This is a genomic window from Rheinheimera sp. D18 (assembly GCF_004345025.1).
Lineage (GTDB): Bacteria > Pseudomonadota > Gammaproteobacteria > Enterobacterales > Alteromonadaceae > Alishewanella > Alishewanella metallidurans.
On the sequence record NZ_CP037745.1, the window covers coordinates 1,439,038 to 1,669,723 of the forward strand.

199 protein-coding genes, 9 tRNA genes, 2 pseudogenes and 1 riboswitch (2 of these 211 running past the window's edge) are annotated in these 230,686 nt (G+C 43.7%); of the genes and pseudogenes, 133 read left to right on the plus strand and 77 right to left on the minus strand.

Annotation, left to right across the window (positions count from 1 at the left end; all coding sequences use genetic code 11):
• The 5 genes in view from thiH to thiC are tightly spaced (at most 2 nt apart) and all read right to left on the minus strand, a layout consistent with a single transcriptional unit that may run on beyond the window.
• Nucleotides 1-218: the 5' portion of a 2-iminoacetate synthase ThiH gene (thiH, locus tag E0Z06_RS06850; RefSeq protein WP_132583132.1), read on the minus strand. 895 nt of this gene lie to the left of the window's left edge; only the first 218 of its 1,113 coding nucleotides appear in the window; it begins with the start codon at nucleotides 216-218; its stop codon lies off the left edge, out of view.
• Nucleotides 215-982 carry a thiazole synthase gene (locus E0Z06_RS06855; RefSeq protein WP_132583134.1) on the minus strand — a complete coding sequence of 256 codons (768 nt, stop codon included), beginning with the start codon at nucleotides 980-982 and terminating at the stop codon, nucleotides 215-217. Before E0Z06_RS06855 ends, thiH begins: the two co-directional genes overlap by 4 nt.
• Before the next feature lie 2 nt (nucleotides 983-984).
• Complete coding sequence (thiS, locus tag E0Z06_RS06860) at nucleotides 985-1,185, minus strand: sulfur carrier protein ThiS (RefSeq protein ID WP_165907379.1); 201 nt, start codon at nucleotides 1,183-1,185, stop codon at nucleotides 985-987.
• Nucleotides 1,169-2,701 (minus strand): thiamine phosphate synthase, encoded by a 1,533-nt coding sequence (thiE, locus tag E0Z06_RS06865; RefSeq protein ID WP_132583138.1) that lies wholly within the window; start codon nucleotides 2,699-2,701, stop codon nucleotides 1,169-1,171. The genes thiS and thiE overlap by 17 nt, the downstream gene beginning before the upstream one ends.
• Nucleotides 2,685-4,469 (minus strand): phosphomethylpyrimidine synthase ThiC, encoded by a 1,785-nt coding sequence (thiC, locus tag E0Z06_RS06870; RefSeq protein ID WP_132583140.1) that lies wholly within the window; start codon nucleotides 4,467-4,469, stop codon nucleotides 2,685-2,687. Before thiC ends, thiE begins: the two co-directional genes overlap by 17 nt.
• 96 nt (nucleotides 4,470-4,565) lie before the next feature.
• A riboswitch (TPP riboswitch) is annotated at nucleotides 4,566-4,676 on the minus strand.
• A 146-nt stretch (nucleotides 4,677-4,822) separates the two neighbouring features.
• Between thiC and E0Z06_RS06875 the strand changes: the two genes are divergently transcribed.
• Nucleotides 4,823-5,065: a DUF4282 domain-containing protein gene (locus E0Z06_RS06875; RefSeq protein ID WP_132583142.1), complete on the plus strand. Its 243-nt coding sequence runs from the start codon at nucleotides 4,823-4,825 to the stop codon at nucleotides 5,063-5,065.
• 34 nt (nucleotides 5,066-5,099) lie between these two features.
• Here E0Z06_RS06875 and sbcB read toward each other — a convergent pair whose 3' ends face one another.
• Complete coding sequence (gene sbcB, locus E0Z06_RS06880) at nucleotides 5,100-6,533, minus strand: exodeoxyribonuclease I (RefSeq protein ID WP_132583144.1); 1,434 nt, start codon at nucleotides 6,531-6,533, stop codon at nucleotides 5,100-5,102.
• Between the two features lie 133 nt (nucleotides 6,534-6,666).
• Complete coding sequence (locus tag E0Z06_RS06885; protein ID WP_132583146.1) at nucleotides 6,667-7,500, minus strand: LysR family transcriptional regulator; 834 nt, start codon at nucleotides 7,498-7,500, stop codon at nucleotides 6,667-6,669.
• 109 nt (nucleotides 7,501-7,609) lie between these two features.
• Here E0Z06_RS06885 and E0Z06_RS06890 point away from each other — a divergent pair, with 109 nt between their 5' ends.
• The 6 genes from E0Z06_RS06890 to E0Z06_RS06915 all read left to right on the plus strand — a co-directional run bounded on the left by E0Z06_RS06890 (nucleotide 7,610) and on the right by E0Z06_RS06915 (nucleotide 17,560).
• Nucleotides 7,610-8,788 (plus strand): acyl-CoA dehydrogenase, encoded by a 1,179-nt coding sequence (locus E0Z06_RS06890; protein ID WP_132583148.1) that lies wholly within the window; start codon nucleotides 7,610-7,612, stop codon nucleotides 8,786-8,788.
• 35 nt (nucleotides 8,789-8,823) lie between these two features.
• Nucleotides 8,824-11,034, plus strand: a complete 2,211-nt coding sequence (locus E0Z06_RS06895) for a thiamine pyrophosphate-dependent enzyme (RefSeq protein WP_132583150.1) — start codon at nucleotides 8,824-8,826, stop codon at nucleotides 11,032-11,034.
• On the plus strand, nucleotides 11,031-12,050 hold the full coding sequence (locus tag E0Z06_RS06900; RefSeq protein ID WP_132583152.1) for a malonyl CoA-ACP transacylase: 1,020 nt from the start codon (nucleotides 11,031-11,033) through the stop codon (nucleotides 12,048-12,050). Before E0Z06_RS06895 ends, E0Z06_RS06900 begins: the two co-directional genes overlap by 4 nt.
• 130 nt (nucleotides 12,051-12,180) lie before the next feature.
• Nucleotides 12,181-13,182, plus strand: coding sequence for an isoaspartyl peptidase/L-asparaginase (locus E0Z06_RS06905; protein ID WP_132583154.1), 1,002 nt, complete (start codon nucleotides 12,181-12,183; stop codon nucleotides 13,180-13,182).
• A 104-nt stretch (nucleotides 13,183-13,286) separates the two neighbouring features.
• On the plus strand, nucleotides 13,287-17,174 hold the full coding sequence (hrpA, locus tag E0Z06_RS06910; RefSeq protein WP_243695577.1) for an ATP-dependent RNA helicase HrpA: 3,888 nt from the start codon (nucleotides 13,287-13,289) through the stop codon (nucleotides 17,172-17,174).
• An 86-nt stretch (nucleotides 17,175-17,260) separates the two neighbouring features.
• Nucleotides 17,261-17,560 carry a PilZ domain-containing protein gene (locus E0Z06_RS06915; protein WP_132583158.1) on the plus strand — a complete coding sequence of 100 codons (300 nt, stop codon included), beginning with the start codon at nucleotides 17,261-17,263 and terminating at the stop codon, nucleotides 17,558-17,560.
• Nucleotides 17,561-17,610: 50 nt separating this feature from the next.
• Here E0Z06_RS06915 and E0Z06_RS06920 read toward each other — a convergent pair whose 3' ends face one another.
• Entirely contained in the window at nucleotides 17,611-18,180 is a 570-nt protein-coding gene (locus tag E0Z06_RS06920; RefSeq protein WP_132583160.1) for a YceI family protein, read from the minus strand.
• Nucleotides 18,181-18,221: 41 nt separating this feature from the next.
• Nucleotides 18,222-19,430, minus strand: coding sequence for a class I SAM-dependent methyltransferase (locus E0Z06_RS06925; RefSeq protein WP_132583162.1), 1,209 nt, complete (start codon nucleotides 19,428-19,430; stop codon nucleotides 18,222-18,224).
• Between the two features lie 127 nt (nucleotides 19,431-19,557).
• Between E0Z06_RS06925 and E0Z06_RS06930 the strand changes: the two genes are divergently transcribed.
• Together E0Z06_RS06930 and E0Z06_RS06935 are read left to right on the plus strand one after the other, a co-directional pair.
• Nucleotides 19,558-20,553: an NAD(P)H-quinone oxidoreductase gene (locus E0Z06_RS06930; protein WP_132583164.1), complete on the plus strand. Its 996-nt coding sequence runs from the start codon at nucleotides 19,558-19,560 to the stop codon at nucleotides 20,551-20,553.
• An 83-nt stretch (nucleotides 20,554-20,636) separates the two neighbouring features.
• Nucleotides 20,637-22,106 carry a hypothetical protein gene (locus E0Z06_RS06935; RefSeq protein ID WP_132583166.1) on the plus strand — a complete coding sequence of 490 codons (1,470 nt, stop codon included), beginning with the start codon at nucleotides 20,637-20,639 and terminating at the stop codon, nucleotides 22,104-22,106.
• 15 nt (nucleotides 22,107-22,121) lie between these two features.
• Here E0Z06_RS06935 and E0Z06_RS06940 read toward each other — a convergent pair whose 3' ends face one another.
• Together E0Z06_RS06940 and metG are read right to left on the minus strand one after the other, a co-directional pair.
• Nucleotides 22,122-23,528, minus strand: a complete 1,407-nt coding sequence (locus E0Z06_RS06940; RefSeq protein ID WP_132583168.1) for an MFS transporter — start codon at nucleotides 23,526-23,528, stop codon at nucleotides 22,122-22,124.
• Between the two features lie 41 nt (nucleotides 23,529-23,569).
• Nucleotides 23,570-25,633: a methionine--tRNA ligase gene (gene metG / locus E0Z06_RS06945; RefSeq protein ID WP_132583170.1), complete on the minus strand. Its 2,064-nt coding sequence runs from the start codon at nucleotides 25,631-25,633 to the stop codon at nucleotides 23,570-23,572.
• A gap of 131 nt (nucleotides 25,634-25,764) precedes the next feature.
• Here metG and apbC point away from each other — a divergent pair, with 131 nt between their 5' ends.
• From apbC to E0Z06_RS06960, 3 genes are all read left to right on the plus strand, one after another.
• Nucleotides 25,765-26,829, plus strand: a complete 1,065-nt coding sequence (gene apbC / locus E0Z06_RS06950; protein ID WP_132583172.1) for an iron-sulfur cluster carrier protein ApbC — start codon at nucleotides 25,765-25,767, stop codon at nucleotides 26,827-26,829.
• 1 nt (nucleotide 26,830) lies between these two features.
• Complete coding sequence (gene dcd / locus E0Z06_RS06955) at nucleotides 26,831-27,421, plus strand: dCTP deaminase (protein ID WP_132583174.1); 591 nt, start codon at nucleotides 26,831-26,833, stop codon at nucleotides 27,419-27,421.
• Nucleotides 27,422-27,586: 165 nt separating this feature from the next.
• Nucleotides 27,587-28,162: a glutathione S-transferase family protein gene (locus E0Z06_RS06960; protein ID WP_132583176.1), complete on the plus strand. Its 576-nt coding sequence runs from the start codon at nucleotides 27,587-27,589 to the stop codon at nucleotides 28,160-28,162.
• 3 nt (nucleotides 28,163-28,165) lie between these two features.
• On the opposite strand, the gene E0Z06_RS06965 is transcribed toward E0Z06_RS06960, so the two are convergent.
• Complete coding sequence (locus E0Z06_RS06965) at nucleotides 28,166-28,717, minus strand: YaeQ family protein (protein WP_132583178.1); 552 nt, start codon at nucleotides 28,715-28,717, stop codon at nucleotides 28,166-28,168.
• 189 nt (nucleotides 28,718-28,906) lie between these two features.
• On the opposite strand from E0Z06_RS06965, the gene E0Z06_RS06970 reads away from it, so the two are divergent.
• Nucleotides 28,907-29,464, plus strand: a complete 558-nt coding sequence (locus E0Z06_RS06970; protein WP_132583180.1) for a hypothetical protein — start codon at nucleotides 28,907-28,909, stop codon at nucleotides 29,462-29,464.
• Between the two features lie 55 nt (nucleotides 29,465-29,519).
• Here the strand turns inward: E0Z06_RS06970 and E0Z06_RS06975 are convergent, their stop codons facing one another.
• On the minus strand, nucleotides 29,520-30,515 hold the full coding sequence (locus E0Z06_RS06975; RefSeq protein ID WP_132583182.1) for a PHB depolymerase family esterase: 996 nt from the start codon (nucleotides 30,513-30,515) through the stop codon (nucleotides 29,520-29,522).
• A 149-nt stretch (nucleotides 30,516-30,664) separates the two neighbouring features.
• Here E0Z06_RS06975 and E0Z06_RS06980 point away from each other — a divergent pair, with 149 nt between their 5' ends.
• The 5 genes from E0Z06_RS06980 to E0Z06_RS07000 all read left to right on the plus strand — a co-directional run bounded on the left by E0Z06_RS06980 (nucleotide 30,665) and on the right by E0Z06_RS07000 (nucleotide 34,892).
• Nucleotides 30,665-31,558, plus strand: a complete 894-nt coding sequence (locus E0Z06_RS06980; RefSeq protein WP_132583184.1) for a peptidylprolyl isomerase — start codon at nucleotides 30,665-30,667, stop codon at nucleotides 31,556-31,558.
• A 126-nt stretch (nucleotides 31,559-31,684) separates the two neighbouring features.
• Nucleotides 31,685-32,464: an ABC transporter ATP-binding protein gene (locus tag E0Z06_RS06985; RefSeq protein ID WP_132583186.1), complete on the plus strand. Its 780-nt coding sequence runs from the start codon at nucleotides 31,685-31,687 to the stop codon at nucleotides 32,462-32,464.
• Entirely contained in the window at nucleotides 32,458-33,450 is a 993-nt protein-coding gene (locus tag E0Z06_RS06990; protein WP_132583188.1) for an iron ABC transporter permease, read from the plus strand. The genes E0Z06_RS06985 and E0Z06_RS06990 overlap by 7 nt, the downstream gene beginning before the upstream one ends.
• A gap of 9 nt (nucleotides 33,451-33,459) precedes the next feature.
• Nucleotides 33,460-34,065: a cob(I)yrinic acid a,c-diamide adenosyltransferase gene (cobO, locus tag E0Z06_RS06995; RefSeq protein WP_132583190.1), complete on the plus strand. Its 606-nt coding sequence runs from the start codon at nucleotides 33,460-33,462 to the stop codon at nucleotides 34,063-34,065.
• Nucleotides 34,062-34,892, plus strand: a complete 831-nt coding sequence (locus E0Z06_RS07000; RefSeq protein WP_243695578.1) for a cobalamin-binding protein — start codon at nucleotides 34,062-34,064, stop codon at nucleotides 34,890-34,892. Before cobO ends, E0Z06_RS07000 begins: the two co-directional genes overlap by 4 nt.
• 34 nt (nucleotides 34,893-34,926) lie before the next feature.
• Here the strand turns inward: E0Z06_RS07000 and E0Z06_RS07005 are convergent, their stop codons facing one another.
• The 3 genes from E0Z06_RS07005 to E0Z06_RS07015 form a co-directional block, all read right to left on the minus strand.
• Entirely contained in the window at nucleotides 34,927-35,868 is a 942-nt protein-coding gene (locus tag E0Z06_RS07005) for a putative sulfate exporter family transporter (protein WP_132583192.1), read from the minus strand.
• A 184-nt stretch (nucleotides 35,869-36,052) separates the two neighbouring features.
• Nucleotides 36,053-37,198, minus strand: a complete 1,146-nt coding sequence (gene traF / locus E0Z06_RS07010) for a conjugal transfer protein TraF (protein WP_132583194.1) — start codon at nucleotides 37,196-37,198, stop codon at nucleotides 36,053-36,055.
• Nucleotides 37,199-37,476: 278 nt separating this feature from the next.
• Nucleotides 37,477-37,553 (minus strand) — tRNA-Pro (locus E0Z06_RS07015).
• A 276-nt stretch (nucleotides 37,554-37,829) separates the two neighbouring features.
• Here E0Z06_RS07015 and E0Z06_RS07020 point away from each other — a divergent pair.
• The 3 genes from E0Z06_RS07020 to E0Z06_RS07030 are packed head-to-tail and all read left to right on the plus strand — an operon-like array spanning nucleotide 37,830 to nucleotide 40,055.
• Complete coding sequence (locus tag E0Z06_RS07020) at nucleotides 37,830-38,954, plus strand: 1-acyl-sn-glycerol-3-phosphate acyltransferase (protein WP_243695579.1); 1,125 nt, start codon at nucleotides 37,830-37,832, stop codon at nucleotides 38,952-38,954.
• Entirely contained in the window at nucleotides 38,951-39,826 is an 876-nt protein-coding gene (locus E0Z06_RS07025) for an EamA family transporter (RefSeq protein WP_132583196.1), read from the plus strand. Before E0Z06_RS07020 ends, E0Z06_RS07025 begins: the two co-directional genes overlap by 4 nt.
• Nucleotides 39,810-40,055, plus strand: a complete 246-nt coding sequence (locus E0Z06_RS07030; protein WP_132583198.1) for a DUF2960 domain-containing protein — start codon at nucleotides 39,810-39,812, stop codon at nucleotides 40,053-40,055. The genes E0Z06_RS07025 and E0Z06_RS07030 overlap by 17 nt, the downstream gene beginning before the upstream one ends.
• A 79-nt stretch (nucleotides 40,056-40,134) precedes the next feature.
• Here the strand turns inward: E0Z06_RS07030 and E0Z06_RS07035 are convergent, their stop codons facing one another.
• Both E0Z06_RS07035 and ald read right to left on the minus strand, forming a co-directional pair.
• Complete coding sequence (locus tag E0Z06_RS07035; protein ID WP_027670166.1) at nucleotides 40,135-40,344, minus strand: cold-shock protein; 210 nt, start codon at nucleotides 40,342-40,344, stop codon at nucleotides 40,135-40,137.
• Nucleotides 40,345-40,654: 310 nt separating this feature from the next.
• Nucleotides 40,655-41,773: an alanine dehydrogenase gene (gene ald, locus E0Z06_RS07040; RefSeq protein WP_132583200.1), complete on the minus strand. Its 1,119-nt coding sequence runs from the start codon at nucleotides 41,771-41,773 to the stop codon at nucleotides 40,655-40,657.
• Between the two features lie 148 nt (nucleotides 41,774-41,921).
• On the opposite strand from ald, the gene lrp reads away from it, so the two are divergent.
• The 7 genes from lrp (at nucleotide 41,922) to E0Z06_RS15575 (ending at nucleotide 48,845) form a co-directional block, all read left to right on the plus strand.
• Nucleotides 41,922-42,410: a leucine-responsive transcriptional regulator Lrp gene (gene lrp / locus E0Z06_RS07045; RefSeq protein WP_132583202.1), complete on the plus strand. Its 489-nt coding sequence runs from the start codon at nucleotides 41,922-41,924 to the stop codon at nucleotides 42,408-42,410.
• Between the two features lie 120 nt (nucleotides 42,411-42,530).
• The gene (locus tag E0Z06_RS07050; protein ID WP_132583204.1) at nucleotides 42,531-44,987 is read left to right on the plus strand and encodes a DNA translocase FtsK 4TM domain-containing protein; all 2,457 of its coding nucleotides are present in this window, start codon (nucleotides 42,531-42,533) and stop codon (nucleotides 44,985-44,987) included.
• Nucleotides 44,988-45,611: an outer membrane lipoprotein chaperone LolA gene (gene lolA, locus E0Z06_RS07055; protein WP_243695580.1), complete on the plus strand. Its 624-nt coding sequence runs from the start codon at nucleotides 44,988-44,990 to the stop codon at nucleotides 45,609-45,611.
• A 2-nt stretch (nucleotides 45,612-45,613) separates the two neighbouring features.
• Nucleotides 45,614-46,957, plus strand: coding sequence for a replication-associated recombination protein A (locus tag E0Z06_RS07060; protein WP_132583206.1), 1,344 nt, complete (start codon nucleotides 45,614-45,616; stop codon nucleotides 46,955-46,957).
• On the plus strand, nucleotides 46,957-47,331 hold the full coding sequence (crcB, locus tag E0Z06_RS07065; protein ID WP_132583208.1) for a fluoride efflux transporter CrcB: 375 nt from the start codon (nucleotides 46,957-46,959) through the stop codon (nucleotides 47,329-47,331). Before E0Z06_RS07060 ends, crcB begins: the two co-directional genes overlap by 1 nt.
• Before the next feature lie 5 nt (nucleotides 47,332-47,336).
• Complete coding sequence (serS, locus tag E0Z06_RS07070) at nucleotides 47,337-48,626, plus strand: serine--tRNA ligase (protein ID WP_132583210.1); 1,290 nt, start codon at nucleotides 47,337-47,339, stop codon at nucleotides 48,624-48,626.
• A gap of 66 nt (nucleotides 48,627-48,692) precedes the next feature.
• Complete coding sequence (locus tag E0Z06_RS15575; RefSeq protein WP_165907380.1) at nucleotides 48,693-48,845, plus strand: hypothetical protein; 153 nt, start codon at nucleotides 48,693-48,695, stop codon at nucleotides 48,843-48,845.
• Here the strand turns inward: E0Z06_RS15575 and E0Z06_RS07075 are convergent.
• The 5 genes from E0Z06_RS07075 to E0Z06_RS07095 all read right to left on the minus strand — a co-directional run bounded on the left by E0Z06_RS07075 (nucleotide 48,840) and on the right by E0Z06_RS07095 (nucleotide 50,904).
• Nucleotides 48,840-49,175 carry a TusE/DsrC/DsvC family sulfur relay protein gene (locus E0Z06_RS07075; protein WP_132583212.1) on the minus strand — a complete coding sequence of 112 codons (336 nt, stop codon included), beginning with the start codon at nucleotides 49,173-49,175 and terminating at the stop codon, nucleotides 48,840-48,842. The two genes, E0Z06_RS15575 and E0Z06_RS07075, sit on opposite strands and share 6 nt — an antisense overlap.
• On the minus strand, nucleotides 49,163-49,429 hold the full coding sequence (locus E0Z06_RS07080; RefSeq protein ID WP_132583214.1) for a DsrH/TusB family sulfur metabolism protein: 267 nt from the start codon (nucleotides 49,427-49,429) through the stop codon (nucleotides 49,163-49,165). The genes E0Z06_RS07075 and E0Z06_RS07080 overlap by 13 nt, the downstream gene beginning before the upstream one ends.
• The gene (gene tusC, locus E0Z06_RS07085) at nucleotides 49,430-49,786 is read right to left on the minus strand and encodes a sulfurtransferase complex subunit TusC (protein WP_132583216.1); all 357 of its coding nucleotides are present in this window, start codon (nucleotides 49,784-49,786) and stop codon (nucleotides 49,430-49,432) included.
• Nucleotides 49,786-50,148 carry a DsrE family protein gene (locus E0Z06_RS07090; protein ID WP_132583218.1) on the minus strand — a complete coding sequence of 121 codons (363 nt, stop codon included), beginning with the start codon at nucleotides 50,146-50,148 and terminating at the stop codon, nucleotides 49,786-49,788. The genes tusC and E0Z06_RS07090 overlap by 1 nt, the downstream gene beginning before the upstream one ends.
• 87 nt (nucleotides 50,149-50,235) lie before the next feature.
• Nucleotides 50,236-50,904 (minus strand): Bax inhibitor-1/YccA family protein, encoded by a 669-nt coding sequence (locus tag E0Z06_RS07095; protein ID WP_132583220.1) that lies wholly within the window; start codon nucleotides 50,902-50,904, stop codon nucleotides 50,236-50,238.
• A gap of 163 nt (nucleotides 50,905-51,067) precedes the next feature.
• On the opposite strand from E0Z06_RS07095, the gene E0Z06_RS07100 reads away from it, so the two are divergent.
• From E0Z06_RS07100 to E0Z06_RS07140, 9 genes are all read left to right on the plus strand, one after another.
• Nucleotides 51,068-51,158: transfer RNA gene (locus E0Z06_RS07100), tRNA-Ser, on the plus strand.
• Nucleotides 51,159-51,346: 188 nt separating this feature from the next.
• A tRNA-Ser gene (locus tag E0Z06_RS07105) sits at nucleotides 51,347-51,437 on the plus strand.
• Between the two features lie 200 nt (nucleotides 51,438-51,637).
• Nucleotides 51,638-52,282 (plus strand): UvrY/SirA/GacA family response regulator transcription factor, encoded by a 645-nt coding sequence (gene uvrY / locus E0Z06_RS07110; RefSeq protein ID WP_132583222.1) that lies wholly within the window; start codon nucleotides 51,638-51,640, stop codon nucleotides 52,280-52,282.
• Nucleotides 52,282-54,099 (plus strand): excinuclease ABC subunit UvrC, encoded by a 1,818-nt coding sequence (gene uvrC, locus E0Z06_RS07115; protein ID WP_132583224.1) that lies wholly within the window; start codon nucleotides 52,282-52,284, stop codon nucleotides 54,097-54,099. The genes uvrY and uvrC overlap by 1 nt, the downstream gene beginning before the upstream one ends.
• 33 nt (nucleotides 54,100-54,132) lie before the next feature.
• On the plus strand, nucleotides 54,133-54,687 hold the full coding sequence (pgsA, locus tag E0Z06_RS07120; protein WP_132583226.1) for a CDP-diacylglycerol--glycerol-3-phosphate 3-phosphatidyltransferase: 555 nt from the start codon (nucleotides 54,133-54,135) through the stop codon (nucleotides 54,685-54,687).
• 134 nt (nucleotides 54,688-54,821) lie between these two features.
• A tRNA-Gly gene (locus tag E0Z06_RS07125) sits at nucleotides 54,822-54,897 on the plus strand.
• A 30-nt stretch (nucleotides 54,898-54,927) separates the two neighbouring features.
• Nucleotides 54,928-55,001: transfer RNA gene (locus E0Z06_RS07130), tRNA-Cys, on the plus strand.
• A 40-nt stretch (nucleotides 55,002-55,041) separates the two neighbouring features.
• Nucleotides 55,042-55,128, plus strand: a tRNA-Leu gene (locus E0Z06_RS07135).
• 17 nt (nucleotides 55,129-55,145) lie between these two features.
• A tRNA-Gly gene (locus tag E0Z06_RS07140) sits at nucleotides 55,146-55,221 on the plus strand.
• 49 nt (nucleotides 55,222-55,270) lie between these two features.
• Here E0Z06_RS07140 and E0Z06_RS07145 read toward each other — a convergent pair.
• The 4 genes from E0Z06_RS07145 to E0Z06_RS07160 form a co-directional block, all read right to left on the minus strand.
• On the minus strand, nucleotides 55,271-56,713 hold the full coding sequence (locus E0Z06_RS07145; RefSeq protein WP_132583228.1) for a DASS family sodium-coupled anion symporter: 1,443 nt from the start codon (nucleotides 56,711-56,713) through the stop codon (nucleotides 55,271-55,273).
• Nucleotides 56,714-56,730: 17 nt separating this feature from the next.
• On the minus strand, nucleotides 56,731-57,492 hold the full coding sequence (locus tag E0Z06_RS07150) for a pseudouridine synthase (RefSeq protein ID WP_132583230.1): 762 nt from the start codon (nucleotides 57,490-57,492) through the stop codon (nucleotides 56,731-56,733).
• A 122-nt stretch (nucleotides 57,493-57,614) separates the two neighbouring features.
• A complete protein-coding gene (locus tag E0Z06_RS07155) occupies nucleotides 57,615-59,666 on the minus strand; it encodes a hypothetical protein (protein ID WP_243695598.1) in 2,052 nt (683 codons plus the stop codon).
• Between the two features lie 290 nt (nucleotides 59,667-59,956).
• The gene (locus E0Z06_RS07160; RefSeq protein WP_347812440.1) at nucleotides 59,957-61,591 is read right to left on the minus strand and encodes an electron transfer flavoprotein-ubiquinone oxidoreductase; all 1,635 of its coding nucleotides are present in this window, start codon (nucleotides 61,589-61,591) and stop codon (nucleotides 59,957-59,959) included.
• Nucleotides 61,592-61,792: 201 nt separating this feature from the next.
• Between E0Z06_RS07160 and E0Z06_RS07165 the strand changes: the two genes are divergently transcribed.
• Both E0Z06_RS07165 and E0Z06_RS07170 read left to right on the plus strand, forming a co-directional pair.
• Entirely contained in the window at nucleotides 61,793-62,542 is a 750-nt protein-coding gene (locus E0Z06_RS07165) for an electron transfer flavoprotein subunit beta/FixA family protein (RefSeq protein ID WP_132583236.1), read from the plus strand.
• Complete coding sequence (locus E0Z06_RS07170) at nucleotides 62,542-63,468, plus strand: FAD-binding protein (RefSeq protein WP_132583238.1); 927 nt, start codon at nucleotides 62,542-62,544, stop codon at nucleotides 63,466-63,468. Before E0Z06_RS07165 ends, E0Z06_RS07170 begins: the two co-directional genes overlap by 1 nt.
• 98 nt (nucleotides 63,469-63,566) lie before the next feature.
• On the opposite strand, the gene fur is transcribed toward E0Z06_RS07170, so the two are convergent.
• Complete coding sequence (gene fur / locus E0Z06_RS07175; RefSeq protein ID WP_132583240.1) at nucleotides 63,567-64,007, minus strand: ferric iron uptake transcriptional regulator; 441 nt, start codon at nucleotides 64,005-64,007, stop codon at nucleotides 63,567-63,569.
• A gap of 154 nt (nucleotides 64,008-64,161) precedes the next feature.
• On the opposite strand from fur, the gene E0Z06_RS07180 reads away from it, so the two are divergent.
• Nucleotides 64,162-64,629: a DUF4442 domain-containing protein gene (locus E0Z06_RS07180; protein ID WP_132583242.1), complete on the plus strand. Its 468-nt coding sequence runs from the start codon at nucleotides 64,162-64,164 to the stop codon at nucleotides 64,627-64,629.
• 38 nt (nucleotides 64,630-64,667) lie between these two features.
• Here the strand turns inward: E0Z06_RS07180 and fldA are convergent, their stop codons facing one another.
• The 4 genes from fldA to E0Z06_RS07200 all read right to left on the minus strand — a co-directional run bounded on the left by fldA (nucleotide 64,668) and on the right by E0Z06_RS07200 (nucleotide 66,532).
• Complete coding sequence (fldA, locus tag E0Z06_RS07185; protein ID WP_132583244.1) at nucleotides 64,668-65,198, minus strand: flavodoxin FldA; 531 nt, start codon at nucleotides 65,196-65,198, stop codon at nucleotides 64,668-64,670.
• A gap of 13 nt (nucleotides 65,199-65,211) precedes the next feature.
• Nucleotides 65,212-65,484, minus strand: a complete 273-nt coding sequence (ybfE, locus tag E0Z06_RS07190; protein WP_132583246.1) for a LexA regulated protein — start codon at nucleotides 65,482-65,484, stop codon at nucleotides 65,212-65,214.
• 11 nt (nucleotides 65,485-65,495) lie between these two features.
• Nucleotides 65,496-65,696, minus strand: a complete 201-nt coding sequence (locus E0Z06_RS07195; RefSeq protein WP_132583248.1) for a DUF2788 domain-containing protein — start codon at nucleotides 65,694-65,696, stop codon at nucleotides 65,496-65,498.
• Between the two features lie 65 nt (nucleotides 65,697-65,761).
• Nucleotides 65,762-66,532 (minus strand): alpha/beta fold hydrolase, encoded by a 771-nt coding sequence (locus tag E0Z06_RS07200; RefSeq protein WP_132583250.1) that lies wholly within the window; start codon nucleotides 66,530-66,532, stop codon nucleotides 65,762-65,764.
• 109 nt (nucleotides 66,533-66,641) lie between these two features.
• Between E0Z06_RS07200 and seqA the strand changes: the two genes are divergently transcribed.
• The 26 genes from seqA to E0Z06_RS07330 all read left to right on the plus strand — a co-directional run bounded on the left by seqA (nucleotide 66,642) and on the right by E0Z06_RS07330 (nucleotide 104,261).
• On the plus strand, nucleotides 66,642-67,148 hold the full coding sequence (gene seqA, locus E0Z06_RS07205; protein ID WP_132583252.1) for a replication initiation negative regulator SeqA: 507 nt from the start codon (nucleotides 66,642-66,644) through the stop codon (nucleotides 67,146-67,148).
• Between the two features lie 12 nt (nucleotides 67,149-67,160).
• Nucleotides 67,161-68,810: a phosphoglucomutase (alpha-D-glucose-1,6-bisphosphate-dependent) gene (gene pgm / locus E0Z06_RS07210; protein WP_132583254.1), complete on the plus strand. Its 1,650-nt coding sequence runs from the start codon at nucleotides 67,161-67,163 to the stop codon at nucleotides 68,808-68,810.
• A gap of 174 nt (nucleotides 68,811-68,984) precedes the next feature.
• The gene (locus tag E0Z06_RS07215) at nucleotides 68,985-70,634 is read left to right on the plus strand and encodes a GGDEF domain-containing protein (protein ID WP_207903156.1); all 1,650 of its coding nucleotides are present in this window, start codon (nucleotides 68,985-68,987) and stop codon (nucleotides 70,632-70,634) included.
• A 73-nt stretch (nucleotides 70,635-70,707) separates the two neighbouring features.
• Nucleotides 70,708-71,787 (plus strand): succinylglutamate desuccinylase, encoded by a 1,080-nt coding sequence (gene astE, locus E0Z06_RS07220; RefSeq protein ID WP_132583258.1) that lies wholly within the window; start codon nucleotides 70,708-70,710, stop codon nucleotides 71,785-71,787.
• 173 nt (nucleotides 71,788-71,960) lie between these two features.
• Entirely contained in the window at nucleotides 71,961-73,145 is a 1,185-nt protein-coding gene (locus E0Z06_RS07225; RefSeq protein ID WP_132583260.1) for a thiamine pyrophosphate-dependent dehydrogenase E1 component subunit alpha, read from the plus strand.
• On the plus strand, nucleotides 73,145-74,122 hold the full coding sequence (locus tag E0Z06_RS07230) for a transketolase C-terminal domain-containing protein (protein ID WP_132583262.1): 978 nt from the start codon (nucleotides 73,145-73,147) through the stop codon (nucleotides 74,120-74,122). Before E0Z06_RS07225 ends, E0Z06_RS07230 begins: the two co-directional genes overlap by 1 nt.
• 11 nt (nucleotides 74,123-74,133) lie before the next feature.
• Complete coding sequence (locus E0Z06_RS07235) at nucleotides 74,134-75,714, plus strand: dihydrolipoyllysine-residue acetyltransferase (protein ID WP_132583264.1); 1,581 nt, start codon at nucleotides 74,134-74,136, stop codon at nucleotides 75,712-75,714.
• Nucleotides 75,715-75,799: 85 nt separating this feature from the next.
• On the plus strand, nucleotides 75,800-76,057 hold the full coding sequence (locus E0Z06_RS07240; protein ID WP_207903157.1) for a hypothetical protein: 258 nt from the start codon (nucleotides 75,800-75,802) through the stop codon (nucleotides 76,055-76,057).
• Between the two features lie 4 nt (nucleotides 76,058-76,061).
• Nucleotides 76,062-77,891 (plus strand): phosphotransferase, encoded by a 1,830-nt coding sequence (locus E0Z06_RS07245; RefSeq protein WP_132583266.1) that lies wholly within the window; start codon nucleotides 76,062-76,064, stop codon nucleotides 77,889-77,891.
• A gap of 140 nt (nucleotides 77,892-78,031) precedes the next feature.
• A complete protein-coding gene (locus E0Z06_RS07250) occupies nucleotides 78,032-78,505 on the plus strand; it encodes a GAF domain-containing protein (RefSeq protein ID WP_132583268.1) in 474 nt (157 codons plus the stop codon).
• Nucleotides 78,502-78,810, plus strand: coding sequence for a hypothetical protein (locus E0Z06_RS07255; RefSeq protein ID WP_132583270.1), 309 nt, complete (start codon nucleotides 78,502-78,504; stop codon nucleotides 78,808-78,810). Before E0Z06_RS07250 ends, E0Z06_RS07255 begins: the two co-directional genes overlap by 4 nt.
• Nucleotides 78,797-79,513, plus strand: a complete 717-nt coding sequence (proQ, locus tag E0Z06_RS07260) for an RNA chaperone ProQ (protein ID WP_243695581.1) — start codon at nucleotides 78,797-78,799, stop codon at nucleotides 79,511-79,513. The genes E0Z06_RS07255 and proQ overlap by 14 nt, the downstream gene beginning before the upstream one ends.
• A 17-nt stretch (nucleotides 79,514-79,530) precedes the next feature.
• Nucleotides 79,531-81,555 (plus strand): carboxy terminal-processing peptidase, encoded by a 2,025-nt coding sequence (prc, locus tag E0Z06_RS07265; protein ID WP_132583272.1) that lies wholly within the window; start codon nucleotides 79,531-79,533, stop codon nucleotides 81,553-81,555.
• Nucleotides 81,556-81,637: 82 nt separating this feature from the next.
• The gene (locus E0Z06_RS07270; RefSeq protein WP_132583274.1) at nucleotides 81,638-82,969 is read left to right on the plus strand and encodes a sodium-dependent transporter; all 1,332 of its coding nucleotides are present in this window, start codon (nucleotides 81,638-81,640) and stop codon (nucleotides 82,967-82,969) included.
• Between the two features lie 75 nt (nucleotides 82,970-83,044).
• A complete protein-coding gene (gene nhaC / locus E0Z06_RS07275) occupies nucleotides 83,045-84,514 on the plus strand; it encodes a Na+/H+ antiporter NhaC (RefSeq protein ID WP_132583276.1) in 1,470 nt (489 codons plus the stop codon).
• A gap of 69 nt (nucleotides 84,515-84,583) precedes the next feature.
• A complete protein-coding gene (pepN, locus tag E0Z06_RS07280) occupies nucleotides 84,584-87,172 on the plus strand; it encodes an aminopeptidase N (protein WP_132583278.1) in 2,589 nt (862 codons plus the stop codon).
• The gene (locus E0Z06_RS07285; protein ID WP_132583280.1) at nucleotides 87,172-87,393 is read left to right on the plus strand and encodes a DUF2835 family protein; all 222 of its coding nucleotides are present in this window, start codon (nucleotides 87,172-87,174) and stop codon (nucleotides 87,391-87,393) included. Before pepN ends, E0Z06_RS07285 begins: the two co-directional genes overlap by 1 nt.
• Nucleotides 87,394-87,711: 318 nt before the next feature.
• Entirely contained in the window at nucleotides 87,712-89,805 is a 2,094-nt protein-coding gene (locus tag E0Z06_RS07290) for a DUF1302 domain-containing protein (protein WP_132583282.1), read from the plus strand.
• 16 nt (nucleotides 89,806-89,821) lie between these two features.
• Nucleotides 89,822-91,183, plus strand: coding sequence for a DUF1329 domain-containing protein (locus tag E0Z06_RS07295; RefSeq protein ID WP_132583284.1), 1,362 nt, complete (start codon nucleotides 89,822-89,824; stop codon nucleotides 91,181-91,183).
• 136 nt (nucleotides 91,184-91,319) lie between these two features.
• On the plus strand, nucleotides 91,320-92,297 hold the full coding sequence (locus E0Z06_RS07300; RefSeq protein WP_243695582.1) for a hypothetical protein: 978 nt from the start codon (nucleotides 91,320-91,322) through the stop codon (nucleotides 92,295-92,297).
• Between the two features lies 1 nt (nucleotide 92,298).
• Nucleotides 92,299-94,614 carry an MMPL family transporter gene (locus tag E0Z06_RS07305; protein WP_132583288.1) on the plus strand — a complete coding sequence of 772 codons (2,316 nt, stop codon included), beginning with the start codon at nucleotides 92,299-92,301 and terminating at the stop codon, nucleotides 94,612-94,614.
• Between the two features lie 228 nt (nucleotides 94,615-94,842).
• On the plus strand, nucleotides 94,843-99,681 hold the full coding sequence (locus E0Z06_RS07310; RefSeq protein WP_132583290.1) for an NAD-glutamate dehydrogenase: 4,839 nt from the start codon (nucleotides 94,843-94,845) through the stop codon (nucleotides 99,679-99,681).
• A gap of 64 nt (nucleotides 99,682-99,745) precedes the next feature.
• The gene (pyrD, locus tag E0Z06_RS07315; protein ID WP_132583292.1) at nucleotides 99,746-100,756 is read left to right on the plus strand and encodes a quinone-dependent dihydroorotate dehydrogenase; all 1,011 of its coding nucleotides are present in this window, start codon (nucleotides 99,746-99,748) and stop codon (nucleotides 100,754-100,756) included.
• A 99-nt stretch (nucleotides 100,757-100,855) separates the two neighbouring features.
• A complete protein-coding gene (locus E0Z06_RS07320) occupies nucleotides 100,856-101,389 on the plus strand; it encodes a cell division protein ZapC domain-containing protein (protein ID WP_207903158.1) in 534 nt (177 codons plus the stop codon).
• Between the two features lie 76 nt (nucleotides 101,390-101,465).
• Nucleotides 101,466-102,668 carry an SAM-dependent methyltransferase gene (locus tag E0Z06_RS07325; RefSeq protein ID WP_132583294.1) on the plus strand — a complete coding sequence of 401 codons (1,203 nt, stop codon included), beginning with the start codon at nucleotides 101,466-101,468 and terminating at the stop codon, nucleotides 102,666-102,668.
• Nucleotides 102,669-102,758: 90 nt separating this feature from the next.
• On the plus strand, nucleotides 102,759-104,261 hold the full coding sequence (locus tag E0Z06_RS07330; RefSeq protein WP_132583296.1) for an alanine/glycine:cation symporter family protein: 1,503 nt from the start codon (nucleotides 102,759-102,761) through the stop codon (nucleotides 104,259-104,261).
• Nucleotides 104,262-104,331: 70 nt separating this feature from the next.
• Here the strand turns inward: E0Z06_RS07330 and pyk are convergent, their stop codons facing one another.
• Together pyk and E0Z06_RS07340 are read right to left on the minus strand one after the other, a co-directional pair.
• Entirely contained in the window at nucleotides 104,332-105,768 is a 1,437-nt protein-coding gene (gene pyk, locus E0Z06_RS07335) for a pyruvate kinase (RefSeq protein WP_132583298.1), read from the minus strand.
• A gap of 130 nt (nucleotides 105,769-105,898) precedes the next feature.
• On the minus strand, nucleotides 105,899-106,756 hold the full coding sequence (locus E0Z06_RS07340; RefSeq protein WP_132583300.1) for a MurR/RpiR family transcriptional regulator: 858 nt from the start codon (nucleotides 106,754-106,756) through the stop codon (nucleotides 105,899-105,901).
• Between the two features lie 253 nt (nucleotides 106,757-107,009).
• Between E0Z06_RS07340 and zwf the strand changes: the two genes are divergently transcribed.
• The 10 genes from zwf (at nucleotide 107,010) to E0Z06_RS07390 (ending at nucleotide 119,784) form a co-directional block, all read left to right on the plus strand.
• Nucleotides 107,010-108,479 carry a glucose-6-phosphate dehydrogenase gene (gene zwf / locus E0Z06_RS07345; RefSeq protein WP_132583302.1) on the plus strand — a complete coding sequence of 490 codons (1,470 nt, stop codon included), beginning with the start codon at nucleotides 107,010-107,012 and terminating at the stop codon, nucleotides 108,477-108,479.
• A 3-nt stretch (nucleotides 108,480-108,482) separates the two neighbouring features.
• A complete protein-coding gene (pgl, locus tag E0Z06_RS07350; RefSeq protein WP_207903159.1) occupies nucleotides 108,483-109,175 on the plus strand; it encodes a 6-phosphogluconolactonase in 693 nt (230 codons plus the stop codon).
• A gap of 21 nt (nucleotides 109,176-109,196) precedes the next feature.
• Nucleotides 109,197-111,029 (plus strand): phosphogluconate dehydratase, encoded by a 1,833-nt coding sequence (edd, locus tag E0Z06_RS07355; protein ID WP_132583304.1) that lies wholly within the window; start codon nucleotides 109,197-109,199, stop codon nucleotides 111,027-111,029.
• The gene (gene glk, locus E0Z06_RS07360; protein WP_132583306.1) at nucleotides 111,022-111,996 is read left to right on the plus strand and encodes a glucokinase; all 975 of its coding nucleotides are present in this window, start codon (nucleotides 111,022-111,024) and stop codon (nucleotides 111,994-111,996) included. Before edd ends, glk begins: the two co-directional genes overlap by 8 nt.
• Before the next feature lies 1 nt (nucleotide 111,997).
• Nucleotides 111,998-112,645 carry a bifunctional 4-hydroxy-2-oxoglutarate aldolase/2-dehydro-3-deoxy-phosphogluconate aldolase gene (locus E0Z06_RS07365; protein ID WP_132583308.1) on the plus strand — a complete coding sequence of 216 codons (648 nt, stop codon included), beginning with the start codon at nucleotides 111,998-112,000 and terminating at the stop codon, nucleotides 112,643-112,645.
• A gap of 148 nt (nucleotides 112,646-112,793) precedes the next feature.
• On the plus strand, nucleotides 112,794-114,383 hold the full coding sequence (locus E0Z06_RS07370) for an ABC-F family ATPase (RefSeq protein WP_132583310.1): 1,590 nt from the start codon (nucleotides 112,794-112,796) through the stop codon (nucleotides 114,381-114,383).
• Nucleotides 114,384-114,578: 195 nt separating this feature from the next.
• Nucleotides 114,579-115,046, plus strand: coding sequence for a Dps family protein (locus E0Z06_RS07375; RefSeq protein ID WP_132583312.1), 468 nt, complete (start codon nucleotides 114,579-114,581; stop codon nucleotides 115,044-115,046).
• A gap of 184 nt (nucleotides 115,047-115,230) precedes the next feature.
• Nucleotides 115,231-116,076: an HDOD domain-containing protein gene (locus E0Z06_RS07380; protein WP_132583314.1), complete on the plus strand. Its 846-nt coding sequence runs from the start codon at nucleotides 115,231-115,233 to the stop codon at nucleotides 116,074-116,076.
• 56 nt (nucleotides 116,077-116,132) lie between these two features.
• Nucleotides 116,133-117,815: an NAD-dependent malic enzyme gene (locus E0Z06_RS07385; RefSeq protein ID WP_132583316.1), complete on the plus strand. Its 1,683-nt coding sequence runs from the start codon at nucleotides 116,133-116,135 to the stop codon at nucleotides 117,813-117,815.
• A gap of 112 nt (nucleotides 117,816-117,927) precedes the next feature.
• The gene (locus E0Z06_RS07390) at nucleotides 117,928-119,784 is read left to right on the plus strand and encodes a DUF885 domain-containing protein (protein ID WP_132583318.1); all 1,857 of its coding nucleotides are present in this window, start codon (nucleotides 117,928-117,930) and stop codon (nucleotides 119,782-119,784) included.
• Nucleotides 119,785-119,854: 70 nt separating this feature from the next.
• Here E0Z06_RS07390 and yghU read toward each other — a convergent pair whose 3' ends face one another.
• On the minus strand, nucleotides 119,855-120,694 hold the full coding sequence (gene yghU, locus E0Z06_RS07395; RefSeq protein WP_132583320.1) for a glutathione-dependent disulfide-bond oxidoreductase: 840 nt from the start codon (nucleotides 120,692-120,694) through the stop codon (nucleotides 119,855-119,857).
• 208 nt (nucleotides 120,695-120,902) lie between these two features.
• On the opposite strand from yghU, the gene E0Z06_RS07400 reads away from it, so the two are divergent.
• Nucleotides 120,903-121,889 (plus strand): diaminopimelate dehydrogenase, encoded by a 987-nt coding sequence (locus E0Z06_RS07400; protein ID WP_132583322.1) that lies wholly within the window; start codon nucleotides 120,903-120,905, stop codon nucleotides 121,887-121,889.
• Nucleotides 121,890-121,973: 84 nt separating this feature from the next.
• On the opposite strand, the gene asnS is transcribed toward E0Z06_RS07400, so the two are convergent.
• Nucleotides 121,974-123,374, minus strand: coding sequence for an asparagine--tRNA ligase (gene asnS, locus E0Z06_RS07405; protein WP_132583324.1), 1,401 nt, complete (start codon nucleotides 123,372-123,374; stop codon nucleotides 121,974-121,976).
• A 176-nt stretch (nucleotides 123,375-123,550) separates the two neighbouring features.
• Here asnS and E0Z06_RS07410 point away from each other — a divergent pair, with 176 nt between their 5' ends.
• Nucleotides 123,551-123,925, plus strand: a complete 375-nt coding sequence (locus E0Z06_RS07410; RefSeq protein WP_132583326.1) for a hypothetical protein — start codon at nucleotides 123,551-123,553, stop codon at nucleotides 123,923-123,925.
• A gap of 12 nt (nucleotides 123,926-123,937) precedes the next feature.
• Here the strand turns inward: E0Z06_RS07410 and bioA are convergent, their stop codons facing one another.
• Nucleotides 123,938-125,209: an adenosylmethionine--8-amino-7-oxononanoate transaminase gene (gene bioA / locus E0Z06_RS07415; protein WP_132583328.1), complete on the minus strand. Its 1,272-nt coding sequence runs from the start codon at nucleotides 125,207-125,209 to the stop codon at nucleotides 123,938-123,940.
• Between the two features lie 106 nt (nucleotides 125,210-125,315).
• Between bioA and bioB the strand changes: the two genes are divergently transcribed.
• From bioB to bioD, 4 genes are read left to right on the plus strand one after another with little or no spacing between them, the layout of a single operon-like run.
• Entirely contained in the window at nucleotides 125,316-126,356 is a 1,041-nt protein-coding gene (gene bioB / locus E0Z06_RS07420) for a biotin synthase BioB (protein WP_132583330.1), read from the plus strand.
• Nucleotides 126,357-127,508, plus strand: coding sequence for an 8-amino-7-oxononanoate synthase (gene bioF / locus E0Z06_RS07425; RefSeq protein WP_132583332.1), 1,152 nt, complete (start codon nucleotides 126,357-126,359; stop codon nucleotides 127,506-127,508). It begins immediately after the preceding gene.
• Complete coding sequence (locus E0Z06_RS07430) at nucleotides 127,505-128,305, plus strand: methyltransferase domain-containing protein (RefSeq protein ID WP_207903160.1); 801 nt, start codon at nucleotides 127,505-127,507, stop codon at nucleotides 128,303-128,305. Before bioF ends, E0Z06_RS07430 begins: the two co-directional genes overlap by 4 nt.
• Nucleotides 128,292-129,011 carry a dethiobiotin synthase gene (gene bioD / locus E0Z06_RS07435; protein ID WP_243695583.1) on the plus strand — a complete coding sequence of 240 codons (720 nt, stop codon included), beginning with the start codon at nucleotides 128,292-128,294 and terminating at the stop codon, nucleotides 129,009-129,011. The genes E0Z06_RS07430 and bioD overlap by 14 nt, the downstream gene beginning before the upstream one ends.
• Here the strand turns inward: bioD and pepE are convergent.
• Nucleotides 128,994-129,695 carry a dipeptidase PepE gene (gene pepE / locus E0Z06_RS07440; protein WP_132583334.1) on the minus strand — a complete coding sequence of 234 codons (702 nt, stop codon included), beginning with the start codon at nucleotides 129,693-129,695 and terminating at the stop codon, nucleotides 128,994-128,996. The two genes, bioD and pepE, sit on opposite strands and share 18 nt — an antisense overlap.
• 167 nt (nucleotides 129,696-129,862) lie before the next feature.
• Here pepE and htpX point away from each other — a divergent pair, with 167 nt between their 5' ends.
• Nucleotides 129,863-130,729, plus strand: a complete 867-nt coding sequence (gene htpX, locus E0Z06_RS07445) for a protease HtpX (protein WP_132583336.1) — start codon at nucleotides 129,863-129,865, stop codon at nucleotides 130,727-130,729.
• Between the two features lie 66 nt (nucleotides 130,730-130,795).
• Here the strand turns inward: htpX and E0Z06_RS07450 are convergent, their stop codons facing one another.
• Nucleotides 130,796-131,137, minus strand: coding sequence for a zinc ribbon domain-containing protein YjdM (locus tag E0Z06_RS07450; RefSeq protein WP_132583338.1), 342 nt, complete (start codon nucleotides 131,135-131,137; stop codon nucleotides 130,796-130,798).
• Nucleotides 131,138-131,289: 152 nt separating this feature from the next.
• Here E0Z06_RS07450 and E0Z06_RS07455 point away from each other — a divergent pair, with 152 nt between their 5' ends.
• The 3 genes from E0Z06_RS07455 to E0Z06_RS07465 all read left to right on the plus strand — a co-directional run bounded on the left by E0Z06_RS07455 (nucleotide 131,290) and on the right by E0Z06_RS07465 (nucleotide 136,184).
• Nucleotides 131,290-132,420, plus strand: coding sequence for an alanine--glyoxylate aminotransferase family protein (locus E0Z06_RS07455; RefSeq protein ID WP_132583340.1), 1,131 nt, complete (start codon nucleotides 131,290-131,292; stop codon nucleotides 132,418-132,420).
• A 120-nt stretch (nucleotides 132,421-132,540) separates the two neighbouring features.
• Nucleotides 132,541-135,810 carry a S41 family peptidase gene (locus E0Z06_RS07460; protein ID WP_132583342.1) on the plus strand — a complete coding sequence of 1,090 codons (3,270 nt, stop codon included), beginning with the start codon at nucleotides 132,541-132,543 and terminating at the stop codon, nucleotides 135,808-135,810.
• A 122-nt stretch (nucleotides 135,811-135,932) separates the two neighbouring features.
• Nucleotides 135,933-136,184 carry a TIGR02647 family protein gene (locus E0Z06_RS07465; RefSeq protein ID WP_132583344.1) on the plus strand — a complete coding sequence of 84 codons (252 nt, stop codon included), beginning with the start codon at nucleotides 135,933-135,935 and terminating at the stop codon, nucleotides 136,182-136,184.
• Here the strand turns inward: E0Z06_RS07465 and E0Z06_RS07470 are convergent.
• Genes E0Z06_RS07470 through E0Z06_RS07485 form a run of 4 tightly spaced genes read right to left on the minus strand, consistent with a single transcriptional unit; the run spans nucleotide 136,146 to nucleotide 140,593 of the window.
• On the minus strand, nucleotides 136,146-138,095 hold the full coding sequence (locus E0Z06_RS07470) for a transglutaminaseTgpA domain-containing protein (RefSeq protein WP_132583346.1): 1,950 nt from the start codon (nucleotides 138,093-138,095) through the stop codon (nucleotides 136,146-136,148). The two genes, E0Z06_RS07465 and E0Z06_RS07470, sit on opposite strands and share 39 nt — an antisense overlap.
• Nucleotides 138,089-139,033, minus strand: a complete 945-nt coding sequence (locus E0Z06_RS07475; RefSeq protein WP_132583348.1) for a DUF58 domain-containing protein — start codon at nucleotides 139,031-139,033, stop codon at nucleotides 138,089-138,091. The genes E0Z06_RS07470 and E0Z06_RS07475 overlap by 7 nt, the downstream gene beginning before the upstream one ends.
• On the minus strand, nucleotides 139,021-139,929 hold the full coding sequence (locus E0Z06_RS07480) for a MoxR family ATPase (protein ID WP_132583350.1): 909 nt from the start codon (nucleotides 139,927-139,929) through the stop codon (nucleotides 139,021-139,023). The genes E0Z06_RS07475 and E0Z06_RS07480 overlap by 13 nt, the downstream gene beginning before the upstream one ends.
• Nucleotides 139,930-139,960: 31 nt before the next feature.
• Nucleotides 139,961-140,593 carry a response regulator transcription factor gene (locus E0Z06_RS07485; protein ID WP_243695584.1) on the minus strand — a complete coding sequence of 211 codons (633 nt, stop codon included), beginning with the start codon at nucleotides 140,591-140,593 and terminating at the stop codon, nucleotides 139,961-139,963.
• A 166-nt stretch (nucleotides 140,594-140,759) separates the two neighbouring features.
• Here E0Z06_RS07485 and E0Z06_RS07490 point away from each other — a divergent pair.
• The 4 genes and pseudogenes from E0Z06_RS07490 to E0Z06_RS07505 all read left to right on the plus strand — a co-directional run.
• Nucleotides 140,760-141,197, plus strand: a pseudogene (locus tag E0Z06_RS07490) (low molecular weight protein-tyrosine-phosphatase); the annotation flags it as partial.
• Nucleotides 141,198-141,343: 146 nt separating this feature from the next.
• Entirely contained in the window at nucleotides 141,344-142,696 is a 1,353-nt protein-coding gene (locus E0Z06_RS07495) for a 3-deoxy-7-phosphoheptulonate synthase class II (protein ID WP_207903187.1), read from the plus strand.
• Nucleotides 142,697-142,718: 22 nt separating this feature from the next.
• Nucleotides 142,719-143,786, plus strand: a complete 1,068-nt coding sequence (locus tag E0Z06_RS07500; protein ID WP_132583358.1) for a 2-dehydropantoate 2-reductase — start codon at nucleotides 142,719-142,721, stop codon at nucleotides 143,784-143,786.
• A gap of 106 nt (nucleotides 143,787-143,892) precedes the next feature.
• Nucleotides 143,893-144,654: an IS5-like element ISSpu10 family transposase gene (locus tag E0Z06_RS07505; RefSeq protein WP_011789342.1), complete on the plus strand. Its 762-nt coding sequence runs from the start codon at nucleotides 143,893-143,895 to the stop codon at nucleotides 144,652-144,654.
• 27 nt (nucleotides 144,655-144,681) lie between these two features.
• Here E0Z06_RS07505 and E0Z06_RS07510 read toward each other — a convergent pair whose 3' ends face one another.
• Nucleotides 144,682-145,491, minus strand: a complete 810-nt coding sequence (locus tag E0Z06_RS07510) for a pyruvate, water dikinase regulatory protein (RefSeq protein WP_132583360.1) — start codon at nucleotides 145,489-145,491, stop codon at nucleotides 144,682-144,684.
• 136 nt (nucleotides 145,492-145,627) lie between these two features.
• Between E0Z06_RS07510 and ppsA the strand changes: the two genes are divergently transcribed.
• Entirely contained in the window at nucleotides 145,628-148,003 is a 2,376-nt protein-coding gene (ppsA, locus tag E0Z06_RS07515) for a phosphoenolpyruvate synthase (RefSeq protein WP_132583362.1), read from the plus strand.
• A 78-nt stretch (nucleotides 148,004-148,081) separates the two neighbouring features.
• On the opposite strand, the gene E0Z06_RS07520 is transcribed toward ppsA, so the two are convergent.
• Nucleotides 148,082-149,551: a protein adenylyltransferase SelO gene (locus E0Z06_RS07520; protein WP_132583364.1), complete on the minus strand. Its 1,470-nt coding sequence runs from the start codon at nucleotides 149,549-149,551 to the stop codon at nucleotides 148,082-148,084.
• 90 nt (nucleotides 149,552-149,641) lie between these two features.
• On the opposite strand from E0Z06_RS07520, the gene E0Z06_RS07525 reads away from it, so the two are divergent.
• Nucleotides 149,642-150,325, plus strand: a complete 684-nt coding sequence (locus tag E0Z06_RS07525) for an MOSC domain-containing protein (RefSeq protein ID WP_132583366.1) — start codon at nucleotides 149,642-149,644, stop codon at nucleotides 150,323-150,325.
• Between the two features lie 24 nt (nucleotides 150,326-150,349).
• On the opposite strand, the gene E0Z06_RS07530 is transcribed toward E0Z06_RS07525, so the two are convergent.
• Nucleotides 150,350-151,240, minus strand: a complete 891-nt coding sequence (locus E0Z06_RS07530) for a WYL domain-containing protein (RefSeq protein ID WP_132583368.1) — start codon at nucleotides 151,238-151,240, stop codon at nucleotides 150,350-150,352.
• 341 nt (nucleotides 151,241-151,581) lie between these two features.
• Here E0Z06_RS07530 and E0Z06_RS07535 point away from each other — a divergent pair, with 341 nt between their 5' ends.
• A complete protein-coding gene (locus E0Z06_RS07535) occupies nucleotides 151,582-151,893 on the plus strand; it encodes a hypothetical protein (protein ID WP_132583370.1) in 312 nt (103 codons plus the stop codon).
• An 81-nt stretch (nucleotides 151,894-151,974) separates the two neighbouring features.
• Nucleotides 151,975-152,718 (plus strand): NYN domain-containing protein, encoded by a 744-nt coding sequence (locus E0Z06_RS07540; RefSeq protein ID WP_132583372.1) that lies wholly within the window; start codon nucleotides 151,975-151,977, stop codon nucleotides 152,716-152,718.
• Between the two features lie 161 nt (nucleotides 152,719-152,879).
• Here the strand turns inward: E0Z06_RS07540 and E0Z06_RS07545 are convergent.
• A protein-coding gene (locus tag E0Z06_RS07545) for an IS3 family transposase (RefSeq protein ID WP_165907381.1) occupies nucleotides 152,880-154,036 on the minus strand; the annotation gives its coding sequence in 2 pieces (ribosomal slippage) (nucleotides 152,880-153,766 and nucleotides 153,766-154,036; 1,158 coding nt in all).
• Between the two features lie 85 nt (nucleotides 154,037-154,121).
• Here E0Z06_RS07545 and E0Z06_RS07550 point away from each other — a divergent pair.
• Complete coding sequence (locus E0Z06_RS07550) at nucleotides 154,122-154,784, plus strand: SprT family zinc-dependent metalloprotease (protein ID WP_243695586.1); 663 nt, start codon at nucleotides 154,122-154,124, stop codon at nucleotides 154,782-154,784.
• 427 nt (nucleotides 154,785-155,211) lie between these two features.
• Here the strand turns inward: E0Z06_RS07550 and E0Z06_RS07555 are convergent.
• Nucleotides 155,212-155,288 (minus strand) — tRNA-Met (locus E0Z06_RS07555).
• Nucleotides 155,289-155,461: 173 nt separating this feature from the next.
• Nucleotides 155,462-155,538: transfer RNA gene (locus E0Z06_RS07560), tRNA-Met, on the minus strand.
• 204 nt (nucleotides 155,539-155,742) lie between these two features.
• Here E0Z06_RS07560 and rlmKL point away from each other — a divergent pair.
• From rlmKL to rmf, 5 genes are all read left to right on the plus strand, one after another.
• Complete coding sequence (gene rlmKL, locus E0Z06_RS07565; RefSeq protein ID WP_132583376.1) at nucleotides 155,743-157,857, plus strand: bifunctional 23S rRNA (guanine(2069)-N(7))-methyltransferase RlmK/23S rRNA (guanine(2445)-N(2))-methyltransferase RlmL; 2,115 nt, start codon at nucleotides 155,743-155,745, stop codon at nucleotides 157,855-157,857.
• Between the two features lie 2 nt (nucleotides 157,858-157,859).
• Nucleotides 157,860-158,099, plus strand: coding sequence for a glutaredoxin family protein (locus E0Z06_RS07570; protein ID WP_132583378.1), 240 nt, complete (start codon nucleotides 157,860-157,862; stop codon nucleotides 158,097-158,099).
• Nucleotides 158,099-160,000, plus strand: a complete 1,902-nt coding sequence (locus tag E0Z06_RS07575; protein ID WP_132583380.1) for an ATP-binding cassette domain-containing protein — start codon at nucleotides 158,099-158,101, stop codon at nucleotides 159,998-160,000. Before E0Z06_RS07570 ends, E0Z06_RS07575 begins: the two co-directional genes overlap by 1 nt.
• Nucleotides 160,001-160,026: 26 nt before the next feature.
• Entirely contained in the window at nucleotides 160,027-161,796 is a 1,770-nt protein-coding gene (locus E0Z06_RS07580; RefSeq protein ID WP_132583382.1) for a DUF3466 family protein, read from the plus strand.
• A gap of 264 nt (nucleotides 161,797-162,060) precedes the next feature.
• Nucleotides 162,061-162,243 carry a ribosome modulation factor gene (gene rmf / locus E0Z06_RS07585; protein ID WP_132583384.1) on the plus strand — a complete coding sequence of 61 codons (183 nt, stop codon included), beginning with the start codon at nucleotides 162,061-162,063 and terminating at the stop codon, nucleotides 162,241-162,243.
• A 101-nt stretch (nucleotides 162,244-162,344) separates the two neighbouring features.
• Here the strand turns inward: rmf and fabA are convergent, their stop codons facing one another.
• Complete coding sequence (gene fabA / locus E0Z06_RS07590) at nucleotides 162,345-162,857, minus strand: bifunctional 3-hydroxydecanoyl-ACP dehydratase/trans-2-decenoyl-ACP isomerase (RefSeq protein ID WP_132583386.1); 513 nt, start codon at nucleotides 162,855-162,857, stop codon at nucleotides 162,345-162,347.
• Between the two features lie 142 nt (nucleotides 162,858-162,999).
• On the opposite strand from fabA, the gene E0Z06_RS07595 reads away from it, so the two are divergent.
• The 3 genes from E0Z06_RS07595 (at nucleotide 163,000) to E0Z06_RS07605 (ending at nucleotide 164,997) form a co-directional block, all read left to right on the plus strand.
• Nucleotides 163,000-163,257, plus strand: a complete 258-nt coding sequence (locus E0Z06_RS07595; RefSeq protein ID WP_132583388.1) for a hypothetical protein — start codon at nucleotides 163,000-163,002, stop codon at nucleotides 163,255-163,257.
• Nucleotides 163,258-163,334: 77 nt separating this feature from the next.
• On the plus strand, nucleotides 163,335-164,192 hold the full coding sequence (locus E0Z06_RS07600) for a 6-carboxytetrahydropterin synthase (protein WP_132583390.1): 858 nt from the start codon (nucleotides 163,335-163,337) through the stop codon (nucleotides 164,190-164,192).
• Nucleotides 164,155-164,997, plus strand: a complete 843-nt coding sequence (locus E0Z06_RS07605) for a M23 family metallopeptidase (RefSeq protein ID WP_132583392.1) — start codon at nucleotides 164,155-164,157, stop codon at nucleotides 164,995-164,997. The genes E0Z06_RS07600 and E0Z06_RS07605 overlap by 38 nt, the downstream gene beginning before the upstream one ends.
• Before the next feature lie 6 nt (nucleotides 164,998-165,003).
• Here the strand turns inward: E0Z06_RS07605 and E0Z06_RS07610 are convergent, their stop codons facing one another.
• Nucleotides 165,004-166,773 (minus strand): PDZ domain-containing protein, encoded by a 1,770-nt coding sequence (locus E0Z06_RS07610; protein WP_132583394.1) that lies wholly within the window; start codon nucleotides 166,771-166,773, stop codon nucleotides 165,004-165,006.
• Between the two features lie 177 nt (nucleotides 166,774-166,950).
• Between E0Z06_RS07610 and E0Z06_RS07615 the strand changes: the two genes are divergently transcribed.
• The 3 genes from E0Z06_RS07615 (at nucleotide 166,951) to E0Z06_RS07625 (ending at nucleotide 169,367) form a co-directional block, all read left to right on the plus strand.
• A complete protein-coding gene (locus E0Z06_RS07615) occupies nucleotides 166,951-167,349 on the plus strand; it encodes an acyl-CoA thioesterase (protein WP_132583396.1) in 399 nt (132 codons plus the stop codon).
• Nucleotides 167,350-167,473: 124 nt separating this feature from the next.
• Nucleotides 167,474-168,556, plus strand: coding sequence for a histidine kinase (locus E0Z06_RS07620; RefSeq protein WP_132583398.1), 1,083 nt, complete (start codon nucleotides 167,474-167,476; stop codon nucleotides 168,554-168,556).
• On the plus strand, nucleotides 168,549-169,367 hold the full coding sequence (locus E0Z06_RS07625; protein WP_132583399.1) for a LytTR family DNA-binding domain-containing protein: 819 nt from the start codon (nucleotides 168,549-168,551) through the stop codon (nucleotides 169,365-169,367). Before E0Z06_RS07620 ends, E0Z06_RS07625 begins: the two co-directional genes overlap by 8 nt.
• A 7-nt stretch (nucleotides 169,368-169,374) precedes the next feature.
• On the opposite strand, the gene E0Z06_RS07630 is transcribed toward E0Z06_RS07625, so the two are convergent.
• Nucleotides 169,375-170,364, minus strand: a complete 990-nt coding sequence (locus E0Z06_RS07630) for an ATP-dependent 6-phosphofructokinase (protein ID WP_132583401.1) — start codon at nucleotides 170,362-170,364, stop codon at nucleotides 169,375-169,377.
• 174 nt (nucleotides 170,365-170,538) lie between these two features.
• Here E0Z06_RS07630 and E0Z06_RS07635 point away from each other — a divergent pair, with 174 nt between their 5' ends.
• Entirely contained in the window at nucleotides 170,539-171,510 is a 972-nt protein-coding gene (locus tag E0Z06_RS07635; protein ID WP_132583403.1) for a DMT family transporter, read from the plus strand.
• A gap of 21 nt (nucleotides 171,511-171,531) precedes the next feature.
• Here E0Z06_RS07635 and E0Z06_RS07640 read toward each other — a convergent pair whose 3' ends face one another.
• Nucleotides 171,532-173,379: an ABC transporter ATP-binding protein gene (locus E0Z06_RS07640; RefSeq protein ID WP_132583405.1), complete on the minus strand. Its 1,848-nt coding sequence runs from the start codon at nucleotides 173,377-173,379 to the stop codon at nucleotides 171,532-171,534.
• A 197-nt stretch (nucleotides 173,380-173,576) separates the two neighbouring features.
• On the opposite strand from E0Z06_RS07640, the gene E0Z06_RS07645 reads away from it, so the two are divergent.
• The 4 genes from E0Z06_RS07645 (at nucleotide 173,577) to E0Z06_RS07660 (ending at nucleotide 179,843) form a co-directional block, all read left to right on the plus strand.
• Nucleotides 173,577-175,415, plus strand: a complete 1,839-nt coding sequence (locus tag E0Z06_RS07645; protein ID WP_132583407.1) for a sodium:proton antiporter — start codon at nucleotides 173,577-173,579, stop codon at nucleotides 175,413-175,415.
• A 174-nt stretch (nucleotides 175,416-175,589) separates the two neighbouring features.
• The gene (gene ribA / locus E0Z06_RS07650; protein WP_132583409.1) at nucleotides 175,590-176,171 is read left to right on the plus strand and encodes a GTP cyclohydrolase II; all 582 of its coding nucleotides are present in this window, start codon (nucleotides 175,590-175,592) and stop codon (nucleotides 176,169-176,171) included.
• 72 nt (nucleotides 176,172-176,243) lie between these two features.
• The gene (locus E0Z06_RS07655) at nucleotides 176,244-176,717 is read left to right on the plus strand and encodes a DUF1456 family protein (protein ID WP_132583411.1); all 474 of its coding nucleotides are present in this window, start codon (nucleotides 176,244-176,246) and stop codon (nucleotides 176,715-176,717) included.
• 87 nt (nucleotides 176,718-176,804) lie between these two features.
• Nucleotides 176,805-179,843 carry an FAD-binding and (Fe-S)-binding domain-containing protein gene (locus E0Z06_RS07660; RefSeq protein WP_132583413.1) on the plus strand — a complete coding sequence of 1,013 codons (3,039 nt, stop codon included), beginning with the start codon at nucleotides 176,805-176,807 and terminating at the stop codon, nucleotides 179,841-179,843.
• 92 nt (nucleotides 179,844-179,935) lie between these two features.
• Here the strand turns inward: E0Z06_RS07660 and E0Z06_RS07665 are convergent, their stop codons facing one another.
• Nucleotides 179,936-182,494: a TonB-dependent receptor gene (locus E0Z06_RS07665; RefSeq protein ID WP_132583415.1), complete on the minus strand. Its 2,559-nt coding sequence runs from the start codon at nucleotides 182,492-182,494 to the stop codon at nucleotides 179,936-179,938.
• Between the two features lie 217 nt (nucleotides 182,495-182,711).
• On the opposite strand from E0Z06_RS07665, the gene E0Z06_RS07670 reads away from it, so the two are divergent.
• The gene (locus E0Z06_RS07670; RefSeq protein ID WP_132583417.1) at nucleotides 182,712-183,275 is read left to right on the plus strand and encodes a GNAT family N-acetyltransferase; all 564 of its coding nucleotides are present in this window, start codon (nucleotides 182,712-182,714) and stop codon (nucleotides 183,273-183,275) included.
• A gap of 14 nt (nucleotides 183,276-183,289) precedes the next feature.
• Nucleotides 183,290-184,627: an FAD-dependent oxidoreductase gene (locus E0Z06_RS07675; RefSeq protein WP_132583419.1), complete on the plus strand. Its 1,338-nt coding sequence runs from the start codon at nucleotides 183,290-183,292 to the stop codon at nucleotides 184,625-184,627.
• A gap of 35 nt (nucleotides 184,628-184,662) precedes the next feature.
• On the opposite strand, the gene E0Z06_RS07680 is transcribed toward E0Z06_RS07675, so the two are convergent.
• Nucleotides 184,663-186,993, minus strand: a complete 2,331-nt coding sequence (locus E0Z06_RS07680; protein WP_132583421.1) for a TonB-dependent receptor — start codon at nucleotides 186,991-186,993, stop codon at nucleotides 184,663-184,665.
• A 177-nt stretch (nucleotides 186,994-187,170) separates the two neighbouring features.
• Here E0Z06_RS07680 and E0Z06_RS07685 point away from each other — a divergent pair, with 177 nt between their 5' ends.
• From E0Z06_RS07685 to E0Z06_RS07700, 4 genes are all read left to right on the plus strand, one after another.
• On the plus strand, nucleotides 187,171-187,809 hold the full coding sequence (locus tag E0Z06_RS07685) for a LysE family translocator (RefSeq protein ID WP_165907382.1): 639 nt from the start codon (nucleotides 187,171-187,173) through the stop codon (nucleotides 187,807-187,809).
• Nucleotides 187,810-187,912: 103 nt separating this feature from the next.
• Entirely contained in the window at nucleotides 187,913-188,827 is a 915-nt protein-coding gene (locus E0Z06_RS07690; RefSeq protein WP_132583425.1) for a rhodanese-related sulfurtransferase, read from the plus strand.
• A 160-nt stretch (nucleotides 188,828-188,987) separates the two neighbouring features.
• Nucleotides 188,988-189,539, plus strand: a complete 552-nt coding sequence (locus tag E0Z06_RS07695; protein WP_207903189.1) for a cytochrome b — start codon at nucleotides 188,988-188,990, stop codon at nucleotides 189,537-189,539.
• A gap of 15 nt (nucleotides 189,540-189,554) precedes the next feature.
• Nucleotides 189,555-190,124, plus strand: a complete 570-nt coding sequence (locus tag E0Z06_RS07700; protein WP_132583429.1) for a YceI family protein — start codon at nucleotides 189,555-189,557, stop codon at nucleotides 190,122-190,124.
• Nucleotides 190,125-190,184: 60 nt separating this feature from the next.
• Here the strand turns inward: E0Z06_RS07700 and E0Z06_RS07705 are convergent, their stop codons facing one another.
• The 5 genes from E0Z06_RS07705 to ubiG form a co-directional block, all read right to left on the minus strand.
• Nucleotides 190,185-191,240, minus strand: a complete 1,056-nt coding sequence (locus tag E0Z06_RS07705; RefSeq protein WP_132583431.1) for a hypothetical protein — start codon at nucleotides 191,238-191,240, stop codon at nucleotides 190,185-190,187.
• A 69-nt stretch (nucleotides 191,241-191,309) separates the two neighbouring features.
• Nucleotides 191,310-191,567, minus strand: a complete 258-nt coding sequence (gene yfaE / locus E0Z06_RS07710; RefSeq protein ID WP_132583433.1) for a class I ribonucleotide reductase maintenance protein YfaE — start codon at nucleotides 191,565-191,567, stop codon at nucleotides 191,310-191,312.
• A gap of 5 nt (nucleotides 191,568-191,572) precedes the next feature.
• On the minus strand, nucleotides 191,573-192,703 hold the full coding sequence (gene nrdB / locus E0Z06_RS07715) for a class Ia ribonucleoside-diphosphate reductase subunit beta (protein ID WP_132583435.1): 1,131 nt from the start codon (nucleotides 192,701-192,703) through the stop codon (nucleotides 191,573-191,575).
• 68 nt (nucleotides 192,704-192,771) lie between these two features.
• Nucleotides 192,772-195,057 carry a class 1a ribonucleoside-diphosphate reductase subunit alpha gene (gene nrdA / locus E0Z06_RS07720; RefSeq protein ID WP_132583437.1) on the minus strand — a complete coding sequence of 762 codons (2,286 nt, stop codon included), beginning with the start codon at nucleotides 195,055-195,057 and terminating at the stop codon, nucleotides 192,772-192,774.
• Between the two features lie 357 nt (nucleotides 195,058-195,414).
• Nucleotides 195,415-196,134, minus strand: a complete 720-nt coding sequence (ubiG, locus tag E0Z06_RS07725) for a bifunctional 2-polyprenyl-6-hydroxyphenol methylase/3-demethylubiquinol 3-O-methyltransferase UbiG (protein WP_132583439.1) — start codon at nucleotides 196,132-196,134, stop codon at nucleotides 195,415-195,417.
• Nucleotides 196,135-196,322: 188 nt separating this feature from the next.
• On the opposite strand from ubiG, the gene gyrA reads away from it, so the two are divergent.
• The 9 genes and pseudogenes from gyrA (at nucleotide 196,323) to E0Z06_RS07775 (ending at nucleotide 208,328) form a co-directional block, all read left to right on the plus strand.
• Nucleotides 196,323-198,941 (plus strand): DNA gyrase subunit A, encoded by a 2,619-nt coding sequence (gene gyrA, locus E0Z06_RS07730; protein ID WP_132583441.1) that lies wholly within the window; start codon nucleotides 196,323-196,325, stop codon nucleotides 198,939-198,941.
• A gap of 151 nt (nucleotides 198,942-199,092) precedes the next feature.
• Nucleotides 199,093-200,175: a 3-phosphoserine/phosphohydroxythreonine transaminase gene (serC, locus tag E0Z06_RS07735; RefSeq protein WP_132583443.1), complete on the plus strand. Its 1,083-nt coding sequence runs from the start codon at nucleotides 199,093-199,095 to the stop codon at nucleotides 200,173-200,175.
• Complete coding sequence (aroA, locus tag E0Z06_RS07740; RefSeq protein WP_132583445.1) at nucleotides 200,172-201,452, plus strand: 3-phosphoshikimate 1-carboxyvinyltransferase; 1,281 nt, start codon at nucleotides 200,172-200,174, stop codon at nucleotides 201,450-201,452. Before serC ends, aroA begins: the two co-directional genes overlap by 4 nt.
• Before the next feature lie 145 nt (nucleotides 201,453-201,597).
• Nucleotides 201,598-202,287, plus strand: a complete 690-nt coding sequence (gene cmk / locus E0Z06_RS07745; protein WP_132583448.1) for a (d)CMP kinase — start codon at nucleotides 201,598-201,600, stop codon at nucleotides 202,285-202,287.
• A gap of 111 nt (nucleotides 202,288-202,398) precedes the next feature.
• A complete protein-coding gene (gene rpsA / locus E0Z06_RS07750) occupies nucleotides 202,399-204,078 on the plus strand; it encodes a 30S ribosomal protein S1 (protein WP_132586737.1) in 1,680 nt (559 codons plus the stop codon).
• 37 nt (nucleotides 204,079-204,115) lie between these two features.
• Nucleotides 204,116-204,427, plus strand: a pseudogene (gene ihfB / locus E0Z06_RS07755) (integration host factor subunit beta); the annotation flags it as partial.
• A 286-nt stretch (nucleotides 204,428-204,713) separates the two neighbouring features.
• Entirely contained in the window at nucleotides 204,714-205,850 is a 1,137-nt protein-coding gene (locus tag E0Z06_RS07765) for a tetratricopeptide repeat protein (protein ID WP_132583454.1), read from the plus strand.
• A gap of 16 nt (nucleotides 205,851-205,866) precedes the next feature.
• Nucleotides 205,867-206,571: an orotidine-5'-phosphate decarboxylase gene (gene pyrF, locus E0Z06_RS07770; protein ID WP_132583456.1), complete on the plus strand. Its 705-nt coding sequence runs from the start codon at nucleotides 205,867-205,869 to the stop codon at nucleotides 206,569-206,571.
• Nucleotides 206,572-206,588: 17 nt separating this feature from the next.
• On the plus strand, nucleotides 206,589-208,328 hold the full coding sequence (locus E0Z06_RS07775; protein ID WP_132583458.1) for a potassium/proton antiporter: 1,740 nt from the start codon (nucleotides 206,589-206,591) through the stop codon (nucleotides 208,326-208,328).
• 350 nt (nucleotides 208,329-208,678) lie between these two features.
• Here E0Z06_RS07775 and E0Z06_RS07780 read toward each other — a convergent pair whose 3' ends face one another.
• From E0Z06_RS07780 to E0Z06_RS07795, 4 genes are read right to left on the minus strand one after another with little or no spacing between them, the layout of a single operon-like run.
• A complete protein-coding gene (locus E0Z06_RS07780; protein WP_132583460.1) occupies nucleotides 208,679-208,981 on the minus strand; it encodes a hypothetical protein in 303 nt (100 codons plus the stop codon).
• A 56-nt stretch (nucleotides 208,982-209,037) separates the two neighbouring features.
• Nucleotides 209,038-209,994 carry a site-specific integrase gene (locus E0Z06_RS07785; RefSeq protein ID WP_243695587.1) on the minus strand — a complete coding sequence of 319 codons (957 nt, stop codon included), beginning with the start codon at nucleotides 209,992-209,994 and terminating at the stop codon, nucleotides 209,038-209,040.
• Between the two features lie 49 nt (nucleotides 209,995-210,043).
• The gene (locus E0Z06_RS07790; RefSeq protein WP_132583462.1) at nucleotides 210,044-210,559 is read right to left on the minus strand and encodes a GNAT family N-acetyltransferase; all 516 of its coding nucleotides are present in this window, start codon (nucleotides 210,557-210,559) and stop codon (nucleotides 210,044-210,046) included.
• Nucleotides 210,560-210,835 carry a DUF1778 domain-containing protein gene (locus E0Z06_RS07795; protein WP_014611701.1) on the minus strand — a complete coding sequence of 92 codons (276 nt, stop codon included), beginning with the start codon at nucleotides 210,833-210,835 and terminating at the stop codon, nucleotides 210,560-210,562.
• A gap of 269 nt (nucleotides 210,836-211,104) precedes the next feature.
• Here E0Z06_RS07795 and E0Z06_RS07800 point away from each other — a divergent pair, with 269 nt between their 5' ends.
• Together E0Z06_RS07800 and E0Z06_RS07805 are read left to right on the plus strand one after the other, a co-directional pair.
• Complete coding sequence (locus tag E0Z06_RS07800) at nucleotides 211,105-212,280, plus strand: DNA-binding protein (RefSeq protein WP_132586739.1); 1,176 nt, start codon at nucleotides 211,105-211,107, stop codon at nucleotides 212,278-212,280.
• Nucleotides 212,281-212,426: 146 nt separating this feature from the next.
• Nucleotides 212,427-212,963, plus strand: coding sequence for a hypothetical protein (locus E0Z06_RS07805; protein WP_132583464.1), 537 nt, complete (start codon nucleotides 212,427-212,429; stop codon nucleotides 212,961-212,963).
• Between the two features lie 594 nt (nucleotides 212,964-213,557).
• On the opposite strand, the gene E0Z06_RS07810 is transcribed toward E0Z06_RS07805, so the two are convergent.
• From E0Z06_RS07810 to E0Z06_RS07855, 10 genes are all read right to left on the minus strand, one after another.
• Entirely contained in the window at nucleotides 213,558-214,082 is a 525-nt protein-coding gene (locus tag E0Z06_RS07810; RefSeq protein WP_132583466.1) for an NUDIX domain-containing protein, read from the minus strand.
• Nucleotides 214,083-214,158: 76 nt separating this feature from the next.
• Nucleotides 214,159-215,013 carry a universal stress protein gene (locus tag E0Z06_RS07815; RefSeq protein WP_132583468.1) on the minus strand — a complete coding sequence of 285 codons (855 nt, stop codon included), beginning with the start codon at nucleotides 215,011-215,013 and terminating at the stop codon, nucleotides 214,159-214,161.
• A gap of 15 nt (nucleotides 215,014-215,028) precedes the next feature.
• Nucleotides 215,029-216,513 (minus strand): SulP family inorganic anion transporter, encoded by a 1,485-nt coding sequence (locus E0Z06_RS07820; protein WP_132583470.1) that lies wholly within the window; start codon nucleotides 216,511-216,513, stop codon nucleotides 215,029-215,031.
• Between the two features lie 314 nt (nucleotides 216,514-216,827).
• Complete coding sequence (gene arsJ, locus E0Z06_RS07825) at nucleotides 216,828-218,063, minus strand: organoarsenical effux MFS transporter ArsJ (protein WP_347812426.1); 1,236 nt, start codon at nucleotides 218,061-218,063, stop codon at nucleotides 216,828-216,830.
• A 10-nt stretch (nucleotides 218,064-218,073) separates the two neighbouring features.
• Entirely contained in the window at nucleotides 218,074-219,075 is a 1,002-nt protein-coding gene (locus E0Z06_RS07830) for an ArsJ-associated glyceraldehyde-3-phosphate dehydrogenase (protein ID WP_132583472.1), read from the minus strand.
• A 91-nt stretch (nucleotides 219,076-219,166) separates the two neighbouring features.
• Entirely contained in the window at nucleotides 219,167-219,652 is a 486-nt protein-coding gene (locus E0Z06_RS07835) for a tyrosine-protein phosphatase (RefSeq protein WP_132583474.1), read from the minus strand.
• A gap of 34 nt (nucleotides 219,653-219,686) precedes the next feature.
• Nucleotides 219,687-220,706 carry an ACR3 family arsenite efflux transporter gene (gene arsB / locus E0Z06_RS07840; protein ID WP_132583476.1) on the minus strand — a complete coding sequence of 340 codons (1,020 nt, stop codon included), beginning with the start codon at nucleotides 220,704-220,706 and terminating at the stop codon, nucleotides 219,687-219,689.
• A 29-nt stretch (nucleotides 220,707-220,735) separates the two neighbouring features.
• The gene (locus E0Z06_RS07845; protein ID WP_132583478.1) at nucleotides 220,736-221,212 is read right to left on the minus strand and encodes an arsenate reductase ArsC; all 477 of its coding nucleotides are present in this window, start codon (nucleotides 221,210-221,212) and stop codon (nucleotides 220,736-220,738) included.
• A gap of 60 nt (nucleotides 221,213-221,272) precedes the next feature.
• Complete coding sequence (locus E0Z06_RS07850) at nucleotides 221,273-221,620, minus strand: metalloregulator ArsR/SmtB family transcription factor (protein ID WP_132583480.1); 348 nt, start codon at nucleotides 221,618-221,620, stop codon at nucleotides 221,273-221,275.
• Between the two features lie 17 nt (nucleotides 221,621-221,637).
• Nucleotides 221,638-222,009, minus strand: a complete 372-nt coding sequence (locus E0Z06_RS07855) for an arsenate reductase ArsC (protein WP_165907383.1) — start codon at nucleotides 222,007-222,009, stop codon at nucleotides 221,638-221,640.
• Between the two features lie 208 nt (nucleotides 222,010-222,217).
• Here E0Z06_RS07855 and E0Z06_RS07860 point away from each other — a divergent pair, with 208 nt between their 5' ends.
• From E0Z06_RS07860 to E0Z06_RS07870, 3 genes are read left to right on the plus strand one after another with little or no spacing between them, the layout of a single operon-like run.
• Nucleotides 222,218-222,604 carry a metalloregulator ArsR/SmtB family transcription factor gene (locus E0Z06_RS07860; protein WP_207903041.1) on the plus strand — a complete coding sequence of 129 codons (387 nt, stop codon included), beginning with the start codon at nucleotides 222,218-222,220 and terminating at the stop codon, nucleotides 222,602-222,604.
• A 23-nt stretch (nucleotides 222,605-222,627) separates the two neighbouring features.
• Entirely contained in the window at nucleotides 222,628-223,338 is a 711-nt protein-coding gene (arsH, locus tag E0Z06_RS07865) for an arsenical resistance protein ArsH (RefSeq protein WP_132583486.1), read from the plus strand.
• 59 nt (nucleotides 223,339-223,397) lie between these two features.
• Nucleotides 223,398-224,474 (plus strand): ArsO family NAD(P)H-dependent flavin-containing monooxygenase, encoded by a 1,077-nt coding sequence (locus E0Z06_RS07870; RefSeq protein ID WP_132583488.1) that lies wholly within the window; start codon nucleotides 223,398-223,400, stop codon nucleotides 224,472-224,474.
• Nucleotides 224,475-224,552: 78 nt separating this feature from the next.
• On the opposite strand, the gene E0Z06_RS07875 is transcribed toward E0Z06_RS07870, so the two are convergent.
• The 3 genes from E0Z06_RS07875 to E0Z06_RS07885 form a co-directional block, all read right to left on the minus strand.
• Complete coding sequence (locus E0Z06_RS07875; RefSeq protein ID WP_132583490.1) at nucleotides 224,553-224,891, minus strand: hypothetical protein; 339 nt, start codon at nucleotides 224,889-224,891, stop codon at nucleotides 224,553-224,555.
• A gap of 102 nt (nucleotides 224,892-224,993) precedes the next feature.
• Entirely contained in the window at nucleotides 224,994-225,551 is a 558-nt protein-coding gene (locus E0Z06_RS07880) for an NAD(P)H nitroreductase (protein ID WP_132583492.1), read from the minus strand.
• A 117-nt stretch (nucleotides 225,552-225,668) separates the two neighbouring features.
• Nucleotides 225,669-227,687: an NADPH-dependent 2,4-dienoyl-CoA reductase gene (locus E0Z06_RS07885; RefSeq protein WP_132586743.1), complete on the minus strand. Its 2,019-nt coding sequence runs from the start codon at nucleotides 227,685-227,687 to the stop codon at nucleotides 225,669-225,671.
• Nucleotides 227,688-227,871: 184 nt separating this feature from the next.
• Here E0Z06_RS07885 and sppA point away from each other — a divergent pair, with 184 nt between their 5' ends.
• Nucleotides 227,872-229,752: a signal peptide peptidase SppA gene (gene sppA / locus E0Z06_RS07890; protein ID WP_132583494.1), complete on the plus strand. Its 1,881-nt coding sequence runs from the start codon at nucleotides 227,872-227,874 to the stop codon at nucleotides 229,750-229,752.
• Nucleotides 229,753-229,815: 63 nt separating this feature from the next.
• Nucleotides 229,816-230,686, plus strand: the 5' portion of a protein-coding gene (ansA, locus tag E0Z06_RS07895) for an asparaginase (protein WP_132583496.1). Its footprint extends 146 nt past the window's final position; 871 of the gene's 1,017 nt are visible here — the first part of the coding sequence; its start codon is at nucleotides 229,816-229,818; its stop codon lies off the right edge, out of view.

Below are 230,686 nucleotides of genomic sequence, written 5' to 3' on the forward strand. Positions count from 1 at the left end.
TGCACTGTTGCGCCAAAGCGCTGACGAGTAACTTGTTGCGCTTTGCTTGCCAGTTGCGGTAAAAACGCGGCGGCTGCGGGCGATAGCAGCGCTTGTAAATCAACAAGAGTTAAACGTTGTTTGCTTATAACCGCTTGTATATCTGCGGCACTAAATGCTCGGCTTTGCAGTTGTAAACTTTGCCAGTCTATTGTTTGCCATTTATGGTAAAAGCTCATAGTTGATCCAAAAAGGCAGTTAATGGGCTCGTTGCCATTGCATGTTGATATGGGGTGGCGATGCCCGCTTGGTAGGCGGCAGAACCAGCCATGCAGGCCAGTCGAAACGCGTTGGCCATAGTAACAGGGTCATTACTGCAAGCTATAGCTGTATTCACCAGAACGGCTGACGCGCCAAGTTCCAATGCATTTGCGGCATGAGATGGTGCGCCAATGCCGGCATCAATGATGACCGGTATAGCGGCTTGCTGAATAATAATTTCTAGCATGGCACGAGTTTGTAAACCTTGGTTTGAGCCAATAGCGGCACCTAGTGGCATAACTGCGGCGCAGCCCGCGTCTTCCAGATGTTTACATAACACAGGATCAGCACTGCAGTAGGGTAGAACAATAAAACCTTGTTTCACTAATTCTTTAGCGGCAATTAGGGTTTCAATCGGGTCTGGCATCAAATAGCGTGGATCTGGGTGTATTTCTAGTTTTAACCAGTTAGTGTCTAAGGCATCGCGAGCCAGCTGGGCGGCCAATATGGCTTCTTTTGCATTTTTTGCACCAGAGGTATTAGGTAATAGCTGTACCCCTAACTCGCGTAGTGGCGTGAGTAAATCATCGTGTTTAAGCGCGAGGTTAAGTCGTTTCATTGCTAAGGTAACGAGTTGGCAACCACTTGCTGCAACGGCTTGTTGCATTAATTGGCTACTAGAAAACTTACCGCTACCAAGTAACAAGCGGCTGTCGAAAGTTTTATCGGCAATACATAACATGGTTAACCTCCGGTAACTAGTTGAAATAGCTGTAGCGCATCATTTTGCTGCAGCTGGTGCGCTGGCCATAAGCGTTTAGCTAATACTGTATTATTAATCGCTATGGCTAAGCCTACTTCAGAGATATCTTGTGCATTGAGTAGCTGCTGTACTGTTATACTTTCAGCTACCGTTAGTTCGGTCGTGTTAAGCGTAATTTGCATTGTAATTCTCGCTAGCATGCTGTTCGATAAGGCGTTTTAGCTGAATAAAGGCTTGTGCTGGCTGTGGTTGAGTGGTAATTGCTGACACAACAGCGACTCCATCAACACCGGTACTTAACACCGCCAACAACCTTCCCTCGTTAATGCCACCTATTGCTACTGTTGGTATGTGCTGACACAAACTGGCATAGCGCGCCAACTTCACTAACCCTTGGGGCTTAGACGGCATTTTTTTTGTGTCGGTAGCGAAAATATGGCCAAGTGCAATGTACGAGGGCTGCAGTTCAATCGCCGTTAGCAGTTCTAAGTAACTGTGTGTCGATACGCCTAAGCGTAAACCTGCAGTTCTTATTGCCTCAAGATCTGCAGTTTGCAAATCCTCTTGGCCAAGGTGCACACCATAAGCGTTATGCTTGATTGCAAGTTGCCAGTAATCGTTAATAAATAGCCGCAAGTTATGTTTTCGGCTTAGTGCAACCGCCGTTGTTATTTGCTGTTCTATTTCCATGTTACTGCCAGCTTTAATGCGTAACTGTAGGGTATCGGCGCCATAAGGTGCTAAATCTTGTAGCCAATCACTATTATCAACCACTGGATAAAGACCGATAGGGCGCAGCATTGCGGCAAAAGGTGCAGTTGAGGTTAAATTATCTCGTACATTTAAACGGGGAAAGCTCTCTACCTTAACTGGCCAAGAGTTAAGTTGTACGCAACCCGCACCTTTTCCCGTTGCATAAGCCGCGCTTAATGCATGTTGCACACTAGCATTACCTAGGATAACTGCATCTGTTAATGGATAGCCTTGCGCTAATGCTGCTGCAATACTACTGGCTAATACACAACCTGTACCATGAGTGTGAACCGTATTTAAGCGTGAATTATATAGACTGAGTATTGGTTGCGTGGTTAATTCTGACTTGTTGACATACAGCCTATCAATCACATCAACGGTACTAGTATCATGACCACCTGTCACTAGCACTGCTGTGGTGCCCCAAGTAAACAGCTGGGTAACTTGCTGGGCTATACTTTGTTTGGGTAAATCGCTAAGCAATGCTAATTCGGGTAAATTAGGCGTAATTAAGTCAATTAGTGGTAATAGCTGTTGCCGCCAAATAGTTAACAAACCTTGTTCGACAAAGTTACTACCGGTGCTACTGCTAAATACCGGATCGGCTACCACTTTAAAGCGGTATGCCGATTTATGTTGGCTTAACCAGAGTGATAACTGCTCTAATAAATCACTATTGGGGATTAAACCAATTTTAATTACCTGCGGTGGCATATCTTCTAGCAGGCAGTTTAACTGCGCCAAAAATAGCGCAGGGCTGACACATTCATAAGCCGTAATGCCTACGCTATTTTGCGCCGTAATAGCCGCAATAACGCTACAGCCATGGCACTCTAATGCTTTAAAACTATGTAAATCGGCCTGAATGCCGGCGCCACCGCCGCTATCTGAGCTAGCGACAGTCCAGACTATCGGTTTAGTTAAAGGGTTAGTTTGCTGTGGCATCAGTTTGTGCCTCTTGCTGTTGAATTTGCTGGTTTAAGCGCATAGAGCAGAACTTTGGCCCACACATTGAACAAAATTGCTCATCGTCAGCGCCTTCATGGCCTAGCGTTTCATCGTGGTAGGCTTTAGCTGTGAACGGATCTAAAGATAAATTGTATTGATCTTTCCAGCGAAACTCGTAACGGGCTTTAGACAATGCGTTGTCACGTAGTTGTGCACCCGGATGCCCTTTGGCTAAGTCTGCGGCATGGGCCGCAATTTTATAAGCGATAAGGCCTTGTTTGACATCTTCTTTGTTCGGCAGTCCTAAATGCTCTTTCGGCGTGACGTAACATAACATGGCACAACCAAACCAGCCGATCATCGCCGCACCAATGCCTGAGGTAATATGATCATAACCCGGAGCAATATCGGTGGTTAATGGCCCAAGCGTATAAAACGGTGCTTCATCGCAATGTTTTAGCTGCTCGGTCATATTCTCTTGAATTAGCTGCATAGGTACATGGCCAGGGCCTTCTATCATCACTTGCACATCATAGCGCCATGCAATTTTTGTTAGCTCGCCTAAAGTACGCAGTTCAGCAAACTGTGCCGCATCGTTGGCATCGGCAATACTGCCGGGGCGTAAACCGTCGCCTAATGAAAGTGAAATATCGTAGCGAGCACACAGCTGACAAATTTCTTCAAAGTGTTGATATAAAAAACTTTCTTGATTAAATAGTCGGCACCACTGCGCCATAATAGCGCCACCACGCGACACTATTCCGGTTACGCGTTTTGCTGCTAAGGGCACATGATCTTTTAACACGCCAGCATGAATAGTAAAGTAATCAACACCTTGCTCCGCTTGCTCAACCAGAGTGTCATAAAATACCTGCCAGCTTAATTTGCTAACATCACCCTTAACTTTTTCTAGGGCTTGATAAATAGGTACGGTGCCAATAGGTACTGGGCTGTTGCGTAGTATCCAATCACGAGTTTGATGAATGCGCCTACCGGTAGATAAGTCCATTACGGTGTCTGCACCCCAACGTGTTGCCCAAATAAGCTTTTCTACTTCTTCTTCAATACTTGAGCTAACCGACGAATTACCAATATTAGCGTTTACTTTTACTTTAAAGTTACGGCCAATAATCATCGGCTCTGCCTCAGGATGATTAATGTTTAGTGGAATAATAGCGCGACCAGCGGCAACCTCTTTGCGGACAAACTCGGCAGTAATTTGCTTTGGCGTACTGGCGCCAAAGTTTTCACCTTGGTGGGTACGCACGTTATCGCTTTGTGTGCCCATGTTTTCACGCAACGCAATGTAGTGCATTTCAGGAGTGATAATACCGGCGCGTGCGTAATGCAGTTGGGTTACGGTACTGCCGGCTTTGGCTTGTAAAGGTTGGTGTTCAAACTCGGTTATTTGCTCGTTTAGGGCAATATCAACAAAGCTGGGTACAGTTGAAATGGCTACGTCTTGCCGTGCTTTAATCCATGGTAAACGTAGTTTAGGTAAGCCCTTTAGTACGTCCAGCTGTTTTGCCGGGTCGCCATAAGGCCCTGACGTGTCGTAAACCGAAAGTGCAGGGTTAATTAATTCGCTGCCGTCGGCTTGTTTGGTAGGGCTAAGGTGAATATCACGTACAGGTACTTGTACGTTACTAATAGAACAATGCAAATACCTTCGGCTAGAACCGGGAAAGGTTTCACCTTGTAACGCATTAATATAAGCCCGAGCGTGGGCGCGTAAATCACGACTATTGGTTGGTACAGTAGACATAGCAAGCTCCGGTTAGCAAATTGAGGTTGCTTGTCCGGAGTGGGCGGCGCAATAGAATAAACATAACTTATCAATACAGATAGATGTTACGTAATATAATGCGTTTCCCTTGTTTCCCTTCGCAGGTATTAGCCTGATCAGGTTCAACGGATCCCGTTTTCACGGTCTCAGCCTGCTATAAATAGCTAGGCACTCCGACAAGTAGTGCTGGATTATAGTGATAAGTAATGAAAAAGCAAAGATTGTGAAATAATTAAGAATACTAGACTCATCGGAGTTGCTGAAAATTTGCTAGTGCCATATCGTGCTATAGACAGGTTAACCTGTGGAATAATAACAATAAGGGAAAACTCATGAGAGATGTATTATTTTTCGATTCAATGTTAACACCAAAAATTATTACTTTTGTTTATTGGCTGATGCTAATTGGTGTTGTAATTAGTGGATTAGGGGCCATGTTTACCGCATATGGTAGTTTTTGGTCTGGTTTAGGTATTTTAGTGTTTGGTAGTATTGGTGTCAGAATTTGGTGTGAGTTACTTATCGTGTTATTTAAAATTCACGATAATTTAAGAAAATTAGCCGACAAAGAGTAAAAACAGACACCGGTGTAAGCCGGTGTTTTTTTAGTTATAAATTCTCAGCATATAAATATAATGCTTTTAATATTGCTGTTTTTTTCTCATCACTGGCATGTTCATGCGCGAGGTTCTCTAACAATAAACCGAATTCTTCAAAGGTTAAGTTAGGCTTATCTAAGCCGTGCATTAGCTTATCGGTACGATAGCGCTGCCACTTTTGTTGCTCGCTGTCGGTTAAGCTGGCCGGGTAGTTGCGAGCACGATACAAAAACAGTAGGTTATTTAAGCGATCATCAGCGAAAGTGGGTGCAGAGCTACCTAGGTGCTCTGGTGGCAACTCATGTAATTGCTGCATTTTTTGCTTATCGGCGTTGCTAATAAAGCCGCTGTACAGCTGATAATCTGGGTTAGACTCGGCAGGGTATTCGTCTAACTGCTGATACAGCTCTATCACTTTGTTTTGAATAATAGGGTGCTGACGCAGCCAGTCTAAATGGTCTAAACACTGCGCGCGATTAATACCTAATTCTGTTGCGCGTTGCTCGCTTAATGTTTTTGCGGGTGCCAGCACGGGGCATTTATTTAAATGAATAAGCTTTAGGCCTAAACGCTGTTCGCCTTGGGCTAAGTCAGCAGTTTTGGTATAAAGTTTTTGTTGCAAGGTGGCAACATCATCATTAAGTAACGGTGTTGGATCGGCCTGCAAATTATAACAAATTATGGCGTTTTTATTAGTTGGATGAAACGCTAACGGTGCTATCCAGCTAACACAACCAGAACTGGCCGGAAACTTAGACGAAACATGCACCAGTGGCACCATGCTAGCAACATCAATTAACTCAGCTGCGTTTTGCTTTTTACGTAAGTTAAATAGGTAGTGAAATAGCTTGGGTTGTTTATCTTTAATCAGTTTTGCTATGGCGATAGTAGCGTAAACGTCGGATAGCGCATCGTGCGCTTTTTCGTGCGCTAAGCCATTGGCGCGAGTGAGCTCTTCCAGTTTAAAACTAGGGCTGCCATCTTCACGCTGCGGCCACACAATACCCTCTGGCCGCAATGCATAACAGGCGCGAACCGTATCGATAAGATCCCAGCGGCTGTTACCTTGCTGCCATTCTCGGCCATAAGGCTCATAAAAGTTGCGAAATAAGCTGTGGCGCGTTACTTCATCATCAAAACGTAAATTGTTATAACCCACCACGCAGGTATTAGGTGTGCTAAAGCGGCTTAAAATACGTTGCATAAACTCGGTTTCAATTAAACCTTTTTTATTGCAAAGTTGCGGTGTTAGGCCGGTAATTAATGCCGCTTGTGGGTGAGGTAAATAGTCATTCGCTAATTGGCAGTACCATACGTCAGGCTCACTAATAATATTTAAATCTAAATCGGTACGGATACCTGCGAACTGTGCGGGGCGGTCGCGTTTAGGATCAGCACCCCAAGTTTCGTAATCATGAAAATAAAAGCTGGCAAGTTCGGTCATAGTATTTTGATCATCGTCTAAAAATGTCAGAGATATAATATTAATAACAGTGTTGTAGCCAGTGTAGCAGCAACTGATTGTACTCTCACGGTTTTTGCCATAAGCCAGCAGTAAAATGTAAATTATTATATAGCTATGCCGTGGCCTGACACAGTTGCAGCAATACACTAAGTGGTGCTGACGTATGATTTTTATTATAGGCAAGGCCAAGTTCACGTTTTAACTTCTGCAAGTTTACGGGTCTTAATATAAGGTCTTGTCGTTGCAATAAAGAATCAAGGTTAGGCACTAAAGCGCAACCTACACCGGCTGAAACCAAGCCAAGTGCATACTCAATAGTTTGAATATCGGCGCGTAAATCGGGCTTTATACCGCGGCGAATTAGCTCAGGGTATAAGGTGTTCCATGCATCACAAGGTGTGCGCTTAATTAGTGGTAGTTGCTCAAAGTCGTCGAGTTGTATTTCTTGCTGTAAGCTTAGCGCCGAGCCTAAAGGAATGGCTAATAAATAGCTGTCGTGCCAAATCGGTTGAAATGCTTCACCGGCTTTTAATAACTGCGGCGTAATAATGCGCGCATCACAGCTATCTGTAGGTTCAACCAAATGTAGCTCCAATCCAGGTACCGCGTTACTGAATTCACGCAGTAGCTGGCTCATTCGCTCGACACCTAAAGCTCGTATTAACCCCAAACGAAACTTTACGCGTGCAACCGGTTGCACAAAAGACGCTTTTAACGATTGCAGTTGGCTGAGTAAGCGCCCGGCATGGCCGTACAGCTTTTCGCCATCCTCCGTTGGAGTTACCCCTTTTGATAGGCGAATAAATAGCGTAACACCCAGTTCTTGTTCTAAGTGACGCAGTGCCGCAGACAAAGAGGGTTGCGCGACACAGCAATGCCGCGCTGCTGCGCTGATGCTGCCTTGCTCATACACTGCAACAAAGTAACCGAGTTGGCGTATGTCCATAGTTAAAAACTATACCTGATACAGGATTATTATATTTTAACTGTACATTAAAGCAGGCTAATGTGGTAATAATAAAAATTACTTTACTGGTTTTATTAAGGAATTTGCTATGACACGTGCACATTTTGATTGGCAGGACCCATTTGCGTTTTCGAGCATGCTTACTGAAGAAGAACGAATGATCCGCGATAGCGCGCATCAATATTGTCAGGATAAACTGATGCCGCGCGTGTTGATGGCTAACCGTGAAGAGCATTTTCACCGTGAAATTATGAGTGAACTGGGTGAACTTGGCTTACTCGGTGCCACCTTGCCAGAAAAATATGGCTGCTCAAACGTAAACTACGTTTGTTATGGCTTAGTGGCGCGTGAAGTAGAGCGCGTTGACAGCGGTTATCGCAGCGCGATGAGCGTGCAATCATCACTGGTTATGCATCCAATTTATGAATACGGTAGTGAAGCACAGCGGATGAAATATTTGCCTAAGTTAGCTACCGGAGAGTGGGTAGGTTGTTTTGGCTTAACTGAACCTGATGCGGGTTCAGATCCTGCCGGTATGCGCACTACGGCAAAGAAAGTTGCCGGTGGTTATATATTAAATGGCAGCAAAATGTGGATCACAAATTCACCGATTGCTGACGTATTTGTGGTTTGGGCCAAGCTAGATGGCGATATTCGTGGTTTTATACTTGATAAGGGTATGAAAGGGCTGTCGGCACCAAAAATTGAAGGTAAGTTTTCACTACGTGCATCTATTACCGGTGAAATTGTGATGGATAACGTTGAAGTAACTGAAGAGGCGTTATTGCCAAATGTCAGCGGTTTAAAAGGCCCATTTGGTTGCTTAAACAAGGCTCGTTATGGCATTGCTTGGGGCGCACTGGGTGCTGCGGAGTTTTGCTGGCACGCTGCGCGTCAGTATACGTTAGACCGTCATCAGTTTGGTAAACCGCTTGCAGCTACGCAATTAGTACAGAAAAAACTGGCTGATATGCAAACCGATATTAGCATTGGTTTATTGGCCTGTTTGCAGGCTGGGCGTTTGATGGACCAAAATATGCTACCACCAGAAACAATATCGCTAATAAAACGTAATTCTTGCGGCAAAGCTTTAGATATTGCGCGCATTGCCCGTGATATGCATGGTGGTAATGGTATTGCTGATGAATTTCATGTGATTCGCCACGTGATGAATTTAGAAGCGGTTAATACCTATGAAGGCACGCATGATATTCACGCGCTAATTTTAGGCCGTGCACAAACCGGTTTACAGGCATTTGGCGGTTAATAGCTTAGTCTAATACGTATAGTGGAGTTCGCGTTATGTCAGAGGCAGTGCATCCCTGGGTTAATGAGTTTCGGCAACGTTTAAGCGACGGTAAGTTTCCGCAATATAGCTCAAGTTACGAGATTGAATACAGTACCTTGTATCAGTTATGGCATAGCCAGCTGTGTAGCCGGTTACTGGATTTACAGTCTCGTTTACTACAAGCCAAAGGTCAGAGTTTTTATACCATTGGTAGTGCCGGACATGAAAGTAACGCCGCTATTGCCGCGGCGCTAAGAGTGACTGATCCGGCGTTTTTACACTATCGCAGTGGCGCGTTTTTTATTGAACGCAGTAAACAACACCCCGGTAGCACACCGCTGTATGACATGATGTTATCGTTTTGCGCCAGCAGTGATGACCCCATATCAGGCGGGCGACATAAAGTATTAGGCAGCTTAGCGTTAAATATTCCACCACAAACCAGTACCATTGCCTCACAGTTACCTAAAGCTGTAGGCACTGCCTTTGCTATCGATCTAAGCAAGCGTTTAGCTCTTAAAGGCCAATGGCCGCATGATGCCATCGCCGTGTGTAGCTTTGGTGATGCATCGGCCAACCACTCCACAGCGCAGGGTGCAATTAACTCAACCAGTTGGGTCGCGTATCAGCAAGTACCTATGCCAATACTCTTTGTTTGTGAAGATAACGGCCTGGGTATCTCAACCCCAACCCCCAACGGCTGGATAGAACAAAATTTGGCGGATAGACCGGCAATAAAGTATTTTGCTGCCGACAGTCGTGATAGTGCCCAAACTTACGCTATTGCTAAGCGCGCAGCAGATTACGTGCGCACGAAACGTAAGCCAGCAATATTGCATTTATCTACGGTACGCTTATTTGGTCATGCCGGTGCTGATACTGAAGTAGCGTATCGCACTAAAGCACAAATAGAAGCCGAATTAGCGCAAGACCCTTTACTTACTTGCACTGCAGCTTTACTTGCAACGGGTGAAGTAAATGCAGAGCAATTACTACAGCAACTTAACGCACTACAACAACAAATTGCACGAGTAGCCGCCACGGCAAGTGCTAAGCCTAAGCTGGTTACTGCAGAGCAGGTGATGGCGTCTATTGCACCAGAGCGGCCATATTTAGCCCAACCAGCATTGCTAACCACTGACGCAAGGCAGAAGTTGTTTGCTTTTGATCAGCACAACATGGGTAAAAAACAGCATCTGGCTAAACTGTTAAACTGGGCATTACATGATGTGTTAGCGCAGTATAATAATACCGTAGTGTTTGGTGAAGACGTAGCGAAAAAGGGCGGCGTTTACGGCGTAACCCAGCATTTAGTCCACGAGTTTGGCAGTAACCGCGTTATAAATACCTTGCTAGATGAGCAAAGTATTTTGGGAATGGCCATTGGCCTAGCCCAACAAGGTTTTATTGCCATACCGGAAATTCAGTTTTTAGCTTATGTGCATAATGCGGAAGACCAAATACGGGGTGAGGCGGCAACTTTGCCGTTTTTCTCTAATGGCAAATATCATAATGCCATGGTCATTCGTATTGCTGGCTTAGCCTATCAGCGGGGCTTTGGTGGGCACTTTCATAATGATAACTCCTTTGCCGTGTTTCGTGATATTCCAGGTGTCATCCTGTTTTGTCCGTCTAATGGCGCCGATGCTGCTTTGCTCATGCGCCAAGCCGTGCAGTTAGCCCATGAGCAAAAACGCTTGGTTATTTTTCTTGAGCCAATAGCGCTTTATATGACCCGTGATTTACACAGTGCTGGTGATGGCCTGTGGTTGTCCGATTACCCAACACCCGATACGCCGTTGCCACAACTGGGTGAACCAGCCTGCTTTGGCGATGGTGAAGAGTTAGCCATTATTAGCTACGGCAATGGATATTTTCTTAGCCGACAGGCGGAAAAAGAGTTAACAGAGCAAGGTTATAAGTTACGCGTACTTGATTTGCGCACCTTGGTACCATTACATACTGACTTGATAATTAAAGCATTAGGTAATTGTCGTAAGGTATTAATTGTTGATGAGTGTCGCCGCCGTGGGTCGTTAAGTGAAGAGCTATTTACCGCACTACATGAAGCTAAACCTACGTGTTTTCATATAAGCCGCTTGTGCGCCCAAGACAGTTTTATTCCTTTAGGTAGCGCAGCCTACGCAGTGTTGCCATCTAAGCAACAAATTATTGAACAGGCGCTACAGTTATTAACCGCTGGCAAGCAGGAGGCAAAACCATGAAAAAAACCGCACTAGTGGTTTGCCCCGGGCGTGGCACTTATAACAAACCTGAGCTGGGTTATATTACGCAGCATCTAACCGATAATGCTCTGTTACAGCAGTTTGACAGCGTTAGACAGGAACGAAATTTAACAACCATTTCTGAGCTGGATCAACTGCCAGTATTTAACCGTAGTCAGCATTTAAAAGCCGATAACGCCGCCGGCTTAATTTTTGCGGCTGGCGTTAGTGATTACCAAAGTATTAATAGCGAACAATTTGATGTTGTGGCCGTTACCGGTAACTCTATGGGGTGGTACACCGCACTGGGCTGTGCTGGCGTGCTGGCGCCCGATACCGGCATGCAATTAGTTATTGATATGGCACAGCTAACAGCAGGTGGTGCCGGTGCCCAGTTTATTTATCCGGTAATTGATGAGAACTGGCAGCCCGACCCGCAACGAATTGCCTTGGTGCAGCAGCAATTAGCTTTGCATCGAGACGAGCTGTATATGTCGATTGTTTACGGCGGCTATGCCGTGTTAGCTGGCACTGAAACAGCAGTTAAATCAGCAATCGCGGCATTACCACCTTGTGATGATCGTTTCCCGCTATTATTGCCAGGGCATGCTGGTTTTCATACCCGTTTAATGCAAAGTGCGTCAGATAAGGCATTAAACTTATGGCCAGCGCAGCAATTTAGCCAGCCAAAGTTACCGTTAATTGATGGTAAAGGCCACATTTGGCCTGCGCTGGGCTCTAGCTTAAGCGCACTGCAGCACTACACCTTGCAGCATCAAGTCTGTCAGACGTATGATTTTTCATTAGCGTTACAAACCGCCGTAAAAGAGTTTGCGCCAGAGCATATTATTTTACTGGGCCCAGGTGGTGCATTAGGTGGTGCGGTAGCGCAAAGCCTAATTCAAATTAACTGGCAGGGTATAGGCTCAAAGCAAGACTTTGTTGCAGCGCAGCAAGCTGGGCTACCTTATATTCTTAGTATGGGGCTGCCAGAGCAACGTGTGCATTGTGTCTAACTAATGCATAGCTCGTTGTCGAAAAACGCCACGTATATCACGTGGCGTTTCACTTTTTCGAACAGTCGATTGTTGTGATTTATTCTGAAATAACGTACAACTAGGTAAGATAACGACAAGGAATAAAACAATGAAAGCTTTACTTACCGCAGGGTTACTGAGCCTGTCAACTGTCGCTGTAGCATCAACTACGCCTATTGGTATAGTGATCCATGGGGGTGCAGGAACCATTAACCGCGCCAATATGACCGAGCAGCAAGAGCAGGCGTATCACGCCATGTTAAGCCATGCGATTAACCAAGGTTATGAGGTGCTGGCAAAAGGCGGTTCTAGCGTTGACGCGGTAACCGCGGCTGTATTAGTACTAGAAGACTCGCCGTTGTTTAACGCTGGCAAGGGTGCCGTATATACTTTTGATGAAACTCACGAACTGGACGCCTCTATTATGGATGGCCGAGATCGCAACGCAGGTGCTGTGGCCGGTGTTACCAATGTGAAAAACCCGATATTGCTAGCGAAAGCGGTAATGCAGCATTCAGAGCATGTGATGTTAGCAGGCAAGGGCGCTGAGCAGTTTGCGCAAGAGCAAAAACTTGAGTTGGTAGAAAATAGTTATTTTGATACTGATTTTCGTTATGAGTCATTAAAGCGCGCCAAACAGGCCATGACGCCACAACCGCATCAAGCCTCTATACCGTTTGACCCAGCTTGGAAAATGGGCACAGTAGGCGCGGTAGCTATCGACCGGCAAGGTAACTTAGCAGCGGCTACCTCTACTGGTGGTATGACAGCAAAACGCTATGGCAGAATTGGTGATGCACCGGTAATAGGTGCAGGTAACTTTGCCGATAATAGCAGTTGTGCGGTTTCAGCTACTGGCCATGGTGAGTATTTTATTCGTTACCAAGTGGCCTATGAAATATGCGCCAGAGCCAAGTATCAGCAAAAAACAGCAGCCGTAGCGGCACAGGAAGTCATTGCTGAATTAAAACAGATTGGTGGCGATGGTGGCGTTATTGTGGTTGATAACAAAGGTAAATTAAGCTGGGCTTTTAATAGCGAAGGTATGTACCGCGCAATGAAAACCGAAGGCGGAAAGGTTATTACTGAAATTTTTGGCACTAAAAATTAATTTTACCCAAACTAGCTTAGTTAGGTGGTTAGCCATGCGTTAACGCTGGATTTTTACCTACCGCTCTTGGTAGCATGACGCCCTCTATTAACGAGGGCGTTGTTTTGTCTGAACCTGTTATCACTATTCCTGAATTACTATCTCGTGTTACTGGCTGCTTATTAAAAGATCAGTTTCGTTTGCGTCGTCGTTTACATAATTGCAAAAGCTTAGAGGATGCAGTAAAAATTCAACAGCTGGCGCGTATTGCCAAGGATATAGGGCGCTCAGAAGCCTTGGTTGTCGCTAGGCGCCAAGCCTTGCCAAAGATCACCTATGCGCTGCAGTTACCGGTTTCAGAAAAGAAAGACGATATTAAAGCTGCTATTGCCGCAAATCAGGTAGTGATTATTGCTGGTGAAACCGGCTCAGGTAAAACCACGCAAATACCCAAAATTTGCCTTGAGCTAGGCCGAGGTATAAGCGGTATGATTGGCCATACCCAACCACGTCGTTTAGCTGCGCGCACGGTGTGCGATCGTATTGCCCAAGAGCTAGAATGTCAGGTGGGTGATAAGGTTGGTTATAAAATACGCTTTGGCGATCATACCAGTGATAACACTTATATTAAGCTAATGACCGACGGTATTTTACTGGCTGAAATTCAGCAAGACCGTTTTTTAAACCAATACGACACCATTATTATTGACGAAGCGCACGAACGTAGTCTTAATATCGATTTTTTACTTGGTTATTTCAAACAACTGTTACCCAAGCGCCGTGATCTAAAGCTGATTATTACCTCAGCCACTATTGACCCTCAGCGCTTTTCTAAGCATTTTTTTGATGCGCCTATTATTGAAGTATCTGGACGTACTTATCCGGTTGATACCCGTTATCGGCCAATATCAGAGCAAGAGGAGAAAGACGCCGATCAGTTGCAAGGCATCTTTGATGCCGTAGACGAGCTTTACCGTGAGCCGCCAGGCGATATTTTAATTTTTCTTAATGGTGAGCGGGAGATACGCGATACCGCTGACGCGCTAGAAAAACTTAAACTGCCGCATACCGAAGTATTACCGCTATATGCCCGATTAAGTGCCGCTGAGCAAAACCGAATATTTCAAAGCCACAGTGGGCGGCGAATTGTATTAGCAACTAACGTGGCGGAAACCTCGTTAACCGTGCCAGGTATTCGTTATGTCATTGATCCCGGTACCGCACGTTTATCACGCTACAGCTATCGCTCTAAGGTGCAACAGCTGCCCATAGAAGCTATTAGCCAGGCCAGTGCTAATCAGCGCAAAGGGCGTTGTGGCCGTGTTGCTGCGGGTATTTGTATTCGCCTATACAGTGAAGACGATTTTAATGGCCGGCCTGAGTTTACCGATCCGGAAATTCTGCGCACCAATTTAGCCTCAGTTATTATGCAAATGCTGGCGTTAGGGCTGGGCGATATTGCCGCATTTCCGTTTTTACAACGACCCGATAGCCGCTTTATTAACGACGGTATTAAATTACTTGAGGAGCTTGGTGCAATTGGACTGCAGCGCACCAAGCAAGGGCTACAACTTACCGAGTTAGGTAAAAAACTAGCGCGATTACCCATAGATCCGCGTTTAGCGCGTATGGTGCTCGCGGGAGCGGATAACGGTGCGTTACAAGAGCTATTAGTGCTGGCGGCGGCGTTATCAATTCAAGATCCTCGCGAGCGCCCGTTAGATAAGCAACAAAAAGCCGATCAATGTCATCAACGGTTTGCTGATCCGGATTCTGACTTTGCTAGCTGGTTAAAACTATGGCAATACCTACAACAGCAACAAGAAGAACTAAGTAATAACCAGTTTCGTCGTTTGTGTCGTCAAGAGTTTTTAAATTATTTGCGGGTACGCGAATGGCAAGATTTAACCGCACAACTTACGCAGCTAATGCAAGAGCAAGGCTACACGCTTAATAGCCAAGCGGCCAGTTATATACCCATTCATCAAGCGGTACTTAGCGGTTTGCTGGGACAGGTTGGTTTTAAAGACAGTGAAGCTGATTATTTAGGCCCACGGCAAACCCGCTTTTTTGTCTTTCCGGGTAGCCATTTATTTAAGCGTAAGCCCAAATGGGTTGCGGCGGCCGAATGGGTAGAAACCAGTAAACTCTATGCCCGAACCCTTGCCAAAATTGAACCTGAGTGGATAGAGCCGCTGGCGCAACATTTGGTTAATCGTAACTATAGCGAACCGCACTGGGAGAAAAAACGTGGCGCCGTTATCGCCTATGAACAAGTTAGCTTGTATGGCTTAGTTATTGTTGCTAAACGCGCCGTGTTATATAGCAAAATAGATGCCGCAGTGTGCCATGGTATTTTTGTTCGTGAAGCCTTAGTTAACCAAGAATTGGCTAGCAACGATGCCTTTTTACAGCACAACCAGCGCTTAATTGATGATGTAACCGCGCTAGAAGAGAAATCACGACGTCGCGATATTCTGGTAGACGAAGGTACGCTAGCGGCCTTTTACGCTGAGCGGGTGCCAGAGTGGGCCAACAATCGCATTGATTTTGCCAAGTGGTGGAAGAAAAAGCGCGCTGAAGATGCCAACTATCTAAACTTTGATCCGAACAGCTTATTAAATCGTGATGCGAGCGATATTACTGCGGATAAGTTTCCTGAAATGTGGCGCCAAGGTAATTTAACGTTACCACTAGAATATCATTTTGCCCCAGGCGAAATAGATGACGGTGTTAGCCTTATTATTCCTCTGGCATTATTAAACCAAGTTGAAGAAACCGGGTTTGACTGGTTAATACCCGCGTTACGGCACGATTTATTAGTCGCGCTAATTAAATCGTTACCAAAACACTACCGGCGCAACTTTGTGCCCGCACCCAACTATGCTGATGCTTTAATGCAAAGTATTCAGCCAGCTGATGGCAAATTACTTGAAAGCATCAGCTATCGCTTAAAACGCATGTCGGGCATAGATATACCGCACGAAGCGTGGGATTTACAAAGTGTGCCACTGCATTTAAAAATGAATTTTAAAGTAGTCGATGAAAAAGGTACGACAGTGCAGCAAGGTCGCTCGCTGGGTTTATTAAAGCAAGGCTTGCAAGGCGAGGTGCAACAAAGTTTAAGTCAGGTCGCTGAGCAAGGTATTGAACAAAATAAACTGACACAGTGGAGCTTTGGTCAGTTACCCAAAGAATATATAAAACTGCAGGCCGGCTATGAAATTAAAGCCTTTCCGGCGCTAGTAGATGAGCGTGACTCGGTAGCCATAAAGTTATTAGACAACCCGCAACAAGCACTACAAACCACCAAGCAGGGGCTTAGGCGTTTATTGCTGCTAAATATTCCATCGCCAGTAAAATACCTACAAGAGTCGTTACCCAACAAAGCTAAACTTGGTTTGTATTTTAATCCGTTTGGTCGGGTATTAGAGCTTATTGATGACTGCATTGCCGCTGGTGTTGATGCACTAATAGCTAAAACAGCGATACCGCAAAATAGTGATGAATTCACGTTGTTACGCGAACGGGTGCGTGCTGAACTTGGTGATACCGTATTAACTATTGCGCTTAAAGTAGAGCAAATTTTAACGCTATGCCACGACATACAAAAACGCTTAAAAGGCAAAGTAGATTTAGCCCATGTGCAATCACAAGGTGATACTAAACAACAGTTAAATGAGCTTATTTTTAAAGGCTTTGTTAGTCGCCATGGCGCAACACGGTTAGATGATTTACTGCGTTATTTGCAAGCGATGCAAAAACGACTAGAGAAATTACCAACTGACCCACAACGTGATCGGTTATTAATGCACGAATATCAAAAAGCCGCCGATGCCTATCAAAACTTACTCGGCAAGTTTGCGGGTAGCTCGTTATTACCAGAGCCTGTACAAGATATTTATTGGATGCTGCAAGAGTTAAAGGTATCGCTGCACGCACAGCAGCTAGGTACGCCGTATCCTATTTCGGTTAAACGTATATTACATGCCGTTAACGAAGTGAAAACTTAACAAAAGCAATGCATGTTGCTAACACCTCTTTACAGCACCTGCAGAAAGTTCTATAACTTAGAGCTGTTCTAGCTAGGGGAGGTATTATGCTGACAAGAGGAGACAACCGGCATTATTTTCGCATGATGGTGAATGCCGATGTAAAACTGATGATTAATGATCCAGAAACAGGCCGTGTCGTTGACGGGATCTGCCGTGATTTAAGTGCGTCAGGTATGTCAGTTGAAGTTGATGAACCGCTAGAAATGGGCACATTAATTAGATTACGGCTAGATTCTGCTAATGCCAGTGTTCCACCTCTGGATGCCAGCGCTAAGGTAATGCGGTGCAGTCAAGAGAGTGAGGATATTTATCAGCTGGGTTTAGCTTTTATGGAATTGAGTTAACAGTCGGTTATAGTAAAAAAAGCAGCCTAGGCTGCTTTTTTATTGGTTGTTTATTGTGGTGAAAACCGCACATTAAAGCTCACCGGTACCAGAGGATCAATGCGTTTTAACCCCGCCAGCTCTTGTAGTTTTGCTACACCTGCTGTTAAGTTAAAACTGTTGGTATTTAGCATCAATGGGCTTTCAGAGCTTGCTTGTAATGTATTATCGCTTAACTTGGTAATGCGTACTTTGCTATTAATCATAGCTTGCTCTTTTGCAATGGTAATGGTTAGCGGCAAATCTAAGACTGTTGAGTTATTTACGCTTAGCGCCGCAACACTGTCGTCACTTAACGGCACACTTACCTTAATATTGGCATATTGCTCAGCTTGTAGCACATACTGCCATATCCGCTCATTACGAATAGGAATATTGGTTTGCATACTCATTACCGGTACGGTAATAGACACGGTTTTACCGTCCCAACTACCGCTTAACTGATTAAATTGATGAGTTTCGGCAACAACTTCATTTTTTACTGAAACAAAATACAGACTGGATTTTTCGTTATCCAGTTGCCAGTTTGCTGCAACGGCAACCTGAGAGCTTAACAATAAGCTAAGTGCGATTAATTTCATTTGTGTCTCCTGTTATGCCAATGTACTACAGTGCATGGCGCCTAGTATATTTTGCAGACCAAACCTTTTAGATAACTGCCTTCTGGATAAAAGCTGGCAATAGGGTGATCACTGTCTTGGCTAAGTTTTTCGATAAATAAACAATCTCTTTTGGCATCAATGGCTGCGTCGGCAACTATTTTTTGAAATAAGCCGTCTTCCATCAAACCTGAGCATGAAAACGTTAACAATAAGCCGCCGGGTTTCACAATTTGCATTGCTACCATATTAATGTCTTTATAACCGCGACAGGCTGACATTAGCTGAGCCTTACTGTCGACAAACTTTGGCGGATCAAGAATAACCATATCAAACTGTTTACCTTGCTCTCGGTATTGGCGCAGTAGTTTAAACACATCAAATTTAACGTTATCTATCTTAGAGAGATCTAACTGATTAAGTTCCGCATTTTTTAGCGCGGTATTCAATGCCAGCTCTGATAAGTCAACGTTAGTAACTGATGAGGCACCACCTTGCAGTGCAGCAACGCCAAAGGTACCAGTATAGCTAAAACAGTTTAGCACCGTTTTATTTTTTGCGTAGCGTTTTGCGGCCGCTCGGCTGGCGCGTTGGTCAAGATAAAATCCGGTTTTATGGCCTTGCATTACATCAACTAATAACGACATGCCATGTTCTTTAATAACCACTTCGCCCGATGTTCTAGGCAAGTGCAGCCAGCCTGTAACTGGCTTTAAGCCTTCTTTTTTACGCACATCAACATCTGAGCGTTCATAAATACTATGCTCAGGAAATAATGCGATTAAAGCGGCGACAATAGCGTCACGCCACGCATCGGCACCGGCAGACAACAGCTGACAAACTAATATGTTGTCATATTTATCAATGGTAACACCAGGTAAACCATCAGACTCTGCTGCAACAACTCTTAAACCTGTAGTGTCATTTAAATTAAATACTTCAGTCCGTAACTGCCATGCGCGAGCAATTCGGCGTTGAAAAAAACTGGCGTCAATGATGTCGTTTTGGTTAAAGCTCCAAACACGAGCACGTATTTGCGAATGTGCAGAATAAGCTGCATAACCTAACCATTCGCCTTTACTACTAAACACCTCAACAGTTTGGCCGCTAGACAGGTTATCACTAACTGTTTTTATGGCTTTAGAAAAAATCCACGGGTGTAAACGTTTTAATGATTTCTCTCGGGTTTCTAGTAAGGTTAATCGTGCTAATGTGGCTGAAGGCTTATTCATCGGTATTTATACACTGTGCTAAACTAAAGGCCGCATTGTAGTTAAAGTGAAGCGCTGAGCAAAGCTAAAGTAGAATTTTTATTCAACAAGTCATTGTGTCATGTTAGTTAAATATAAGGAGTATCCCTTGGCATCTATTCCCGCAACGATGCAAGCCGTGCTGGTTACTAATACGGGTAAAGATAGCACTTTAGTTATAAAGCCTATACCCGTACCAGTACCTTCGGCCGAGCAGCTATTAATAAAAGTAGCTGCTGCTGGTGTTAATCGAGCCGACTTAATGCAGCGCCGTGGGTTTTATCCGCCACCAGAGGGTGAGAGCGATGTCTTGGGCCTTGAAGTAGCCGGTGTGGTAGTTGCTGCTGGCGCACAGCATAAAAGCTGGCTTGGTAAAGCGGTATTTGGTTTAGTACCGGGTGGCGGTTATGCCGAGTATGCATTGTTACACGCCGGCCATGCTATGCCTGTACCTGCTGGTTACACTATGGCCGAAGCTGCAGCAACTGCAGAAGTATTTTTAACCGCTTATCAACTGATGTGTAAGATTGGTAACTTGCAAGCAGGGCAGCGGGTGCTTATTCATGCCGGTGCCAGTGGCGTAGGTACTGCAGCTATTCAATTAGCGAAAACTATTGGTGCTAAGGTTGCGGTCACTGCCAGTAGCGATGCCAAGCTTGCATTGTGTAAAACCTTAGGTGCAGATGTATTATTAAATTATAATAGTGTTGCCTTTGAACAAGCACTATCGGCAATCTGGCCAGACGGTGTTAATCTAATACTCGATTCAGTAGCTGGCGCTTATGTTAGCCGTGAAATACCGCTGCTGGCGATGGATGGTAAAATTGTGTTGTATGCCATGATGGGTGGCAAAGACGTGCCGCAGCTTGATTTATCCGCGCTATTTAAGCGGCGCGGTCAGATAATATGCTCTACTTTACGCAATCGTAGTAACCAATATAAAACACAATTAACTCAAGCCTTTTATCAAAGCTATGGCCAGGCCTTAGCTCAACGACAGCTGAAGCCGGTGTTACAGCAGCAGTTTAATTGGCAACAAGCAGAGCAAGCGCATCAATTAATGGCCAGTAATGGCACCCTAGGTAAGCTTGTTTTAACGCTATGATTTAAAATAAAAAATAACTGCGCGGATTCACTAATAGTAGTAGGCTAACACAAGCTAGTTAATCATTAGGATATTTTGTAAGAATGACACTCGGTACCATTGGTAAGTCTAATTACAGCAAGTCTGTATCGGTATTAATAAGTCGTATTTATGACACTAACCCTGTGGCAAATTCTTTATACCAGCAGGCTCAACAGTATTTTCAGCAGAGCGAAGAGCAAAAAGCGGAAAAAATAGAACTAGAGCAACAGGTTTATTTATTTGAAAACCGCCAGCAGCAAGTAAGTAAGCGTGATGCCGCATTGGTTGAGCGTAATTTGCAACAAGCACAAACTGAAAAAAATACGTTCCAGCAAGCACGTGATGAAGAAGCCAGTCAACGTTATTCTGCATTAAAACTGGTTTGCGATGATATTTTAGCGCTAAGCCAAGGCGAAAGTGAAGAAGATACCAAGGTGCTTAGTGCAAAGTTATTGGGCACTATTCAGTTACTATCGCCAGCCGAAGGCAAACAGGTTGCAATAAGTAATCAGAAAAGTAAGCATCTATATAAAGCCATTCTATCTTTACGCTTACTTGATAAGCTGCTCGCAGATGGCGATCTAAAAAATGCCTATGTGCAACAGCGTTACTTAGCGAGTAAAGGTAAGCAATTTGCTAAAGACGAGTATCACCCGTTTCGTGATGATGTACAAATACCCTTGTTAATGGCAGCAGTGCTGCAAGATATTGGTAGTCGTCACCCCGACGCCTTGCTTATTTTGACCGGTAGCGATGGCAACGCAGATGAGTTTCGCGTGCTGGAAAATGACGAGCGATTAGCATTACTGCAAATTAGTTATCGCGAAAGTGTTAATTATGTTTCTTATGGCATTGGCCTAGGTAAATACTGCGGAAACTCAAGAAGCGAGCGCGATACCTTTATTAAATTAGAGGCTGAGCGCCAGAGCTTTGTACTGTCGTTGTTAAAAAGTGCCATTAAGCCAGAGCATGGTATTGGCAACGTGCTTAAAATTCCGCAAATTTATACCTCAGTCGTGCTATCAACAAAAAGTAGCTTTTCATACGAAACCTTGCCCAAGGTAACGCTGGTGCTAGAAATGGGCGTAGAAAAGGGTGTGTATAGTAAAGTCGCGGTTGATGCGTTAATTAGTATTACTGGTGTGTTTCCACAAGGATTTGGTATTACCTATATTCCTAAAGATTCAGATCGCCAAGATTTAGACCGTTATGAATATGCCATAGTTACTGGTTTATACCCTGCAGATCCGCGTAAACCAATCTGCAGAATGGTTACCCGTAATTTAACTTACAACGTATCAGCCCAAGGCTGTACGGTTAGTGTGGAAAATAACCTTTATTACCCGCAAGCACGTAAAAAATTAGAGCGGATCAGTGAAGAGCGCTTGTTAGAAATTTTAAGTAAGTTGGTATCTAACTTCGAAGAGCGGAAAAATATGGCATTATTACCCAAATGCTGGCATCCCGAAGAATATTTTTCTTATATGAAAAACCAAAATTTATGGAATAAAGTGGTGATGCACCCTAATTAATAGGGTGCTGCTGCATTAACTGTCCGCTGGAGTTTTTGCCGTGCGGTAAGTATTCGTTAGCGAGTCATAATCATCTTCAATCGCTTGAAAATCGATATCTTCATCATATCCTGCAGGTACTTGTTGCCGTGTAGCTATAAAGTCATCGTCACGCATCTGCGCTGTTACTACATCTTGGTCAACACGGGGATCTAATGCGGCTGCCAGTGGCGATGAAACTAAGTCACCCGAGCCCATTTTAAACTGGGCATTTTGCTGTTCTTCCATCATGCGTTTTGCTTGTTTTTGCGTATAGTTAACGCGTAATAAACGTAAAAACAATGAAAATGCGCAGCAGCTAATAAAGGCATATAGCATGGCTGGGCCAATTAGCTGCATTAATGTGGAGGCTAATAGCGGGCCCAAGCTAGCACCTAAACCAAAGGTTAATAAAATGGTGGCCGATAGTGCGACACGATCATTTTGCTCGACATTTTGATTAGCGAACGCCGAAGCAATGGGATATAGCGTAAAGGCGAGTATGCCATAGAAAAAGGTCGCAACTAATAGCCCAATACCGGATAACGGTAGCAGCGCAATAAACAGAGTTAGAATAGTAAGCGCCGCGGCGTTAAAACGTAAAATACGCCCACGTGGAATGCGATCCGAGATTTTCCCCATAGGCCACTGAGCTAACAGACCGGCTAAAATAGTCATCGACATAAATAGGGTTACTTGCTCTGTTGTCATGCCCTTACTTGCCGCATAAGCCGGTGCTAAACCATAAAATGAACCGGCCATCATGCCGGCTACAGTAACCGCTGTAAGTGACTGCGGTACCAATTTCCAAAAGGCTAAAATTTTCAGTGGCGCCGGTTGTAATGGTGCAGGATGAATGCGCGTTGTTAGTGCGATAGGCACAATACAAAGCGAGTAACACATACTGATAATTAATAATGGCGCAATGCCCAGAGCCGGGAATTGACTTAACATGATTTGCCCGCCAATCATGCCAAGATAAGAGGTGATCATATAAGCTGCAAACACCGTACCGCGCTGCGAGCTTTCGGCTTGCTCGTTTAACCAGCTTTCTAATACCATGTACTGGCACATCATGCCCATGCCAACAATCACGCGCATTACCAGCCATATTTCTAATTGCTGTGTTAGCACATGGCTCATGGCGCAAGCACTGACAATGGCGGCACTGGCAACAAACGCACGAATATGGCCAACGCGCGCGATCACTTTATGGCCGAGTTTAGAGCCTAGTACTAGCCCAAAGTAGTAGCAGGACATCATGGCGCCGATCCAAACTGAATCGACGTTTTGTTGAGCTAACGACAAACCTAAGTAAGTAGATAATGACCCTTGGGCCACCAGCATTAATAGGGTAGTCAGAAATAAAGCACTAAAACTACGATAAGGGCTTTTACTGGTCATCCTTAAACCTTAATAAGCAGGCAGCTGGGCTGTCTGAAAGTTTATTTTACACGCATACCTGGGGTTGCGCCGTCATCAGGTGATAGAATAAACAAGTCGCTACCGCCTGGGCCTGCGGCTAATACCATGCCTTCAGATAAACCAAAGCGCATTTTGCGTGGCGCTAAATTCGCTACCATTACGGTTAAGCGGCCTTCCAGCTGTTCAGGGCTATAAGCTGATTTAATACCGGCAAATACTTGGCGTATTTCGCCATTACCAATATCAAGTTGCAGCTGTACTAGCTTATCTGCACCTTCAACCGCACTGGCTTTAACAATTTTTGCTACGCGTAAATCAATTTTAGCAAAATCGTCTATGTTAATTTTTTCAGCGATAGGTTCACGTTCGGTGCTGGCATTCAGGCTTTGTTGCTCGACTTTAACCGTTTTGCTTGCCTCTGCTTTAGCGGCCACTTGCGGCTGCAAATTATCTTTTGATGCTTCGACCATGGCGGCTACTTTAACAGGATCTACCCGCTGCATTAATGCTTTAAATGGGCTAATGGCATGGTTAGTTAATGCTTGCTGATAGTTATTCCAGTTTAGCTCAGTATTTAAAAACGCTTCAGTTTCGGCCGCCATTAATGGCAACACCGGTTTTAAATAGTGCATTAGTACACGAAACAGGTTAATGCCCATTGAGCATACGTCGTGAGCTTCTTGTTGCTTACTGTCATCTTTAACCAACACCCAAGGTGCCTTGGCATCAATATATTGGTTAGCTTTATCGGCTAGCGTCATAATGTCACGAATAGCGCGCGCAAACTCACGGTGTTCAAAGCTGTCGGCAATACTGTCGCCGGCAGCAACAAATTCAGCTAATAACTGAGGCTCTGCTACGGTAGCAGATAACTTACCGTCGTAACGCTTGCTAATAAAGCTAGCGCAGCGGCTAGCAATATTAACCACTTTACCGACTAAATCAGCATTCACTTTTTGGCTAAAGTCATCCAAATTTAAATCGAGATCAGTAATGCTGCTGCTTAATTTTGACGCAAAATAGTAGCGTAAATATTCTGGGTTTAAATAATCTAAATAGGTCCGCGCTTTAATAAAGGTACCGCGCGATTTTGACATTTTAGCGCCATTAACCGTAACGAAACCGTGAGCAAAAATGGCATTAGGTTTACGCATACCGGCGCCATGCAACATGGCTGGCCAAAACAGGCTATGAAAATAAATAATGTCTTTACCGATAAAATGGTAAATTTCAGCGGTTGAATCTAAATGCCAGAAGCTATCAAAATCGATACCGGTTTTATCGCATAGGTTTTTAAAGCTAGCCAAATAGCCAATAGGCGCATCTAACCATACATAGAAAAATTTACCTGGTGCATTAGGTATTTCAAAGCCGAAGTAGGGTGCGTCTCGGCTGATATCCCACATTTGTAAGCCATCTTTAAACCATTCTTGCAGCTTATTAGCCATTTCTTCTTGTAAGCTACCGCTGCGAGTCCAATCTTGTAACATCTGGCTAAACGCGGGTAAGTCAAAGAAGTAGTGTTCTGAGTCTTTTAATATTGGTGTTGCGCCTGATACCACAGAGCGAGCATTTTTCACTTCCGTTGGGCTGTAAGTCGCACCGCACACATCGCAGCTATCGCCGTTTTGATCTAGCGCACCACATTTAGGGCAGTCACCTTTAACAAAGCGATCCGGTAAAAACATCTGTTTTTCTGGATCAAATAACTGGCTAATGGTTTTGCGTTTAATGTAGCCGTTTTCGTTTAGCTTATTATAAATTTGGTTAGCAAAAGCACGGTTTTCGTCGCTATGCGTAGAGTGATAATTGTCAAAGTGAATAGCAAAACCGGCAAAATCGGCTTGATGCTCAATATTGGTTTGCGCAATCATTTGTTCTGGCGTAATACCCAACTCTTGTGCCTTTAGCATAATTGGGGTGCCATGAGCATCGTCAGCGCAAACATAATAACATTCATGGCCGCGGGCCTTTTGAAACCGCGCCCAAATATCCGTTTGAATGTATTCCAGTAAATGACCTAAATGAATCGGGCCATTGGCATAGGGTAAAGCGCTAGTAACAAGAATTTTGCGTGTTGACATTAAGCTGTGCTCTTTTGCATAAATAACTGAAAAAATATAGTTAAATGATACACTAGCTGGCATCGATCCGCACCCGCCATCAGGCGGTTGTGGTAAAAAAACGTGTTAATGCCTGAAATTGGAACTTACCGATGTTTAACTGGTTTAAATCTACTAAAACCGATGTTGTGCCCGATGCCGTGCAGCAGTTTTTGCAGCATTGGCAATTGCCTGACAGCGGCGCTCCGTTATCGTTGTTGCTCGATGCGGTGAACTTAAACAAAAACAACCTGCAAATTACGCTTAAATTGCCGTTGTTATCACTTGCTCAGCCCTTGCAACAAGCCTTGCACAGTGCCGGTTTTAATTATGAATTGGCACTAGACTACCGCAATGCAACTACCGCTATTTTTAAGCAAATTAAACAAATTATTTTGGTGGCATCTGGTAAGGGCGGCGTAGGCAAGTCGACTACTGCGGTAAATTTGGCCGTTGCGCTTAGCCTAGAAGGCGCAAAAGTGGGGCTGTTAGATGCGGATATCTACGGCCCATCTATTCCGACAATGCTAGGGTTAAGCGGCGAAAAAATTAGCTCAGCTGATAACAAGCTAATGCAGCCTAAATTTGCCCATGGCGTATATCTGCAATCAATTGGCTTTTTGGTTGACCCACAGCAGGCCTCAGTTTGGCGTGGACCAATGGCTAGCCAAGCCTTAATGCAACTCCTTAATGAAACAGTATGGCCTGAGCTTGATTATCTTGTTGTTGATATGCCACCCGGTACTGGTGATATTCAGCTAACTATGGCGCAAAAGCTACCCGTAAGTGGCGCGCTGGTTGTTACCACGCCGCAAGATATTGCGTTGTCCGATGCAGAAAAAGCGATCAGTATGTTTCGTCAGGTCAATATCCCTATTTTGGGCCTTGTGGAAAACATGAGTTTTTATCTATGTCAGCAATGTGGCAGTAAAGATGATATTTTTGGTACCGATGGCGGTTTATTACTAGCCGAGCGTTACCATGTGCCAGTGCTTGGGCAATTACCTCTAGAAAAACATATTCGTGAACAAGCCGACGTCGGCGTGCCTGCGGTATTAAAACAGCAGCCAGTAGCTGATATTTACCGTACAATCGGTAGACAATTAATGTTGGCGCTGCATTGGCATAGCGCCAAACAGGCCGCTAGCCAACCAGAAATTATAATAACGGACGATTAAAATGAGATTGTGTGATCGCGATATAGAACGCTATTTAGCCGAAGGTAAAATTAAAATTGAGCCATTACCTGATGCCGACATGATTAGTGGCGTTAGCGTAGATATTCGCTTAGGTAATAAATTTCGTGTATTTCAAGCTCATGCCGCACCTTATATCGACTTAAGTGGGCCAAGAGCCGAAGTAGATAAAGCGTTAAACAGTGTAATGAGTGATGAAATTTATATTGTCGATGGTGAAAAGTTTATTTTGCATCCGGGCGAACTAGCATTAGCCATGACGCAGGAGTCGATAACCTTACCTGCTGATATTGTTGGCTGGTTAGATGGCCGCTCATCGTTAGCACGTTTAGGTTTAATGGTACACGTAACAGCACATCGCATTGATCCGGGTTGGTCGGGTAATATTGTGCTGGAATTTTACAACAGCGGTAAATTGCCGTTAGCGCTACAGCCAAAAATGAAAATTGGTGCACTTAACTTTGAATTAATGACCGGCCCTGCAGATCGGCCGTATAACAAACGCTTAGATGCTAAATATCAGCAACAAACTGGCGCCGTAGCTAGCCGCATTGGCCATGACGACAAAGGTTAAACGTATTAGCCCTTGGCCAAATAAAAAACCCACGTAAAAACGTGGGCCAAAGCTATAAAGCAAAAATGAAGCGTAATTATTATGCAATAAAACTGCATAGCTTGGCAATGTTGCTTTGTGTTTTACGCTGATAAAAAATAGATTAACGATTAACAAGGTGTCGCTATGAAACTCTATGGTTCACAAACATCACCCTATGCGCGACGTATTAGGTTATTGCTGGCCACTACCGCACATGAATTTATTAATTTGAATATATTTTCGCCTGATGATCGTGAAACCTTGGCGGCAATTAATCCAACTTTACGCATACCTATGCTAGTAGATGACAACCAGACAATATTTGACTCGGCGGTTATACAACGGTATATAGCGGGTAAATTGGCACTGTCGACGCTAAGTTGGTATCAAGAAAACCAACTCACGGTAATTAATGCGGTAAATGACTCCTTAGTTATGCTGTTGCAATGCAGCCGCAGCGGCTTTGATACCAGTGACGATATATTGTTTTTTAATTTACAAAAAGAGCGAGTGGCTACCTCGCTATATGTGCTAGAGCAGCAGGCGGCTAATGGTGAGTTTGCTAACTGGAACTATGTCACTATGGCGCTTTATAGCCTAGTTGATTGGGTGTTATTTCGTGAGTTAGTAGAGCTGGACGATTATCCGGCGTTGCTACAATGTGTTGTTAACAATGCGCAGCAAGCCGGTGTAAAACAGAGTGATCCGCGTTTAGGTTAGCCGCTAAACCTGTGCTGCTTTTAGTAGCACAGGTTCAATCATTACACTTTGCTCAGCATCAGATAACCATATTTGACCTTCGCTAATGTTGTATTGCAGATCCATATTGCGATTAACTAATTTTGCCATCGCTTTAACGGCATCTTCAGGTATTTCAATAATTTGTAAGTTACTGTAGCGTTCAAGTGCTTGCTGGCTGTTTTTCCACCACACAGGCACACTGCGTCCACCATAACAATATAAGGTTACTAGTTTGGCGCGACCGGCTGCTTTACGTAGCCATTTTTCATCACTTTGACCAAATTCGACCCATAAGTTAATTTCACCACTCAGGCTTTTATCCCATAACTCAGGCTCGTTATCCTCAGTGCTTAAACCTTTAGTGAAGGCGAGGGTGTCACTGGCATTTAGTACAAAGGCTAACAAGCGGACCATCATGCGTTCATCATTCTCTGATGGGTGCTGCGCCAGCATTAGGCTATGGTTGTGATAATAATGGCGATCCATATCAGCAATCTGCAGTTGTACTTTAAATACGGTGGCTTTTAATGCCATAACTCTCTCACTACTAAGACAAAGGCGCTGAGTGTAACGCGAAGCTGCGCTGGGCTCAATTTAACCGTATGGATGCTTACTATTTTAGTATTGAAGTTAGTAATATGATTTACGGATTAAATAGCTTCAGGCGCGATTAAGCTGCAGCCTGTTTACATAGTTAAAACCTAACCTGGAAATAGTATAAATATGCGTAATTTACTAGCGGTATCAGTATTTATGGCGTTTGCTCTATCAGCACAAGCCAACACACTATTAACAGATGAAAATCTTAACCAATTAGAAGCCATGTTACCTAAATTACAGCAATTAGAGCAGCGGCCACAAAATAAGCAGTTTCAATTAAAGCAACATTGCAACTGGTCGCAGCATTATGCTGAACTAAGTTCTCAGGAAAAAGACAGCAAATATCAAGCACAAATTGAACAACTAGCTAAACAGCATGGCTTTACCCCCGTGCAATTTGTTGAGTTAAGCGCAAAAGTGACTTGGCCTATTTTAGATAGTGTGCAGCCGATGCTGGAGATATCGCGTCAAGCGATGGTGTTTTTGCCGGAAGCACAACGAAAAAACACAGAAAAAACCGTAACTCAAGGTCAGCAGTATTACAAAACATTAAGTAGCTGTTTAACCAATGATGATAAAACGGCGCTAGATAAACATCATGATCGCATTATGCAAATGGCACAGCGTCTTGGTGGCGTGGGGCAAATGTTACCCAAGGGTATGGTAATGCCAGCTAACTAGTTTACATATTGAAGCGTAGCTAGGCCGAGCGACTTAGCTACGTTAGGATTAAAGTTTAAGGTAGTAATGCTTGTACTAATTGATGCACAGCTTGCAGCTGCGGTCCGGTTTTTGTTGCATAATCGGCACCGGTATAGCCCCACCAATCCCAACAGGCATTAGGGTTAAACGGATTAATGCTACTGGCAACAGTCTGCGGGTAAAATATCACTAAATTATTAGTATCAGCATAGTTATTCAAGTCGGTACCAGTAACAAAAGCATCGCCTACGCTATTAGCATTCTGCTTACAGCCATGAAAACTAACATGCAGCTTACAAGGCTCCCCAGCGGCACAGCTTACTGGTACATATAAATAACCTATTTCGGCCAGCGTATCTTTAGCAGCAGCGGCTAATTGGTGCTGATTAATCTCTAGTAACGTTCCAGTTGTGCTTGTTGTTTTGGCTTTTACCTTGCCAAGTAAATGTTGTAGTAGTGAGCCTGAAGCATCATAGCCGCAACTGGCTAGATAAGGAGCTTCTGAACGCTCGCAGCTACCTAAGTTAGGGCGGTCGGTAGGAAACGTATGAGCAAATGGCTTGTCATTAATTAGTACAATGTTTTCGGGAGTAACCCACTGTTTATACTGTTCATACAATATGGTTGCTAGCTTGGGTTGTACCGTAGCATCTTTAGCACCATGAAATATCCATATTTTGTCATCTTTGAGCGTAATTAATGGTGCCAATTTTCCGGCTGAGCGCTGCGCGGCGATATATTGCTTTATTGCCAGTATATCTGGCGCGCTGGTGTCTTTGTTAAAGCAGTGCTCTAAAGCTAAACCTAAACTGTTTTGTGCGCAGTATACTGGGCCGCTAGCTAACATTGCGACACCATCTACCTGCTCGGCAAAGGCGACATGGTATTGTCCGGCCATGTAGGCACCGCTAGATAAACCCGATAAGGTAATGCTTTGCTCAAGCTTTAAATCGCTAAGGGCGGGTGTTGCATTTAGCGTTGTAGCAAAAAGAGATAGCAACGTAAGGGCAGATAATTTAATAACGCGCATAAAAACTCCCAAATTCATTGTAGTACTGACTAATGTGGCACACCAGTAAACATGCTGCAATAGGGCTTTAGTACAGTGCAGTCAGCGTGTACTTATTAATGCTACAGCTTATGATAAAGTAAATAATATTACTAATTCCGGAGTTAACTATGCGTACAGCTCGTCGTTTTACTTTTCCCTTGTTACTGCTGATAGCCAACAGCCCCATGCTAGTGGCTAAAACTATGACAGAGATACTCGCAGCATCACCTGCTAATGACTGGCGCGTAGTTGATAACACTAATGTGCTTTACTTAAACCTAGCCGCTGGCACGGTCGTTATTGAGCTGGCACCCCAGTTTGCGCCTAATCATGTGGCTAATATTAAAGCCTTAGCCAGTGAAGGTTATTATGATGGCTTAGCCATAGTGCGCTCGCAAGATAACTACGTTGTGCAGTGGGCCGATCCCAACGCTGATAGCGCAAATGCGAAAACTGTGATTAAAGCTAAACGTAATTTATCTGCTGAATATACCATTAGTTACAGCGATACATTTGCCTTTACCGCACTACCAGATGTTGATGGCTATGCGCCACTCGTTGGCCATAGTTATGGTTTTGCGGCAGCACGTAACCCAGAAACTAAAACCACCTGGCTAGCGCACTGCTATGGTGCTGTTGGTGTGTCACGAGGCAATGAGGACAATAGTGGCGACGGTACATCGTTATATGTGGTTACTGGTCATGCGCCAAGGCATTTAGATCAAAATATTACTCTGGTAGGTAGAGTGCTTCAGGGCATGGAGTTACTCAGTAGTTTACCCCGTGGCACAGGCCCGCTTGGGTTTTATCAACAGCCTAGTGAGTATACGCTTATCGATAGCGTTAAATTAGCGGCACAGTTGCCGACCACGCAGCAGCGTAAATTGGAAGTGCTGCGCACAGATAGCAAAACCTTTGCTAAGACCAGCGAAAGCCAGCGTAATCGGGGCGGTGATTGGTATAAAAAGCCAGCTGGCTATATTGAACTGTGTAATGTTGCGTTACCGGTTCGGGCCAATTAATCTGGCTGCGTGGTAGTATCAGCTAAGCGGTTTTCTGTTACACTAAGCGTTGCTTTGGTGTGGCAGAAGCCCACGTAAAAGGGGAGTAGGTGCAAGCCTGCATTGTACCCATGTTAGGAGTGGGTTTTGCTAAAATTGTCTGCCGTTTGTCTAAAGCTTGGCGAAAAAACCGTATTAAACGATATTAGCTTTGCATTACATAATAACGAGTTTATTGGTGTTATTGGCCCTAATGGCGCCGGTAAAAGTAGTTTGTTACGAGTGGTGCAGCGCTCATTAACGGCAAATAGTGGCCAAATAATGTTAAAGCAGCGTGCGTTAGCGCAGTATAAAACGGCCGAGCTGGCGCGTACATTAGCCGTAGTTAGCCAAAACCCAATACCTTTGTTTGCCCTTACCGTAGAGCAAGTGGCGACTATGGGGTTGTTACCGCACAAAAGCTGGTTTGAAGTAAATCATAGTCAAGACCAACATCAAGTTAGCCAGGCTCTGAATAGAGTTGGTCTAGCCGACAAAGCGTCACAACTTATCGATACCCTATCTGGCGGCGAATTGCAGCGATTATATATCGCTCGAGCCCTGGTACAGCGCCCTGCATTACTACTGCTTGATGAACCGACTAACCATTTAGACGTACAATATCAGCATCAAGTATTAGAATTGGTTCGTGCACTAGGTATCCCCGCATTAGCCTGTCTACACGATTTAAACCTTGCCGCCATGTATTGCGATAAAATTTTATTACTGCATCAGGGGCAGCAATATGCGTTTGGTACGCCAGAGCAGGTATTAACTACTGAACTGTTGCAACCGGTATTTGGCTTAGCCTGTGAGGTAACAACTCATGTTTTGTTACGCAAGCAGCAAGTTACCTTTTTACCAAGCCAAACTGGAGCTTTATGTTAAAGCGACATTATAAACTCGCCATGTGGTTGTCGACGGCGCTACTGGTATTGAGCATGCTTATCAGCTTAAGCATAGGTAGCGTTAGTATTACCTTGCTTGATACGTTGACTGTGTTAGCGGGCCAAGCTGGACCTTCGTCACTGGCGCAGACCATTATTTTACAAATACGCTTACCACGTTTGCTCTGCGCGGTGTTGGTTGGGGCGGGGCTGGCTATATCAGGCGCTATTTTACAAAACGCTACACGCAACCCGCTCGCCGATCCTTATCTATTTGGTTTAATGGCGGGCGCCGGTTTGGGTGCTACATTAGTTAGTGTCGTATTACCCGCTCATATAATTAGTATGGCGCTAGGTGCATTTGTTGGCGCATTGTTTGCAGTTGTCTTGGTATTTGCGGTCTGTGCAGGGCAACACTGGCGCAAGGTAGAGTACACTTTACTGGCCGGTGTGGCGGTTTCTTTTATGCTAAGCGCTGTCAGTAGCTTTGTACTGTATTTTGCCGAACCATTTGCTGCTAACCGTATTATGTTTTGGTTAATGGGCAGTTTAAGCCGAACTGACTGGTTTAGTGTGCTGTTACTAAGTCCGGTCGTATTGCTAGTGCTAGTATTAGCGCTGGCGCTACGGCGTCAACTAGATGCACTACTGCTTAGTGATGAAAGCGCACGCACGCTTGGGGTAAATACCCAAACTTTACGTTTAGTACTGTTATTAGCAACGGCGCTATTAACAGCGTGCATTGTGTCGCAGTGTGGCGGTATTGCCTTTGTTGGTTTAATGGTGCCGCACATTGTACGACATTATTTTGGTGTAACCTCGGTGCGCTTATTATTGGGTTCGGTGTTAGTGGGTGCACTATTTATGGTTTGGGTAGACAATTTAGCGCGTACTGTACTACCGCAACAAGAGATCCCGCTGGGCGTTATTACATCGCTTGCGGGAAGTGTTTTTTTTCTTCTGATCATGCGCCGGCAACGGCTATAGCGAAAGGTTATGACCACAGATAATGTCAAACAGCAACGCCATCAAGAACGGCAACAACGCTTAAAAGCGCAAGTAGATAGCGCTATTGCTGCCGCAAGTGACGACAAAGGTTTGTTGTTGGTAATAACCGGAAACGGTAAGGGTAAATCAACCTCGGGATTTGGTACTGTAGCTCGTGCTGTAGGTCATGGTTTGTCTGCCGCAGTAGTGCAATTTATTAAAGGAAATTGGGACTGTGGCGAGCGCAACTTGCTGGCGCAACATGGCGTACAATTTGCGGTAATGGCCACCGGTTTTACTTGGGATACCCAAGATAAAGCGGCCGATATTGCCGCAGCAGAACAAACTTGGCTGCAAGCCGAGCAGTTTTTGGTCGATCCAAACATTGATATGGTGCTGCTAGACGAGCTAACCTACATGCTCAGTTACCACTACTTACCACTAGAACGTATAGAGCAAGCTCTGCTTAATCGCCCAGCGACACAGCATGTGGTTATTACTGGCCGCGCCTGCCATCGACGTATTATTGAATTAGCTGATACCGTAAGTGAAGTGCAAAATGTTAAGCACGCTTTCGATCATGGCATTAAAGCCCAACGCGGAGTCGATTGGTGAGTAATCGTTTAGTGTTTTCAAGCATAGTGGTGCTATTCCTTGCACTGCATAGCATAGCAGCACAGGCTAAACCGCAACGTATTATTGCTTTAGCGCCACACATTACCGAGATGTTATACGCCATAGGAGCGGGTGAGCAACTTGTTGGCGTAAGCGACTACAGTGATTACCCTATAGCGGCCAGCACCTTACCTAGCGTGGCTAATTATGCCAGCATCAATTTAGAAGCCGTATTAGCCCTACGACCAGATTTAGTGATTGCTTGGAAAACCGGTAACCCGCAAGCAGATATAGCAAGATTGCAGCAGTTTGGTATTAAAGTAGTATTTTCTGATCCGTTAACGCTAGATGATATTGCAACCGAGTTGCGGTTTTTAGGTGAGGTAACCGACAATACGCAGCAAGCAAACGCTGTTGCTAGTCAGTTTAGCCAGCAATTAGCTGAGCTTCGCGCTAAGTTTCAGCATAAAAAGCCAGTAACGGTATTTTTTGCCATGAGTACGGCACCACTAAGCACTGTTGCTAATAACGCTTGGCCACAGCAAATGCTGCATATCTGTGCTGCGCAAAATAGCTTTGCTTCGGCCAAAGGTGATTATCCACAGGTAGGCATCGAACAGATTATTGCCGCTCAGCCACAGGTCATTATTCAAGCACAACGCGATAATGTGGTGGCTGATTTTAGCTACTGGCAGCGTTTTAACACGCTACCCGCGGTTAAAAAATCGCAATATTTAACGGTTAATGCCGATTACTTATATCGCACCACGCCACGCACCTTGCTAGGAATTAAGCAGTTATGCGAGGGCGTGGACAGTTATCGCTAAGCTAAAGGTTAATAACGTATCGTTATTGTGCTAATTACACCACAAACCTAATATAAGCTAATGAACACACGGCAATAGCAATCCACAAGAGTAGAGCTAATATCATGGGTTTAGCTCCGGCGGCGCGCATTTTTTGAAAGGTAATGCCAGCACCGATAAAGAATAAGCACAGCACTAATGTGCGCTTAGATAGTGCAAATACGACATCATAGAATTCACTAAACTGCGGTAAAAAATAACTGATTAATATTGCAGCAATGTAAGCCAAAATAAAACCGGGAATGCGAATAGATTTACTATTGCCACCAAACGCGATGGATGACACTAACGCAACAGGCACTATCCATAATGCACGTGCCAGCTTAGTGGTCGTTGCTACTTCTAGCGCTTCATCACCGTAAGTTGACGCAGCACCAACTACTGACGATGTATCGTGAATCGCAATTGCGCTCCACAAACCAAAATCATATTGCGACAACTCTAAAAAGTGGCCTATAACTGGAAACACAAATAACGCGATAGAGTTAAGGGTAAATACACAAGCTAAAGCTATTGCCATTTGCTCTGCATTAGCTTTAATTGCCGGTGATACTGCGGCAATAGCGCTACCGCCACATATCGCTGTACCTGCACCAATTAAATAACCCGTTTTTTGATCTAGCTTTAGGAATTTAGTCAGTATTACGCCTAGCACTAGGGTAAATACTATTGAACCTACTATTAACGGTAAGCTTTGCTTGCTAATTTCAATAGCTTGTTGTAAATGAATACCAAAGCCTAAACCAACAATAGAAATAGATAATAACATGCGGGGCATTGCTGCTAAATCTATCGATTTGGGCAACAAACTAAATGCAGCTAATAAAAAGCCTAAAATTAATGCGATAGGGGAACTAACAATAGGGAATAAGCACAGTATGGCTAAAGTACAGAACAGCCAGAAGCGACCATCTTTAATTGCAGGGTGAGTAAGCATGGTAAGTTGTCGGCGTTATAATTAAACGGTATATATTATAACTTATATCATGGTGAAACCCATTGCTATCTAACAGCAACGAATTGACGTTGAATGCAAACAAAATAGTTGTGAATAAGCAAATGCTGTTTAGCGTAAAAGGGTAGGAAATGCCCCAAGCTTAGCAGCTTGGGGCAAGTGTAGTTTAAAACGTAAAAGCTAAACTAAGTGCAGCACCAGCATCATTTTTATCAGCGTACACTGCCGCTAAGTCAATATGTAGCGTATCAAACGGAGACAAACCTAAACCTGCCGTCAGCTGGTTTTGCTGATTATTTTTTAGATCATTGCGATAACCTAAACGCAGTTGTGCCCAGTTTAACGCATTAAATTCTACGCCCGCGGCTAACCACTGCACTTCATCTTGTAAACCAAAACCAGTGTGGCTATTTAACTCAGCGTCAATGTTGGCGCTAAACCAGCTGTTATGGTAATTAGCTGCAACAGTATATTGTGGTTTCATATCGTAAGTATATTCGATACCATTAACCTGAATGGTTGGTACTTTTTTGCTTAACAGGTTTTTGGCGCTAACACCTAATACCACGCCATTTTCCCAAGCAGCGGTAACACCAAGATCAATGTTCGTTTGGGTTTTCTTGTTGCGATATTGGTCGGCATCAAAATCGTCTTCGTCAAAATCAGCCACACTACTATTATAAAAAAAGGTTTCGATTTGCTGAAACTTAGGGCTAGCACCCACACTTAACTTAACACTATCAAGTGTAAAGGCATGCGCTATAGTAATACCTGCTTCTACTACACCAACAGCAATAACACTGCCTGATGAGAGTAAATCAGTATTGTTATTATTTAATCGGTCAATATCGCTGGCATCTATAGTAGTAAGCACGTTGGCATCAAGGTAGCCACGAGCAAATATCGCCACAGGTAAGGTGTTATTAGGCATAGCTGCTGCCATAGCAAGGGTAACTTTCATGTTAGCGCTATTGTTATCTAGTGCCGTTAACGCCTGTTTGGCTAATGCTGAATTAGCTGCAGTAGGGTTAATGTCTAATCTATCAAGTGCATCTTGTAAGTTATCAATACCATCAATTAACTCATCATTATCAGCAACGCTCGCACTTATGGCCGGTAGCACTAAGGCAAAATCATCACTGTCGTTAAAGTGAGTAAGTAGGGCTGGGTTATAAAAGCTAGCCTGATGGTAACTCGCACCTGCAACGCCAGTGCCGCCCATAGCGATAGCACGGGCATCGGTTTGCTGGGCCAGAGCGCTGCCTGACGCACATAATAATGCAATACTTAAATAAGAAAGACGATATGACATATAAACTCCTACTACTTAAAGAAGCTGTAACTTGATGTGTTAGTGATTAAAAAATTGCTGCGAAGTGGAAAACTGAATGACAAGACAATACAGAAATGGGCGTAGACATAATAAAACCCAGTGCTACTGGCTCATTGCATGCTGGTATTATGAACGCTGACTTAACATTTAACAATTGTAATTGTAGCTACTCTTGCGATTGCGCAATTTTTCACGAATTACGGGTACAAAAAAGCCGCTTTACACTAAGTATAAAACGGCTTTCTTCTTAAATTTAATGGTCGGTACGAGAGGATTCGAACCTCCGACCCCTTCACCCCCAGCGAAGTGCGCTACCAAGCTGCGCTACGCACCGACGTAGGGCGTATAATAAAGATTCCCAGCTAGAAAGCAATGCTGGATTAACTGACTGCGTTAATTTTCAGCAGTTATAAATACTAATAGTTATAACCATCTAGAATGTGGCTCGAGTAATATTGCGGTGGTTTATTTGTGCAGCACCTCTAGCACACTAGATTTATTGTCTTGGCGGCTATAGCGGCAATGTGCGCTTAAATGCGTCTGACACTGGTGAATTTTCATTAACTCAGTAAAATAGGCAACCTGTATTTTTACTAATGTAGTGATATTAGTGTCAGAACAAGATATTTATGCCGATATACGGCCATATAACGATGATGAAGTTGCGCCGGCAATAGCACGGCTTATTGCCGATGATGAGTTTATTCAGGCTATTTTACATTACCGTTTTCCCCATATGTCTGGACCTTTTGGCTGGTTGTTGTCGCCATTAATTAAATTTCGTTTAAAGCGGCGCTTAGCTAAGTTAAATACGGTATTAGCTGTGCAGCAGCAGGTTGCTGGCTTTATGGATCAAATGATTGCTAGCACCACTAATAACGTTACAGTATCGGGTATTGAGTATTTAACGCCGGGTAAAGCGTATCTTTTTATATCAAACCATCGTGATATTGCGATGGACCCTGCTTTAGTTAACTGGTGTTTGCACCAGCATGGCTTCGACACCGTGCGTATTGCTATTGGTGATAACTTATTGCGCAAAGCGTGTTCTTCAGAGTTAATGAAACTGAATAAGAGTTTTATTGTAAAACGTGGTGCCAAAGGCCCGCGCGAAATGTTAAAAAACTTTACGCAGTTATCTGGCTACATTAAACATTCATTAGAGCAGCAGCAGTCTATTTGGATTGCGCAAAAAGAAGGGCGTGCCAAAGACGGTAATGATGTAACGGATCCGGCTATTTTGAAAATGTTTTATATGGAAGGCAAAAAGCGCGGTGAAGATTTTTCTAGTTATATGCAAAGCTTAAATATTGTGCCGGTGTGTTTGTCTTACGAGTACGATCCTTGCGATGTGAGTAAAATAAATGAGTTGTGGCAAAAACAAACTCAAGGTAGCTATCAAAAGGGCGAGTTTGAGGATATCGATAGCATAATTAAAGGTATAGTTGGCTATAAAGGCCGAGTAAATGTTGCCTTTACCAAACCATTACAGCATATACCGGCAGAGCCTGATCTGCTCGCGCAGTTAATTGATCAGCAAATTTGGCAGCAATACCGTTTGTTTCCAATTAATTATTTAGCTGCAGGTCAGCAGCACAACAGCATAGATGAAAAAGTGATAGAGCAGTGGCAACAACGTATGCAAAGTGTGCCTAAAGACGCAATTGCCTTGCTTAGTAAGCTGTATGCTGCGCCGCTGGTTAAGCAGCAACAGCTTAAGCAAAATAAGCCGTGAGCTATTTAATAGCGGTAACGCTATTGTGGGCGTTTTCTTTTAGCTTAATTGGTGTGTATTTAGCTGGGCAAGTAGATGCATATTTTGCCGTGTTGCTGCGGGTGTTATTAGCCTTTCTCGTGCTTTTACCCTTTATTAGACCGCAGCCAATGGCTTTGGTATTAAAATTAATGGCGTTGGGTGCGGTACAGTTAGGCTTAATGTACTTGTTTTATTATCAGTCATTTTTATTATTAACTGTCCCCGAAGTATTAATTTTCACTATTTTTACCCCGGTTTATATCACGCTACTGTACGACATCGCGCAGCGTCGGTTTCAATATCGTTTTTTACTGGCGGCGGGTTTAGCCGTTGTTGCTGCAGCAATAATGAGATACCAACACTTAAGCCAAGATTATTGGTTAGGTTTTGCTGTGGTGCAGGGCGCAAACCTGTGTTTTGCGATAGGCCAAGTTGGCTATAAGTTATTGTTAGCCAAATACCCGCCGCAACTAGCGCAGCATAACGTATTTGCTTGGTTTTACCTTGGCGCTTTAGTGGTAGCGTTACCGGTATGGTATCTGTTGGGTAGCGCGCAGTATCCGCAAACAAACGTACAATGGCTGGTGTTGTTTTGGTTAGGTTTAGTTGCGTCAGGCGGTGGTTATTTTTGGTGGAATAAAGGTACGACGCAAGTAAGTAGCGGCGTGCTAGCTGTGATGAATAATATGCTGATACCGGCAGGCTTACTGGTAAATATTCTGATTTGGAATCGAAGTGAAAACATCCTAGCCTTAGCGATAGGCTCGGTGTTGTTAGTGTTATCTTGCAAGCTGTGTCAGTTAGAACGCAGCACAATTATATCTGGAGATGCTGGTGGCAAGACAAGTTAGTTATACCTATAAGAAGCAACGTAAGGTTATTAATTTTAGCTATGACAAACATCGTGATCTATACGAAGCGGTCGCAGCTGCAGAAGGAATAGACTTAACGAGTTTTTTAGCAATGGAACAACAAGTTACCATGACAGCTAAGCGGGGCGCGGCGGTGAAAAACTATCGTCAACAAGAGTTTGCGCGAATGGGCTTTGCTGATATCGTCTTTGTACGGGAAGAGAAATAATACCTTATTAAACATTGTCAGCAAACAGCAGGCAATAAAAAAGGACACCTAGGTGTCCTTTTTTTAGCAAGTGCTTAAATTACAGAACTGTAACGTTAGCAGCTTGTGGGCCTTTTTGGCCTTGTTCAATTTCGAAAGCTACGCGTTGGCCTTCGTTTAAGGTTTTATAACCTTCAGTTTGGATTGCACGGAAGTGAACGAATGCGTCAGCGCCGCCGTTATCTTGAGTAATGAATCCGAAACCTTTATCAGCGTTAAACCACTTAACTACACCAGTTACTTTAGCCATGTTTGACTCCTAAAAATTTTTAATAAAACTAATTGACGCTTAATTGCGCTTTTAGCCTGACTGTTACCTTACTTATGCGGCCAAACGTGCGTGAATCTTCAGGACATGACTTACAATGAAGCTGTGTAGCGAAGTTTTCATAAACATTTTGTTACATAGGTCTGCTTTACAGGCCGGTGAGTACTATAACAGGTCTAAACGGAATGTATATAGCAAAATGCAAATAAACCTTTGTCAGGCAATAAAAAATTAAAATAATAAAAAAGGCCGGTATACCGGCCTTAATTTTAAATCGTTTAATTATTGAGCACTAAGCATTTAATGCTGTTTTTGGCTCAACGAAAGCAAAACCTAACGCATCAGCCACACTTTGATTTGTTACCTTGCCGTGTATTACGTTTAAGCCGTTCATTAAGTGGCTGTCTTCTAATAATGCCTGCTTGTAACCTTTATTCGCTATACGCACGATAAACGGTAAGGTGGCGTTGTTCAAAGCAAAGGTAGAGGTGCGAGGCACTGCGCCTGGCATGTTAGCAACACAGTAGTGCACTACGCCATCGACAATATATGTTGGGTCAGCGTGGGTAGTGGCTTTTGACGTGGCAATACAGCCACCTTGGTCAATAGCTACGTCAACAACGGCTGAACCTGGCTTCATACGCTTAATATGATCAGCGGTAACTAATTTAGGTGCTGCTGCACCTGGCACTAACACGCCGCCAATAACTAAGTCTGCTGCCAGTACTTCTTGCTCAAGCGCATCAACGGTTGAGTAAATGGCTTTAACTGCGCCGTTAAACTGCGCATTAATACGGCGCAGTACGTCAACGCTACGGTCAATAACGGTAACATCGGCACCTAAACCCAACGCCATTTGTGCTGCGTTAGTACCCACCATGCCGCCGCCAATAACGACAACTTTGGCAGGTTTAACACCAGGCACGCCGCCTAACAACATGCCGCAACCACCAGATGATTTTTCTAAAGCACGAGCACCGGCTTGAATTGACATACGGCCAGCAACTTCAGACATCGGTGCTAATAATGGTAAGCCACCTTTATTATCGGTTACGGTTTCATAAGCAATACAAATTGCTTTAGACTTAATTAAATCTTCTGTTTGCGCTAAATCGGGTGCTAGGTGTAAATAGGTAAATAAAATTTGGCCTTCGCGGATCATCGCGCGCTCGTTGGCTAAAGGCTCTTTTACTTTTACAATCATCTCAGCTTTAGCAAATACTTCTGCCGCTGTAGCTAATACAGTTGCACCAGCAGCGGAGTAATCTTCGTCAGTAAAACCAATACCCATACCGGCGTTAGTTTCTACTAGTACGCTGTGTTTATGGTTTACTAGTTCACGTACGCTTGCTGGTGTCATACCAACGCGGTACTCGTGATTTTTAATTTCTTTTGGTACGCCAATGATCATAGTTTTATGCCCTTATTTGCGGTAAAAGTTGGCTGATGTAAAATATGTGCGCAGTATACTGATAATTTTATAGAATTAATGCTTGTTTTACTACTCTGAGCCAGTGCAAAATTCTGTTTTAATTTGAAATGCAATTTTTTTGGCTGATATGTACTCTTTAAATAAAAGTATCAAGAAGTTAGATAGAATAGATAGAAAAATTCTTGCGGAATTACAGCGTGATGGCCGCTTAGCCAACGTAGAATTAGCAAGAAGGGTAGGGCTTAGCCCTACACCGTGTCTTGAACGGGTGCGCAAACTTGAAGCCGAAGGTGTTATTTTAGGCTACACCGCTCAGGTTGACCCACATAAAGTGGGGGCAGCGTTGCTGGTGTTTGTCGAAATAACGCTAAGTAAAACCTCGCCTGAAGATTTTGATGAGTTTAGTAAAGCCGTACAAAAGCTTGAAGAAATTCAAGAATGCCACTTGGTATCGGGTAGTTTTGATTTTTTATTAAAAACTCGAGTGGCTAATATGGCTGCTTATCGCGAATTATTAGGCGAAACCTTGCTTAGATTACCCAGTGTGCGCGAAAGCAGAACTTACGTGGTAATGGAAGAAGTTAAGCAGAGCACTTTTATCGCAGTTAGCAGCTAATAACTGGTTCAGGTCTGCTTCACTGATGCACTTTTATAGTGTCTCTGTTATCTTAGCGGGCAGTACTAAACCCTGGTGCGCGTAATTATAAAACGATGATAAATAGGTAGGGGCATTCATTTGCAAAACAGAGTTTATTTTCCATTAAATGGTGTGCAGCGATTGCTGGAAGTCGGATTAATTGTATTTACTGGCTTAGCGCTCTTTATGTTGCTGGCACTATTATCTTTTGACCCTGCAGATCCGAGTTGGTCACAAACAGGTTATCAAACCAGTGTGCATAATTATGCCGGGCCAATAGGGGCTTGGTTAGCCGATTTATTGTTATTTAGTTTTGGCTGGATAGCTTACTTGATTCCATTTTTAGTGGCGTTCAATGGCTATTTGTTATTTAAACGCTTTCATCATTTAATGAGTTTAGACTACTTAATTTTAGGCTTACGCGTTATAGGCTTAGTGTTAACGTTGTTAACAGCAACAGCAATTAGCAGTATGAATTTCAACGATGTTTTTTACTTTTCTTCAGGTGGTGTTATCGGTGATGTGGTCAGTAATAACTTACTGCCCTATTTTAATTTTATTGGTACTAGTTTATTACTACTTTGCGGTTTTACCACAGGGTTAACCTTAATGACTGGCATATCTTGGTTAACGGTGGCTGATGCACTAGGAGCTATGTGTTTTAACGGTATACAGTTTTTACGATCAGTACCTCAGCGGTTTCGTGATAACAGCAAAGACGACTACGATCCGTTTTCAGCAGAAATTGACGATATCGAATTTGAAGAACCGGTAGTTGCTGTGCCGAAAAAGCCGATTAAAACACCGCAATTGGCAAAACCCGCTGTTGAGCCATTACCAATTAGACCGCTGAACGAAAAAACAGAAGCTAAAGCATTTTATAGTGTCGATACCTTAGCAGATGAGCACTTATCGTTTAGTGCTATCGACGAGCCCGAGTCGATGGGTTGGGCTGATACGTTACAACAAATAGATTTACCGCAAGAAACCCAGTTTGATTCCGTTTCTATCGCTTCAATTGAAGACGAAGATGATGTGGAAGAAGTACAACATCAGCTAGAAGAGTTACCTTCGCTGGCATTGTTAGATCGGCCAGATAAAGCCATAAACCCAATAGACCCCGCCGACTTAGAGCGTGTATCACGACTGGTTGAAGCCAAGCTGCTTGATTTTAACGTAGAAGCTAAGGTAGTTGGCGTGCATCCAGGCCCAGTGGTAACTCGGTTTGAAATTGATTTGGCACCTGGTGTTAAAGTCAGCAAAATTACTGGCTTGTCGAAAGATTTGGCCCGTTCGTTGTCGGCAATTAGTGTGCGGGTGGTTGAAGTTATTCCGGGTAAATCCTTTATTGGCATTGAGCTACCAAACCAGCATCGTGAAATTGTCCGCTTATCTGAAGTGATTGGCGATGAAGTTTTTGAAAACTCTAAATCATCGTTAACTATGGTACTAGGTAAAGATATTGCCGGTATTTCAGTGGTTGCTGACTTAGCCAAAATGCCACATTTATTGGTAGCAGGCACCACCGGTTCGGGTAAATCGGTGGGGGTTAACGTAATGATTTGTAGCTTGTTATATAAATCTACTCCCGATGATGTACGGTTTTTAATGATTGACCCCAAAATGCTTGAGCTCTCTATCTATGAAGGTATACCGCACTTACTTACGGAAGTGGTTACCGATATGAAAGATGCAGCAAACGGCTTGCGTTGGTGTGTTGGCGAAATGGAACGGCGCTATAAGTTGATGTCAGCTTTAGGTGTGCGTAACTTAAAAGGCTATAACGCTAAAGTTAAAGACGCGATAGCAGATGGTACGCCGTTAAAAGATCCATTGTGGCGTGCATCAGACGATATGCGTAGCGAAGCCCCGTTGTTAGAAAAACTGCCGTCTATCGTTGTGGTTATCGACGAATTTGCTGACATGATGATGATTGTTGGTAAAAAAGTTGAAGAGCTGATTGCCCGCATTGCGCAAAAAGCCCGTGCTGCTGGTATTCACCTTATTTTAGCCACCCAGCGGCCATCGGTTGATGTTATTACCGGTTTAATTAAAGCCAATATTCCAACGCGAATTGCGTTTCAAGTGTCATCAAAAATTGACTCACGCACTATTCTTGATCAGCAAGGTGCAGAAAGCTTGCTAGGTATGGGCGACATGTTGTACTTGCCGCCGGGTTCTGGTGTGCCTACGCGTGTGCATGGTGCCTTTGTTGATGACCATGAAGTACACGCAGTGGTAGCTGACTGGAAAAAACGTGGCCGACCAAATTATATTCCCGAAATTTTAAGTGGCGAAACCACAGAAGAGAACTTACTACCTGGCGAAACACTCGAAGGTGACGATGCAGAAGCTGATCCGCTGTATGATCAAGCGGTCGCTTTCGTCATAGAAACACGCCGTGCGTCGGTATCAGGTGTGCAGCGTAAGTTCCGTATTGGCTATAACCGTGCCGCGCGTTTAGTCGAACAAATGGAATTCAGTGGCATTGTTACCGGCCCTGGCCACAATGGTAACCGTGAAGTTATGGCGCCGTCGCCATCAAAAGGATATTAAATGCTACGTAGTATATTTGCTGTTGTGTTGTTATCAGGTTCAATCATGACGTCGGTTTCTGTTATTGCACAAACCACCGAACAGGTATTGCAGCGCAAACTAGCAACCATTAAAACCTTCTCGGCTAGCTTTGAACAGCAGGTGTTTGATGCGCAAAAGCAGCTGTTGCAGCAAGGTAAGGGTCAGTTGATGATTAAGCAGCCGGCCATGTTTCGCTTTGAAACTACCGAACCAGAGCCAAATTTATTTATTGGTGATGGTACAACGCTGTGGTTTTATAACGAGCCGCTAGAACAACTGACTATTTTTGATGCCGAGAATGAAGTAAATCGTACACCTTTTGTCTTGTTAACATCAACTAAACCCGAGTTATGGCAACAGTATGAGGTAACTCAGCAAGGTGAGTTATTTATTATCCGCTCTAAAGATGTGGATAGTGCAGTAAAACAGCTAACCTTAAGTTTTTCCGGCAACGCCTTATCGAAGATGCAAGTATTGGATATGAACCAACAGCTTAGCGAATTTAACTTTACCTTAGTGCAGCTTAACGTTGCGCTAGATGCCAGTATGTTTAACTTTACTCCACCAGAGCATACTGATATTGATGATCAGCGCCAACGCTAACTATGGTTAATTCGTTATCGCTCAATTTTGCCGACGATTTTCGGCCCTTAGCCGCAAGAATGCGGCCGCGTACCTTAGACGAATACGCTGGTCAGCAACATTTAATCGGCGAGGGGACAGCACTTAGAAAAGCTATTGCCGCAGGGCGGGTATTTTCGCTTATTTTGTGGGGGCCGCCAGGTACTGGCAAAACCACACTTGCTGAGCTGATTGCTAAACAGGCTGATGCTGCATTAACAAATATGTCAGCGGTAACCTCGGGTATTAAAGAAATACGCGAGGCTATTACTCAGGCAAAACAGCGCCAGCAACAATATCAGCAGCGCACACTACTATTTGTTGATGAAGTGCATCGTTTTAATAAAAGCCAACAAGACGCCTTTTTACCCTTTATTGAAGATGGCACCATTATTTTTATTGGTGCGACGACAGAGAATCCGTCTTTTGCCCTTAATAATGCCATTTTGTCGCGCGCCCGAGTTTGCGTACTTAAAGCGTTAACTGACGCTGATCTACAACAGGTATTACAGCAAGCACTTACTGATACAGAGCGAGGTTTAGGTAATGAGACTATTCACGTTACTGCCGACGCGCAGCATTTGTTATTTCAGCTAGCTGATGGTGATGCCCGAAAAATGCTTAATTTACTTGAGCAAGCCTCTGAAATGACTGAGCTAGAGGGCACGAGTAAAACCATTAGTTATGCAACGCTAAAACATCTGGTGCCCAAGCAACTACCGGGGTTTGATAATCAGGGCGATATGTTTTACGACTTGATTTCAGCGTTTCATAAATCGGTGCGCGGCTCTGATCCCGATGCGGCTTTGTATTGGTATTGTCGAATTTTAGCCGGTGGTGGTGATCCGTTATATGTCGCCCGACGCTTATTAGCCATTGCTAGCGAAGATATTGGCAACGCCGACCCAAGAGCCTTAACCTTGGCGCTAAATGCGTGGGATACCTTTGAGCGAGTAGGGCCAGCTGAAGGTGAGCGTGCTATAGCGCAAGCGGCAGTTTATCTTGCACTAGCGCCCAAAAGTAACGCTGTGTATATGGCGTTTAACCAGATGAAACAGCTGGTTGCTGAACAACCCGCATTTGAGGTACCTTTGCATTTACGCAATGCCCCCACGCAATTAATGAAACAATTAGGTATGGGTGAAGGGTACCGTTACGCGCATAATGAACCCGGAGGCTATGCTGCTGGAGAGTGTTACCTTCCGCCAGAAATAGCCGGGCAGCAGTTTTATCAGCCGGTAGAGCGTGGCATGGAAAAACAACTGGCCGAAAAGTTACGCTATTTAAAACAGTTAGATCAAGACAGCACCACTAATAGGAAGAAATAATGCCAACCTATTTTGCTATCGCAATGGGCGGTGCGCTAGGCGCCTGTTTACGACACTTTTGTAACGAATTAACGCTGAATATTCTAGGTAGAGCATTCCCTTTTGGCACATTGCTGGTTAATATTCTGGGCTCTTTTACGTTAGGGCTGTTGTATGCACTCATCCTTAGTGAAACACTGTCAGCATCGCCATGGCGTGCCTTGCTGACGATAGGTTTTATTGGTGCATTTACTACTTTTTCAACTTTTTCGCTGGATACTGTTTTGCTGTTACAGCAAGGCGACTGGCTAAAAGCAATCGCCAACGTATTGTTAAATGTGTTGTTATGTATAACGCTTGCCTGGTTCGGGCTTAAACTTGGTTCAATGAAATAAATACTATGTTAGATCCTAAATTTTTACGTAATGAATTACCAGAAACTGCAGCCCGTTTAGCACAGCGCGGCTTTGTATTAGATGTTGCGCGCTTAACTGAATTAGAAGAGCAGCGTCGCCAGCTACAGGTAGAAACCCAAGAGCTGCAAAATTTACGCAATACTAAATCAAAAGTGATTGGCCAGGCAAAAGGGCGCGGCGAAGATATTACGCCGCTATTAGCTGAAGTTGATGGCTTAGGCGCACAACTTGATGCAGCCAAGCTAAAGTTAGATGCAGTATTAGCCGATGTAGAGCACATTGCGCTGTCAGTACCTAATTTACCGGATGCGGCTGTTCCTGTAGGCAAAGATGAAACTGAAAACCTAGAAGTACGTCGTTTTGGTACTGCGCGTCAGTTTGATTTTGACATTAAAGACCACGTTGCATTAGGTGAAGCGTTAGATAACGGTATCGACTTTGAAAGTGCGGTTAAAATTGCCGGTTCACGTTTTGTGGTAATGCGTGGCCAAATAGCCAAGCTACACCGCGCATTAACTCAGTTTATGCTCGATTTACACACCAATGAACATGGTTACACCGAGCTGTATGTGCCTTATTTAGTTAACCATGCCAGCCTATATGGCACCGGCCAGCTACCTAAGTTTGGCGCCGATTTATTTCATACCAAACCTGCGACAGAAGAAGGTCAGGGTATGGCGCTTATTCCTACCGCTGAAGTGCCAGTAACAAACTTAGCGCGAGACACTATTTTTGACGCTAGCCAGTTGCCGGTAAAATATACTGCCCACACACCGTGTTTTAGAAGTGAAGCGGGCTCTTACGGTCGCGATACTCGTGGTTTAATTCGTCAGCATCAGTTTGATAAAGTAGAGCTAGTGCAGATGGTGCATCCAGAGCAGTCAATGCAAGCGCTTGAAGAGCTAACTGGCCACGCAGAGAAAGTATTACAACTCTTAGGCTTACCGTATCGCGTAATGTTGCTGTGTACTGGCGATATGGGCTTTGGCTCAAGCAAAACCTATGATTTAGAAGTATGGCTACCGGCACAAAACACCTATCGTGAAATTTCGTCTTGCAGCAATATGGGTGATTTTCAGGCGCGTCGGATGCAAGCACGTTATAAAAGTAATGATATGAAAAAGCCCGAGCTTATTCATACACTAAATGGTTCTGCGTTGGCTGTTGGCCGTACGTTAGTGGCGGTTTTAGAAAATTATCAGCAAGCAGATGGCAGCATAGAAGTACCACAAGTATTACGTAGTTATATGGGTGGCGTAGAAAAAATAGGATAAGCCCAATTACAGGCAGGCCTTGGTGTTTAATGGGCACCAAGCTATGCCTAGCAAGGACAAGCACAGATGGCAAAACGTGGTAAAACAGCTAAACAAAAAAACAAAGCGTTAATGCGGGGGATCTACTTAGCAGTAATTATTGGCATTGTTGCCGTGTTTGCTATTGTTACGCTTGAATCAATAATCAGTATTCTTAAAGACGCCTTTGCTGGCTCATAAGCATTTAGCCGGTTTAGGCAAGCCGGCAATACGTGTCGCTTGTTTAGCCGGCCCCTGTGGAAACAGCATAAACAAATACTTACTATTACCTTTATCTGCGCCTAATTGCTGCGCCATCGCTTTCACTAAAATGCGCATTGCCGGCGAGGTATTAAACTCTAAATAAAACGCGCGGACAAAATGTACCACTTCCCAATGTGCCGGCGTTAACTGAATATTTTCCTGCTCCGCAAAAGCCAGTGCCACAGGTTCACTCCATACCGATAGATCGGCCAGATAACCATGCTTATCAAGCGCGAATAGGCTACCGTTAACTTTTAATTCTGCCATAGCAAATTTTGCTCTGCGCTGGCACATAAATCGACCCAGCGTTCATTATCTATTATTGTAAAAATAGTTGTGGGCGTGAGTTGCCGTACGCTTATATCTTGCTCGAGGACAAATAGTTGGTTGGTTGGCCAAGTTATATCGTTACGTAAGCATAAATATACCGCATCTTGTCGTAGTAAAATGGCATCGGTGGGCCGACAAACGAGATTAAGTTCAGGCGTTAGCGTGGTGGAAATTAAACTGATCAGTTTCATTTAACTACTTATAATTTGATGCTGTGAACTAAGCACGTGTTGTATTTCATCTTTATTTAGCGCAGTTACCGAAATACTAAGCTGGCTTAGGCTAATACCGCGTTCGCTTAATGATTGCTGACACACATACACCTGCTCAATGTCATATAAATTAAATAACTTAAAACTACGTGGGTATATTTTTAGCTTAAAGTCGGCGTGCTCTACTATGGGTAATAGTTGAAATACCGCATCGGCACAAAACAATATGCTAACACTGTACTCAACTGCCGCCAGTGCTAGAGCCATGTCTAGCGCCTCACGCCCGTTGCTAGAGCTAAAAGGGCTATGGCGCTGAAGTACTAAAATATTACGCATTAGAACTGTACCAACTTATCAATATTGGCTTGGCGCATAGCAAACTCGGCTAAACCCGCTGCAATATAACCGTTGCGGGCTGGCAGCGACGGGCCAACTACGCCGCGTTTTTCAGCTGCGGTAATACAAAATAATAACGGGATACTGTGTCTCTGGCAAAATAGCGCTAATTCGCTACTTAAGTCGGGTTCGTCAGTGGGTAAATCAATATGGCTGGCAGCGCAACATACCGCATCCTGATACAGAAAAATATGTTCGATACTATGTTGGTTAGCTATAGCCGTTTGCGCAAATAGCAGCGCACTGGCTAAGCTCTGGTTGGCAAAACCATTGGACGTAAGTAATAAACCAAAGCGAGTCATAGTAGCCCTTAAATAAAAATGCCCCGACAGGCGGGGCATTTTAACTAATTAGTTTAAACAGGCATAGTGTTGCGGCGCAGCTTTAGTTTAATCATCACCACCAAATACGCCTAATAAACGCAGTAAGCTGACAAAAATGTTGAACACATTTAAGTATAAGCTTACCGTAGCGCGAATATAGTTGGTTTCGCCGCCAGAGATAATGCGGCTAGTGTCGAATAAAATAAAGCCTGACATTAGTAAGATAATGCCAGCACTAATGGCTAAGCTTAACGCTGGAATTGCAAAGAAAATATTCGCTATGGCGGCAACTAACATCACAATTAAGCCAACCATTAAAAAACCACCCATAAAAGAGAAGTCTTTGCGTGTAGTTAGCGCATAAGCTGACAGGCTAAAGAAGATTAACGCAGTACCACCTAGCGCTTGCATAATTAATGTTGGACCGTTCGCCATACCTGCATAATAGTTAAGCATTGGGCCAATTGACGCACCCATTGCACCGGTAAAGGCAAATACCCAAAAAATCCCACTGGCTGAATCGGCTTTTTTATTAACAACAAATAGCATAATAAAAGCAGCAACAAAAAAAACTAGCGACATCGTTTGTGACATATTCATCGCCATTGCGATGCCTGCGGTAACTGTGCTTAGTACCAAAGTGATAGCCAGTAAAAAGTAGGTGTTACGCAGTACTTTATTAATTTCAATACTGCGTCCGGCAGTACCTAACGTAGAGGTTTCTCTGTATGACATAAAATTTTCTCCTAATACAAAGTTTTAGTGACGCATTTGACCGATATTATACGCAGTTAGTTTCATCCAGACCAGCTCTTAACAGTACAATTTAAGATTAAGCATATTTATTTTTACTTAGTACTTTCTTTTAATTGATGAACTGACTATTATACGCGGCGTCGGAGGGGTGGCAGAGTGGTTGAATGCACCGGTCTTGAAAACCGGCGTGGGTTAGTAGCCCATCGAGAGTTCGAATCTCTCCTCCTCCGCCATTAAAGCCACTTTTTTAAGTGGTTTTTTTGTATCCAAAATAAAGCCTATTATTTAGTTAACAGACACATCTGTTAGTTTCATTGTCTAAATAATGGCTTAGTTGTTGATTAACTAAGCAAACAGGCAAAAAACATAAAAAAGCACTTTACAAAGTTGCAGACAGTTTTTAATATGCGCCCTGTAACGCGGAGGGGTGGCAGAGTGGTTGAATGCACCGGTCTTGAAAACCGGCGTGGGTTAGTAGCCCATCGAGAGTTCGAATCTCTCCTCCTCCGCCACTTACACTCTCATTTCATCTGCTTAAATCTACAAAATATTAACCTCATAATAAAATTCAGTTGTTTAATAATATTTGTCTTTCTGGCACACTAAGCTCTAATCGGTAATAAAAATAGCGTATCGGCGTATTAGCTGCGGGTTTTATGCTCAGTGATGCTAAATAAATAATTATAATATCCAGTGAAGCGGAGAGACGAAATTGATTAACATTTTGTTAGTTGATGATCACGAGCTTGTACGTACTGGGATCAGTCGCATACTAATGGATGAGCGCGGTATCAAGGTGATAGGCGAAGCTGGCTCTGGTGAAGAAGCTTTACAATTTTGTCGTCAACACGAACCCGATGTCGTGTTGATGGATATGAATATGCCCGGTATGGGCGGTATGACAGCAACAAAACGTATTTTACAGTATTGTCCAGATATAAAAATATTGGCCTTGTCAGTGTCTTGCGAAGAACCTGTACCAACAAAGGTAATGCAGCTCGGTGCGGCCGGCTTTATTTCTAAAAACTCACCACCGCGTGAAATGGTGTCTGCGATCCGTAAAGTATATAGCGGTGTGCGGCATATATCGGATGAAGTTGCGCAAAAAATGGCCTTGAGTAAGGTTAATAATCAAAGTCAAAATCCATTTGATGATTTATCTGATCGTGAATTGCAAATTATGATGATGATTACGCAAGGACAAAAAGTCACTGATATTGCTGAACAGCTCAGCGTTAGTGCCAAAACTGTTAACTCGTATCGTTATCGTATGTTTGAGAAGCTGGCTATTAGTGGTGATGTGGAACTAACCCACTTGGCGCTGCGCCACGGTATGATAGATATCGCTAAAGCCTAATGTTTGATGCAAAAAGTTTTTTAAAATCGGTACCACGTCAGCCAGGTGTTTATCGCATGATAAACACCGCCGATCAGGTTATTTATGTCGGTAAAGCTAAAGATCTTCGTGCTAGGTTAAGCAGTTACTTTCGCGCTAATGTCGACAGCATAAAAACCCGCTCGTTAGTAAACCAGATAGCTCAGGTAGAATACACATTAACCAATAGTGAAACTGAAGCGTTAATTCTAGAAAATAACCTGATTAAGCAGTTCTTACCACGCTATAACGTATTATTGCGTGATGATAAGTCGTACCCGTATATTTTAATTAGTGCGCATAAACATCCAAGAATTAGCTCACATCGCGGGCCGCGTAAAATAGACGGTCAGTATTTTGGCCCTTATCCTAATGCGGGTGCGGTGTGGCAAAGTTTAAAAACCCTACAAAAAATATTTCCTATTCGCCAATGCGAAGACGGTTTTTATCGTGCGAGAACTCGGCCCTGTTTGCAGTATCAATTAAAGTTATGCTCGGCGCCTTGCGTTGGTAAAATTTCCGATGAGGAATATCAGCAGCAAGTTAAACTAGCCAGTTTGTTTTTGCAGGGTAAGGATCAACAAGTACTTGATGATCTTGTGCAACAGATGACAAAAGCGAGTGAGCAATTGGCGTTTGAGCAGGCGGGGCAATTGCGCGATAAAATTATCGCCTTACGGAAAATTCAAGAACAGCAAAGCGTTAGTGGTAAACACGATGAAATGGACATTATCGGCTTTGCATACTCGCACGGCGTGGCGGCTGTACATGTATTATTTGTCCGTGAGCAAAAAGTGCTAGGCAGTAAGGCCTATTTTCCTAAGGTACCGGCTGATACCGAAGAAACCGAAATTTTAAGCGCATTTTTATTGCAGTTTTATCTGGATGGCTACGGCGCGCAGCAAATGCCGCGTGAAATAGTTCTAGCCCAAGCGTTACCTGAGTTGGATGCGGTTGCCTTAGCTATTAGCGAGGTTGCTGGGCGAAAAGTGAAAATTACTTATGCCCAACGTGGTGAAAAAGCGCAATATTTGAATTTGGCGCAAAAAAATGCACAGTTATCATGCGAGAATAAAAAGTCACTGGCGCAAAAAATGGTATTAAGGTACCAGCAATTGCAACAATTATTGCAGTTAACAGAACCAATAAATCGTATGGAATGCTTTGATATTAGCCATACTATGGGCCAGGCTACAATTGCATCTTGTGTGGTGTTTGACGGGCAGGGACCATACAAAGCCGAGTATCGCCGCTACAACGTTACCGGCATTACAGGTGGAGATGATTACGCTGCGATGCAGTTTGCGCTAGATAAGCGTTACAGTAAGTTGCAAGACACGGATAAAATACCTGATATTATTTTAATTGATGGTGGCCAAGGTCAGCTTAATATTGCGATAGAACAATTTAGCCAGTGGCCGCACAGTAAAATGCCATTACTAATAGGTGTGGCTAAAGGCACAAGTAGAAAGCCTGGTCTTGAAACGTTAATTCTGGCGCAAACTGGCCGTAGTATTAACTTGCCAGAAGATGCACCAGCCTTACATCTTATTCAACAAATTCGTGATGAAGCCCATCGTTTTGCTATTACCGGACATCGCAATAAACGAGGTAAAGCGTTAATTAAAAGTCCACTAGAGTCAGTTAAAGGTATTGGCGAAAAACGCCGTCAAGCGCTATTACAGTATCTTGGCGGTTTACAGGGCGTAATGCGTGCCTCTATTACTGAGCTGAGTTCAGTACCGGGTATATCAAAAGGGCAGGCGGAAAAGATTTACCAAGCCTGTCATAACAAGTAGCATAGCGCTATAGAAGCTGTAGAGAATAAAAAGATGTGGAATATTCCCAATCTGTTAACCCTGTTTCGATTATTTCTGATCCCTGTTTTTATCCTGTGTTTTTATTCTGGGCACGAGAACGCGCGGTTCTGGGCAGCGTTTGCTTTTTGGTTAGCAGCCATTACCGATGCCTTAGATGGTTATTTGGCACGTAAACTTCAACAGTCAACTCCGTTTGGTGCGTTTCTCGACCCAGTAGCGGATAAAGTAATGGTATCGGTAGCCTTGGTTATTATTGCTGTAGATAGTAAATCACTGTGGGTAACGGTACCGGCTATTATTATGATTAGCCGTGAAATTGTGATATCAGCGTTACGTGAATGGATGGCCGAAATTGGCAAGCGCGCTAATGTAGCGGTATCAAATTTAGGTAAATATAAAACCATTGCGCAAATGTTGGCGTTAATTGGCCTTATTTGGCGCCCAGAGCATTGGTTAGTAAGTTGGTTTACACCGGCTGGGATGCTATTGCTTTATATTGCGACAGTATTAACTGTGTGGTCGATGTTGAGTTATTTAAAAGCAGCATGGCGCGATTTGGTGCATTAAGCCTTATTTTTGCTGCTTATTAACACAACTCAGTCAAATTTTAATCAGTCAGACGCAAAACAAGAATTTATTATTGACTGGCTGAATTAAAACAGTAGAATGCGATTCGTGTTAGGGCACATGGTCATAACAACGCGAGTATAGCTCAGCTGGTAGAGCGCGACCTTGCCAAGGTCGAGGTCACGAGTTCGAACCTCGTTACTCGCTCCAACTCTTTAAAAGAGTTAAAATTGTTTGATTGGCGGGTTGGCAGAATGGCCATGCAGCGGATTGCAAATCCGTCCATCTCGGTTCGACTCCGGGACCCGCCTCCATATCACAGTTTATAGTTGTATAGTAAAACTAAAGTTGTCTGCCCGGGTGGTGAAATCGGTAGACACAAGGGATTTAAAATCCCTCGCTCGAAAGGGCATGCCGGTTCAAGTCCGGCCCCGGGCACCATTTAGTACCAGATTTATGCGAGTATAGCTCAGCTGGTAGAGCGCGACCTTGCCAAGGTCGAGGTCACGAGTTCGAACCTCGTTACTCGCTCCAAATTAAAAAACGCAGCCTAGAGCTGCGTTTTTTATTGCTTGTGATATCACTAAAAATGAAAGATATGGCGCGCTATAAACAGTACAAACACGGTAATCAAGCCAATAGCGATGATATTAAGTACTAAGCCCGCCTTCACCATATCAATTATCTTCAACTTACCTGAAGCAAACACTATAGCGTTTGGAGGTGTGGCCACCGGCATCATAAAGGCGCAGCTAGCAGCTACCGCAGCCGGTATTACTAGCATGGCAGCTGATGTATTTAGCGATACAGCAATTGGGCCAAGCAAAGGTAAAAATGCCGCCGCCGTCGCAGTATTACTGGTGATTTCTGTTAAAAATATAATGACGGTTGTTACTAACAAAATAAGTAATACCAGATTGATATTACCTAGCTGGCTAATTTGCAATGCGATATAAGATGATAAGCCAGAGTTATCTATCTGTGCCGCTAAGGTTAAGCCTCCGCCAAATAGCAATAAAATACCCCACGGTAGTTTTTGGCAATCTTCCCACTGCAAAATACGCTGTCCAGTTTTTAGTGAGATTGGCAAGATAAATAGTAAGCAGGCCGCCGCAATAGCAATTAAGGCATCATCCAGTTTTATACCTATTATTGAACTGATAGGGCGATTAAATACCCAAAAAAAAGCCGCTAATACAAAAACAACTAAGACTAGTTTTTCCGCGATATGCATTTTACCTAGCTGTTGTAACCGAGTAGCATAAAGCGCGCGGCTATTTAGTTTGGGCAAAGCATCTAGTTTAAAGTGGATTTGAGTTAGCCAAAACCAACAAAAACAGAGTAAACAAATGGCTAATGGCACGCCAAATAGCATCCAATCGCTAAAGCTAAGCTGTAACTGGTAACTGCGTTCAAGATACGCCGCCAGTAACGCATTAGGCGGTGTGCCAATAAGGGTAGCAATGCCGCCGATGCTGGCAGAATAAGCAATGGCCAATAATACCGCTTTGGCAAAGTTCTCGTCTTTACAGCCGTGATCTTGTTGCATGGCGATAATAGATAAACCAATAGGTAACATCATTACTGCCGTAGCGGTATTGGACATCCACATGGATAAAAACGCGGTGACTATCATAATGCCGGCTATTTGCTGGCTAGGCTTGCTACCAACCAATAACATGGTTAATAGCGCAATTCGCTTGTGTAAATTCCAACGCTCCATCGCTATGGATAATATAAAACCGCCAAGAAATAAAAATATTAACGGGTGAGCGTAGGGTGCAGTAACGTTGCTAATAGAATCGAGCCCAAGCAGCGGCACCAGCACGATAGGTAAAAGTGCAGTAACGGGAATAGGCACTGGCTCTGTAACCCACCATAGCGCCATCCAAGCGGTAACGCCGCTAATTAGCCATGCACTGTGCGACATGCCCGCAAAAGCGGGCTCAGATAGTAGCGTAAGCAAAAAAAGCGAAGGGCCAACGAGTAATGAAAGATAATAAGGCCAAGTAAAATTAAAGCGCATCACAACCTCAAATTACGTTAATCGTCAAAGCTATTAGTTAACGCGGTATTGTCTTGGTTAATATTATCCGAGGTAACAAGTTGTTGTTCTAACATACGAATTTCAATAGGCTCTAATAAACGCCATTGACCAGGTTTTAAACCCGCTACACGAATATGCATAATGCGAGTGCGTTTTAAACTTTGTACTTCATAGCCCAGATATTCACACATACGCCGAATTTGTCGGTTTAAACCTTGAGTTAAAATAATAGTAAAGCTTTGCTTTGAGCGCTGTTGAACGGTGCAAGGTAGGGTGATGGTATCTAAAATTGGCACGCCACGGCTCATTTGTTGAATAAAACGCTCCGTAATCGGCCGATTTACCGTAACGACGTATTCTTTTTCGTGAGCATTACCGGCGCGGAGAATTTTATTAACGATATCACCATCATTGGTAAGAAAAATAAGTCCATCAGAGGGTTTATCTAAACGGCCAATAGGGAAGATACGTTCGGGGTAGCGCACTGCGTCAATAATATTTCCCTGTATATGACGTTCAGTAGTGCAGGTAATACCCACGGGTTTATTGTAAGCAAGATACACTCGTTTTGGTTTGGCTTTTAATGGTTTACCATCAATCAGTACCTGATCTTGTTCCGATACTTTTAAACCAACTGGCGCAACTGCACCGTTTACCGTTACTTGGCCATTTTCAATAAATTTATCGGCCTCGCGCCGAGAACAAAAACCGGTGTCACTAATAAATTTGTTTAAGCGAAACAAGGTGGCGTCAGACATAAATACACTAAATTCCAATAGGGTCAACGTGTGCCGATAGTTTAGGGGGTAAGACTGCTTTTCGCTACAACATATAAAAAAAAGGCTTAACATTGTTAAGCCTTTTTCTCGGTTATCTCAATTTACTTAGCTGCGTCTGACTGCGAGCTAGGCTGTGCATTAAGTGAAATAACTTTTGTCTTACTAATTTTATGGCGATAAATTTCACGCAGGTATTTAATGGCCTTTTTAACGCTGTCGCGACTTAAGCGTATATCGTTAATTGATACAAACTTATCTTTATTATGAATAAGTTCACGATACTTTTTCTCGTACATTGGTTTGATAGCGTACCAGTTGGTATCAAGAATTTTTGCTGGGTTTTCAAATTCATTTAGCATGGTGTCAAGCTGTGCTTCGTCAAATTTGTCTGAACGAATAAAATTAAGCATTGCTTGGTCTAATTGCTCGTCAAAGCGGTAATTATCTTTGGCAAAACAGCGCTTAATAAAAGCAACGATTAAAGTTAAAAAATCATCGCTTAAACATGGGCTTTTTACAATTAGTGTTGTGAGCGAAATATTGGCAGACGCGCCTATTACCAACGCATAACGTTTTAATGTGGTGTTAGGAAATAACGAGTTTAGGTGCGACTTTAACCGGTTAAGATCCATGTAAGATAACTTGTAGTCTTTGGGTAATGACACAATAGACACTACAGAGGAGCAGTTTTTAAAGAAGTGAAGATCGTTCAATTCTGCAGCGTTGTAGCCGTTTTTTACATAGTTAGCCAAGGTTTCGCGATAACTGCTCGACTCTATAGGCAACAAACTTATGCCTTCTATGGCTTGTGTCACTTTGTTAAAGTGCGGTAAATCAATAGAGCGGAAAAACAAATCATCAATATTCAAGCTGGTGCCAGTTTTTTTATCGGTCGCGTTAGCGTCAGGCGGAATAACTGACTCAGCATAAGCTATGGCAACCGGGCCAGCTAAACTCATAAACAGGTCGTTGGCGTCTAGCCGAATAGTTTCGCCGATGTCGATGCCGGCACGACGGAAATAGTTCTCGTCGTAATCTGTGGTTACTGCTTGCGCTGTTAAAATATTAAAAATTTGCTGAGAAATATATTGGTTAGCATATTTTTCCATGGCGTTAACATCGATATGTTGGATACCACCATCATCAGTTTCTTCGGCATAGCGCATAATGTCGTTTGAAATCAGCATCATCGCGTTCCAAGGGCGAATGCGATGCATAACACTAGATTCGCTGGTTTCTTCGTTATCAAAGTTATACGAAAAATCCCATTCTTCAGCTAAGTACTTACATAATAAGCGGCCAGCATTAATATGCAGCGCTTCTGACATTTCGACACCGTGATCCGAAATGTTCGGTAAAATACAAATACCGCTGGTAAATATAGGTTCAAAGACAAAAGAGTGGCCGCGATTTTCTTCATCTTCGACTAAGGTGCGGGTATCAAAGGTTTTGCTCATATAGGCATATTGCTGAGCTAAACCAAATTCAGAAGCCATGCCGGAACCTGTACCACCGCCAGCGCTGAAAATATAGAAATACAAACGCGATTGGTTGGCTTTTATGCCACAGGAGTCGATAAGGTAAGAGTGAATATTCTTCCAATCGGTGTTGGCAAAACGCTGCGTATCTTTATTAAGAATAATTTTAGCTAAATATTGTCCCAAAATAGGGGCGTTACCGGCGCCACCGGCATGAACTTCAGATAAGTCCATAATTTTCATTTTGGTGTAATCATGCAAAAAGCCGCTGCTTTCACCTTTATGTGAAAAGCGAATACGGCCTTCGATATCTTTATCTAAGTCGCCAAGCATGACTAAAGGCTCAATTAAGAATACCGGCTTTAACGCTTGAGAATTAGATAAATGCAGGCTGCGCTTAATCCAGCGCATGGGTTGGTATTCTTGCTCGCGAGATTGCTTTTCTTCGTTATTAAATTCGTTCAGGTAAAAGTTGCGCGCGTTATACACTAAAGAGGCGACATCCAGTGCGATATTAGAACCACAGCGGCCTAAGCCAATAAGGCAGACTGATGGAAAATTCTGCTGCTTACGGCTTTCAATTTCATTATCTGGATTTTGAACCGGAAATACACTAGTACGTAAGGCGTCTAGGTTGGTTAATATTTTGTTGAGATCACGCTCGGTAAAATACATATAACGATCACTAGCAAAAGAAGGCGCAGCCACTGTTGTAGTGACTTTCTTCACCGCTGTTTTTACGGCAAGCACATCCTCTTGGGAATTAAATTCGCTTTTTATTTTGTTGTTCATCAATCTACTTCCTGTCTCTGTCGAGGCGATACTGCTAGTAATATATGTTACGTTCAGTATTAAAGGTAGTAGTAGTTTGAAATTAAGCTAGCGTTAAGAAAGTTAAAACAAAATTGCAGCAACTGAGCATACTATATAGAACTTGAATTTTACATAGTATGCTCGATAGCCCCTCACATATTCGGGTAGTTAGGCCCACCCGCGCCTTCCGGTGTCACCCATGTAATGTTCTGCGACGGATCTTTAATGTCGCAGGTTTTACAATGAATACAGTTTTGCGCGTTTATTTGAAGTTTAGGCTCGTTTTGCTCATCTTGCACAATTTCATACACCCCGGCAGGGCAGTAACGTTGTGCGGGCTCGTTATATTTAGGCAAATTAACACTAATTGGAATACGCGGATCTTTTAACTTTAAATGACAAGGTTGTTCTTCTTCGTGGTTGGTATTGGATAAATACACTGAGGTTAAGCGGTCAAAACTTAAAATATTATCAGGTTTAGCGTAATGAATAACCGGTGCCTCACTGGCTAATTTCATTTGCGCATAATCGTAACTATTGTCTTTTAGTGTAAACGGTAGTTTACCGGCAAAGATGTTTTGATCCAGCGTGTTGAATGCACCGCCCCAGAAGGTACCAAATTTATGCATTGCCGGGCCAAAGTTACGTGAGCGATATAATTCGTCATATAACCAGCTGTTTTTAATCGCATCAGCAAATTCGACTAAATCTTTACCTGAGCTATCGTCTGCTTGCAGTGCGCTAAACAGCGTTTCTGCTGCCAAGATGCCAGACTTCATGGCGGTGTGGTTGCCTTTAATCTTGGCAAAGTTTAGTGTTCCGGCATCACAACCGACTAATAAACCGCCGTTGAAGCTCATTTTAGGTAGGCTGTTTAATCCGCCCTTAGTTATAGCCCGAGCGCCGTAGCTAACACGCTTACCATTTTTCAAATACTGGCTAATAACCGGGTGCTGTTTATAACGTTGAAACTCTTCAAATGGGCTTAAATGCGGGTTGCTATAATTAAGATCGACAATTAAACCCACCATCACTTGCTGGTCTTCACCATGATATAAATAACCACCACCAGAGGTGTCACCAGTTAAAGGCCAACCGGCTGAGTGCACGACTAAGCCTTCATGATAATTTTCGGCGGGCACATCCCAAATTTCTTTAAAACCCAATGCATAATGCTGCGGTGACTGGCCTTGGTCTAATTTAAAATGGCTGATTAATTGTTTACCCAAATGCCCGCGGCAACCTTCGGCAAACACCGTGTACTTAGCGCGCAGCTCCATGCCCGGTGTAAAGCTATCTTTAGGTTGGCCATGTTTATCTAAGCCCATATCACCAATAAGAATACCTTTGACCACGTCGTCTTCAATTAATACTTCACTGGCAGCAAAGCCGGGAAATATTTCTACGCCTAATTGCTCGGCTTGTTGTGCCAACCAGCGACACAAGTTAGCAATTGAGACAATATAGTTACCGCTGTTGTGCATCGTTTTAGGTACGGCTATGCTGGGCAACTTGGTTGCGTGCTCGGCATTTTTAAACAGATAAATATCATCATGTTTAACCGTGGTTTTTACGGGGGCATCAAGCTGCTGCCAATCAGGGAAAAGTTCTGCTAGCGCGCGGGTTTCAAATACTGCGCCCGATAAGATGTGAGCTCCAACTTCAGAGCCTTTTTCTACCACACAGACTGAAAGCTCTTTTGCTGCGGCTTTGGCTTGTTGCATCAATTTGATCGCAGTAGACAAGCCCGCTGGGCCGGCACCTACTATTACTACATCAAATTCCATTGATTCTCTTTCCACTGCACGCACCTCTTGGAGTTTATTATTTACAGCTTACGCCGCTTTTATCATGGTGTTTAGGGTATTGCAGGTTGACGTTAACGTCAACAGTAAGTAAATTGTGACAAACATAACTATTATAGCTTTACCTTAACGTAACCCTGTAGTGAATCGCGTAATTTCTTGCGGGAAAAGAATGAGGAACATATGAAAATATTAGTGCCGGTAAAACGGGTAATAGATTACAACGTAAAAGTACGTGTAAAAGCCGATCAGACAGGTGTTGACTTAGCAAACGTCAAAATGGCGCTTAACCCATTTTGTGAGATTGCTATAGAAGAAGCTGTGCGTTTAAAAGAGGCGGGTAAGGCATCTGAAGTCGTGGTGATATCTATAGGTACTACGGCTGTGCAAGAACAGCTAAGAACGGCATTGGCGCTGGGTGCTGATCGCGCAATACATATAGAAACTGAACTGAGCTTAGACTCACTGCAGGTTGCTAAGCTATTAGCTAAGTTAGTTGGCGAAGAACAGCCAGATCTGGTTATTCTGGGCAAGCAGGCAATTGATTCAGATAATAACCAAACCGGTCAGATGTTAGCTGCGCTTACCGGTATGGGGCAGGGAACCTTTGCCTCTAAAGTGCAAATAAACGATGGCAAGGTACAGGTTACCCGCGAGATAGATGGTGGTTTGCAAACAGTTGAACTAACGCTACCGGCTGTGGTGTCGACCGACCTACGTTTAAACGAGCCGCGTTACGCGTCGTTGCCGAATATTATGAAAGCTAAGAAGAAGCCACTTGAAGTAAAAGCGGCTGACAGTTTTGGTGTTAATTTGCAGTCGAATGTTACCGTAGTAAAAGTTGCTGCACCTGCTGTGCGTCAAGGCGGTATTAAAGTGGAATCAGTCGCTGAACTGGTTGACAAATTAAAGCATGAAGCGAAGGTGATCTAATGGCTATTTTACTTATTGCAGAACATAACAATCAAAGCTTGAAAAGCGAAACGCATAAGGTCGTGCAAGCGGCGAGTGCAATTGGTGGTGATATTACGGTGCTGGTTGCCGGTTTAAATTGTGCTGCGGCAGCAAACGAAGCAGCAACGATTATAGGTGTTAGTAAAGTATTACTGGCTGATAATGCGGCCTATGAGCATCAATTAGCGGAAAATATTGCCGGTTTAGTTGCCGAATTAGGCGCTAATTTCAGCCATATTTTGGCGCCAGCAACGACTACAGGTAAAAACTTTTTACCTCGCGTGGCAGCAATGCTAGACGTAGCTCAAATTTCTGATGTTATCGCTATTGAAAGCAGCGATACGTTTGTCCGGCCTATATACGCCGGTAATGCTATTGCAACGGTTAAATCTACTGATGCAATTAAAGTATTAACGGTGCGCCCAGCCGCGTTCCGTGCTGCACAAACGGGTAACAGTGCAACGGTTGAAACTGTTGCGGCAGTGCATGATGCCGGCGTATCGAAATATATTAGTGCTGAATTGACTAAGTCTGAACGTCCCGAGCTGACAGCGGCTCGCGTGGTTATTTCTGGTGGTAGAGGCATGCAAAATGGCGAAAACTTTGCGCTATTAAACGGCATTGCGGATAAGCTAGGTGCGGCAATAGGCGCATCGCGCGCTGCGGTAGACGCGGGTTTTGTGCCGAATGATATGCAGGTAGGTCAAACCGGTAAAATTGTTGCACCTGATCTGTATATTGCCGTAGGGATCTCTGGTGCAATTCAGCATTTAGCTGGTATGAAAGACTCAAAAGTTATAGTAGCAATTAATAAAGATGCAGAAGCGCCGATATTCCAAATTGCGGATTATGGTTTAGTTGCTGATTTATTTACGGTATTACCGGAATTAGAACAGTTGCTGTAACGAGAATTACTAATAAAAAAGCCAGCTAAATGCTGGCTTTTTTGTTGCTACCGTTTAATAAGCAACAAATTTACGCGCTTTAACTTTAGTATAAGTTATTAATTAGCTGCGCTATTTTTTTTACACTGCACAGTGTCTTTACACTCGCCGTATAAATATAAACTATGATGGCTAAGTTTAATGCCATTTTTTTCGGCAATCTCTAGCTGCTTAGCTTCAATAACATCATCTTCAAACTCAACCACTCTGCCACATTTTAAACACACAAGATGATCGTGGTGCTCGCCGTCTGACAATTCAAATACTGACTTACCGCCTTCAAAATGATGACGGGTGATAATACCTGCGTCGTCAAATTGATTTAGTACGCGATAAACTGTTGCTAGGCCAATATCTTCGCCGATATCGAGTAATATTTTATAAACATCTTCGGCACTAATATGCTGATGTTTTGGATCTTGTAAGATCTCTAAAATTTTTACCCGTGGCAAGGTCACTTTCAGGCCGGCTTTGCGTAACTCACTGTTGTGATCTGACATAAAAACTCTAACTCTGGCTTATACATGCCAAAGATTATAGAGGCATTGGCAGGAGAATGATACGGCAAAATGCCTAACAGATTTTAAAGCAAAGCTTGTTCTGTACAATTTGCAAAGTACAATAGCGTTTATCAGGTCGTACCAGAGTGTGTTTATGAAATGGATGTTTAATCCAGCAGTTATGCGGTATTTATTAAATTTTTGGCCGCCGTTTTTATTTCCTGGAATAAAAGTTGAAGAGTTACGCGACGATTATCGTTACTGCAAAGTGATATTAAAAGGGCGGCCTTGGACACGTAATATTAATAATAGCCAATTTGGTGGCTCAATGTTTTCGATGACCGATCCTATCTATCCGTTAATGCTGATGGGGGCGCTGGGTAAAGAGTATATTGTTTGGGACAAACAAGCAGACATTAATTTTATTATCCCAGGTAAAGGTAAGCTAGTGGCGGAGTTTTGGTTAGCTGATCATGAAATTGATGCAATTAAACGGGCGACAGAAAGTGGTGAAAAACATTTTCCGCAGTTTGTAGTAAATATTAAGGATAGTAATAACCAGATTGTGGCAGAGGTAAACCGCACGGTGTACATTCGCAAAAAGGCGCAGTATCGACCTTAAGTCGCAGCTAAAAAAGCCGGCACTAACGCCGGCTTTTTCTAGATACCTTCAAATTCTTTTAGGCTCATTTCTTCGTATATTTGTTTACACCATTGCTTAACGCGCTGTTCGGTTAGCTCTGGTTGGCGATCTTCATCAATACCTAAACCTACAAAGTGCTTGTCGTCCGTTAAGGCTTTAGATGCAACAAAGTTGTAACTCGCTGTTGGCCAGTGGCCAACGATAATGGCGCCTTTAGGTTCAATAATGTCGCGCAGTGTACCCATAGCATCTAGGAAGTACTCAGCATAATCTTCTTGATCACCGCAGCCAAAAATTGCGACCAACTTGTTATTAAAGTCAATATTCTCTAACTCAGGGAAAAAATCATCCCAATCACACTGCGCTTCGCCATAATACCAAGTAGGGATACCGAGTAGCAGTAAGTCAAAGGCCGCAATATCTTCTTTACTACTTTTAGCAATATCGCGAATATCAAACAAATGTTTACCCAGTTCTTTCTGGATCATTTTGGCGATATGCTCAGTGTTGCCGGTATCACTACCAAAAAAAATGCCTACAGTTGCCATTAATCTAACCTTCTTACCTAGATAAAACTTGAGCCAAAATATGTTCTAAATACGCACTGCGTGTCATTTTGGCTTGTTCAGCTTGTTCACTCAGTGCAGTATACAATTGTTCAGACACTTTAAACTCAATGCGCTTTAAACCTTTATTACGATCACGTTTAACTTGATTACGCTTGTTCAGTTTAAGCTGTTCGTCGCGAGGCAACACGTTAGTTTTTGGCCGCCCGGGACGCTTATCCTGCGCAAATAAATCAATTGTGGTGCGATCAGTGGCAATTTTCGCCATTAATCTTAACCTTATTGCTCAAAAAAATACGGTACTATGTTTTTGATAATAAACACTGCAGGCGAAAGAAATAGCACCAGCCAGACAAAAAACTGGCCGAATTTAGGTGCATTACTTTTCTTTAGCACATCGCGTATTGCCATAATGATAAACAAATACAATATGCCAAGCCCAAACCACAAACCCAAAGACTCAAACTGCTCAATAGACATGGTATTAAACCTGAGCTATAAAAAAGTGCGCGCATTGTAGCATAACTTGGCAGAAATTTAGTGTGTTAACGTAATAAAAAGTCGATGACTAATCGGCTAAACATGGCTGGTTTTTCCGCATGCAACCAATGGCCGGTGTCTTGAATAACTTTCACTTCGGCTTTGGGGAATAGCTGCGTAATGCGTTGTTTATATTCAGGTAAAATATAATCTGAATTACCGCCTTTAATAAACAACGTCGGTCCAAGGTATTGCCCTTGTTCTGCCCCGGCTGAAATTAGCTCGTTATAATTATCGTGTAACGCGGCTAAATTAAAGCGCCAAGCAAAGCTGTCGTTTTCTTTAATTAAACTTTTTAGTAAAAATTGTCGTACGCCAGGCTCAGTAATAAATTCCGCCAACTGTTTATCGGCATCAGTTCGGCTGGTTATACTTGCTAAATCAACGGCTATTAAACCAGCAAACACATTACTATGCCGAGGTGGGTAGTGTATTGGTGCTATGTCTGCCAAAATAAGTTTGGTTACGCGCTCGGGATAAGCTAGCGCAAATGCCATAGCAAGTTTACCGCCCATAGAATGGCCTAGCAGTGCAACCTGGTTAATGCCTAAAGCATCAAGTGTTTGCGCCAGATCTTCTGTCATTAGTGCATAATTCATCTGTTCACTATGCTCAGATCTGCCGTGATTACGCACATCAATATTAATTATGTGAAACTGTTCACTTAAACTGCGTGCTATTACGCCTAAGTTCTCATAACTACCAAACAGACCATGTATTAGAACTACAGGTGTTGAACTGTTGTGCTGGCCACTGCTATGGGTATATAAAAGCATAGAAAACTCGCTTATTTAGTTAAGGATGTTAGTTTATCAAATCATGTTGCTGGCGTCAGTCGATAAGGCTTTATATAATGGCTTCACCTTTAGCGCGCGGAATAAATATATGAAAACCATCGAAATAGATGACGAGCTGTATCAGTACATTGCTGGTCAGACTAAAAAAATAGGCGAAAGTGCATCAGAAATCCTACGGCGTTTGCTGCTAGGTGATGCTGCAGCTTCAGTGCCTGAAACGGTGGAAATCATAACCCCTGAATCGGTATCAGTAGTTAATAACAATATTTTTGATCTTGTGCATAAGCAAGACTTGCAAGCAGAGTCGAGTGTGGTGGGGCGGTTTTTGTTTATTTTATCGGCCTTAGCCCGCGCGCATAAAAAGCAATTTACTAAAGTATTGGAGATTAAAGGCCGTAATCGACTGTACTTTGGCCGCAGTGCCGAAGAGCTGTCAGAAGCGGGTAGTAGCACTAACCCTAAGCAGATCCCCAATACTGATTTTTGGGTTATTACTAACTCAAATACAACGCGTAAAAAAATGATGTTAACCGAAACCGCCGCTAAGCTTGGTTACACTGAGCAGGACGCCGAACGCATTCGTGATTTGTTATAACAAGGAATTTTTATGTCTTTACACCCACTTGCTGGGCAACCGGTGCCAAGCGCATTAGTGCCTAATATAAGCCGACTTATGACGGCGTATTATGTACTTGAGCCCGATGTACAAATGCACCCAGAGCATAAAGTGAGTTTTGGTACTTCAGGCCACCGTGGCAGCGCATTAAGCTGCTCATTTAACGAACCACACGTGTTGGCAATTTGTCAGGCAATAGCAGATTACCGGAAAAAGCACGCGATTACTGGGCCATTATTTTTAGGTAAAGACACCCATGCCTTATCAGAAGCGGCCTTTGCTACTGCGCTTGAAGTACTAATAGCGAACAAGATCCAGGTGTGTATTCAAAAAGACTTCGGCTATACGCCAACACCGGTTATTTCGCATGCCATTTTAACGCAGAACGCTGGTGCAACGTCGCAACTCGCCGATGGCATTGTGATCACACCATCGCATAATCCGCCGCAAGACGGTGGTATAAAATATAATCCGCCGCATGGTGGCCCAGCCGACACTGATGTAACTAATTGGATAGAAGCACGCGCTAATGAGTTGCTAAGCAAGGAGTTAGACGGTGTAAAAATGATGCCTTACGCCTTGGCGCTGCAATCCGGTTATTGCCAGCATATTGATTATATTGAGCATTATGTTGAAGATTTAAAGAATGTTATAGATATGGATGCCATTGCTAAAGCCGGTATTCGTATTGGGGTTGACCCGCTTGGTGGCTCAGGGCTGGCTTACTGGCCACGCATTGCTAAACGTTATGGTTTAAACATTACCGTGGTTAACGACAAGATTGATCCAGCGTTTGCATTTATGCCGTTAGATAAAGATGGGCAAATTCGCATGGACTGTTCATCTGAATATTCGATGGCGAATTTAATAAAGTTAAAAGACCAGTTTGATATCGCTATTGGTAATGATCCCGATTTTGACCGCCACGGCATTGTCACCAAAAGCGGTGGTTTAATGAACCCAAATCATTACCTAGCGGTTGCCATTAACTACTTATTGGCTAATCGATCACAGTGGCATAACGAGTTAGCTATTGGTAAAACGTTGGTATCCAGTGCCTTAATTGATCGCGTGGTTGCCGCTCGTGGTCGCACTTTGTTTGAGGTGTCGGTAGGTTTTAAGTGGTTTGTTGAAGGTTTACACAATGGTAAGGTTGCTTTTGGCGGTGAAGAAAGCGCTGGCGCCAGCTTTTTACGCTTTGACGGAACCGCTTGGTCTACCGATAAAGATGGTTTTATTTTGGGCCTATTGGCCGCCGAAATGTTAGCTAAAACCGGCATTGATCCGTATTTGCAATATCAGGCGTTAACGCAAGAGCTAGGTTCACCATTGTATAAGCGGTTTGACGCGCCCGCCACAGCAGGACAAAAAGCGGCCCTGAAACAACTGGATGCCAGTAGTGTTTCGCAAACCCAGTTAGCCGGTGATGCCATTCTAGCAGTGTTAACCAAGGCACCAGGCAATAATGCAGATATTGGCGGCGTTAAAGTGGTAACCAGTAATGGCTGGTTTGCCGCACGGCCGTCAGGCACTGAAAACTCATATAAAATTTACATGGAAAGCTTTGTTGATGACGCCCATTTACAACAGTTAGAGCTGGATGCTAAGGCATTTGTTGAATCTGTATTCAGTAAAATATAAGCTGTGGTAATATTTCGACATCTTGATAAGAATGCAGCGCTGATGATGGCCAATAATATAATACGGTGTTACTAGTTGCTAATGGCTAACATGTTCAGTGCGTACATAAAGCGAGCGAGGGCGATATTTATTATCGCCCTTCTGTTTTGCAGTTGTTTAGTTAAAGCCTCGGCATTGTCAGAGTTAGAATTAATTGATGATACTAAAGCCATCGATATTAGCGCGTTTCGAGAAAAACTTGCCGATTTCTCGCGGCAACATAAAGTTTTATCGGCCGATGAGTTGAGCTATTTTCAATTGTTGCAAGGGTATAGCTATATTCTCGTAAACGATTACAAAGCCGCCACCCGTCAGTTAGAAGATATGCTGATGACCGCGCAAAATAACGACCTACGATTTCGCGCAAAAGCATGGTTAATTAATGCTTATATTTTGCAGTATAATTATCAAAGCGCGTTTTCTTTTTTAGAGCAAATTAACCGCCAAGTTGAAGATATTAGCAATATCCGCGCCCGCGACCACGGCATGAGTATATTAGCCTATACCTACAACCAGCTTGAGCAATTTGATACGGCAAAATATTATGCCGAGCAATTAGTTAGCGACACCTTATCGGGAAAAACACGTTGCCATGCTAACCATCATGTGCTTGCCGCCTTAGTGGGGTTGGCACAATGGCGTGAGTTTGACCAACGTTATAACGCCGCCGAAGCGCAGTGCTTAGCTGTTGATGAACGCTTGGTAGTAAGTTTAATGCGGTTAAAGTATTTAGACTATTTACTGCACGACAACCGCGCTATTGAAGCTATCAGCTTTTTTAAAACGATAGCCGCTGAAATTAATGCTACGGCGCACAAACAGATTATTGCCAATGCCCAGCTGTTATATGCCAAAGCGTTATTTCAGCAAAAAAACTATCCAGAAGCCTTAACTGAAGCTAATAAAGCGCTAACGTTATTCGAAGGCAGTGATGACAATAAAGTTTCTGTTGCAACCTACGCGTTATTGCAACAGCTTCACACGATAAATAAAGATTATAAACAGGCATTGGCATACCAGCTAAAATTTAGTGATGCTGAAAAGACACTCAGTGACGCACGCTATAAGCGAATGCAGGCCTATTACATGGCGCGTACTGACGTTGATACTAACAATCGACAAATGGCGATGTTGCAAAAAGATAATGAACTTACTTTATTACAAAAAAATGCCTATCAACAACATATTCAACAACAACGCCTATTAGCTTTAGCGCTAATTAGCGTGTTAATTCTGATCAGTGTTTTACTCTATTTAGCGGTTACTGGGCGTCGCCGGTTTAAAAGGATGGCCGAGTTTGACCAACTTACCGGGATTAGTAATAGATATCACTTTAATAACCAAGCCAAGGTAGCGTTAGATTATTGCGAAAGTAACGCTAAGCCCGTTGCGCTTATGCTGTTTGAATTGGATAACTTTGCCCGCATTAATCAAGAGTACGGCCAAACAACAGGAGATTGGCTGTTACAGCGCGTGGTGCTTACCTGCCGTAATTTTATGCGTAATAATGATGTGTTTGGTCGAATTGGTGATGAAGAGTTTGTACTTGTGTTGCCCGGTTGCCTTACTGATAAAGCCGTATTACTAGCTGAAATATGCCGTGACGCCATTAGTAATATTACTAAAGTCGATAGTATTCCGCCGTTATCGATTACGGCAAGTTTTGGTGTAACAGGTTCTGATAATTCAGGTTATCAATTGAAACAATTACTGGCTGATGCCGACGTTGCTATGTATCAAGCAAAAGCGGCTGGGCGCAATAGAGTTGTGGTTTTTTCCAGCTAAGCAGTCAGCAATGTGTTGTCTAATGCACTAATACTGTAGAATTAACGCCAGTCTTATTTTATGGAGCTGGCGCATGTCTGAATTTACTGATTTAAAATCGTTGTCTAGCGCAGAATATTTACAACAAGCTGGCGACTTCCTCAAGCTTACCCTAGCGCAACCGGATACGCTTGAACCCTTTAGTTTTAACCTAACCGACGGCACCAAGGTTCAGGTTTGGGATACCGGCGTTATTTGTTTTGAACCTACAGTGTTAACCCCTAATGATATTGTGTTGTCTTGTGGTGTGCATGGTAATGAAACTGCGCCAATTGAAATTTGTGCTGCGCTGGTGCAAGACTTGTTACTCGGCCGTTTAACGTTAAAACATCGCCTATTAGTGCTGTTTGCTAACCCGCCAGCCATTAATGCGTCAACGCGTGAAATTAGTGAAAATTTAAATCGTTTATTCTCTGGCACGCATAGCAAAATAGACGGTGCACATAACGCAGAACGTACGCGGGCTAAGGCTTTGGAACAGTATGTAAATCAATTTTATAATGCGGCACGCGTAACTGAAACGGTTTCGCGTAACCGCTGTTTGTATGATCTGCATACCGCTATTCGCGGTTCTCGTTTTGAAAAGTTCGCGGTATACCCATTTTTGCATAACAAGCCGTGGCAAAAGGCTCAGTTTGAGTTTCTGCACGCCTGTGATGTAACAACGGTGCTATTAATGCAAACCCCTGCAACTACCTTTAGTTATTACGCCTCTAACACGCATGGCGCCGACTCTTTCACTATAGAGCTAGGCAAAGTGCAACCTTTTGGCCAAAACGATATGCGGCGCTTTGCCAAAGTGAACCACGCACTGCGCCAATTAATTAGCGAGGATGCGGTAACAACCAAAAGTTTTGACGAGTCACAATTTCAGTTGTATCAGGTGTATCGCGCAATTAATAAACAGACGGAAGCGTTTGAACTACATTTTGCCGATGATGTCGAAAATTTCACTTGCTATCCTGTAGGCACATTGCTAGCAAGCGATGGCGAGATTGAATATCGTGTCGAGCAAGAAGGCGAAGCGTTGATTTTCCCCAACGCTAAGGTCGCAAAAGGCCAGCGTGCCATGCTGATGGTGGTGCCAACCAGCGTAGTGCATAACTTAGCTTAACGCAGAGTTTGGCTAAACGTGGCGGCGTAAAAGAGTAAATTTTTGCTGACACTCCTTGGCCTAAATTGGTTGTGCAAACCTAGCCTGCAGTTGCAATGCAGTTTACGTAAAGGTAAAGTTGCCGCCGACAAGAAGCTGAATGCTTAATATGTTTAACAAATAAGAGACACCCTATGACGAACCCAAATAACGCCACCATCACGACGGTGCACACTGCAGAGTTTACTGCCGGTGATGCGTTAAAAATTCCTACGTTACGCATTTTGCGAGACGATGGCAGCCTTTACGAAGGTGCCGTTGCGCCAGAGCTAGATAAGGCTACTGCGCTTAAAATGTACGATACTATGGTGTTTATTCGTGTGCTTGATGAGCGCATGCTAGCAGCTCAGCGCCAAGGTCGTATTAGCTTTTATATGCAGTGCTTAGGCGAAGAGGCCACTACCGTGGGTAGTGCGGCTGCATTAGATGACAAAGACATGATTATGGCGCAGTACCGTGAACAAGGTGCGTTGCGTTATCGCGGTTTCACGTTAGAGCAGTTTATGAATCAATTGTTTTCTAACGAAAAAGATTTAGGCAAGGGCCGTCAAATGCCAGTGCATTACGGTAGTAAAGATATTTACTACATGACTATTTCATCTCCTCTGGGTACGCAAATTCCACAAGCCAGTGGTTATGCTTATGCACAAAAACTGCGCGGCCTTAAAAACGGCACTATTTGCTACTTTGGTGAAGGCGCTGCATCTGAAGGCGATTTTCATGCCGGTTTAAATATGGCAGCGGTACATAAAGCGCCAGTAATTTTCTTCTGTCGTAATAACGGCTATGCCATTTCAACACCAGCTAGTGAGCAGTTCGTTGGTGACGGTATTGCTTGTCGTGCCGTAGGTTATGGCATGAAAGCGTTGCGTGTTGACGGTGCTGATATTTTAGCGGTGTTTAAAGCAACACAAATGGCGCGTGAACACACGATGAAACACAATGAGCCGGTGTTAATTGAGTCTATTGCTTATCGCTTAGGCGCGCACTCTTCATCTGACGATCCTAGTGGTTATCGCTCTAAAGAAGAAGAAGAAAAATGGCGGCAAAATGATCCTATTTCACGGTTTCGTTTATGGTTGCTGGAAAAAGGTTGGTTAAACGAAGCCGATGACAAAAATACCATTGATGCATTACGTACAGAAATTTTAGATGCATTAAAAGTAGCAGAAAAAGTGGCTAAGCCTGGTATTGAACACCTTATATCTGATGTGTATGCAGAACCTATTCCTGCGTTACAACAACAATTAGACGAACTAAAAGCGCATATCCGTAAGTATCCAGATGCTTATCCGGTAACAGCGGGGAGACTAGACTAATGGCAAAAATGAACATGCTTCAAGCCATTAATAATGCGCTTGATTTAGCGATGGCCAAAGACGATAGCGTAGTATGCTTTGGCGAAGACGTAGGCCACTTTGGTGGTGTATTTCGTGCTACCAGCAAGTTACAAGAAAAGTATGGTAAGGCACGCTGCTTTAATACTCCGTTAACCGAACAAGGTATCGCTGGCTTTGCCAACGGTATGGCGGCACAAGGTATGAAACCGGTCGCTGAAATTCAGTTTGCCGATTACATTTTTCCGGCGTTTGATCAAATTGTTAATGAAACCGCTAAGTTCCGCTATCGTTCAGGTAATGAGTTTGATGTTGGCGGCTTAGTGTTTCGTAGCCCTTACGGCGGCGGTATCGCTGGTGGACATTATCATAGCCAATCACCAGAAGCTTACTTTGCTCATACTCCGGGTTTAAAAGTGGTGATCCCGCGTGATCCCTACCAAGCTAAAGGCTTGCTATTAGCGTCTATTGCGTCACCAGATCCAGTTATTTTCTTTGAACCAAAGAAATTGTACCGTGCGTCAGTGGGCGAAGTGCCAGAAGAGTATTACGAAATAGAACTGGGTAAAGCCGAAATAACGCAACAAGGTAAAGATATTACCGTGCTAGCGTGGGGCGCCCAAATGGAAACGGTACAAAAAGCGGTAGAAATGGCAGAGAAAGAGGGCATCTCGTGTGAAGTAATTGACCTGCGCAGCATTTTACCGTGGGATGCTGATACCGTTGCTAATTCAGTGAAGAAAACTGGCCGTTTAGTTATTAACCATGAAGCGCCCTTAACCGGTGGCTTTGCTGGTGAAATTGCTGCAACTATTCAAAAAATGTGTTTCTTGCATTTAGAAAGCCCAATTGAGCGGGTGTGTGGTTTAGATACTCCTTATCCATTGGCGCTAGAAAAAGAGTATGTGGCCGATCATTTAAAAACCTATGAAGCCATTAAACGCGCGATAAATTTCTAACGGAGGCAGCGATGAAAAAAGATTTTATTCTGCCTGATATCGGTGAAGGCATTGTTGAGTGTGAACTGGTTGAATGGCTAGTTGCTGAAGGCGACACTATTAAAGAAGATCAACCTGTTTGTGATGTTATGACAGACAAAGCCTTGGTACAAATACCGGCAGTGCACGATGGTATAGTATCAAAGTTGTACTATGCCAAAGGCGATATTGCCAAGGTACACGCGCCCTTATTTGAAATGCAAATTGCCGCTGATGGCCAAGCGGTATCCGCCCCGGCGGCCGTTATACCACCTGCTGCCACGGCAACGCATAGTGCTGCGCCAGCGGCAACAGTAATGGCTAGCGAAGACTTTATTTTGCCCGATATTGGCGAAGGTATTGTTGAGTGCGAATTGGTTGAATGGTTAGTTGCTGAAGGTGATGACATTGTCGAAGACCAACCGGTCTGTGATGTGATGACGGACAAAGCATTGGTACAAATTCCGGCTAAGTATTCAGGCAAGGTAACACGCTTGTATTATGCCAAGGGTGAAATAGCCAAAGTACATGCGCCTTTATTTGCTATGCAGCATGCCGGTACTGCCGCAGCTGCCCCTGCTGTGGTTGCAACAACTACTGCGGTTCAGCAAGCGAATGTTCCGTTGCAAGCAAAAGCTACTGCTCAAGCGGCCAACGTACAAGCTAAAGTAATCAATACTAAAGCGCTGGCCAGCCCAGCGGTACGTCGTTTAGCACGCGAGCTTAATATTGATTTAAACACGGTACCAGGTAGCGGCGAAAAAGGTCGAGTATACAAAGAAGATGTACACGCCTTTGTTAGCGGCAATAGCAAAGCTGTTGCGGTTTCTGCAGTAGCATCAGCACCTAGCGCTACAGTAGCGCCAGCAGCTAATCGCGTTGAGCCAATTAAGGGTATTAAAGCGATAATGGCGCGGCAAATGACCGAGTCAGTATCAACTATTCCGCATTTTACCTATTGCGAAGAAATTGATTTAACCGAGCTCATCGCGCTGCGTAGTAGCTTAAAAGATGGCTATGCCAAACAGGGAATAAAATTAACCATGATGCCGTTTTTTATTAAAACGCTGTCATTGGCTATTAAGCAATTCCCGATTATGAACTCTCAGGTTAGCGCTGATTGTACTGAACTTACTTATATGACTGACCATAACGTAGGTATTGCGGTTGACTCTAAAGTCGGCTTATTAGTACCGAACATTAAAGGTTGTCAGCATAAGTCGGTTATTCAAATTGCCGAAGAATTAGGTCAGCTTACTGACAAGGCCCGTGAAGGCCGCGTAAGCCCTGCTGATTTAAAAGGTGGTACTATTAGTATCTCTAATATTGGTGCGCTTGGCGGTACGGTGGCAACACCCATTATCAATAAACCTGAAGTAGCCATAGTCGCCCTAGGTAAGGTACAAACCTTACCGCGCTTTAATAGCAGGGGTGAAGTAGAGGCTCGGCAAATTATGATGATTAGCTGGTCTGGTGATCATCGGGTTATTGATGGTGGCACCATTGCGCGCTTTACCAACCTATGGAAGCAATACCTAGAGCAACCAGCTAGTATGTTAGTTGAAATGGCATAACCAAGGTCTTTAGCCCTTGGCAGCGTAGTTGCTTTCTGATAAAACCCACTGATGCTAGTGGGTTTTTTGTATTTAAGGGATGCTAATGAACGAGTTTGAAGATTTAAAGGTATTATTTCAGGCCAGCAGCCCACTAATTATTATTGAAAGTTACGAAGAGCCACGGGCGTTGCTACCAATAAAACGCCTTGCCGCTAACTTAATGCGGCCAGTATTTAAGTGGACCATTACCGAAGGCTTGTTGCGCTTAGATAGTGAACACGCCGCCCAAGTATTTAATGCCGATCCTACCAATGTGTTAGCGCAAATAAAAGCCACGCGGCAGCGCTGTGTAAAGGCTTAAATAGATGCAATATAAAAGTCAGTTACGTAATTTTTATATACCCGAAGAGCAATCTATTTATTTGCTTAATGCCAACGATGCGAAAAAACTAAAAGATTGGGTAGCCTTGTGTATCTCTGAGCTACAAAAACTAGGTTATAAAAACATTTCTTTGTTAGGTAAGGGCGCTTATGGCTTCGCCTTTTGTGGTTTAGATACTACTGGTGAAGAGTGCGTATTTAAATTCTCACGTATTAACTTACCGCAACATATTCAAGAACGTTTGGCCGATGAAGCCTACATGCTGTCACAGGTTAAGCACGTTAATGTGCCAAGCTATATCACTTATCAGGTAGTAAAAAAACAAGGCATCTTGATGATGCAACGCGGTAAGGGTATCGACTTAGAGCAATTTAGTTTAAAGCATGGGCGTATTAGCGCACGTTTGCTTATTGATATTGCTTGTCAGCTAGCCGATGTACTACTTGCACTACGTAACTATCGTAAAGATGGAGAGCCACAACCGATAGTACATGGCGATATAAAGCCTTCTAATTTAGTGTTTGATCAACCAAGTGGTTTACTTAGCGTTATTGATTGGGGCTCATCAGTTTTTGCCCAGTTAGACCAGCATGGCCAGTATTTGTCTAATAATGTAATGCAACTAATGTCTGCCGATTTACAAATATCGAATGCGCGTATGGGCGATGTGTATTTTATTGGCCGTGAACAACGCCTAGGTGCGTTGTCTAGCCCACGCTTCGACGAGCAAGGCGTAGCTGGCACCTTATACGCGCTAGCATCCGGCCAGTCGTGTCGCTTTGGCCATAATGCGATACCTGCACGCAGCTTAGGCTTACCGGTAGAATTTGCGACCTTATTAGACAGTATGCTGTCTGACGATGTGCAATTACGTAACCAGGCCGGCGATTATTTTTTACAGCAGATGCCAAGATTAAAACGTTTGGTTTTGCCCGAGGTAAGCTTATTTGACGATACGCCACTGCTGCCGGTTTGGGTTAGTCCGCAGGTTCGTGAACTGGATACGGTGGTATACTCGTCACGTAAATCCTTTTTACGCGAGCATAGTGAACAAGATGGTATTGCCTATATCGATGATGCGCAGCTTGAACGTTATTATAAAAATTATTTAGAAGGTATGGGCGAAACTGAAAAAGCCTTTGTTGCTGCAGTAAGCCGATTAGCTAAATATCCGGTAGTGGGGGGCTTAGTTATAAACTGGCAGGTTGATGGGATTTATATCGATTCGAGTTTAAATTTATATAATGAAAGTTTAACCGAGTCGTTTGCGCTATCCGTTAATAATGTAATAACGTTAGCTCGCGCTATTGCTAAAATCGGTATCTTTAAGGCATGCTTATTTAACGCCCGTAATACCATACATATTAGTCGTGACAGCCGTGACGTCGCTTTTATTCCTGCAGCTGATGCCGTAATACCTTATCAAATCTCACCAATACTCAGTACGGACGATGCCAGTCGGCAGCATTCTTATTTTGAAGACGGTAAAGATCCTGATGAGCAGCTAACATTGCCGGTCTCAATTATGGATGATATTGCTCGGCTTAACCTAATTCGACACACCGGTTGCATTATTTTTGAAGTTAGTAGTTTGTATATGAAGGTACATAGTTATTTTCGTTTGCTCGATCCTGAAGCTGAACCAGAGTTTGCCCAGTTGCTAAAAAGCATAGTCACCAAAATTGCTTTAATAAACGATGTAGGCGTTGGCGGCTATATGAAACTACCGTACAAAGATACCCGATTTTTTAGCCATCAAGCGCAACAGCCCGTATGTTACTTTCCGGCTAATCCGCATAAAAGTAACGAATGATTGTACAAATCTCGAGCGAATAAACGCAGTCACCGATTAAAAGTGACACTGAGTCGAAATCTTTGCTGAGAAGAGGTTTAATTTCTTAGGTAAACCGAGTAATGTACGGGTTTTGAGTTTTAAACAGAATACTGCATTTCATGTCTAACGATAAAACAGCGTCATACAAACTGCTAAATCAGCAAGCTCAAGCCATTATAGAGCAGGAACCTGATCTTATTGCCAATATGGCAAACCTCAGTGCTTTATTGTTTAACCAGCTACCAGACTTAAATTGGGCCGGATTCTATATCCTACGCGGTGATGAGTTGGTGCTTGGACCATTTCAGGGCCAAGTAGCTTGTGTGCGTATACCTGTAGGTAAAGGTGTCTGCGGTACGGCAGTGGCTACAGGTCAGGTGCAACTGGTTAAAGATGTACACGAGTTCGAAGGCCACATAGCCTGCGACAGTGCCAGCAACTCTGAAATTGTGCTACCACTTCGACATAACGGTAACATTATTGGCGTATTAGATATTGATAGTCCTTATATTGCTCGTTTTGACTTAGATGATCAGCATGGACTTGAGCAATTTGTTTCTGTGTTTGAACAGCATCTGGCGAAAACGCTATGAAAGATGCTATTTCTTTGCATGACTATTTGTTTGATGTTGCTGACATTGGCGATTGGGAAGGCGAAGAAGAACTAGTAACAGATAAGATTAACGAGGTGTATCACGCTGTTTGGCGAGCATTGCCCGACGATATTAGCGTGGCGCAGGTTGATTTTTTACTACCAGGGATCTGGGATCAGCTGCGCGGTGGTACCATACTGCTAGAAACCGATGAGTACGAACTAATTGATTGGGCGTTGGCATATGTTCGCCAACAGCTGGAAGAAGGTATACCTGAAATGGATACCGCAGATGATGAAGAGTGAAGCGTTAATGACCACCCCAACCGAACAAAATGTAAAAATTAGCAATGTTAAAGAAGTACTAGCGTATCTTGCGCAGCAATTTCCAGCATGCTTTAGTTTAACTGGCGAAGCTAAACCATTGAAAATTGGTATTTTTCAAGACTTAGCACAAAAGTTACAAGATGATGCAACCGTTAGTAAAACGCAACTACGCCAAGCTTTGCGAGTGTATACCTCAAGCTGGCGTTATCTTGAATCAACTAAAGAAGGCGTAGCCCGAGTTGATTTAGACGGTGCAACTGGTGAGCTAATTGATGCCTCTCAGGCTGAACACGCTAATAAAGTGTTAGATGAAAGCAAAGCGCGCGCAGCAGAAAAACGTAAGGCCAAAATAGCAGAAGCTAAGGCTAAACAAGCTACGGTGGCAGCGCCAGAAAAACCTGCTTACAAAAAAACTGCGAACAAAAAGCCCGCTACAGCCTCTAACCAAACCAAGGTTAGCCCTACATCAGTGAAACCTGTAGTAGATGTACCGGCTAAACCAGCGGTAACGTTAGAGCGTATAACAGCAGAGCACGTTGTTGTTGGTGGTAAAGTATTACTTAAGCTAGGGCAAAACCCAATGCTTGCAACCGTACTTGAAGTTAACAAAGACGATGTGACTGTGCAGCTAGGCTCTGGTATGGTGATCAAAACCCGTCAGGATAGCTTGTATTTAGCCTGACCAACTCTGAGACGCTTATGAAAAAATTATCAGTACTTGCAACCGCGATTCTTGTCGCTTTTAGTATCAATGCCTCTCCCGAATCGAAAACTGAGCCGCTTGTACTGCCTTCAATTACTCAAGATGCACAGCATGCTACTGCGAGTAAAAGGATCACTGCATTATTTACCCGCGGGCATTATATCGACGTGCAACTTAATGATAAGTTGTCGTCTAAGATGTTTGATACTTATTTGAAAAATCTTGATTACTACCGCAATGTACTGACTAAAGCTGATGTTGATGCCTTCGAGCAATACCGCGATAAATTTGATGATGCAATTAATAAAGGCAATCTTAATTTTGCTTTTGATATGTTTAATTTAGCGCTAAAGCGACGCTTTGAACATTTTGATTATGCTTTGCAATTATTAAATAAAGGCTTCGATTTTACTACTGATGATCAGTACGTGTATGACCGTGAAAAAGCCAGTTGGCCAATCAACGAAACTGAACTTAACGAAATATGGCGTCAGCGTGTTAAATTTGATGCCTTAAATTTAAAGTTAGCCGGCAAGAGTGCCGAAGACATTCAGCAAATTTTGGTTAAACGTTACCGTAATAGCCAAAAACGTTTAACGCAAAGTGAAAGCGAAGATGTCTTTCAACAAATAATGAATTCGTTTGCTCGAAGCATTGAAGCCCATACCTCGTATTTGTCACCAAGAAATGCTGACCGTTTTCAACAAGAAATGAACTTGTCGCTTGAGGGTATTGGCGCCGTGTTACGTGCTGATGAAGACTACACTGTTATTCAGAGTTTGGTGCCAGGTGGCCCTGCCGATTTAACTCAGAAGCTCAAACCTAAAGATAAGATTATTGGTGTTGCCCAAGATAAAACCGAGTTTGTTGATGTTATTGGTTGGCGCTTAGACGATGTTGTTGATCTGATTAAAGGTCCTAAGGGTAGTACGGTAAGGTTGCAGGTAGTTAGTGCTAACGAAATTGGTACTAGCCACGCGCAAGTCATCAGTATTGTCCGCGATAAAATTCGTTTAGAAGACCGAGCGGCAAAAGCAGAAGTGTTTAAGCCTCAGCTATCAGAATTACAGCAAAAAATTGGTGTTATTAGCATTCCTGGTTTTTACAATAACTTGTCTGAAGATGTAAAAAAACTACTGGTAGAGCTTAAAGAAAGCGCGGTGGAAGGCATTATTATTGATCTGCGTGGTAACGGTGGTGGTTCATTACAAGAGGCGACCTTGCTTACCGGATTATTTATTGATCGCGGGCCTGTAGTACAAATTCGTGAAGGTGATGGCAAAGTATCGGTATCGCAAGATAACGATGGTGTTAGCTATTACGACGGTACTCTTACCGTAATGGTTGACCGTTATAGTGCATCTGCCTCAGAAATTTTTGCTGCAGCAATGCAAGATTATGGCCGCGCACTAATCGTTGGCGAGCAAACCTTTGGTAAGGGTACGGTGCAACAACATCGTGGTTTAGGTCGAATTTATGACATGTTCGATCATCCGTTAGGTAGTGTGCAATATACCATTGCTAAGTTTTACCGTATTAATGGTGGCAGTACTCAACATAAAGGCGTGATCCCTGATATTCAATTTCCTACCGCAATTGACCCAGCTGAATGGGGAGAAAGCAAAGAGGAATATGCATTGCCTTGGGATTCAATAAACGCAGCACGATACGAAAGCTTGTCTGATCTTAGCGCCATCATTCCTGCCCTAAGAGAAAAGCATCAAGCGCGTATTAATGCCGAAGCTGAATTTCAGTATCTGCTAGAAGATATTGCTGAGTACAAACAGCAAGCGGATGATAAAACCCTTTCGTTAAAAGAAGCAGAACGCGTTGCCGAGCGTGATAAAACGAAAGCTAAGCAATTGGCACGAGTCAATATTCGCTTAAAACGTTTTGGCTTGCCTGAGGTGGCGTCGTTAGACGATGTACCAGAGAAACTAGAGAAAATTGATCCGTTTTTAGAAGAAGCGGCAAATATCACCGCTGATTTTAAACAGATTAATCGTTTGGCAAAAAAATAGTACATAGCATTTAAAGTTCGAAGCAGGGCGGTATTATTACCGCCTTTGTTAATATAAATTATAATAATTATAAAGGTTTAGTATGAGCGCACGTGGTGAATTCTCTTCGAGAATTGGCTTTGTCCTTGCTGCATCAGGGTCAGCAGTAGGGCTTGGAAATATTTGGGGATTTCCAGCGCAGGTTGCCAGCAATGGTGGTGCTGCTTTTGTTTTAATGTATTTAATTTTAGCATTTTTGCTGGCTTATCCCGTATTAATGGCTGAGTTCCTTATAGGTAGAGCAACCAAGTCAAACGTGGTAGATGCACTAGGGCAGGTTACTAAAAGTAATTTAGGCCGGGCAGTAGGCATGTGGGGTATTGCCACTGTATCTCTTATTTTGGCATTTTACGGTATTGTTGGCGGTTGGATGCTTGCCTATGCACTGCAAGCGTTAGCCAATTTACTTGGTCTAGAGCAGCTAGCGCAGTGGTTAGTTGCCTCTTCATTAGCTCGTGATATCATTTTTTGTGCACTATTTATGTTACTAACGGTGGGAATAGTTAGTGGTGGTGTCGTTAAAGGTATCGAACGTTGGTCAGTACGCTTAATGCCTGCGTTGTTTATTATTATGTTGCTGTTGTTTGGTTATGTAATGACCCAAGCCGGTGCAATGGACGGTTTGAAAGTTTACTTACTGCCTAATTTTTCCGATATCCTTAATCCTAATTTACTTATCAGTGCCATGGGCCAAGCGTTTTTCTCAATGTCTTTAGGCGTGGGTACTATGCTGATTTACGGCTCTTATGTTAGCCATAAAGAAAACTTACCTAAACTTGGTGCCGCGGTATCACTTATTGATATAGGTGTCGCCGTGCTTGCAGGGTTACTAATTATTCCTGCAATGTACGTAGCGCTTCATAATGGCGTACAAATTTTTGGTGAAGACGGCAAGTTATTGGCCGAAGACACGCTGATTTTTGCGGTATTACCCTCATTATTTAATACTATGGGCTTGGCCGGAATATTTGTTGCGCTGGCATTTTTTCTTTTAATGTCAATTGCTTCGCTAACATCGTCTATTTCAATGTTAGAAGTTCCGGTATCTTATGTCGTTGAAAAACAAAAAGTAACTCGGCATAAAGCGGTTTGGTTAATTGCGGCGATTATCTTTGCTATTAGCGTGGTGATCATTTTCAATTTTGCTAGCTTGTTTGGTTTTGTTATCGCGTTAACTACGCGTTATAGCCAACCTTTGCTCGGTTTAATGTTATGCATTTTTGCTGGCTGGATCTGGCATCGCAACGAAATTTTACGTGAACTGCAAAAAAATTACGCGAAAGCTGAGTATTCGATGTTCTGGCGAATTTGGCCGTGGTATGTCAAGTTTGTCTGCCCAGTAGTAATACTCGTGATGTTTTATCGTTCACTGTGATCGTGAATTTATTTTCCTATAACAAGAAAAAATTGAAAGGCGCTATTAGTGCCTTTTCTAAATCGGAGTAACACAATGTCTGACAAACAGCCCAGTTTTCTGGATGCTTCTATTCCACTTATCACACTGATCGTTTTATTGTCGGCGTCTGTGTATCTATTTGGTGATAACTCTTCTTACGGTCCGAACCAAGTTGCTTTATTTATGGCCACAGCCGTTGCTGTCGTCATTGGTTTAAAAAATGGCTACCGTTGGTCGATTATTGAAAAAGCCATGGTAAAGGGTGTTTCTATATCACTAGGCGCGGTACTTATTTTGTTATCGGTTGGCGCATTAATAGGTACTTGGATGTTATCTGGTACTGTACCAACATTAATTTACTACGGCTTGCAGCTTATTAGCCCTAGTTGGTTTTATGCAGCTAGCTGTTTGTTATGTGGCATTGTGGCTATGAGCATTGGTAGTTCTTGGACTACCGCAGCAACCATTGGTGTTGCTTTAATTGGTGTGGCTCAAGGCCTAGGTTTGTCACCGGCAATTACGGCCGGTGCTATTGTATCGGGCGCTTATTTTGGCGATAAAATTTCACCACTAAGTGAAACCACGAACTTAGCACCAGCAGTGGCCGGTGCTGATTTGTTTGATCATATTCGACATATGCTGTGGACGACCATACCAAGCTATGCTCTTGCTTTAGTTCTATTTACTATTATTGGCTTTAATGCTGATATTACTTCAGATTTTGCGCGAATTAATGAAATTAGTAACGTGTTACAAGAAAACTTTTCGATTAGCTTTGTCGCTTTAATTCCGCTATTTGTTTTGCTTATAATGGCTGTGAAAAAGGTCCCTGCTTTTCCGACAGTTTTTATTGGCGCCATGTTAGGTGCGGTATGGGCCGTATTTTTTCAGCAAGATTTAATGGCGCGTCTGGTAGAAAAAGATCTGGCCTATGCGCTGGGCTCACTTAAGTTAATATGGCACATATTACACGCAGGGTTTGCTATAGAAACGGGCAACGCTAGCTTAAATTCATTGCTTAGCGGTGGTGGCATGTCCAGTATGCTTAATACTATTTGGTTAGTGTTTTGCGCTATGATGTTTGGTGCAACCATTGAAAAAATTGGTTTACTACGTAAGTTTGTATCGTCAATTTTGTATTTTGCCAAAAGCACGGGGTCGTTAATTACCAGCACTATCGTTACCTGTTTTATTACTAACGTACTAAGCGCTGATCAGTATATGTCAATTGTAATGCCGGGAAGAATGTTTAAAGAAGAGTACGAGCGTCGTAACTTGGCACCAGTTAATCTGTCTCGTACCTTAGAAGATGGCGGCACTATTACTAGCCCGCTAATACCATGGAATACTTGTGGTGCTTATATGCACAGTGTATTGCAAGTAAGCCCGCTAGATTACGCAATGTACGCCTTCTTTAACTTAATAAACCCTGTGTTAGCGATAATTTATGCTTACTGTGGTATTAAAATTCTTAAACTTAGCCCGCCTGATTCCGTGATCAGTGAAGTGGCAGCAAAAGCCTAAAAAGAAGCCTGACTTGTTCAGGCTTTTTTATCAGTATATTTGTAGTAGTTAAACTATTAGGACCGCATTATGGCGCAAAACAGCAGTAGCAGAGTGGCAAAACATCGGCTTGATTATCAACCGCCAAGCTTTTTAATTTCAAAGGTAGCCTTGCGTTTTGAGCTAGATAAAACAGCTACTAAAGTAACATCTGTTATGCAGTTAGAGCGTCAAATTAGCGGCATTGCATTAAAACTAGATGGTCAAGATTTAACACTATTAAGTGTCGCGATAAACGGTGTTGAATTAACCACTAGCCAGTACCAGCAGGATGAAGCTAGCCTTACTTTAGTAAGTGTGCCTGATCGCTTTGAGTTGACGGTAGTTACCCAGATAGCGCCAGTGGACAATACGGCGCTGGAAGGCCTATACATGGCTGGCGATACCTATAGTACGCAATGCGAAGCCGAAGGCTTTCGTCGGATCAGTTATTTTTTAGACCGTCCTGATGTTTTGGCTGAGTATGAAGTAACCATTCAAGCGGATGCTAAACAATACCCCTATTTATTATCTAATGGCAATAAGGTAAGTGAGCACATTGATGCTAAGGGCATGCGCATTAGCAAATGGCATGATCCATACCCTAAACCCAGTTATTTATTTGCCGTAGTCGCCGGTGATTTTGACGTATTAACCGATACCTTTACTACACGTTCAGGTCGTGAAGTAAGCTTGCAACTCTTTGTTGATAAAGGCTATACCAGTAAAGGCGAGTTTGCCGTAGCCTCATTAAAACGAGCAATGCTATGGGATGAACAGCGTTTTAATCTTGAGTATGATTTAGATATTTATATGGTGGTCGCGGTCGACTTTTTTAATATGGGCGCAATGGAAAACAAAGGCCTGAACATTTTCAATAGTAAGTATGTATTAGCGGATGCTAGCACCGCAACTGATCGTGATTATTTTAATATTGAATCAATTATAGGCCATGAATATTTTCATAACTGGACGGGTAATCGCGTAACGTGCAGAGATTGGTTTCAGCTGAGCTTAAAAGAAGGCTTAACGGTATTTCGCGATCAAGAATTTAGCGCTGATATGGCATCGGCTACGCTATGTCGAATTGATGCGGTAAAAATGATCCGTACTGCACAATTTGCCGAAGACGCTAGCCCAATGGCACACCCTATTCGGCCTGATTCCGTAATAGAGATGAATAACTTTTATACCGTCACTGTTTATGACAAAGGCGCCGAAGTTATTCGTATGTTACAAACATTGTTAGGCAAAGAGCGGTTTAATGCGGGTTTAGCGCTGTACTTAAAACGTTTTGATGGGCAAGCAGCAACTTGTGATGATTTTTTAAGTGCGATGCAACAGGCCAGTGGCCGCGATTTAACGCAGTTTTCGCTATGGTATAGCCAGTCTGGTACACCAGAGTTAACGGTTAGCGAATCTTATAACGCGCAATCTGGACAACTAAGTTTGACGGTGCAGCAACATACGCCAAGCACGGCCGATCAATCGGAAAAACAGCCCTTACTTATACCGATAAACATTGAGTTGCTATTAGCTAACGGTGTTAAACAAACGCATTTGTTGCAGTTAACTGAAGCAACACAACAGTTTGTATTTGATGGTATAACTAGCCAGCCCGTTGTAGTTTGGTTGGCACACTTTTCTGCGCCAGTGAAGTTGATTCAACAAGCTGAAGATACAACGTTATTACACATTGCCGCACAGGCTTCAGATGGCGTGGCGCGCTGGGATGCCATGCAGCAATTTTGGAGTAGAAAAGTACAGCAAGTTATTAACGGTGCCGATGCGGTTTTAGTTCTGCCTGAATTGCTATTTACTACTATGCAGCAGTGGCTAAGCCAATCAGGGCCTGATTTGGCCTTAACTGCTGAGCTTTTAACCTTACCTGATTTTGATACCTTAGCTGAGCAATACAGTGTAATTCCAGTTGACGCCATTTTAACGGCGTTACAACAGTTTAAACAACATCTTGCGACTAGGCTACAGGCAGACTTTAACGCCTGTTATCAAAGCATTACCCAAACAAGGTACCAGTATAACGAAGCGTCAGTTGGTCAACGTAGCCTAAAGGCGATATGCTTAAGTTATCTTGCGGTAAATACCGCTGCCCACGCTGAGCTACTTAAAACCCATTATCACCAAGCTGATAATATGACCGATAAAATGTCTGCGCTAGTTGCCAGCCAGCAACACTGTCCTGAGTTGTTCAATGCGCTTGTTAGTGATTTTGCTAATAGCTGGCAGCATGATGCGTTGGTTATGGATAAGGTATTTTCACTTGTCGGCTCTGAACCATCAGAGCCGGTATTTACTGGTATAGAAAAAATGCTAACGCACCCTGTATTTAGCTGGAAAAACCCGAATCGGGTTAGGGCGCTATTTTCGGCATTTTGTTTACGTAACCCACAACAGTTTCATCGAATAGATGGCAAAGGTTATCAATTAATTAAGCAAACCGTGGCAAAGCTAGATCTAATAAACCCACAGATAGCAGCGCGGTTAATAACCCCCTTACTAAGTTGGCGGCGATTCGATAATGAACGTCAACAATTGATGCGCAGTGCTCTGCAATCGCTGGCATCTGAGCAAACATTAAGTAATGATGTATTTGAAAAGGTTAACCGAAGCTTGAACTAATGCACCGTTATTTTTTTAATGCCATGCTTAGCGCAGAACAATGCTATGGTTATTATCGTGGTGACATACGCAACATTATTGTTACTGCTGATGATGGCATGCGCATTCAGCTAAATTTTCGCCATTTTCAGCGTTTTATCGAGTCAAACGGCATCAAAGGCCGGTTTCGTCTAACGCTAGATCAGCAGGGTGGTTTTATTAGCTTAGAGAAAATTAGTTAGAGCTTATACTTTAAACGCATGGTTAAAATAATTACTTGCTTAAAGTACTGGTTTGACCTTTAATTTCATAGGCTTATATAAAAACGTATTGGCTCGTAAATAGCCGATTAAACCACAACAGCTAATATTAGTGTGAAAGATAAACAGAAATATCAAAAACTGAATACAAATCAACAGATTTACGCTCGAGCAGGCCTTGCTTGCTGCTTGAAATGATGTAATTATTTTGACTAAGTGAGCTGAGCTCCGATCAGTGGGCTTAATATTATAATTAAAAAAACATTTATAAATCCTGCAGGGACAGGGGGGAGAAACAAGATGAATAAAAGGTCAATAACCTTTGCTAAGAAACCCTTAGCTGTGGGTGTTGCTTCTGCGCTGTTTGCCTTGTCATTGGCACCGGTACAAGCTGCATCCTGGAGTTTAGGTGATGTTAACATCACTTTTGACTCTACATTTTCTTACGGTGGTAGCTGGCGTGCAGAAGAGCGTAATTTTGATACGATCAGTAAAGTAAATCATCCACGCTTCGATTGGGATGGTTACAACGCCGCAACCAACAATATTTATTTACCATCACAAATTTGGCAACAACCCGGTGCGTACTCAAGTAATGGCGATGCCGGAAATTTGAATTACGATCGCGGCGATATGTTCAGCAGCCTTGCTAAAGGTTTACACGAGCTGTCTATTTCAAAAGACAATATCGGCCTCTTTACCCGCTTTATGTATTTTTACGATTTCGCCTTAATGGACAACGACGTTGCTTATACCAATCCGGTGTCTGGCCAGCGCGTCGATCCTTGTGCTGACAGCGATGCTCGGGCACTAACCTGTCGTGATATACGCCTGCTTGATGCTTATGTATATGGTAATTTTAGTTTTAACGATGGTATGAACCCAGTTACGGTTAAAGTAGGCCAGCAAGTACTAAGCTGGGGTGAAAGTACTTTAATTCAGCATGGTATTAATATTACTCCTATCGACGTAGGCGTAGCCCGTGCGCCAGGTGCTGAGTTAAAAGAAGCCTATATTCCTGTAGGTATGGCAACGTTAAATATTGGTTTAACTGAAAATTTATCTACCGAAATATTTTATCAGTACGAGTGGGTAAATAGCTATCTACCTGTACCTGGTACTTATTTTTCTACTAATGACTTCGCCGGTGAGGGCGGTTACTTACAAAACGTACAGCTTGGTTTTGCCGGTAACCCAGATATTGATCTCGCCCACGTACTACAAAGTTTAAACCAGCTTGGTGCAGGTGTCGCCGGTGGCGTATTAGACCCAAGCGTAGCAGCGCAAGCCTATTTAGCTTATCCAACTAAGGTAACATTGCGGCCGTATGGTAGTGCGGGTGAAATAAAACCGAAAAATGGTGGCCAATACGGTATTAAATTTGACTATTTTGCTACTGATTTAAATGACACAGAGTTTTCAGTGTATTACATGAATTACCATAGCCGAGTGCCGGTAATATCGGGTATTGCGTCAGACTTCTCTCAAATTGGTGCTGATATCGGTCGTTTAGCTGCATTGCAGGCTAGCGGTGGCGTTACTAAAGACAACATTACGCAACTGGCTGCGTTTTCTAAAGCGTTAGTTGAATATCCAGAAGATATTAAATTATATGGTTTTAGTTTTAATACCACCGTCGGCGAAACCTCTGTTGCTGCTGAAATCGCTTATCGTCAAGATGAACCATTACAAATCGATGACGTTGAAATTTTGTATGCAGGTATGCCAGAGCAATTAGCTAATGCGGGGTTACGCCCTGATTTAGCCGGTATTTCACAAATAGGCCGCGATCCAAAATATGGCGCAAAGGTAGCTCCTGGACAAAAGGCGAGTGGTTTTATTCTTAGTGATACCTTGCAAGCACAGATGACATTTACCCATTTATTTGGCCCTACACTGGGCTCGGATAACTTAACCATGCTAGCTGAGGTTGGTGGTATTCGTATTCAAGATATGCCTGATCAAAGTGTCTTGCGTTTAAATGGTCCGAACACCGACCGCAGTGGCGCACCTTTATTAGGGCTAACTAACGGAGAGCTGGTAAATAAAGATGGTTTGCTAACCGGTTTATCTAATGGTGGCGAAACTAATCCATTTCCAACTGCATCAGCTTGGGGCTATCGTTTACTGGCTAAAGCCGATTACAACAACGTATTTGCTGGTGTTAACTTATCGCAGCGCGTTGTGTTTTCGCATGATGTTAATGGTATAACACCAGATCCACTGTTTATGTTTGTTGAAGACCGTAAGTCATTAGCTTATGCGGTAAGCTTCGATTATTTAAGTAAGTGGTCAGGTGAGGTGTCATACAACGTTTTCTGGGGCGGTCAGGGTACAACGAATAACGTTGCAGACCGTGACTTTATCTCTTTCAATATTAAATACTCTATTTAAGGGACGAGCACTAACTATGAATAAACTCACCCTAATTTCGTCAGCAATAGCACTAGTATTAAGCTGTTCAGTATCGGCTAAAATTACATCAGAGCAGGCAGCACGACTAGGTAACGATTTAACACCGCTTGGCGCTGAAAAGGCGGCTAGCGCAGATGGTTCTATTCCTGCTTGGAATGGTGGCATTACTGCAGCACCCGCTGGATACACAGTTGGCATGCATCATCCTGATCCATTTTCAGATGATAAGGTGTTGATAACCATAGATAAATCAAACTTAGACCAGTATAAAAACTTACTAAGTCCAGGTCAGATTAAACTATTTGAAATTTACCCTGATAGTTACAAAATGAATATCTACCAATCGCGTCGTACGGCGTCATTTCCCCAATACGTATACGATGCTACTAAAGACATTGCGACTAAAGCAGAGTTAATAGAAGGCGGTAACGGTATTATAAATGCTGCGATTGGCATTCCGTTTCCAATGCCTGCAACCGGTTTAGAAGCCGTATGGAACCATTTATTGCGCTATCGCGGTGTTGCTGCAAGTCGCAATGGTGGCCAAGCCGCACCAACAGCTACGGGTTCGTACACTATTATTGGTTTTGATGAACAAATTATATTTAAGTACTCAGATCCTAAAGCGACACCTGAAGCGTTAACTCAAGAAAATATATTATTCCGCTTTAAGCAAAGTGTTACTTCACCAGCGCGTTTGGCAGGTACGGCGTTATTGGTACATGAAACCATGGACCAAGTAAAAACACCGCGTCAAGCATGGACTTATAATACGGGGCAACGTCGTGTGCGCCGCGCACCTAACGTAGCTTATGATGCACCAGGTACCGCATCGGATGGCCTGCGTACTACTGATGACTTTGATATGTTTAACGGTTCACCAGATCGTTATAACTGGACATTAGTTGGTAAGCAGGAGCTGTATATTCCGTATAACAGCTATAAGTTACATAGTGATAAAGTAAAATATGCGGATTTATTGCTACCAGGTCATATTAATCCTGAATATGTGCGCTGGGAAAAACATCGCGTTTGGGTTGTTGAAGCTAAACTGAAAGATAATACTCGTCATGTCTACGGTAAGCGGGTGTTTTATATCGATGAAGATAGCTGGCAGATCCATGTTGCCGACCTATACGACAACCGTGATGAATTATACCGTGTTGCGGTAGCGCATGGTCTTAACTACTACGAAGTGCCAACGCATTGGAGTACGTTAGAGGTTTATCATGATCTTAACTCGCGTCGCTATATCGCCATTGGTTTAGATAACGAAGATAAAATGTACGATTTCTCTGTTAAATTAACTGATGCTGATTTCACTCCTGCGGCGCTGCGTCGTGAAGGTACAAGATAAGCAGTTAGTGTTATAACCACGGTTGGCCAAGTGCCAACCGTTTTTATTTTTAATCTTTTATAGAGTAAAAAACTTTAGTATGCGTAAAAAAAATATCTGTCTAACAGCCTTGTTTGCTGTGTTTTGTGCAGCTGCAATGGCGGCTGAGCCGGCTGATAATCAACCGCAGCAAGCTGACATAGCAAGGCTTGCTGAAAAAGTATTGCTTACCGATATTATTGATGTTAATCAGCAAAGTTTGGTTGCAGTGGGTGAGCGTGGGCATATATTAATCAGTAATGATGGCCAAAACTGGTTACAAGCCGTTGTTCCGGTGCAGGCTAATTTGAATAGCGTGTTCTTTGTCAACAAACTGCAAGGCTGGGCGGTAGGGCATGATGCCAGTATTTTAGTGACCACTGACGGCGGCGCAAACTGGCAATTACAACATTATGCACCAAGTACAGATAAACCTTTGTTTGATGTGTATTTTGCTGATAAAGACCGAGGCATAGCAGTGGGTGCCTATGGTTTATTTTACCGTACTGAAGATGGTGGTAATACGTGGCAAACCGAGTTTCATCCGGAGCTACTTGCCGAAGAAGAGCAAGAATACTTAGAAGAGTTAGCAGAGACTGATCCTGATATGTATGAAGTAGAACGGGGCGCTATTTTACCGCATTTTAATCGGTTATATGCTGACGGCAATGTGCTTTATATGGTTGGTGAGGCAGGTTTTGTTGCAAAAAGTATTGACAATGGCCTTAATTGGAACCGGCTTGAAGCATTTTATAATGGTTCGTTATTCGATATTACTCGCACTGCACAAATGACTTTAATTACCGTCGGTTTACGTGGTAATGCCTTTATTAGCAATGATCAAGGACAAAGCTGGGCAGCGCTTATCTTAAACAAGCAGGCGACGTTAAACAGTGCGTTTTCTGATGATAAAGGCCGCTTATATTTAGTAGGTAATGCCGGTACATTATTAATGAGTACCGATAATGGCGTATCGTTTAAAGACTTTTCGCTAGCAGATGGCAAAGCTATCGTTAATGGTTTGCTCTGGCGCGATCAGCTGTTATTAACAACAGAAGTAGGCATTAAGACGATTAATTTGAGTGAATTAAAATAAAATGAGTTTAAATCGATTAGTTAATAAATTTGAATATGCGCTATTTCGTCATCGCGCGGTCGTTATCTTTGCTTTTGTATTGGCAACGTTATTTTTATTATTTAAAGCCACGACGATCAAGCTTGATGCCGCATTTACAAAAAATATACCGTTAAAACATGAATATATGCAAACCTATCTGCGCCATGCGCAAGACTTTGGTGGTGCTAATAATATTCTTATCTCGTTGTGTGACAATAGCGGCGATATTTTTAATGCCAACTTTTTTGATACCTTACGTAAAGCCCATGATGAATTATTATATACGCCGGGTGTTGACCGCGTTTTAGTTAAATCGCTATTTAGCCCCAGCACACGCTTTGTCGAAGTAGTTGAAGATGGCTTTGCCGGTGGCCCGGTTATTCCTGCTGATTTCGTCGCTAACAAAGCAGGGCTAGCCAAAGTAAAAGAGAATACCGAAAAAGCCGGTATCGTCGGTCGGATGGTGGCCGATGATTACAGTTGCGCCATGATTTCTGCCCAATTATTTGAAGTGGACCCTGACACTGGAAAGCAATTAGATACCATAGGTTTTGCCAATACGTTAGAACATAACATTCGTAATAAGTATCAATCAGATAGCATTAGTGTACATATCATCGGTTTTGCCAAAATGGTTGGCGACGTTGCGAATGGTGCTAAAGGTGTGTTGCTGTTTTTCGCCATTGCGATTGCTGTTACCTCTATTATGGTGTTTTTCTTCTGCCGTTCGATAATGCTAACGGTGTTACCTATTGCTTGTTCGTTAATTGCCGTGATTTGGCAGATGGGATTATTGTCTGTAATGGGCTTTGGTATCGACCCCATGTCTATTTTAGTGCCGTTTCTGGTATTTGCTATTGGTGTAAGCCATGGTGTGCAAATGATTAATTCTACCGGCAAGCGTGTTGCAGCGGGTATGAATGCAAAAACTGCAGCGCAAGCCAGTTTTAGAAAGCTACTGGTGCCAGGTGGTGTTGCGCTGTTATCAGACACCGTCGGATTTTTAACGTTGCTAATTATTGAAATTGGCGTGATCCGTGAACTGGCTATTACCGCTAGCTTAGGTGTGGCAGTAATTATTCTGACTAACTTAGTTTTACTTCCGGTATTAATGTCGTTTGTGAAATTTAGCCAACGTTATAAAGAGCATGCGGCAGCGCCAACGCCCAAGACCGATAAAATTTGGTTTGCCTTGTCAGCGTTAGCCACGCGTAAATACGCTGCGGTTATTTTAATTATTACTGCTGCATTATTTGCCTTTGGTTATATGCAAAGCCAACAATTAAAAATTGGTGATTTACATAAAGGTGCTCCAGCGCTACATGAAGACTCGCGTTATAACCAAGATACCGATCTTATTACTAAACGTTATGCTATTTCAGTAGACTATTTAAATGTGATGGTAGAAACCATCCCTAGTGCCTGTACCGAACATAGTATTATGGCGAAAATTGACCGCTTTCAATGGTTAATGGAAAACATTGAAGGTGTGCAATCTACGGTATCACTGGCGTCGGTTTCCAAATCGATTAACGCCGCCTTTAACGAAGGTAACGTAAAGTGGCGGGTGCTACCGCGTAATACGCAAAGTTTAGTACAGGCATCGTCACGCGTTGAAACCAGCACCGGTTTGTTAAATGCGGACTGCTCGGTAATGCCGGTTATTCTGTTTTTGCACGATCACAAAGCTGAAACTATGGAGCGAGTGGTATTTGCTGCCAAAAAATATGCGCAAGAGCTTAACGATGAACAAACGCATTTTATGCTAGCTTCAGGCCCCGCCGGCGTTATGGCGGCAACCAATGAAGCGGTAGCGGAAGCGCAACAACCCATGATGTGGTATGTGTATGGCGCGGTTATTTTGCTTTGCCTACTTAGCTTTCGCTCACTGCGGGCAACAATATCGGTGATAGTGCCATTATATGTGGTGTCGGTATTGGCAACGGCATTAATGACTTGGCTACAAATTGGCCTTACGGTATCAACCTTGCCGGTTATTGCGCTAGGGGTGGGGATCGGCGTCGATTATGGTATTTATATTTTATCAAATATGACGCCGATGCTGCGCGATGGTGTGCCACTGCGCCAAGCCTATTATGAAGCGTTAAAAGAGCGCGGTAGTGCGGTATTGTTTACGGGTATCACCTTAGCAATAGGCGTAAGTACTTGGGTGTTTTCAGCATTAAAATTCCAAGTTGATATGGGTATTTTATTAACCTTTATGTTTGTGGTTAATATGCTCGGTGCTATTGTCGTATTACCTGCTCTAGCCGCTTTTTTATGGCGCAAAAAATAATTAATTTTATTGCATGAATAAACACGAAAATGGCCGAAAGGCCATTTTCTATTTACTTGTACTGAATAACTTCGCAATAACCCTAAATATCACTGGTTTAACCAGAACAAAACCACCAAATAGTACTCGAAAAGCGCTACAATAGTGACTACACTGCGCACCGGACACGCTCTGGTTTGTTCGGTAGCGCCTGCTGTTAAATGCAGTGACTGCAAAAAGGATACAAAAATGGCATTGAAAGACGGTCAACCCTCTGTATTACTACAAAATGTTAATAAATTAATCAAACAAAAAGTAAAAGATCAGGTTGGCCTGGTCGAGAAATTTGCTTATACGCTGTACGGTAATATGTCTGATGAAGACTTAGATGGCCGTAATGACAGTGACCTATATGGTGCAGCGCTTAGCTTGTGGCAAACATTTAATGGCCATGCTGAAGCTACAGTAAAAATTCGGGTATTCAATCCGGAATTAGCAAAATTTGGCTGGGAATCTAAACATACTATCGTTGAGATGGTGGTGCCTGATATGCCATTTTTGGTTGATTCTGTGCGGATGGCACTAAGTCGTCACAGTATTACGGCGCATTTGCTATTGCATTATCCATTGCAAACCGAACGCGACAACCAGCAACAAATTACTGATTTCTTTAAGCTTGGCAGCAAAGCGAAAGCGAGCACGGAACAAACCGTATTTCATATTGAAATTGACCGCATGACTGATACTGCGGCAATACAGCAGTTAACCGATGAACTGCACTCAGTAATGAAAGACGTGTCACTTGCCGTGCAAGATTGGCAGCCTGTGAGTGATAAACTGCAGCAAGTCATTAGCAACTTGCCTAAGCAAGCGAATAAATGCTCTGCAGAAGATATTACCCAAACCACTGAATTTTTAAACTGGTTAGCTAAAGATAACTTCACCTTGTTAGGCTATCGCGAATATTCAATTACACCGGTAGAAGGTGATTACAAAATTAGCGGTATTGACGCTAGCTCATTGGGTTTAATGCGCCGCTCTGCGTCACGTGATCTGATGTTGTCTGAGCTACCAGAGATTGGCCGTAAGCAGGCATTAAGTAATGCGTTATTAGTATTAACTAAGACCAATAACAAATCACGGGTGCACCGTCCGGCTTATATAGATTACATCGGCGTGAAGAAGTTTGATAAAGACGGTAAAGTTGTTGGTGAAGACCGCTTTATTGGTTTGTTCTCATCATCGTTTTATAACAACAGTGCTGCCGATATTCCGTTACTGAAAAACAAACTTGGCACTGTAATGCAGATGTCAGAGTTTTCAGCCGGTACTCACGCTTATAAAGCGTTATTAAATATTTTAGAAACTTATCCACGTGATGAGTTAATCCAAGCTACAGCCGATGAGTTATTGCATGTCGCGATGGGCGTGCTGCAAATGCAGGAGCGTGATATGACGCGCCTGTTTATGCGTAAAGATAGTTTTGGTCGTTTTGTTTCGGCCATGGTGTATGTGCCGCGCGAGCGTTACAACACGCAATTGCGTAAACAAACTCAGGCGGTACTACAACGCGCTCTGGGTAGCGATGAGTCGGTAGAGTTTACTACTTATTTTTCTGAATCTGTGTTGGCACGTACGCACTACTTAGTACGGATCAACGATAGCCATGTAGAGTATAAAGTGAAAGATATTGAACGTAATCTAATTGAAGCAGCCCGCACTTGGGAAGACAAATTTGAAACCGCATTAATTGGTGCATACGGCGAAGCGCGTGGTCGCGAGCTGATTGCTAAGTATGTTAATGCCTTCCCGCGCAGCTATAAAGAAGAAATGTTACCGAGTGATGCATTAGTTGATATCGGTAAACTTGAAGCGTTAAACGACGATCGCAAGTTAGAAATGTTATTCTACCGTCCGCAAGAAGAAAAAGCCGACAGTAAAGCGGTACGTTTAAACTTATTCCACAAAGATCACCCAATTCATTTATCAGACGTACTGCCAATGTTAGAAAATTTTGGCCTGCGCGTTATTGGTGAAACACCTTATGCAGTGAAATGTGCTGACGGTTCTGTAAGCTGGATCCTAAATTTCACTATGGAATTAAATTGCGCAGTGCCGGCTAACTTTGAAGCGGCCCAGCAATCATTCCAAGAGTCGTTCGCAAAAGTGTGGGGCGGCGATTTAGAAGATGACGGCTTTAACCGTTTAATCCTAAGCGCAGGTTTAAGTGGTCGTGAAGCATCATTACTGCGTGCTTTGGCAAAATATAAGCGCCAAATTGGCGGTACATTTAGCCAATCTTATGTTGAAAGCACTTTCACTCGTTATGCCGAACTGGCTAACTTATTGGTACAACTGTTTAATAGCAAGTTTGACCCAAGCGCTAAAGACGGTGCAGCGGTGTCAGCTAAGTTAGAAGACAAAATAGCGGCGGCACTAGAAAACGTAGCCAACCTTGATGATGACCGTATTATCCGTCGTTATGTCGACATGATTAACGCCATTGTCCGCACTAACTACTTCCAAAAGAGTGCACAGGGTACAGAGAAATCGTATATCTCGTTTAAGATTAAAGCTGATTTAATCCCAGATATGCCAATGCCAGTGCCAATGTTTGAAATTTTTGTTTACTCACCAAGAATTGAAGGTTCGCATTTACGTTTTGGTAAGGTTGCGCGTGGTGGTTTACGTTGGTCAGACCGTCGTGAAGATTTCCGTACCGAAGTTCTGGGCCTAGTTAAAGCGCAAACGGTAAAAAATACCGTTATTGTACCTAGCGGCTCAAAAGGTGGTTTTGTTTGTAAAAAGTTACCAGAAACCGGTGGTCGTGAAGCCTTTATCAACGAAGGTAAAGAATGTTACCGCACCTTTATTCGTGGTTTGTTAGATGTTACCGACAACATTATTCAAGGTGAAATCGTGCCACCAAAAGACGTAGTGCGTCTTGACGTTGACGATCCGTACCTAGTAGTCGCAGCTGACAAAGGTACTGCAACCTTCTCGGATATTTCTAACGGCATTTCTGCAGAATACAATTTCTGGATGGGCGATGCTTTTGCATCAGGTGGCTCAAACGGTTACGACCATAAGAAAATGGGTATTACTGCCCGCGGTGGTTGGGAATCGGTTAAACGCCATTTCCGTGAAGTTGGCATTGACTGCCAAACTACCGACTTTACCTGTGTGGGTATAGGTGACATGGCGGGTGACGTTTTCGGTAACGGTATGTTGTTGTCTAAGCACCTATGTTTGCAGGTTGCCTTTAACCATATGCACATCTTTGTTGACCCAAAACCAAACTCAGCCAAAGGCTGGGAAGAGCGTAATCGTCTGTTTAGATTACCAACTTCTACTTGGGATGATTACGATAAGTCATTGATTTCAGAAGGTGGTGGTGTTTTCTCTCGTAGCGCGAAGGCAATTAAGTTGTCGCCGCAAATGCAAGAAATGTTGGCCACGACTAAAACCAGCATGACACCAACCGAACTGATCCGCGAAGCCTTGATGATGAAGGTCGATCTGATTTGGAACGGTGGTATTGGTACCTACTTAAAAGCTAGCACTGAAACACACGCTGAAGTGGGCGACCGTGGTTCAGAAGCTATGCGCGTTAATGGTAAAGATTTAAAAGCGACTATCGTTGGTGAAGGCGGTAACTTAGGCGCAACCCAACGCGGCCGTATTGAATACGCGCTAAACGGTGGTCGTATTAATACCGACTTCGTTGATAACGTAGGTGGCGTAACCTGTTCAGATAACGAAGTAAATATTAAAATTTTACTTAACACTCTAGTTGCATCTGGCGATTTAACATTAAAGCAGCGTAACCAATTGTTATTGGATATGACGCCAGATATAACCGCGATTGTGCTTAGAGACTGTTACAGCCAAACGCAGAGTATCAGTATTTCGTCATTACTGGGTGCTGAGCAGTTAAAAGAATATACCCGCTTTATTCATGAGCTAGAAAAAGACGGTAAGTTAAACCGTGAACTAGAGTTTTTACCATCTGATGATGAATTAGCTGAGCGCGCAGCGAAAGGCCAAGGTTTAACACGCCCTGAGCTAGCGATACTTACTGCTTACGGCAAAATGGTACTTAAAGAACGCTTAGTACTGCCAGAAATTTACGAAAATGCTTACTTTAAACGTCAGCTATTCAGTAATTTTCCGCAATTATTGCAAGATAAGTACGCTGCAGAAATGGAAAATCATCCGTTAAAAGCCGAAATTATTGCTACTAAACTAGCTAATATGATGGTTAACGAAATGGGCCCTAACTTCGCTCAGCGTATGCAAGAAGAAGCTGGTGCGAGCTTAGGTGAAGTAACGTTATGTTATGCTATTGCACGTGATCTGTTTGACTTGCCAACAATGTGGCATAAGTTAGAACAGCTGGATAACGTTATTTCAGCCACGTTACAAACTAAGTTTTTACACCAGTTACGCCGCACTATGCGCCGTGTAACACGCTGGTTCTTGCGTCATCGCAATAAGGCATTAGATATTCAACAAACGGTTGATTTCTTTAAGCCAGCGTATCAGCAGTTAAGTAAAGATTTATCTAACTACTTAGCACCAGCCGAAGCAGAGCAACTGCTGCAGAAACAAGCTGCGTTAGTAGAGCAGGGTGTACCAGAAGATATTGCGAAATACTTAGCGCAGTTAAGTACCGTATTCTCGGTAATGGATATTGCCCAAGTAGTTGATGCTGAAAAAATGGCATTACCACTGGTTGCGGAAATTTACTTTAAACTAGGTGATAAGCTGGACTTACACTGGTTCTTAGAGCAAATTACTAATCAACCAGTAGCGAATCATTGGCAGGCGTTAGCACGTGCGTCTTATCGTGAAGAGCTAGACTGGCAGCAACGTTCATTATCGGCGGTTGTTGCGCGTAGCTGTGGTAAAACCTGTTCTGCAGATGAAGTTATTTCTACTTGGATCACCGAACATAATGCACTACTTGAACGCTGGCGTTTAATGCTGGCTGAGTTTAAAACTACTAAGAACCATGAATTTGCTAAATTCTCAGTAGCACTGCGTGAATTAATGTTATTAAGTCACCACTGCGACACTGTAAAATAGTAAGTTAACTGGCTACAATACCCCGGCAAGTCCGGGGTATTTTTTTGTTTAAAAAAGGCAGTGTATGTTTTATCCAATAGCACAAAAAGTCATGTTCGCTTGTGACGCAGAGTGGTCACATAACTTTGCTCTAGGTAGTTTAAAACGCTTGGCTCATACGCCTATCGCTGGTTTATGGCGACAAAATTTACCTGTTAAACCGGTTACGGTTGCAGGCATTCGCTTTGATAACCCATTGGGCTTAGCTGCTGGTTTAGATAAAAACGCGGAATGTATTGATGCCTTTGGTCAAATGGGCTTTGGCTTTCTTGAAGTAGGCACGGTGACACCTAAACCGCAGCTGGGTAATGATAAACCTCGGATCTTCCGTTTACCGCAGTCAGAGGCCATTATTAACCGTATGGGGTTTAATAATAAAGGCGTAGATTACTTGGTGCAAAATGTTAAAAACGCCCGCTATAAAGGTGTTTTAGGCATTAATATTGGTAAAAATAAAGACACACCAAACGAGCAGGGCAAAGACGATTATATTCACTGCATGCGCAAGGTTTATATTCATGCTAGTTATATTACTGTCAATATTTCGTCGCCAAATACACCTGGTCTACGCGATTTACAGTTCGGGAATGCGTTACTGGATTTGTTATTAAGCGTAAAAAACGAGCAACTAGATTTACAAGCAAAGTACGATAAATACGTGCCCGTGTTTGTAAAAATAGCGCCGGATATGGATCTCATCGCGGTAAATCAGATTGCTGAAACCCTGCTAAAAAGCAAAATGGATGGTGTTATTGCTACCAATACCACGTTAGAACGCAGCTTTGTGCAAGGGCAGCGTTACGCCAATGAAGCGGGTGGTTTAAGCGGTTTACCTGTACAAGCAAAAAGCACGGAGGTGTTGCGTCAGTTGCGTGCTGCAGTAGGTACTGATATGCCAATTATAGGCGTTGGTGGCATTAATGATGCCGCGTCAGCACAAGATAAACTTGCCGCAGGAGCAAATTTGTTGCAGGTGTATACGGGTTTTATTTATCGTGGCCCAGAGCTAATAAAACAGATCGTAACGAGCTTATAAGGATCCGTAGCTGATCTTGGCACGTTAGAACAAAAAAGTCTTTAACGTGCTGAACAACTTAGTGTACTTATATAAGAGATAGAATTAACAGTTTAATAAATGCAGACAGGGAATACCATGCTTAGGCCATCAGAACACTGGTTCTGGACATACTGTGCACAAAAAGACCGCTTATTGCTAGATATTAGTAATGAGGCACAGTATTGCTCGCCATATAGCGCAGCGCAACTAGCATATAAACCACAGCAGCAACCGTTATCGATAGCTGAAGCGCAAGCATTTTGGCACATGGATGATAGCCTGCAGCAGCTAGATATTGCGCCAGCAGTACGCTTAGAGCTTTGTCTTAGCGGCCTGTCAGCGTTTTTTATGCAACAACAGGCGCATAAAAGCTGGTATTTTCAGCAAGGCACAGGCTGCGATGCCAAGCAATTCGATTTAGTCATACTGCGCGGTTTAAGCAACCAATATGCGTTAGTGTTAAATGCTGAAACTGATTGTGTTACCTGTTTATTATTAGGTGATATTAGTACGCTAGCAGGTAAACACTTAGTAAGACTAAATGTAGTTCGGGTGCTGCGTAACCGTATTAGTCGCTTTAAGGTCGATGCCGCTTATCGTTATACCGCGTAAATTTAACTAGGTTTTATTTCTCTTCGCTAAAGATCCGACTAAACTAGCGGCTATTTTATTGTAGTGGAGCAGCGTTATGTCTGCCGTACCCCCATCATCATCTGAGCTTGCAGCTTTTCTGCAATTGTTAAAGACAGCATTATCAACGCAGCAGCTGATAAAGTTAGTACTTAGTAAGTATCAAGGTGACGAGCCAATTAAACAGCTGCAGATTAGGCCAGTAGAACTAAAGCAGCTATGGCAGCTTAGCTTTACCTATAAATACCAAACTAACGATATAACCCGTAATTTTAGCCCTGAAGAGGCGCTGACAGAAATTACCCAGCTCCTTGGCAAGCAATATGCTGCAGCAAACCTATTTACTACGGAGGTTGAGGCGCAAGTCTCTATCAGTAAAAAAGGTAAAATATTGTTACAACAAAAAGCCTTGCCGCAGCCTATCAACCAAGTGGTCGCTAGCCATAATCGCGAGAAGCAACGTTACCTCAGTTTAGAGCGGCCGTTTTTAACTGAATTAGGCGTAACGGACGCAGAGCACCAACTCATTCCGGCAATGGCACGCAAGTGGAAGCAAATAAATAAATTTCTTGAGGTTTTTTCTGGCGCATTAAAAGACTCTGGCCTAAACCAGCACCAACAATTACATGTGGCCGATTTTGGCTCTGGTAAAGCTTACCTTACCTTCGCTATGCATGATTATTTAACTAATACATTAGCGCTTGAAGCTAAGGTTACTGGTGTAGAGTTAAGACAAAACTTAGTTGAGCTGTGTAATAACACTGCGCTTAAGTTAGGCCTTAACGGCATAGATTTTGAACAGGGTGACGTAAAGCATTTTAAAGCGCGCGGCATTAACGTAATGATTGCGCTACATGCCTGCGATATTGCCACCGATTATGCGATTCATATGGGTATAGCTACCGGCGCCGAAATTATTATGTGCTCACCGTGTTGTCACAAACAAATACGGCCGCAAATGAGAATGCCTAGTGTATTGGCACCTATGTTAGCGCATGGTATTCATTTGGGCCAAGAGGCTGAAATGGTAACTGATAGCCTAAGGGCATTATTACTTGAAGCCTTTGGTTATAGCACTAAGGTATTTGAATTCGTTTCGCTGGAGCACACCAGTAAAAACAAGATGATTTTAGCCATTAAAAATAAACAGAAATACAGCAAAACCGCGATTTTAAAGCAGGTTAATGCGATTAAGAACTTCTATGGTATTAAACAGCATTATTTAGAAAAGCTGCTAAATATTGAAAATGAGTCGGATTAACCGCTGCTGTTGCGTAGATATTCTCGGGTTGATGTGGCAAATTAACACCGCATTAGATAATTAAAATTACAATAATTATAAGGAAGGGAAATGGAAGGCTTTATTAGTGCGCTAAACAGCATTATCTGGAGCCAAGCGCTTATTTACTTGTGTCTTGGTGCTGGCTTGTTTTATTCAATACTCACACGTTTTGCGCAAGTGCGTCACTTCAAAGAAATGTGCAAACTCCTACTTAACAACACCGAATCTGATAAGGGCATTTCGTCGTTTCAGGCATTAGCCGTATCGTTATCGGGTCGAGTGGGTGTCGGTAATATTGCCGGTGTAGCTGCTGCCATTGGTTTTGGTGGGCCAGGTGCTATCTTTTGGATGTGGGTTGTAGCCTTTTTAGGTGCTAGTACAGCTTATGCAGAATCGACTTTAGGTCAAATTTATAAAGTAGAAGAAAACGGCCAATATCGCGGTGGCCCAGCATATTATTTTGAACGCTGTTTAGGCTGGCGTTGGCTAGGTATTGTTTTTGCTATTTCAGCCATTATTGGCTGTGGTATTTTCTTGCCTGGCGTTCAAGCTAATGCTGTAGGTAATGCGGTAACGCAAATTTTTGGTGAAGGCGATATGGTAGTAACCAGCTTCGGCGTGGTCGGCACCCATAAGTTGATAGCCCTAGCTGTTATTTTAATTGTGTTAGCTTTTATTATATTTGGCGGAATTAAACGCATTGCTCATTTCACGCAAATAATTGTGCCGTTTATGGCGCTTGGCTATATCGTGATGGCCTTAATTGTCGTATTTCTTAACATTGAAAAAATACCAGAAGTGTTTTCGCTTATTTTTAGTGATGCCTTTACGGCGCAAGCCGGTTTTGGTGCAGCCATTGGTTGGGGGGTAAAACGTGGTATTTACTCTAATGAAGCAGGTCAGGGTACTGGCCCACATGCGGCAGCTGCTGCTGAAGTAGATCATCCGGCGCAGCAAGGTTTAGTGCAAGCGTTCTCGGTATACGTAGACACCTTGTTTGTATGCACGGCAACGGCGTTAATGATCCTTATTACACAACAATATAACGTGGTAGGTGAATTACCTGCTGGCCAATTTATTGTACAAAACGTGGATGCGGCAACAGAAATTGGTTCTGCCGCCTTTACGCAAATGGCGCTATTAAGTGTGTTTGGTAATTTTGGTCAAATATTTGCTGGTTTGGCGTTATTCTTTTTCGCCTTTACGACTATCTTGGCTTATTACTATATAACTGAAACCAACGTAGCGTATTTAAATCGGGTATTTAATAACAAACTATCGTCTTTGGTATTTAAGTTGCTGTTAATGTTTATGGTTGCTTATGGCACGGTAAATAACGCAGGTTATATTTGGAACATCGGTGATATCGGCGTTGGTATGATGGCTTGGGTAAACGTGATCGGTATTCTGGCAATCTTCTTTATGTATCGGCCAACTATGCGTTGCCTGCGTGATTATGAGCGGCAGAAAAAAGCCGGTGGACCAATTACTTTTGACCCTGTAAGTTTGGGCATTAAAAATGCTACTTTCTGGGAGAAGAAACTAGTAAAGCAACAGACAGAGAAACAGTAATAGTAAGTTGATAGAGCTTAAAACGAAAAACCCGGTGTAAGACCGGGTTTTCTATTTTACGCGAATGAGGTTATTTAACTTGTACTATTTTACAGGTGTTTGATGCACCTATAGTTTCCATTATGTCACCGTAGGTGATAACCACTAAATCACCAGTCTTTAATTCTGCTTGATGTTTTATGGCGTCAATTGCTGCATCAGCTAGTGACTTACCCGTTATTACCGTGCTGTCAAAAAATACCGGATATACACCGCGGTATAGCGCCATTTTATTTAACGTTTTGGTATGCCGAGATAGCGCATAAATAGGCTGTGGTGACGTAATACGCGACATCAGCTTGCCGGTATAACCTGACTCAGTGAGCGTAATAATGGCTTTAATACCGTCTAAGTGGTTAGCCGCGTACATCGCAGATAACGCAATAGTTTCACTAATTTCGGTGAAAGCGACGTCCATACGATGTTTAGATATTTGCACGCTTGGGTGTTTTTCCGCACCGTCACATACTCGCGCCATAGCTTTAACCGTTTCAGTTGGGTATTTACCTGCTGCGGTTTCTGCCGATAGCATTACCGCATCTGTGCCATCTAATACTGCGTTGGCGACGTCCATCACTTCAGCCCGTGTCGGCATAGGGCTTTCAATCATACTTTCCATCATTTGCGTAGCCGTAATTACCACGCGGTTTAATTGGCGAGAACGGGCAATAATCCGCTTTTGTTGGCCAACTAGCTCCGCATCGCCAATTTCTACGCCCAAATCACCACGTGCCACCATTACGGCATCTGATGTACGAATAATGTCATCTAAGGTTTCATCGTCAGCTACTGCTTCTGCGCGTTCAATTTTCGCCATAATACGTGCTTCTGAACCTGCGGCCTTCGCTAGTTCACGAGCTAAACGAATGTCATCACCGCTACGTGGGAAAGATACCGCTAAATAGTCGACATCAATTTCTGCTGCAGTAAGAATATCACGTTTGTCTTTATCGGTTAGGGCAGGGGCAGTTAAACCACCACCTTGACGGTTAATACCTTTATTATTACTTAGCTTACCGCCAACAGTAACTGTGGTATAAACACGCGAACCTTCAACCTTATCTACCGCAAGCTGAATGCGACCATCATCTAACAGCAGTAAATCGCCAGCTTTCACATCTTGTGGCAATTCTTTATAGTCGATACCTACTTGCTGCTCGTCACCTTCACCTTTGGCAAGCTCAGCATCTAGTACGTAAGCATTACCTTCTTCAAGTATTACCGAACCATTTTTAAAGGTTGAAACCCGAATTTTGGGCCCCTGTAAATCACCTAATATAGCGACGTGGGCACCAAGCTTTGTCGCCGCAGCTCGAACCATCTGTGCCCGTTCGCGGTGATCATCAGAGCTACCATGCGAGAAGTTTAAACGGAAAACAGATGCACCGGCTTGGATCAGTTTTTCAATAGATATTTGCGTATTGGTTGCTGGGCCAAGGGTGGCGACAATTTTAGTTCTTCTATGCATGATTACTTCCTGCTAGTTACAAAGAGGGCGGTGTTGAATGACGTTAGTGTAATGTAATTTAATTACAGAATATAGCTTAAGACTGAAGAAAACGACCAACGCCGCAGTTGCTATGACCACTGTCCTTGGTTTAGTTGTTAAAATCTTTTCTATCAAAACGCGACCCACGAAGGCTGTCTTTTACCTTTTTCAAATTTTCTCTAAATTTGCTGCCGCGCCGCAGTGTGAAACCGGTAGCTAAGATATCTATTAACACTAACTGAGCAACGCGTGACGCCATAGGCATATACATATCAGTGTCTTCAGGTACATCTAACGATAATACCAAGGTACACTCTTTTGCTAGCGGGCTATCGTATGACGTAATGCCAATGACGGTAGCATCATTTTCACGAGCTATAGTTGCGATATCACATAGGTTTTTGGTTCTGCCGGTATGGCTAATGCACACGACTACATCACCCTCTGTACTATTAATGGCGCTCATGCGTTGCATCACAATGTCGTCGAAACAAACAACAGGCACATTAAAGCGAAAAAACTTGTTTTGCGCGTCGTGCGCTACCGAAGCAGAAGCACCTAAACCAAAAAATGAAATCTTTTTGGCTTGGGTAAGTACGTCTACCGCACGATTAATAGTGTTAATATCTACCCGTTGTCTAGCGGTGTCTAACGCTGCCATTGTCGATTCAAATATTTTAGCCGTATAGGCTTCAGGACCGTCGTCTTCTTCAACATGACGGTTAACATAGGGCGTGCCGTTGGCTAAGCTTTGCGCTAGATGTAGTTTAAAATCAGGAAAGCCTTTAGTATCAAGCCTGCGGCAAAACCGGTTAACGGTAGGCTCACTTACGTTAGCCATTTTTGCTAATGTGGCTATGCTAGAGTGTATGCTAACTTGCGGGTTAGCCAGAATAACGTCAGCAACTTTGCGTTCTGATTTACTAAAGTTAGTTACATTATTGACGATTTTTTCTAGCACATTCATCCGGTGATCCCTAGCTTATAATTAGGCTGATACAATTTGTTCTGTAGTATGTTGTCTTTCTTCACGTCAACAGAAAAGTATTAAAGTTACTACAAAATAACAGATCCGTTGCTAAGGCTGCCTTATTATATAAGAATAGTCAAAACATTACGCAATTCGTAATTTAATTACGTTATATTTGGTTTACAAGCTTAATCCGCTGCGTTAGCATCGGTTAAGTGTTGTAAAATTACATATATTTTAAGGGTTAGATATGGCAGCAACTGCGCAAAACTCTGCATGCGATTTAATTTTATTTGGTACCAAAGGTGATTTAGCGCGGCGGAAGCTATTACCCGCTATGTACCAATTAGAAAAAGCCAATTTGTTTTGTGTCGACTCTCGCATTATTGGTGTGGCGCGAGATGAGCTATCGACCGAAGAGTATACTGAGCTGGTATTAACCAATCTAAATAAGTTTCTTAAAGAACCTCTAGATAACGAGGTATGGCAGCGGTTACAGAAAAAACTCACTTACGTGCAGTTAGATCTCACTAACGAGCAAGATTACCAAAAGCTTGCCGATGTTACTAACTGCAATAAGCGCGTACCTGTAAGCTATTTTGCTACGCCACCGTCATTATTTGGCGCTATATGTAAAGGGCTTGCGTCTGCTGGTTTAGCTACAGGATCGGCGCGGGTGGTATTAGAAAAACCAATTGGTCATGACTTGGCTTCATCAAAGATAATTAACGATCAGGTTGCTGAGTTTTATGATGAGAGCCAGATCTACCGTATTGACCACTATCTAGGTAAAGAAACCGTACTCAACTTGTTGGCGCTGCGTTTTGCTAACGCTATTTTTGCTAGTAATTGGGATCATAACTCTATTGATCACGTGCAAATTACCGTTGCCGAAGAAGTTGGCGTAGAAGGCCGCTGGAGCTATTACGACGATGCCGGTCAAATGCGCGACATGGTACAAAATCATCTATTACAAGTGCTTACCCTAATTGCCATGGAGCCTCCTGCACGGTTAGATGCAGATAGTATTCGTGATGAAAAGCTTAAAGTGCTCAAAGCACTACGTAAAATAGATCTCAGCAACATTCAAGAAAAAACCGTGCGAGGCCAATATGCCAGCGGTTTTGTTGCTGGTAAAGCTGCACCGGGTTATTTAGAAGAGGACGGCGCAAGACTAAATAGTAGAACTGAAACTTTTGTCGCCATAAAAGTAGATATTGATAACTGGCGTTGGGCTGGTGTGCCATTTTACTTGCGCACGGGTAAGCGAATGGCATCTAAGTTAAGCGAAGTTGTTATTAGTTTTAAGCCGCAACCACATAATATTTTCCACGCTACCTACAGCCATTTACCTGCTAATAAGCTCATTATTCGTTTACAACCGGATGAAGGCGTTGAAATCCAAGTATTAAACAAGATACCAGGCTTAGGTGAAACCATGCGCCTGCAGGAAAGCAAACTGGATTTAAGCTTTGACGAAACCTTTAAATCACAGCGTATTGCTGATGCTTACGAGCGTTTATTACTGGAGGCTATGTTAGGTAATCAATATTTGTTTGTGCGACGCGATGAAGTAGAACATGCCTGGCGCTGGATTGACGGTATTTTAGATGCGTGGAAGATAAATAATGAACCACCAAAGTCATATCAAGCAGGAAGCTGGGGTCCGGTTGCGGCTATATCGTTACTAGCTCGTGATGATCGTAATTGGGAGGAATAAATTATGATGCAGTTACACAAATTTAATGACACTACAGCACTGAATGCCGATTTTTCCGATAGGTTGGTAACTATTTTACAGCAGGCCATTACGCAACGCGGCGCGGCGTATTTAGTAGTTTCCGGTGGTAAAACACCACAAGCCTTATTTACTGCACTCAGTCAGGTTAATTTAGCCTGGGATAAAGTTACGGTATTGTTGGCAGATGACCGTTGGTTAGATGATAGCCAAACTGACTCAAACGAGCGGTTAGTTAAAGCTACTTTATTACAAAACAAAGCCAGCGCGGCCCGTTTTATTAGCCTATATGCCAATACGCCATCAGCCTTTACGGGGGCTGCAGAAGTACTGCCGCGCATTAGCGCTTTACCCACTTTTGATGCAGTCATTCTGGGTATGGGCGAAGATGGCCATACTGCCTCTTTATTCCCATGTAGTGCACAAATAACGGCAGGTTTAGCTGAGGGGGCACCTGCTGTATTAGCAGTAGAACCGACTACCGCACCTTACCAACGTATGTCGCTTAGCCTGCCACGATTATTAGATAGTCGGCATCTATTTTTGCATTTAGTTGGCAGTAATAAATTGGCGGTACTTAATAAAGCGATGGCAGAGCAAGACGTATTAGCTATGCCAATACGAGCATTCTTACAACATCCGCTAGCGCAAGTTACGGTAATGTATAGCGACACCTAGGGAGTAAATGGAAAAATGGTTATGTTACCTGAGATCCAGCAAGTGACCGACAGTATTATTGCCCGTAGCCAAAAAAGCCGCGAAATTTATCTGCAACGTATACAGGCGGCTAGGTTAAAAGGACCGCATCGAGGCGTATTAAGTTGCGGTAATTTAGCCCACGGTTTTGCCGCGTGTAATTCGCAAGATAAAGGCGATTTACGCAGTTTAACCAAAGCAAATATTGGCATTATTTCGTCGTACAACGACATGCTGTCGGCACATCAACCTTATGAGCACTATCCTGCATTATTAAAGCAAGCGGTATCTGAGGTGGGAAGTGTCGCGCAGTTTGCCGGTGGTGTGCCAGCAATGTGTGATGGAATTACTCAGGGCCAGCCCGGTATGGAATTAAGCCTGCTTAGCCGTGACATCATTGCTATGTCAGCAGCGATTGGCTTGTCGCACAATATGTTTGATGGCGGTTTAATGCTGGGTATTTGTGACAAAATCGTGCCAGGCTTGTTTATGGCAGCAATGAGTTTTGGTCACTTACCCTTTGTGTTTGTGCCTGCGGGGCCAATGCCGTCCGGTATTCCTAATAAAGAAAAGGCTCGCGTACGGCAGTTATTTGCAGAAGGAAAAGTAGGCAAAGAGCAGTTACTTGAAGCTGAATCGGCATCTTATCATGCTGCAGGCACCTGCACCTTCTATGGCACAGCCAATTCGAATCAGTTGGTTATTGAAATTATGGGGCTGCATTTACCCGGTTCGTCCTTTGTTAATCCCAGCACTTTGCTTCGTGATGAGCTAACTAAAGCTGCGGCCCGCCAAGTAACACGTTTAACAGATTTAGGCCCAGATTATCTGCCAATCGGCCAGATGATTGACGCTAAATCTATTGTTAATGGCATTGTTGGCTTATTGGCTACCGGTGGTTCAACTAACCATACTATGCATTTAATTGCGATGGCGCGCTCTGCCGGTTTTATCGTTAATTGGGACGATTTCGCCAAACTGTCTGCGGCTACGCCGTTATTAACGCGTATTTACCCGAACGGACAGGCCGATATTAACCACTTTCAACATGCCGGTGGTATGGCACTGCTTATTCGTGAGCTACTTGATGCCGGTTTATTACACGAAGACGTACAAACTATTGCCGGTAAGGGCTTGCGCCGCTATACCCAGCAACCGGTTATACAAGACGGTAAATTACAATGGATAGAGGCACCGGCCCAGTCGTTAGACTTTGATGTACTGACCTGCGTAAGTAAACCGTTTAAAAGCCATGGTGGCCTTGAAGTGTTATCGGGTAATGTCGGGCGCGGTGTTATTAAAACTTCAGCGCTACGCGAAGGTACCGAAGTGGTAACGGCGCCAGCAGTAGTATTTTCTAGCCAGCATGAGCTCGACGCCGCGTTTCAGGCCGGTGATTTAAATAAAGACTGTATTGTTGTAGTGCGCTTTCAAGGGCCTAAAGCCTGTGGTATGCCAGAGCTGCACAAACTTACGCCGCCACTTGGCGTGTTACAAGACCGTGGTTTTAAAGTTGCTTTAGTCACTGACGGTCGTATGTCTGGAGCATCAGGTAAGGTACCAGCCGCTATTCACGTAACGCCAGAAGCACTGGATGGTGGCAATATTGCACGCATTCAAACCGGCGATATGATGACGGTAGATGGTTTAACCGGCCGCTTAGAGCTACTCATTTCGGACGCAGATCTCGCTGCGCGCGAAGCGGTAACGCTTAGCATGCAAGATAATCTTCATGGTATGGGCCGAGAAATGTTTGGCGCATTGCGTAGCCAACTTACCGGCGCGGAGCAAGGCGCATGCAGTTTATTCGGCACCGAGGAGCACCTGCATGGCTAACTTGCCAACTTATGCCATTGTGGCTGATATTGGTGGTACCAATGCCCGTTTTAGCCGGGTTGATCTGACAACCTTAGCGCTAGATAAGGTGGCGGTGTATGCCTGTGCCGATTTTGCCAGCCTAGCCGCTGCACTTATACATTATCAAACAGAACAACAGTTGATGCTAATGAAGCATGTCGCTATTGCCATTGCTTGTCCGGTTAACGGCGACCAAATTAGCATGACTAATTTTCATTGGCAGTTTTCAGTAAATGCTATGCAGCGGCAGCTAGGCTTAGAAGCACTACTGGTTATTAACGATTTTACTGCCGTCGCCATGTGTCTGCCCGCATTAAATGCCGAACAGAAGGTGCAAGTGGGTGCGGGAGAAATACAACAGGGTAAACCTATGCTAGTGCTGGGTGCCGGTACCGGGCTTGGTGTTGCCTATCTATTAAAGATTGACGACACCTTTATTCCATTACCAAGCGAAGGTGGGCATACCGAATTTGCGGTGCAAACTGAGCAAGAATGGTTTATTAAGCAACAATTAGCCAAAGAATACGGCCACGTATCAGCCGAACGAATATTATCTGGCCCTGGGCTGGAAGCAATATTTAACGCCTTGGCACGCTATCGAGGGCAAGACGTAGCACCGACAAGTGCCGCACAAATTGCCGCACAGGCACTGACGGGGAAGTCTGAATTGGCCAAAGACAGTGTTAACCAATTTTTTGCCAGTTTAGGCAGCGTGGCTGGCGATCTGGCATTAACTTTAAGTACCTTTGGCGGCGTTTATATCGCCGGTGGTATTACGCCCAAACTGTTACCACTGATGGCTGATAGTGAATTTAGATCTCGTTTTGAAACAAAAGGTCGATTAAGTGCATTTAATCGCCAGATCGCAACCTATGTTGTTACTGCTGCTCAGCCCGGTTTAGTAGGCGCGGCAGTGTATTTAAAACAATTTTTGGCGAGTAATTAATATGGCATTTAAAAATTGGCAGTTACAACCCCAAACCTTATTTAACCAAGGGCCTGTAGTGCCAGTTATTGTGGTTAAAGATCTCGCCGATGCTGTACCTATGGCCAAAGCGCTAGTGGCCGGTGGTATAAAAGTATTAGAAGTAACACTGCGTACACCTATTGCGCTGGACGCGATCCGTTTACTCGCAAAAGAAGTACCTGACGCCATTGTTGGTGCCGGTACTATAACTACGCCAGAACAGTTACAACAATGCATTGCCGCTGGAGCTAAGTTTGCAATAAGCCCCGGCCTTACACGTGAATTACTGCAAGCGGGGAAAGACGCCAGTATTCCGCTTATTCCAGGCATTGCCAGTATTTCTGAGTTAATGGAAGGGGTGAGCTTGGGTTATAGCCACTTTAAATTTTTTCCGGCTGAAGCCGCTGGTGGCGTAAAAACACTAAAATCGATTTATGGTCCATTTGCTGACGTATGCTTTTGCCCAACGGGTGGCATTAACGACAGTAATTTTATGGATTACTTAGCGTTACCCAACGTGAAATGTGTTGGTGGCTCTTGGATCGTACCTGACGACGCCATAATACAAAAAGATTGGCAACGCATTACCGAGCTTTGCCAAGCCGCAGTAATTAAAAGCCGCGCCTAACCTGTTGCAGCCTAATAACCATTAACGCCTAGTTTTAACTAGGCGTTTGTTTTGAGTTTACGTTCAAATAAGCGTATAGTAGCGCACTTTTTGCCCTTGGTAGTTTTGTCTACCTAGGTATCAGTCCTAACCTGTTCTGGAACACACTGTGATATCAACTGCTAACATTACAATGCAATTTGGCGCCAAGCCGTTGTTTGAAAATATTTCAATTAAATTCGGCGATGGTAATCGCTACGGTTTAATTGGTGCGAACGGCTGTGGTAAATCCACTTTTATGAAAATTTTAAGTCGTGAACTTGAGCCAAGTGCGGGAAATGTGTTTGTTGAACCTAATCACCGTGTAGCTAAGCTGCACCAAGATCAGTTCGCATTTGAACAATATTCGGTAATAGATACCGTTATTATGGGGCACGGCGAACTTTGGGCAGTAAAAGAAGAACGTGATCGTATTTACTCTAGTGCCGAGATGAGTGAAGAAGATGGTATGAAAGTAGCTGACTTAGAAGTTGCTTTTGGTGAAATGGACGGTTACACGGCAGAATCGCGCGCTGGCGAATTGTTAATTGGCGTCGGTATTCCGGTCGAGCAGCATTTTGGTTTAATGTCAGCCATTGCGCCCGGCTTTAAATTGCGGGTATTACTGGCACAAGTACTGTTTGCTGATCCAGAAATAATGCTGTTAGACGAACCTACCAACAACTTGGATATTAATACTATTCGTTGGTTGGAAAACGTACTAGCTGAGCGCAATAGTACTATGGTTATCATTTCGCATGACCGTCACTTTTTAAATAGCGTTTGTACGCATATGGCTGATTTAGATTACGGCGAGTTACGTTTGTATCCGGGTAATTACGACGAATATATGTTTGCTGCAACCCAAGCACGCGAGCGTTTATTGTCAGATAATGCGAAGAAAAAAGCCCAAATTGCTGAGCTACAAACCTTCGTTAGCCGCTTCTCTGCTAACGCCTCAAAAGCTAAGCAGGCTACATCGCGTGCCAAACAAATAGATAAAATTCAGTTAGACGAAGTCAAAGCTTCTAGCCGCGTTAACCCATTTATTCGTTTTGAACAGCAAAAGCAGCTATATCGCTTAGCGCTAGAAGTAGAGGGTTTAAACAAGAGTTTTGGTGAGCTTAGCTTACTTAAAGATTTAGGTTTAACTATTGAAGTTGGCGAGAAAGTAGCCATTTTAGGTGCGAATGGTATTGGTAAAACTACGCTACTTAAATGTTTAGTAGGTGATTTAAAACCCGATTCAGGCATGGTGAAATGGTCAGAAAACCATAAGATTGGTTACTACGCTCAAGATCATGCGCATGAGTTTAGCGAAGACATCAGTTTGTTTGACTGGATGAGCCAGTGGAAGCAGCCGTCTGATGATGAACAAGCGATCCGAGGTATTCTTGGCCGGTTATTATTTTCACAAGATGAGATTAAAAAGTCGGTTAAAGTACTATCAGGTGGTGAAAAAGGCCGGATGTTATTTGGTAAATTAATGTTACAACGGCCAAATATTTTAGTTATGGATGAACCGACCAACCACTTGGATATGGAATCGATAGAATCATTAAACTTGGCATTAGAGCATTATAAAGGCACGTTAATATTTGTTAGCCATGACCGTGAGTTTGTATCTAGTTTAGCCAGTAGAATCATTGAAATAACCGATAAAGATATTCGTAATTTCGTGGGTACGTACGAAGAGTATCTCGCGGCACAAACCGTGTAATAACAAGCATAAAGCCGGGCATTCACGACCGGCTTTATTGTTTTTCTACTTGAATTTTCTACACAACATCCCCATGTCTAGTTAGTCCATATTTATTTACGCGCGGTAACACACTGTTTTACCTAGAAAGGTAAAACGATATTTCTATTTTATGCTATGTTAAAACGGTGTCCGTGCTCATTAAGAGGAAGCGCTATGAAAATTAATATTGGTATTAACGACGTGCAACGTAAAGCCATTGTCGAAGGTTTATCTGTACTGCTTGCCGACACCTATACATTATATTTAAAAACGCATAATTATCATTGGAACGTAACTGGGCCAATGTTTCAAACACTACACACCTTATTTGAAACTCAGTATATGGAATTATCAACTGCGGTTGACGATATCGCTGAGCGTATTCGTGCGTTAGGTGAGTTTGCGCCGGGCTCTTACAAGGCTTATGCCAAATTAACATCAATTAAAGAAGCCGATGGTATTCCAAGTGCTGAAGAGATGATTAGAGATTTAGTTAATGGCCAAGAAGCTATTGCTAAAACGGCACGTTCATTGGTTAAAACCGCTGAAGATGCTGAAGACGAAGTAACCTTAGATATTTTAACGCAACGCATGACAGTACATGAAAAAACGGCCTGGATGTTACGTAGTTTAGTCGCCTAAATTTAACCTATTACAGGTCAGTCTGGTCTGGCCTGTAATAGCTTGTGGCACGCTAAGCGCATATAAACGACGTTCTAACAAAAAACACTAAGTTTTTCCCAGCAAACCTTGTAAAATCGTATCAAGCAGTAACACTTATAGTTAACGCACCATAGTGTGTGTTCGCTACGGGAGATAATATCCAATGAAAGCTTTGCAATATGCTCAGAATGTTGCAGATCTGTTTGCCTTGCCGGAAGGATATTTACATGCAAAGCAGCTGATGGACTCTGACACCGCAAGTTTGGATGAAGTCGCCGACGTGATCATGTTAGATCCGGTGTTAACCTCTAAGCTTCTAAAGTTGGCCAACAGCGCCATATACAATTTACCTTACCAAGTAGAAAGCGTCAGCAAGGCCCTTTTAATTTTAGGTAAAACTCAAGTTTATAACTTGATCCTGAGTATTGGCATTTCATCGGCATGTAGCAAAATTGACACCTCAGCCATTGATCTTGAACGGTTTTGGGAGCAAAGCATTAATGCGGCGCTAATCGCTCGCTTTCTTGCGCAGTGCTGCCTGCTAAAACCTACCGATCGGTATTATGTTGCAGGTTTACTGCACAATATTGGCGAGTTAGTGGTTTTACAAAATAACCCAGTACAAGCACAAAACTGTCAAAATTACACGGCAAGTGAACGGCCATGGCAAGTGCAACAGCGTGAACTCGGTTTTACCTATGCCGATTGCGGTGCCGAGTTACTGCATTTATGGCAATTACCCGACAGTATTGTCGAACCTATTGCCTTACAGCATAGCCATAATTTTGTGCAGAAAAATAAAGCGCAGCTCGTAACATATTTGGCCACACGTTTGGCATTAGCTAACCAGCATCCAGAAATTTATTCGATAAAAGAATTGGTCGATCCTTTTGTGCTCGAATTATTACAACTAAGCCAACAAGATGTGCTTCGCGCCATTGATTTTTGTAATACGGAAGGCTTATTTATCCTATCGGTACTAAATCCTAGAATTAGCACCATTTATTAATTTTAAGCTAGGCAAGGTGCCATAGTGTTACCTTGTCTACTTTCGGATGTCTATTAATGAAAAAACTCCCGCTGTATACCGCATATTCAGGCTCTGCATTATTAGAAACGCCATTGTTAAATAAAGGCAGTGCTTTTACGCAAGAAGAACGTTTAGCCTTTAATTTGGCAGGGTTATTACCGCCCCGTTATGAAACGATTGAAGAGCAAGTTAGCCGTGCTTATATGCAATATAAAAGCTTTGACACCGCGATTAACAAGCATATTTACTTGCGGGCCATTCAAGACAATAACGAAACTTTATTCCATCGCCTGCTGCAGCAGCATTTAGAGGAAATGATCCCGATTATTTACACGCCAACGGTGGGTGATGCGTGTGAGCAGTTTTCTGATATTTACCGCAGCGCACGTGGCTTATTTATTAGTTATAACGATCGGCATCAGTTAGATGAAGTACTAAGAAACGCCACTAAACGTAAGGTAAAAGTGATTGTCGTCACCGATGGTGAACGTGTGCTTGGTCTAGGTGATCAGGGCATTGGCGGCATGGGCATTTCTATTGGTAAATTGTCGTTATATACCGCATGTGGTGGTATTAGCCCTGCTTATACCTTACCGGTAATGCTGGATGTGGGTACCAACAACGAAAAACTGCTGAACGACCCAATGTATATGGGCCTTAGACAAAAGCGGGTAGCACAACAAGAATATGATGAATTTGTTGAGTTGTTTATTCAAGCGGTAAAACGTCGTTGGCCCGAAGCGATTATTCAGTTTGAAGATTTTGCCCAGCCTAATGCTATGCCAATATTACAGCGTTATCGCGATAAAATTTGCTGTTTTAATGATGATATTCAGGGCACTGCAGCAGTGACAGTAGGTACCTTGCTTGCTGCTTGTCGCAGTAAAAATGCTAAGTTATCTGAACAAAAAGTGGTATTTGTTGGTGCCGGTTCGGCCGGCTGTGGCATAGCAGAGCAGGTTATTAGCCAAATGGTGGTTGAGGGAATTAGTGAAACTCAAGCGCGTAGCCAAGTGTATATGATTGACCGTTTTGGTTTGCTTACCTGCAGCACCCCCGATTTACGTGATTTTCAACAAGCCTTAGCACAACCACAAAGTGCCATAGATAGCTGGAGCTATAGCGGTGCGTTTCCAACGCTACTTGATGTAATGAACTGCGCCGCACCGGGTATTCTAATAGGTGTGTCCGGACAGCCCGGTTTATTTACCGAAGCGGTAATTCGCGCTATGAAAGCGGGCACCACAACGCCTATTATATTTCCATTAAGTAACCCGTCGCGTCAGGTTGAAGCCACACCTGAGCAAGTTATAAATTGGACTGATGGCGATGTCATTATTGCTACCGGTAGCCCCTTTGCGCCGGTAACCTATAACGGCAAGCAATATGCTATTGCCCAGTGTAACAATAGTTATATTTTTCCCGGTATTGGCCTTGGCGTAATAGCGAGCAAGGCACGGCTTATTAGCGATGAGATGTTACGCGAAGCCAGTAAAACCTTAGCTGCGGCGTCACCAAGAGCGAATACAGGTAGTGGTGGTTTATTACCCGCATTTACAGAATTAGCGGCACTAAGTAAGCAGATCGCCTTTAACGTGGCTAAGGTTGCGATACAGCAAGGTTTAGCCTTAGAACTTGACGATGCGCAATTACAGCAGAAAATTGATGATAATTTTTGGTTGCCGCAATATCGGCAGTACAAACGGGTTAGTGCTTAAACCAGTATAAGTTCAAGCCAGACAAAGCTGGTTACAATTAAGGCTTATATTAAAAACCGATTACAGGGTAGGCTGTGTTTAATAACTACTAAAGTAATAAGGACGCGTTTTTATGTATAAGTCTTTGCTTACGCTGGCAATTGCCAGCGTTATCACAGGTTGCAGCCCTGCAACTGAAACCCCAACCAACAGTGCGGCCAATGTTGTTGCAGAGCAAAAGCAGCAATCAGAGACCGAACGCTTAAATCAATGGTTTGACATAAAATATAATGAACAACTGCAGCAAAGCCCATTACAAATGACGTTTTTGGGCCGCAAAGATAAGTATGACCAAATTGATGATGTCTCTATTGCTGCAGAAGATAAACAGCTAGCTTGGTTAGCCGCTACCGTGGCGGAGTTAAAAAGCCAATTTGATTACAGTAAGTTAGAGCCTGAAGCGCAAACCTCTTATGACATCTGGGTTTATCAATATGAGCAAGCTAAAGAGGGCGTAGCCTTTCGCCACAATGCTTATGTATTTACTCAAATGCAGGGCATACAGAGCATGTTGCCGCAAATTCTTATTACCTTTCACAAGGTAGATAATATCGATGATATGCAAGCCTATGTTAAACGTATCGATGGCATTAGCCACGCACTTAACCAGTTGCTAGAGCGTGCTAAAGACAATGCAAAGCTAAATATACGTGCGCCGCGTTTTGCTTATGAGGGCGTAGTAGCACAAATTAATAATTTGATTACTGGTGCGCCTTTTATTGATGCCGAGCAAGATGTTCCGCTATGGGCCGATGCCAAAGATAAAATTGATACTCTGGTTAAAGCTGATAAGTTAACGGATAGCCAAGCTAAACAGCTAGCTGATGATGCAAAGACAGCGTTAGAAACCCAATTTTTACCTGCCTATACCGCACTTAAGCAATGGTTAGAGCAAGACATTCAGTTTACTGATGATATAGCGACAGGCGTAGGCAAGCAGCCTAATGGTGTCGACTATTACAATTATCAATTAAAAGTATCAACCACTACCGATTTAACCGCCGAGCAAATTCACCAAATTGGCTTGAACGAGGTAGAGCGCTTAACTAATGAAATGATCGCAATAAAAAACAAAGTAGGTTTTACCGGCGATTTAAAAGCCTTCTTTAAATTTATTAAAGACGATGATCAATTTTACTATCCTGAGACAGATGCTGGGCGTGAAGCATATTTAGAGGATTCACGTCAGTACCTTGCGTTTATTAATCAGCGATTACCCGAGTTCTTCGGAATTTTACCCAAAGCTGATCTGACAGTGAAAAGAGTAGAAGCGTTTAGAGAAGAGCCAGGTGCAGCACAGCATTATTTCCCTGGTACCCCAGATGGTGCAAGGCCAGGTATTTACTATGCGCATTTGTCTGATATGCGCTCTATGCCAAAAAATGAAATGGAGGCCATTGCTTATCACGAAGGTAACCCAGGCCATCATATGCAAATATCTATTGCGCAAGAGTTAACTTCGGTACCCACATTTCGCACTCAAGCTGGCTTTACCGCATATTCCGAAGGTTGGGGGTTATATGCCGAGTTATTAGCCAAAGAAATGGGTGCTTATCAAAACCCGTATTCCGATTTTGGCCGTTTGATCACTGAAATGTGGCGTGCGGTGCGTTTAGTGGTCGATACAGGGCTGCATGCTAAAGGCTGGAATGAGCAACAAGCGATAGATTACTTTTTAGAGAAAACGCCCATCGCTCAAGGTGCGGTTATTTCAGAGGTACGTCGTTATATTGTTTGGCCTGGCCAAGCAACCGCATATAAAATTGGCATGTTAAAAATAGTAGAGCTACGCAGTAAAGCGCAAACTGAGCTAGGTGATAAGTTTGATATTCGCGCCTTTCATGACACAGTATTAGGTGGCGGTGCATTGCCACTTAATGTGTTAGAAAAACGGGTTAATAACTGGATTGCTAGCGTAAAAGCCGCTTAAGTATTAATTTGTTTTAGGTTAAATAAGGCTGTTGTTATAACAGCCTTTTTATTTATACCAAGACAAACAGCTATAAATTGAATGGAATAAAATCAGAGCTATTATGGCGCTCTGGTAGCTGCGCGCCGTCACCAAACGAGCGATTAACTAAGTGACCACGTTTTACCGCTGGGCGCTGTGCCAGCTGCTTAGCCCAGCGTAAAACATGGCTATAACTTTGCACATCTAAAAATTCTGCCGCGTTATATAGTTGGCCCAACACTAAGCCGCCGTACCACGGCCAAATGGCCATATCAGCAATACTATATTCATCACCAGCTATATATTCGTGCAGCGCAAGTTGCTTATCTAATACATCTAGCTGGCGTTTTACTTCCATGGCATAGCGATTTATTGGGTATTCGTATTTTTCTGGTGCATAGGCATAAAAATGACCGAAGCCGCCACCTAAAAAGGGGGCACTGCCCATTTGCCAAAATAACCAGCTCATTACTTCGGTGCGTTTTGCTAAGTCTTTGCTTAAAAATGCATTAAATTTATCGGCCAGATAAACTAAAATCGAACCTGACTCGAATATGCGCATGCCATTAGTGGTGTCCAATAAAGCCGGAATTTTTGAATTTGGGTTAATCTCAACAAAGCCACTGGCAAATTGATCGCCTTTACTAATATCAATTAGCCACGCATCGTATTCAGCTGCGCTATGGCCAGCAAGTAGCAGCTCTTCTAACATTATGGTTACTTTCACGCCGTTGGGAGTAGCCAATGAATACAACTGCAATGGATGTTTACCAACCTGCATTGCTTTGTTATGAGTAGCACCTGAAACAGGGCGATTAATATGGGCAAATTTACCCCCGTTTTCGCTATCCCAGGTCCACACTTTGGGCGGGGTATAATTGTTAGTCATAAAAAGCTCCTGATTTGGTTTAATTAAAATTAAAGAGATAATTAATTTATCCGGTATTTTGCTTAGTGTTCCGGCAAGATTGCGTTATTATTTTGCTGCTAAGCCAATCTCTCAATTAACACTGCGCATTTAAAACGTTTTGTTTTTTTAATGCTGTGCAGTGGTATTGGCCTGTTTCGTTATTTTTAATGCTATAAGGTAAATTATTATGACGCATCCCATCAGAGTGGCCATTGCCGGTTATGGCAATTTAGGCCGTGGTGTTGAAGCTGCACTAAAACAAAACCCCGATATGCGCTTAGTTGGCGTATTTAGTCGTCGCGCGCCAACGAGTGTTACCTTACTTGATACTGATGTACCAGTATACGCTATGGCCGATATTGAGCAGTATCAAGACGAAGTTGATGTGATGATACTGTGCGGTGGCTCTAAAACCGACTTACCCGAGCAGGGGCCGTATTTAGCACAGTTTTTTAATACGGTTGATAGTTTTGATACTCACGCCAAAGTGAATGATCACTACGCAGCTTTAAATCTATCGGCAGAAAAAACTGGCCATGTTGCCATGTTGTCTGGTGGTTGGGACCCCGGTTTGTTTTCAATTAACCGTTTATATGGTGAGGCTATTTTACCTGAAGGTAAAACTTACACCTTTTGGGGTAAAGGCTTAAGCCAAGGCCATTCTGATGCCATACGCCGCATTGCTGGCGTGCAAAGTGCTGCGCAGTATACCTTACCGATTGAAGCGGCGATTACACGCGTACGCAGTGGTGAGCAACCAGAGCTTACCACTCGAGAAAAACACACCCGCGAATGCTATGTGGTATTAAAAGCCGGTGTTGACGAGGAAACAGTGCGACATACGATTGTAACTATGCCTGACTACTTTGCCGACTATGACACCAAAGTACATTTTATTGATCAAGCTAGCTTTGATAAAGATCATAGTACAATGCCTCACGGTGGTTTTGTTATTCGTAGTGGAGTAACCGGCGATAATAATAAACAGACCATAGAGTATGGTTTAACCTTGGACAGTAACCCCGAGTTTACCTCAAGCGTGTTAGTGGCTTATGCTCGTGCGGTACATCGTTTAGCCTTGTCTGGTGAAGTAGGGGCAAAAACAGTATTTGATATTGCACCTAGTTTGTTATCGGCAAAAAGCCCAGCGCAGCTACGTGAAGAATTACTATAACAACGCTAATGGCAAATTGTGGTTGCTAAGAAATAGAAAAGGGGCTTTGCCCCTTTTCTTGTTAGTGCATAGGCTTAAGCTGTATTAGAAATCAGCATTACCTGGTGTACGTGGGAACGCGATAACATCGCGAATATTATTAACACAAGTAACGTACGACACTAAACGTTCAAAGCCTAAACCAAAACCGGCGTGTGGTACGGTGCCATAACGACGTAAATCACGGTACCAACCGTAGTCTTCTTTATTTAAGCCCATTTCTTCTAAGCGCTTATCAAATTCTTCTAAACGCTCTTCACGCTGGCTACCACCGATAATTTCACCAATACCTGGTGCTAATACGTCCATTGCTGCAACCGTTTTACCATCGTCATTTAAGCGCATATAAAAGGCTTTAATGTCTTTGGGGTAATTTTGCATAATAATTGGCGCGCCAATATGTTCTTCAGCAAGGTAACGTTCGTGCTCTGATTGCAAGTCAACACCCCATTCCACAGGGTATTCGAACTTTTTGCCACAGCTTTTTAAAATGTCAATCGCGTCGGTATAATCCATACGGACAAAGCTAGAATTAACCAGTTTTTCTAAACGAGTTATCGCAGTTGGGTCAATGCGCTCGGCGAAGAACGCCATGTCGTCAGCACGTTCAGTTAGTACGGCTTTGCATACGTATTTCAGCATATCTTCGGCTAATTGCGCGATGTCTTTCAATTCAGCAAAGGCGACTTCTGGTTCAATCATCCAGAACTCGGCTAAGTGACGGCTGGTATTTGAATTTTCGGCACGGAAAGTTGGGCCAAAAGTATAAATTTTTGACATAGCACAAGCGTAGGTTTCGCCGTTTAACTGGCCAGAAACTGTTAAGAAGGTTTCTTTACCGAAAAAATCTTGGCTGTAATCTACGGCGCCTTTATCGTTACGCGGTAAGTTTTCAAGATCTAAAGTGCTAACACGGAACATTTCACCGGCACCTTCAGCGTCTGAACCGGTAATAATTGGTGTACTGATCCAGTAATAACCTTGTTCATGGAAGAACCGATGTACCGCTTGAGCTAAACAATGGCGCACCCGAGTAACAGCACCCATAATGTTAGTGCGCGGGCGTAAATGCGCGTGTTCACGCAGATATTCCATGCTATGACGTTTTGGTGCCATCGGGTAGGTATCTGGGTTTTCTACCCAACCTAGTACTTTAATATCGCTAGCTTGCAGTTCAAATGCTTGGCCTTGGCCTTCAGATTGCGCAATAGTGCCGGTAACGCTTACTGAACAAGAACTGGTTAGGCGTTTTACTTCTGATTCATAATTAGGTAATTCAGCAGGTATAACCGCCTGCACAGCATCAAAGCAGCTGCCATCATGAATAGCTAAAAAGGAAATGCCGGCTTTAGAATCGCGGCGGGTGCGGATCCAGCCTTTAACAGTGACAGTATCACCTATGGCATAGCGACCAGCTAAAACATCTTTAATAACGGCGTGCGTCATGCAACAAACTCCAGAGGGTGTAAACTTAGCAAAGTATGTTCACTAATATGTTCACGAACTATGTTTAATAATGGGTTTAAGACTATGTTTAGTACTGCGCATAGTAAACGATATAAGGCATATAATGATACTGAGCCAAGCGCACAACACAAGTAAAAGTTACTAGGACAATTAAATTGATTTCAGACCAAGATAAACCAGAGAAATTTGAACGCCGCCAAGGTCCAGATCTACTGTGTAGAGGTTTTAGTTGGCTCGCAATATTGGGCTGGTTATTGTTTATTGCCGGCCTTGTGCTGGCGCACTATGCCAGTCCAGATCTCGAAACGGGTTTAGTACGTTATTGGGATATCAATATTCGCGCCGATTGGCAGCCGCAGCTTACGCAATATTTACGCTACCTATTATGGGCAGCGATATTGAGTAGTAGCTTAAGTTTATTATTAAACAAAATGCGCTTACGCCGCCGTGGTGATCATTTACACTTTAACATTATTATATTATTGCTCAGCAGTATTGGCTTATTGCTGTACTTATATTGGCAGGTGTAAGCATTAGCAAGTTTAAACACCAGTAATAACACGCATGGCGTGGGTTAGCTTGCTTAGCTCTGCTTCAGTAATAATAAACGGCGGCATGACATAAATAAGGTGATTAAACGGCCGGATCCACACACCTAGCTCGACAAACTGTTGCTGCAATACGGCTACGTCCACTTTATCGTGCATTTCAAGTACGCCAATAGCGCCTAGCACCCGCACATCTTTTACCTTTGGCGAATTACGACAAGCGGCTAGCTCACGTTTTAACTGAGCTTCAATGGCTGGCACCTGCCATTGCCAATCGCCATACTCAATAAGTTGTAAACTGGCATTTGCTACTGCGCAGGCGAGCGGGTTTGCCATAAAAGTTGGGCCATGCATTAAACCGCCGGCGGCGCTTTGGCTAATACCGCGTGCCACTTCATTGGTACACAAGGTGGCGGCCAACGAAATGTAACCGCCACTAAGGGCTTTACCAACACACATAATATCGGGCTGAATACCTGCATGCTCACAAGCAAATAGTTTACCGCTACGGCCAAAGCCGGTAGCAATTTCATCGGCAATTAATAGTATATGATAACGGTCACAGAGTTTACGCGCTTGGCGTAAATATTCAGGGTGGTAAAAACGCATACCACCATAACCTTGTACTATAGGTTCAACAATAAGCGCGGCTATATTGGTGTGACATTCAGCTAATAGTTGCTCTAAAGCGCTAATGTCATTAGCAATAAAATCGCCGTCAAAACGGCTTTCCGGTGCGGGTAAAAAATAGTGCTGCGCTAATAAGCCGGCAAACATATCGTGCATACCATCAACCGGATCGCATACTGCCATCGCGGCAAACGTATCGCCATGATAGCCCTTTCTTAGGCTTATCAGTTTGGTTTTGCTTGGTTGCTCACTGGCTAACCAATATTGCAAAGCCATTTTTATCGCAACTTCTACCGCAATAGAGCCACTATCGGCTAAAAAAACTTTGGTTAAATTGCCGGGCATCATCTTTAGTAAACGCTGGCATAGCTCAACCGCCGGCGGGTGGGTTATGCCGCCGAACATTACATGTGCCATTTTGCTAAGTTGTGTCGTTATGGCGTCATTTAATGTCGGATGGTTATAGCCATGCACAGCAGACCACCAAGACGCCGTGCCATCGATAAGCCTCTGGCCGTTTTCTAATATCAACTCACAGCCTTGTGCTGCAACTACTGGATATACCGGTAACGGCTTGAGCATAGAGGTATAAGGATGCCAAATATGCTCGCGATCAAACGCTATATTTATGCTCATTTAATAACCTGTAGTAAAGTTTGGCCTTTTGCTGGCATTGACAAGGCTGAGGTGGCGGTTAGACTAGCCGAAAATGTTTATAACCTCAATCTGAACAAGGATTATTATGCAGGCAGCAGTGCGCCACGATTGGACCTTGGCCCAAGTTAATGCATTATATGCGTTACCATTTAATGATTTATTATTTCAAGCGCAAACCATACATCGTCAGCATTTTACACCGAATGAAGTGCAAGTAAGCACCTTGTTATCCATTAAAACTGGCGCTTGTGCTGAAGACTGTAAATATTGTCCGCAAAGTGGTCATTATAATACCGGTTTAGAGCGTGAGCGTTTATTAGAAGTTGAAAAGGTGCTGACACAAGCAAAAGCGGCGAAAGATCAGGGTGCTACTCGTTTTTGTATGGGCGCCGCGTGGAGTAACCCAAAACAACGCGATATGCCCTACATTATTGAAATGGTGCAAGGCGTGAAAAATATGGACCTAGAAACCTGTATGACACTTGGCATGCTTGATAATGAACAAGCGAAAACGCTAGCGCAAGCGGGCTTAGACTATTACAACCATAACCTAGATACCTCACCTGAGTTTTACGGTGAAATTATTACTACTCGTACTTATCAAGACCGTTTAGATACACTAAGCCACGTGCGTGATGCCGGCATGAAAGTGTGTTGTGGTGGTATTTTAGGTATGGGTGAAACGGCCAATGATCGTTCCGCATTATTAATGCAATTAGCCAATTTGCCTGAACATCCAGAAAGTGTACCAATTAACATGCTGGTAAAGGTCGCGGGAACGCCATTAGAAAATGTTGAAGATTTAGACGCGTTTGAGTTTATTCGTAGCATTGCGGTGGCGCGTATTATGTTGCCGCAAAGCCATGTGCGTTTATCGGCTGGTCGCTCGCGGATGAATGAACAAATGCAAGCGCTGTGTTTTTTCGCTGGCGCTAATTCAATATTTTATGGCGACAAATTACTTACTACCGATAACCCTGAAGCTGACGCCGATATGTTGTTGTTTGCCAAGCTAGGTATTAAGCCAGAACAGCGCCATGATGTATCAGATGAAGCGCATACTTTGGCGTTAACCGAAGCGATAAAAGAGCAAGCTAACCCGCCATTGTTTCACGCAGCGGGCTAAATGCAACCAACGAAAATTGCCCAGCTGCAACAGGCGTTAACCGAACGTGCGCAGCAACATTTGCTACGCACGCCACAAACGCTACAGCAATATAGTGGCCGTTTGGTGCAAATAGCTGAGCGCAATTATTTAAATTTTTGTGGTAACGACTACTTAGGTTTAGCTAGCGCACCGCAGGTATTGCAAGCTTATGCGGACGGTGCATTAAAATACGGCGCGGGTAGCTCGGGCTCCCCTTTGGTTACCGGCCAGCATCAGATACATCAGCAACTCACTGAACAATTGTCTGATTGGCTAGGCGTAGAGCGCGCCTTGTTATTTTCCTCCGGCTTTGCTGCTAACCATGCCATGCTTACGACGTTAGCAGATAAACAAGACACGCTGCTGTTAGACAAGCTTAGCCATGCCTCGTTAATTGATGGTGCGCTGCACAGCAATGCTAGCTTTAAACGTTTTTCCCACAATGACACTGCCGCATTGGCGCAGCTATTGGCAAAGCATAATGCAGCAATGGTGGTGACCGAAGGTGTGTTTAGCATGGACGGCGACAGCCCTGATTTAACAAGCATGCTGGCGCTGTGCAATAAGCATAGCGCTATGTTGTTGTTAGACGATGCGCACGGTATTGGTGTGCTTGGACCACAAGGCGAGGGTTCGGCGGCGGCGCAGGGCGTTAGTAATAATCAGCTACTTTGCACTATGGCCAACTTTGGTAAAGCTCTTGGCGTAGCGGGGGCCTTTGTTGCTGGTAGTAAAACGGTAATTGATTACCTAGAACAGTTTGCTCGGCACTATGTTTACAGCACCGCGTTATCGCCAGCCTTATGTGCGGCAGTACTTAAAAGTATCGGTTTGTGCCGTGTTGAGCATTGGCGCCGCGACAAACTGCAAAGCAATATTGCGCTATTTCGCCAGTTAGCTGACGATTTACCTTTGCTGCCATCACAAACTGCAATTCAAGTTGTGGTGCTTGGCAGTAGCGAGCGCGCTTTGGCCGTTAGCCAACAGTTAAAAACGGCTGGCATTTGGCTTAGTGCTATTCGCCCACCTACAGTAGCTAAAGGCAGTGCTCGTTTACGCATTACGCTTAGTACACAACATACTGAGCAAGATATACAGCTGTTAGTGCAGCAATTAAGGCAATGGTTATGACAGTGGCTATGCAGCCAATATCCGAGCGTTTTATATCACAGGTTGCTAATAGTTTTAGCAAAGCCAGTGAGCAGTATATTACGGCAGCACGTTTACAGCAGCAGGTTGCACTTGATGCTTTAACGTTGCTACCAGCCGATCGACGCGGGCAGTTACTTGATATTGGCTGCGGCCCAGGCTGGATCCATCCCCGTTTTAGTGCCTATAGCACCGGCTTCTCTGCGGTCGATTTAAGCCAAGGTATGTTACAAAAGGCAGCGCAGCAGCAATTAGCCACACGTTATATTCAGGCTAATGCAGCATCACTGCCGTTACAAAACCAAAGTATTGATAAAGTGTTCTCCAGTTTAATGCTGCAGTGGTGCCCAGATCCCTCGGCAGTCCTGGCTGAGATTAGCCGAGTGCTAGTACCAGGTGGGCGTGCCGTTATTACCACGTTGATTGATGGCACATTAACCGAGCTAAAGCAGGCTTTTGCTAGCATTGACAACCAGCAACATGTTAACTCGTTTTTAGTACAACAGCAGCTTTGTGCTGCGGCCGCACAGGTGCCTAATGTGAGCTGGCAATTTACACAGCATAGCTATCAGTTGTATTACCCTGATGTAATAAGTTTAGCTAAAGAGCTAAAAACCTTAGGTGCGAACCAGGTAGCTAAACGTCATGCTGGCGGCCTTACTGGGAAAAATTACTGGCAACGGTTAGCGACAGCCTATAACCAAAACTGCACTGCATTAGGTTTACCTGCAACCTACCAAGTGTTGATTATTAGCGGGGTTAAACATGGCTATGAGTAGGCGCCTAAATACGTCTATTTGCATGGCTAGCAGTTTTATTACTGCTACCGACACTGATGCTGGCAAAACGTATATCAGCACTATGTTACTGCACGGTTTTAAGCTGCTTAAACTAACTGCTGTAGGCGTAAAACCAATAGCGGCGGGTGTTGACGCCGATGGATACAATAGTGACGCGTTACTGATGCAACAGCATTCCGGTATCGCGTTACCCTATTCGCAGGTTAACCCTATTTGTTATGCACCTCCAGTAGCACCACATTTAGCGGCTATTAATACCCTGCAGCCGATAGACGAAGCGGTGCTAAATAGCGCGTTACACCGCTGGCAACAGCTACCAATACAACAGTTAATTATTGAAGGTGCGGGTGGTTGGTTATTACCTATAAGCGAGCAACGCTATTTAGCGGACTGGGTCGTTGAGCAGCAATTGTCGGTAATATTAGTGGTTGGAGTAAAGCTCGGCTGTTTAAACCACGCCATGCTAACGGTGCGTGAAATTGAACGCAGCGGCGCAAAGCTAATAGGTTGGATCGCAAACTGTATTGATACAGAAATGGCACTGCTTGAGCAAAATATTGCTGATTTACGCCAACGTATTACCGCACCCTGTTTTGCGGTAATACCCTATGCTGCTAATACCGCAGCATATCAGCAGCTAGCGTTACAACTCGCTAGCCAATTACAGCTAGCGCAACAGCGCTGATAAATCAGCTTGTGCTATTAACGGCGTTTTCTTACCACCTTGAAATAAAAAACCACCGGCGTCGCCCAATAAAGTTAAATTATCCGCAGTGCACTTAAGTGCGCTACCTTCAGGCAGTGCAATAATAGGCGTGGTTGGCTGCAACTGCATAAACTCAGCTAAGCGCATATCTCGGGTTTCACCGTGAAAATCAGCTAGCGTTACATTGCTATAATGCGGGTTTAATTGCAGCGGTAATAAACCTAACGCATTAAATGAGGCAGGTTGCACAATCGGCATATCATTGGTGGTTTGAATGGTTGCACCGACAATGTTACTGCCAGCACTCCAGCCAATATAAGGGATGCTTTCGGTTACGCGTTGCTTGATGCTATCTAAGATATCTAATTGATATAACTTATAAAGTAGGTGAAATGTATTGCCGCCGCCGACACAAATAGCTTGGGCATTTTGCAGCGCTAATTTGGGCTTGGTAGACTGGTGTAAACTACTAACCTTTATCGCTAGCGGCTGTAACGCTTGCTGTACCTTGGCTAAATAAGCATCGTAACTAATGCTCACACCAGCATAAGGAATAAATAGTAGTTCGGTAATACCCTTTAATGTTTGCTCAATTAATGGCATATAGGGTACAAGATAGTCGCTACCATTGGCGCGCGAGCTACTTAACAACAGTAATTGCATGATAACATCCTTTTAAACTACACAACCTTATCCTTTTAGTTTGTCCGATTGTAGCGAATTATCCTACGCCAGACACCTTTTCTTACAAATTATCGTGTTGCTTGCAATTGAATTAGCAAGATATGCCCATATAGTTCGAAGCAGTATGCCATTTGAGGTAAAGCAGTATGAAAAGAGTTTTTTTATTTTTACTTACCAACTTAGCGGTAATTTTAGTGCTAAGCATTGTGCTAAATGTTGTATTTAGCTTTTTAGGCATCGATCGCAGCGGCATTGGTGGTTTGTTAGTGTTTGCCGCCATCTTTGGTTTTGGTGGTTCGTTTATTTCGTTGGCTATTTCAAAATGGATGGCCAAGCGCTCTACCGGCGCTGTAGTTATTCAGCAACCACGAAATGCTACCGAGCAATGGTTAATGAATACGGTGGCACGCCAAGCTAAAGCAGCCGGTATTGGTATGCCAGAAGTAGCCGTTTACGACTCGCCAGAGATGAACGCCTTTGCCACAGGTATGAACCGTAACGACGCCTTAGTGGCCGTAAGTACGGGCTTATTGCGCAATATGCGTGAAGATGAAGTAGAGGCCGTGTTGGCGCATGAGGTATCGCATATCGCTAATGGTGATATGGTTACGCTAACCTTGATCCAAGGTGTGGTAAATACCTTTGTTATTTTTCTGGCCCGTTTAATTGCCGGTATGTTGAACAATAGTGGTAATGATAATAATCGTGGCGGTGGCATGGCATATTTTATTACCGTAATGGTACTGGAAATGGCCTTTGGTGTGCTGGCTAGCATTATTGTGATGTGGTTCTCTCGCCAACGCGAATACCGTGCTGATGCCGGTGCGGCCAAACTAGAAGGTAACCCAAATAAAATGATTGCGGCATTAGAGCGGTTGAAAAACAACCATGAAAGCCGTTTAGAAGGCAGTATGATGGCATTTGGTATTGCTAGCGGCGCGGCGAAGTCTGAATTGTTTTTAAGCCATCCACCACTGGAAAAGCGTATTGCTGCGCTACGTAATCAAAGATAAAAAGCAAGCTTATAACGCCACTAACTCAAAGGTTAGCGGCGTTATATCAACACATTATTCTGGAACTTATTCTTGAACTTTGCGGACAAATTCTGATTTTAAGCTCATCTGACCAAAACCATCAATTTTACAGTCAATATCGTGATCGCCGTCAACTAGGCGAATATTCTTCACTTTAGTGCCAATTTTTACTACTGACGATGAACCCTTAACTTTTAAGTCTTTAATTACGGTTACCGTATCGCCATCTTGTAGCACATTGCCAGCAGAGTCACGTATTTGTGTGGCATCATCACTAGTATCCGCGTTAGCAGACCATTCGTTGCCGCATTCCGGACACATTAGTAACGCGCCATCCTCATAGGTATAGCTCGACTGACATTTAGGACAGGCAGGTAATGTACTCATTATAAGGCTCCTTACAAAAGGCGGGAGTATAGCTTAAACGCGTGCCACTTTGGTGACTATTAATCTGGCGAATAGTCGTAATAGCCGCACAACACTGGCATCGATAGTGGTTTTTGATATTGTAAACCGCAAACGCTAGCTATGGAGTCACTATGATTACGCCGCCAACTATTCACGCATTTTTACCACCTAAACGCATTCTTATGGGGCCGGGGCCATCTGATGTGCACCCGCAAGTATTAGCAGCACAAGCTCGGCCAACAGTGGGGCATTTAGATCCGCTGTTTATTGGCATGATGGATGAGTTAAAACAGCTACTGCAATACGCGTTTCAAACTAAAAATGAAATGACGCTTGCGGTATCAGCACCAGGCAGCGCGGGTATGGAAACCTGTTTTGTTAACTTGCTGCAACCGGGCGATACGGTAATTGTGTGTCGTAACGGGGTATTTGGCGAGCGCATGCGACAAAACGTAGAGCGCTGTGGCGCGATAGCCATTACGGTTGATAATGCTTGGGGTGAGCCAGTAAACCCACAAGCCGTTGAAGCCGCACTAAAAGCGCATCCTGAAGCTAACTTTGTGGCCTTTGTGCATGCTGAAACCTCAACCGGTGCGTTATCTGATGCGAAAACACTGTGCGCGCTGGCACGGCAATACCAGTGTTTATCTATTGTTGATGCCGTTACGTCATTAGGCGGTGTTGAGCTTAGGGTGGATGAGTGGGGTATTGATGCAATTTATTCTGGTAGCCAAAAATGCTTGTCTTGTGTTCCGGGTTTATCACCCGTGTCGTTTTCGCCAGCAGCAGTAGCGCGAATTCAAGCGCGAACCCTGCCAGTACAAAGTTGGTTTTTAGATCAAACCTTGGTAATGAGCTATTGGAGCGGTGGCGCTAAGCGTAGTTATCATCATACCGCGCCGGTAAATGCGCTGTACGCACTGCATGAGTCATTACGTTTATTAGCAGCAGAAGGCTTAGAGCAAGCTTGGCAGCGCCATAACGACATGCATCAGTTGTTAAAACTCGGCTTAGAAAGCTTAGGTTTAAAGTTTGTCGTAGCCGAGCACTGCCGATTACCGCAATTAAACGCGGTATATATTCCTGCTGGCGTTGATGATGCAGCAGTACGTAAACAGTTATTAGAGCAATACAATTTAGAAATCGGTGCCGGTTTAGGTGATTTAGCCGGTAAAGCGTGGCGTATTGGCTTAATGGGTTATGCCGCAAGACGAGAAAACGTGGCGCTGTGCCTAAAAGCACTAGAAAACGTATTAGCTTAATCAGACCTCTTAATCAGGCATCTACGACACACAATATTGTTAATTGGCCGTTTTTGTTTGGCTGTGTTTGTTGCTTCTGGTAAGTTGAAAGCGAAAACAATAAACAATAATGAGGCCAAAATGAAATTGCGTTATTCAATGCTAAGCACAGCCTTGCTTAGCATTCTTGCGTTACCATTGCATGCTGTTCAGGGATACTACCGCTCACCAACTTTACAACAAGACAACGTGGTTTTTACTGCCGAAGGCGATCTCTGGCTTGCTAATGCGCAAGGCGAGCCGGCGCGCCGCCTTACCTCGCATTTAGCTGAAGAAACCCAGCCACTGTTATCCGCCGATGGTAAAACCCTTGCCTTTGTTGCTAACTACGACGGTAGTAGTGAAATTTATACCATGCCGATAAGTGGCGGCGTGGCCAAGCGTATTACCTTTGAAAATAGCCGAGTTAATATTCAGCAGTGGCTAGCAGATGGCCGTATTTTATATGCTACTGACAGCGCTGCCGGCCCTGCTAATTATTGGTTATTAAAGCTGGTTAACCCCAATAATATGCAAACCGAAACGATACCGCTGGCAGATGTGTCGGGTGGCAGCATTGATGAAAAAAATGGTGTGCTTTATTTTAGCCGTTTTGGCTTACAGCTTACCGGAGATAATGCCAAGGTTTACCGTGGCGGTGCTATGGGCGAGTTGTGGCGCTGGACATTAGGCAGTAAAAACGAAGCCACGCGGCTAAGCAAAGATCATCAAGGTAGCATTAGCCAGCCGGTGTATCAACAAGGTCGGGTGTATTTTGTTAGTGATGCTAACGGCAATAGCAATATCTGGTCGGCGGCTACTGATGGCTCAGATGTCAAAGTACATAGTGCACATACCGATTGGCGTGTTGGTCGTTTAAGCGTATCTAATGGTAAAGCGCTGTATCAGTTAGGTGCCGATTTACGCCTACTTGATTTATCAAGCGGTAATGGCCAAACACTAGCACCAAACTTGTCGTCTGATTTAGTGCAGCAGCGCGAACGTGTAATAGAAAACCCGTTACAGTTTTTTAACTCGGCGTATTTTCAAGCTCAGCAAGCCGATAGTGACAAAGCGGTAATTACCGCACGTGGTCAAATTGCGGTTAGTAGCATTGGCCAGCAGCGTTTAGTGCATATTAGTACCCCAGAAAATAGTCGTTCTCGCGAAGCTGTGTTATCAAAAGATGGTAAATGGGTCTATGCCATTAATGATCAAAGCGGTGAGCAAGAAATTTGGCAATTTGCCGCGGATGGTTCAAGCGAGGCAAAGCAGTTAACGAAAGACGGTAAAACCTATCGCTGGCAACTGAATTTATCACCTGATGGTGAGTATTTAGCACATGATGATAAAAACGGTGACTTATGGTTGCTTGAATTAAAAACTGGCCGGAATAGTAAAATTTATACGGGGGCTACCGGCTTATCTGAATACGAAGATATTACCTGGTCAGCCGATAGTAATTTGCTCGCTTTCACCTTCAATGGTGCCTACAGCGAACGGCCACAAGTTGTGGTTTATAACCGTATTGATCAACAAAGCGCGCTAGTGACGTCTGAAAAATACCCATCTTACTCACCCGCATTCAGCCCTGATGGGCTTTGGCTATATTTTGCCTCTGATCGACATTACAACGCAACACCTGGTCATCCGTGGGGCGATCGCAATATGGGGGCACTATTTAACCAACGGACACAAATTTTTGCGGTGAGTTTAAAGCAGCAGGCCTGTTTTGCTTTTCGTCCACAGCAAGAGCTGGATAACTGTGACAATGACGCAGCCACCGCCAGCCGTAGTGCTAAAAAAGCCAGTTTAGTTGATTGGGATAGTTTATCTACCCGTTTATGGCAAGTTCCGGTTAATCCGGGTAACTACGGTAAATTAGCTGTAAATGATAAACGGCTGTATTTGTTAGAACGAAATAGTGGCAAGCCGGCGTTAAAACACATTGAGCTAACGCGCAGCGACGCTAAGGTAGAAACTGTTGCCAGCGATATTGCCGATTATCAATTGTCTGCTGATGGTAAAAAGCTATTTTTGCGCAAAACGGGCAATAATGCCGCCGGTGCAATGTTTATCATTGATGCCGCCGCGAAGACGCCAACAGAAATGGCTAAGTTCAAGCTTAATATCGACAGCTGGAAACTCAGTATTAACCCAAGTGCTGAATGGCAGCAAATGTTTACTGATGCTTGGCGAATGCACCGCGACTTTTTGTTTGATAAAGGTATGCGCGGTTTAGATTGGGCGGCAACGAAACAAAAATACCAACCGTTATTAGCACGAGTAACCGATCGCTTTGAGCTAGATGATATTTTAGCGCAAATGATGGGTGAACTTAACGCGCTGCACTCTCAAGTGCGCGGCGGTGAATACCGTAATGACGCCCTAGCCAGCAATGGTAGTAGTTTAGGTGCCGAGTTTGATGTAACAAAAGCCGGTATTGTTATTCGGCATATTTATCGCACCGACGCTGAATTACCAGAGCAGGCCGCTCCACTGGCCAAGCCGGGGGTAAATGTTAAAGCGGGTGACACGCTAACGGCGGTAAATGGTCAGGCGGTAACTAACCTTGCTGAGTTAACTCAGGCATTAAATAACCAAGCTGGTAAGCAAGTGTTGCTAACCTTACAGCGCGCTAAGCAGCAAATTAAAACCGTAGTTACGCCGGTTAGTAATGGCAGAGATAGCACCTTACGTTACCAAGATTGGGTTACTGCCAATCAGCAAACGGTAGCTAAAGCCAGTGCGAACCAATTTGGTTATTTACATTTGTACGCTATGGGCGCTAATGATGTGGCCAGCTTTGCCCGTGAGTTTTACGCTCAGTATAACAAGCAAGGGCTGATTATTGACGTGCGCCGAAACCGTGGCGGTAACATTGATAGCTTGATTATTGAAAAACTGCTGCGTAGAACTTGGGCGTTTTGGCAACCAACCCAAGGTAATGCCTACGCTAATATGCAACAAACGTTTCGTGGTCAGTTAGTGGTACTGGCCGATCAGCTAACGTATTCTGATGGTGAAACCTTTTCTGCTGGTGTAAAAGCTTTAGGTTTAGGACCATTAATTGGTAAGCGCACAGCGGGCGCTGGCGTGTGGTTATCGGGCCGTAACCGTTTGGCTGATAATGGTATGGCTCGGGTTGCCGAAACAGCACAGTTTGCTATGGATGGTCGTTGGATCATTGAAGGCTACGGTGTGGCGCCAGATCAAGAGGTAGATAACTTACCTTATGCCCAGTTTAACGGTCACGATGCGCAGCTAGAACAAGCGATAGCGTATTTACAAACAACGCTGCAGCAGCAACCCGTTGCACCGTTAAAAGCACAGCCATTAACTGCGCCAATAGCGGAGGATGTTAAGCCGTAATAATTTCCAAGCTAGTAATAAAAATAAAGCCCAGTTAAATGCTGGGCTTTTGTTATTTGCTTGTTGGCTTTTACGCTAATGCCAGTTATGTTGAGTAAAACAACCAGAGTAGGAAGTGATATATGCCAATACCTGAAATAATTAATGCAGAAATTCGCGTGCTAACCTTATTTAATCTTGATAGTGCAATGGAAGGAATTAAAGTTCACCAATCCGCAGATGCAGACACACTCGCTGCTATAAAGCGGTTATATGATAAAGGGTTAGTTACTCAGGCTGATGGTGGTTACCTAACTGATTTAGGTATTCATTGTGCTGAACATTTACATACTGCGTTACGCATTCTTAATACAACCACGCCGCAAAGCGCGTAATTCTTTACTGTGGCGTTTAAGAAGTTGCTGCAACCGTTTAAGCGCCTCAGCCTCATTTTTAAATACGGCTTGCTCGTAAGTTTTAGCTAATAACAACAGCCAATGTTGATGCACTGGCTGTTGTAAGGCGAGTTGTTGTATAAATGCTGATAGCGTTTGCTCTGGTGCTTTCGCCTGCAGCAATTTGCCAAGTTTATGCTGTACTAACACTGCAGCCTCTGGCGCTAGGTTAGTAGGCCGGCGTTGCCAGAAAAATAAACCGAAAAGCAGCAGTGTTATGCCAACTAATATCGCAAGCACGCTTAAAATAGTCGTAAAATATTGGCGCAAATTACGCCATAATGTTTGCTGACTGTTATCGTTAAACCCTAGCACCCACACCGACCAGTAATAATCTAGATGCATCAGCTGCAGGCGTATGCTTTGCAGTAGCTCAAACTGCGCCCAACCAGAGAACAGTAATTGACGCTGCTCAGCGGTTAATGCCGACTCCAAGCTATTAAGAATGCGCTCTGGGGCAACGGCTGCGGTAGGGTCAAATAGCTGCCATTGTTCATTATCTAAGTACTCAACCCAAGCGTGAGCTTCGCGCTGACGTACGGCTAAATAACCTTGTTGAGGATGCCAGTCACCGCCTTGATACCCACCAACTACACGCGCTGGTATACCTGCAGCGCGCAATATTAATGCGGCGGCTGAGGCGTAGTGACTACAAAACCCAGTGCGACTATCAAACATAAAGCTGTCAACGCTGTTATTGCCAAGTGGCGGTGGTGTTAAACTATAAAAATAGTGTTGCTGATTAAAGTGTGTGGCAATAGCTTGTACCAATTGTGGTGGCGAAGGGTATTGCTCAGCTAATTGTTTAGCAAATACCTGCGTTTTTGCATTGCCAACGCCTAGCTGTAAGTTAATGTCGGTTTCAGTATTACCCGACCACGTTACTGGAGCATTAATGCTAGTTACTTGGTAACTGGTACGCTGACTTACCGGTTTGTTACTTTTAATTAAGCCGGCAGAGGCGATATAAACTTCATTGCTAACTGTTGTAGGTAGCATTAGCGCAAATAAGTTGTGCTGCTGGCTGGCTTCAGCAATAACGCGATATTGTAAGCCTATGCCGCTGGCGTTTTGTGGCAACGCTTTATTAAGCTGGCTGCGATGTTGCCGTAGCGGGTTTACTTGCCAGCTACGGCCATTAAAGTCTTCATATAAATAAGCGCGCCAGTATAGCTGCGTTCTTGTGGGTAATTCGCCGTTAAACTCAACCCGAAAGGCTAAACTGTCGTCTTTTACTAACTGCTCGATACTGCCAGGATCTAAGGTATCGCTTAACCCTGTGCTGGCCACTTTGGCATTAGGTATTTGCCAAAATGGCGGTAAGCGCGGAAACAAGGTAAACATTGCTAGCCAAAGCGGTAACACAATTAATATGCTGCGGCTGGTTTGCCGCCAAGAAATATGTAAGCGCGGCGGCGCAAATAGGCGAAAGTGACTATAAAGATTTAGCGTAAATACCGTAAAGATCAGTAACGCAGTAAACATATCTTGATGAATAACAAAGCAGCTGGCAATCAGAAAATAATGTACCCAAACCAGCTGACGCGCATCTGCACTGTGTTTAAGCGCAAGTAGCCGACAAGAGGCTGCTAATAGCAAGATTTGCAGCATAAAATGCAGTACGCCGGCTTGGCGTATATTTACAATTAAAGCCAGTGCGATAGCCGCTGCTAATAGGTTAACTAGCTTAAGGCTAAGTGTCGCTTTGCCTTGCCACGTCGCGGTTATTTTGTACAGCATTAATAGGATAAACAGCGCAGTGATCCATAGCGCAAACGCCTGTTGTAATAGCAAGACAATACTTAGCTGTATGCCAGCCCAGAGCATTAATAACCTTGGTGCGACTAACATAGTGCTAATGCCTGCAAACAACGTTGTAAATGCAGCGGGCCAACGGCTTGCGCCAAGGTTAAATTAGGCAACTTTAAACCGTAACGCGTACCGCTTTTCTCTAAAGCTAATAATTGCTGGCAGGCTTGACGCAACGCACGTTCTAACGCATCGCCAGTCAATTTTGGCACCACAACCCAGCTCGGTTCGGCTTTAGGCGCTATTAATTGCTGACGCACTACTGGGTTTGCCGGATCGCGCGCCAGGCGCTTCCACACAATATGACGAATGCTATCGCCAGCCTGATAAGCCGCTAAGCTATCTCCGCTGGGTTGTATACATTGCGTGGCATCATTATCTGCAGCTGATGAGTTTGCCGCAACGTGATCTGCAGGTGCAGGGTATACCCAGTAAATTTGCTCAATAGCAATATAGCTCCACACACGCCATAAACCAAACGGATATTGACTGCTTATTTTTACTCGAGGTAGCTGATATTTTCCGCGTTGAGTTACGGCTAAATTAAAACTGACATTATGCTTAAGCTCGGGTTGTTCAATTAATTCGTTATGTTGCACCAAATTAAACTGCAACATTTTATGTTGTTTTTGTGACGATAAACTTAGCTGGGTTTTAACGTATTCACCGGCAAAGCTTTCAGCTGGCTTCTGTGCTTGTATGGTGAGGCCACTTATATTTTGATAGCTCAGTGCAATGCTGAATAAAAACAGGCTAAGCAGCAAATAACTTAATAACAAGATAAGGTTATTTTGATAGTTGGTGCCAAGTAAATACAACAACACAATTAATAGCAAAAACCACCAACCATAGCGGGTGGGTAAAATAAATATTAACTTTTGCGTTAAGCTAACTTGGCTGGCAGCAGGTTGACGTTTATTTAAATACCGCGTCAGTAATCGCCAATACAGCGGATATAGCCGCTGTTTCAGATTAAACATGGCGTAGTGTGCAATAACATTTGGCTTAACTGGCTGTTTTGCGCTGATGAGGCCGGATCAAGCCTATGTTCCGCGACAAAAGGAAACACCTGTTTCACATCATCCGCGCTGACATAGTCTCGGTTATCTATTAGTGCAAAAGCCTTGGCTGCACGCAGTAGCGCTTTTGATGCCCGCGGTGAAAGTGGCAACATATCATTGCGCTGGCGGCTAGCATCTACTAGCGATAATAAATAATCGAGCAGGGCATCTGAAGCATGCACTTTGGGCACCTGTTGTTGAATAAGCTGTAGTTGGTCGAAACTAAGCTGCTCTGTTAATAGCTCTAAACGCGAATTACTGGTGTCACGCTGCAGCAGCTGACGCTCTGCTTGGCGATCAGGAAAACCTAAAGATAAACGAAACATAAAGCGATCAAGCTGTGATTCAGGTAACGCTGAAGTGCCAGCATGAAAAATGGGGTTTTGCGTTGCTATCACAAAAAAGGGTTTGGGCAGGGCGCGGGTTTCTCCGTCAATAGACACCTGTTTTTCTTCCATCGCTTCAAGTAAGGCACTTTGTGTTTTTGGGCTGGCACGGTTTATTTCATCGGCTAACAGTACTTGGCTAAATACCGGGCCGGCTTGAAAACGAAATTGCTGTGAACGGCTATCATATATATTCATACCAACCAGATCGCCGGGCAATAAATCGTTGGTAAACTGCACCCGACGATAACTTAAACCTAAACTGTTAGCCAGAGCATGCGCCAACGTGGTTTTACCCATGCCGGGTAAGTCCTCAAGCAACAAATGGCCTTCTGCTAATAGGCAGCATAAGGCTAAGCGTATTTGGCTGGCTTTACCCAAAATAACATTATTCAGGCTGCGTTCTACATTTACTAACTGCGTTAACATCCTAACTCCTTACAGCAGACGAGCAACAGCGCTATTTAATTACATTACACCAACGTAATAGCTCTACTCGGTTTCGGGCCTGCGTTTTGCGAAATACCGAGGCTAGATGCGCTTTAACCGTGTGAGCGCTAATAGCCAAATTTTCAGCAATTTCTTTATTGCGCGCACCTTCTGCAACGAGTTGAATAATACGTTTTTCTTGCTTGGTTAGTAAGTTGTTATCTGGTAGGCAAAGCGGCGCCTTTTTTTCTAGCCGTTTTTGCTGCAGCAATTCATCTAATAGCTCAGACATTACGGTACGAGCATAATAGAGTTCACCCTGCATCATGGTTTTTAATGCCGTTAATATTCGGTTCGGTTGCTCGTCGCGGTATATAATACCCCTAAGGCCGGCAAAAACGGCTTGTTGTGCGTTAACTAACAGCCGTTCAGTTTGAAATAAGCATACCGATGTTTTTTGCAATAAATACTCAAGCTCGGGCGACAAACCATGTTTATTCCAATCAATTGTAGAATACGGATAAGCCACTAAGGTGCGAGCTTTTATAGTGCCAGAATACAAGATATCTAGTTTGGTTTTTTGCTCTACATCAATGCCTGCCGACCTTGCTAATAACGTAAGACTATGCTGCGCATCTTGCTCTGTAAGTACGATAAGTTTCATGAACTTATCCATCCATAATACTCCTGCCGACTAGCTATATCTTTGCTGCTTATACTGTACTGTGCTTTGTTTTAATGCAACCGTTTAACCTCTGCTTTAAAGCGTGCTAGCATTGTCAACTGTGTATAGTTGGGGGGTTTATGATTAACAAGGTGTTGTTTGTTTAGGTAATATTTGTCGCTCGCCGACAGCACATGCTGTTATGCGACAAAAAGCGGCAATGCGTGCCAAGTATCTTGAAATTGAATCTGCAGGTACTAGTGCATCACATCGTGGCGCTAAGCCCGATCCGCGCAGTATTCGCGAAGCGGAGCAGGCTGGCTATCAGTTTGATGGTATTAGTTCAAGGCCAGTTAAAGACACCGATTTTGCTTACTACGATTTAATTTTAGCCATGGACAATAGCAATCTGCGTGATTTAAAAGCACGTTGTCCTGCACAGCATCAGCATAAATTGCAATTATTTTTGCACTATCATCCGCAATTTCAAGACATTCAAGAAGTTCCCGATCCGTATTATGGCGGTAGTCGAGGCTTTGCCTTGGTACTCGAATTAATAGAGCAAGGCTGTGACGGTTTGTTAGAACATCTAAAACGGCCATAACCGCACCCTAAGCAAAGCTGATTGAGTGAAAAACAAACAGTTAACAAGGTGCCGCTAAAAATCTGCTTAGTTATACTAAATTCGTCATTGAATTCACGTCCAGAAGTCTATAACTTGCTGGGGAGTTAATTAACTATAGGACAACCATTGTGACCACCTGGACGCCTCAAAGCTGGCGCAGCTTTCCTATCCAGCAGCAACCAAGCTATCAGGATAAGGAATTGCTTCAACGTATTGAACAGCAACTGCATAAATACCCACCACTGGTTTTTGCGCAAGAAACACGAGCGCTGTTTAGCCAGCTCGGTCAGGTTGCTGAAGGTCAGGGCTTTTTACTGCAAGGTGGTGACTGTGCTGAAAGTTTTAATGACTTTAATGCACCAAAAATTCGCGATACCTTTAAAGTTCTACTGCAAATGGCAGTGGTGCTCACCTTTGCTGGCGGTTTGCCCGTGGTTAAACTGGCGCGTATGGCTGGGCAATACGCCAAGCCACGCTCAAGTGATCTTGAAGTCATTGATGGTGTGTCACTACCAAGTTATCGTGGTGACATAGTTAATAGTTTTGAATTTACTGACAGTGCACGTCAGCCTGATCCAAACCGTTTAACTACTGCTTATCATCACTCTGCGGCCACGCTTAACCTGTTAAGAGCCTTTGCTCAGGGTGGTTTAGCCGACTTACATCAGGTCAGTAAGTGGAATATGGGCTTTGTTGAGTCCAACCCATTAAAAGAACGTTATCAAGACGTTGCTCAGCGCATACAAGATGCACTACGTTTTATGGAAATTTGCGGTATTACTGGACAAAACTCGCCGTCTATTCGTGAAACGCAACTATTTACCTCGCACGAAGCCTTGTTACTTAATTACGAAGAAGCGCTAACACGCTGTGATTCATTAACCGGCGATTGGTATGACTGTTCTGCACATATGGTGTGGATTGGTGAGCGTACTCGCCAGCTTGATCATGCGCATATTGAATTTTTCCGGGGTATTCATAACCCAGTCGGCGTGAAAATTGGCCCAAGCATGCAGCCAGACGAGCTAATTCGTTTAATTGATGCCTTAAACCCGAACAACATCGCAGGGCGTTTAACCTTAATTACCCGTATGGGTGCAGACAAGCTAGCGGAAAAACTACCTGCGTTAGTACGAAAAGTACAACAAGAGGGCCGCAAAGTAGTTTGGAGCTCAGACCCTATGCATGGCAATACGGTTAAAGCCAGTAACGATTATAAAACCCGTGATTTTGAAGCCATATTGCGTGAAATTCGTAACTTTTTTGCTGTGCATAAAGCGGAAGGTAGCCATGCAGGTGGAATTCACTTAGAAATGACGGGTGAAAATGTGACGGAGTGTACTGGCGGCGCCTATGGTTTAAGTGAACATGATTTAGGCCAACGCTACTTTACGCAATGCGATCCGCGATTAAATGCTGATCAGGTACTGGAATTAGCCTTCTTAATTGCCGATACTTTACGCACAGCGCGCAAATAACCCTGCGCTCAAAGGAGCGTAAGTGCAAGTACAGCAACTAAACAAAGATAACGCAGGTCAACTCGGTATGGCTGGCCAGCGTTACTGCGTAGGTATTATTGGTGCCGGCAGTGTTGGTTGTTATTTAGGCGCATATCTTTGCCAAGACGTTGCACTTGATGTTAAGTTTTTTGGCCGAGAGACCACCGCGCTAGAGTTAGCGGCGTATGGATTAACGGCCAGTTCGTATAACGCACCCAGCCAATTTGCGCAGCCGGTAGCGTTTTATAGCTTACTTAATAGCTTAATTGAATGTGATGTTGTGCTATTAACCGTAAAAACCACGGCATTAATTCCGATGCTAGCAGAGCTAAAACGCTTTTTACGCCCAGAAGTACCTATTGTTGCACTGCAAAATGGCATAGGTATTGGTGAAATGCTCAATCAAGACTTAGCCAACCCAATACTAAGAGCCATCGTATCTTTTAATGTAGTGAAAAATGGACGAGGTCAGTTTCATCGTGCTACATCAGGTAGTATCGTCTGGCAAAGTAATACGCATAACGTCGTTAATTACCTTATTAACGTATTTAATCGCTTAAATTTACCCGTAGAATCTTGTACTGATATTACAGCAGCTGAATACGGAAAATTATTACTTAATTTAAATAATGCCCTTAACGCTATTAGTGGTTTACCCCTAAAGCAGCAATTGCTTGATAAAAACTATCGCTTATTACTGTCGCGCGCCATGCAGGAATGGTTAGCAATCTGTGATAAAGCCCAAATTACGCCAATACCTTATACACGTTTAGCGAATAACTTGATACCTTGGTTATTACGCTTGCCAACGCCGCTGTTTCGTATTCTTGCGAAAAGTATGTTAACGCTAGATCCGCAAGCGCGCTCATCAATGTGGGATGATTTACAGGCAAAAAAACGTACTGAAATTATGTTTTTAAACGGCTCGGTAGTTAGATTGGGCATTGACCATAAGCAAGCAACGCCAGTAAATTCACTACTGGTCGACTATATAAAACGCTTGGAAAGTGGCGAGCCACTGCAGCTGAACGCAATTGAGATATTACGCCAGCTACAGCAAAGTGAGTAACCTCTGTTAAATACCTAGGGCTTGTTGATCTTTCGTGATGGATTATTAGACAGCATGATGGGCTGGTATAATTACTTTCGCCAAAAACTAACCATGACAACCCATCATGCCAAGAACAATGTTAACAGACGAGTACTGGTCAAAGCTAATCAGATTGATGCTTAAAACGGGCCGCGTATATGACAAGCCGGAACACAGAAATACTTTCGAAGGCATTTTGTATCGGATGCGGGTCGGTTGCCCTTGGCGCGATGTGCCAGAAGCTTTTGGAGATTGGAGCGCCATCTACCGGCGTTTTAACCTGTGGTCTAAGAAAGGCATTCTAATGCAGCTATTCGCAGAGTTAAGGCAATTGGCTGATTTAGAGTGGGAATTTATAGACGGCAGCATCGTCAAAGCGCATCAGCATGCGACAGGTGCTCGCTCAGAAGATAAAGAAGCGATTGGGAAAAGTCGTGGTGGTAACACGACGAAAATCCATATGGCAGTGGATAGTTGCGGCTTGCCAATAGATTTTATTGTGACAGGCGGTGAGGTTCATGACAGTAAAGCAGCCATAGAATTACTAAAACAACTGCCTGATGCCGAACACGTTATCGCTGACCGGGGCTATGATAGCGAGAAGATACGAGAGCAGATCCGAGAAAAAAAGGGCGTCCCTAACATACCGCGCAAGCGTAATTCGAAGATTGGTAATGGCGATATTGACTGGTGTCTGTACAAATATCGCCATCTGGTTGAGAACGTGTTTGCCAGGCTAAAACATTACCGCTCAGTAGCAACAAGGTATGATAAATTAGCCCGGAATTATGCAAGTACACTGGCCTTGGCTTGCTGCCTTATATGGCTGCCAATGTGGGTTGGCTAAATTATAAACAGCAAAGATCAACAGGCCCTAGTATTTACGCCGTTTTAAGCCGGTTTTCGCAATAATTTTTGCTGAAATTTCTTCAATAGATAAATGGGTTGAATTTAAAAATGGAATGTGTTCCTGCTGATATAAGCGCTCTACTTCGTTAAGTTCAAGTTGGCATTGTCGCAACGATGCGTAACGGCTATTTGCTCGGCGTTGTTCTCGAATATGGTGTAGTCGTTCTGGGGTAATGGTTAAACCAAATAACTTGTTTTTGTTACGTTTTAAAACCTCAGGCAGACGCAGTTGCTCCATATCTTCTTCAACAAAGGGGTAATTCGCAGCTTTAATACCATATTGCAGTGCTAAATATAAACTGGTTGGTGTTTTACCAGAGCGACTTACGCCAATAAGAATAATATCAGCTTGATCATAGTTTTTAAGGTTTGAACCATCATCATTTGCTAGCGCATAGTTTACTGCGTCAATACGAAAGTCATAGGTTTGTTCATGAATACTATGTGTACGGTGAGTTTTGGGTACAGGGTCAACGCCTAATTCACGCTGTACGGGTTCAATAAAACTATGCAGAAAATCGTAACAGACACCATTACTATGGTTAATTATTTGCCGTAAATTGTCGTCAACAAAGGTTTGAAAAATAAGCGGGCGCTCTCCTGTAGTTTTATAACGATCGTTAATGCGTTGCTTTACTTGTTCTGCCATCTCTGCTGTTTCGACAAAAGGAATGGTTACATGCTCAAATTTAGTAGGAAAAAGAGTAAGTAAGGCTTGGCCAAATACTTCTGCGGTAATAGCCGTGCCATCTGAAATATAAAAGGCTGTGCGCACGAGTGCTCCGTTTTGTTGTTATTAAATTACATTGAAAATTAAGGTTTTAATTCTCATGAGTGCCAGTGTAAAATCGGTATTACTGTAGTGCTAACTGTAAGCTTACACGCCACACGACAAAAAATGGAGATTAACTGTGCAAGAATTTGTGATTTGGTATGAAAATCTTGGAATGCATGATGTAAACCGCGTGGGCGGAAAAAACGCATCTTTAGGCGAAATGATCAGTAATTTGGCCAATGCAGGAGTACAAGTACCGGGCGGCTTTGCTACTAGCGCTTATGCTTTCAACCAATTTCTTGAGCAAAGCGGCGTTAACGAGCGTATTTACCAGCTGCTAGATGGCTTAGATGTTGACGATATTCCAGCACTAAGCAAAGCGGGCGCACAAATTCGGCAATGGGTTATTGATACTCCATTTCAGCCGGAATTAGAGCACGCTATTCGCGAAGCCTATCAGAAATTACACCCTGATGCGGCGCACGATGTGTCGTTTGCGGTGCGTTCATCAGCAACTGCCGAAGACATGCCAGATGCCTCTTTTGCTGGTCAGCAAGAAACGTTCTTAAACGTACGTGGTTATGATGCGGTTATTATCGCGATTAAACACGTATTTGCCTCATTGTTTAACGACCGTGCTATTTCTTATCGTGTGCATCAAGGTTACGACCACCGTGGCGTTGCGCTGTCTGCTGGCGTACAAAAAATGGTGCGTTCAGATTTATCCTCATCTGGCGTAATGTTTAGTATTGATACCGAATCAGGTTTTGAAGATGTGGTGTTTATTACCTCATCTTATGGTTTAGGTGAAATGGTGGTGCAGGGCGCAGTTAACCCTGACGAATTTTATGTACATAAGCCAACCTTAGCGGCCGGTCGCCCAGCTATTGTAAAACGTAATTTAGGCAGCAAAAAAATAGAAATGATTTACTCTGGCGAGCAAGGCCATGGTAAACAAGTAAAAATTGTTGATATTGAAGACACGCGTAGCCGTCAGTTTTCATTAACTGACGCCGAAGTTGAAGAGCTAGCTAAACAAGCGGTAACTATTGCCAAGCACTATGGCCGTGCCATGGACATTGAATGGGCAAAAGATGGTAACGACGGCAAGCTTTATATTGTACAAGCGCGGCCAGAAACAGTACGCAGCCGTGAAGACAGCAACACCATGGAGCGTTTTCAGCTAGAAGGCACAGCAGCAATTTTAGTTGAAGGCCGTGCTATTGGTCAGCGTATTGGTAGTGGTACCGCTAAAGTGCTTAAAGGCATTGAGCAAATGGACCAAATTCAACCGGGCGATGTGTTAGTTACCGATATGACTGATCCTGACTGGGAACCGATAATGAAGCGCGCGTCGGCCATTGTTACTAATCGTGGCGGCCGTACTTGTCATGCGGCAATTATTGCCCGTGAATTAGGTATTCCGGCGATTGTTGGTTGTGGTGATGCGACCAGTAAAATTAAAACTGGCCAGCAAATTACGGTGTCTTGTGCGGAAGGTGATACCGGTTTTGTTTACGATGCCAAACTAGATTATAAAATTGTTAGCAGCCGCATTGATCAAATGCCTAAGCTAGATTTAAAAATAATGATGAACGTGGGTAACCCAGAGCGGGCATTCTCGTTTGCTAAGTTGCCACATGCCGGTATAGGTTTAGCGCGTTTAGAATTTATTATTAACCGCATGATTGGCGTGCACCCTAAAGCGCTTTTAAACTTCGACGCGCAAACACCTGAGCTTAAGGCCACTATTAACGAGATGATAGCCGGCTACGCCAGCCCAGTAGAATTTTACATTGCTAAGCTAACGGAAGGCATTGCCACGCTGGCCTGTGCCTTTGCGCCAGAAAAAGTTATTGTGCGGATGTCAGATTTTAAATCGAACGAATACGCTAACTTAGTGGGCGGCCGTCAGTATGAGCCGCATGAAGAAAACCCAATGATTGGCTTTCGTGGTGCTGCACGGTATATTTCACAAGATTTCCGTGATTGTTTTGCACTTGAAGTTGAAGCGTTAAAACGGGTACGTAACGTTATGGGCTTTACCAACATTGAGGTGATGATCCCATTCGTGCGTACCTTAGAAGAGGCCAGCGCAGTAATTGATCTATTAGCTGAACATGGTTTAAAACGCGGCGATAACGGCCTGCGTGTGATTATGATGTGTGAATTACCGTCAAACGCGTTATTAGCCGAAGAGTTTTTAGAGTATTTCGATGGTTTCTCTATCGGCTCTAACGACTTAACTCAGCTAACACTGGGTTTAGACCGTGACAGCGGCCTAATTGCGCACTTGTTTGATGAACGTAATCCAGCCATTTATAAATTATTAGAAATGGCCATTAAAACCTGTAAAGCCAAAGGTAAATATATCGGTATTTGTGGCCAAGGCCCTTCAGATCACGAAGACTTTGCCGCCTGGTTAATGCAACAGGGCATAGATAGCGTATCGTTAAACCCCGATACCGTATTAGAAACTTGGCTGTATTTGGCTGAAAAATACGGTAAGTAATGAATATTACTCAGCGTTAAAAGAAAGCCAGAGCCTATGCTCTGGCTTTTTTGTTTTTACCAATCTACCTTTTGCAGCTTACGTACCACAAAAAGTATTAGCAATGCATTGCTCGGCGTTGGGTGCTAAGCCTAAATCCGCATTGGCTTTAGCTAAAGTAAAAGGGGTAGCCAACGCCTTATGTAAGCGATTAAACAGCGTTAAATCGCCTTGTGCTGTTGCCTGCTCAATGGCGTTCGCAATTTGATGGTTACGGGCAATAACCGCTGGATTAGTGCTATCCATCTGCTGTTGCACCTCGGTAGCGTTTATTGCTTGTTCCGCCAGCCGCAGTTGCCAGCGCTCAGCCCAGCTTTGCCAAGCTTGTTTATCGCCAAATAGCTGCGCAGCGCCGACATTTATGTCGCTAACCGATTGGCTTAATAACCGAAATGCTAGCGTAAAATCGGCTTTGTCTTCACTCATTAAATGTAAATAATCGCGTATTAACACCTCATCCGCTGCAGTGGCCTGCTGTAACCCTATTTTAGCTGCCATTAACTGCAAAAATGCGGTTTCATTAAGCGTGCTAAATTTCTGTAATACCGCGGTTGCTTCGGCCACCGCCAGCTCTTGCTGTGGGTTTATCAGCGGCAATAAACACTCTGTCAAGCGCGCTAAATTCCAGCTGCCTATGCGCGGTTGGTTACCCCAAGCGTAACGGCCTTGTTTATCGATAAAACTAAACACTTGTGCTGGGTTAAAGCTATCCATAAAGGCACAGGGGCCATAATCAATGGTTTCGCCGGCAATGCTCATATTGTCGGTATTCATTACGCCGTGAATAAACCCCAAACTCATCCATTTGGCAATTAGGTTGGCTTGTGCCTCTACCACGCTTTCTAATAATGCTAAGTAGGGCGTATTACTTGCCGCACAGTGTGGATAATGCCGGTTAATAACATAGTCGGCAAAGGTTTTTAACTGCTCAATATCGCCATGTTCAGCAATATATTGAAAACTACCAATACGAATATGGCTTTTAGCAACACGAGTAATAATAGCACCGGGCTCTGCCGTGTCACGTTGCAGCCAGTCACCGGTTAATACCGCAGCCAGCGCTCGGGTAGTGGGTACGCCTAACGCGTGCATCGCTTCGCTAACCAAATATTCGCGCAGCACTGGGCCTAATGGCGCTCGGCCATCGCCACGGCGCGAAAACGGTGTGCGGCCAGCGCCTTTTAGCTGGATATCAAAGCGCTGGCCGGTTTCATCTAATACTTCAGCCAATAGCAAGGCTCGGCCATCGCCTAATTGCGGTACAAAATGGCCAAATTGGTGGCCAGCATACGCATGCGCTGCCGACTGCACCCAATCAGGTAAGTTATTACCACTAAATAAAGCTAAGCCGGTATCGGTTTGCCAATAGTGTTTAGGTAAGGCTAATTGCGCAGCAAGTTCAGTATTAAAGGCAATCCACTGTGGTGCAGGCACACTAGTAGGTAAACAGGCTTGGCTATAAGGCGCGCCTAAACGTACCAAGCTATTATCAACCGTAAATTCACTCATCAAAAAAGCCTAGTTATAATGCAATGACCTACAGTGTACTGTGTGGGTATACTAGACACCAAATACTGCGTTAGTTTATTAGGTTATTTAATGACAACACATTACCTTAACGGCGTTTATTGCGGCAAAATCGCCACACGCTATGGCATTCAAACTGCGATAGATAAACACGGCGTTGAGCAAAGCTTATATTTATCTTTACACGGCTTAGCAGAGGATGAGTCGGCAGATCCTAAGCATCATGGTGGGCCAGAGCGTGCTCTGCATCAGTATCCGTTAGAGCATTATGCCTACTGGCAACAACAATACCCGAGCATTAATTGGCAAATACCGGGCATGGGAGAAAACATTAGCTCTATTGGTATGACCGAGCATAACGTTTACTTAGGCGACCGTTACCAATGGGGCGATGCCATTATAGAGGTAAGCCAGCCGCGCTCACCATGTTATAAGCTGAATAAACGCTGGGGTAACGCGAATATTTCCCTAGATATGCAGCAAAGTGGCCACTGTGGTTGGTTATATCGGGTTATTCAGCCAGGTACGGTAAGCGTTTCACAACCGTTGATTTTGCAGCAACGTTTAGCAAATGCCCTGAGTGTGGCAAAAACCAGTCAGCTATTTTTTACTGATCCGCTAAACCCAGAGCATTTAGCCTTATTAAAACAGCAAACCACTTTGTCAGTAAGTTGGATGAGTAAAATAATGCTACGCATAGAAACGCAGCAAGTAGAAAATTGGCATTTTCGTTTGCATGGCCCTGACGCTATTTAGGCGTATTTAAGCTGGGCTTACCGGCTAAAACGCATGCTTGCGCACCTCATCTAAATTTGCCACCACTATTTGTTGTGCTTCGGGGCGGGCTTCTATTTTGGTTAAATCTAAATTTAATGCCTGCACCGCATAGGGGATCAAGGCCGAGCGCACTGGGATCACGCGTTTACCCTGTGTCATATTGTAATCATCGGCAATAATGGTTTGCTGGTAAGCAGATAAACGCGAGTCGGGCACCAGTATAATATCAACCAAGGTATTCCAGCGTGTATCCTCTGCTTTAGTCATCTGTGCGCTACCTTCAATGTGGTTAATGCTGCGAAAACGGCTGAGCACAAAATCACGATAATCGCGGTTTTTCTCACAATATGCACGTACATGCCAACGCAGTGGTGTGCATACCAGTGTGTGCGGCGCAATAATTCGACTTTCTTCATCAGGCGAAGTAAGTGACACATAACCCATATCAATTTTGTTGCCATCTCTGGCAGCTTGCACAAGTGCGCGTAAAATATCGGGGTTTACCTGCCGCACTGGCGTATTCAGCATTTCAGTATGGGCAAAGCCTAAATCAAGTTGGCTAAAGGTATGAGCGAAGTCTTTAGTGCTTGCCAACGCATGCAAATATTCATCGGCTAAGCCACTGGTTACCTTGGGCGAAAAATGGCTTGCAGGTTTGTAACCCCGTAACTTGCTGTCATACACCAGATTGTCTGGCGCAACATCACGCAAATAGGCATTAATATCTTTAGAGGCCTGCTGGCGGGCAATGCCAAAGCTGTTACATAAATGCTTAGTGGTTAAGCGGCCTTCCCACAGTGCAACAATTTCAATTAGCCGATAGCGCATCAGTAGCTCCCAGCGCAGCGGCCAACCTTGCTCCTCGTTTTCGCTAACATCATGTGTATTATTCATCGTTACCTTTGCGCTTATCTGTAGCCAAAGCGTACGCATGTTACGCTTGGTGTAGTCGTTTATTAGGTTACCAGTAGGTTTAAAGTTAAAGCAAAGCCAACCATAACAAAACAACAATTTTCATCCAGCCCTTTGATGTGAATGAAAAGCGTACACTGAATACTTGCACAGTATGGCGTGAATTTAGAAACAACCTAAGATGTATAGCAACGGATGACCTGTCGCCGATAGTTACAGTAAATAGATGACAATAAATAGGTGACAGTAAATGGACAACGCTACCGGACGTAGCGAACAGGGAAATGGACAAACAGGCACGGATGCCAACTTAGGAGACCAAGATGAACTACTTACAGCGCGAGTTATTTTTAATTACCCTACACCAGCAATTTACTGACATGTTTCTGGCTAGTAAAGCCGGTAAAGATAACGCTGAACAAAAGCTACGCAGCCAAGGCTTTATTCATGCCGGCGAATTGCTAGAGCTATGCAGCCGCCAGGAAGTGCAGCAACTTATGGAACAAGTGCACCACGAAGTATTCGGCGTCAGCATTGCCGAGCGTAAGCCAAAAGAGCAAACCCGTCGCCAACAGGCGTTAAAGCTGGGTGATTATGATTACTTTGACGAACCAGCCTTTAACCGGCTTCGCTAATGCTTGTTATTAGAAGTTGCAAAGAAAATCTTGCTGCTCTAAAGTCGGAACAAATGCCGTGTGCAGTTAAGGATAACGAAATTGAAAGATAAGGAAAAAATCGCCGTTTTTATTGATGCTGACAACGCGCCTGCGAATAAAATGGACAAGGTATTATCTGAGTTAGCCCGTTATGGCGTGGTCAATATCCGCAAGGCGTACGGCAACTGGAAAAGTGCCAAGCTAAAACCTTGGGAAGATATACTGCACGACTTTGCAATACAGCCAATTCAGCAATTTGATTTAACCAAAGGTAAAAACGCCACTGACATGGCATTGGTTATCGATGTGATGGATGTGCTTTATACCAAAAACGTTGATGTTATCTGCCTGGTATCGTCTGATTGTGATTTCACCCCTTTAGTTACCCGTGCCTTAGCTGATGGCAAATTTGTTATCGGCTTTGGCGAGCGTAAAGCCCCGTTGGCCTTTGTAAACAGTTGTTCGCGTTTTCTCTATCTGGATGAGCCTGAAGCCTTGTCAGTGCCGGTGCAAAAAGCCACCAGCAATATCAAGAGTGATACCAAGCTTATTAATCTTCTACGCCAGGCTATAGAGGCGGTGGAGGAGGAGGAAGGCTGGGCAATGCTTGGTCCTATCGGCTCGCATATTTCCAATCATGCTTCTTTTGATCAGCGTAATTACGGCTTTAAAAAACTTAGTGACTTGTTTATGGCAATCGATCTTTTTGAAATGCGTAAAACCAATGGATCAGTGCTTTGGGTCAGGGATAAAAAACGTTCAAAAAACTTCGTTAGGCCAAGTATTTCGAATAATGAAAATTAGCCAGGCTCCTATATATGAAATTTGCAAAATTTTGGGTAGATCAAAAAGTGATCCGTACCAACACTTTTGGACACTTTGCTAAGCGAGTACAATCGCTTAACGAGGTGAATAATGTCAACAAAGAAAATCCGCAAAACACATACCGCTGAATTTTGTTCTGGTCAAGTCCAACCGGACACTTTCCTAAAGGAGTTTTCATACTCAATGGGTGATTGGTCGCCATTCGACGAATGTAATCGCTCCAGATTGTAATATTTCACATATGCCGAAACATCTTGCTTCATATGCTCTCTTGTTGGTTGTGCTACCTTGAACAACCAATCATGTTTTAAACTGCCGAAGAACCTTTCAACCACGGCATTATCCCAACACGCACCGACGTCACCCTTGCTAGAGCGGCAATCAAGCCGTTTTAATAGGCTTCTAAAGCGTTTACTCGTGTATTGCGAGCCTCTATCGCTATGAAATACTAAGCCCCTTGGCGGCTGTCGTAAGCGATGTGCTTTTAAAAATGCCTGCTCAATTAAGTCTGTCGTCATACGTTTTGATGTGTGCCAACCCACTATGCGACGACCAAATAAATCCATTACAATAGCAAGGTATAGCCAGCCTTCGCCTGTTTTTAAATATGACACATCCCCAGCCCACACCTGATTTGGGCCTAACGGGTTAAAATTCATGTTCAATAAATTATCCGCTACAGCATCACTGTATTTGCGCTTTGTTGTGACTTTGTAAGCGATACGCTGCTTAACGACTAAACCCAATCGTTTCATCAAGCCAATGACACGATGCCGGCTAACATCAAAGCCTTCTTTACGAAGCTTTTTCCCAAGCTCACGGCTACCCAGACTGTCTCGACTATCTTCAAAAAGCGCCTTCGCCCTACGATGTAAATTCAGTGTTTGTGCACTGATAATTATCGCGGGACGTTTTCGCCAAGCATAGTATGCAGATTTGCTAACGCGCATCACTTTACACGATATGGCAACTGGGTACTGCTTACCTAAACTTTTGAGAAATGAATATTTTATTTCATTTCTTTTGCGAAAAACGCTGAAGCCTTTTTTAATATTTCGCGCTCCATTAGCAAGCGTTTATTGTCTTTTCTGAGCTGAACGAGTTCAGCCCGCTCATCCTTCGACAACTCTGAATCTTCATCTTGTTGTTTAAACTTCGCTACCCAGTTATAAAGTAGCTTATCAGTGATATTCAGTGAGGCGGCAGCCTCAACAACTGAGTAACCTTGCTCAATCACCAGCGCCACCGCTTCTTGCTTAAAATCGTTTGGATATTGTTTGTTAGTACGTTTAGTCATTTTATACCTCAATAATTGGATATTATCCTTTATTGAAGTGTCCGGCTAATTCAACCACAACAAAACTCAAAAGGTGTTGATTAAGGTGCATCCTGATCAACGTGTGGTTGCAACCGCCCCCAAAGAAGCCAGCGAGCAAGCAATCCATGAAGCCATGCTAAAACGCGCAAGGTGGATTTGGCAAAATCTACAATCGTTCGCTGAACAAAAAAATCACGTGCTACCTAAGCGTTATATCAGTGGCGAAAGCCAATTTTACTTAGGCAGACGCTATGTGCTTAAAGTGATATCAGATCCTGAGCAAGTTATGTCGGTTAAGCTAAGCCGAGGCAAGTTAAACGTGGTACTGCGACAAGACAGTAGCGGCATGACAGAGCAACAGCGAGCCAGCAAAGTTAAACCCTTAATTGATAATTGGTATCAACAAAAAGCCAAAGCGATATTCCACGAGCGATTAAATGAACTACTGCCCAAAGCAACATGGGTAACCGGCATTCCCTCATTTCGTATAATGGCAATGAAAAAACAATGGGGCAGCTGCTCAGCGAAAGGCAACTTAATACTAAACCCGCATTTAGTAAAAGCCCCCAAAGAATGCATAGACTACGTAATACTGCACGAGCTTTGCCATATTGCCGAACACAACCACAGCGAACGCTTTTGGCGCTTACTCACCCAAGTAATGCCTAACTGGAAAGCCGTTAAAGATAAGCTTGATGGCATGGCAGAGCAGTATTTGAATGAGTGAACATAAGCAAAGTTTTTCTACGGTCATCACTGGCAGGATAGGTTGAGTAGGGGATTTACTTGTAAAGCTTGTTTTAGTTCAACTTTGTCACAAAACCGCACCCGTTAAAATCACCGCCTTAAAAGCCCCTCAATAGCATAAGTTATTAATTACTATGCGTATTTAGTGAGAATTAGCTATTGTATTTAATGTCTATTAAGGGCAATTAAAGTATTATTTTGTCACAGAATTCTGTGACAATGCTTTATGGTTGGGGCTTTTAAGGTAAAGGTCAAAAAACAGCTTTTATGGGGAAAAATAAAAATTAGAATTTTGAAACACTGGAAAATTTTGTCACAGATTTGTCACAGAATGACGAATTTCAGGCATAAAAAATTCCCATTAAAGGGAATGCTTTATTTTTCAATGATTTATGAATCTTGAAAGTTGGTTGCGGGAGCCGGATTTGAACCGACGACCTTCGGGTTATGAGCCCGACGAGCTACCAGGCTGCTCCATCCCGCGTCCGTATATTACCCTTGAGCAGTGAAGGTAATAGTTTGATTTGCAAGACGTTAATTGATGACCTTTTGAATAAACAAGTCACAATTGGTTGCGTAAGCTTGGGGTTAGACCTTCGCCTCGTGGTTATAAAGAGGAGCCCGAGGGCTTGCTAAATAATCACTACACACTCAATTTGGTTGCGGGAGCCGGATTTGAACCGACGACCTTCGGGTTATGAGCCCGACGAGCTACCAGGCTGCTCCATCCCGCGTCCGTCACTGCGGGGCGCATATTAGGGCTTTTGCTTTAAACACGCAAGCACTTAAAGTGGTTTATTTCACATTAGCCGTTCAACCGCTGCTTTATTAAACAAAGCGCGATTTAATACAACAATTTGGCCGGTGTGTAAAAACTCAAACGTATAAATACTACATTCTGCTATACTAAGCGCCATTTTTGATAAGGGTTGGGTAGCATGCTGGAATTCTGGGCGTTAACGTCTAAAGGGGTAGAAGAACTGTTGGCTGATGAGATCCGTCAACACGGTGGCGAAGTTATAAAAGTAACCATGGGAGTAGTGCGTTTTAGTGCTGAACTGCGCACGGCGTATCAGTTGTGCTTGTGGTCTCGTTTGGCTACCCGAATTTTGCGTCTTATTCAGTCTGAGCCGATAACGGCAGACAGTGATATCTACCAAGTAGCCAGTAAAATTGACTGGCCGCAGCATATGTCGCTACGTAATAGTTTAGCGGTAGAGTGCGTTGGTAAACACCCGAAAATAGATAATACCCAGTTTGGCGCTATTCGTCTAAAAGATGCGATTGTTGATCAGTTTCGTGAAGAAACCGGCAACCGTCCAGATGTCGACCGTATGGACCCTGATGTACGTTTCCAAGTGCGCTTAGATAAACAGCATTTTCACTTTTTACAAGACTTTTCTGGCCCATCGCTACATCAGCGCGGTTATCGCAGCGGGCAAGGTGAAGCACCATTAAAAGAACACTTAGCCGCAGCGTTATTGAAACGCTCAGGTTGGCAGGTTGAGCAACCGTTATTTGACCCGTTTTGTGGTAGCGGCACTATTGTTATTGAAGCGGCGTTAATCGCGCAAAATAAAGCACCGGGTTTAACCCGTGAAAAATTTGCATTTATTGGTTGGCCTGGCCATCGCGATGCCACGTGGCAACAGTTAAAACAAGAAGCAGTGGTTGCAGAACGTAGTTTGCCGGAAAAGGTACAATTTTGGGGCTCTGATTTTGATGAACGTAGCTTAGCCAAAGCCAAACAAAATGCGGCACGGGCCGGTGTTAGTGCTTTAGTGCAGTTTGACTATGCCGATGCCACCGCCTTAAAGGCTGCGGTTAGTAGTGTTGCCGGTGTTATTGTAACTAACCCGCCGTACGGCGAGCGTTTAGGTGATTTACCATCACTTATACCGCTATATAGTAAGTTTTCGTTAGCGTTAAAACAGCATTATCAAGGTTGGCGCTTAGCTATTATCACCTCAAATGCTGATTTACTGCGTGCGCTTCGTTTATCAAAAAGTAAAACCTATAAATTTACTAACGGTCCGTTAGATTGTGAATTTACGCTGTTTGATTTAACCGAAAAGCAAGTCGCGGTGAGCTCTGATGCACCAGCACTGTTTTATAGCGAAAGTAGCTCTTTTGGTAATAGGTTAGCGAAAAACCTTAAACAATTACAAAAATGGGCCAATAAAGAAGGCCTGAACTGCTATCGCTTATACGACGCTGATATTCCTGAATATAACGTGGCGGTAGATTGGTACGACGGCGAAGTAGTGGTGCACGAATATGCGGCTCCGGCTACGGTAGATGAGCAGGTATCACAAAAGCGTTTATTTGACGTGGTAAACCAAGTACCACAAGTGCTGGGTATTAACTCAGATAAAATGATTTTAAAGGTTCGAGAAAAACAAAAGGGTACTTCACAGTATCAGGCCAATGATAAAGTGGGCCGTTATAAAGAAGTTAGCGAATATGGCGCTAAGTTTTTAGTAAACTTACGCGATTATCTTGATACCGGCTTATTTTTAGATCACCGTATTACTCGGCGGATGATCCAGCAGCAGGCAAAAGGCAAAACGGTATTAAACTTATTTGCTTACACCGGCACGGCATCGGTACATGCGGCTATTGGCGGCGCAGCAAGTGTCACTACAGTAGACATGTCAAATACTTACCTTGATTGGGCTAAGCGCAACTTTACACTTAATGGTTTAGCCGGCAAGCAATACCAGTTTGAACAAGCCGATTGTTTGCAATGGTTAAGCCGTTGCCGTAATCAGTTTGAATTGATTTTTGTTGACCCACCAACCTTTTCAAATTCAAAACGGATGCAAGATAACTGGGATGTGCAGCGTGATCACGTGATGCTAATTAATATGCTAACGCCGCGCTTAGCGCCTGGCGGCAAGGTTATATTTTCTAACAACAAACGCCGCTTTAAAATTGATACTCAGGCATTAAACGATGCGGGTTGGCAAGTTAAAGATATTTCTGCAGCAACCTTACCTGAAGATTATAAACGTAACCCCAATATTCACGTTTGTTTTGAGTTAACCCGTTAACAATGACAAGCCATAGCTTAGTTTTATACAGCACCTGGGGCTGCCATCTTTGCGAGCAAGCAGAACAGCTGCTCGTGGCGGCGGGGTTGGCACAGCAGTTTAGCGTGGTAGATATTGTTGATGATGAACAGGCGTTTGCACGTTACCGCGTAATGATACCGGTGCTGCGTAACGGCGATAATGAATTGTGCTGGCCGTTTGATGCGGCGCAGCTTGCAACATGGCTTAAGGATGTAAGATAGTGGAATTATTACGGTTTCAGCAGGCATGTTTAGCCTTTGGTACACACCCCATTTTAGATCACGTTGATTTTAGCTTATTTAGTGGCGAGCGAGTGTGTTTGGTTGGCCGAAATGGTGCCGGCAAGTCATCATTTTTAAAATTGTTGACCGGTCAGCAAAATTTAGATGACGGGCAAATAGTGGTTAATACCGGTGTGGTATTAAGCCGCCTTGAGCAAGACCCGCCAGCGAAAATGGAGGTGAAAATTGCCGACTTTATTCGTGAAGGCGCCGGCGATTTAGCGCAAATAGCCCAACAGTTTTACACCTTATCAGAAAACTTAGACGGCGCCTCAGATGCTGATTACCGTTTATTTGAACAGCTACAAAGCGAAATGGATACGCGCGATGGCTGGGGTTTAGAAAGCCGCGTGGCCGATTTATGCCAGCAGTTTGAAATGGACCCGAATGCCAGTTTAACTACGTTATCGGGTGGCTGGTTACGTAAAGCGGCATTAGCCCGCGCACTGATTGCTAAACCCGACATTTTGCTACTTGATGAGCCAACTAACCACTTAGACGTAGCGGCCATTCAATGGCTGGAACAGTTTTTACTTAATTTCTCTGGCGCTATTATTTTTATCTCGCACGATAGAGCGTTTATTCGTGCTTTAGCCAGTCGTATTATTGATCTTGACCGTGGGCAGCTAACGTCACACCCGGGTAACTATCAAGAGTACCTTGATCGTAAACAAAAGATGCTAGAAGACGAACAGCAGCACAATGCGCTGTTTGATAAAAAGCTAGCGGAAGAAGAAGTGTGGATCCGCCAAGGTATAAAAGCTCGCCGTACGCGTAATGAAGGCCGGGTGCGTGCCTTAAAAGCGTTACGCCAAGAGCGTGCGCAGCGAGTAGAAACCCTGGGTAAAGTTGACTTTAATATTGAGCAATCTGACCGCTCTGGCAAATTAGTATTTGAAACCAAAGCCATAAGTGTGGGTTTTGACGGTAAAACCGTTATTAACGGCCTTGATTTATTGGTTATGCGTGGCGACCGAATTGCTTTAGTTGGCCCTAATGGTGTGGGTAAATCAACGTTAATAAAATTATTGCTTGGTGATTATAAGCACACTAGCGGTGAAATAAAGCGCGGTACCAATATTGAAGTAGCGTATTTTGACCAACACCGCATGGCGCTTGATTTAGAAGCCACGGTGCAAGATAACGTCGCCGAAGGTAAGCAAGAAATCATGCAAAACGGCAGAAGTCGACACGTATTAAGTTACTTGCAAGACTTCCTATTTCCGCCGGCACGCGCGCGTACACCGGTTAAAGCCTTATCCGGCGGTGAGAAAAACCGCTTGTTGCTGGCTAAACTCTTTGCGCGGCCAAGCAACCTGCTGATCCTCGATGAGCCGACCAATGATCTCGACGTAGAAACACTCGAATTACTAGAAGATATTTTACAGCAGTATCAGGGTACGGTATTACTGGTAAGCCACGACCGAGAATTTGTTAATAATACCGTGACGAGCTCGCTATTATTTGCCGGAGCAGGCCGTATAGTAGAAATTGCCGGTGGTTATGATGATGTGATCGCTTATCAGCAACGTCATGCAACGCCAGTGTTAACGCCACAAAAAGTGACAAAGCAAACACAAAGTATTACAGAAGAAACGCCAGTTCAGGCTTCTGCTGTAAGTACTAAGAAGTTATCATACAAAGAAAAGCGTGAGTTGGAACAATTGCCGGCAATGATTGAGCAGTTAGAAACCGAGCTTAAAGCCTTACAGCTGGTGGTAAATGACGGTGAGTTCTTCAAAAAAAGCGCAGAGCAAACCCAGAGCACGTTGAACCAATTACAACAGACCGAGTCGAAGCTGGCGCAAACCTACGCGCGCTGGGAAGAATTAGACGCTTAAAAGAAGTAAAAAATTAGGGGCCCCGAATGAAATTATCACCTATCAGTTTGGCGATACTGCCGCTGCTAAGTCTGTGTTCTGTACAAGCGGCAGTTTATAGCGTCGTCGACGTTGGTAAAGTACCGGAACTGAAATCTACCTATGCGTCAGCCATTAATGATAATGGTGATACCGTGTTTAACGGCGCCGTTAAAGTGGTTAAAAATGATGTTACAAATTCTGGTGTAGTACAGTATCAATATTTTAATTTTCCGATCCAGCTAAATGCTATCGATTTTGACAATGATAATATTAAAGCGCTATTTACAGCAGAGCAGTTAGCGGATGTAAAAAATGGCATCCTTGATGTAACAACTTTAGGTATTTTACTTGGTACAAACCCTGCGGCACAACCTATAGGTAATGCAATAAGCTATGTATTACGTGGCAATGAGCTAGCAAACAATATTAAGTTACGTGATGTAAACGCAACGCGAACTAACAGTGAATACTTATACGATATTAATAATGCTGGCGTCGCCGTAGGTCAGGCAACAGCTACCTTTACGCAGCAGAGCTTTACGCCTGCTGCCACCACTGAAAAGCCAGCACCTGCGCCAGAGAAGTTATGGGCACCAGAATTACCCTATCAGTTGGGCGTAGTGGTAGTAGGTAATGACACTACAGCGTTAGCACCTCTTTATTCAAGCTACGGCGGCGGTTACAGCGTGGCAAAAGCAATAAACGATAATGGGCTTGTTGCCGGCTACGGCAGCGTTGGCTTAGTTGCTGAATCTATTGCCAATATAGAAAAACTATGTACCGGAGCTGCAGTACCTATAGATGTTTGTTATTACAACTATCATACCAGTGCCGCAAGAATGCCAGCCATTAATGCTTATCGGCAAGAATTAAGCGATTTTAGTTATACCCAACGCGGCATATTGTGGTCACAAAATGGTAGTAACGCGGTTACACCTAGGGTATTAGGTTTTTTAGGTGATAAAAATAGCCAAGTAGCGCATAGCGTTGAGGGTGTTAAAGCGATTAACTACTATAGCCAAGCTTTAGATGTGAACAATTCAGGTATTGCTGTTGGCCTATCCTTGTACAGTGATTCAGATTTGTACGTTTTCCAAGATGAAATTTATCGCACCGAGCAAGCAACATTATTTGTTGATAACGAAGCCTTACCTATGGTTGATCAAAATGAATGGTCTAGTAGTCGAGCTTTGTCTATTAACAACAATAATATTGCTATGGGTTATGCCGTAAAAAACATTAACGGTAACGCCCGTGCCAAGTTATTTTATTATGATTACAGCACCAATAAAGCAAATTATGTAACAGGTTTTTTTGCTAGTTCAAATACTCGACCTAATGCCATTAACGATAATAATCAAATTGTAGGTAATGCCGAAGTTATCATTGATGGTACCTCAACACGGCGAACTCACGGCTTTATGTACGATATCGCCAGCGATAAGTTTGTCGATTTAAATACGCTAGTTGGCTGTAATTTGCCGTACCAAATCGTTGATGCTACTGATATTAATAATAACGGTACTATAGTGGCTACGGCATTGGTTAGCCGTGAAAAGCGTAACATCAAAGGCGAGCCTGTACTTGATGCTAAAGGTGATCCAGAAATGGAAAGTGTTACCACAGTAATAACCTTGCAACCTATAGCCAATGGTGAAGTTGAAAGCTGTGGTGGGGAAGATCAGAATAGCTATAAACGTCAAAGTGGTGGCTTTGGTGGCGCAGGCTTAGTTTTAGGTTCAGTGCTACTCTGGTGGCGCAGACGTGTAATATAAATAAAAAAGCTGCTTCGGCAGCTTTTTTTATGTTTCAGCAACTTATGCAATAAGCTATAACAAGCAGCGTATTTACACAAATAAAGTATAACAACGTTTATAAGTAAATCTTAAGAGCCATCAGTTCTTTAGCTATTGTCAAGCTATTAATTTAGGTTTAGTCGATTGAACCTTTAGTGCATGTCAGCTATCAATAATAGGGTAGTCGCAAGCAACATTGCGATTACTTTAATTACATAAAAAGTTATTGAGGAAGACTGCCGTATGAAAAGACAAAAACGTGATCGTCTGGAACGTGCTCATGCTCAAGGTTATCGTGCCGGTGTTACCGGACGGTCAAAAGAAATTTGCCCTTATCAAAGTTTAGAAACGCGCTCACAATGGTTAGGAGGCTGGCGCGAAGCCCTAGAAGACCGAGGTACTGGACTGTTTAATAAAGGTCCATAATTTATCGTGAATGGTTAATGTATTAAAAAAGCCCCGTTTAGGTAAACCTACGGGGCTTTTGTCATAGTAGAGCGTAGCTAATTAAAAGTAGAAACCGCTAATTAAAAACTAGAGGTATCTTGAAATAAGCCTACTTTTAAATCAGTAGCGGCATAAATGTCTCGGCCATCAACGCTAACAACACCATCGGCAATACCCATAAATAGTTTACGTTTAATAACGCGTTTCATATTAATGGTATAGGTCACTTTTTTCGCGGTAGGTACAATTTGGCCAGTAAATTTAACTTCGCCAACGCCAAGCGCGCGACCTTTGCCTGGGCCACCAGACCAACCTAAGAAAAAGCCAACCAATTGCCACATGGCATCTAAGCCTAAACAACCTGGCATTACGGGGTCACCTTTAAAGTGACAGGCAAAAAACCATAAATCAGGCGTGATATCAAGCTCGGCAATAATTTGACCTTTACCGTATAAACCACCTTCTTCAGAAATATGAACAATGCGATCCATCATTAGCATATGATCTGAAGGCAACTGGCTGTTACCTTCACCAAATAATTTACCTTCGCCGCAGGCGATTAAATCTTCTTTTGTAAAGCTATTCTTAGTCATGTATGTTTAATCCAGTAAAAATGCTGGGCCACTTTAGCGAACACTTGTACGCTAGACAAGTCCGATTTGTGTGAAGTTCAATTATACTTACTTAACTCGCTTACCTAAGTGGGTAACAGTGTTATTGCCAAAGAGTGACAACATGACTAATACCAGTAAAAAAGCCTTAACTAATGCAGAAAAACAGCAACGTTATCGTGAACGGCAAAAGCAATCAGGCAAAAAGGAATTACGCGGTTATCTTACGCCTGAAGCATTAAGTTGTTATGAAGAAATTCAGCAAAAAACGCAGTGGAGCGATAGCCTGTTATTAAGCAATGCTATTCGTTTAATGTATGCCGCACACAAGTGTGGTCAAGTTGGCATTTTAAACAGCTGGCTGACCGAGCATAAGCGTTAATTTACCGTCTTGCTGGCTGTTGCCTGCAGCGGTTCAGCGCTATAATACGCGCTGTTTATAGTAATAGAGAGCCACTGATGATTTTGTTTGTTCGGGATTTAACGGTTATTGATTTTTCTTACCTATGTGAAAAACGTGGCATGTTAGGCGAAAGCTATATTGTTGATGTCGAGTTGCATGGTGGCTTAGATCAAACGTCTATGGTGTTAGATTTTAGCCATGTAAAAAAGCTGATAAAACGTACTATCGATGAGCTTGTTGACCATAAGTTAGTATTGCCAGAGCAATCAGCTGCCTTATCATTAAGCGTGATAGATCAAACGCATATTCTGCGCTTTAACAGCCAACGTGGCTTAATTCAAATGGCTGCACCGGCACAAGCCAGTGTGGCTATTGCAACAACAGCAATAAATGAGCACAGCATTACTGAATTTTTGCAGCAGGTGCTAAAACCTTTATTACCCGACAATATCGACCAAGTTATTTTCACTTTACGGCCAGAAAATAGCACTAGCTTCTATTATCACTATAGCCATGGCTTAAAAAAACATGATGGCAATTGCCAACGTATCGCCCATGGTCATCGCTCTACCATTCAAATTTATACTGACGGTATGTTAGCGCCACGATTAAACAAATATTGGTCTGAGCGCTGGCAAGATATTTATTTGGCTACCGCTGAGGATGTCTGCGACGCTGCAGCAATGCAACATTTACGCGCCGGAAACGATGATTACAGTTTTCGCTATCAAGCGGCGCAAGGCTGGTTTGAGTTAACTATGCCCAAAGCGCATTGTGAAATTGTGTCGTGTGACACTACAGTGGAATGCTTAGCTGATTACATTGCGACTGAACTTAAACTGCTAGACCAAACTAAACAATATAAGGTTGTTGCTTATGAAGGTGTGGGCAAAGGCGCTATTGCTTTTAGCTAGTGTTAGTGGTGTTGCACTAGCACAATCTCAGACCCAATTATCTGAGCTGAAATTACCCGCGTTTGAATTAAAAGGCCAGTTAATCCAAGGTAGTTTATTACTTGGAAAAACCGCACCTGGCAGTACGGTATTTTTTAATAATATTGAACTGCCACTTAGTGTTGATGGCCGCTTTGTATTTGGTGTTGGCCGAGATGCGCCGTTAAAGCATCAACTTAAGGTGCAAATTAACGACCAGCAGCTAGTAAAAGAGCTGGTTTTTTCTCCGCGTGAATATGATGTGCAGTACGTTACGGGCGTAGCACAAAAGTATGTTACGCCACCGAAAGAGGTTACTGAGCGCATCAGCAAGGATAACCAACGAGTACGTAAAGTACGCGAAACGGTGTCTGGTTTAGTTTATATTTTTGCTACACCAATAATGCCAGCAAACGGGCGCATTTCTGGTGTTTATGGTAGCCAGCGCGTATTTAACGGTGAGCCGCGTAATCCACATTATGGGCTGGATATCGCCGCACCGACAGGAGCAAAGGTTATTGCCCCGTTCAGTGGCAAAGTACTGTTAGCAGAAGATTTATATTTTTCAGGTTTAACCCTAATTGTTGATCACGGTTTTGGTATTAGTTCTACCTTTATGCACCTGAGTAAATTTGATGTTGCAGTGGGGGATACCGTACAGCAAGGACAAAAAATAGCAGAAGTAGGCGCCAGCGGCCGTGTTACGGGGCCGCATTTAGACTGGCGTATTAACTGGCAGCAAGAAAGATTGGATCCTGCGTTACTGCCTGGCCTTATTATTCCATAGTGATTATTAATTGGCGTTAAGCCAACTATCACATAAACCTTGTTCAGTTATTGAAAGCATAGCAACCTGCTGCACTGATGCGGCTAACGTTAGCGTGCAGTGTAATAGCCGGTCTTTACGGTAAAAATGTACGGTAACGCTACTATTTGTCGCATAACGTTGCAGCAGCTGGCTAAAGTTACTCGCAGTGATCTTGCGTTGTTCCAATGCTAATAGCTGATCTCCGACCATTAAACCGGCACTATATGCTGCGCCAGCATGATAAACATGAGTTAGTTGCAATAAACCATTATTTACTTTGGTTAATGCACCAATAAAAATCTGGCTTTGCTCGTTAAGCTCACCGCCCATATCGTCAGCATGTTGCATGGGTCTAAATATTAAATTAAGCCCAAGTTTCACTGCAGCATCGGTTAAAGGTAAGGCTGCAGAATCGATTAACCAGCGCTGGCTTAACAGTGCTAATTCAGCAAAACCTAGTTGGGTTAGTATCACACTTAACGCATTGTCGGGGGTGCCGCTAGTTAGGTATTCTTGCCATAATTTTTGCACCACTAACTGCAATGAGCTGCCTTGCTCACGTAATGTGGCATCAAGGCAAAGCGCTAATAATGCCCCTTTAGTATAGTAACTCACTACGGCGTTAACCGCGTTTTCATCTTGCTTGTAAAACTTGGTCCAAGCGGTAAAGCTACTATCTTTAAGGCTTTGTGCTTTGTCACTTGGGTTACGCGTGACTCTGGATATAGTTTTTTCAAGTGTTTTAATATAAGCCGTTTGCGAAATTATGCCCGATTGCACTAAGGCCAAATCATCAAAATAGGAGGTAAAACCTTCGTATAACCAAAGTTGCGTGGTGTACTGTTCAGATGCGAGTTGGTAGCGCGCAAAATTAGCCGGTTTTAAACGCTTAACCCACCAAGTGTGAAAATATTCATGGCTACATAAAGCCAATAAGTTTTGGTAGTTGTCATCTATGGTGCTGATATTTGGTGCCGGCAAATCAAAGCGACTGCACAGTAACAAGGTGGAGTTAAGGTGCTCCAGTCCGCCGTAACCCTCTTCGGTTACCCAAAGCAAAAACCAATAGCTTGTAAGATCATCTGGCAGGGCGCCAAACACCTTAACTTGCTGTTGGCATATTTTGATTAAATCATCAGTAAAACGCGTTAAATCCGTTAAGTTATCACCGGTAACCACAAGATAGTGCGGAATATCGTTAATAGTAAATTCACGCAGTTCAAATTGTCCTAACAGTATTGGACTATCGATAAGCGCTGCGTAGCTATTGGCATTGTACTGACCAAAATCTAGAAAATCGGTATTTTTATTACGGCTTAAACCGGTAGCAACGCGCCAATGTTGCGCTAAGGCTGATACCGGTTTTATTATTTTTATCTGATGGGGTAAATCGTGTAATTGGCTAATACCAAGACACAAACAAGCTGGGTTAAGTACGGCTACTTCATCATCTACGTAGGCAGCTCTAACGGATAAATCATAGGCATAAACGTGATAACTAACACTAACTTCATCGGTATTACAGTGTAGCTGCCAAGTTTGTTTATCTAGTTGAGTTAGCGCTAAGTTACCCAAGTTGTCAGTAGCTTCAATGCTAATAATATTACGGGCAAAATCTCTAATCATATAGCTGCCGGGGATCCACGCTGGCAAGCTAAGTTCATGTATCGCTTGAGTTGGCACAAAGCGTAAGGTTACTGAAATAAGATGAGCAGTAACGTCGGTAATATCCACATGATAATAAATAGAATTCATAACAATACTCTTTACGGCGTATTCAAGTCGCTATTATGCCGTTTTATCTAAATAAGGAAAATGATCTGTTTAGCCGCTTAAGCGGTAACAGGCGTCAGCGTTAATTCTGTGTATAATGTTGCAATTGCAAGTAACTCTTATAAAATTCATGCCTTAGCATGATCAGCAGAGACGAAGATGAATAATGAAGCTTTAATTGCCAAACGCATGGAGCATGCCGTTACTCGGGTTACGCAAACCGTGTTTCCAGGGCGCACCAACCATCACAATACACTGTTTGGTGGTGAAGCACTGGCATGGATGGATGAAGCAGCGTTTATCGCAGCGACGCGATTTTGTCGCAAGCCTTTAGTTACAGTAAGTTCAGACCGTGTAGATTTTAAAGAGTCGATTCCGGCTGGTTCTATTGTTGAATTGGTAGCAAGAGTAGAGCACGTTGGTCGTACTAGCCTTCGAGTACAAGTTGACATTTTTGTTGAAAATATGTATAGCGACGATCAGCATAAAGCTATTTCTGGTAGCTTTACCTTTGTTGCGCTGGGGCCAGATCGTAAACCTACACCCGTGTTGGGCTAAAGATTGACACTAAAGCAGCCAATTATGCGATTAAAGCTTGGCCAAACAAGTTCAGCGCGTAGCGGCTTTGTTACCGGTTTAGTTATAATTAGAGCATTATTAAATTTGCCTGCGGGTTATTGTTTTGTATAAGTTATTTGAAGATCGCACCCGTCAGTTTTGGATCCTGCATACCTTGGGCTGGCTTGGCTTTGCCATTGTTAACTACCTAAACTCGTTAGTGCAAGAAACACGCGATGCCTATCTTATCGTGGTGGCACTTGATGCGTATATCGGTTGGCTGTTAACTATTCCACTGCGTTATACCTATCAAAAGGTAGGGCAGTGGACGCCATGGAAGATGGTGCTAACGGTATTAGTATTAGCCTTTACCGTTGCGGCGGTTTGGACTGCGGTACGAAATTTTAATTACTGGGAAATATACCGGCACGGCGCACGCCCTGATCATTGGATAAAATATATTCGGGAAACACCATTTGCCTTTTATGTAATGCTAAGCTGGAGCGGCTTATACTTTGGTATAAAATACTATCAGACGTTACAAGAAGAAAAACAAAAATCGCTTACCGCGACTAATAAGGCCCATGAAGCACAGCTAAAAATGCTGCGCTATCAGCTTAACCCACACTTTTTATTTAATACCTTAAATGCTATTTCTACTTTGGTGTTAATCAACGAAAGTGATACCGCGAATAAAATGCTGACTCGGCTTAGTGACTTTTTACGCTATTCGTTGTACAAAGATCCTATTAATAAGGTACCGCTTGAGCAAGAGGTGTATGCCGCTCGGTTATATCTTGAAATTGAAAAGGTGCGCTTTTCTGAGCGCCTATCAGTGATCTTTGATTTAGAACCTGGCACAGAGAAAGCTTTAGTACCGAGTTTAATTTTACAGCCCATTATAGAGAACGCCATTAAGTACGCTGTTGCTAGCCAGATTAACGGTGGTGAAATAGCCATTACAGCAAAGAAGTTTGGTCACGATTTACTACTAGAAGTTGCCGATAATGGCCCGGGTATGAGCATTAACGATGGTCTACCCAAAAGCAGCGATAGCGGTGTAGGTTTAGTCAATACGAAAGAGCGGTTGTCAGCCTTATATGACAATAATTTTGCGCTGGTATTAACGCATAATCAGCCTCAGGGGCTGAAAGTAAATATTAGAATTCCATTACAATTAGAAAAAACGGAACATGAACATGCTTAAGGTAATAGTAGTTGACGACGAGCCTTTAGCCCGCAAGGGAATGTTAGTGCGTTTGCGGGAATTTCCAGAATTAGAAGTAATTGCAGAATGCAGTAACGGCCAGCAAGCCGCTGACGTTATTGCTGAGTTAGAACCTGATTTAGTATTTCTCGACGTAGAAATGCCGGGCATGGACGGCTTTGCTGTGCTGAAAAAATTGCAAGCGCAGCAGGTTACCTTACCCTATGTTATTTTTGTTACTGCCTATGATCACTATGCGTATAACGCCTTTGAAGTGAACGCATTAGACTACGTACTTAAGCCAGTTGAACCTGAGCGGCTAAAACAAGCAGTAGAAAAAGTATTACGTATTCACCAGGCGCAGGATACGCAAAAACATAAGGGCCAACTAGCAGAAGCCGTAGCGAAATTAACCGGCGACGAAGCGGGAAATATTCTGCAACGGTTAGATAATGCTGAACCGGTGGTAAATGATCGCTTTCCTGATGCCATTAGCATTAAAGATAGTGGTGAAATTACTCGAGTGCCGGTGGCAGCTATTGAATGGGTGGACGCAGCTGGCGATTATATGTGTATTCATACTCGTGATGGCCAAACCCATATTTTACGCCGCACCATGAAAGAACTAGAGCAAGAGCTTGATCCTAAAGTGTTTGTGCGGGTACATCGCTCAGCTATTGTTAATGTACAAACTATTGCAAAGTTACAAATGCTTGCCAATGGCGAACATCAACTTATGCTGACTAACGGCCAAGCGGTGAAGGTTAGCCGTAGTTATAAAGATCGTGTTAAACAAGTATTTAATCAATAAGTGATGCTTAATCGCTGGCAATAAGTTGTTGCCAGCGCACTAAATAAGGATCAATGGGTTTTTTCTTATCACCGGTTTGACCCAGCGGGTATAACACTGCTTGTTGGTTAACTTCACCGGCCATCATTAAATTAGCCCCCGCAACCAGCTGCTCTACTGCGTACGAACCTAACTTAGTGGCAAGTATTCTATCTGCGCCTACAGGGCTGCCACCGCGTTGTATATGGCCTAAAATACAAGCTCGGCAGTCGATGCCTAATTCTTCGCTTAATGCTTCAGCTAATGCCGTTGTGCCGCCAGGATAGCTATTTTCAGCGACGACAATAATATAACTGCTTTTACCTCTAAGTAATTGCGCATGCTTAATGGGTGTGATTACTTCTTTTAGCGAACCCAGTTGCAATGTGCCAAATTCAGGGCAGATAATTTGCTCAGCGCCAGCGGCAATGCCGGCAGCTAAGCTAATATGGCCGGAATGACGGCCCATTAGTTCAACTAAAAAGATGCGCTCAAACGCATCAGCGGTATCACGAATTTTGTCTATGGCATCCAGCGCGGTATCTATGGCAGTAGCAAAACCAATAGTGTAATCGGTACCATCTACATCGTTATCAATAGTGCCTGGCACGCCAATAATTTGGCCGCGATAGTATTTGGCTATCGCTAGTGCGCCGCGAAAACTACCATCGCCGCCAATAACAATTAATGCATCAAGCTGTAACTGCTCTAATGCCATTGCTGCTTGTTTTGCCCCCTCAGCGGTGTGCAAAGTTTTACAGCGGGCACTTTTCAAAATAGTGCCACCACGTTGAATAATATGTTGCACGTGCTGGGGTAATAAGGTTTGGTAATCGTTATCTAACAAACCATTAAAACCATAGTGAAAACCAATAACATCAATATTATGTACCGACGCCGTTAACACTGCAGCACGTATAGCCGCGTTCATGCCTGGTGCGTCGCCACCAGAAGTAAGGATCCCAATACGTTTAATCATTATTTGTCTCAAAATAAGAAATTATAGCCGGTAGCTAATAAAGCAGCTTGATATAGCGCAACACTAGGTGAATTTGTCGATATTTAGCATTGAGTTGCAGACAAGCTTAGATGAAATAGAGGAAAATGCTAAGGTTTTTACTGACCTCAGTATTACTAGCATTGGAACCACATTATGCATCAAACCACGGGTAAAAGCTTAGTTGGCCTTTTACTGGCTTTAACCACTGCCATTTTATGGGGCATGTTACCTATAGCACTTAAAGTGCTGCTCGATGTTTTAACCGCTAATACTATTACCGCAATACGTTTTTTAGTCGCGGCAGTGATGGTGGGTATTTGGCTTGGTGTTGCTGGTAAGCTACCCCAAATAGCCTCACTGGCCAAAGCTAACGTAAAAACCTTAATGTTTATTGCTGTTGCCGGCCTATTGTCTAATTACATTATGTATTTAAGTGGCTTAAATTATTTAACTGCAGAAACAGGGCAGGTAGTTATTCAGTTAGCGCCGTTTTTAATGATGATTGGCGGCGTGGTGGTGTTTAAAGAGCGCCTGTTATTATGGCAACAAGTTGGCGCCTTACTGCTGGTTATTGGCTTATTGCTATTTTTTAATGAGCGTTTGGTACAGCTTATTACCCAAGCCAGTAATGAAACGGTTGGCGTACTATTAATTATTGCCGCTGCCATAACCTGGGCCGCGTATGCGTTGGCGCAAAAGCAATTGCTCGTGCATTACAGCTCAAAGCAAATTATGTATTTGCTGTATGCCGCTGGCAGCATCGCATTTTTACCTGTGGCTGACTATGCGCCGTTACTTACGATGAGCGTTTTACAATGGTCGTTACTGATTTTTTGCTGTTTGAATACCGTTGTCGCTTATGGTGCCTTCGCTGAGGCTTTACATCACTGGGAAGCGTCAAAAGTCAGTGCAGTATTGGCGATTACGCCACTATTTACTATTTTCTTTGCGCAGTTATTAGGTTGGCTGTATCCGGGCTTTTTAGCGCCTCAAGCGTTAAATATTTGGTCGTGGCTTGGCGCGGCGTTGGTGGTGCTAGGCTCAGCGCTTACCGCACTGGCGCCGCAGTTTGTTGAATATCGTGCGGCGCGTAAAGTGCGTAAGTTACAGCGTGATGTGTTTTAAGCTAGCGCTAATTAAATAAACTTACTCAACACCAATATAACCACCGGTTTGATGCGCCCATAATTGGGCGTATATACCACCAGAGGCAATTAACTCGTGGTGTGTGCCTTGTTCAACAATGTTGCCATGCTCTAACACGATTAGCCGATCCATTTGTGCAATAGTGGATAAGCGATGGGCAATAGCAATAACTGTTTTACCGGTCATTAGTTTATTTAAACTTGCTTGAATGGTGGCTTCTACTTCAGAATCTAACGCTGAAGTGGCTTCATCTAGAATAAGAATGGGTGCGTTTTTCAGCAATACCCGCGCAATAGCAATACGCTGACGTTGGCCACCCGATAGCTTAACGCCGCGTTCGCCCACTTGCGCATCTAAACCACGGTTGCCTTTAGCATCAATCAGCTCAGCAATAAACTCGGTAGCTTCCGCTTGCTCGGCTGCTAATAACAATTCAGTTTCAGTAGCGCTAGGTTTGCCATAGCTTATATTGTCCCGCACCGAGCGATGCAGCAACGACGTATCTTGCGTTACCATGGCGATATGCTGACGTAGGCTTTCTTGGCTGACTAAACTTATGTCTTGGCCATCAATTAAAATTTTTCCGCTTTCTACATCATAAAAACGCAGCAGTAAATTAACCAGTGTTGATTTACCTGCGCCCGAGCGGCCAACCAAACCTACTTTTTCACCCGGTTTAATGTTTAACGTAAGCTGTTGCAGCACTGAGGTTTTAGTGTTATCGGTGTCAGCTTTGCCGTAATTAAAACTGACGTTGTCAAAGCTAATTGCACCTTGTGTTATCTGTAACGGTTTGGCGTTAGGTGCATCAACTACTTGTGCAGCTTGTGATAGCGTAGTAATACCATCTGCCACAGTGCCAATGTTTTCAAATAGGCTGCTTATTTCCCACATGATCCACTGTGACATACCATTTAAGCGCAAAGCTAAACTCACGGCTATAGCAATGGCGCCTACGCTTATTGCGCTATCAGTCCACAGGTAAATAGATAACGACGCAATACTAAACACCAATAAATAATTTAATGTTTGCACCGATACGCTAAGCCCAGTTGCTAAACGCATTTGCCGATATACAGGTTTTAAAAACACTTCCATGCTGTCTTTAGCGTAGGCTTCTTCACGGTTAGTATGAGAAAACAGCTTAATGGTTGTAATGTTGGTGTAGCTATCAACAATACGGCCGGTCATTTCTGAGCGTGCATCGGCTTGGCGGGTAGACGCCGCTTTTAAACGCGGAACAAAATAAAACTGCATACCAATATAGATAGCAAGCCAGCCCAGCATCGGTAAAATTAAGCGTAAATCGGCTTCAGCAATAAAAAACAACATTGAACCAAAATACACCAATACATATACCATCACATCAAGCAGTTTCATTACGGTTTCGCGCACAGCTAACGAGGTTTGCAATACCTTGGTTGCTATACGACCGGCAAAATCATTTTGATAAAAACTGATACTTTGGCGTAGTAAATAACGATGTGCTAACCAGCGGATTGACATCGGGTAATTACCCAATAAGGTTTGATGCACAATTGCCGCATGGAAAAAGCTTAATGCAGGTAAAAAGATAACCGTTACTAGCGCCATTTTTATTAAAGTGGCGCGCTCGGCAAGGAACAAGCTTTGCGGATCGTTTTTTACCAGCCAATCAACCAGCTGACCCATAAAGCTAAATAATGACACCTCTAGAATAGCTAATAACGCGGTGCTTAGAGACATTAAAAGCAGTGAGGTTTCCATGCCCTTGGTGTAATGCCGACAAAATGCCCAAATACCTTTTGGTGGTTGTGTCGGTTCGGTTGCAGGAAAAGGTTTAATAATACGTTCAAAAAAACTCAACATAACAGGCTCAAAATAACGGCAAATAGGCGTATATTGTACCTTAGTTATTTAAAAAATCCTGTTCAGCACAGCCTGTAGTTTGGTATTAGTATCGAATAATATTGGGATTATTATTTTCGCTGTGTATTATTGTGCGCTTGTTTGTATCGGCGCCAGTGCGTTATTTAATAAGATTGTGAATTTTTAACAGGACACTCATGGAAAAAATTTCTGCCACGTTGGCACTGCTTGGTATTTTGTCCCTGTTTTGTCAGTGGCTAGGCTGGAAGCTTAGACTACCGGCCATTTTACCTTTACTGATTGCCGGCTTAATACTTGGCCCGGCGTTAGGCGTTTTAAACCCAGATGAGCTATTTGGTAATTTGTTATTTCCTATTATCTCATTGGGTGTTGCCGTCATTTTATTTGAAGGTTCGCTAACGCTAAATTTTAAGGAAATAAAAAACCACGGCCGAATGGTCACCAGTTTAGTTACCGTTGGTGCAGCGGTTACCTGGGTATGCGTAACTTTAGCGGCGTATTGGTTAGTGGGTTTTAGCTTTGAAATTGCCATGCTGTTTGGTGCTTTAGTAGTCGTTACTGGGCCAACGGTAATAGTGCCAATGCTGCGCAGTGTTAAGCCTACGTCTAAGCTTGCCAGCATTTTACGCTGGGAAGGTATAGTAATAGATCCGTTAGGTGCGCTACTTGCAGTGTTGGTATTTGAGTATATTGCTTACTCATCTGAGTCTGGTAATCATGTACTCATGGCGCTGGGCTTAATGTTATCGGTTGGCTTTGGTTTAGGTGCTTTGTCGGGTTATGTTGTCGGTACGGTGCTGCGTAAAAATATGCTTCCGCATTATTTACAAAATACCGCCGTGTTAACCATCGTTTTAGCGGTGTTTGTTGGCTCTAACTTATTACGCGAAGAGTCGGGTTTATTAACCGTTACGGTAATGGGTATTTGGCTAGCGAATATGCGCGGTGTTGATATTGCCGAAATCCTAGAATTTAAAGAAACCCTTACCGTATTGCTTATTTCTGCACTCTTTATTCTGCTCGCGGCAAGATTAGACTCTAGCGCGATGTTAGATTTAGGCTGGGGTGGGCTTGGCTTGCTGCTGGTAGTAATGTTTATTGCTCGGCCGCTTAGTATCTGGATATCAGCAATTGGTTCCTCGTTACAAAGTAACGACAAGTGGTTTTTAAGTTGGGTAGCACCACGGGGTATTGTTGCTGCCGCGGTATCTTCTTTATTCGCCATCAAATTAGAAAACTTAGGCTACGAAGGCGCGCAGCATATCGTACCCTTAGTGTTTTTAGTTATTATTGGTACAGTGGTAGTGCAAAGTTTAACTGCTGGTAGATGGGCTAAGTGGTTAGGTGTGGCTGCGGGCTCAAACCAAGGTGTACTTATTTTTGGTGCATCACCTTTTGCTAGAGATTTAGCAAAGGTGCTACAAGCTAGGCAGTTTCGTACTGTTTTGGCTGATACCAACTGGGACAATATTCGTTTAGCCCGAATGGATAATATACCGGTCTATTTTGGTAACCCTGCGTCAGAACATGCCGAAAACTATTTAGATTTAACCGGCATTGGCCGTGTGTTTATTATTTCACCATACCGTCAAATTAATCCGTTAGTTAGTTTTCATTTTCAAGACGTGTACGGTATGCACAAGGTGTTTAGTTTAAATAGCTCAGAAGCATCCAGTGCGCGCCATCAAATGTCAGAAACCCATGTTAAGCAGCTTAGTTTATTTGGCGAGCATGTGTCGTACGCGAAGCTATCAAGTTTAGTGGCAAAAGGTGCAGTAATAAAAACCACCAATATTACTGAAAACTTTACTTATCAGCATTTTGTTAGTCGTTATGGTGATGGGGCGTTACCTCTACTGTATATCAAAGATAAAAAAATACAGGTTATTACCGGTAATGCCGGCGTTGCCACCATACCGGCAGATGTTGAATTAGTAAGCTTAATTTCTGCTCACGCTTTGCAAGAGGCCAAAACGGCCAGTCAAACGCAAACCGATACAGCAAAAGCCACGTAATAATAACGGTGTTAACAGGTGCGTGTAGCGGCAAGCTTGTGATATTATAACAACCTTGCCGCTATAGCATAGTTAACCGCGACATGGGCAGTAGTGCATTGCCTTGAATTAACAGCATAGCCACCCAATAAAGGCTGGGCTGTAACTTTCGCAGACGTTATCTGAGAAGTCATAATGAAATTAAAACTTGTAACCTCAACGTTATTACCAACGCTTTTTGCCGAATTTCGTCTCCATGGTTTTGAGGCGCCAAATGGTAAAGAGCATGTCGCATTGACGTTGGGCGATGTAACTACCGATGAGCCAGTTTTAGCTCGGGTTCACTCAGAGTGTTTAACTGGTGACGCATTATTTAGCTTACGCTGCGACTGTGGTCCACAATTAGAAACGGCAATGCGCAAAATTGCCGAGCAGGGCCGAGGCTGTATTTTATATCTACGCCAAGAAGGCCGGGGTATTGGCCTTATTAATAAAATTCGCGCTTATGCAGAGCAAGATAAAGGTTTAGATACGGTAGAAGCTAATGAAATTCTTGGCTTTTTACCCGATATGCGCGAGTACGATATTGCCGCAGATATGTTTACCCAGTTAGGTATCAAACAAATTAGATTATTAACTAATAATCCGCGTAAATTAAAAGCGTTAACTGATGCTGGTGTTAATATACTAGAACGTGTGGCGCACCGCGTAAAAACCACGGCGCATAGCCATCGCTATTTGGCCACTAAAGCCAGTAAATTGGGCCATTTACCTTAACCGTATTTATGTAATAAGTAGCGTGTTATTATCGCTATTAGCGTTTATTTTATTTTTCAACAGGACATTAACTTGACTAACAATGACGTGCTGCGCAGCCTGCGCTACAGCCTTAACGTGCACGACCATGGCATGATTGCTATTTTTGCGCTTACCAAGGTTACCGTAACCAAAGAGCAGGTTGTCGCCTGGTTAAAAAAAGATGAAGATGAAGGTTTTGCACCGATCAGCGATGTGCTAATGGCTAGTTTTCTTAATGGCTTAATTATTCAGCGCCGTGGGGCAAAGGATGATGTAATTCCTGAACCTGAAAGCGTGTTAAATCATAACATTATGCTACGTAAGCTTAAAATTGCTTTTGATTTAAAAGATGACGACATTATTGCCTTATTGCAAACGGTCGATTTTCGTTTAAGTAAGCCAGAACTTAGCGCATTTTTCCGTCGCGCGGATCACAAGCACTATCGCGCTTGCCAAGATCAAGTATTACGGTATTTTTTAAAAGGTATTCAGTTAAAACTTCGGCCAACCGAAGCCTTAATTTAAACACCACGTTAAGAGCATAAATACCGGTTAAATCTCTCTTCTAGTTAATGTTATACTACAGACACTTATTGCCGAGTGTCTGTAGTTATGATCCCAAAGCTTAATCCTGAATTAGCGCTGGATGCCAGCATCGTTGCCTTTAGTAAAGCCTTAGTCGCTGCAGGTTTTAATGGCGATATTGAAACCAGTTATGGCAGTCGTTTAGCGGTTGCTACTGATAACAGCGTTTATCAAGCGTTACCGCAAGCGGTAATACTGCCCAGGTCAACCGATGATTTGGTTATTTTAACCTCACTCGCACAAACCTCTAGTTTCTCACATATTAAATTTAGCCCTCGCGGTGGTGGCACCGGCACCAATGGCCAGTCATTAACTGAGCACGTTGTGGTCGATTTATCACGCCATATGCGCAACATTTTAGATATTAATGTGGAGCAGCGTTGGGTTAGGGTGCAGGCTGGCGTGATTAAAGATCAACTTAATGCTTTTCTAAAGCCTTATGGCTTTTTCTTTGCTCCTGATTTATCCACCTCTAACCGCGCTACCATTGGCGGTATGATTAATACTGACGCCTCAGGGCAGGGCTCTTTGGTCTATGGTAAAACCAGTGATCACGTATTGGCGCTAAAAACCGTACTTATTGACGGTAATGTATTAAAAACCCATAAAATGCCGACCTATGAAGCCGAACATCGCGCTGAAATGCCCAATAGTATTGGCCGTATTTATCAACAAGTGCTGCATAGTTGTCGCGAATTTAGGCCGCAAATCTTAGCTAAGTTTCCAAGGTTAAACCGATTTTTAACTGGCTACGATTTAGAACATGTATTTAATGATGATCTAAGCGAGTTTGATTTATCGCGCATTATTACGGGTTCTGAAGGTTCGCTAGGGTTTGTGGTTGAAGCCAAGCTAAATATTACGCCGATTGCTAAGTATAAATGCCTCGTTAACGTTAAGTACGACAGCTTTATTAGCGCATTAAAAAATGCGCCCTTTTTGGTGGCGGCAGAGGCGACTTCAGTTGAAACCGTTGATAGCAAAGTACTTAATTTAGCTCGCAGCGATATTATTTGGCATCAAGTAAAAGACTTAATCACAGATGTACCCGGCATTGAAATGCAAGGTCTGAATATGGTTGAGTATAACAGCGAACAACAAGCTGACATTGAGCAAAAAATTGCCGAGCTTACTACACGACTAGACACAGCAATAGCCGATAAAACTGACGGTATTATTGGCTACCAGCTAACGTATGATAATACTGCCATCGGCCATATTTATGCGATGCGCAAAAAAGCAGTAGGGCTGTTAGGCAATACTCAAGGCCGACAGAAACCTATTGCGTTTACTGAAGACACCGCCGTACCGCCAGAGCATTTAGCTGACTTTATTATTGAGTTTCGTGCATTACTAGACAGTTACAACCTGCAATACGGTATGTTTGGCCATGTTGATGCTGGCGTACTGCATGTTAGGCCAGCATTAGATTTATGTGATCCTACGCAGGAAGCCTTGCTTAGAACCATTTCTGATCAAGTGGTTGCTCTAACCGCAAAGTACGGCGGTTTAATGTGGGGCGAACACGGTAAAGGTTATCGTAGCGAATATAGCCCGGCATTTTTTGGCGAAGAGTTATTTACTGAACTGAGAAAAATTAAAGCTGCGTTTGATCCGCGTAATCGCGTAAACCCGGGTAAAATTTGTACGCCTTATTATAGCGCCGAGCAATTAGTGTCGGTAGACGGCGTTAAGCGCGCCTATTTTGACCGGCAAATACCCATAGCGGTAAAAGACAGTTTTGACAGCAGTTTGAATTGTAACGGTAACGGCTTGTGCTTTAATTACGAAGAAAACTCACCGATGTGTCCGTCAAGCAAAGTAACCAAAGACCGACGCCACAGCCCTAAAGGCAGAGCCGGGCTGATGCGCGAATGGTTACGCCTAGCGGAAACCTCGGGTGTCGACGTACTGGCAACAGAACAACAACTGCTCACACAATCCGGTGGTATAAGCACATTATGGCAGCGGATAAAAAACACCTTAGCCAAGCGCCAAGGCGAAGCCGATTTTTCGCATGAAGTTATGGAAGCAATGGAAGGCTGTTTAGCGTGTAAAGCCTGCGCTGGGCAATGCCCAATTAAAGTTGATGTACCTTCGTTTCGGGCACGTTTTTTACAGCTGTATCACAGTAGGTACTTACGGCCAACTAAAGATTATATTGTCGGCAATATTGAACGCACCGCGCCGTTACTAGCAAAAGCGCCGCGCTTAGTTAACTTTGTACTAAAACGTAAACTAACCGCAAAGCTGTTAGCAAGCAGCGTTGGTTATGTTGATACTCCGTTATTATCAGTACCAACATTAGCACAACAGCTTAATAAGCGTTTTAGCTTTAATTTGGCTGAATTAGAGCAACTCGATGCAGCAACTCGGCAAAAAACCATCTTGTTAGTGCAAGACCCCTTTACTAGCTTTTATGAAGCAGAACTGGTGGCCGATGCGCTAAATTTATTAGAGAAACTTGGTTTTAAGCCCATATTGTTGCCGTTTTTACCCAATGGTAAACCGCAGCATGTTAAAGGTTTTTTACGGCAGTTTGCTAAAACCGCTAATAATGCGGCACAGTTTTTCAATAAGTTACACACGCTAGGCTTACCTATGCTTGGTTTAGATGCCTCTTTAGTGTTGGTGTATCGCGATGAATATAACAAAGCTTTAGGTAATAATCGTGGTAATTTTAACGTGCAGTTATTGCATGAATGGTTAGTAGAGCAAACGTTACCTAAAGCAAACACGACCGAAGAGTTTGCTTTACTGGCGCACTGTACGGAAAAAACCGCATTACCTGCAACAGAGAAGGCATGGCAACTCATTTTTGCCAATGTAGGTTTAGCATTAAAGCCTATTAGCGTTGGTTGCTGTGGCATGGCCGGAACCTATGGCCATGAAGCGCAAAACTTAGAAAATAGTAAAGCGTTATTTGATATGAGCTGGCGAGCCCCTGTTGAGCAATATAGCACCAGCAAAATATTGGTGACGGGGTTTTCGTGTCGTAGTCAGGTAAAACGCTTGGTCGGAGATAAACCCAAGCACCCGTTGCAAGCACTATTGGCGCTGTTGTAACTAGAAACGCTAATATTGTGTGGCTAGCAAAGAAAACCCGCTGAATTAGCGGGTTTTTTATCTTCTGATTTTAGGTTAATGTTACCTACTTATTAGAATTTATACGTACCTTTTAAGTACCAATAACCACCGTTAATGCCCATAGGTGAGGTTTCATAGTATTTAGCACCTAATTCTTTGCTCCACGCATCTGATAATTTTTCAGGTTCAGTGTTAAACAAATTTTGTGCGCCAGCGGTAATCGCAAAGTTATCGTTAATGTAGTAGCTTACTTCAGCATCAAAGGTTACTTTAGCACTTGCATCTGTGGTGCGAGTGTCATCATCTGCAGCAACACCCTGATAGGTGCCATAGTAGTTAGAACGGACAAATAACGACCAATTATCCCAACTTTGTGACCAAGTAAAGGTAGCACGATGTTTCGGTAAATCATCTTCTAAACGCGATACCCTAAACTCGCCTGTAATATCGGTAAAACGAGTTACTTCGGTGTCATTCCAGTTATAGGCTAGGGCAAAGCTACTGCGACCTTCGAACAGATCCATTGAGTAGTTGGCAACAAGATCAATACCTTGGGTGCGGGTGTCAAAATCGTTAGTTAGGTAAGTAATACTGGTTAACGAATCAATACCTTGTACACCAGCGGCTTTTAATGCGGCAATTTCGGCTGCAGTTACTTCAAACGCATCTGACTGACTAATACGACCATCAACGTCAATTAAATAATAGTCGGCGGTAATAAAGAAATCGTTACCAGTATAAACTACGCCCATCGCGTAGCTAGTTGATTCTTCAGGCTTAAGTTCTGTTGCACCTTTTAATATTGCGACAGGGTTGGTAGGTGGCAATACACCAACATCGAATAACTTACCTTGACTGGCTTCGGTGCGCACGTTACTCACGTTAGCTTGGCCCACGGTTGGCGCTCTAAAACCAGTGCTATTTGATGCACGTAATGACCAGTCTTCATTAATACGATATTGGCCGCTAAGTTTATAGTTCGTGGTGGTACCAAAGCTGTCGTAATCTTCAAACCGCAGTGCCAATGCAGTAAGTAAATTTTCAGTAACATTGGCTTCAACATCAATATAGGCCGCATAGTTACGACGAGTTGACACTCCAGCATTTTGCGGTTGAAAACCAGGAAAACCGTTTGAACCGTTACTTAACCCTTGATCAATATAAGGACCCACTTCCCAAGATGCTTGCTCACCGGCAACAATTTCAAAGCTTTCTTCGGTCCACTGGGTACCAAAGGCTATGGTTAGGTCTTCATATAAACCCACTGGTAAATATTTGACAAAATCTGCAGTAAAGGTTTTTTCCAGTTGGATATATTTACCAGTCTCAAAGTTGGTTGGGGTATTTGGCCCTAAAGAGGCGTTAACTGAATTAAATAGTTGGAAGGTTGATTCGCTGCGGCCAACAACACCACTGAAATCATACAGAATGCCATCCATAAAACTGTTTTTAAATTCACCTTTAGTACCAATAGCTAGTGAGGTATCAGTTATATTACCACCTAGATTTGGTGTAAAACCGCCTGGAAACATAGAGAAAAATGTAAAGCAGTTTTCGGGTAACGCATTAACTCTGTCAGTAATTTGCTGGTGATTAAGGCCTGAAATACCTACGTTAGCACAGCCACCGGCACCTGAGGTATCGACAACTTGTAAAGTTTCACCGCCATCATTAGAAAATACGTTGCCACGAGTATGCGGGTTGCGATAGTAAAAACCGCCACGTACATCACGCTCTGAATAGTTACCAAACATATAGGCTTCGCCGCCATTACCTAAATCAAGACCCGCATTAACAAAAATACTGATATCGTCTTTAATTTCTGGCGAGCCCCAAACTTGGGCTAGTGGCGCAACCGACGTGTTACCATTATCGATAAGCGCTTGCGCATCCGCGCGCTGTACGCTGCGACTGGTAGCATCAACATTTTTATATTGCAGGCTCGCATTAACAAAACCGTCTTTGGTTAGTGGCATACCAACGTTGGCTGAAAGCTCGGTAGAGGCACCATCGCCAGCGAAGTATTCACCTTGTTTTACTTCAATTGAACCACCGTCGGCGGAGTCTTTTAAAACAAAGTTAATTACACCCGCAATGGCGTCCGAACCATATTGCGCTGCAGCACCGTCGCGCAATACTTCAACTTGCTTCATAGCAATGCCTGGAATAACAGATAAATCAGGCCCTTGTGCGCCGTCGTTAATGCCACCACCTAAAAATGAGATAACCGATGCGCGGTGGCGACGTTTGCCGTTTAACAGGACTAAGGTACTGTCTGACGATAAGCCTCGTAAGTTGATCGGGCGAATTAGCGAGCCAGTATCACTAATGGGCTGGGTGTGTACGTTAAGTGACGGCACAGTGGTGCTAATTAAATTTAGCATGTCGCTATTACCGTTTTTGTTGAGCTCTTCGCCACTAATAATATCAATAGGTACTGGAGAATCGCCAATAGAGCGGGGTGCTGAACGCGTGCCGACAACGGCTATTTTTTCAACGGCTTTTTCTTTGGCTGTAGTTGATGCGGGCTGTTCTTGTGCCACCGCAACGCCAGCGCTAATGCACAATGATGCTGCTAAGGCGAATTTTACCGACCTCGCAACCGGATTATAATTGTTATGTTTTATCATATAGATTTCCTGGAATTTAGTAGTTGTTACCTGACGCTTATATTATTTTTGTAACGTCTCTGTAACCTTATTTGATAACACGGTTGTTGTCTATCGCATATTTAGGTAATTACATCGCTATTTTCATCTTGTCGCAGTAACTTTAGTTACTAAAATGCATTGCCAATAATCCTTGGCTGTTTTATAACAGGCAAATAAACCGTATTTAGGTATAAAAATGCAGTATCTGGAATTAAGCGAAAATTATTTCTCTGCTGTTGTTGCACTGGCCAATTCAATTCATGGCGATAACTATTTATCATTAGCTCAATTACAACTAATGCAGCTGCAAGGGGTAAAACAGGGGATAAATGCCAGTTTTATTGCTGTTGATCGGAGGCAGGTTGTTGGCTATCGACTTAGTTTTGCGCCAGAACAATGGCAAATTGATCAATGGTGTAGCGACGACAGCTGGCCAGTAGCGGTAAAACAGATGGCGTATTTTAAATCGGTTGGCGTACTAGCAAGTTATCGTGGTAAAGGCGTGGCAAAAAATTTATTACGTCTCTCAATTCAAGCCTTACAACAACAAGGGGCAACCGCAGGTTTAGCCCATATTTGGCGTGAAAGCCCAGGCAACACCGCTCAGTTATATTTTACTAAAGCTGGAGCTAAGCTTATTAATATTCACCCTGAGCGTTGGCGGCATTTATCAGAAACATTAGGCTATAACTGCCCACGTTGTGGCCAAACTTGCCTTTGTAGTGCTGCCGAAATGGCACTGCTATTTGCTGAACTTTAGTTAGGCCGCCTCTAATGTACGATCCCTTAGTTGACCCATATATTGGCCAAGATGTGGCTTATCCAACCTCATACTGGGCCGATAATACAGAACATATAACGCCATTTACCCATTTACAACACAGTATTGATACTGATGTTGTCATTATTGGTGCAGGTTATACAGGCCTTAGTTGCGGTTATCAGTTAGCTAAACAGTTTTCCCGTGACGTTGTAATACTAGAAGCAAATAAAGTGGGTTGGGGCTGCAGTGGGCGTAATGCGGGGTTTGTACTACGGGGCACTGGCCGGTTAGGTCTTGCTCAATTACAACACAAGTTTGGAACTGAAACCGCAACGTTATTTCATCAAGAATATGGCGCTGCCATTGAAAACGTTAAGCAAATGATAACTGCCGGAAATATTAGCTGTGAAATGCAGCAATCAGGTTATCTTAAAATTGCTCATAACCTAAAGCTGGGTGCTGAGTTGCCAGCGCAAGCTGAGTTTTTACGCCGACAATTTGGTTATGACGTCCAGTATTTGTCCGCTGCCCAGTTGCATGCAGATTATATGCATAACCATCAAGCCTTTGGCGCTATTCGGTTTCCTGATTGTTTTGGCGTTAACCCGCTGGCTTTGGCACAAGGTTATGCACAGCTTGCCAAGCAAAGTGGGGTAAATTTATATACGGGTACGCCAATGCAAAGCTGGGCTCGTAGTGCTAATGGCGGTTTTACGGTGCAAACCCCAAGCGCAACTGTGCGTTGCAAGCAGTTAATTTTCGCCACTAATGGTTATACGGCAAAAAACTTATTCCCACCGCTAAACATGTCTTGTCTACCGGTGTTAAGTAGCGTAATTGTTACTCAACCGCTTAGTGCTGAGCAGCTTAAATTAAGCGGCCTTAACCATACTCAGCTGGTGATGGATACGCGTGCACTAAAATATTACTACCGCAAGCTACCGGATAATAGGTTGTTGTTTGGTGGCAGAAGTGCGGTATATGGCAAAGATGCGGAAAAGGCAATTTATCCGGCCCGTTTGCTTGGCGCATTAAAAACCTGTTTTCCGATGCTAAGCGAGCTTCGCTGTGATTATCATTGGAGTGGCTGGGTGGCGGTGTCTTATGATGATTTACCGCGGGTATGCCAAGCACAACCCAATATATTTTATGCGGCAGGTTACTGTGGTAGCGGTGTATCTTTTAGCACCCAAGCTGGTAAGCGTTTAGCACAACTGGCAATGGGAGAACCCTTACCGGCATTGCCGATTTATCAGTCTGCGTTACAGCCATTTCCACTACCAGCACTGCGTCGTGTTGGTCAACAAGCCTATTATCAGTGGGGTCGTTTTAAAGATCGCTTTTTGTAATAAGCCCCGCTATTAGCTGCGGGGCTTAGCTATTACTAAAACTTGGCGCGCAAGCCCAGCGTTATAGCACGGCCGGGTAATGGCGCATCGTCTTTAATAAATGAGCTATGCACAAAACCCAGCTTATTAGTTAGGTTAGTGCCGCGAGCAAACAGTGTGACATCAACTGCTGAGAAGTTAACATCATAATTAAGGTTGGCATCAAGCAGCGTATACGCAGGGGTTGATGTTTCATTAACGGCTAGTTTAGTTTGGCTACCATAATGGGTTACTCCCACATCCGCACTCCAACTTAGGCCAGTATATTGATAACCTAAACCTAGTTTATACGGTGGTATTCTTGGTAAATAATCGCCGTTATCTAGCTTGGCACGCACTGTGTCAGCAAAAACATTTAACGCCTGAGCGCTGTCTAATTGATAACGGGCTTCAAACTCCATACCGTACAACGTGGCATCATGCTGCTGATATTGATATAGCGGAAAGCTATCGTGATGCTCGTGATCGTGCTCATCGTCAACATGGTCGTGTTCGGCCTCAAGATCAGCCATAGTTAGCCCTGTATTAGCCTGATATAGGTAGTTATGTACCTTGTTGTAGAAAAAATTATAGGTAAAGGTTAAATCATCTTTAAAATGCCGAAAGGTGAGATCGATGTTATTTGCCGTTTCTTTTTTCGCTTTAGTATCAATATATGCAAGCTCGCCGGCATTGATTGCATACTGTAATCCTAGCTCGTAACTGCTCGTTGCAATATGTGCACCGTTAGCATAAAGCTCGGCTGCCGATGGCGCGCGCTCTGAGCGGCTGTAGGCTAATGCCCAAGAGAACCCCGGTATAAACTGCCATACGGCACCAGCTGATACACTCGACGCAGTAAATTGGTCGGAAACATGATCAATGGTAAGTCCATCGGCTAAGGTAATGTGGTCAATGTCATGTTTGGTGCGCTCAATTCGACCGCCAAACTGCAAGCCAACCTGACCTATTTGTTTTTCTTCCATCACAAAAAGGGCGTGCGATAAACTATCGCTATCTGGGGTAAAGGCTTCTTCGCCAAACGCACTGTAATTTGACTGTTGTAAATGATAACCAAACAAACCATGCCAACCATTAAACGCTTCATGCTCAAGTGTTAAGCGGCTTTCTAACGCTTTGTTTTTAAATGTAGTACCTACTGTGCCAGCTTCTATTTCTTGGTGTTGATAATCAGTATAAGCGGTATTAATCGACAGAGTTTCAATGCCGTTAACGGGGTTATACCATTCACCAGCAAGGCTAATACGATTTTGTTTTAATGCAGCAAAAACACCGTCGTCATCAGTATGCGGCTCGGCATCGGCTTCTTCAGCGTGATGATGATGCCCAGGAATACCGTAATCTGATTCTAACCGACCTATGCTGATACCAATTAGACCTTGAGCACCAATGTAGCTTAAACCAGTATTTAACGCTTTACTGTCTAGCCAAGAGTTCTCTAATGAGGTAAGGCTTTCACCCTCATCATTAGTAAAACGGGGTACGGAGTAATCTGACGTTTTACGATTAAAACCATCAACATGCCAAGCAATATTATTAACACTACCTTCGTGGTTTAAGGCCAGTGATTTTTCTTTTGATACGTCGGCATATAGCGCATGAACTTGCGTTTCACTTTGTTGGCGTAATTGCCGCGGAATACGGTTGTCAACCACGTTAATAACGCCGCCAATAGCACCGCTACCGTATAATAATGTAGCAGGGCCGCGTAGCACCTCAATTTGTTGCGCAGTAAGGGCGTCGGCACTAATAGCATGGTCAGGTCCAACGCGCGACACATCGGCGGTATCTAAGCCGTTATTAAGCACCCGTACGCGAGGGCCATCTAAACCGCGGATCACCGGGCTTGAGGCAACAGGGCCATAATAATTAGCGTGTACACCTGGCTCAAATTTTAAGGTTTCGCCAATGGTTGGTTCGGTTCTACGCTGTAACTCTTCACCCGACAACACCGATACCGGTGTCACCATATCTAAGGTGTTTTTATGAATACCCGACGCTGATACCACAATGCGTTCTATGCCGCCTTTAGTTAGCGATACGCTCAGCTCTAATTGCTCAGTGGTTAATTTAATATAGCTATCGCCATAGCTGGGTGCATCAATATGTAACTCGGCATCCGGCTGCGCCTCAATGCTAAACCTACCTAAAGCATCGGCATAAACATATTGCTGGCGGCCGTGAATATGTACCCGAGCATTTTTTATCGGCTCACCTTGTTGATCGGTAATCACGCCACGATATTGTGCAGCTTGCGCCTGGCTGGTAAAAATTAAACCAATACTTGCCGCTAACAGGCTATAACGAAGTAGAGAAGAATTACGCACTAAAACACCTTTTTAAAATACCGACATGTGATGTTATAACATTCTACGCAGTTTATGCCTCACTGCAAGTAGGAATATGTAAAAAAAGTTCAATAGGGCAGCTCACGCGATTAATCACTAGCGTTATTTGAGATTAGGTTATTAGAATACAGCTTTTATATTTATGGATTAATACTGATGAGTTTTTGGCCTGAGTTTTTATTAATTGCCGCTGTGCATTTAATGGCTGTTGCAAGCCCAGGGCCCGATTTTGCCATTGTGCTGCGCTATGCCGTGCGCTTTGGTCGACGCCAAGCACTAGCCGCGAGTATAGGTATTGGTGTGGCAATATTGCTGCATGTAACTTGGTCGTTAGTGGGTATTGCGGTACTTATTCAAACCACGCCTTGGCTATTTAAAGTATTAAGCGTCTGTGCGGCAATTTATTTGGCTTACCTTGGCGTAATGGCATTAAAAAGTTCAGCACCAACAAGGGTGCAAACCAACACTGCAGATACGCCAGCGCCAATACCGTCCATTAAAAAAGCCTTTATTGCTGGCTTTGTTACTAATGGGTTAAACCCTAAAGCAACGCTATTTTTTCTCTCATTATTTGCCGTTATTATCTCACCACTTACGCCGTTGTCATACAAGGTTATTTACGGTGTCTATATGGCATTTGCCACTGCAGCATGGTTTTGTATGTTATCGCTGCTGCTAACCCATGAAAAAGTAACACGGTTTTTATTGCAAAAAGGCTATTGGTTTGACCGTATTATGGGGTTGGTTTTATTGGCTTTAGCTGCGCATTTAATTATCAGTAGCATGAATAGTTAATCCTAAACTTATTACAACCTTTGCTACAAGAGATCAGCAACGTTATAATGCCGCCGATTTTAATTGCCCCGAATTTACGGTTCGGCTTTGCAAGAGGTTAGTTATGTACGTAGTTGCTGCTTTATATAAATTTGTTTCGTTACCCGATTATGTCAGTTTACGCGATGCGTTATACGACACCATGGTGGCTAATAATGTTAAAGGCACGTTATTGCTAGCTGAAGAAGGTATTAACGGTACCATTTGTGGTAAACGCGAGGGTGTCGATGCAGTTAAAGCTTGGTTAGACGCGGACGGTCGTTTTAGCAATTTAAGCTATAAAGAGTCGTTAGCAGACGAGCTAGCGTTTTATCGCACCAAGGTAAAACTGAAAAAAGAAATTGTTACCATGGGTGTTAAGGGTATAGACCCGGCTCAAATTGTTGGCACCTATGTAAAAGGTGAAGACTGGAACGAGCTTATTTCAGACGAAGACACCATTTTAATTGATACGCGTAACGACTATGAAGTGGCTATTGGCAGCTTTAAAAATGCAGTAAACCCCAACACTACCACGTTTCGCGAGTTTCCGCAGTGGGCCGCAGATAACCTAGATAAAACCAAACATAAAAAAGTCGCTATGTTTTGTACTGGCGGTATTCGCTGCGAAAAATCAACCGCGTTTTTAAAAGAACAAGGCTTTGAACAGGTATACCATTTAGACGGCGGCATTTTAAAATACTTAGAGGAAATGCCTATCGAAAAAAGTTTATGGCAAGGTGAATGCTTTGTTTTTGATCAGCGCGTTGCGGTAAAGCATGGTTTAGAGCAGGGTAGTTATGATCAATGCTACGCCTGTCGTATGCCGTTATCTATTGAAGAAATGGCTGCAGATACCTATGTTAAAGGCTTAAGTTGCCCACATTGCCACGACAAAACCAGCGCAGAACAAAAAGCGTCATTTACCGAGCGCCAACGCCAAGTTGAATTAGCTAAACAACGTGGTGAAAAACATATTCGTGATGGTAAGTTTGAATAACCGTATTTATCACCACACTTAAGCCAGCATTTAGCTGGCTTTTTTATTAGCTTAAATTAACGATAAAACTTAAACCGTTCTAATAAATAGAATTATAAGTCCGTAATAATCCCATTTATCTTTAGTTAAATTGGTGTATTATAAAATTCTACAGGAGCTAATTATGTTAAAAAACAATTCGTCACAATACGGCTTAGTTAGTGTGTTAATGCACTGGTTGATGGCATTAGCAATCTTTGCTTTGTTTGCGGTTGGCTTTTGGATGGTTGACTTAAATTATTACAGTGAGTGGTATCGCACTGCACCTTATTGGCATAAAAGTGTTGGCATCCTGTTAGCTGCGGCGTTATTGCTGCGCTTAATTTGGCGTAGGATTAGCCCACCGCCGTTACCGCTAGCAACACACCATAGCTGGGAAAAAAAACTTGCACGAGTCGTGCAGTTTTGTTTATACCTAGGGTTGATAATACTGTTTATTAGCGGTTATTTAATATCTACCGAAGATGGCAGAGCAATCAGTGTTTTTGACTGGTTTGACGTGCCTTCGGCCGGAGCATTATTTGCTAATCAAGCTGATATCGCGGGTGTTATTCATCAGTATACGGCATATAGTTTAATTACCTTGGCTGTATTACACGGCTTAGCGGCACTAAAGCATCATGTTATTGATAAAGACCATACGCTTAAACGTATGTTTGGACATAAACCTTAATAGCGGAAACCTATAATGAAAAAATTATTATTAGCTGCATCTATCACTGCAATGATGGCAATACCAGCACAAGCGGCCGACTATGTTATTGATACTCAAGGCGCTCATGCGTTTGTACAATTTAAAATTAGCCACCTAGGATACAGTTGGCTACATGGCCGTTTTAATACTTTTGCTGGTGATTTTAGCTATGACGCAGATAAACTTACTGATGCAAAAATTAAGCTAACGATTGATACTACTAGCATAGATTCAAACCATGCCGAGCGTGATAAGCACCTACGCAGTGCCGATTTTTTAAATGTAAGTAAGCACCCTAAAGCCAATTTTGTCAGTACTAAAATTGTGCCTAAAACCGGCAATGAATTTGATTTGTACGGTATTCTTACGCTAAATGGCGTAACTAAGGAGGTTGTTATTGCGGCCGAGAAATTAGGTGAAGGTAACGACCCTTGGGGTGGTTATCGTGCAGGCTTTGCCGGAACTACTACGCTAACCTTAAAAGACTTTGCCATTAACACAGATTTAGGCCCAGCATCTACTACAGTGCAGCTTGATCTGGTGGTTGAAGGTATTCGCAAGTAGTTGTACCTGTATTTTTATAACGTATTTATCGATTGAAACGAGCAAAACAGCAGGCAAGGCTTAACTTTCCTGCTGTTGTTCTATTTTGCTATCAGTAATGTTTTTCTCTACTGGGATAACTTCTGGCTCTAGCGGTTTGGTATGAGCTTCTTTAGATTTTATAGCGCTCGTTAAACTTAATAAAATAAGATTAAATTCTTCATCCGCCACCTGTACGTTAGTTAACTGACTCACCAACAAATTGGCTTCGTAGTTATCGCCTGTGCGGTACATTAATTGTGCCAGCCGCAGCGTTGCCCAAGGCAAGGTTTTGTTTTCACTATCGTGATAGAACTCTAAATACTGCTGTAGGGCACTAATACCCTGAGTGGCATCTTGATCCGCAACTACCGCCAAACGACCAATGTGATACAGCGCATTGTATTTATCGGTCATATCGGTAGCGTATTCCACTACCAAGCGATAACTAACAAAAGCATCATCATAAGCCGCTAATTCGTTCTCTAACTGAGCTTTACGCACTAACAGCCGTGCAACAGGTGGGTTTGGCATCATACTGTTGAGTAATGCTAATGCCTCGGTTAGTTTTTTGTTATTAATCAGAATACGGCTTTGTGCCAATAAACCCTGGGCTGGGCTATCTATTGCCAATTGCTTTGCCATAGTTTCTGCTAGCTCTTTATCACCACCAGCTGCCGCAGGCGCAACGCTATAAAAATCGACCAGTGCTTGACGAGCAGAAAAATGATCTGGCTTTAAACTTACCGCTTTTTGTAATAAGGCCACGCCACGCGTTGCCCGCTCTTTCGCTGAGAAAATATTACCATTGCTCGCTAAACGAATTTTACTTAAGCCAGCTAAATAATTAAGCTCACTATTATTAGGAAACTGCTCAATGGCAAAGTTTAATAAGGTATTGGCATCTTCTAAACGCTGCTGGCTAATTAACGCCTTAGCATAAATAACCAATAGGCCATCTTGCTGTTTATAATCGGGTTGTTTTACCAGTTGATGTTCTAATTCAGTAAATTGAGATTTAGCTAATAATTGTTCGTAATGAGATAAATCTGCAGTAGTTAAACTCGAAGCAGCAAGTAACAATAACAAGGCCTTCATTAATCTGCTCCATTTCAATGGGATAATATATAGCTAGTCTGCAAGATAGCGGGCAAAATTACCATAGTGTTAAGGAATTTCAATTTCGATATCAGTCAGTGGAATACTACAGCAGGGGAGAAATTCATTTTTACGGACAAAGGCGAGCGGTTCGTTAATATAACTGATTTCACCGCTTAGTAACTTGCAGCGACAAGCTCCACAATACCCTTCGCGACAATTAAAATTAACCTGCAGTTTTTGCTGCTCTAACGCATTAAGTAAGGTGCGCTCGCTACCATCAAAATGGAAATCGATATTCGCACCTACTTTAACCTGCTGGGGCATAATGCTTAAAGATCAAAATCGCCGAAGTCACTACCGTCAACTTCATTATCAATCTGGCCGACTAAATAGGAACTAATTTCCGTTTCTTGCGGTGCAACCTGCACGTTGTCAGACACCAACCAGGTATTAATCCATGGAATAGGGTTTTGTGTGGTAGAAAATATAGCTTTTAAGCCAATTGCCTGCATTCTGCTATTAGTAATATATTCAACGTATTGACACAAAATGTCTTTATTTAGGCCAATCATCGAGCCATCTTTAAATAAATATTCTGCCCAATCTTTTTCTTGCTCAGCAGCTTTACGAAAAATAGCGTAAGCATCTTCTTCGCACTCTTTAGCAATAATCGCCATTTCAGGATCGTCTTCACCGGCTGCCATAATATTTAAAATATGCTGCGTGCCTGTAAGATGCAGAGCCTCATCACGAGCAATTAAGCGAATAATTTTCGCATTACCTTCCATTAGCTCGCGCTCAGCAAACGCAAAGCTACAGGCAAAACTAACATAAAAGCGAATAGCCTCTAGCACGTTAACCGACATCATACATAAATATAAACGGCGTTTTAGCTCGCGCAGGGTAATGCTATATTCTTTACCATTAATAGTGTGTGTACCTTCACCACAGCGTTGGTACAAGTTTATGCCATCTATTAGGTGATCGTAGTAACGCGTTACATCTTCGGCGCGTTCTAAGATTTTCTCATTCAACATAATATCGTCGAATACTTTGTGCGGTTCAGAGGTAATATTGCGTACGATATGGGTATAGCTGCGGCTATGAATGGTTTCGCTAAACGCCCACGTTTCAATCCAAGTTTCTAGCTCAGGTAGCGATACGATGGGTAAAAAGGCGACGTTAGGCGAACGACCTTGTACTGAATCGAGCAGAGTCTGGTACTTTAGATTGCTAATAAAAATGTGCTTTTCATGCTCAGGTAAATTTTGATAATCAATTCGGTCTTTACTTACATCAATTTCTTCCGGACGCCAAAAAAAGCTCAATTGCTTTTCGATCAGTTTTTCAAAAATCATATGCTTTTGTTGATCATAGCGCGAAACGTTTACCGGATTACCATAGAACATAGGTTCTTTCATCTGGTCATTCATTTGTCGGTTAAAAGTTGTGTAAGCCATTGCCACTTATCATCCTAACAAGGTTTAAAATAAATACGCGTTACCAAGGTAACGCATTTACTCTATAGTTAAATTTTGCAAGCGCCACCAGCACAGCCGTCGTCTTCAGGCTCAGGCTTAATGTCTTCCTGCATATCTGATGCACCGTCACGAGTGTTATGGTAGTACATCGTTTTGACACCCAATTTATACGCTGATAGCAAATCTTGTAGTAACAATTTCATTGGTACTTTACCGCCATCAAATCGATTTGGGTCATAGTTAGTGTTAGCTGAAATTGTCTGGTCAATAAACTTCTGCATAATTGCCACCAACGAGATATAACCGGTGTTACTTGGAATATCCCATAACAGTTCATATTGATTTTTTAAGCGCTCATATTCCGGAACAACCTGTTTTAATATGCCATCTTTACTGGCTTTAATACTAATATGGCCGCGAGGTGGTTCAATACCATTGGTCGCATTAGAAATTTGTGATGACGTTTCTGATGGCATTAACGCTGATAACGTAGAGTTACGCAGGCCATGGCTTAGAATATCTTGGCGTAATTGCTCCCAATCAAGCAATAGCGGCTCGTTACACACCTTATCTAAGTCTTTTTTGTAGGTATCTATTGGCAATATGCCTTGTGAATATGTAGTTTCATTAAACTTAGGGCATGCGCCAAACTCTTGCGCTAATTTATTTGATGCTTTTAACAGGTAATACTGAATGGCTTCAAAGGTGCGGTGTGTTAAACCATTGGCTGAGCCATCGGAATATTTAACACCATTTTTTGCCAAGTAATAGGCGTAGTTAATTACACCAACACCTAACGTACGACGATTAATCGAGGCGTGAAATGCCGCTGGAATAGGGTAGTCTTGATAATCTAATAAGTTATCAAGCGAGCGTACCGCTAATTCAGCTAATTCTTCTAACTCGCTTAGGTTTTCAATCGCACCTAAGTTGAACGCCGATAAGGTACACAGCGCTATTTCACCATCAGGATCATTAATATGACTTAATGGTTTAGTTGGCAAAGCAATTTCAAGACACAGATTACTTTGGCGCACCGGTGCTAGTTTAGGATTAAATGGGCTGTGCGTATTACAGTGATCGACGTTTTGTAAATAAATACGCCCGGTGCTAGCACGTTCTTGCATAAACAGCGTAAATAGCTCTAAGGCTTTAATGCGTTTTTTACGAATGCTGCTATCAGCTTCATATTTTACGTACAGTTGCTCAAACTGTTCTTGATCTTCGAAAAACGCGTCATAAAGCCCAGGCACATCTGACGGGCTAAATAAGGTAATGTAATCGTCTTTAATTAAACGGGTATACATTAAGCGGTTAAACTGCACGCCGTAATCTAAATGCCGTACGCGGTTTTCTTCAACGCCACGGTTATTTTTTAATACCAGTAACGACTCAACCTCTAAATGCCATAATGGGTAGAATAGGGTAGCTGCACCACCGCGCACGCCACCTTGTGAGCAGCTTTTAACCGCTGTTTGAAAGTGTTTATAAAACGGAATACAACCGGTATGAAACGCTTCGCCATTACGAATTGGGCTGCCTAAGGCACGAATACGGCCGGCATTAATACCAATACCTGCACGTTGGCTAACGTATTTTACAATAGCGCTTGAGGTAGCATTAATAGAGTCTAAGCTGTCACCACATTCAATTAACACGCACGAGCTAAACTGACGAGTTGGAGTGCGTACACCAGACATAATTGGCGTTGGTAACGATAATTTAAACAACGAGCAGGCGTCATAGAAGCGGCGTACATAATCTAAGCGAGTTGCTTTGTCGTAATTAGCAAACAAGCAGGCGGCAACCAACATATATAAAAACTGTGCACTTTCATAAATAGCACCGGTTACTCGGTTTTGGACTAAATATTTACCTTCCAGCTGTTTCACTGCGGCGTAGCTGAAGTTTAGGTCGCGGCCGTGGTCAATAAAGCTATTTAGCTGCTCTAGCTCTTCGCGGCTATAGTCGGCCAAAATATGTTCATCATAACGTTTGGCTTCAACCATTTTAACGACGTGGTCATACAAATGTGGCGGTTCAAACTGACCATAGGCTTTTTTACGTAAGTGAAATACCGCTAAACGCGCAGCCAAGTATTGATAATCAGGGCTGTCTTTACTAATTAAATCAGCGGCCGCTTTAATTATCGTTTCGTGGATGTCAGACGATTTAATGCCATCGTAAAACTGGATATGTGATTTTAGCTCAACCTGAGATACAGAAACATGTGACAAACCTTCAGCCGCCCAAGTAATTACACGGTGAATTTTATCAAGATCTAAAGGTTCACGACGGCCATCACGTTTTGTGACGAATAAAGATTGAGTCATTGCTACAGAGTCCATTTTTAAATTAGTGGTTTAGCAATCATCCTACAGCCGAGGCTAATATAGCAGCAGCTATTGTGCACGCTTTACACAACATATAGATGAATTCTAGAAAGTGATCACAAGATAGTGTGTTACAGAGCTGAAATCAAGGTGAGATTTGTTATTTGTCAGAGTAATTTTTGTCAAGTATTTAACGTGATAATTTTTATGAGATTAATGATCAATGCCAGCATTTGCAAGCAAAGAAATACCCAATTGCAAGCTTAATCTAACTGGTTAGTAGCTGCTAACCCCCTCAGTAAGATGCCGCTATAAGCGAGCACGAAACAAGGGGGTTAGCATAAAATAAATAATATTTTATTCTGGCTTTTTTGCCACCACAATGTAGTTCACGTCTACACCTGGGCCCACTTTAAAACTTTCTGTTATTGGATTGTAATGTAAGCCTGTAGTATCAATAACCTCTAAGCCTGCACGCTCTATATACTGCATTAATTGTGACGGGCGAATAAATTTACTGAACTCATGCGTGCCTTTAGGTACCAGCTTCATGACCTGTTCGGCACCAATAATAGCGAGCAAATAGGCCTTCCAGGTTTTATTTAGCGTTGAGAAAAACAACATGCCACCAGGCTTAGCTAAATCGGCACAGGCCTGAACAACCGACATAGGTTCAGGCACATGCTCTAACATTTCCATACAGGTAACCACGTCAAACTGCTCGCCATGGCTGCTGGCATAGTGTTCTGCCGTGGCTTGCTGATAGTTTAACGTTACGCCGGCCTCGAGTGCATGTAAGCGAGCAACGTTTAGCGAGTCTTGGGCCATATCTATACCCGTTACCGTCGCACCGCAGCGCGCCATACTTTCAGACAAAATACCGCCGCCACAACCGACATCAATAACCTGCTTACCAAATAAACCTTGTAGCTCGTCGCTGATATAGGTTAAACGCACTGGGTTAAGTAAATGCAACGGCTTAAATTCGCCGGTAAGGTCCCACCAGCGCGACGCAATATCGTTAAATTTTGCAATTTCGTTTGCATCAACATTTTCGCTATTAACTTGTGCTGTCATAAAATATGCCTTAGATTTTTTGGCTATTATAAAGCCTTGATCTATTAGAGCAATGCAGCTACAAAATTTGTGCTGCATTTCAAGCATGGCAAGGTTAGTTTTCTGTGGTAGAATCCTGCGTTGTCTCGCGCTTTATAACATCGACAAAAGCGAGTTATCTATCTGATTTTAAGGGAAATTAGCGTTTTATGACAGATCAAGCCAGAGAAATAGTCCCTATTAATATTGAAGACGAATTAAAAAATTCGTACCTTGATTACGCAATGAGCGTCATTGTTGGCCGCGCCTTACCTGACGTAAGGGATGGTTTAAAGCCAGTACATCGTCGCGTATTGTTCGCAATGAAGGAACTTGGCAACGACTGGAACAAAGCCTATAAAAAGTCCGCTCGTGTGGTCGGTGACGTTATCGGTAAATACCACCCGCATGGCGACATTGCGGTGTACGACACTATAGTTCGTATGGCGCAGCCATTTTCACTGCGTTACATGCTAGTTGATGGACAAGGTAACTTTGGTTCTGTTGATGGTGACTCTGCAGCCGCTATGCGTTATACCGAAGTGCGTATGGCACGGATTGCGCACGAATTATTAGCCGACTTAGATAAAGAAACCGTCGATTTTGTACCTAACTACGATGGTACAGAATTAATTCCAGCGGTTATGCCAACAAAACTGCCTAACCTGTTAGTAAACGGGTCAAGCGGTATCGCTGTAGGTATGGCAACTAATATTCCACCACATAACTTAAATGAAGTTATTGACGGTTGTTTAGCGTTAATTGCTAACCCTGATATTGAATTGCATGAGCTAATGCAGCATATTCCAGGGCCAGACTTTCCAACTGCCGCCATTATTAATGGGCGTAAAGGTATAGAAGAAGCGTACCGTACCGGGCGTGGTAAAGTTTATATTCGTGCTAAAACCTGTATCGAAACTGACGAAAAAACGGGTCGAGAAACGATTATCGTTAATGAAATTCCGTATCAGGTAAACAAAGCACGGTTAATTGAAAAAATTGCTGAGCTAGTAAAAGAAAAACGTATTGAAGGCATCTCAGCACTGCGCGATGAGTCTGATAAAGACGGTATGCGTATTGTTATCGAATTAAAGCGCGGTGAGTCTACCGACGTAATGCTAAATCAGCTTTATACCAATACCCAAATGCAAACTGTATTTGGTATTAATATGGTATCGCTGGATCAAGGCCAGCCTAAGCTATTAGGTTTAAAGCAAATGTTGCAGTGCTTCGTACTGCACCGTCGCGAAGTAGTAACGCGCAGAACCGTATATGACTTACGTAAAGCCCGTGATCGCGCGCACATCTTAGAAGGCTTAGCCATTGCATTAGCTAACATTGATGAAATTATTGAATTAATCAAAAAATCATCAAGCCCAGCCGACGCAAAAGTAGGCTTAGTAGAACGTGCTTGGCAGTTAGGCGATGTTAGCGCCATGCTAGAGCGCGCCGGACAAGACGCTGCACGTCCAGAATGGCTAGAGCCGCATTTTGGTATTAGTAATGGCAAGTATTTTTTAACTGAGCAGCAAGCGCAAGCCATTCTAGATTTACGTTTACACCGCCTAACCGGGCTTGAACACGAGAAAATTCTTGATGAATACAAGCAACTGTTAGAACTCATTGCAGAACTGTTACACATTCTGAATACGCCAGAGCGTTTAATGGAGGTTATTTGCGAAGAGTTAGAAGCAGTCAAAGCACAATATGGCGATGCACGTCGCACTGATATCCAAGACAATATGCTGGATATCAATATGGAAGATTTAATTACAGAAGAAGACGTAGTTGTTACCTTATCGCACCTAGGTTATGCCAAGTATCAGCCATTGTCTGATTACGAAGCGCAGCGTCGTGGTGGTAAAGGTAAAGCAGCAACCACAGTTAAAGATGAAGACTTCGTTGATAAACTGTTAGTAGCTAGCACTCACGACACCATTTTATGTTTCTCTAACCGTGGTCGCATGTACTGGATGAAGGTATATCAATTACCATTAGCCAGCCGCACTGCACGTGGCAAGCCAATTGTTAACTTGCTGCCATTAGAAGAAGGTGAGCGTATCAACGCTATTTTACCAGTGCGTGAATACGAGGCAGATAAATACGTGTTTATGGCTACCGCCAATGGCACAGTGAAAAAGACGGCACTAACTGAATACTCACGGCCACGTTCAAACGGCATAATTGCCGTGAACTTAAATGAAGGCGATCACCTAATTGATGTTGGCTTAACCGATGGCAATAGCGAGATAATGCTATTCTCTGACGACGGTAAAGTGGTGCGCTTTACTGAAGATCAAGTGCGTAGCATGGGTCGTACCGCTACTGGCGTACGCGGTATTCGTTTACGTGAAGGCGGCTCGGTTGTATCGTTAATTATTCCAAATGGCGATGGACCGGTGCTTACTGTAACCGAAAATGGCTATGGTAAACGTACTGCATTAAGTGAATATCCAGCGAAGAGCCGCGCAACTCAAGGCGTAGTGTCAATTAAAGTATCTGAGCGTAATGGCTTAGTAGTTGGCGCGGTGCAGGTAAATGAGTTAGACGAAATTATGATGATTTCAAACAAAGGTACATTAGTCCGTACTCGTGTTAATGAAGTATCAGAAGTTGGTCGTAATACCCAAGGTGTTATCTTGATCCGCACTGCTGAAAATGAAAAAGTAGTCGGTGTCGCGAAGGTTGACGAAATTCAGGATGTGGAAGATCTTGAAGCTGCGGTGGCAGAAAAAGCCGTCAACGCTGAGTTAACCGATACGCAATTAGCGCAAGATGAAGAAGAGTAACACCCAATAAAAACGAGCGCTGATGCGCTCGTTTTGCTTTGTGCTACTGTAAAAAATATAAAAAAAAATAAGAACGGTAATTAGCCGACAGTTCAACCTACAACCAAGCCAGTTACGATAAATCATTAATATCAGGAGCAAGCAGCACATCATGAGCACTTTTAATTTTTGTGCCGGCCCGGCAATGCTGCCGGTTGAGGTAATGGCGCAAGCACAACAAGAATTTGTTAACTGGCAACAACATGGTTGTTCCATTATGGAAATGAGCCATCGCAGCAGTGCGTTTATTCGTGTAGCCGAAGAGGCAGAGCAAAATTTACGTGAGTTACTTAATGTACCGGCTAACTATAAAATACTGTTTATGCACGGCGGCGGGCGCGGCCAGTTTTCTGCGATACCGCTTAATCTGTTGCAAGTAGGGCAACATGCTGATTATATTATTTCTGGTGCTTGGTCTAAATCGGCTGTAGACGAAGCAACAAAATACGGTCAAATTAATGCGCACGATATTCGCCTGAAAACTGTAGACGGTATGCGCACTATTACTGCCCCGACAAACTGGCAGCTAACGGCTAACGCGACTTACGTACATTGTTGCCCCAACGAAACAGTAGATGGCGTTGAATTTACCAATTTACCTGATACCCATATTCCTATTGTCGCCGATTTATCATCAACTATTTTATCTCGGCCCATTGATGTTAGCCGCTATGGCGTTATTTACGCCGGTGCGCAAAAAAACATTGGCCCATCGGGTTTAACTTTGGCGATTGTACGCGAAGATTTATTACCCAGTAAAAATGCCATTATACCTTCGGTACTTGATTATCGCTTGGCGGCAGATAACGACAGTATGTTTAACACGCCCCCTACCTTTGCTTGGTACTTAGCTGGGTTAGTTTTTAAATGGTTAAAACAGCAAGGCGGCGTTACCAGCATAGCTACGCGTAACCAAGAAAAATCTAGCTTTCTATATGATTATATTGATAAAAGTGACTTTTACAGCAACGACGTTGATATTGCTTATCGCTCGTGGATGAACGTGCCGTTTTTCTTGGCCGATGACCGGTTAAACGATATGTTTGTCGACCAAGCAGAAAACCATGGCCTGCTTGCATTAAAAGGCCACCGTATGGTTGGTGGTATGCGAGCCAGCATCTATAACGCAATGCCATTAGAGGGCGTGCAAACCTTAGTTAGCTTTATGCAAGAGTTTGAGCGAGTGCACGGATGAAAACACTTACTCTAAACCCAATTAGTAAAGTTGCGGGCGAAGTGCATTTACCGGGTTCAAAAAGCATTTCTAATCGGGTGTTATTGTTAGCTGCTTTAGCACAAGGCAATACACAAATAACCAATTTGTTAGACAGCGATGACGTGCGCTACATGCTTAATGCTTTAACTGCGCTAGGTGTAGATTACCATTTATCAGAATGTCGTACTAAGTGCGACGTCAGCGGTTTAGGCGGCTTATTTAAGCGAGCTGAGGCAACAACACTGTTTTTGGGCAATGCAGGTACTGCGATGCGGCCCTTAACCGCCGCGCTGGCAGCGTCAGAGGTTAATATTACGCTAACTGGCGAGCCTCGTATGTATGAGCGACCCATTGCGCATTTAGTTGATGCACTGCGTCAAGTTCAGGCCGATATAAGTTATCTAGAAACTAACGGTTTTCCACCATTACATATCAAGGGTAAGCTCCTTAGCGGTGGTCAAATTAATATTGATGGTAGTATTTCTAGCCAGTTTTTAACCGCAGTACTCATGGTTGCACCGCTATTAACTGGCGACAGCACTATTAGCATTATTGGTGAACTGGTCTCTAAACCTTATATCGATATTACGCTAGCTTTAATGCAACGCTTTGGTGTAACGGTAGAAAACCAAGATTATAAAGCATTTATTATTAAAGGTGGTCAGTGCTACCAATCTCCGGGCCATTGGCTAGTTGAAGGTGATGCTTCATCTGCGTCGTATTTTCTAGCTGCCGCAGCAATTAAAGGCGGCAGTATTAAAGTTACCGGCATAGGTAAACATGCGGTGCAAGGTGATATCTATTTTGCTGACGCCCTAGAGGCTATGGGTGCTGACGTAGAATGGGCCGATGACCACATAAAGGTAACGCGTAACAAGTTAGTAGGCATAGACCGAGATTACAATGCTATACCCGATGCGGCTATGACTATTGCTACCACTGCATTGTTCGCCGAAGGCCCTACAGTTATACGTAACGTTTTTAACTGGCGAGTAAAAGAAACTGACCGGCTACACGCCATGGCTACCGAACTTAGAAAAGTTGGTGCGACGGTAGAGGAAGGCCAAGATTATATCAAGATAACACCGCCGCTTAAGCTTAAGCATGCCAGTATAGCCACCTATAACGATCATCGTATGGCGATGTGTTTTTCGTTAGTTGCGCTTGGTGATGCAGGCATAACCATTGAAGATCCCGACTGCACAGCAAAAACTTTTCCCAATTATTTTAGTTTATTTCAGCAACTCGCTTGCTGATTTACTAAAACTAAGCAGACGCGCAGCCTTATTGGCGCGCGTCTTTACTTTGCTTTATCTGAATTAAACACAGATCTTGTCGCAAAAAGCTGTATAATACTGCCGTTTGAAAATCTGATTAACCGGTAGTTTAAAAGGGGGTAGGATGCCACACTCTGCAGCAGTAATTACCATTGATGGCCCTGGCGGTTCAGGCAAAGGCACTATTTGTCGTTTGCTTGCCCAGCGCTTAGGCTGGCAATTACTCGACAGTGGCGCTATTTACCGCGTACTGGCGTTGGCAGCAATGCATCACCATATCGCTAGCGATGATGAGGAAGGCTTACAGCCGCTAGCTGCACATCTTGATGTGCAATTTAGTAGCGATGAGCAAGGTAATATTCGCATAACGCTCGAAGGCGAAAACGTATCCAGCACTATTCGTACCGAACAAGTCGGCGCTATGGCATCAAAAATCGCCTTATTACCGCGAGTACGAGAAGCTTTATTACGCCGGCAACGTGCGTTTGCCGAAGCACCCGGCTTGGTAGCTGATGGCCGTGATATGGGTACTGTCGTTTTTCCTCAAGCAGAAGTTAAAATATTTTTAACAGCCTCGCCTGAAGAGCGCGCCAGACGGCGCTATTTAGAGTTGAAAGAAAAGGGCTTTGATGTTAATATCGGCGACCTTTTGGGCGAAATACAAGCACGTGACGAGCGAGATATGAATCGCGCTACCGCGCCGCTGAAACCAGCTGCCGACGCTTACATGCTAGATTCGACCAGTAAATCAATTGAACAAGTGTTGGAAGAGGTACTGAACTACGCCAGTATGAAAATACCCGCTGTAGTATGAACCAGGCCAAAACCGCATTTTGGGCAGCCTGTTAAATGGAATTAAACAGGTAAATTTAGCAACCCCACACGAACATGATGATCTGTGGCGCACTTAACTGAAAAAGTGAATATGACTGAAAATTTCGCACAATTATTTGAGGAAAGCCTCAAAACTATCGAAACACGTCCAGGTGCCATTGTTAAAGGTACTGTTGTAGCTATTCTGAAAGACGTCGTTATGGTTGACGCTGGTCTAAAATCAGAAGCCGCTATTCCGGTTGAGCAGTTCAAATCTCTGAGCGGCGAAATCGAAGTAAGCGTTGGCGACATCATTGACGTTGCTTTAGATGCGATTGAAGACGGTTTCGGTGAAACTCTGTTATCTCGTGAAAAAGCTAAGCGTCATGAAGCCTGGGTACGCCTGGAAAAAGCTTGTGAAGACAAAGAAACTGTTATCGGTGTTATTACTGGTAAAGTTAAAGGTGGTTTCACAGTTGAAGTTGATGGTATTCGTGCATTCCTGCCTGGTTCATTAGTAGACGTACGTCCGGTGCGCGATACTCTGCACTTGGAAAATAAAGAACTTGAATTCAAAGTTATCAAGCTAGATCAAAAACGTAACAACGTGGTTGTATCACGTCGTGCGGTTATTGAATCTGAAAGCAGCCATGAACGCGACCAGTTGTTAGAAACGCTGGAAGAGGGCATGGAAGTTAAAGGTATCGTTAAGAACCTAACTGACTACGGTGCATTCGTAGACTTAGGTGGTGTTGACGGCTTACTGCATATCACTGATATGGCATGGAAGCGTGTTAAGCACCCAAGCGAAATCGTTAATGTTGGCGATGAAATTCCAGTTAAAGTATTGAAATTCGATCGTGAGAAGCAACGTGTTTCTTTAGGTCTGAAGCAAATGGGTGAAGATCCATGGGCAGCTATTGCATCACGTTATCCAGAAGGTGCTCGCATCACTGGTCGCGTAACTAACCTGACTGACTACGGCTGTTTCGTTGAAATCGAAGAAGGCGTTGAAGGCTTAGTACACGTTTCAGAAATGGACTGGACTAACAAAAACATCCACCCATCTAAAGTTGTTAACTTAGGTGACTCTGTGGAAGTTATGGTTTTAGAAATTGACGAAGAACGTCGTCGTATTTCTTTAGGTCTGAAGCAGTGTAAAGCTAACCCTTGGGAAGAATTTGCTAAGGGCTTCAACAAAAACGATCGCGTTAGCGGTAAGATCAAGTCAATCACTGACTTTGGTATCTTCATCGGTTTAGACGGCGGTATCGACGGTTTAGTACACTTATCTGATATTTCTTGGAACGCAACTGGCGAAGAAGCCGTACGTGACTTCAAGAAAGGCGACGAAGTACACGCAGTTGTGTTACAAGTTGACCCTGAGCGCGAGCGTATTTCTTTAGGTATCAAGCAACTGGATGAAGACCCGTTCAATGATTACCTTGCTGACAACAAAAAAGGTGCTATCGTTAAAGGTGAAGTAACTGCCGTTGACGCTAAAGGCGCTACTGTTATGTTAGAGGGCGCGGTAGAAGGTTATATCCGTGTATCTGATATCGCGCGTGAGCGTATTGAAGATGCCTCTACTGTACTGAAAGTTGGCGAAGAAGTTGAAGCTCGTTTAATGGGTGTTGATCGCAAAAATCGCGTAATCAGCCTGTCAATCAAAGCTAAGTTCGAAGTTGAAGAAAAAGAAGCTATGGATACTGTCAATAAGAAGCAAGATGATGCTGATTTTGGTGGTAACGCTATGGCCGAAGCATTTAAAGCTGCTCAGAAGCAGGATTAATTGCTAACAAAGCAGGGGGCTTAAGCCTCCTGCTTTATTCATTCGCAGGTTTGCCGGAGGGTCTATGACCAAGTCTGAATTAATTGAAAAATTAGCTACTGATTTCCCCCATATTCAGGTTAAGGATGTTGAGGCTTCAGTTAAAGAAATCCTCGAACAAATGGCACAATCGTTAGCGGGTAACGAACGTATTGAAATTCGTGGTTTTGGTAGTTTTTCACTGCACTATCGCGCACCAAGAATTGGCCGTAACCCTAAAACTGGTGACAAAGTTGAACTAGACGGTAAATATGTACCGCATTTCAAACCAGGAAAAGAGCTGCGTGACCGCGTAAAAGATAATACCTGATTTTAGCTTTAACAGCTTTCAGGCGTAAACGGAGTTTCCCTTGCGCAGACTACTTTATATTTTAGTAATAGTAGCCCTGATTGTAGTAGGGGTACTATTCGGTTCTATAAATCAGCAACAAACTGATTTAAATCTTCTTATTATCAGCATGCCACTTCGTGTAGTTGACATAGCTTTGATATTTCTTCTGCTAGGCATACTGCTTGGATTACTCATTGCTTTGTTGTACTCATTACAACGAAAAGCAAAAGGCTGGCGGCGTAAATCGACGGAAAGCAGCTAGTTTATGTTGGAATTGCTGTTCTTATTATTGCCTGTTGCCGCCGCTTACGGCTGGTTTATGGGCCGTAACAGCGTTAAACATAAAGAGCTAAAAGGCCGAGCCAGTATTACCCGCAATTTATCTTCGGGCTTAAATTTCTTACTGACTGATCAGGAAGATAAAGCCATTGAGCAGTTATTGGAACTGCTTGATATTGAAGCTGCCACTATCGATACCTATTTGGCACTGGCAAACTTGTTTCGGCGCAAAGGCGACTGGGATAAGGCTATTCGCATTCATGAAAAGTTGCATCAATTAAAATTACCTAAACCTAAAGCCCAGCAAATTCAATTTGAGTTGGCAAAAGACTATTTCTCTGCGGGTTTATACGATCGTGCAGAAAAGCTGCTGGTTAATGTTGTTACATCGCCGGTGTTGGCTGAAGCCGCACTAAAACAGTTATTTAGTATTTTTATCGCCACGCAAGAATGGCATAAAGCTAAATTATATTCTGCTGCAGTAGATAACACTAAATCGCACTCATTACGCATAGCACAAGCTAATATGCAGACAGAAGCATTAAAGCAGCAAGCGATACTCACCAAAGATAGTTTAACTGAGCTAGCAACACGCTATGCTAAAGCAATTCGCCCCAAATTCGAATTGGCGCAGTTAGCGTTAAGCCAAAATGATACCAAGCTGGCGGCATCAGCATTATTATATATTGTTGAGCACAAACCGAAGTGGGCTGCTGATATATTACCATTGCTACAACAATGCGAGCTACCCAGCGAAGAGTGGTACCAACTCCTGAGTAACTTGGCTAATAAACATCAAAATATTACTGCTGTAGTATTACTGGCATGCTGGCTAACCGAACATGGCTCAGCCGAAGCGGCTGAGCAGTTCTTACTAGATAAGTTAAAACAGCAACCCAGTATTCGTTTATTTCAGCAGCTATTACAAATACGCCAACAGCAATCCGCACCGGCGGCTGAAGTGTTGTCATCGGTAAAAGAGTTAGTAAATGCGTATTTAGATAAAAAGTCGTTGTATAGCTGCCGCAATTGCGGTTTTACAACTCGTAAACATTATTGGTTATGCCCATCATGCCAGCATTGGGAAAGCGTCGAACCCATTAGCGGTATTGACGGTAGATAGTAGTTAAGGAAATTCGATGTCTTGTCAGACCCCAGTAGTTGTAGCCCTTGATTTTGAACAACAAGCAGATGCGTTAAACTTGGTAAGCCAACTTGATCCCAGTTTGTGTCGCCTTAAAGTAGGTAAAGAAATGTTCACTCATTTTGGCCCGCAGTTTGTTAAACAACTACAGCAGCGCAATTTTGACGTATTTTTAGATTTAAAATTTCATGATATTCCGAACACTGTCGCTAAAGCAGTTAAAGCGGCGGCCGATCTTGGCGTATGGATGGTAAACGTGCATGCCTGTGGTGGTAGTAAAATGATGAGCGCAGCGCGCGAGTCTCTGATATCGTATGGTACTGATAAACCTTACCTTATTGCCGTTACCGTACTAACTAGCATGGAGCAGGGCGACCTAACCGAATTGGGTATTAACTTAACTCCCGAGCAACAAGTATTAAAATTAGCTACGCTAACACATAGTGCAGGGCTTGATGGTGTAGTGTGTTCAGCTCAGGAAGCGGTGCTGTTAAAGCGCCAGTTTGGTAAAGACTTTTGCTTGGTAACCCCCGGCATTAGACCCGCGAGCAGCGAGCAAGATGATCAGAAGCGCGTGATGACACCAGCACAAGCACTCTCAGCCGGCGTTGATTATATGGTTATCGGTCGGCCAATTACCAAAGCAGCCAAACCACTGGACGCACTGAATGCTATCGTTCAGGAGATTTTAAACGCGTAATTAATAAGGAGGTTAGTTTGGATGGTATAAACCTCGCAATATTAGTTGGAGGCCTTCTTTTTGTTGTAAGTATTATCGCTACGCTTATTTCTGCACGACTTGGCGCACCCATGCTACTGGTGTTCCTTATAATTGGCATGCTGGCCGGCAAACAAGGCTTGGTCGGCATCCAATTTGACAATCCACAAGTTGCATTTTTAATTGGTTCTATTGCTCTAACCATCATTTTGTTTGACGGCGGCATGCGCACACGGCCCGAACGGCTGCGCGTAGCACTAGCACCAGCGTCACTACTAGCTACCTTTGGCGTAATATTAACCTGCGTTATTCTTGGTGTCGCTGCAGCTTATATTTTAAATTTAAGCTTACTTGAAGGCCTATTATTAGGTGCCATTCTTAGCTCAACCGATGCGGCAGCAGTGTTTTCAATTTTTCAATCTCAGGGCATTCGCATCAAACAACGAGTGGCATCAACGCTCGAAATAGAGTCGGGTAGTAATGACCCAATGGCCATTATGTTAACCCTAACCATACTGGGTATGATTGTTGAGGGAAAAACCTTAAGCTTTGAAGTAGGTAAAACCTTTTTACAACAAGCCGTAGTTGGCGCAGTAATGGGTTATGTAGCGGGGCGTATCTTTATCTTTTTATGCAAAAAGTTACCGCTAAACTTTGCTTTTTTTCCTTTATTCGCTGTCGCAAGTTGCGTGCTCATTTATGCCGTTACTAACGTGTTTGGTGGTAGTGGCTTTTTGGCTGTATATTTAATGGGCTATTTAGTGGGCAACGCGCGCTTACCACAAATTGTGCATATATTACGCATGCTTGACGGTTTAGCTTGGCTTAGCCAAATTAGTATGTTTTTGATGCTCGGGTTACTCGTTGTGCCAAGTAATTTGATGCACCACTTATTACCGGCATTGCTTATTGCCGGTGTCATGATTTTTGTTGCTAGGCCTATAGCAGTATTTATTAGTTTAATTCCGTTTCGCTTTCCGATACGTGATCAAGTATTTGTCAGTTGGGTTGGCTTACGCGGTGCGGTACCCATTATATTAGCGTTATTTCCTTGGTTAGCGGGTATGCCAAATGAACATCTTTATTTTGATGTCGCCTTTGTCGTAGTTATTGTGTCTTTAGTGGTCCAAGGCTGGAGCATAGTGCCAATCGCACGCTGGTTAAAACTTGAAGTACCGGCTGAACTGGCACCCGATCAAGCTATGCCATTAGATGCTGTACCGAGCAACGATTTACTAGAAGTTCTAGCTTTCAAAGTAACCGATACATCGCCAGTGTTAGCAATTGGCTGGCACGACTTGGTGTTCAAACAACCAATCCAGTTTTTAGGGATTATTCGGGACGGTGAATGGATTTTACCCGACAAAAAGCCGCAATTTAATGTTCACGACACACTTATGGTTATGGCTAAGTTAAAGCATGTGCAGAAAATAAGTGAAGTGCTGGCTAAAGATGCAGAAATTTCAGTGCAAAGTAATACCAGCTTCTTTGGTGACTTTGTATTAAATGGCAACATTAGCATTAGCGATCTAGATGCGTTTTATACTATTAACTTTGACGGTGGCGATAAAAACCAAACACTAGCCGCATATATTATCCAGCGTTTTCATCGCCGAGTCGTTATTGGTGACCAAGTGCGTTTAGACGGTTTGTTATTAACTGTACGTGAAGTTGACGACACTGGGGACGTTATTCAAGTGGGTATAAAGTTAGTTGAAGAAAAGCCTAAAATTGCATAATTATAAGGGCCAGCAAAGCCCTGCTTTTGCATAGTTACCCTATAGCCCATAATGTATATTATGTTAAATGTCATTTAGGACACAGCTAAATGGCTATTTTTGCCCATCCCCCGAAAATGTAAAGTTATAAAGAAAATAGCCTAAAATAACATCATATATTTGTCTTGTAGACGCCAAATTTTAGGAAAAATTGAGTCTCAAACGCAGCAAACTTTACATTTTCGGGGGAAATGCAGAATTCTTTAATAAGTAATTTAAAATCAATCATTTAACTATTTTTCTAGCACGATTATAGCTGTAATTTATCGCCTCCCAACCTCGTTTCTAAGCCCTAACGATTGTATCAATCTTCAGCTTTGTGTTTTTTTAAGATTATCCCAATTTTTCAGAGCTTCATTCATGAATCTCATGTCGTCATTTTCCATAAATGATTCTAATTCTTTCTCCACTTCTTCCCCCCACCTTTCAAGCACAACTTCAGGAGTGTAGCCGCAATTGTTTTTTACGTTGAATTCGATAATTGCAGAACGAAGAAATTGATTATAAGCGTAAAAATCGGTTGTCTCGTTGATAGGTCCATTAAATTTTTGAAAAGAGTCTGCAGCGTCTTGGATCGCTGAGAAAACCGATGAATAATTGCGATTATCTTCCATGTAAACCTCTGTTATGTCTCTCGATTACAGAAATCATCCAGCGGATGACGAAAAAATCAGGTGGTACTTATATCCTTGTACTGCTTTCCAACCTCACTTTTCAGCCCTAACGCTGTATCAATAGCCGTCTGTGCAAAACGATCCTGATCTTCAATGTACCGCATCGCTGATTTCACATCTTTCCAGCCCACGTGTTCCATTAATTGTTTGAGCGACCAGCCTTGTTGACTGGCCCAGTTAGCAAAGCCTCGGCGCAAAGAATGACTACTGTACAATTCAGTATCTTGTACTCCAGCTCGTTCTAACGTGGTCCGAAGCAAAGGAATCACACTATCTGCTCTTATCGCTGATGTGGATACAGTCCCCCATCGCGTGATCCCCCGAAATAGCGGACCTGATGGCTGATCCAGTAAAAAAAGATAATGGCGGCACGCCTCTACAGGACAAAGCCGGTGAAGCTCTGGCAGTCTGTATGCGGTTCCTTTGTTGAGGCGGTCTGTTTTATTCCTTGGCAAATAGGCGGTAAGTCCTTCACCAGGGTGAAATTCAATGTGTTCAATCTGTAGCCGGCTAATTTCATCACTTCGAAAAGCGCGCCAGAACCCCATTAAGATCAGTGCTTTGTCTCTTGCGACCCTTAGCAGTAGCTGTTGTTCACCGGATGCGATAGCCTTTTCTTCCAGCTGCTCTAAATAACGGATCACCTGCTCCAGTATGGCCTGCTGCAGGGGTTTTGCTTGCTTCGTTTTGGCGGGATGAAGTTCACGAATGCCTTTGAGCAATTGTCGGATCATGGGGGCTTTGGTCGGATCGGCAAATCCCTGAGTCTGGTGCCAGCTGGATAGTGCCGCGATCCGTTGTTTTAATGTGCTGATGGCCAGACTATCCGCATAGTGCGCTAAATATCTGGCGAGTTCAGCTGCGGTTGTCGGTAATACACCGCCCCACTGAACCTCAAAATGCTCGACCGCCGACTGAATAACTTCGACGGGTATGTTCGCGTGTGGCGGCATGTAAATAGCGGTCAACCTTGTTCACGCTTCAGCCTCCTGGTGTCTTGTGTTAAAGCTGACGTAACGTGCTCATCGGCACAAAAAGACGCATCGGCTGATCCGTCAATGGAGTAAATAGGCCCATATGCTGGTAAAACTTCAGCGCTGCTTCATCCAGAACGTCCAGTACCACACCAAGCGCTGGTAGCCCCGTGTCTGTCAATTCAAGAGCGGTACGAAGCGCCTGAACCAGGGTTTTAGCCCCCAGTTGACGTCCTTGCTGAGTGAGAGAAACACCGAGCCTGGCAAGAAGTACAACAGGCACCGGATAGGCTGGCAGCGATTTGGGCTGAGAAGGCAATAATTCACGAGTGACAGTACTGCTTGCTAACGTAAAATAAGCTGCAACCGGAGCCTTGCCTTGAGCAACGAGCTCCGTCAAAACCCAGGTACGACTTAACCCCAGGGAGCTGTTACGAACAGCAAACCGGCTCAGGTAGTCATTGAGGCTGGGTTTACCGCAGTCAAAGCCTTTCAAATCATGCGCTGCAGCGTCAATCAGAACAAAAGCTGAAGAGAGAGACAATCAGAATCCCTCTTTATCCAGTAGAGCCGCAGCGTCTTTAAGCCGCTGATGGGGGGCCGCCGCCGCTTCACATACCTGCTGGAAGTGATCAAACTGGGCTGATGTAAGTTCAATGGCTGATTGAGACTGCAAAATCTGAGGCGCATTATCCCGGATAAGGCGAACCATAAATTCAGTCAACGACGCACAGCCAAGCGCTGCAGCAGCTCGCTCTGCCAGCTGCTTGGTTTCTGCATCGACCCGCATCTCTATACGTTCCCGAAGAGCTGTTGCCATCGTATTCACCTTTGTACAAAAAAAGACCTGATAGCAGTATATCCTGTACGGCACATTGCCGCAACCTGTTGACCGTGATGGTCAGCTACATTTCGTGGAGGACCGGTGCCATTACGTATGCCCAATGCGGCTTTTTAGCCCTATTTTCGCCATAACCCCTGATAAGCCTCTATTATCAGGGGTTATTATCTGTTGAATACTTGATTTTCAGAAAGCTCATAATATTATGTAATTACACATTACGTAATATTATGAATGAGGATATCCACATGGCCAGAGATGGGATCACCAAGCTGCAAGTCCAGCAGGTCCGGATAGCACTTATTGCTCAGGGACGGCACCCTTCCGTCGAGGCCGTACGTGCTGAACTCGGCACCGGCTCGAATACCACCATCCTGAAGTATTTAAAGGAACTGGGGGAGGATGAAAAAGGACGGTTGGATGATCTGGATGCTCTCAGTGACGAGTTGGGCCAATTGGTGGGCCACCTGGCTCGCCGACTACAGGACGAAGCGCAGCAACGTGTTCAGCACGCAGAAGAACGCCATACGCTAGCCCTTCAGGAGAAGCAGCAGCAGCTCGATACGCAAGGGCGTGAGCTAAACAGCAGCTATGAACAGTGCGAAACGCTGCAGCAACAACTGCGTGATGCGTTGGCACAAATAAACGTGTTAAAAGAAGCCCGACACCAGGATGCGCTGCAGATAGCGGCGATGACCACGGAAATGCATCATTTAACATTAAAGTTGCATGATCGGGATACACAGATCCAATCGCTGGAAGAAAAGCATACCCATGCCCGTCAGGCGCTGGAACACTACCGAGAGTCTGTCAAAACCAATCGGGAGCAGGAACTGCAGCGACATGAACACCAGATCCAGCAGCTTCAGGCTGAGCTGCGAACCAGTCAGCAGATCATCAGTGTCAAGCAACAGGACTATACCGCGGCCAAAGAGCAGGCTCAGGAACTTACTCTGCAGTTAAAATACAGCCAGGACGCCGTAGCGGCCTTTGAGAAGCAGCTGACGTCTCTCAAAGAGGATAACATCGACTTGAGACGGCAACAGCAGATCAATGAGGCGGAGCTTTCCAAGCTGAAACATGCGGTAGGTGCACGTATGGAAGAGACTCAGGCGTTAACCGCGCAACTGAATACCTTGCGCGGAGCCGAACAAACCTGGCTGCAGGAAAAATCTGCCTTGACTGCGACTTTGGCAACGCAGAAGCAGCTATGGCAGCAATTGGCTCCAAAGCTTGATGCCAGTAAGCCGCCAATTTTTGCAGCCGGAGAAGATGTGCTGGTGACGGATCCCGAGAGTCGTCTTTACAATAAAATCGGACAAATTACGCGGTATACAAAGAGGTCGGATGGATCCATAAAATATTCAGTCAGTTTTGAGGGCGAGATCTGTTCATTCTCTGAACAGGATATCACTCTGGCATGAGAAGCAGCACCGTATTGAGGGCAAAGATCTCGAAATATGCTGTATATAAAATCAGTTGTTGTTGCAAAATGAAAATGCTGCATTTATCCTAAAAACAGAAACAATTGCATTGTCTTACTCAATAGCCTCATACAGGAATCCGTCTCATGACCTCAGAACCTTTGAAAGCAAAAATTCTTCTGGCCGTTGCCGGTGGCGCCTCATTATCTGACGCTGCAAGTACACATGGTGTGAGCGTTGCCAGAGCCAGGCAGGCGATCCGAAGTCTGTGTAGATCGCTTAAATTGTCGTCTGAGATTTCTGATATCCAAAAATCTGCCTCTCTTTATGTTAAGCCAGTCCAACAAATTGTGGATGATCCTAAATACGCGCTTCGCCGAAAAACGAGAGATCAATTAGAAACCGTTTTGCTTCTCAAATCGTCAGATGAACTCAGAGTCGGTTATTTATCTCAGATCTCGGCATCTACATTGATTGACGCCGGTTTAACACCTATCGCAGTTGCTGAAGTTCAGGAATGGCTGGTAAACCAGGGGTCAACACTAAAGCGTTGCGTACCGGACGAAAAGCAGCTGACCATGTTGAAGCAGTCAGCATTTTTTCTCCACGCGTTTGGCATGAACGTCGAGCAAGCATTCTTCGATCTTAACTGGGTCGGTCGTGATGAAGACAGTGACGATTAAGCCCCAGTATGAATGTGAGACGCCGAGTCGCTGAGATGCCCGGTTGGTGGCAACAAGCACACGAGGGATCAACGATTATCTTCTATGATGAAATTATATTAGTCCCTGAAAATTATGATGTTAGTCCAAACAGCAAATGGGGCTGTTTCACAATAGGTCGAAAAAAGTCACCAGATCCAGCTCCCCAACATTTCTCAAAGGAGATGTTCAGGCGTATTCACCCCAGCCAAAAGAATAGTGTCAGTGTCCACTCCCGCTCTGAAATGCAGTCATTACCCACAAGAGCGGGTTGCTATGCAGTCATACGCCATAAACAGGTTTTGTATGTTGGAGCGTCCAGCAATCTGCGAAAAAGATGTCATCGATTCATCAATAAAGGAGAACCAGCGGATCGGCTGTATTTCTGGATCTGGCGTTATCCTTACTACCTGGAGTACACCCTGATATCATTCCTTGCTCCTAAAAATAACGGTCATGGGCAGCATATAAAATTCCCTCCGATATGTGCGTGGAACGGAACGTTCAGGGAAGAATTGTCTAACGACTAAGATATCTACAATTGTATTCGGTTTTGCTCTTTTACTGAGATTATACCTAGGCGGGAATTTGAAATTGGCCAGCGATCATCTGAAGTAAATATGTTTCCCGCACAATAGACAGCCCCATGTGTTCAGGCTTCGTTTGCAGTATTCGTTCATTATGGCGTATGGCTTCATGAATATTAAGCCAACACACCTGCATGCCATTTTGTATTTCGTAGTGCTCGAAATTGGGTTGCCCCAGCTCTGACGCAATCTCACAAACGTAGCAGTACGACAGCATTCTGAGAACATCTATATTGTCTTTATACCAAGGGCGAAACTCTTCAAAAAGTCCAAAAGGCGTCACGATGTTTACATTTTTTGCGCCAGTTTCTTCAATAAGCTCCCGCACCAGAGCAGACTCCAGATCTTCACCTTTCTCTACGCCTCCGCCAGGTAAACTGTAGTCGTCGTATCTTTTGGTATATAACACTAAAATATCCGAGCCTCGCAGCACTATGGCACGTGTAGCCACTCGCTCACCTAGCCGATGCTCAGGGGTTGGCGTAATGTGTTTCAATGAATGCAGTAAACGCATGGTTGTCTCCACTGAAAATCCAAAATTTTCGTTTCATAGTGATGTTGAAAGGGCCAGTTGTCTGGCCCTTGAGGTGTTAACGCAGGATCAACAATGAACACTTGGCATGGCTTAACATTGCCGTTGTCGTGCTGCCCACGATAAATTGCCGGATGCGGGAATGGCCGTATGCGCCCATCACCATCAAATCAATATCGTGTTGTTGCTGATACTGATGCAGCACAGTTTCAGGTTCACCCGCGACAATAGCAATTGTTGTGCTAAAGCCAGCCTTGCGCAGAATAATGGCCGCTTGCTCCATCTGTATTCTGGTTGCATCTACATCAGCGCCTGCCATGACCAAATGCACAGGTAATCCTTTGACTAAAGGACTTCCGGCCAGCATTTCTAAGCCTTTAAGAGCTGTCGCGCTGCCATCATAAGCCAGCATGACTTGCTGAGGCTCCTTGTACTTCTGTTGGGTCAAGAGCACAGGTTTATGAACGTTCCGGATCAAAGGTTCAACCTGTAAACCCAGTCGGCCATGAGCGTCGGCGCTACTTGCTCCGCGTTTTCCCATCACCAGTAAACGGGTTTCTTCTTCAAGCTCTACCGCAGTTTCTACAAAGTCGCCATGACGTAAGCGCTCTTCAACCAGCTCAAACCCTGCGGCGGCTGCTCGGGCACGAGCGGCGTCGAGCATAATTCGGCCTCGCTCTAACGCCAGTTTGCCGCGCTCCGCATCCAGTTGAGCCAGCTTTTCCATCAAAGCTTCCTGTGCACCAAGCCCGATACTGCCACTTAAATCGCTTGTATCCTGTTGTTGTGCTTTGCTCAATACATGCAGCACCGACATAGTCACATTAAGGCGTTTGGCAGCCCAGGTTGCATAATCACATACAGCTTCTGCGTAAGGTGATGAGTCAATACAGGCTATTACTTTTTTAGTCATTTTATGTACTCCCCGTTAGTGTCCCATCAGCCGTTCTATTGCATCAGGCTGATTGTGTACTGCAAACTTGTCCACCAGAGTGGCACTGGCTTCATTGAGGCCAAGCAACTCAACATCTGTACCTTCACGACGGAACTTAATCACTACTTTGTCCAATGAGCTGATAGCGGTAATGTCCCAGAAGTGAGCGCGACTCAAATCAATTTGCACAGATTCAATAGCTTCTTTGAAATCAAAGGAGTCCACAAATTGCTCTGCTGAACTGAAAAATACCTGGCCCAACACTTTGTAGGTTCTGTGTTTTTCATTGCTGCTCAATTCTGAACCCACATAAAGAATTTGTCCTACTTTGTTAGCAAAGAATATTGCACTTAAAATAACGCCAACCAACACACCCCAAGCGAGGTTGTGAGTGACGACAACAACGATCACTGTTGCAGCCATGACAATGCTTGAACTGATTGGATTCTTCTTCAAATCCTTCACAGAACTCCAACTGAATGTGCCGATGGATACCATGATCATGACGGCAACCAGAGCCGCCATAGGGATCATGCCAACCCAAGCATCCAGAAAGACCACCATCACTAACAAGAGGACGCCAGCGAGCAATGCAGAGAGACGAGTGCGGCCACCTGATTTGACGTTGATAATTGACTGACCAATCATGGCACATCCAGCCATACCACCAATTAAACCTGAACCAATATTGGCGATACCTTGACCCACACATTCTTTGTTTTTGTTACTTTTGGTGTCTGTCAGATCGTCAACAATCGTTGCGGTCATCAGCGACTCAAGAATACCTACAACGGCCAATGCCATAGACGTAGGAAAGATAATCATCAGGGTTTCAAAGTTCACTGGTACTTCAGGCCATAAGAAAATCGGCAGGCTATCCGGCAATTCACCCATATCCGACACGGTACGTACATCCAAGCCGAAATAAAGCGCGACCAGAGTCACAACGACAATACAGACCAACGGCGATGGCACAGCTTTTGTCAGATAAGGGAATAAATAGATAATACCTAAACCTAAAGCGGTTAACCCATAAACAGTGACAGAACCGTATTCACCGGAGAGTTCCGGTAACTGAGCGAGGAAGATCAGGATGGCCAGTGCATTCACAAAACCTGTGACTACAGATCTGGATACAAACCGCATGAGATTACCTAACTTCAGGAAACCAAACACAATTTGAATGACACCCGTAAGTAGTGTGGCGGCAAGCAGATACTGCAAACCATGCTCTTTAACCAGAACAACCATCAACAGCGCCATAGCGCCAGTTGCAGCTGAAATCATGCCAGGGCGAGCACCAGTAAAAGAGATAAGTACACAGATGGCGAAGGAGGCATATAAACCCACTTTAGGGTCAACGCCTGCAATGATAGAGAAAGCGATAGCCTCAGGGATAAGGGCTAAAGCGACAACGATGGCAGCTAAGACATCTCCTTTGATATTGGAGAGCCAGTGCTGCTTAATAGTTTTAAGCATAAAACATCCATTAAGTTTTAGAAATCCGATATGAACCAGCAAAACACCACAGGTATTGCACTTAAAGTTTGCACGCAAGGTTCAAACCTAACTTTATTTTGCAAATCTGTTTTGTGTTGTTCGCTAATTACACCGGCTAATCCTCTTGGCTTGTTCTTTGCTTTTGTTCAAAATTCGGGCGGCATTCTAGCGATTTAGGCTGCTAAAGGCCAGTAAAAATTTCCTGTGTACAGAAGCTATCGCCCAAAAGCTAACTCTAAAATGTACAAACAGAAAAAACAAAATAGTCATATCAAGTCATGGTTTTACTTTTATTACGAAGCCTTTGACGTCTTCAAACACATGGTGATGAGGACGGTCAAACCTAGGAATGCACTCGACACCCACAGGCATGCTTGTAGACCATACGCCTGATACACCCAGCCCGATAAAACAGTGCCGATTAAACGGCCCATCGCGTTGGCCATGTAGTAAAACCCGACATCCAGTGAGACACCATCCCGTCCGGCAGAACTCACAATCAGGTAGCTGTGCAAGGATGAGTTCACCGCAAAAATCGCCCCGAATAGCATCAAGCCGCCGATCAGGATCCAAAGCGGATACAGGGTGTAAGTCATCCCCACGCTTATCAACAAAGGAATGCTGCACAGTAAACCTGCCCAGAGCAACGCCGTGGAGGCATTTGGCACCTTGCCTGATTTTTTTCCGGTGATAGAGGGAGCAAAGGCTTGTACAGCGCCATAGCCAATGACCCAAAGTGCTAAAAAGGATCCGACTTCGGCATGAGTCCAGCTGAACTGAGAGGACAAATAAAGCAGCAACGCAATCACAAACCAGACGTCACGGGCACCAAACAAGAATAATCGGGCTGCCGAGAGTTGGTTGATGGTGGCGCTTTTTGAAAGCAGATCTTTAAATTTGGGTTTGAATGAGCTTTTGCCGAGATCTTTCTTTAGCAGCAGCACACTCAGCAGCCAGACCAATGCCAGCATAGCGGCCATTACTGCAATAGCTCCCTGAAAACCAAGCCATGTCAGTAAAACACCGCCCCAAAAAAAGCCAACGCCTTTGAGCGCATTTTTAGAGCCGGTCAGTATGGCCACCCACTTGTACAATGCGCCCTGAGCACTGTCCGGAAGCAGCAGTTTCAATGAGCTTTTGGCACTCATTTTATTCAGATCTTTGGCAATGCCAGACATGGCCTGAGCCGCCATCACCCAGATAACGGTCAATAGCTCACTGGGCACCAGTAACATGGCCAACGCGAACACCTGCAAAAATAAACCAATATTCATGGTTTTATTCAGGCCAAGTCGTGCGCCTAACCAACCTCCGACTAAGTTAGTCACCACCCCAAAAAACTCGTAGAACAAGAACAATGAGGCGATGGCCAGTGGTGTATACCCTAACTGGTAGAAATGCAGCACGATCAGCATTCGCAGTGCACCATCAGTCAGGGTAAACGCCCAGTAATTGCCTGTGACAACAAAGTATTGTTTTAACTCAGTACTCAGTGTGTTCACAGGTTTTGTCATAGGTTGATGTGTCACGCCATACTCCTTATGCTTTACCCACCATCCGGGCTAATTCCACAGTACGGTTCGCATACCCCCACTCATTGTCATACCAGGCATAGATTTTGACCTGAGTGCCGTTCACTACCATCGTGGACAAGGCATCAATGATGCTTGAGCGTGGATCGGTTTTGTAATCGACAGACACCAGTGGCCGCTCTTCATAGCCTAAAATACCGTTCAGTTCGTTTTCGGATGCTGTTTTCAGGAGTTGGTTGACTTCCTCTGCCGTGGTGGCTCGTTCTACTTCAAATACGCAGTCTGTTAACGAGGCATTGGCCAGCGGCACCCGCACTGCGTGGCCATTTAATCGGCCCTTCAGTTCAGGGAATATCTCTGTGATGGCAGTAGCGGAGCCTGTGGTGGTCGGAATTAAACTGCTGCCACACGCACGGGCACGGCGCAAATCTTTGTGCGGTGTGTCGAGAATAGATTGTGTGTTGGTCAGATCGTGAATGGTCGTGATGGAACCGTGCTTAATGCCAAGCTGTTCATGAATGACTTTAACGACTGGCGCTAGACAGTTGGTGGTGCAGCTGGCCGCCGTGACAATTTGATGTGTCTTGGCATCAAACAGCTGGTGATTGACTCCCATAACGACGTTTAAGACACCAGCTTCTTTGACTGGAGCACTCACCACAACCCGTTTGACGCCCTGATCCAGATAAGCCTGAAGCTGTGCTTTGGTTTTCATTTTGCCGGACGCTTCAATGACAAGATCACAGCCAGACCAGTCAGTTTCTGCAATGGCTTTATTGTGTGTAACCGCAATACGCTGCGCGTTAATCACTACTGTGTTACCGTCTGCTGTCGCTTCGTGGTGCCAGCGGCCATGCACGGAGTCAAAGTTCACCAAATGTGCAAACGTGACTGCATCCCCAGCGGGGTCGTTGATCTGCACAAACTCAAACTCAGGCCAGTCAAATGCTGCACGTAATGCTAAACGGCCGATACGGCCAAACCCGTTAATACCGATCTTAATTTTCATATCAATTCCTTCGTCACCGACTGGCGGGTTCTCTCTCCATGGCGGATGTTCATACGTACTATTTATTTTTCTCTGAGTATCATGTGATGGCTCAGAGCGCGTTGAAGTACTCTTCATGGGGTTTGAGCGTCAGTGCAAACGGTCGTAGTGCTTGCACTCGCTGCTTGACTCGCTCTTTCTCGACGCCACGTTCAACCATGATTTGAGCAGCTACTAAGCCGGTCCTGCCTGAGCCGCCTTTGCAGTGGATCGCCACTTTCTTACCGTCTTTTAGTAACTGATGAACCGCAGGGCCATGCTGTTGCCAGGCTGATGCAAAGTCTGCCAGTGGCGCATGATCATCTTCAATCGGGCACTGAAACCATGCCAGCTCAAGCTCTGCACAGCGTTCGGGTAAATCTGTGACTGCATTGCGTTCCATTTCTTCTGTCGGCATTAAGGTAATGATGGCCGATGCACCGGCCTGTTTTAACGTGAGCAGTGAGGCGTTAAGCGATTCGCCTTTGGTGCCTGGGCATGGTGTGAAGATCAGGGCTGCCGAGCCTTCAAGTACTAATTCATCATAGGGATGTGACATCGTGTTGTCCTTCTTGGATCATAAACAGGGTTAATCAGTTGTGTTGAAACCAATGGCGAGTCCGGTTCGCAAACCATACCAGTGACAACATCACAGGCACTTCGACTAAGACTCCAACCACTGTGGCCAATGCTGCGCCAGAATTCAGGCCAAACAGTGAAATAGCAACAGCCACTGCCAGCTCGAAAAAGTTACTTGCGCCTACCATTCCGGCAGGAGCTGCGATGTTGTGCGGTAAATGCATCTTGTAGCCAGCCAGGTACGTCAACGCAAATATGCCATAGGTTTGCAGCAGCAACGGGATAGCGATTAATACAATGGCCAGCGGTTGGCTTAAAATGGTTTGCGCCTGAAAACCAAAGAGCAACACCACGGTCGCCAGTAAGCCGAAGATAGACCAGGGTTTAATTTGCGCAAGCAATGCAGACAAGTCGTCCAGGTTTTTCCTAGCAAACAGGCGTCTGGTCCAGACCCCTGCTAACAACGGCAGCAGCACATACAGCGCGACGGATAAAAGTAGCGTAGACCACGGAACGATGATGTCGGAAACGCCCAAGAGCAGCGCACTGATCGGAGCAAAGGCAAAAATCATGATGATATCGTTCACAGAGACTTGTACCAGGGTGTAGTTCGGATCTCCCTTGGTCAATTGGCTCCAGACAAAGACCATGGCGGTGCATGGTGCCACGCCCAGTAATATCATGCCTGCGATGTACTCCGTTGCTGTTTGTGGGTCTACCCAATCGACAAACAGGTAGCGGAAAAACAACCAGCCCAGCAATGCCATAGTGAACGGTTTGATGAGCCAATTCACCACTAAGGTCAGCACAATGCCTTTGGGCTTTTTGCTGACGTCTTTGATGGCGCTAAAATCAATCTGCACCATCATCGGGTAAATCATGACCCAGATAAGTAGCGCAATAACAAAGTTCACCTGTGCATACTCAAGTGATGCCACCGTCTGGAATATGCCAGGGACCAGATTGCCAGCAATCACCCCAACTAGCATAGCGAGGGCAACCCACACCGACAAATAACGTTCAAATAAGCCCATGAATGCTCCTCAATTTTAGTGGGTCTGACTTACAGCGGGTATGCATGGGCAATAGAGGCGATGGCTGCCTGGTCGAGCTGCTGCAATCGAAGTAGTGCCTCACACCGTTTAGTTAGTACGTCCAACAACAGCTTAAACTCAGTGTCAATTTGTGCTGGAGTGAGACCTGCACGGGTTGGGTCGGGCAAACCCCAATGTCCTTTGACCGCACGGCCAAACCAAACAGGGCAGGACTCTCCGGCAGCTTGATCGCATACTGTGATCACCACATCCGGATGAAACTCGGTTAGCTCGTCCCAACTTTTGCTCTGAAGGTCGTCCGTGGCGATTAACCACTTTGATAAGTACTGCAACGTGAGCGGGTGAATAAAACCTCGCGGCGAACTGCCTGCACTTGCCACTGCGACCGGTGTTTCATAACCGGATTGGCTGGCCAGATGTCGGGTCAGTGCTTCGGCAAGAATGCTACGACAGGAATTATGGGTACATAAAAACAGAATATTCATAGTGACCTCAGATGTATCAACACGCACCACGCCTCGTGGTTACAAACCTATAGACGGATACTAAGGGCAGCAGGCAGCCGCTCGTTCGGGTCTATCTCCCATGGAGCACAAGCTTTTCATCAAGGGCTGAATGAGCACCTGGTTTTGTTCAAGCGTCTGCACAATGGCTTGCTTGGCCCAGTGTGGTAGTTCAGGGTTGAGCCGGTAAAACACCCATTGACCTTGTCTGCGGTCCAGCAGTACATGAGATTTTCTTAACATGGCCAGATGGCGGGACACTTTGGGCTGTGTCTCATTGAGCGCTGTTGTAAGTTCACAGACACACAACTCGCCTTCTTGAGCAATTAACAACATAGAATGCAAACGGGTTTCATCTGCAAGCAGTTTGAAGAACTCTAATGGTTCCATCAGGACCTCACACGTCATTACGGTTTATCTGAACGCTGTTTGTCGTACAGCAACACAAACATTTTGATACGTTCACTTAATTCATGCATGGTGGTGTCATAGGCTTTGTCAGACGCCCCTAACTTAGGATCGGGAAAATCCCACGCCATAATGTGTTTCGCAGGCAGGCCCTCTGAGCATTCCTGTTTTGCTTTACTGCACAGAATAATGGCGTACTCCATCGTCAGCCCTGCAAATTCGTCCAGCGATTTTGAGCGAAGCCCTTCCACAGAAAGACCATGACGTTTGATTGCTTCCATCGCCCGTATATCCGGATGTTGGGGATCAGTACCTGCACTTGCGACTTCAAAGCGATCCCCAAAATTGTGCTTTGCTATCGCTTCAGCCATCAATGACCGTGCGGAGTTCTCCGTACAAATGAAGATTAGGTGTGGTTTAGACATCATGTGCTCTTTAAGATATGCGTTAGATCATATATATGTTTTTTCGTATGTCAATAGGTTGTTTGCCGCTGATGGGTGGCCATCGGGATTTGACAATGGATAAAAAGGCGCTTAGCATTTGTCAATCGTTGATTAACGATATTGAGTGATGAGCATGGAAAATACAGAAACAGTATCACCACCAGAACTGGCCTCTAACGAAGTGCTGGCCACGATAGCGAAGGCCCTTGCACACCCGGCACGGGTGCAGATTGTTCGGTTGTTGCTCAGCCGAAGCAGCTGTATCGGCGGTGAAATTACGCAGGAGTTGGGCCTGGCTCAATCCACAGTTTCTGAACACCTTCGTATTCTGAAAGCCGCTGGAGTGGTGGTGGGCGAAATTGAACACCCGCGTATTTGTTACTCACTTAGCGTACAACGTTTAGCGCCCCTGAGTGAATTTCTGACGGCCATTGGTCTTCAGTATCAAACATCTGCTCTAAAAGATGGATTGTGTTGTCCCTTAGAACCATCAACAGAACCGTCAGGCAGTTGCAGCTAACCCCTTAGAAAAAAGAGAGCGTTATGGACCATCTACCAAACATTAAAGCAGATGTATTTGCAGTACCATCCACTGAAAAGGTGTTTGCTGACGCGCCAGCCGAGCACAAACCTCGTATCTTGTTGCTCTATGGATCGCTCAGAGAGCGGTCATTTAGCCGATTAGCAACAGAGGAAGCGTCACGGATCCTGGAGGCTATGGGGGCCGAGACAAAAATGTTTAACCCACGGGGTTTGCCTTTGCCTGATGCCGAAGATGCGTCTCACCCAAAGGTTGTGGAACTGCGGGAACTGACTCAGTGGTGTGAAGGCATGGTCTGGACCTCACCAGAACGTCATGGGGCAATGACCAGCATCATGAAAGCACAAATTGATTGGATCCCTTTATCGATGGGCGCAGTCAGACCCACCCAAGGAAAAACACTGGCCTTAATGCAAGTTTGCGGCGGTTCCCAGTCGTTTAACACTGTCAATCAAATGCGCATACTGGGACGGTGGATGCGTATGCTGACTATCCCTAATCAATCGTCTGTCGCAAAAGCTTTTAACGAGTTTGATGACAACAACCGGATGAAACCATCGCCGTATTACGACCGCATCGTGGATGTGATGGAAGAGCTGGTGAAATTCACTTTGTTGGTTCGCGATCGCAGTGACTATTTGACAGATCGGTATTCTGAACGCAAAGAGTCAGCAGAAGCTTTAATGGCTCGGGTTAATCAAACCGCAATTTAATTGACGTTCCTTGTAAACAGAACTGCAACAATGAGCGCAATAAATAAGCAGGAGTCCGCATGACGACGAAGATTTTTGATGTGATAGTTATTGGCGGAGGGCAAGCGGCGTTGTCCGCTGGTTATTACCTGCGCAGAGCAGGGATTGATTTTATTATTTTGGACAATCAGGACCTTGCTGGGGGCGCTTGGAACCATACCTGGCCTTCATTGCGGCTCTTTTCACCTGCGATGTTCAGCTCGTTACCCGGCACTTTATTTTCGACGAAGAAAACAGATACCTACCCGCATCGGGATGAAGTAGTCAGTTACCTTAAGCGTTATGAAGAGCATTACCAATTACCTGTGTATCGCCCGCATCATGTAAAAACAGTGGTGCACGATACTGCGCATAACTGCCTTAAAGTAAGCGATGGTAAATACAGTTGGCTGACCAGAACCATTATTAGTGCCACCGGTAACTGGAGCCATCCGGTCATTCCTGCGCTGCCTGGCGCACAGACATTTCAGGGTGAGCAGTGTCATTCTGCCCACTATCAAGGCTCGGAACTTTACCAGGGCAAAACTGTATTGGTGGTGGGCGGCGGTAACTCCGGTGCACAAATATTCGCAGAGCTTGATGAAGTGGCTACTGCAACTTGGGTCACAAGAGAGCCGCCTAAGTTTTTAGCAGACGACGTTGATGGCAGAGTGTTGTTTGAACGTGCCACAGCACGGATCAATAGCCAAGCAGGCAGCGCGACAACAGATCAGCCTGTCGGTGGGATCGGCGATATTGTCATGGTGCCACCGGTGAGAGCAGCACGAGAGCGTGGGGTTTTACAGGCTAAACCGATGTTTAGTCACTTTACCGTAAATGGTGTCGTCTGGCAGGACGGCACTGAACAAGCAGTTGATGCCGTGATTTGGTGTACAGGTTTTCAGCCAGAGCTGAGCCATTTGGCAGCTTTAGGAATTCTGGAAGACGATGGCAAAATGCTCGTACAGGACGGACAATCAATAAAAGAACCCAGACTCTGGCTATTTGGGTATGGAGACTGGGCAAGCCCCGGCTCTGCAACCTTGATTGGCGCGGGCCGGAGTGCCAGAGATAATATTCCAAAGTTGGTGGATTATATCAGGCAATCGCATCAGTGAGCTGAAAGACGTCAGAGTAGCCAAAACATCTCAAAATAACACGTTCATATTAAAATTAAGCCTATTTATAACAATAACTTAAATCACTTTTTGTGAAAAAAATTCAGAATCCCGTTGGACCCTCAACTTACGACCTGACTGCTGCTTAATTGCTTGCCATAGCCAATTAATTGTTAAAGCTAGTAAAACAAATACCGCTTTATAAGCAAAGGTATGGACATAGATAGCCGGTAACGTCTCAGCTAATACAAATGCAAGGCAAATAGCGGCTAACAATAAACTTAAAACTAAACCAGCAACAACGGATAACGCAACAAAATATGATTTTTGTCGCCTAATCAATCGACGCTTTTTTATCAATAGGTATGCAGATACGAAGAAAAGGACTGTTACTATATTAGCGAGAAATAGATCCATTACGGACAATATGCTCCATATGCCTAGAATTTATAACAAAAAACCAGAGTGGCACCCTGCTTCTGGTTTTATTTTATTTACGGCCAATTACCTATCGTAAACTTACAAGTAAGTGAAGTACTCTGTTGGATCGGGAATACTGCGTTTTGCTGGTTCGCCGGCTTGGCTGCCTAGATATAAGTAGCCGACTATTTCATCGTCTTCTCCTAGTTCTAGAGATTGCTTTACGTAATCGAGTTGCGAGTAGGTGCCCGTGCGCCATATACCACCGAAACCTTGAGCAAATGCAGCCTGTTGCATTGCCATCACACTACAGGCTGCCGAATGCTGTTGTTCAACTAATGGAATTTTTGCATGAACTACGGCCTTAGCTATGCAAACAATGACCATGGGTGCTCTAAGTGGCAATTGACGTGCGCGTTCAATCAATTCGCTAGCAAGGGCCGGATTATCTTCTACAGCGGCTTCAGCAAAAATATCACCTAATCGAGATAACGCGGCGCGTCCTTCAGCAATAATAAAACGCCATGGTTTCAAATTTCCATGATCGGGCACTTGTAATGCGGCACGTTTAATATGTTCTAATACCTCACCTGCAGGTGCAGGTTCTGTTAAGCGAGCAGAAGAATAACGAGTGGTTAGTAAAGTTAATGCATCCATAAGAATTCCCGAGAGTTATAGCTGTTTATAGCCTAGCAAAACGAACATTAACCTTTAGATTGGGTTCTGGCAAGTTTGAAACGGCCGATACACAAGGGTATCGGCCTATAAGTCCGATTATATTATTGCTGCTAGCTCTGTACCTTGACGAATAGCACGCTTAGCATCCAGTTCCGCTGCGATATCGGCACCACCAATTAAATGTGCTGTAATACCGTGTTGCTCTAAGCCCGCCACTAACACGCGTAATGGTTCTTGTCCGGCACAGATCACCACATTATCTACATTAAGGCAGCGCTCTTCACCGGCTATTTCAACCCAGAGGCCAGCATCGTCTACTTTAATGTAATTAACACCGGCTATCATCTCAACGCCCTTTTTCTTTAACGATGCGCGATGGATCCAGCCCGTCGTTTTACCTAAACCTGCACCTACTTTACTGGCTTTACGCTGTAACAAATACACTTTACGTACAGCTGGCTGTGTGCCCTCGTCAGGCAACAATGCGCCTCTAGACTGATAGTCTTTATCTATACCCCAATCCTTTAACCAAGCATCAGGTTGCAGTGTAAGCGAATCAGGCTCAGTTAAATATTCAGCCACATCAAAGCCAATACCACCAGCACCAATAATTGCAACATGCTGCCCCACGGCTTTATGATCACGTAATACATCAAGATAGCTCAATACTTTAGGATGATCACTACCAACTAAACCAATATCACGTGGCACTATACCGCTAGCCAACACCACCTCATCAAAACCGCCTTTGGCTAGGCTATCGGCTGTTTGCTCGCTATTTAAAAATAGTTTAATGGCATGTAGTTTTATCATACGTCCGTAGTAACGCAGTGTTTCGTTAAACTCTTCTTTACCCGGTATTTGCTTGGCATAATTAAATTGGCCACCAATTTGATGCGATTTATCAAACAAATGTACTTCATGCCCACGTTGAGCAGCATTAACACTAAAAGCTAATCCGGCGGGGCCTGCGCCAACTACGGCAATTTTTTTCGGCTTAGTAGCTGGGGTAAGATTTAGCTCAGTTTCATAGCATGCACGTGGGTTTACTAAACAACTCGCCCGCTTGTTTTGAAACACATGGTCTAAACACGCTTGGTTACAGGCAATGCAGGTATTAATTAATTCAGCTTGGTTTGCAGCGGCTTTATTAACAAAGTCAGCGTCAGCTAAAAATGGCCGCGCCATACACACCATATCGGCCTGCCCTTTAGCTAAAATATCTTCTGCAACCTGAGGAACATTAATACGGTTAGTAGCAATAACTGGAATACTAACTTCAGCTTTTACCCGCTCGGTGATCCAGCTAAAAGCAGCTCGCGGCACCATAGTGCCAATAGTTGGTACTCGTGCTTCATGCCAGCCAATACCGGTGTTTATCAAGGTAGCGCCAGCGCTGGCAATAGCTTTTGCTAGCGCTACAACTTCATCGTAGCTATTTCCATCTTCAACTAAATCTAACATCGATAACCGATAGATAATAATAAAATCATCGCCACAGGCGGCACGCACCGCTTTTACTGTTTCTATAGCAAAACGACAACGGTTTTCGAAACTGCCGCCCCACTCGTCATCACGATGATTAGTGCGTGAACAAATAAATTGATTAATTAAATAGCCTTCTGAGCCCATAACTTCAACGCCATCGTAGCCAGCATTTTTTGCTAACTTAGCCGATGTCGCAAAGTCTTTTATAGTGCCGCGAACCTGGCGCGCAGACATTTTTGATGGTTTAAATGGCGTAATTGGCGACTTAATTTTGCTCGGCGCCACACTAAATGGATGATAACCATAGCGACCGGCATGTAATAACTGTAAGCAAATTTTTGCACCATGCTCATGCACAGCTTTAGTTACCAGTTTGTGTTTACCCGTTTGCCACCAAAAGCTAAGCTGACTGCCAAATGGGACTAAATTACCACGAAAATTTGGGCTTATGCCGCCGGTAATTATCATGCCGACACCACCTTTAGCTCGCTCTGCATAAAAGGCTGCAAGCTTGCTAAAACCTTGTTTCTCTTCTTCTAAACCGGTATGCATTGAACCCATAATTACCCGATTTTTCAGTGTAGTGAAACCTAAATCTAGTGGTTGTAATAATTTTTGATAGGCCACATCACCCTCTCTGGTCGTACCTGTTGTTTGAAGCAAACTTTAGCTGCTTTGCCGGTTGATAGCAAGCTGAGCCTGCGCTGATCTGGTGTGTTACACATTTACTTACAAATTCCACTTAGCCTTTAATGCTAAATTGTTTAGCATATGACAGTGCGCAACTTTTGCTTTTAATCAGGAAATATCTATGACCAATACTAATCCCGGCACTATTCGTCGGTTATTCAGTGCCATAGCCCGTGTCTATCGTGGCTTTCGCTCTGTTATTCTCAACTTACTGTTTATCATTATAGTGACCTCTATTGGCATTGCTATGTTTAGCGGTGATGACAAAGTAAAAGTACCCGCAACTGCGGCATTGGTACTAAACCTAAGCGGCGATTTAGTCGAAGAGAAACGCTGGATAGATCCTATTTCTGCGGCAATTAACGAAAGTGTTGGCGGCCAAGAAGAGGCACCAGAGGTGCTAGTTAATGACGTTATTAAAGTCATTAAAAACGCCGCTAACGACAATCGCGTTCAGGCAATGGTACTGGAGCTATCAAGCCTAAGAAGTGGTTCTCTTGATAAAATGCAACAAATCGGCAAGGCTATTGAAGAGTTTAAAGCCAAAGGTAAAAAGGTTTTTGCTTACAGCGGCTTTTATGATCAAACTCAATATTACTTAGCCAGTTACGCTGATGAAATTAATATCAGCCCTATGGGCACCGTGCTGTTAGAAGGTTACGGTAGTTATCCAATGTATTATAAAAATGCGTTGGAAAAATTAAAAATTAACACCCATGTATTTCGAGTGGGTACTTATAAATCAGCGGTAGAGCCGTTTTTACGTAACGATATGTCAGACGCAGCTAAAGAAGCTAACTTGGCATGGTTAAACGAATTATGGCACGACTATAAAACCCAAGTTGCTGCACGTCGTGGTTTTGCTGTAGATAATTTTGATGAAACCTACGGCGCGCTGCTTGAGAAGTTGCAAGCTGCTAACGGCGATTTAAGCCAATATGCGCTGAACGCTGGTTTAGTTGATCATATAAAAACACGCGAAACCTTTCGCCGAGAATTAATGGCTATTGTTGGTGAAAATAAGGATCACAGTTACAACCATGTAACCTTTGCTGATTACACTGATTTAGTTATTCCTCGCCAACAATTTGATAATCCAATCAGCGACAAAGTTGCGGTAGTGGTAGCGCGCGGCGTAATAGTTGACGGCAATGCCAAAGCCGGCGATATTGGTGGCGATTCTACTGCCGCGCTGTTGCGCAGTGCGCGTTATGACGAAAAAATTAAAGCCGTAGTGTTGCGTATCGATAGCCCTGGCGGCAGTGCTTATGCATCAGAGGTTATTGCTCAAGAAATACGTTTATTGCGTGAAGCGGGTAAGCCAGTCATTGCCTCTATGGGCTCTGTAGCGGCATCAGGCGGTTATTGGATTGCGGCTCCGACAAACGAAATTTGGGCTGCGCCTACTACTATTACAGGTTCTATAGGTATTTTTGGTTTACTGCATACCGCTGAAAATGTATTGCCGGTACTTGGCTTAAATGTTGACGGTGTTGGCACTACAGAACTAGCTGGTTTATCTAGCGGTTTGCCGTTATATAAAGGCTTAAACGATAAAGCTAAAGACTTATTCCAACTAATGATTGAACGTGGTTATACCGAGTTTTTAACCTTAGTTAGCGAAAACCGTAATATGACCATTACACAAGTCGATGCTGTAGCACAGGGTCGTGTTTGGACTGGGCAAAAAGCGTTAGAGCTTGGTTTAGTTGATAAACTAGGTAGCTTTGATGACGCAATAAAAGCTGCGGCGGAAAAAGCCGGCTTAAGTAACTATGACATTAAAGTGATGCAACAAGAGCTAACGCCTAGCGAGAAAATGTTAAACGAACTACTAGGTAGTGCAAAAGCAAAAGGCTGGTTGCCACAAGGCAGCGCAAGTGCAGAGCAAAAGCTATTAGCTCAATTAACTCAACAAGTAAAACAAAACTTTGTCTTACTTAATCAGTTTAATGATCCAAATGGTGTTTATTCATACTGTGTAGGTTGCAGCATTAACTGACAGCCATAGCGAAGTCTATTACAATGCCCAGCACTGACTGGGCATTTTTATTTGACTAACCATATGAACAGAAAACGTATTTATGTAGCCTATACCGGCGGCACCATTGGTATGCAACATTCCGAACAAGGCTTTGTACCTGTATCTGGTTTTTTAACCGATACAGTAAAACGAATGCCAGAATTTTATCGGCCCGAAATGCCCGAATTTGTTATTCATGAATATGACCCCGTTATAGACTCTTCTGACATGACGCCTGAACACTGGCGCGATATTGCTCAAGATATTCAGCAGCAATATCATAATTATGATGGTTTTGTCGTACTGCATGGTACTGACACCATGGCGTATACCGCATCAGCACTGTCGTTTATGTTAGAGAACCTAGAAAAACCGGTGATTATTACCGGTTCACAAATTCCATTAGCGCAAATGCGTTCAGATGGTCAGGTAAATTTGTTAAACGCACTCTATTTGGCGGCAAATTACCCGATTGCTGAAGTCGCGCTATTTTTTAATAACCAATTATTTCGTGGTAACCGCGCAACAAAAGCCGATGCAAATGGCTTTAATGCATTTGCTTCGCCAAATTTCCCGCCATTACTTGAAGCCGGCATTCACATTAACTTAATTGCTGGGCATTTACACCAAGTCGCAATAGCGGCGCCGTTAACCTTGGCGTCTGTTGTACCTCAACCTATCAGTGTAGTTACATTATACCCGGGCATTAGCACCGAAGTGATCCGTAACATGACGTCAGCACCGGTGCGGGCACTAATTATAAAATCTTTTGGTGTAGGTAATGCGCCTCAGCGGCCAGAGCTACTGCAAATACTTACCGACGCTAGTGAGCGTGGCTTAATTATTGTTAACTGTACGCAGTGCTTTAAAGGTACGGTTAATATGCAAGGCTACGCAACGGGGAATGCTTTAA

Bases quoted from the DNA above. Each gene is read 5' to 3' on its own strand.
- E0Z06_RS06855 (WP_132583134.1), bottom strand. From the start codon at position 982: ATGTTATGTATTGCCGATAAAACTTTCGACAGCCGCTTGTTACTTGGT.
- thiS (WP_165907379.1), bottom strand. From the start codon at position 1,185: ATGCAAATTACGCTTAACACGACCGAACTAACGGTAGCTGAAAGTATA.
- thiE (WP_132583138.1), bottom strand. From the start codon at position 2,701: ATGCCACAGCAAACTAACCCTTTAACTAAACCGATAGTCTGGACTGTC.
- thiC (WP_132583140.1), bottom strand. From the start codon at position 4,469: ATGTCTACTGTACCAACCAATAGTCGTGATTTACGCGCCCACGCTCGG.
- E0Z06_RS06875 (WP_132583142.1), top strand. From the start codon at position 4,823: ATGAGAGATGTATTATTTTTCGATTCAATGTTAACACCAAAAATTATT.
- sbcB (WP_132583144.1), bottom strand. From the start codon at position 6,533: ATGACCGAACTTGCCAGCTTTTATTTTCATGATTACGAAACTTGGGGT.
- E0Z06_RS06885 (WP_132583146.1), bottom strand. From the start codon at position 7,500: ATGGACATACGCCAACTCGGTTACTTTGTTGCAGTGTATGAGCAAGGC.
- E0Z06_RS06890 (WP_132583148.1), top strand. From the start codon at position 7,610: ATGACACGTGCACATTTTGATTGGCAGGACCCATTTGCGTTTTCGAGC.
- E0Z06_RS06895 (WP_132583150.1), top strand. From the start codon at position 8,824: ATGTCAGAGGCAGTGCATCCCTGGGTTAATGAGTTTCGGCAACGTTTA.
- E0Z06_RS06900 (WP_132583152.1), top strand. From the start codon at position 11,031: ATGAAAAAAACCGCACTAGTGGTTTGCCCCGGGCGTGGCACTTATAAC.
- E0Z06_RS06905 (WP_132583154.1), top strand. From the start codon at position 12,181: ATGAAAGCTTTACTTACCGCAGGGTTACTGAGCCTGTCAACTGTCGCT.
- E0Z06_RS06915 (WP_132583158.1), top strand. From the start codon at position 17,261: ATGCTGACAAGAGGAGACAACCGGCATTATTTTCGCATGATGGTGAAT.
- E0Z06_RS06920 (WP_132583160.1), bottom strand. From the start codon at position 18,180: ATGAAATTAATCGCACTTAGCTTATTGTTAAGCTCTCAGGTTGCCGTT.
- E0Z06_RS06925 (WP_132583162.1), bottom strand. From the start codon at position 19,430: ATGAATAAGCCTTCAGCCACATTAGCACGATTAACCTTACTAGAAACC.
- E0Z06_RS06935 (WP_132583166.1), top strand. From the start codon at position 20,637: ATGACACTCGGTACCATTGGTAAGTCTAATTACAGCAAGTCTGTATCG.
- E0Z06_RS06940 (WP_132583168.1), bottom strand. From the start codon at position 23,528: ATGACCAGTAAAAGCCCTTATCGTAGTTTTAGTGCTTTATTTCTGACT.
- metG (WP_132583170.1), bottom strand. From the start codon at position 25,633: ATGTCAACACGCAAAATTCTTGTTACTAGCGCTTTACCCTATGCCAAT.
- apbC (WP_132583172.1), top strand. From the start codon at position 25,765: ATGTTTAACTGGTTTAAATCTACTAAAACCGATGTTGTGCCCGATGCC.
- dcd (WP_132583174.1), top strand. From the start codon at position 26,831: ATGAGATTGTGTGATCGCGATATAGAACGCTATTTAGCCGAAGGTAAA.
- E0Z06_RS06960 (WP_132583176.1), top strand. From the start codon at position 27,587: ATGAAACTCTATGGTTCACAAACATCACCCTATGCGCGACGTATTAGG.
- E0Z06_RS06965 (WP_132583178.1), bottom strand. From the start codon at position 28,717: ATGGCATTAAAAGCCACCGTATTTAAAGTACAACTGCAGATTGCTGAT.
- E0Z06_RS06970 (WP_132583180.1), top strand. From the start codon at position 28,907: ATGCGTAATTTACTAGCGGTATCAGTATTTATGGCGTTTGCTCTATCA.
- E0Z06_RS06975 (WP_132583182.1), bottom strand. From the start codon at position 30,515: ATGCGCGTTATTAAATTATCTGCCCTTACGTTGCTATCTCTTTTTGCT.
- E0Z06_RS06980 (WP_132583184.1), top strand. From the start codon at position 30,665: ATGCGTACAGCTCGTCGTTTTACTTTTCCCTTGTTACTGCTGATAGCC.
- E0Z06_RS06990 (WP_132583188.1), top strand. From the start codon at position 32,458: ATGTTAAAGCGACATTATAAACTCGCCATGTGGTTGTCGACGGCGCTA.
- cobO (WP_132583190.1), top strand. From the start codon at position 33,460: ATGACCACAGATAATGTCAAACAGCAACGCCATCAAGAACGGCAACAA.
- E0Z06_RS07005 (WP_132583192.1), bottom strand. From the start codon at position 35,868: ATGCTTACTCACCCTGCAATTAAAGATGGTCGCTTCTGGCTGTTCTGT.
- traF (WP_132583194.1), bottom strand. From the start codon at position 37,198: ATGTCATATCGTCTTTCTTATTTAAGTATTGCATTATTATGTGCGTCA.
- E0Z06_RS07035 (WP_027670166.1), bottom strand. From the start codon at position 40,344: ATGGCTAAAGTAACTGGTGTAGTTAAGTGGTTTAACGCTGATAAAGGT.
- ald (WP_132583200.1), bottom strand. From the start codon at position 41,773: ATGATCATTGGCGTACCAAAAGAAATTAAAAATCACGAGTACCGCGTT.
- lrp (WP_132583202.1), top strand. From the start codon at position 41,922: ATGTACTCTTTAAATAAAAGTATCAAGAAGTTAGATAGAATAGATAGA.
- lolA (WP_243695580.1), top strand. From the start codon at position 44,988: ATGCTACGTAGTATATTTGCTGTTGTGTTGTTATCAGGTTCAATCATG.
- E0Z06_RS07060 (WP_132583206.1), top strand. From the start codon at position 45,614: ATGGTTAATTCGTTATCGCTCAATTTTGCCGACGATTTTCGGCCCTTA.
- crcB (WP_132583208.1), top strand. From the start codon at position 46,957: ATGCCAACCTATTTTGCTATCGCAATGGGCGGTGCGCTAGGCGCCTGT.
- serS (WP_132583210.1), top strand. From the start codon at position 47,337: ATGTTAGATCCTAAATTTTTACGTAATGAATTACCAGAAACTGCAGCC.
- E0Z06_RS15575 (WP_165907380.1), top strand. From the start codon at position 48,693: ATGGCAAAACGTGGTAAAACAGCTAAACAAAAAAACAAAGCGTTAATG.
- E0Z06_RS07075 (WP_132583212.1), bottom strand. From the start codon at position 49,175: ATGGCAGAATTAAAAGTTAACGGTAGCCTATTCGCGCTTGATAAGCAT.
- E0Z06_RS07080 (WP_132583214.1), bottom strand. From the start codon at position 49,429: ATGAAACTGATCAGTTTAATTTCCACCACGCTAACGCCTGAACTTAAT.
- tusC (WP_132583216.1), bottom strand. From the start codon at position 49,786: ATGCGTAATATTTTAGTACTTCAGCGCCATAGCCCTTTTAGCTCTAGC.
- E0Z06_RS07090 (WP_132583218.1), bottom strand. From the start codon at position 50,148: ATGACTCGCTTTGGTTTATTACTTACGTCCAATGGTTTTGCCAACCAG.
- E0Z06_RS07095 (WP_132583220.1), bottom strand. From the start codon at position 50,904: ATGTCATACAGAGAAACCTCTACGTTAGGTACTGCCGGACGCAGTATT.
- uvrC (WP_132583224.1), top strand. From the start codon at position 52,282: ATGTTTGATGCAAAAAGTTTTTTAAAATCGGTACCACGTCAGCCAGGT.
- pgsA (WP_132583226.1), top strand. From the start codon at position 54,133: ATGTGGAATATTCCCAATCTGTTAACCCTGTTTCGATTATTTCTGATC.
- E0Z06_RS07145 (WP_132583228.1), bottom strand. From the start codon at position 56,713: ATGCGCTTTAATTTTACTTGGCCTTATTATCTTTCATTACTCGTTGGC.
- E0Z06_RS07150 (WP_132583230.1), bottom strand. From the start codon at position 57,492: ATGTCTGACGCCACCTTGTTTCGCTTAAACAAATTTATTAGTGACACC.
- E0Z06_RS07155 (WP_243695598.1), bottom strand. From the start codon at position 59,666: ATGTATTTTACCGAGCGTGATCTCAACAAAATATTAACCAACCTAGAC.
- E0Z06_RS07160 (WP_347812440.1), bottom strand. From the start codon at position 61,591: ATGGAATTTGATGTAGTAATAGTAGGTGCCGGCCCAGCGGGCTTGTCT.
- E0Z06_RS07165 (WP_132583236.1), top strand. From the start codon at position 61,793: ATGAAAATATTAGTGCCGGTAAAACGGGTAATAGATTACAACGTAAAA.
- E0Z06_RS07170 (WP_132583238.1), top strand. From the start codon at position 62,542: ATGGCTATTTTACTTATTGCAGAACATAACAATCAAAGCTTGAAAAGC.
- fur (WP_132583240.1), bottom strand. From the start codon at position 64,007: ATGTCAGATCACAACAGTGAGTTACGCAAAGCCGGCCTGAAAGTGACC.
- E0Z06_RS07180 (WP_132583242.1), top strand. From the start codon at position 64,162: ATGAAATGGATGTTTAATCCAGCAGTTATGCGGTATTTATTAAATTTT.
- fldA (WP_132583244.1), bottom strand. From the start codon at position 65,198: ATGGCAACTGTAGGCATTTTTTTTGGTAGTGATACCGGCAACACTGAG.
- ybfE (WP_132583246.1), bottom strand. From the start codon at position 65,484: ATGGCGAAAATTGCCACTGATCGCACCACAATTGATTTATTTGCGCAG.
- E0Z06_RS07195 (WP_132583248.1), bottom strand. From the start codon at position 65,696: ATGTCTATTGAGCAGTTTGAGTCTTTGGGTTTGTGGTTTGGGCTTGGC.
- E0Z06_RS07200 (WP_132583250.1), bottom strand. From the start codon at position 66,532: ATGCTTTTATATACCCATAGCAGTGGCCAGCACAACAGTTCAACACCT.
- seqA (WP_132583252.1), top strand. From the start codon at position 66,642: ATGAAAACCATCGAAATAGATGACGAGCTGTATCAGTACATTGCTGGT.
- pgm (WP_132583254.1), top strand. From the start codon at position 67,161: ATGTCTTTACACCCACTTGCTGGGCAACCGGTGCCAAGCGCATTAGTG.
- astE (WP_132583258.1), top strand. From the start codon at position 70,708: ATGTCTGAATTTACTGATTTAAAATCGTTGTCTAGCGCAGAATATTTA.
- E0Z06_RS07225 (WP_132583260.1), top strand. From the start codon at position 71,961: ATGACGAACCCAAATAACGCCACCATCACGACGGTGCACACTGCAGAG.
- E0Z06_RS07230 (WP_132583262.1), top strand. From the start codon at position 73,145: ATGGCAAAAATGAACATGCTTCAAGCCATTAATAATGCGCTTGATTTA.
- E0Z06_RS07235 (WP_132583264.1), top strand. From the start codon at position 74,134: ATGAAAAAAGATTTTATTCTGCCTGATATCGGTGAAGGCATTGTTGAG.
- E0Z06_RS07240 (WP_207903157.1), top strand. From the start codon at position 75,800: ATGAACGAGTTTGAAGATTTAAAGGTATTATTTCAGGCCAGCAGCCCA.
- E0Z06_RS07245 (WP_132583266.1), top strand. From the start codon at position 76,062: ATGCAATATAAAAGTCAGTTACGTAATTTTTATATACCCGAAGAGCAA.
- E0Z06_RS07250 (WP_132583268.1), top strand. From the start codon at position 78,032: ATGTCTAACGATAAAACAGCGTCATACAAACTGCTAAATCAGCAAGCT.
- E0Z06_RS07255 (WP_132583270.1), top strand. From the start codon at position 78,502: ATGAAAGATGCTATTTCTTTGCATGACTATTTGTTTGATGTTGCTGAC.
- proQ (WP_243695581.1), top strand. From the start codon at position 78,797: ATGATGAAGAGTGAAGCGTTAATGACCACCCCAACCGAACAAAATGTA.
- prc (WP_132583272.1), top strand. From the start codon at position 79,531: ATGAAAAAATTATCAGTACTTGCAACCGCGATTCTTGTCGCTTTTAGT.
- E0Z06_RS07270 (WP_132583274.1), top strand. From the start codon at position 81,638: ATGAGCGCACGTGGTGAATTCTCTTCGAGAATTGGCTTTGTCCTTGCT.
- nhaC (WP_132583276.1), top strand. From the start codon at position 83,045: ATGTCTGACAAACAGCCCAGTTTTCTGGATGCTTCTATTCCACTTATC.
- pepN (WP_132583278.1), top strand. From the start codon at position 84,584: ATGGCGCAAAACAGCAGTAGCAGAGTGGCAAAACATCGGCTTGATTAT.
- E0Z06_RS07285 (WP_132583280.1), top strand. From the start codon at position 87,172: ATGCACCGTTATTTTTTTAATGCCATGCTTAGCGCAGAACAATGCTAT.
- E0Z06_RS07290 (WP_132583282.1), top strand. From the start codon at position 87,712: ATGAATAAAAGGTCAATAACCTTTGCTAAGAAACCCTTAGCTGTGGGT.
- E0Z06_RS07295 (WP_132583284.1), top strand. From the start codon at position 89,822: ATGAATAAACTCACCCTAATTTCGTCAGCAATAGCACTAGTATTAAGC.
- E0Z06_RS07300 (WP_243695582.1), top strand. From the start codon at position 91,320: ATGGCGGCTGAGCCGGCTGATAATCAACCGCAGCAAGCTGACATAGCA.
- E0Z06_RS07305 (WP_132583288.1), top strand. From the start codon at position 92,299: ATGAGTTTAAATCGATTAGTTAATAAATTTGAATATGCGCTATTTCGT.
- E0Z06_RS07310 (WP_132583290.1), top strand. From the start codon at position 94,843: ATGGCATTGAAAGACGGTCAACCCTCTGTATTACTACAAAATGTTAAT.
- pyrD (WP_132583292.1), top strand. From the start codon at position 99,746: ATGTTTTATCCAATAGCACAAAAAGTCATGTTCGCTTGTGACGCAGAG.
- E0Z06_RS07320 (WP_207903158.1), top strand. From the start codon at position 100,856: ATGCAGACAGGGAATACCATGCTTAGGCCATCAGAACACTGGTTCTGG.
- E0Z06_RS07325 (WP_132583294.1), top strand. From the start codon at position 101,466: ATGTCTGCCGTACCCCCATCATCATCTGAGCTTGCAGCTTTTCTGCAA.
- E0Z06_RS07330 (WP_132583296.1), top strand. From the start codon at position 102,759: ATGGAAGGCTTTATTAGTGCGCTAAACAGCATTATCTGGAGCCAAGCG.
- pyk (WP_132583298.1), bottom strand. From the start codon at position 105,768: ATGCATAGAAGAACTAAAATTGTCGCCACCCTTGGCCCAGCAACCAAT.
- E0Z06_RS07340 (WP_132583300.1), bottom strand. From the start codon at position 106,756: ATGAATGTGCTAGAAAAAATCGTCAATAATGTAACTAACTTTAGTAAA.
- zwf (WP_132583302.1), top strand. From the start codon at position 107,010: ATGGCAGCAACTGCGCAAAACTCTGCATGCGATTTAATTTTATTTGGT.
- pgl (WP_207903159.1), top strand. From the start codon at position 108,483: ATGATGCAGTTACACAAATTTAATGACACTACAGCACTGAATGCCGAT.
- edd (WP_132583304.1), top strand. From the start codon at position 109,197: ATGTTACCTGAGATCCAGCAAGTGACCGACAGTATTATTGCCCGTAGC.
- glk (WP_132583306.1), top strand. From the start codon at position 111,022: ATGGCTAACTTGCCAACTTATGCCATTGTGGCTGATATTGGTGGTACC.
- E0Z06_RS07365 (WP_132583308.1), top strand. From the start codon at position 111,998: ATGGCATTTAAAAATTGGCAGTTACAACCCCAAACCTTATTTAACCAA.
- E0Z06_RS07375 (WP_132583312.1), top strand. From the start codon at position 114,579: ATGAAAATTAATATTGGTATTAACGACGTGCAACGTAAAGCCATTGTC.
- E0Z06_RS07380 (WP_132583314.1), top strand. From the start codon at position 115,231: ATGAAAGCTTTGCAATATGCTCAGAATGTTGCAGATCTGTTTGCCTTG.
- E0Z06_RS07385 (WP_132583316.1), top strand. From the start codon at position 116,133: ATGAAAAAACTCCCGCTGTATACCGCATATTCAGGCTCTGCATTATTA.
- E0Z06_RS07390 (WP_132583318.1), top strand. From the start codon at position 117,928: ATGTATAAGTCTTTGCTTACGCTGGCAATTGCCAGCGTTATCACAGGT.
- yghU (WP_132583320.1), bottom strand. From the start codon at position 120,694: ATGACTAACAATTATACCCCGCCCAAAGTGTGGACCTGGGATAGCGAA.
- E0Z06_RS07400 (WP_132583322.1), top strand. From the start codon at position 120,903: ATGACGCATCCCATCAGAGTGGCCATTGCCGGTTATGGCAATTTAGGC.
- asnS (WP_132583324.1), bottom strand. From the start codon at position 123,374: ATGACGCACGCCGTTATTAAAGATGTTTTAGCTGGTCGCTATGCCATA.
- bioA (WP_132583328.1), bottom strand. From the start codon at position 125,209: ATGAGCATAAATATAGCGTTTGATCGCGAGCATATTTGGCATCCTTAT.
- bioB (WP_132583330.1), top strand. From the start codon at position 125,316: ATGCAGGCAGCAGTGCGCCACGATTGGACCTTGGCCCAAGTTAATGCA.
- bioF (WP_132583332.1), top strand. From the start codon at position 126,357: ATGCAACCAACGAAAATTGCCCAGCTGCAACAGGCGTTAACCGAACGT.
- E0Z06_RS07430 (WP_207903160.1), top strand. From the start codon at position 127,505: ATGACAGTGGCTATGCAGCCAATATCCGAGCGTTTTATATCACAGGTT.
- bioD (WP_243695583.1), top strand. From the start codon at position 128,292: ATGGCTATGAGTAGGCGCCTAAATACGTCTATTTGCATGGCTAGCAGT.
- pepE (WP_132583334.1), bottom strand. From the start codon at position 129,695: ATGCAATTACTGTTGTTAAGTAGCTCGCGCGCCAATGGTAGCGACTAT.
- htpX (WP_132583336.1), top strand. From the start codon at position 129,863: ATGAAAAGAGTTTTTTTATTTTTACTTACCAACTTAGCGGTAATTTTA.
- E0Z06_RS07450 (WP_132583338.1), bottom strand. From the start codon at position 131,137: ATGAGTACATTACCTGCCTGTCCTAAATGTCAGTCGAGCTATACCTAT.
- E0Z06_RS07455 (WP_132583340.1), top strand. From the start codon at position 131,290: ATGATTACGCCGCCAACTATTCACGCATTTTTACCACCTAAACGCATT.
- E0Z06_RS07460 (WP_132583342.1), top strand. From the start codon at position 132,541: ATGAAATTGCGTTATTCAATGCTAAGCACAGCCTTGCTTAGCATTCTT.
- E0Z06_RS07465 (WP_132583344.1), top strand. From the start codon at position 135,933: ATGCCAATACCTGAAATAATTAATGCAGAAATTCGCGTGCTAACCTTA.
- E0Z06_RS07470 (WP_132583346.1), bottom strand. From the start codon at position 138,095: ATGTTAGTCGCACCAAGGTTATTAATGCTCTGGGCTGGCATACAGCTA.
- E0Z06_RS07475 (WP_132583348.1), bottom strand. From the start codon at position 139,033: ATGTTTAATCTGAAACAGCGGCTATATCCGCTGTATTGGCGATTACTG.
- E0Z06_RS07480 (WP_132583350.1), bottom strand. From the start codon at position 139,929: ATGTTAACGCAGTTAGTAAATGTAGAACGCAGCCTGAATAATGTTATT.
- E0Z06_RS07485 (WP_243695584.1), bottom strand. From the start codon at position 140,593: ATGAAACTTATCGTACTTACAGAGCAAGATGCGCAGCATAGTCTTACG.
- E0Z06_RS07505 (WP_011789342.1), top strand. From the start codon at position 143,893: ATGCCAAGAACAATGTTAACAGACGAGTACTGGTCAAAGCTAATCAGA.
- E0Z06_RS07520 (WP_132583364.1), bottom strand. From the start codon at position 149,551: ATGAGTGAATTTACGGTTGATAATAGCTTGGTACGTTTAGGCGCGCCT.
- E0Z06_RS07525 (WP_132583366.1), top strand. From the start codon at position 149,642: ATGACAACACATTACCTTAACGGCGTTTATTGCGGCAAAATCGCCACA.
- E0Z06_RS07530 (WP_132583368.1), bottom strand. From the start codon at position 151,240: ATGAATAATACACATGATGTTAGCGAAAACGAGGAGCAAGGTTGGCCG.
- E0Z06_RS07535 (WP_132583370.1), top strand. From the start codon at position 151,582: ATGAACTACTTACAGCGCGAGTTATTTTTAATTACCCTACACCAGCAA.
- rlmKL (WP_132583376.1), top strand. From the start codon at position 155,743: ATGCTGGAATTCTGGGCGTTAACGTCTAAAGGGGTAGAAGAACTGTTG.
- E0Z06_RS07570 (WP_132583378.1), top strand. From the start codon at position 157,860: ATGACAAGCCATAGCTTAGTTTTATACAGCACCTGGGGCTGCCATCTT.
- E0Z06_RS07580 (WP_132583382.1), top strand. From the start codon at position 160,027: ATGAAATTATCACCTATCAGTTTGGCGATACTGCCGCTGCTAAGTCTG.
- rmf (WP_132583384.1), top strand. From the start codon at position 162,061: ATGAAAAGACAAAAACGTGATCGTCTGGAACGTGCTCATGCTCAAGGT.
- fabA (WP_132583386.1), bottom strand. From the start codon at position 162,857: ATGACTAAGAATAGCTTTACAAAAGAAGATTTAATCGCCTGCGGCGAA.
- E0Z06_RS07595 (WP_132583388.1), top strand. From the start codon at position 163,000: ATGACTAATACCAGTAAAAAAGCCTTAACTAATGCAGAAAAACAGCAA.
- E0Z06_RS07600 (WP_132583390.1), top strand. From the start codon at position 163,335: ATGATTTTGTTTGTTCGGGATTTAACGGTTATTGATTTTTCTTACCTA.
- E0Z06_RS07605 (WP_132583392.1), top strand. From the start codon at position 164,155: ATGAAGGTGTGGGCAAAGGCGCTATTGCTTTTAGCTAGTGTTAGTGGT.
- E0Z06_RS07610 (WP_132583394.1), bottom strand. From the start codon at position 166,773: ATGAATTCTATTTATTATCATGTGGATATTACCGACGTTACTGCTCAT.
- E0Z06_RS07615 (WP_132583396.1), top strand. From the start codon at position 166,951: ATGAATAATGAAGCTTTAATTGCCAAACGCATGGAGCATGCCGTTACT.
- E0Z06_RS07625 (WP_132583399.1), top strand. From the start codon at position 168,549: ATGCTTAAGGTAATAGTAGTTGACGACGAGCCTTTAGCCCGCAAGGGA.
- E0Z06_RS07630 (WP_132583401.1), bottom strand. From the start codon at position 170,364: ATGATTAAACGTATTGGGATCCTTACTTCTGGTGGCGACGCACCAGGC.
- E0Z06_RS07635 (WP_132583403.1), top strand. From the start codon at position 170,539: ATGCATCAAACCACGGGTAAAAGCTTAGTTGGCCTTTTACTGGCTTTA.
- E0Z06_RS07640 (WP_132583405.1), bottom strand. From the start codon at position 173,379: ATGTTGAGTTTTTTTGAACGTATTATTAAACCTTTTCCTGCAACCGAA.
- E0Z06_RS07645 (WP_132583407.1), top strand. From the start codon at position 173,577: ATGGAAAAAATTTCTGCCACGTTGGCACTGCTTGGTATTTTGTCCCTG.
- ribA (WP_132583409.1), top strand. From the start codon at position 175,590: ATGAAATTAAAACTTGTAACCTCAACGTTATTACCAACGCTTTTTGCC.
- E0Z06_RS07660 (WP_132583413.1), top strand. From the start codon at position 176,805: ATGATCCCAAAGCTTAATCCTGAATTAGCGCTGGATGCCAGCATCGTT.
- E0Z06_RS07665 (WP_132583415.1), bottom strand. From the start codon at position 182,494: ATGATAAAACATAACAATTATAATCCGGTTGCGAGGTCGGTAAAATTC.
- E0Z06_RS07670 (WP_132583417.1), top strand. From the start codon at position 182,712: ATGCAGTATCTGGAATTAAGCGAAAATTATTTCTCTGCTGTTGTTGCA.
- E0Z06_RS07675 (WP_132583419.1), top strand. From the start codon at position 183,290: ATGTACGATCCCTTAGTTGACCCATATATTGGCCAAGATGTGGCTTAT.
- E0Z06_RS07685 (WP_165907382.1), top strand. From the start codon at position 187,171: ATGAGTTTTTGGCCTGAGTTTTTATTAATTGCCGCTGTGCATTTAATG.
- E0Z06_RS07690 (WP_132583425.1), top strand. From the start codon at position 187,913: ATGTACGTAGTTGCTGCTTTATATAAATTTGTTTCGTTACCCGATTAT.
- E0Z06_RS07700 (WP_132583429.1), top strand. From the start codon at position 189,555: ATGAAAAAATTATTATTAGCTGCATCTATCACTGCAATGATGGCAATA.
- E0Z06_RS07705 (WP_132583431.1), bottom strand. From the start codon at position 191,240: ATGAAGGCCTTGTTATTGTTACTTGCTGCTTCGAGTTTAACTACTGCA.
- yfaE (WP_132583433.1), bottom strand. From the start codon at position 191,567: ATGCCCCAGCAGGTTAAAGTAGGTGCGAATATCGATTTCCATTTTGAT.
- nrdB (WP_132583435.1), bottom strand. From the start codon at position 192,703: ATGGCTTACACAACTTTTAACCGACAAATGAATGACCAGATGAAAGAA.
- nrdA (WP_132583437.1), bottom strand. From the start codon at position 195,057: ATGACTCAATCTTTATTCGTCACAAAACGTGATGGCCGTCGTGAACCT.
- ubiG (WP_132583439.1), bottom strand. From the start codon at position 196,134: ATGACAGCACAAGTTAATAGCGAAAATGTTGATGCAAACGAAATTGCA.
- gyrA (WP_132583441.1), top strand. From the start codon at position 196,323: ATGACAGATCAAGCCAGAGAAATAGTCCCTATTAATATTGAAGACGAA.
- serC (WP_132583443.1), top strand. From the start codon at position 199,093: ATGAGCACTTTTAATTTTTGTGCCGGCCCGGCAATGCTGCCGGTTGAG.
- aroA (WP_132583445.1), top strand. From the start codon at position 200,172: ATGAAAACACTTACTCTAAACCCAATTAGTAAAGTTGCGGGCGAAGTG.
- cmk (WP_132583448.1), top strand. From the start codon at position 201,598: ATGCCACACTCTGCAGCAGTAATTACCATTGATGGCCCTGGCGGTTCA.
- rpsA (WP_132586737.1), top strand. From the start codon at position 202,399: ATGACTGAAAATTTCGCACAATTATTTGAGGAAAGCCTCAAAACTATC.
- E0Z06_RS07765 (WP_132583454.1), top strand. From the start codon at position 204,714: ATGTTGGAATTGCTGTTCTTATTATTGCCTGTTGCCGCCGCTTACGGC.
- pyrF (WP_132583456.1), top strand. From the start codon at position 205,867: ATGTCTTGTCAGACCCCAGTAGTTGTAGCCCTTGATTTTGAACAACAA.
- E0Z06_RS07780 (WP_132583460.1), bottom strand. From the start codon at position 208,981: ATGGAAGATAATCGCAATTATTCATCGGTTTTCTCAGCGATCCAAGAC.
- E0Z06_RS07785 (WP_243695587.1), bottom strand. From the start codon at position 209,994: ATGCCGCCACACGCGAACATACCCGTCGAAGTTATTCAGTCGGCGGTC.
- E0Z06_RS07795 (WP_014611701.1), bottom strand. From the start codon at position 210,835: ATGGCAACAGCTCTTCGGGAACGTATAGAGATGCGGGTCGATGCAGAA.
- E0Z06_RS07800 (WP_132586739.1), top strand. From the start codon at position 211,105: ATGGCCAGAGATGGGATCACCAAGCTGCAAGTCCAGCAGGTCCGGATA.
- E0Z06_RS07805 (WP_132583464.1), top strand. From the start codon at position 212,427: ATGACCTCAGAACCTTTGAAAGCAAAAATTCTTCTGGCCGTTGCCGGT.
- E0Z06_RS07810 (WP_132583466.1), bottom strand. From the start codon at position 214,082: ATGCGTTTACTGCATTCATTGAAACACATTACGCCAACCCCTGAGCAT.
- E0Z06_RS07815 (WP_132583468.1), bottom strand. From the start codon at position 215,013: ATGACTAAAAAAGTAATAGCCTGTATTGACTCATCACCTTACGCAGAA.
- E0Z06_RS07820 (WP_132583470.1), bottom strand. From the start codon at position 216,513: ATGCTTAAAACTATTAAGCAGCACTGGCTCTCCAATATCAAAGGAGAT.
- E0Z06_RS07830 (WP_132583472.1), bottom strand. From the start codon at position 219,075: ATGAAAATTAAGATCGGTATTAACGGGTTTGGCCGTATCGGCCGTTTA.
- E0Z06_RS07835 (WP_132583474.1), bottom strand. From the start codon at position 219,652: ATGTCACATCCCTATGATGAATTAGTACTTGAAGGCTCGGCAGCCCTG.
- arsB (WP_132583476.1), bottom strand. From the start codon at position 220,706: ATGGGCTTATTTGAACGTTATTTGTCGGTGTGGGTTGCCCTCGCTATG.
- E0Z06_RS07845 (WP_132583478.1), bottom strand. From the start codon at position 221,212: ATGAATATTCTGTTTTTATGTACCCATAATTCCTGTCGTAGCATTCTT.
- E0Z06_RS07850 (WP_132583480.1), bottom strand. From the start codon at position 221,620: ATGGAACCATTAGAGTTCTTCAAACTGCTTGCAGATGAAACCCGTTTG.
- E0Z06_RS07855 (WP_165907383.1), bottom strand. From the start codon at position 222,009: ATGGCTGAAGCGATAGCAAAGCACAATTTTGGGGATCGCTTTGAAGTC.
- E0Z06_RS07860 (WP_207903041.1), top strand. From the start codon at position 222,218: ATGGAAAATACAGAAACAGTATCACCACCAGAACTGGCCTCTAACGAA.
- arsH (WP_132583486.1), top strand. From the start codon at position 222,628: ATGGACCATCTACCAAACATTAAAGCAGATGTATTTGCAGTACCATCC.
- E0Z06_RS07870 (WP_132583488.1), top strand. From the start codon at position 223,398: ATGACGACGAAGATTTTTGATGTGATAGTTATTGGCGGAGGGCAAGCG.
- E0Z06_RS07875 (WP_132583490.1), bottom strand. From the start codon at position 224,891: ATGGATCTATTTCTCGCTAATATAGTAACAGTCCTTTTCTTCGTATCT.
- E0Z06_RS07880 (WP_132583492.1), bottom strand. From the start codon at position 225,551: ATGGATGCATTAACTTTACTAACCACTCGTTATTCTTCTGCTCGCTTA.
- sppA (WP_132583494.1), top strand. From the start codon at position 227,872: ATGACCAATACTAATCCCGGCACTATTCGTCGGTTATTCAGTGCCATA.